Raw genomic sequence first — 227,931 nt, 5'->3', positions numbered from 1 at the left:
GGCAACACCGTGGCCGCCGGCATGATGCGCGAGCACCCCGACCTGAAGGCCCTGCTGGCCGGCAACGACAGCATGGCGCTGGGCGCCGTGGCCGCCGTCAAGGCCGCGGGCAAGACCGGCAAGGTGCTGGTCGTGGGCTACGACAACATCGGCGCCATCAAGCCGATGCTGAAAGATGGCCGCGTGCTCGCCACCGCCGACCAGTTCGCCGCCAGGCAGGCGGTGTTCGGCATCGAGACCGCGCTGAAGGCCATCGCCGACAAGAAGAAGCAATCGGAAATGCCGGCTGAAGTGAAGACCGACGTGATCCTCGTCACCAAGTCGTCCAAGTAAGCCCAAGCCCTCCGTTTCCCTCAACAAGAAGAAGACTCCGTTTTGACTGCCGCCACCGACGCCGCCCTGCACCCGCCCTTACCCACCGCGGTGCTCTCGTTGAGCACCGTGGGCAAGGACTACGCGGCGCCGGTGCTCGACGACGTCTCGCTCGAGCTGCGCGCCGGCGAAGTGCTCGCGCTCACGGGCGAGAACGGTGCGGGCAAGAGCACGCTGTCGAAGATCGTCTGCGGGCTGGTGCAGCCCACGCGCGGCGGCATGCTGCTGGACGGCCAGCCTTTCGCGCCGGCTTCGCGCCGCGATGCCGAGCGGCTGGGCGTGCGCATGGTCATGCAGGAACTCGGCCTCGTCACCACGCTGTCGGTGGCCGAGAACCTGCTGCTCGACCGCCTGCCGCACAAGAGCGGCTGGATCCGCCGCGCCACGCTGCACGAACTGGCCGAGCGCCAGCTCGCCAAGATCGGCCTGGACGGCATCGACCCCGCCACGCCGGTGGCGCGGCTGGGCATCGGCCAGCAGCAGATGGTGGAGATTGCGCGCAACCTGCAGGACGACACGCGCGTGCTGGTGCTCGACGAGCCCACCGCCATGCTCACGCCGCGCGAAACCGCGCACCTGTTCGAGCAGATCGAGCTGCTGAAGCTGCGCGGCGTGGCGATCGTCTACGTGTCGCACCGCCTCGAAGAACTGCAGCGCATCGCCGACCGCGTGGCGGTTCTGCGCGACGGCAAGCTGGTCGACCTGCGCGCCATGGCCGGCGTGCGCGAATCCGAACTGGTGCAGCGCATGGTCGGGCGGGCGGTGCACGAGCACGAAGGCCGCGCACGCCGCGTCGCGGGCCCAGTGCTGCTGAGCGCACACGGCATCGGCCGGGCGCAGGTGGTGCGCGATGTCGACCTCGAGCTGCGCGCCGGTGAAATCATGGGCCTGGCCGGCCTGGTCGGCTCGGGCCGCACCGAGCTCGTGCGACTGCTGTTCGGCGCCGACCGAGCCGACCGCGGCGAGCTCGTGCTGCACGACGGCACGCCGGCCGCACAACCCGTTCAGCACGCGCGCAAGGGCTGGCGCTCGCCGATGCAGGCGATCCGCGCGGGCATCGGCCTCGTGACCGAAGACCGCAAGTCGCAGGGCCTGCTGCTGTCGCAGCCGATCCGCGTCAACGCCACGCTGAGCGACCTGGGCGCGATCTCGCATGCCGGCTGGTTGCGCCGCGCCAAGGAGCGCCAGATTGCGCGCCGGCTGGTGGAGCTGCTGCGCATCCGCTCGCGCAGCATCGAGCAGCCGGTGTCGACACTCAGCGGCGGCAACCAGCAGAAGGTGGTGTTCGCGCGCTGGCTGCACCGCGAATGCAAGGTGCTGCTGCTGGACGAACCCACGCGCGGCGTGGACGTCGGCGCGCGCGCCGACCTGTACACCGAGCTCGACCGCATGACCGACGCCGGCAAGGCGCTGCTGATGGTCTCCAGCGACCTGCGCGAGCTGATGGCCATGTGCGACCGCATCGGCGTGATGAGCGCCGGCCGGCTGGTCGCGGTGTTCGAGCGCGGCGAGTGGACCGAGCAGTCGCTGCTCGCCGCCGCCTTCAGCGATGCCACGGGCCGCGTGCCCGGCTCTCCCGCGGATTCCGCCCTTTCGGCCGACTCCGCAGCTTCCGCCCCGACTTCCGCCGACGCCTGACGACCATGAACGCCGCTTCTCCCTCTTCTCTTGCGCCTTCCGCCGCCGGCAAGCAGCCATCCGCACTCAAGGGCCAGCTCGGCACCTACCTGGGCCTGACGGTCGTGCTGCTGGGCATGATTGCGCTGTTCGGCGCGATGAGCGAATACTTCCTCACGCGCGACACCTTCATCTCCATCGCCAACGAAATCCCGGCGCTGGCCGTGATGGCGGTGGGCATGACCTTCGTGCTGATCATCGCGGGCATCGACCTGTCGGTGGGCTCGGTGCTCGCACTGAGCGCGGCCGTCACGGCCGCCGCCATCCTCGAATGGAAACTCTCGGTGCCGCTGGCCGCCCTGCTGGGCCTGGCCACCGGCCTCATCTGCGGCACGGTGACGGGTGCGGTGTCGGTCGCGTGGCGATTGCCCAGCTTCATCGTCTCACTGGGCATGCTCGAAGCCGTGCGCGGCGGCGCCTACCTGGTCACCGACTCGCGCACGCAGTACGTGGGCGACGCCATCTCGGGCCTGGCCGCGCCGTGGATCGGCGGCATCTCGGCCGCCTTCGTGCTCGCCGTGGTGCTGGTGGCCGTGGGGCAGCTGGTGCTCACGCGCTCCGTGTTCGGCCGCCATGTCGTGGGCATCGGCACCAACGAGGAAGCCATGCGCCTGGCGGGCATCGACCCGCGCCCCATCCGCATCATCGTGTTCGCCGTGACCGGCCTGCTGGCCGGGCTGGCGGGCCTGATGCAGTCGGCCCGCCTCGAAGCGGCCGACCCGAACGCCGGCGTCGGCATCGAGCTGCAGGTGATCGCGGCCGTGGTCATCGGCGGCACCAGCCTCATGGGCGGGCGCGGCTCGGTGGTCAACACCTTCTTCGGCGTGCTGATCATCGCGGTGCTCGAGGCCGGCCTGGCGCAGGTGGGCGCGAGCGAACCGAGCAAGCGCATCATCACGGGCGCGGTGATCGTGGTGGCCGTCATCATCGACACCCTGCGCCAGCGCCGGGCCGATCGCCGGCTGGCCTGAGCTTCCACAGGAACAAGGACAACCATGGCCACCATCAAGGACGTCGCACTCCAGGCGGGCGTTTCCGTCACCACCGTGTCGCACGTCGTCAACGACACGCGCCACGTGAGCGCCAAGGTGCGCGAGCGCGTCGAGCTGGCGATCCGCGAGCTGGGCTACGTGCCCAACGCGATGGCGCGCAGCCTCAAGAGCAACACCACCTCGACGCTGGGCATGCTGATTCCCAACAGCTCCAACCCCTACTTCGCCGAGATCGTGCGCATCGTGGAAGACCGCTGCTTCGGGGCCGGCTACACGCTGGTGCTGTGCAACACCGACGACGAGCCCCGGCGCCAGAGCGTGTACCTGCAGGTGCTGGCCGAGCGCCGCATCGACGGGCTCATCGTGGTGTCGACCGGCGCCGATGAAGATGATTCACTCGCCACCCAGCTGCGCGGCCTGCGCATTCCCACCGTGCTGGTCGACCGCGAAATCGCCGATCCCGCCTGCGACCTGGTCGAAACTGCCCACATGCAGGGCGGCCTGCTCGCGGTGCGGCACCTGCTGTCGCTGGGCCACAAGCGCATCGCCTGCATCGGCGGACCGACCGGCGTGACGTCGAGCGAGCAGCGCATCGAAGGCTGGCGCATGGCGCTGGCGGAAACCGGCTCGGCACCGAACGCCGACGCGCTGCTGTGGCGCGGCGGCTTCACCAGCCAGGGCGGCTACGAGGCGATGCACGCCATCCTGCGCACCGAGCAGAAGCCCTCGGCCGTGTTCGTGTGCAACGACCTCATGGCCATCGGCGCGCTGCGTGCCGCGCACGAAAGCGGCGTGCGGGTGCCCGACGAACTGTCCATCGTGGGCTTCGACGACATCGAACTGTCGGCCTACACCAGCCCGCCGCTCACCACCGTGGCGCAGCCCAAGGAGCGCATCGGCGCACTGGCGGTCGACATGCTGCTGGAGCGCATGGGCGGCAAGCGCCGCGACGCACGCAAGGTCGTGCTGCAACCCGAGTTGCGCGTGCGCGCCTCGACCGCGCGCCACGCGGGCTTTCGCGAAGCGGGCGTGACGCCTGCCACTTCCACGGCCGCCACCACCGCAACCTCCGCCACATCTTCCAAGTCCCGCACCTCGTGAGCCTTCAGCCTCCTTCTTCCTCCACGCCCCTGCGCATCGTGGTGCTCGGCAGCCTGAACATGGACATCGTGCTGCGCGTGCCGCACGCGCCGGCCGCGGGCGAAACCCTGCTGGGCCGCTCGATCGACGCCATTCCCGGCGGCAAGGGCGCCAACCAGGCCGTGAGTTGCGCGCGCGAAGGTGCGCAGGTGCACATGATCGGCTGCGTGGGTGACGACGCGCACGGCCAGGCGCTGCGCAATGCGCTCGCACGCGACGGCATCGACACCGCCGCGCTGCGCACCGACACCACCGAGCCCACCGGCACGGCGCTGATCCTGGTGGAAGACAGCGGCCAGAACCGCATCGTGATGATCCCCGGCGCCAACGCGCGCGTCGCCCTCGACGACGCCGCCCTGCGCACGCAGTTGCAGGGCGCGGCCTTCTTCGTGGCGCAGTTCGAGACGCCGATGGCCCAGGTCGCGCGCGCCATCGACGCGGCACACGACGTGGGTTGCAAGGTGATGCTCAACCCCTCGCCGGTGCAGCCCATCGCCGAGGCACTCTGGCCCCGCATCGACACGCTCGTAGTCAACGAGATCGAAGCGCAGACGCTGTCGGGCCAGAACGCCGACAGCCCCGAAGAAGCCGCGCAGGCCGGCCAGGCGCTGCGCGCGCGCGGCATCGCCCGCGTGGTCGTGACGCTGGGCTCGCGGGGTGCGGTGGCGGTCGATGCCGACGGCGCGCGCCACCATCCCGCGCCGAGGGTGCAGGCGGTCGACACCACCGCCGCCGGCGACACCTTCCTGGGTGCGCTCGCCGTGGCACTGGGCGAAGGCCAGTCCTTCGACGAGGCCGTGCGCCTGGGCATCCGCGCCGCCGCGCTGTGCATCCAGCAGCCCGGCGCCCAACCCTCCATTCCGCAGCGCGACGCCGTGCTGCGCAGCCCCCTGCCCCCCGACTGGATCACGCTGTGAAACGCTCTCCCCTGCTGCACGCCGAACTCTCCCACGTGATCGCCTCGATGGGCCACGGCGACATGCTGGTGATCGGCGACGCCGGCCTGCCGATTCCCGACGGTCCGCGCCGCATCGACCTGGCCGTGGCGCGCGGCGTACCGGGAATCAGCGACGTGCTCAAGGCGGTGCTGTCGGAGATGCAGGTCGAAGGCATCGTGGTGGCCGACGAAGCACTGCAAGGCGATGCGAAGGCGCTGCCGGACTGGTACCCGCAGTCGCTGGGCATCGCGCCGCAAACCGTGTCGCATGAAGAGTTCAAGCGCCGCAGCGCGAAGGCCCGCGCCATCGTGCGCACGGGCGAATGCACGCCCTACGCCAACATCCTGCTGATCGCAGGCGTGGCGTTCTGATCGCCCGTTACTCGAAGCGGTAGTTCGCGCCCACCACCTGCCCCACCTTGAGCAGGTGCTCCACGCCCTGCACCACGATGCAGTTCATGCCGAAGGTGATGCCGCCGTCCACGCGCGCGTCGGCGCGGTAGGTGCGCAGCATGTCGCCGACCTCGGGGCTGCTGAGCGCGGTGGCCGGGTCGATGTCAGGAATCGGGCAGCGCGTGCAGGGCTTGACCGGGCGCAGCTCGGCCTCGCCTTCGCCGGTGGTGACGTGCAGCGCATCGACCCGGTCTTCGTCGTGCGACTCGATGCCGGCCAGCACGATGTTCGGGCGGAAGCGCTCGATGCCGACCGGGCCGTGGCCCGCCGCCGCCAGTCGCTCGTTGAGTTCGGCAATCGAGCCTTCGCTGGCCACCAGCAGCGGAAAGCCGTCGGCGAACTGGTTCAGCGCCTCGACGCCGTCGGTCCACTTCAGGCTCGACAGGCGCTGGTGCTCGGGGTCGAAACGCACCAGGCGCAGCGTCTGCGGCTTGCCTGGCTCGGAAAGAAAGTCGCTGAACCACTGGGCCGCGATGTCGCCCATGTCGTAGGCCGCCACCTCGTCCTTCCACACACGCACGCGCACCGGCTGCTCGACGCGGTCGAAGGCCAGGTGCAGCGCCAGCATGCCGGGCGCGCGCAGCACGACCTCGGTGTGCTTCATCTGCGGCTGGATGAGCGCCATGCGCGGCAGCTGCCGCTGGGTGACGAACTCGCCCTGCGCATCGACCACCATCCAGGCGCGGTCGAACTCCAGGCCGGTTTCGGTGAGCAGCATCTCGTCGAGCTCGACGCCGGCGCACGACTTGACGGGGTACACGAACAGGCGGGCAATGGTGGCCTGGAGATCGAAAGCGGGCGGCTGCGACACGGTGGGGGTTCCTTTGAAATCGCTGGCCATTCTCCCGCATGAACGGGTATCGGCGCCCGTGCGGGAGGCAACTCCTACAATCATCCGATGGCCCTTTCCCCCGAAGTTTGTATCCGCGGCGCCGGCATCGTCGGCCGCACGCTGGCGCTGCTGCTGGCGCGCGAACGCGTGCGCGTCGCGCTGGTGGTGCCGCCGGCCCCTGCGGGCAAGGAAGACATCCGGGCGTACGCGCTCAACGCGGCGTCCCGCACCCTGCTCGAATCGCTGCGCGCCTGGCCCGACACGGTCCATGCCACGCCGGTGCACGAGATGCAGGTGCATGGCGACGACGGTGGCCGCGTGCAGTTCAGCGCCGCGCGCCAGAAGGTCGAGGCGCTGGCCTGGATCGTCGACGTGCCCGCGCTCGAACAGCAACTGGCCGACGCGGTGCGCTTCCAACCCCTGATCGACGTGGTGGCCGAGCCCGTGGCCGCGCCCCTCACGGTGGTGTGCGAAGGCAAGGCCAGCGCCTCGCGCGCGGCGCTGGGCGTGAGCTACGAGGTCACGCGCTACCCGCAGCACGCCATGGCCGCGCGGCTCGAGGCCGCGCACACGCACGACGGCATCGCGCGCCAGTGGTTCAACGACCGCGGCGAGGTGTTCGCCCTGCTGCCGCTGGGCGGCGTGCACGGCAAGACGCTGGCGCTCGTGTGGTCGGTCGACCAGCTGCGCGTGCCCGACCTGGTCGCGCAAGGCGCCGAAGAATTCAGCGCGGCCGTGAGCGAGGCGAGCCACGGCGAGCTGGGCTCGCTGCGGCTCACGAGCGAGCGCGCCGTGTGGCCGCTGTCGCGCGCCATCGCCGACCGCTGGTCGGGCGCGATGCCGGGCCAGCCCACCCAGTCCTGGGTGCTCGCGGGCGACGCTGCCCACACGGTGCATCCGCTCGCGGGCCAGGGCCTGAACCTCGGCCTGGCCGACGCGGCCGCGCTGGCCGACGTGATCCGCACCCGCGACTACTGGCGCAGCGTGGGCGACGCCCGCCTGCTGCGCCGCTACGAACGCGCCCGCCGCGCCGACGTGCTGCAGATGAGCCTGGCGACTGACGGGCTGCAGCAACTTTTCTCGCACAACCTGGGACCCCTGCCTGCGTTGCGCAACTGGGGCATGCGCGGTTTCGACCGCACGCGCTTCGTGAAGCACTGGATCACCGCCCAGGCCATGGGCCTCAAAGCCTGACCGCCTGACGCCGCAGCCAGCCCTCCACCTTTTTCCGAAACCTTTCCCGATGACCTTCGTTCGCCACCTTCTCGTCGCCGCCTGCGCGCTGCTCACGCTCTCCACCGCCGGCGCGGGCGAGGCCGAGATCCGCAAGAACCTGCCGACGCACATCCCGCAACTGCCTGCCATCGAGGAAGTCACCAAGACGCCCGTGCCGGGCCTGTACGAAGTGCGCCTGGGCGGCAGCCAGTTGCTGTACACCGACGAGCAAGGCAACTACCTGCTGCAGGGCAGCCTCATCGACGCGAAGAGCAAGCGCAACCTCACCGAGGAGCGCGTCGAGAAGCTCACCGCCGTCGCCTTCGACAAGCTGCCCGTGAAAGACGCCATCAAGATCGTGCGCGGCAACGGCAAGCGCAAGGTCGCCGTCTTCGAAGACCCGAACTGCGGCTACTGCAAGCGCTTCGAGAAGGACATGAAGAAGGTCGACAACGTGACCGTCTACATGTTCCTGTACCCGGTGCTCGGTCCGGATTCGACCGCCAAGTCGCGTGACATCTGGTGCAGCAAGGACCCGGGCAAGGCCTGGGCCGACTGGATGGAAAGCAGCGTCAAGCCCGCCGCCGCCGCCAGCAGCTGCAACGTGACGGCGCTGGAGCGCAACGTGGAATTCGGCCGCAAGTACAACATCACCGGCACGCCCACGCTGATCTTCACCGACGGCAGCCGCGTCCCGGGCGCGATCCCCGTCGAGCAGGTCGAGAAGCAGCTCGCCGCCGCCAACTGACCCGATGGCGACGACCTCCGCTTCCCGGCGCGCGGCCGCAGCCACCGCCGCGCCCGCCGTGCATTGCCGCGTCGAGTGCGCCGACCTGCATGCGCGCCTGTTCGCCGTCACGCTGACCATCGCCGCGCCCGCCGCGCAGCAGCGCGTGGCGCTGCCGGTGTGGATCCCAGGCAGCTACCTCGTGCGCGAGTTCGCCAAGAACCTGCAGGGCCTGCGCGCCGCGCAGGGCCGCCGCAAGCCGGTGCTGACGCAGCTCGACAAATGCAGCTGGCAGATCGACTGCGTGCCGGGCCAGCCGCTGGTGCTGCACTACCAGGTGTGCGCTTACGACAACTCGGTGCGCACCGCATGGCTCGACGCCACGCGCGGCTTCTTCAACGGCACCAGCATTTGCCTGCGCGTCGAAGGTCAGACCGAGGTGCCGCATGCGCTCGAAATCGTGCCGCCCACGCTCCCGGCAAACGCCGCGCGCTGGTCGTGCGCCACCGCGCTCGTGCCGACGAAAGCCGACAAGCACGGCTTCGGCAGCTACCGCGCCGGCGGCTACGACGAACTGGCCGACAGCCCGGTCGAGATGGGCGCCTTCTGGAGCGCCGAATTCGACGCCTGCGGCGTGCCGCACCGCTTCGTGATCGCGGGCGCCGCGGCCTCGTTCGACGGCGAGCGCCTCATTGCGGATACGAAAGCCATCTGCGAAGCGGAAATGCGCTTCTGGCACGGCGACAAGGTCGGCAAGCGGGGCGGGCCGAAGCTGCCGATCGACCGCTACGTGTTCATGCTCAACGCCGTGGACGACGGCTACGGGGGGCTCGAGCACCGCCACTCCACCGCGCTCATCTGCAACCGCCGCGACCTGCCGCAACGCGGCGAAAAGAAGAAGCAGCCCGAGGGCTACACCACGCTGCTCGGCCTCATCAGCCACGAGTACTTCCACACCTGGAACGTCAAGCGCATGCGCCCGGCGGAGTTCGCGCGCTACGACTACAGCCAGGAAAACTACACGCAACTGCTGTGGTTCTTCGAAGGCTTCACGAGCTACTACGACGACCTGCTGCTGCGCCGCGCCGGCCGCATCGACGACGCCGCCTACCTGCGGCTGCTCAACAAGACCATCAACCAGGTGCTGCAGACGCCGGGCCGGCTGGTGCAGCCGGTGGCCGACGCGAGCTTCGACGCCTGGGTCAAGTACTACCGCCAGGATGAGCAGACGCCCAACAGCACCGTCAGCTACTACACCAAGGGCGCGCTGGTGGCGCTGTGCTTCGACCTCACGCTGCGCCGCGAAGGCAAAGGCACGCTCGACGACGTGATGCGCCACCTCTGGACGCACAGCAGCGGTGGCCCCATCAGCGAAGCCGACATTGCGGCCGCACTCGAAGCCGTGGGCGGACGCTCGTACGCGCCGGAACTGGCGCGTTGGGTGCATTCGACCGACGAACTCCCGCTGGCCGACCTGCTGCGCGCCCACGGCGTGGCCACGCTCGACGATCCGTCGCAACCCGCGCAGGCGCTGGGCCTGCGCGTGGCCGAAACTGGCGGCAGCGTGCAGATCAAGGTGGTGCTGCGCGGCGGTGCCGCCGAGAAGGCGGGCTTCTCTGCCAACGACGAATGGCTCGGCATCGAACTGCCAGCCGTCGGCGGACGCGGCAAGGCCACGGCGCAACCCGCGCAAGCCTGGCGCCTCGCGAAGCTCGACGACCTGGCGCTGTACCTCGGCAATGCCACGAAGTGCACCGCCCTCGTCGCACGCGACCGCCGGCTGCTGCGGCTGCCGCTCGCGCTGCCGACCGCATCGACCACGTGGCGGCTGTTCGCGCACGACGCGGCCAAGGTCACGGCCTGGCTCGCAGCCACCACGCCGTAGTTTCTTTTTCAGGCCGCGTGATCGACGGCCGCCACGAGTGGCGGCCGCACGAACAGCATCGGCTGCGGCTCGCCCACCAGCACACACGGTTTGCCGGTGCGGCGGCAGTGGTCCTGCACGCGCCAGTAGGCGCCGTGGCTCACACAGCCGGTCTGGCAGATCACGAGGTCGGCGGCGCGCAGCCCTGCTTCAAGCGCCGCGGGGTCGTCGGCCTCGTCGCCGCCGTCGTGGTGCAGGTAATGGCCGCCGGCAATCTCCACGAGTTGGCGCGCCAGCGAAGGCACCGCTTGTGCCGTCTCGGAACGCCCGACACACAGCACCGCCTTGGCACGCAGATCGGCCGGCACTTCCGGTCCCGGTGGCAGCGGATGGTGGCGCCGGCCGCCCGGCACCAGCAGTGCATGCAGCCGCCGGGGCAAGGCTGTGCCCACGGCCGCGCGCACCGCGAGTTCTTCGCGCACGATGGCAATCGCCGAGTCGCGCGCCATCAGGGCGCCGCGCAACCGCACGATCTGCGCTTCGAGCCGTTCGATGTGGGCGGCCTGCTCGATCAGCAGGCGCGAGCAACGCTCCTGCACCCGGGCGTACGCCCGCAGCAACACGGCATGTTCTTGCATCGGGAAGTCCATGGCGGCCATTCTAGATGAGAATAATTCTCAAATGAAACACCCGCGCGCCAGCGGGCCCGGGGCCATGCTCGGTATAGTGGGGCGCGTTTTTCCCCCACCTCCCCCGGAGACAGAGACACCATGAGCTACGAAAACATCGAAGTGCGAACCGAAGCAGGCAAGGTCGGCATCGTCACCCTCAACCGCCCCAAGGCCCTCAATGCGCTGAACGACGCGCTGATGACCGAGCTGGGCCAGGCGCTCAAGGCCTTCGACGCCGACGACGCCATCGGCTGCATCATCCTCACGGGCAGCGAACGCGCCTTCGCGGCCGGCGCCGACATCTCGGCGATGGCCAAGTACAGCTTCATCGACACCTACAAGGGCGACTACATCACCCGCAACTGGGAAACCATCCGCTCGATCCGCAAGCCGGTGATCGCGGCCGTGAGCGGCTTTGCGCTGGGCGGCGGCTGCGAGCTGGCGATGATGTGCGACTTCATCATCGCAGCCGACAACGCCAAGTTCGGCCAGCCCGAAATCAAGATCGGCGTGATCCCCGGTGCCGGCGGCACGCAGCGCCTGCCGCGCGCGGTGGGCAAGAGCAAGGCCATGGACATGGCGCTCACCGCCCGCATGATGGACGCCGCCGAAGCCGAGCGCGCAGGGCTCGTGAGCCGCGTCGTGCCGTTCGAGAAACTGGCCGATGAGGCGCTGGGCGCCGCGCTGATCATCGCGGGCTTCTCGCAGATCGCCGTGATGGCGGCCAAGGAATCGGTCAACCGCGCCTTCGAGAGCGGCCTGAGCGACGGCGTGATGTTCGAACGCCGCCTGTTCCACGCGCTGTTCGCCACCCAGGACCAGAAGGAAGGCATGGACGCCTTCCTGAACAAGCGGGCCCCGGACTTCAAGAACGCCTGATGCGCTGAATCGCGGACCCGGCGACTGCAGCAGTCGCCGTCAGCGGGTCCGCGAGACCGCCGTGCGCAACGCGTCGAGCGTCTGTGCCGGTGGTGTGCCGAGGGCGGCAGAGCCGCCCGGCTGCGGCGTCCACCGCACCTGATCGCCCGCGATCTCGAGCACGGCCAGCAACGCGCCGTCGCGCCGCAGTTCGATGCGTGCCTCGACCGGCGGCACCAGTTCCCCGCCCGACACGGTGGCCGCGCGCGCCACGCTGTTCACCAACGCTGCGAGGCCCTCGGTGTCGCCGCGCGCCTGGCGCGTGGTGGTGCCGGCGCGCGTGATGTCGAGGGTGGTCCAGCGGTCCAGTGCCGTGAAGCCGCCCCGCGCCATGGCTTCGGTGGCTGCGCGTGGTGCGGCCTTGGCAGCAGGTGCTGCTTGCACAGGCGCAGCGCGGCGCTGCATGCCTGCGACATTCGCGCTGGTGCCGCCTTGCGCGGCGAACGATGGCGCCGGGTCTGCAGACTCGCGCTGCATCGGCGGCGCTGCGGCTGCAGCGGCTGGTGCAGGTGCCGGGGGTGCGGCGGCATAAGGCGCGGGGCTCTGACCGACATCGGCCATGGGAGGAGACACCGGCATCGGCGCTGACGAGATGGCAGGTGCAGCGGGCGCAGGTGCCGGCACGGCCGCCGGGGCTGGCACCACCGGAGCCGCGGGCGCCGCCTTTTCCAGCATCCGCGCTTCGTCGTTCTGAACCGATGCCGCAACAGGGGTTTCGCGCCGGCGCGGCGCTTCACGCGCTTCACGCGTCTCCCGCGTGTCGCGCAGCTTCGAGGCCTCTTTCACTTCGCGCGGCGCTTCGCTGCGCTGCGCAGCGGGTGGCGGCACATCCGCCGTTATGGCCGATTCAGCGGAAGGTGTCACGGGCGATGCGGCTTGCCCCGGCGCGTCGGCCGATTGCGCAGGCGCAGGAGCAGGAGGCGCCGAAGCCGGCGCAGGCGCGCTGGCCACTTGCGCCTCGCCATCGAGCCCTGCCTCAGGCACCGGCTCGCGATGCCACAGCACGGTCACGAAGGTCGCCACGAGCACGGTCGCGAAGGCCGCGTTCCACGGCATGCGCCCGCGGGGACTGCCGCCGCCGAACAGGCGTCGCCACCACGGCGTGGTCTCAGCCACATGGCCGGCCGCCGGCGCGGAGGCCGCGGCGAGGTTGTGCGCCATCTTCAAGATCGCCTCGCGCGTGTGGGCCGCGGGCGTCGCGTCGCGATCGGGCGCGTGGTCCAGCGCGCGGCGCAGCCGCGGATCGTGCAGGTCGTCGTTCATGTCGGTGCTCAAGCCCGCTGCTCCAGCACCGAGAGGTAGCGCTCCATGCAACCGCGCAACTTCTGCAGCCCATAGCGCAAGCGGCTGCGCACCGTCTCGAAGCCAATCTCCAATCGGGCCGCGAGCGCATCGACAGTCAGACCGTCTTCATGGTGCAAGAGAAAGGCCGCGCGCTGCTCCGCCGGCAGTTCGTCGAGACAGGCCAGCAACCGGCGCCCGGCGGCGCGCCAGAACGCCAGCTCTTCGGCCGACGGATGCGCCGAGAAGTCGGTGGCACCGAGCACACCGCGATCGAGCGCAGGCACGGCATCGCCACCGTCATCGGTCGCGTGGGCATCGAGCGTCACCTCACGTCCGCTCACGCGCAAGCGGTCCATCGCGAGGTTGTGCGCGATGGTGAAGGCCCAGGTGCGCCACGTGGCGCCCTGCGGCGAGAAGCTGTCGCGCGCCGAGATGATCCGCACCCAGGTGTCCTGGAACACCTCGTCGGCCTGCGCCGCCAGCCGCGCGCCGAGCAGGCGCTTGACGAAGCGGAACAGACCGCCTTCGTGGCGCGCATAGAGCACGTCGAAGGCGGCGGCATCGCCGCGGGCGTAGGCCAGCATCAACTGATCGTCGGGCATGGCATCGCGCCCAGAGGCGGCTGGGGCGGCTTGGACAGAGGGGGCGCGTGGCAGCGCAGACATCGGAGGATTGTCACCCCAGCTTGTACGGCCCAAAGCGGCGATCGGGGTTAGGTCGGGGCGCGATCCGATGCGTTCGGACGCAGAAAAGTTGACCTGAAAACGCCGGGTGTTGAACTCGGCCCAAAGCCTGGGCTATAATTTTGGGCTTCGGTGCAGTTTTGTACTGAACGGCTCTTTAGCTCAGTCGGTTAGAGCGATGGAATCATAATCCACAGGTCCGCGGTTCGAATCCGTGAAGAGCCACCAACACAGCATTCCCGCCTCGCGCGGGGATGTAAAAAAGCCCTAAGTTTTCAACGACTTAGGGCTTTTTTCTTGCCCAGACCCTGCTCAAAGAATCGGCTCCCGATCGAACCGGAACGCCTCGGGCTCGCGATGCATGCAACTCGATCCAGCGGTTTCTTGATTGATGACTTCAGGAGGACGGTCCCTTCGATCTATCGGGCGAGTCCGAAAGCACCGACCCCCAAGACAGGCGCAGGGCGAAACTGAGCAAGGCCGCCGGGAGTACGTACAAAGCACAAGGCCCTTGCGAGTGGGGACTCGCAAGGGCCTTGAAGAGAAGACTACGCCGCAGCGCGCAGCTCAGCGTCCGAGGTCTTTGGCAGACACGCCGCCGATGCCCCAGTTTTCCTTGGGCATGTCGTGCAGCCACACGCGCACGTTTTCTCTCGGCGCGTCCACAGCTTCGACGATGGCGCGGGTTACCTTTTCGATCAGTGCGCGCTTCTGTTCTTCAGTGCGGCCTTCGATGAGGTAGATCTGTGCAAAGGGCATTCGTTTACTCCTGTGATGGGTTTCAGTGCTTGGTACGGATCAGACGAAGCGCAGGCCCACGCTGCCCATGCCCTGCACCTTCAGCGTGACGGCATCGCCGGCCTGCACGGCCACGGCCTCGGTGATGCCGCCCGAAAGAATCAGCGTGCCCGCCGGTATCTCCTCGCCGCGCGCGCCCAGGTGGTTGGCCAGCATCGCAATCGCCGCGGCCGGGTGGCCGAGCACCGCCGCGCCCGCACCGAAGGCCACGGGCTGGCCGTTCTTCTCCAGCACGATGCCGACGGTGCGCAGGTCGACCTCGCTCGCGGGCACGGCACGACCGCCCACCACGAAGCGCGAGGCCGAGGTGTTGTCGGCCACCACGCTCTTGAGGTCGAACTTGAAGTCGCGGTAGCGGCTGTCGATCACCTCGATGCCCGGCAGCACGAAGTCGGTGGCCGCGAGCACGGCGCCGATGTGGCAGCCCGGGCCGCTGAGCGCGCGTCGGGTGACGAACGCGATTTCGGGCTCGACCTTCGGGTGGATGAGCTCGCTCACCTTGCATTCGCCGCCTTCGGGCACGGCGTAGTTGTCGGCCATGAAGCCGAAGACCGGCGTGGTCACGCCCATCTGCTTCATCTTGGCGTGCGAGGTGAGCCCGGCCTTCAGCCCGATGATGCGGTGGCCGCGCGCGAGCTTGCGGCGGCGGATCTCGTTCTGGATGGCGTAGGCGTCGTCCCAGTCCATGTCGGGATGCTCGTCGGTGATCTTGGGCGTGTCGCGTGCTTCGAGCTCGCAGGTCTCCAGGTGTTCGGCGAGCGCGGCGATGGTGTTCTTGTCGAGCTTCATGCCGCCACCCCTTCCTGTTGCTGCACGGCCTGGCGTGCACGGGCCAGCGTGATGGCCGTGTCTTCGATCATGTCTTCCTGCCCGCCGACCATGCCGCGCCGGCCCAGCTCCACCAGGATCTCGCGCGCGGGCACGCCGTACTTTTTCTCGGCCCGCTTGGCGAACAGCAGGAAGCTCGAATACACGCCCGCGTAGCCCAGCGTGAGCGAGTCGCGGTCGACACGGATCATGTGGTCCATGATCGGCACGACGCGGTCCTCGGCCACGTCCTGGATGCGGAACACATCGACGCCGGTCTCGATGCCCATGCGGTCGCACACCGCCACGAACACCTCCATCGGCGTGTTGCCTGCACCCGCGCCCAGGCCTGCGGCGGCAGCGTCGATGCGGTTGGCGCCGGCCGCAACGGCCGCAACCGAATTGGCCACGCCCATCGCGAGGTTATGGTGGCCGTGAAAGCCCAGCTCGGTGTCGGCTCGGAGCGCCGCACGCACCGCACCGATGCGCGCCGTGACGTCGTCCGGCAGCATGTGGCCTGCCGAGTCGGTCACGTAGATGCAGTTGGCGCCGTAGCCTTCCATGAGCAGCGCCTGGCGCACCAGCGTCTCGGGCGAGGCCATGTGGGCCATCATGAGAAAGCCGACCGTGTCCATGCCGAGCCGGCGCGCCATGGTGATGTGCTGCTCGGACACGTCGGCCTCGGTGCAGTGCGTGGCCACGCGCACGGTGTGCACGCCCAGGCCGTGCGCCATGCGCAGGTGGTCGACGGTGCCGATGCCGGGAATCAGCAAGGCCGACACCTTGGCCTGCTTCATCAGCGGGATCACGGCGCCCAGATACGCTTCGTCGGAATGCGCGGGAAAGCCGTAGTTGACCGAGCTGCCGCCCAGGCCGTCGCCGTGCGTCACTTCGATCAGCGGCACGCCGGCTTCGTCGAGCCCGGTGGCGATGTGCTTCATCTGTTCGAGCGTCATCAGGTGGCGCTTGGGATGCATGCCGTCGCGCAGTGTCATGTCGTGCAGGGTGACGCGGCGGCCTTGGAGATGGGTGTTCGTCGTGGTGGTCATGGGTTGCTCCTAGGCCACGGCGGGCTCGGGTTGCGGAAGGCCGGCGAGCATCGCTTCGGCGAACATCTCCGCCGTGCGCGCCGCGGCGGCGGTCATGATGTCCAGGTTGCCGGCGTACTTGGGCAGGTAGTCGCCCAGGCCTTCCACCTCCAGGTAGATCGACACGCGGTGGCCGTCGAACACGGGGCCGTTCACGAGCTTGTAGCCCGGCACGTACTTGCGCACCTCGGCCATCATCTCGTGCACCGAGGCCGTGATGCGCGCCTCGTCGGGCGCGCCTTCGGTGAGGCAGTGCACCGTGTCGCGCATGATCAGCGGCGGCTCGGCCGGGTTGACGATGATGATCGCCTTGCCCTTGGCCGCGCCGCCCACGCGCTCGACCGCACCGGCCGTGGTGCGCGTGAACTCGTCGATGTTCTTGCGCGTGCCCGGGCCGACCGAGCGGCTCGACACGGTGGCCACGATCTCGCCATAGGCCACGGGCTGCACGCGCGACACCGCCGCCACCATCGGAATGGTGGCCTGCCCGCCGCAGGTGACCATGTTGACGTTGGCCGGCCGCGCACTGCCTGCCGTCAGCAGGCTCTTGAGGTTGACCGGCGGCACGCAGAACGGACCGATGGCCGCGGGCGTGAGGTCGATCATGAGCACACCGAGTGCGTTGAGCTTGGCGCTGTTCTCGGCGTGCACGTAGGCGCTGGTGGCGTCGAACGCGATCTGCACGCCATCGGCCTGCACATGCGGCAGCAGGCCGTCCACGCCCTCGGCCGTGGTCTTCAGGCCCATCTCGCGGGCGCGCTTGAGGCCGTCGGATTCGGGGTCGATGCCCACCATCCACACGGGTTCGAGCACGGGGCTGCGCTGCAGCTTGGCGAGCAGGTCGGTGCCGATGTTGCCGGGGCCGATCAGCGCGCACTTGATCTTGGGTGTTGTCGTCATGGGGTTGTCTCCTTCAATGGAAGCGCACCGAGCAGCCGCCGAGGCCGCCGATCGAGACGCGGAAGTTGTCGCCGGCCTTGGCGGGGAACATCGCGGCGAGCGCGCCCGACAAAATCACCTCGCCCGCCTTGAGTCCGATGCCCAGCGCGCCGAGCGTGTTGGCCAGCCACGCGACCGCGTTCACCGGCGAGCCGAGCGCTGCGGCCCCCGCGCCGGTGGCGATGATTTCGCCGTTCTTCTCCAGCACCATGCCGCAGGTCGCCAGGTCGATGCGGCGCGGATCGACCGCGTGGTCGCCCAGCACGAACACGCCGCACGAGGCGTTGTCGGCCACGGTGTCGGCGATCTGGATCTTCCAGTCGCGGATGCGCGAGTCGACGATCTCGAAGCAGGGCATCACGCATTCGGTGGCGGCCAGCACGTCGGCGTTGCCGATGCCCGGGCCCATGAGGTCGCGCTTGAGCAGGAAGGCGATCTCGCCCTCGGCCTTGGGCTGGATCAGCGTGCGGCTGTCGATGCTCTCGCCCTCGCCGACGATCATGCCGTCGAGCAGGTAGCCGAAGTCGGGCTGGTACACGCCCAGCATGTTCATCACGGCGCGCGAGGTGACGCCGATCTTCTTGCCGACGATGCGCTCGCCGGCGTCGAGGCGGCGCGCGATCATGCGCTGCTGGATGCCGTAGGCGTCGGCGATGGTGATGCCTTCGTGCCGGCTGGTGAGCGGGTCCACGACGCTGCGCTCGCGCAGCGCGTCGTAGAGCTCGTCGCCGAGCCGCTGGATGAGGGTGGGGTCCATGGGTCTTTTCCTTTGCTCTGTCTCGGGGGAATCAATCGATCGATCCGTCTGCTTCATTCAGGAAGTCGCCGACCAGGCGGGCGAAGCGCGCGCTGTGCTCGATCTGCGTCCAGTGGCCGCAGCGGCCGAACACATGCAGCTGGCTGTTCGGGATCCACTCGCTCAGCGTGAGCGAGGTGGCCAGCGGAATCACCTGGTCCTCGCGGCCATGGATCAGCAGCGTCTCGTGCGGCAGCGCGCGAATGGCGGCCTCGGGGCTGGCCATCGCGTCGACCCAGCGTTGGCGCGGCGCCGGGAACATCGCGCCAAACGTCTCCTGGAAGCCGGGCCGCATGCTGGCCTCGTAGCGCAGCTGTGCGAGCTCGTCGGTGACGAGGGCGCGGTCGAACGCGAACACGTCCATGATCCGGCGCATGTTCGCGAACGAGGGCGTGTAGCCCCAGACCGCGTCGAGCCCCGACGTGATCGCGAACGGCACGCCGACGCTGCCCATCAGCACCAGCCGGCGCACGCGATGCGGCGCGCGGATGGCCAGCGCCAGCGCGAGCGCGCCGCCGAAGGAGTTGCCCACCACGTCGGCGTGCTCGACGTCCAGCGCGTCGAGCAGGTCGATCGCCTGCTGCACCCAGGCGTCCATCGTGTAGGCCGCGCCGGGCACGCGCTCGGTGAAACCGAAGCCGGCCATGTCGGGCGCGATCACGCGGCGCGTCTGCGCGAGCACCGGCAGCACCAGCCGCCAGTTGGCCCAGGCACTCACGCCCGGCCCCGAGCCGTGGATGAAGAGCACCGGCGCGCCCTCGCCCAGGTCGTGGACGTTGGTGTGGAATGCACCCGTGCGGATGCTGTTCGCGATTTCGGGGTTGCTCACCGCCGGGCCCTCACAGCTTGATGCAGACGTTGCGCAGCTCGGTGTAGAACTCGAGCGAATGCACGCCGCCCTCGCGTCCGATGCCCGAGGACTTGGCGCCGCCGAAGGCCGTGCGCAAATCGCGCAGGAACCAGCTGTTGACCCAGCAGATGCCGACCTGCACCTGCCTGGCCACGCGGTGCGCGCGGCCCAGGTTCTCGGTCCATACGGTGGTCGCCAGGCCGTAGTCGGTGGCGTTGGCCAGCGCGACGGCTTCTTCCTCGGTGTCGAAGGGCGCGATGTGGCAGCAGGGGCCGAAGATTTCCTCGCGGATCACCGAGGCCGTCTCGGGCAGGCCGGTCCAGATGGTGGGCTGCACCCAGTGGCCTTCTGCCAGCGCGCCGGGCATCTTCGGGATGCCGCCGCCCGTGACGACGGTGGCGCCTTCCTTCGCGGCCTTGTCGTAGTACGACAGCACCTTCTGCTGGTGCTCGCGCGAGATGAGCGGGCCGATGCCGACGCCGGCCTCCTCCGACGGGCCTGGCTTCAGCGCCTCGGCCTTGACCTTGAGCGCGGCGACGAACTTCTCGAAGATCGGACGCTGCACATAGACGCGCTCGGTGCCCAGGCAGACCTGGCCGCAGTTCTCGAAGGCCGAGCGCGTGATGCCGGCCACGGCCTTGTCGAAGTCCGCGTCGGCGAACACGATGCCGGCGTTCTTGCCGCCCAGCTCGAAGGACACGGGCCGCACGCCCTTGGCCGCCGCGCCCATGATGGCCTCGCCGGTGCGGGTCTCGCCGGTGAAGGTGATGCCGTCCACGCCCGGGTGCTTCGTGAGGAACTCGCCGGCCGAGTCGGGGCCGAAGCCATGCACCACGTTGTAGACGCCGGGCGGCATGCCGACCGCGTTCATCACCTCGCCCAGCAGCGTGGCGGTGGCGGGCGTTTCCTCCGAGGGCTTGACCACCACGGTGTTGCCGCAGGCCAGCGCAGGGCCGACCTTCCAGGTCATGAGCAAGAGCGGCAGGTTCCACGGGCACACCACGCCGATCACGCCCAGCGGCGAGCGCACCGCGTAGTTGATGGCCTGCCCGCCGTCGGGTGTGGTCATCTCGAAGCTCTCGGTGGGCACGTTCTTCACGATGTCGGCGAACACCTTGAAGTTGGCCGCGCCGCGCGGGATGTCGACGTGCGAGGCCAGCGCGTGCGGCTTGCCGGTGTCGGCCATTTCGGCCGCGAGGAAGTCGTCGAAGCGCCGGTTGATCTCGTCGGCCACCGCGTGCAGCAGCTCGACGCGGCGCGTGACGCTCATGCGGCCCCATTCGCCGGTGAGCGCCGCGCGTGCGGCGCGCACGGCCGCATCGACCTCGTCCTTGCCGGCCTCGTGGACCAATCCGATCACCCGGTTGTCCACCGGCGCACGGTTCTCAAAGGTCTTGGTGGTGGCGACGAACTCGCCGCCGATGAAGTTCATGAACTGTTTCATCGCAGCGTCTCCTTCAGGTCACCACGCTCAGGAAGTTCTCGTTGAGCTTGCGGTCGTGATAGAAAATCGCGCGCCCGAGTTCGTCGTCGGTCCACACCAGCGGCGGCTTGTCCGGGTAGTAGATGTAGCCGCCCGAGAACACCTCGTTGCGGTTGCCGCTCGGGTCGAAGAAGTAGATGGTTTCGCCGCGCGTGATGCCGTGGCGCGTGGGGCCGATGTCCAGCGACACGCGCTTCTTGGTGATGATGTCGGCCGCCTTGAGCACCTCGCCCCAGTTGTCGAGCAGGAACGAGGCGTGGTGGAACTTGTTCTTCTCCGGGTGGCGGATGAAGGCGATGTCGTGCGGCTTGGTCGAGCAGGTGAGAAAGGCCGCGATGTGCATGCGCTCGGGGCCAGCCACCACGCTCTCGGCCAGCTGGAAGCCCAGCACCTCGGTGAACAGCTTCATGGTGCCGTCCAGGTCGTCGCCGTACAGCAGGCAGTGGTCGAAGCGCGAGGGCGCCATGCCCTTGAGGTCGTCGGGGTAGACCTCGGGGTTCTCGTAGGGCATGCCGTTGCCGACCTTCTCCTTCTCGGCGAAGAGTTCGATGGCGTGGCCGGTGGGCACGGTGAAGCGGAAACGCTTGCCGGTGCGCAGGTGCTCGCCGGCGGCGATCCACTGCATGTCGGTGGCCAGGCCGCTGGCCTTCAGGTCGCCCGCGAGTTTTTCGAGCGTGGCGGGCGAGTCGACGCGAAAGCCCATGAAGTCCATGCCGGCCTCGTCGGCCTCGCGCAGCACGACGCTGTGGTGGTCGTGCTCGTCCCAGGCCTTGAGGTAGATGCGGCCCTGCGCATCGCGGCCGGTTTCGATCAGGCCCAGCACGTCGCGGTAGTGCGTGAGGGCAGCCCCGAGGTCGAGCACGCGCAGTTGCACGTGGCCGGGGCGAATGACGCCAGTGAGTGCCATGAAAGTCTCCTTGTGGTTGAGTGGGGGAACGGGATCGGGGGATCAGGTGGGGGAACGGGAATCGGGTGGTGGCGATGACGGCGGTGGTGTCGATGCCGCGAGGCATCGCTCGATGCAGCGCGCCAGTTTCTCGACGGCGCGCAAGGCCAGGTCGCTCTGCGGATACGCACGGCAAGCCAGCACGTAGCCCTGCGCTTCTTCTTCGGCGCTGACGTGGCAGCGGCTCATGCGCTCGCGACGCACGGCGCCCGACTCGATGCGCACCTTGCACACGCCGCAGCCGCCGCCGCGGCAACCGACCGGGATGCCCTTGCGACCCAGCTGTTCCATGCCGCCGAGCAGGGTCTGGTCGGCGCGGCACAGGTAATGCTCGCGGGTGTTGTCGATGGCGACCGAGAAGCGCATGGTGGGTTCCACGTCACAGTGCCTTGAACAGCGGGCTGCGCGGCGCGGCCGAGGCGGCATCGGCCGCGGTGAAGAACTTCTCGGTGTAGATGTCGCGCTCGAAGAGGCGCCCCTGCATCAGCGTGGCGATGCACGCCTCGGTCATCGGCGGTGGACCACACAGGTAGGCTTTATGGCCGCGGAAGTCGTTCGCGAAGTGGGCCTTCAGTGCCTCGTGCGCAAAGCCGCGCGCGCCGGCCCAGTCGGAGCCTTCTTCCGATGCATCGGACAGCACCGGCAGGTAGGTGAAGTTCGGGTACACGTCGGCCAGCTGCTCGAACAGTTCGCGGAAGTACAGCTCGCCGGCATTGCGCGCGCCCTGGATCAGCGTGATCGGCAAGGTACAGCCTTCGGCGAGCAGGTCGAGCACCATCGACTTCGGGCTCGACAGGCCCGAGCCGCCGGCCACGAAGATCATCGGCAGCCCGGCCGACTTGCGCACGAAGAAGCGGCCGTTGGGCGCAGTGAAGCGCAGGCGCTGGCCTACCTGCAGTTCGTCGTGCAGCCAGCCGGTGGCGCGGCCGTTGGGCACGCGGCGGATGTGCAGCTCGAGCAGGTCTTCGCCCGGCGCGTTGGCGATCGAGAAGGCACGCGCGCCGTCCACGCCCGGCACGTGCAGCATCACGTACTGGCCGGCCTGGAACTCGGTGGACCGGTCGGTGCGCAGCCACAGGCCGCGGATGGTGGGCGTGAGCATGCGGGCCTCGACCAGCTCGGCGTCGAAGTCTTCCAGCGGCAGGAACTGCGCGTCGGGGTCTTCGTCGATCTCGGCCTCGATGACCAGGTCGGCCTGCGCCATCGCGCAGCACGCGAGGATCTTGCCGTCGTCGCGCTCGAAGTCCATGAGCGCGAAGTTGGAGGCGTCGCCGTGGTCGCATTCGCCTTCGAGCACCTGCACCTTGCAGGTGCCGCACACGCCGTGGCCGCAGGCGTGGGGCAGCCACACGCCGGCGCGCAGGCAGGCGTCGAGCACCGTCTGGCCCTCGGCCGCGGCGACGCTCTGGCCCAGCGGCTCGATCATGATCTGGAAGCTCATGGCAACGCCCTCCTGTGTTCAGCTGAACGAGCCGCGAATGCCCGTGAGTCCGGGTGTGCGAAAGCGCAGCGCCGACTTGTGGACCAGGCCGTTGTCGGCCAGCGACTTCGAAGCGTCGGGCGTGAAGGGCTTGCCGGAGTCGAACCATTCGGCCTTCGACCAGTCGACCTTCTCGAAATCGGGATGGCTGCCGTAGACGCCGGGCAGCACGTCGCTGATGAGCGCGCCGAAGGGCATGGCGCCGGGCAGCGGCAGGCACACGGGGGCGCAAAAGAGCAGGTGGTCTTCCCAGCCGATGTAGAGCAGGCGGTTGCCGTGGAAGCGGTCTTCGCTGTCCATGACGGTGCCGGTGTAGCCGGGGGCGAGTGCAACAACAGACATGTCGGTCTCCTTTTTCGGGGTGAGCGCCGCCCACGCCGTGCATGGAGCACGGCGAAAGCGCGAGGGGGTCGATGAGGGTGGTGGGGCCTTGGGGGCTCAGGCCACCTTGGGCTCGGCCGCCGACAGGTCCTGCCCGGTCCAGCGTTCCCAGTTGGCCTTGTCGGGCGAGGTGTTGAACTCGCCGTTGTCGGCGCCAACGTTGATGTGGTAATAGTCGAGCACGGCCGCCAGCGGGTTGAAGCCTTCCACCGTCGGGTCGGTGCCTTCGGGGAAGCAGTTGCCCTGGTAGATCTGGTGCACCGGCAGCCAGGCCTGCACGTACTTCTCGGGCTCGCCGTCGAACACGTCCTTGCAGCCGTCGGAGCAGAAGTGGTACTTCATGCCGTGGTAACTGCTCTCGCGGTAGCAGATCTTGGTGGGGTCGTCAGGCTCGGTGAAGGCCATCGGGATCTGGCAGGTCTGGCACAGCATGGGCAGCGTGTTGTTGAACCAGCGCTTGCCCTGCTTCTCCTGCTCGGCCAGCCACTCGAAGCGCGGGCGGTACAGGCTGTCGAAGGTCTCGGGGTACTTCTCGGCCAGCCAGCTCATCTCGTCGGGCTTGGGCACCCAGACGTTGAAGTTGGCGGCGTGGCCGTAGTTGTTGAAGATGGCCCAGGCCTCGTGCGAGATGCGGCTCTTTTCCTTCGAGGCCACCTCGTGGTACTTGGGCATGCGGATGCCGTAGCGCGCGAGGTCTTCGAACAGCGCGCCGCCGTTCTTCTCGAAGTACATCTCCCAGGCCTCGGACCAGCTCATGACGCGCTTGGGCAGCATGTAGTCCATCATCATCGCGACCAGCGTGAGCAGGCGGTAGCCGCGCCAAAACCACTTGTCGACCCACTTCTGCACGATGGGCACGTTGTCCGGGTCCTGCTCGAGGATGAACTTCACCACCTCCAGGCCCAGCGTCATGTGGCGCGACTCGTCGCTTTGCGCCGAGAAGCCGAAGGTGACGGTGGCCATGTCGCCGTTGTAGGCGGCGCCGCTCATGAAGGGCATGAACAGCAGGTTGGTCAGCACGTACTCGAACGAGAACGAGATGGCGGTGATGAACTCGAAGGGCCCCGCGCTCATCGCGTCCTCGAAGTAGCTCTTGGGCACCGACAGGTACCACACGCGGTCGTGCATGTGCTGCGGGTCGTGCAGGCCGTGGAAGTACTTGTTGAAGTGGCTGATGGTGTGGAACTGCGTCTGCGCATGGCGCAGCTCGTCGATCGACTGCATCTGGCAGGCCACGCGCGCGCCCACGCCGCGCAGCGAACGCCCCGCCATGGCATAGCCGCGGTGCGCCGCGTACTCCAGCGGCGAGACGCCGGTGAGGAACAGCTTGAGCGTGTTCAGGTAGCGCGGGTCGCTGATGTTGAACTGGCCATTGTTCTGCTGGAACGCATCGATGATGGCGTAGAGCTTCTTCTCCTTCTCGCCCTGGAATTTCCAGTAGGCGTCCATCGTGAGGCGGAACGGGTCTTCCCACTGATCCCAGTCGTGGATCTTGATGCCCTCGAACTTGTCGAACGGAAACACGTCATCCATCGACTGGTACGTGGTCTCCCAGCCAAGGCCGCGCGTCATCATGGCGTAGCGTTCCTTCAGGCCGAGGCGCGGGGTCGTGGGGGTCTTTGCTGCTGCTTGGGTGGTCATGGCGTTGTCCTTGGTCGTGGTCCGGTGAGGCCTGGGCTCAGGCGCCCCAGTGGAGGGTGAATTCGTCGTCGGTCTCTTCGATGCTTCCGGACAGCGAGATCAGGCTCAGGTGCAGCTCCTGCAGGTCCCAGCGGCGGCCGATCAGGGCTTCGACGCTCTCGCGGCGGATCACGAGGCGGCCGGGCGCATCGATCTTCACCATCGCGGGGTACTCGGTGACAGTGGCCTCAGGGTTGTCGGTCACGATGGCTTCGACGATGGCGCGTGCGGCGTCGCCGGTCTGCAACGCGATGAAGACGGGCGGTCGGGACACTTCGGCGGTGGCAGTGGTCATGGGATGTCTCCTTGGTCCTCTGGGTGCAATCTGTTCAGGCGGCAGCGCCCGTGCGCACCAGCCGGGCCACGCGCGCATCGAGCGCGGTGTGCAGCGTCTTCAGCACCTCGGCGCCCGGCGCACCCAGGGCCAGCGCGGCCAGCGGCGCCAGCGCCTGCACGGCCTGGTCGCGCCAGCTCGCGTACCACTGCGCGAGCAGCGCGGCATTGGCGGGCGATTCGTCGGCGGCGGTCTTCAGCGTGGCGTCGACCCAGCGCACGTTCTCGTCGAACCATTCGTTCATGAACTCGGTGAGCATCGGCAGCGCGTTGCCGGTGTCCGCCGCCTGCGCATTCACGTAGTGGCGGTAGACCAGCGGGTACAGCAGGCCGTCGAGCACGAGGTTCTGGGCCACGAACACCTCGAACCAGTCCTTGGTGACGAAGAGGTTCTCCATCAGGCGGCGCACGCCCTGCCAGGCCGGGTGCGCGAGCCAGGCTTCCTTGCCGGCGTCCAGCGCGCGGCCCGAGTTGGCGTCGATCTGCAGGCCGACGCGAGAGAGGTACTGCGCGATGCCCAGGCGGTCCATGGCCGCGTAGATGAAGGGCTGCGTGATGGCCGTGCCGTAGCCGTAGCCGCAGCAGTAGCTGTGGTTCATGTTCGCGCCCCACTCGTAGTGGCGCAGCGGCACCAGCACCTGCTGCAGCGACTCGCGCACGCCGGCGTCGGCCTGGGCCAGCAGCTGGCGCTTCTCGGCGAACTCGAACTGGCGGTCGGCGCCTTCCTGCTGGCGCGCGCGGGTCATGGTGTACACGCCGTAGTAGTAGTGGCGCGGGTCCTTGAAGCTGTACCAGTCGGCCATCACAAGGGCTGTGCGGCGCTTGTCGTACAGCGCGTGCTGCGGGTCCCACAGCGGCCGATAGTGGAAGTTGGCCGTGGGCTGCATGTCCAGCGTGGCTTCCTGGTAGCGCGAGGCCGGCTTGTCGCCGAGCCGCCGCGCCACGTGTGAGAAGGTCTGCCGGATCGGCCGGATGTCCGAGGTCTTGATGTCGACTTGCACGGGATGTCTCCTTGGTTATCGCGGAAAAGGAATGCGGGTCGGTCAGTGGTCGATGCCGGGCGCGCCGAAGCGCCACTTCATGCGCTCGTAGTCGAGCCGGGCGCCCTCTTCGGTCGTCAGGTGGCGCACCTCGTGGCGCGCGCAGAACTCGCGGAACTGGTCGAATCGCAACGTCAGCTCCACGGCCAGCTCCGGGTCGCCGATGGCGAACTCGAACTCCACGAAGCGGGCGTCGCGTGTGCCGGTGACGCGCACATAGCAGGGCTGGCCGGTCATCTGTCCGGCGCTGCCGCTGTGGGAGCCAGGCTGTATCGAGGGCATCACTTGTTCAATCCATCAACAGGTGGACGGCACCAGCGCCGCCCGGCCTGATAAGGGCAACGGGCGTGCCAACGTGGCTAAGTGATTGATTTACATGGGTCCGCTGCGCCTGCGGGCCCGCAGCACCGGGAAGTCCCGGATGCTGTTTTGATCATTTGCTGCGGTGCAGCTTGATCAAATGGTGAAAACCGGAAAACGCCGGCCGACGTCCGCTCAGGACGTGGGCAGGCCTTCTTTCTTCAAGCGGTAGGCCAGCTGCGGGCGCGTGATGCCCAACAGGCGCGCCGCCTGCGACAGGTTGCCCTTGGCGCGCTGCATCGCGGTCTGCATGAGGCGCTGCTCGAGCGAGGCGATGTCGATGTTCTGCTCGAGCACGCGCTGGCACAGCGCGTCGAGTTCGCTCGCCTCGCCGCCAGAAACCGAGGCGCCCGCGGCGACCTTGCCGCTGGCGTCGAGCTGGTTGTCGGGCAGCGCGCCCGGCGGCTGCATCCACAGGTGGCAGGCCTCGATGTCGCCGTGGTCGGGCGCCAGCAGCACGGCGCGCTCGATCACGTTCTCGAGCTCGCGGATATTGCCGGGCCAGGCGTGCTTGTGCACATCGAGCGCGGCCTTGTCGGTGAGGCCGCGCAGCTTCTTGCCATACAGCGCGCTGTATTTCTCGACGAAGCGCGCCACCAGCGCCGGGATGTCGGCGGTGCGCTCGCGCAGCGGCGGAATCTGGATCGGGAAGGTGTTGAGCCGGTAGAACAGGTCGGTGCGGAACTTGCCCGCCTGCATGGCCTGCTGCAGGTTGACGTTGGTGGCGGCCACGATGCGCACGTCGACCTTGGTCGGCTGCTCGGCGCCCAAGCGCTCGACCTCGCCGGTCTGCAGCACGCGCAGCAGCTTGACCTGGGCGGCCAGCGGCAGGTCGCCCACCTCGTCCAGGAACAGGGTGCCGCCGTGGGCGCGCTCGAAGCGCCCGGCGCGCGCATGGTGGGCGCCGGTGTAGGCACCTTTCTCCACACCGAACAGCTCGGCCTCGATCAGGTCGGCCGGAATCGCCGCGCAGTTGACGGCAATGAAGGACTGCTTGCCGCGTGGCCCGTTGTCATGCAGCCAGCGAGCGAACACTTCCTTGCCGACACCGGTCTCGCCGAGCAGCAGCACGGTGATCGCGCTGTCGACCGCGCTGCGCATGAGCTCGAAGGCGGCACGGAACCCCGGCGACACGCCGACCAGCTTCTGGTCGTACTCGCGGCGCGGCTGCAGGCGGCGCAGATGCTGCAGGCCGAGGTTGAAGTCGATGAGCTTCTCGGCCACGTGGTGCTGGCGGAAGTACTCCAGGTAGTGCTCGTCGTTCCACGCTTCGGCCGGGTGGCCGACGATGCGGCAGCGGCTGTCGCCCATGCTGGTGCACTCCACCTCCTTGAACACCACGAGCCGCCCCATGAAGGCGGTGGTGTAGCCCGAGGCGTAGCCGATCTGCGACCAGCACTGCGGGTCTTCCCCGTAGCCGAAGTCGGCCACGTGGGCTTCGCACTCCCAGGAGTTCTCCCAGAGGAATTCGCCGTAGAAATGCTTGGTGGCCACGTCGAGGTCGACCTGCACCTTCTGCACCGAAACGATGCCCTCGATGGAATGCAGGCGCGGCCCGAGCATGAAGGCGTCTTCGGCGCGCATGCCGGCACGGCGCTCGCGCACGGCCACCTCGCCGTCGCGCAGGCCGGAAGCAAAACCCATGCGCACCAGCAGGCCGCGCGCGCGCTCGATGCCCAGCGAGTCGAGCAGTTCGCGGCGCAGTTCGGCGAAGGCCCGGGCATGCATGAGCAGCATGCGCTGCTCGTCCAGCCAGATGTGGCCCGAGCCGGCGCTGAAGCGCAGGAGAGAAAGAAGTTCTCCCACCATGTCCCCTTTACTTGTCTGGAATCCGTTCCTCCTACATTCTCCTGCAAGGACGGACGACAAGGCTGCTCAATCAACAGGCAACGTGGTGCGAAGCCGCGCCAATGCTCGTTCTGCTGGTCCGCCTCCTCAGGCAACCCACAGAGTTATGCACAGAAAAGCCTAACAACTGTCATCAGGTTGACTTGGCCGCAACGTAGCCCTTGAACTGCTCGCGCAGCTTGGTCTTCAGCAGCTTGCCGGTGGCTGTATGCGGCAGGCTGTCGACGAACGCCACGTCGTCGGGCAGCCACCACTTGGCCACGCGCTGCGAAAGAAAAGTGAGCAGTTCCTCGCCCGTGACCTCTGCGCCCGCGCGCTTCACGACGATCAGCAGCGGCCGTTCCTGCCACTTCGGATGCGCGATGCCGATCACCGCCGCCTCGGCCACGGCCGGGTGCGCGCTGGCGGCGTTCTCCAGGTCGATCGACGAGATCCACTCGCCGCCCGACTTGATGACGTCCTTGGCGCGGTCGACCAGCTGCACGTAGCCGTCGGCGTCGATGTTGGCGACGTCGCCGGTCGGGAAGAAGCCCTCGGCGTCGAGCACGTCGCCGCCTTCGCTGCGGAAGTAACCGCTCGCAATCCACGGACCGCGCACATGCAGGTGGCCGAAGGCCACGCCGTCGTGCGGCAGGCGCTGGCCGTTCTCGTCGACGATCTTGAGCTCCACGCCCCACACGCCACGGCCCTGGCGCATCTTGACGGTGGTCTGCTCTTCTTTCGCAAGCGAGAGGTGCCTGGGCAGCAGGTTGCCGATCACGCCGATGGGGCTGGTCTCGGTCATGCCCCAGCCTTGCACGAAGTCGGCGTTGAAGTCGCGCTCGAAGCGTTCGATCATGGCGCGCGGCGTGGCGGCGCCGCCCACGCCGATGCGCTTCAGGCCGATGGCGCGGGTGTCGATCTCGGGGTGGGCATCGAAGTACTGGAACAGCATCAGCCACACGGTGGGCACCGCCTGCGAGAAGCTCACCTTCTCGTCGCGCATGAGTTCGTACAGGCTCTGGCCGTCCATGTGCGGGCCGGGCATCACGAGCTTGGCGCCCACCATCGCCGCCGAGTACGGCATGCCCCAGGCGTTGGCGTGGAACATGGGCACGGCGAGCAGCAGCGTCATCTGCGAGCACACGCCGAAGGTGTCGGGCGCGCATTCCATCAGCGAATGCAGCACGGTGGAGCGGTGCGAATACAGCACGCCCTTGGGGTTGCCGGTGGTGCCTGACGTGTAGCACAGGGACGAGGCGGTGCGCTCGTCGAACTCGGGCCAGGTGTACTCCTCGCTCTGCGCACCGATGAGCTCGTCGTAGCACAGCAGGTTCGGCACATCGATGGCCGGCATGTGGGCGCGGTCGGTCATGGCGACGAAGGCGCGCACGCTCTTGAGCTTGGGGGCTAGCTTCTCGACCAGCGGCGCGAAGCTGGTGTCGAAGAACAGCACCTTGTCTTCGGCGTGATTGACGATGTAGTCGATCTGCTCCGGAAAGAGCCGTGGGTTCACCGTGTGCAGCACCGCGCCTGATCCCGACACGCCGTAGTACAGCGCCAGGTGCCGCCAGGTGTTCCACGCCAGCGTGCCCACGCGGTCGCCGGGCGCCACGCCCAGCGCCTTCATCGCATTGGCCACCTGCTTGGAACGCAACTGCACCTCGCGGTAGTTGGTGCGGTGCACCGGGCCCTCGACGGTGCGACCGACGATCTCGGCATGGGGGTGGAAGGTGGCCGCGTGGTCGATCAGCGACGAGATCAGCAGCGGGCGGTCCTGCATCAGTCCGAACATGGTGTGTGTCTCCAGTGGATTTTTTTGCGTGCTTCGGAAGGCTACTTCACGGCAATCGAATCACCCATGGGCTCGAACTCCTTGCCGTTGAACTGCACCAGCTGCAGCGTGTTGAACGGGAAGTAGTCGGTGTTCGAGGTGTTCAGCGCAATCCCCGGCAGCAGCATGCCGGTGCGCATGTTCTTCAGCGTGGTGGCCTGCTTGAGGATGTTCTCGCGCGTGAGGTTGTCGCCCGACGCCTTGAGCACCGTCTCCATGGCCTGCGCCACGCCGTAGCCGTACACGCCGGCGGCGTTGTTCACGTCTTCGTTCGGTGCGTACTTCTTCATGAAGGCCAGGAACTCCTGCGTGGCCGGGTCGTTGGCCCAGCGCGGCTGCGCAGCGTCCTTGAAGAAGGCCATGGCCATGATGCCCTTCGATTTCTCCAGGCCCGCGGGCTCCAGCGTCATCTTCACGTAGGCCGACACGTAGGTGAGGTACTGCTGCTTCGGCTTCCAGCCGATGTCCCACGCCTTGCGGATGGCCTGCGCGGCGAAGCGCGCGGTGGCGAAGTTGACGAACACGTCGGCGCCCGACGACTGCAGCTTGATGATCTGCGAATCGACCGTCGGGTCGGCCACTTCGAACGAGGCCTCGGCCACCACCATCGAGGCCTTGTCGCCCAGGCCCTTCTTCAGGCCCTTGAGCAGGTCCTTGCCGAAGTCGTCGTTCTGGTAGAGCACGGCGATCTTCGCGTTCGGCATCGTCTTCAGGATGTTCTTCGCGTAGAGGCTGCCCTCGCCCTCGTAGCTGGGCATGTAGGGCGTGGTCCAGGGGTAGGTCTTGGGGTCGTTGAAGCGGTCGGCGCCCACGCCCAGGAACAGGTGCGGCACCTTCTTGGCATTCATGTAGCGCTGGATCGCGGCATTGGAGGCCGAGCCCAGGTTGCCGTACACGGCCAGCACTTCGTCCTGCTCGACCAGCTTGCGCACCACCTCGGTGGTGCGCGGCGGCGTGTACTGGTCGTCGTAGCTGATGAGCGTCACCTTGCGGCCGTTGATGCCGCCCTTGTCGTTCACCATCTTGAAGTAGGCCTCGTTGACCTTGCCGACGATGCCGTACGACGACACCGGGCCGCTGTAGGGCATGGCCATGCCCAGCTTGATCTCGGTGTCGGAGGCGCCGGTGTCGTACTTCTTCTGCGCGAGGGCCGCGCCGGCAGTGAACAGGAGGGCCGCGCCGCCCAGGGCGGCGGCCAGTCGAACGATGGAGGTCATGGAAGCTTCAGTGGAAAAAAAAGGGAAATGAATGGCGGGCCGACAGCGCGGCCCGTGGGGCATCGATCAATCGCCTAGCACCTTGCCGAACGGCTCGTAGCGCGTGCCGTTGAAGCGCACGAGCTGCATGCGCTCGATCGGGTAGAAGTCGGTCGGCGAGGTCTTCACCTCGATGCCCGGGTAGAGCATCGGCGGGCTGTACTGCAGGTTGGCCGCGATCTTCATGATGTTGGCGCGCGTGAGGTCGTCGCCCGCCTTGCGCAGCACCTGCTCCAGCGTCTGCGCCGACGAATAGCCCAGCACGTTGAGCGAATCGCTCAGGTCGCCCGAGGGGTAGTACTTGCTGAACCAGGTCTTGTAGTCCTCGTACTCCTTGGCGCCCTTCCACATGTCGTCGGCCGGGTCGCGCAGGTAGGTGGCCGAGATCACGCCCACTGCGTTCTCGGGGCCGGCCGGCTTGATCACCGCCGACACCGACACCGACACGCTCGACAGGTACTGCGTGGGCTTCCAGCCGATGTCGGCCGCCTTGCGGATCGCCTGCGCCGCGAACTTGGGCGTGGTGATGCTGAAGAAGGTGTCGGCGCCCGAGGCCTTCAGGTTGACCATCTGGCTGTCGATGGTCGGGTCGGTCACCTCGTAGGTCGACTGCGCCACGATCATCGTCTTGGCCTTGTCGCCGAGCGCTTCGAGAAAGCCCTTGAGGAAGTCCTTGCCGAAGTCGTCGTTCTGCATGAGCACGGCGATCTTCGCGTTGGGCTTGGTCGAGAGGATGTGTTGCGCGTAGATCTTGCCTTCGGTCTGGTACGTGGGCTGCCAGCCCATCGTCCAGGGGAAGGCCTTCGGATCGCCGAAGCGCGTGGCGCCCGTGGCCACGAACAGCTGCGGCACCTTCTTGGCGTTCATGTAGCGCTGGATCGCCAGGTTGTGCGCCGTGCCCAGCGGGCCGAAGAGCACCAGCACTTCATCTTGTTCGACCAGCTTGCGCGCCTGCTCCACCGTCTTCGAAGGGTTGTAGGCGTCGTCCAGCGAGATGAACGTGACCTTGCGGCCGTTGATGCCACCCTCGGCGTTGACCTTGGCGAAGTAGCCTGCCGCCGCCTTGCCGATGGTGCCGTAGGCCGACACCGGGCCCGAGTACGGGACGATGTGGCCGATCTTGATCTCGGTGTCGCTCGCGCCCGGGTCGTAGCGCTTCTGGGCCTGTGCCGTGAAGGCTGCAGTCAGGCCGAGCGTGGCGGCGAGGCCGGCGCCCAGCAAGCGGCGGCGCGTGCCGGGACGGGCGGAAATGAGGGAACGTGTCATGGTGTTGTCTCCGTCGTTCTCGTGAAAAAGAAGCTGCGGCCGCGGGCCTCTCACCGGCCTCGTATCGGTCTCTTGCGGACCTCGTGCGGCGTTCGGGCTGGATGGTAGGCAGCGCCTCCTGCGCATCACATCGTCGGAACGGACGATTGAGAGCGGCCGAGGGTTGCCCCTAGCATGAACCTCGACACGGAGACAACACGCACCGCCGCGCAACGCGGCGGGCACCGAAGGCAAGCACCGCATGGACCTCACGCTCAATCCCCGCTACGAAGCCTTTCGCGACGAGCTGCGCGCGTTCCTCGCCACGCACGGCCACCGCTCGGCCTTCGCGCGCACCGCCGAACGCCCCGATGCCGATGCCCTCGCGTGGCAGCGCCTGTTGCTGGACCATGGCTACGCGGGCCGCACCGTGCCGCGTGAGTACGGGGGCCACGGCGCGGTAGCCGACGTGATGGCGTCGCACCTCATCACCGAAGAGTTCGCGCGCGCCGGCGCCGCGCCGCCGCTGGGCAATCAGGGCATCTCGATGCTGGTGCCCACCCTGCTCGAGCTGGGCACCGAGGCGCAGCGGCGCGAGTGGATCGGCCCCACGCTGCGCGGCGAGGTGGTCTGGTGCCAGGGCTACTCCGAGCCCGGCGCGGGCTCCGACCTGGCCTCGCTGCAGACGCGCGCCACGGAAGACGGTGGCGACTTCGTCATCAACGGCCAGAAGATCTGGACCTCGACCGCGCACGTGGCCGACATGATCTTCTGCCTCGTGCGCACCGAGCCCGGTGCCGCGAAGCACGCGGGCATCAGCTACCTGCTGTTCTCCATGAAGACGCCCGGCATCGAAGTGCGCCCGCTCAAGACCATGACGGGCCATGCCGAGTTCAACGAGGTCTTCTTCACCGACGTACGCGTGCCTCAGCACCAGATCGTGGGCCAGCGCGGCGAAGGCTGGAAGGTGGCGAACGCCACGCTCAAGCACGAACGCGGCTCGCTCGGCAATCCCAACCTCACGACCCAGCGCTACCAGGAACTCGCCGCGCTGATGCAGGCCGAGACCGTCGACGGTTCGCGCCTGATCGACCAGCCCGTGCTGCGCGACCGCCTGATGCGGCTGCAGGGCCAGGTGCTGGCGCAGAAGTGCCACGGGCTGCGGCTGCTCACGGCCGCGGCCAAGGGCGAAGACCCGGGCCTGGCCGCGCTGGTCGTGAAGCTGCAGGGCTGCGAGCTGCGCCATCAGCTGGCCGCGCTCGCCATCGACGCGCTGGGCGAACTGGGCCTCTTGATGCCCGGCAGCGCGCACCTGCACGCACAGGCGCTCTGGCAGGAGCGCTACATGTTCGACCTGGGTTTGATCATCGGCGGCGGCACCGCGCAGATCCAGAAAAACATCATCGCGGAGCGCGGGCTCGACATGCCGCGCGAACCGCGCCTCGCCTGATTGGTTGAAAGAAAGCACGCTATGGAATTCGCCCTCTCCGCCGACCAGAAGCTGCTGCAGGACAGCCTGCGCCGCGCGCTCGAACGCGCCTGCCCGCTCGATCGCGTGCGCCGCGTCGCGGCCGACGACCTGCCGCTGGACCGCGAGGTCTGGCGCACGCTGTGCGAAGTCGGCGTGCCGGCCCTGCTCGTGCCCGAAGCCTTCGGCGGGCTCGGCCTGTCGCTGCTCGATGCAGCGCTGGCCGCGGAAGAACTGGGCCGCCGTGTCGCGCCCGCGCCGTTTCTCGGCACCGCCGTGCTGGCGCCGCTCGCGCTGCGCGAAGCCGGGAGCGCCGCGCAACAGGATGAATGGCTGCCGCGCCTGGCAGCGGGCGAATGCATCGCGGGTGTCGCCATCGCCGAGGCAGTGGCCGGCGCACGCGACGGCGCGGGCGTGACGGCCCACGCCAACGGCACGCTCGACGGCAACGCGCTCTTCGTGCTCGACGCGGGCGCGGCCGACGTGTTCATCGTCGCCGACCGCACGGGCAGCCTGCACCTGGTGCGCGCCGATGCGCAGGGCCTCACGCGCGGCGCGCTGCGCAGCATCGACACCACGCGCCCGCTCGGTGAGCTGCACTTTGCACAGGTGAAGGCCGAGCGCCTTCCCAACGCCGGCCCCGCCACGCTCGCGCGCCTGCGCAGCGCGGGCTGGGCGCTGCTGGCCGCCGACACGCTCGGCGCGGGCGAAGCCATGATCGGCCAGGCCGTGGCCTACGCCAAGGAGCGCCGCCAGTTCGGCCGCGTGATCGGTTCCTTCCAGGCCGTGAAGCACCTGTGCGCCGAAATGGCCGCCGCGCTGGAACCCGGCCGCGCGCTCGTCTGGTACGCGGCCCATGCCTTCGACGCACTGCCCGACGAAGCCGCGCTGCTTTCCGCCCACGCCAAGTCGCACCTGAGCGAAACCGGCACCTTCGTCGCCCGCACCGCCACCGAGGTGCACGGCGGCATGGGCATCACCGACCTGCTGGGCCTGCACTACTGGTTCAAGCGCATCGGTTTCAACCGCCAGCTGCTCGGCGGACCGGAGCGCGTGCGCCACCTTGCCGCCGAGATGCAGGGCCTTGTCGCCGCATGACCTCCACACCCATGACCACCCCATCACCCGCTCCCCGCATGCTCGAAGGCCTGCGCATCGTCGACCTCACCACGGTGATCTTCGGCCCCTACTGCACGCAGATCCTTGCGGACCTCGGCGCCGAGGTGGTCAAGGTCGAGCCGCCCGAGGGCGACAGCATCCGCATCATCGGCACGCCGCCCGTCACGCCGCTGATGAGCCCCGTGCATCTGCGGCTGAACCGCGGCAAGCGCTCGGTCGACTGGGACCTGAAAAGCGAGGACGGCCGCGCCGCGATGCGCCGCCTCATCGAGACCAGCGACATCTTCATCCACAACGTGCGCAGCGACGCCATCGCGCGCGCGGGCCTCTCGTACGACGACGTGCGGGCCATCCGCCCCGACATCGTCTACGTGCACTGCACCGGCTTCGACCAGCGCGGGCCGTACGCCGCGCTGCAGGCCTACGACGACATCATCCAGGCGGCTTCGGGCATCGCCTCGCTGCCGCCCAAGGTCGACGGCAACCCGCAGCCGCGCTACGTGCCGATGACCATGGCCGACAAGGTCTCGGGCCTGCATGCGGCCTACGCCGTGCTCGCCGCGGTGGTGCACCGGCTGCGCACCGGCGAGGGCCAGCAGGTGGAGGTGCCGATGTTCGAGGCGCTCGCCAGCTTCAACCTCGTGGAGCACCTGTGCGACAAGACTTTCGTGCCGCCCACCGGCCCCGCGCTGTACCCGCGCCAGATCGACCCGATGCGCCAGCCCATGCGCACGCGCGACGGCTACATCGCCATCGCGCCCTACCTGGACGACCGCTGGCTGCGCTTCTTCGAGGCGGCCGGTCACCCCGAGGTGCTGCAGGTGCCGGAGCTGGCCGACAAGGCGCTGCGCCGCAAGCACATGAGTCGCATGTACGAGGCCGCCGCCGCCATCCTGCCCGAACGCACCACGGCCGAATGGCTCGACGTTCTGAAAAAGGCCAACGTGCCCGCGATGCGCGTGAACGACATCGCCGAGCTGCCCGACGACCCGCAGCTGCAGGCCGCCGGCCTTTTCCGGCAGCGCACGCATCCGACCGAAGGCGCGTATCTTGAAGTGCGCCCGCCGGTGCGATTCTCGGGCTACGACTACGCCGACCTGTCGCACGCCGCGACACCCGGCCAGCACAGCGCCGAGGTGGCACGCGAGCTGGGCGTGACCCTCATGAACGAACGAAAGAACGCCGCATGACCATGACTGTCTACGACGCCGTCGCAAGCCGCCGCTCGGTGCGCGAATTTCTCGACCGCCCCGTGCCGGCCGACACGATCCGCCGCGTGCTGCAGGCCGCGCTGCGCGCGCCCTCGGGCGGCAACCTGCAACCGTGGCACCTGCATGTGGTGGGCGGCGAGCGGCTGGACGAACTCAAAGCCCTCATGCGCACCCGCGTGCAGGAAACGCCCGGCGGCGAAGGCAGCGAGTACGACATCTACCCGCGCGAGCTGGTGGCCCCCTACCGCGACCGCCGCTTCGCCGTGGGCGAGGCGATGTACGCGCGCCTGGGCATTCCGCGAGAAGACAAGGCCGCGCGTTTGAAATGGTTTGCGCGCAACTTCCAGTTCTTCGGCGCACCGCTCGCGCTCTTTTGCACCGTCGACCGCCGCATGGGCCCGCCGCAGTGGTCCGACCTGGGCATGATGTTGCAGAACGTGATGCTGCTGCTGCGCGCCGAGGGCCTGGACAGCTGCCCGCAGGAGTGCTGGGCGATCTACCCGCAGACCATCGGCCAGTTCATCGAACTGCCGCCCGAGCGCATGCTCTTCACCGGCATGGCCATCGGCTATGCCGACCGCGACAAGCCCCTCGACGCCCTGGAGACCGAGCGCGCGCCGCTGGACGACGTGGCCGAGTTCATCGGCATCTAGGAAGGCAATCACCGATGGACGATTGGGAAAGCGCCTGGGCGCCGATGGTGGCGCGCGTGGGCGAAGACTTTGCGAACGGCGTGATCCGCTGGGGCGCCGACGTGATCGAGGCCGGCGCCGTGCGCCGCTATGTCGAGGTGCTGGAGTTCGACTGCCCACTGCACCAGGGGCCGGATGCGGTGGCGCCATCGACCAGCCTCGCGAGCCTCACGCTGCCGCCGATGTGGGCCCCGGGCCAACCGCCCGTGTTCACCAGCGACGCGCGCAACGCCGAACCCGAGCGCAGCCCCCTCAAGGGCACGCGCCCCGAAGGCATGCCGCCCACCACCGCTTACATGGCGACCGACTACGAAGTCGACTACCTGCAACCCGCGCGCCTGGGCGACCGCCTCGGCCGGCGCGGCAACCGGCTCGTGCGCTGCGAACCCAAGGCCACGAAGGTGGGCCGCGGCGCGTTCACGACATGGGAGTACGACATCGTGAACCAGCGTGAGGAGGTGGTGGCCCGCTGCCGCTTCGGCATGTACCACTACCTGCCGCACTAGCGAACAAGCATCCGATTCAGTGCGGCCTCCCGCACCAGCACGCCACCTCCCGTGCACAGGGCACTGGGTGCTTCCCGCAGCGAAATCAAGGAGGAGGGGCGAAGCCCCGGGGACATTCGCGGAGGGAAGTACTCGGTGGCCTGTGCACACGCCCTGAACAACGAAAGCAGAGCAGCAAGATGAACTGGCAAGAACAACGCCACTGGAACGAAATCAACGAGGGCGACCCCTTGAACCCCGTGCCCTTCCCCCTCACCGTCTACCGCCTCGTGATGGCCGCCGGCGCCAACCGCGACTTCAACGCCATCCATCACAACACCGAGCACGCCCAATCCACGGGCGCCCCCGAGATGTACGCCAATGTGATGCTGCTGCAGGGCATGTGGGAGCGCGCGATTCGCGAGTACATCGGCACGGCCGGCGTGCTGCATGCCATCCGTGGCTTTCGCATGAAGTCGTTCAACACGGCGGGCGACACCGTCACCGTGCGCGGTCAGGTCGAGCGCAAGTGGATCGACGACAGCGCCGACGCCGCGCGCCGCCACCGCCTCGACCTGCGCCTGTGGAGCGAGAACCGCCACGGCGTGTCCGTCGGCCCCGGCCTGGCCGTCGTGAGCCTGCCGCCGTGAGATCGCACCCAGACAGAAAAACCATCGGAGACAAGACAGACATGCACAGCAGCAGATTCACCCGCCGCCACGCCCTCGCACTGGCCGCCGCCCTGGCCACGAGCAGCACCTTCGCGCAGCAGCCAACCTGGCCCGACAAACCCATCCGCATGATCGTCCCCTACGCCGCAGGCGGCGGCACCGACGTGTTCGCGCGCATCGTCGCCGAGGGCCTGGGCAAGCGGCTCGGCCAGAGCGTCATCGTCGACAACCGCCCCGGCGGCAACGGGCAGATCGGCATCACCGCCGTGCAGCGCGCACCGGCCGACGGTTACACCGTGCTGTTCTCGCTGACCTCGATCATCCAAAACCCGCTGCTGTACCCCAACGCCGGCTTCGATCCGTTCAAGGACTTCGTGCCTGTCTCCGAGGCCGGCCGCCTGCCCATCGTCTTCACCGTGAGCAACAAGCTCGGCGTCGACACGCTCGACGGCTTCGTCAAGCTCGCGCGTGCCGCGCCCGGCAAGTACTCGTACGGCTCCTACGGCAACGGATCGAGCGCCCACCTGTACGCCGAGGTGCTGCAGGACGCCGCGGGCATCCAGCTGCTGCACGTGCCCTACAAGGGCGAAGCGCCCGCCATCACCGACCTGCTCGGCGGCACCGTCGATGCCGTGTTCGTCTCGGCCAAGGGTGTGGGCCCGCACGTCGCGGCCGGCAAGGCGAAGTCGATCGCCGTGGTCGGCACCGCGCGCGCGCCGCTCGCGGCCGCCGTGCCCACCTTCAAGGAACAGGGCTTCGCCGGCATGGACTCGGTCGGCTGGTTCGGCATCTACCTGCCCGCCGGCACGCCGCAGCCCATCGCACAGCGCCTGTCGACCGAAGTGGCGCAGGTGGTGCAAAGCCCCGAACAGGCCGCGCGCATCGAGGGCCTGGGCGTGATCCCGGTCGGCAGCACGCCCGCGCAGCTCACCGCCACCATGCGTGCGGACCATGAACGCTGGAAGCAGGTGATCCAGGCCAAGAACATCCGCCTCGACTGAGGCACAAGAACGAAGCGGCGGGCCGACCGTCTTGCGGCCCGCCCCGCTTCATTCAAGCCGCAGGTTCATGTCCTTGATGAGCCGCGACCACAGCAGGTTCTCGCGCCGCACCGCTGCCATCAACTCCCCCGGCCCTTCCCCCGAAGGCTCCAGCCCCAGGCCGATCATGCGTTCCTGCAGATCAGGCTGCGCCACGGCCTGACGCACCGCGCCGGCCAGCTTGTCGATGGCCGGCTGCGGCGTGCCGGTGGGCGCGAAGAAGCCCCAGAAGCCGCCGTGCTCGTAGCCCTTGAAGCCCTGCTCGGTGAACGTGGGGATCTGCGGCGCGAGCGGCATGCGGCGGGTGCCGAACACGCCGAGCAATTTCGCGCGGCCCGACTTCGCATGCGGCAGCGCCTCGCCCATGGTGACGAAGCCGCCCTGCACCTGGCCGCCGAGGATGTCGATCATCAGCGGCGCGCCGCCCTTGTAAGGCACGTGCGTCATCTGCAGGCCCTCGTCGCGCATGAGCTTTTCGCCATAGAGGTGGCCCGACGAGCCCTGCCCCGCCGAGCCGAAGCTCAGCTTGCCGGGCTGCGCCTTGGCCATCGCGACGAACTCGCGCATCGACTTCGCGGGCACGCCCTCGCCCACCGCGAACACGAGCAGGCCGTAGTTCGACAGCGACACGGGCGCGAAGTCCTTGAACACGTCGTAGCCGGGCTTGGCCATCAGCAGCGGCGCAAGCACGAAGGAGTTGACCGCGAACAGCAGCGTGTGGCCGTCGGCCGGCGCCTTCGCCACGAAGGACGCGGCAATGGCGCCGTTGGCACCCGGCTTCGGGTCGATGAGCACCGGCTGGCCCAGCGGCTTGGCGATGCGTTCGCCGATGGTGCGCGCGATGCCGTCGACCAGCCCGCCGGCCGCCGACGACACGATGACCTTGATCGGCTGGCTCGGGTAGGCATCGGCCGCCTGCGCCTTCGGCAGGGCTCCGAGCGCGGGGGCCAGCAGCCCGCTCGCGCCCCATTGCGCGAATCGACGTCGTTGCAGCATGAAGATGTCTCCTGTTGATTCTTTTGAAGATGAAGTTCTGCTCAGCCGGCGGCGCCCCACACGGCCAGCGCATCGAGCGCCTCGACAGTGCCACCGTCCACCCGCAGCGGGTTGACTTCGAGCGAGACCAGTTCGTGGCCCAGCGCGAGCGCCGCGTTGCCGATGGCGGCCACGGCGTCGGCGATGGCGTCGCGGTCGGCCGCGGGCGCGCCGCGCCAGCCGTCGAGCAGGCGCGCACCGCGCAGCTCGGCCAGCATGTCCTTCACCTCGGCGGGCGTCACGGGCAGCAGGCGCAGGCTGGTGTCGCGCAGCGCCTCGACCCAGATGCCCCCGAGCCCCACGGCGAGCGCCGGACCCCACTGCGGATCGCGCACAGTGCCGACGAACAGCTCGAGACCGCCGGTGCGCATCGGCGCGACGAGGATGCCGTCGATCTCGGCTTCGGGCCGCGCAGCGCGCACGCGCGCGTCCATCGCCTGCCAGGCCACGCGCACCGCGTCAGCGCCCTGCAGGTTGAGCGCCACGCCGCCGACCTCGGTCTTGTGCGCGATCTGCGCCGAGGCGATCTTCAGCACGACCGGGCCGCCGATTTCTTCGGCGAAGCGCGCAGCCTCGTCGGCGCTGCGCGACAGCCGCACGGGCACCACAGGCACGCCGCGCTGCGAGAGCCACTCGAGCGTCTCGCGCTCCGAACGCAGGGGCTGTGTGGGTGGGGTCGCCGGCACCGCAGCAGCGACACCTTGCGCGTGTTGACGCCGACGCAGCGTTTCAGACCAGCGCCGCACCGCACCCGCCGCGCTCATCGCGTGGTGGATGCCGCAGGCGAGGTGGCGGATGCCGGTCTCGGCGATGAGCTCGCGGGAACGCTCGCTCACCTGCATCACGTAGTGGCTGCAGACGATCGCGGGCACTGGGCTGGCCGACAGCCCGCGCGCCACCTGCGCGAGCACCGCGCGGTTGAGCGGCGTGTCGTTGGCCGGCGCATTGGGCACGTCGGCCACGACGATGGCGGCGCCCAGTGCGGGGTCGCGCACCAACGCTTCGAGTGCGTTGCCGAACAGCTCGGGCTGCAGCATGGCGGCGCCGGTCACGTCCAGCGGGTTCTGCGGCGTGCCGTAGCCCGGCAGCACCTCGCGCAGCGCGGCCTCGGTGGTGGGCGCGAGCGGCGTGAGCACCAGGCCTTCTTCTTCGGCGCGCTCGGCAAAGATCTCGCACATGCCGCCCGACATCGACACGGCCGCGAGCCCGCCAGCCGCGAAGGCTCCGGTCATGCTAGCGAAGGCGGCGGTGAACACCAGGTCTTCGATGGAACGCACGCGCATCAGGCCCAGGCGCTGGCACATGGCGTCGAACACGCGGTCGTCGCCCACGAGCGAGCCGGTGTGGGCCTGCGCGGCCTGCGCGGTGATCTCGCTGCTGCCCATCTTCAGCACGACGATGGGCTTGGCCACGGCCAGTGCGCGCTCGGCCGCGGCGGCAAAGCGCTGCGGGTCGCGCACGGTCTCGGCAAACACGGCGATGGAACGCGTGTGCTCGTCGTCCACCAGGTAGTCGATGACCTCGGCGATGTCGATGTCCGACTCGTTGCCGGTCGAGACCATGCGGCTCAGGCCAATGCCGTGCACCTGCGCCATGAACGACAGCTGCCCCGCGAGCGCGCCGCTTTGCGACACGATGCCCAGCGTGCCCGCCGGCAGCGGCTCGCGCAGCGAGGCAGTCCACACGGCCGAGCGGTCGACGTAATTGACGAAGCCCAGGCAGTTCGGCCCGAGAATGCGCAGGCCGCGCGATCGCGCCTTGGCCGTGAGCTGGCGCTGGCGCTCGCGGCCTTCCTCGCCGGCTTCGGCGAAGCCCGAGCTCAGCAGCACCGCGTTGCCGATGCCCGCGCGTTGCAGGTCGGCCAGCGCGTCGTCGAGCGCGTCGGCCGGCACCATGAGCAATGCGGTGTCGACCGGCTCGCCGATGGCCTCGGCCGAGGTGGCCGCCGCCATGCCATGAAAGCTGCCGCCGCGCCGGTTGACCGGGTAGAGCTTGCCGTCGTAGCCCAGCGTGCGCAGGCTGGCGAACGCCGCGTTGGACCACACCGAGCGCTCGGTGGCGCCGACGAAGGCGATGGCCTTGGGATGGAGGAAGGTGTGAAGGGAGGAAGTGGAAGTCATGGCAAAAATAAAATCTCAGTCGTCGAGCTTGATGCGCAGGTCGCTCACGAAGCGCTTCTCGTCGGCGTACGTCTTGTGTGCCCAGGCCGTGTACGCGGGGCTGTCCATGTAGAACCTGACGTAGTCGTTCAGGTCGAGCGTGCGCACGAACTCGGGGTCGTCCACGGCCTTGCGGAAGGCCTCCTGCAGCGCCTGCACGATCTTCGGGTCCATGCCGCGCGGGCCGGCGATGCCCCACGAGCCGTTGGCCACCACGTCGAAGCCCAGCTCCTTCGCGGTCGGCACGTTCTGCCGGTTGGGCGAGCGCGCCTCGTTGAACGTGGCCAGCAGGCGCACACGCCCGCCCGCCACGGCCGCGCCGAAGCCGGCTTCGGACACGGCATCCACATGGCCGCCCATGAGCGCGTTGTACAGCTCGGCCGCGCCCTTGAAGGGAATGAAGTTGAACTTCACGCCCGCCAGCGCCGCCAGCCGTTCCATCGACACATGCGAGGTGCCACCGCGCCCCGTGGTGCCGTAGGAAATCTCGCCCGGCTTGGCCTTGGCCGCGGCCAGCAGCGCGTTCAGGTCTTTCCACGGTGCGTCCTGGCGCACCGTGATGCCCAGCGTGGCGGCCGTCACGTTGGCCACGTAGGTGAAGTCGACGGCCGGGTCGTAGCTCACCTTCTGCAGGTGCGGCAGCCGGTAGAGCGAACTCAGCATGAGCGACAGCGTGTAGCCGTCGGGCGCGGCCTTGCGCGCCATGGTGGTCGGCGCGAGCGTGGCAGCGACGCCGGGCTGGTTGAGGATGACGATCTGCTGCTTCAGCTCGCGCGAGGCCGCCAGGGCCAGCGCACGCGCCTGCACGTCGGTGGCGCCGCCCGCGGGGTACGGCACCAGCAGCGTGATCGGCTGCTTGCCGAACAGGCCCTGGGCGCGTGCCATGAAGGGCAGCGCGGTGCCTGCGGCGGCGAGCGCGGCGCCGCCGAGCAGGCGGCGGCGGGTGGGGTCGGTGAGAACGGTGAAGAAGGAAGTCATGGCGCGTCTCCGGTCGGTCGTTCGGTCGAACAGTCGTTGTGCGGAGATGGTCGCGCGCAGCCCGGCGACGGTCACCGTCGCTTCCGACGACTTTGGGCGCCGCGGCGTTTTCGATCCCGTCGCTTCCGACGATGCCGGCACGGCGCGGCCCTTCCATACTCGGCGCACAACAACGAATCGACCGACGGAGACCGCAGTCCATGGACCTGACCCAGCCCCTGCACAAGGCCCTGCAGGAACGCCCGAACGCCACCGCCCTCGTGTGCGGCGCGCGCCGCAGCACCTTCGCCCAGTTCGTCGACCGCGTGGCGCGGCTCGCGGCCGTGCTGCAGTCGCTGGGCCTGCAGCCCGGCGACCGCGTGGGCCTGCTGGCACTGAACTCCGACCGCTACGTGGAGTACCTCTACGCCACCTGGTGGGCGGGCGGTGTGATCAACCCCGTCAACATCCGCTGGAGCGCGCGCGAGGTTGCGTACTCGCTGGACGACTGCGACACGCGCATCCTGCTGTCCGACACGCACTTCGGCGCCGTGGCACAGCAGCAGCGCGAACTCTCGCGCTCGCTGAAGACGCTGGTGCATTTCGGCGACGGCCCCGCGCCCGAAGGCATGGCCGATGCCGAGGCGCTCATGGCGCAGGCGCAACCCGTGCCCGACGCGCGGCGCGGCGGCGCCGACCTGGCCGCCGTGATGTACACCGGCGGCACCACCGGCCTGCCCAAGGGCGTGATGCTCACGCACGGCAACCTCTACACCGGCCAGCTCTCGGCCAACATGGCGGCCACGCGCCCCGCCGAGGCCGTGGGCCTGAACATGGCGCCCATGTTTCATGTGGGCGGTGCCGGCCTCACGCTGCAGCTGATGATGCGCCTGTGCACGCAGGTCATCATTCCGGCCTTCGACGAAGTGAAGGTGCTGGAAGCCATACAGAACGAGCGCGCCAGCGAGACCTTCATGGTGCCCACCATGCTCAAGCGGCTCATCGAGCACCCGCGCTTTGCCGAGTTCGACACCACGCCGCTGCAGCTGGTGCTGTACGGCGCCGCCCCCATCGACGACGCGCTGCTGCTGCAGGCCATCGACAAGCTGCCGCGCGCGGGCTTCTGCCAGCTCTATGGCATGACCGAGCTGTCGCCCGTGGTCACCGTGCTGCCCACCTGGTGCCACCACCCCGACCAGCCGGGTACGCGCCGCCGTTCGGCCGGGCGGCCCGTGCCCATCGCCGAAGTGCGCATCGTCGATGCCGACGGCCAGCCTGTGCCGAACGGCACCGTCGGCGAGATCGCCGCGCGCGGGCCGATGGTGATGGCCGGCTACTGGAACAAGCCCGAGCAGACCGCCGAGGTGCTGCGCGATGGCTGGATGCACACCGGCGACGGCGGCGTGATGGACGCCGACGGTTTCGTCTACGTGGTCGACCGGCTCAAGGACATGATCGTGAGCGGCGGCGAGAACATCTACTCGGCCGAGGTCGAGAACGCCATCACGCAACTGCCGCAGGTGTCGATGTGCGCCGTGGTCGGCGTGCCCGATGACCAGTGGGGCGAGCGCGTGCATGCCGTGGTCGTTCTGCGCGCCGGCGAGGCCCTGAGCGCCGAGGCGCTGGTGGCGCACTGCAAGACGCTGATCGCCGGCTACAAGTGCCCGCGCAGCGTGGAGTTCCGCGAAGAGATTCCGCTGTCGCCGGCGGGGAAGATGCTCAAGTACAAGCTGCGCGAGCCGCACTGGGAAGGACGCGCGCGCAAGGTGGGATGACGCACCGGCGGGTGTGTCTGGTGTGTGCAGATGTGTTTCACCTGCTTGGAGTATGGTGGCGAGCCGCCACACGCCCCCAACAGTGACATGCGCTGCCGCCGTCGCCTCCTTGCCGCCCTCGCCCTGCCGTGCCTTCTCTTTCTGGGCCTGCCGTCGGCCTTTGCGAACGGCAGCCTGCAGTGCGATGGCCGGCCCTACGCGGTCGAGATCCAGTTCAGTCTCTCGACCGGCCAGCTGACCGAACTCATCGTCGCGCGCACCGGCCCCGGCACCGAGGACAGCGAGCGCTTCACGCTGCAGCAGCGCTTTGTCGACCATCGCCAGCAGCTCATGCGCGTGCGCGGCACCAGCCTCGAACGGCCGCAGGTGGCCGTGGCGCTGCGCGTGGCGGGCGCGACGGGCACGCTCAGTTACCGCGGCGCGCAGTACGAGTTGCGCTGCAGCTGGACTGCGCTGGGCTGAGTTGAATGATTGGAGACGACGCCCATGGACCGATTGCGTGCTTACGAGGTGTTCGTCACCGTGGTCGCGCGTGGCAGTTTCACCAAGGCCGCCGACACGCTGGACACGTCCCCGGCCAACGTGACGCGCTACGTCAACGAGCTGGAAGCGCACTTGCGCACGCGGCTGATCAACCGCACATCACGCCGCTTGTCACTCACCGGAGGTGGCGAAGCATTGTTCGACCGGGCCAAATCGATTCTTGAAGAGGTGGCGGAGACCGAGGCGCTGGCGACCACGGCGTCACTGCAGCCGCGTGGGCGCCTGCGCATCAACGCGCCGCTGAGTTTCGGCAGCCTCGTGCTGACCCCCTGTGGCCGACGTTCATGGCGAAGTATCCCGATGTCGAACTCGACATCGCGCTCATCGACCGCGTGGTCGATATCGTTGAGGAAGGCTACGACCTGGCCATTCGCATCTCGCGGACCACATCCGGAAACCACATTGCGCGCCGCTTGGGCTGTTCGGAAAACCTGGTCTGTGCCTCACCCGAATATCTTGCGACCCATGGCATACCCAAGGTCCCGGCGGATCTTTCGCGGCACCTGTGCCTAGGCTACACATACGGTGCGACATCCGATGAGTGGCAGTTCGCCGGCCCTGGCGGGACGCTGGAATCGGTACGGGTGCGCTGGGCAATGCGGGCCAACAACGGCAGCACCGCTCGCGCGGCGGCCATCGCCGGCGCCGGTGTGATCTGGCAGCCGAGTTTTGTGATTGGTGAGGATGTGCGCGCTGGTCGATTGGTCGAGGCCATGCCTGCCTATCGCATGCCTCCCATCGACATCTTGGCAATCTACGCAAGCCGTCGCCACCTCAGCGCGAAGGTGCGGGTGATGGTCAATTTTCTGGTGGATGCCTTGCGAGCCACGCCGCCGCAGGAGGGCGAACTGGCACCGCTTCGCCAGTGACCGGCCATGGTCGTCAGCAGGGCTGCTTCAGGCTCGTTCTAGGCCTTCGGTTCGAGTGACCGCTTTCGGGGAGGCTCAATGTCCGCAACGGGCCCTGAGCGGTCTCTCGCTTCTCTACAAACCAGTCGTTCGTTATGGTGAGATTTCCTCGATCCTGCGAGGTCAATTCCTGCACCCCATGCCTACCTCGCGCGTGAGCACCATCGCTTCCGGACCTTCGCGCCGAGTCAGCGACCAGATAGGGCCAGAAGCCGCAGATCTCTACTTCTGAATGCTCCCGATTCGGGCGCAGGGTCACTTACAGGTGGCAGGAAGAACCGCCTCCACGAGCCGCTTCAGGTGCGCGGCGGTGACCGGTTCCCGCAGATGGAGGATGCGCAGATAGATGGCGCCGACGAGGCTTTCGATGATGTCCTGCGGGTTCTTGCCCACGGGCCATTCCCCTCGCAGGCTGGCACGGTCGAACACCTCGCGCACCGAGGCGAAGCGTTTGGCCCACTGTTGCCGTACCTCTTGCGTCATCTCGCTCTCGCGCGGCAGCGCCATCGCGAATTGCGTGGCGGCCCAGCCGATCGGACTGCTGAGCTGACGCACGGCACCCGACAGCAGGTTGACCAGGTCCTCGCGCAGGCTGCCGCGATCCGGAATGGGAATGTCCTGTGCGAACAGCGCGAATGTGGCCTCGAGGATCAATCCATCGCGTGATTTCCAGCGGCGGTAGATCGAGGTCTCGTGCACGCCCGAACGCGCGGCGACCGCCGCGACGGAAAACCCGTCGTAACCATGCGCCTTGAGCTCGTCCATCGTGGCCCCGAGCACCGCGGCCTGCACGCGTGCGCTGCGGCCACCGGTGCGGCGCCGTGGCTCCGGCACGTCTTCTTCTGGCTGTTTCTTCATGGTTGCCGATGGTAGTGAAAAGAGCGGCATCCGTTAATGCATGTCGACCTGCTTTAGTAGGGCAAACCACTAATGCAAGTTTACTTGCGTTAAATATGATCCACGAACCATCACGCAAGGAGCAGTCATGCAAATCGATTGGGATGTCGAGATCCCCATGGACGACGGGTCGGTCGTCCGCGCGGATGTCTTTCGGCCGGCAGGCGAAGGGCGTCACCCCGTGCTCATGTCCTACGGGCCGTATGCCAAAGGGCTGCCGTTCCAGGACGGTTATCCGGTCCAGTGGCAGTCGCTGGTCGCGGCGTACCCGGAAATCCTGAAGGGAAGTTCAGGCCGCTATGCGAACTGGGAAACGGCGGACCCCGAGCGCTGGGTGCCGCTGGGCTACATCTGCATCCGCGTGGATTCACGCGGTGCCGGCCGTTCACCCGGCGTGATCGACCCCTTCTCTCCACGCGAGGCAAAGGACTTTCACGATTGCATCGAGTGGGCGGCTGGCCAGCCCTGGAGCAACGGAAAGATCGGCCTGGCCGGCGTGTCGTACTACGCCGCCACCCAGTGGATGGTGGCGGCCACGCGGCCCGCGCATCTTGCGGCGATCTGCCCCTTCGAAGGCTTCTCGGACTACTACCGGGATGCCTGCAGGCATGGCGGCATCCTCAACACCTTCATGAAGGTCTGGTATCCGCAACAGGTAGAAAACGTGCAGCACGGCCTGGGCGCGCGGGGCCACATCAACCCCAATACGGGCGTGCCGATCTCCGGCCCCGCGGAGCTTGGCGACGAAGAGATGCGCGCCAATCGCGTCGACATCTCGGCCCTGCACCTGCACTCGGAATGCATCACGGACAGCTACTACGAAGGGCGCCGCGCGAACCTGGCCGCGATCGAAGTGCCGGTGCTCTCCTGCGGCAACTGGGGCGGCCACGGCCTGCATCTGCGCGGCAATGTTGAGGGCTACCTGGGCGCGGGTTCGGCGCAGAAGTGGCTCGAGCTGCATGGCCTTGAGCACTGGACCGAGTTCTATACGGACTACGGCGTCGCGCTGCAGAAGCGATTCTTCGACCACTTCCTCAAGGGCGAAGACAACGGCTGGGACCGCGAGCCTCCGCTGAAGCTCCAGATTCGGCATGTCGACAGGTTCGTCGAGCGCGCCGAGCACGAATGGCCCCTGGCCCGCACCGAGTGGACGCGGCTGTATCTGGATGCCGGTCAGCGGGCCTTGCAGCCCGCGCCCGCATCCACAGCATCGCACGCCGCATTCGATGGGCTCAAGGGCACGGTGAGCTTCAGCACCGCGCCCTTCGAGCAGGACATGGAAGTGACCGGGCCGCTGGCCGCCACGCTCCATATCTCTACGACCGCGCGGGACGCGGACCTGTTCCTGACCGTGCGCGCATTCGCACCCGACGGCAAGGAACATCTCATCGTGGGCGCGGTGGACCCCCACGCACCCTTGGCGCAAGGCTGGCTGCGCGCGTCGCATCGCAAGCTCGATCCGCAGGCATCCAAGCCGTATCGGCCGGTGCACGCGCACGAAACCGTCGAAGTGTTGGAGCCGGGCAGCGTGTACGAACTGCAGGTGGAAATCTGGCCGCTGTGCTTTGTCTTCCGCAAGGGCTATCGGCTGGTGCTGACGGTGGGCAGCTCGGACTTCGAACACGACCTGCCCGGCCCACATCCGCAGATCTACGGCAAGGAAATGCGCGGCTGCTCCGTGCTGCTGCACGACCATCCCGACGATCGCACCGCCGAACGCTTCGCGGGGCAGACGACGCTGCACACGGGTGGCGAGGGGCACGCATCGTTCCTGCTGCTGCCGGTCATTCCTGCAACGCGCTAGGCGGCCAATACGGCCAGGTAGAGCGTCCGCTTGTCCGCCGCTTTGGAGGTCTGCTCATGGCCGACACTAGCCACTTATGGTGTCGCCGCCCGCCACAGATTGCGCACAAATCGAGTTCCAAACAACGGCATCAAGCGGCATCACTTTCGACCAGTCGATTGCACCGGTGAAGATGGGATGCGGAGCAAAACCGTAGAACTGACCTCTCCCGCGAAGCACCCCCTTGTCCTTGAGGAGAGCCACCCCCTCTTAAGAGGTTTTCCCGCTGCCATTCGGGCGAGTTCATGAGTTCAGAAAAGTGCTGAAAGTCGCCAGCGACGAAGTGCACATCGCCATCCAGCATGTCTAGTTTCACGACCTCACCAGAGCGTCGCTCAAAGAATAGGTCGCCAAACGCAGATGCTCCAATCGGTCGTATCTGCCCTGTGACCGTGTCCGGCCATTCCACGAGCAGTCTATTGAAATCAAGAAGCGCCGCGTCGACGAACAGGTCGTCCCAGGTCAATGAACTCATGTGTGGGTCATCTTGCCCGGTTGTGGTTGAGGGGGCGGTCTTGGCCGACTGAAGTCGGACACGCCACTGTTGCGAACGGAGATCGCCCGCCTCCATCGAAGTTTGACGCCCCGCCGGCACTACTCTCGGAACCAAATCTTGAGCGTCACATAGACCGCATAGCTCAGGCCAAGCACCAGCCAAGCGAGGGTAAACATGTTGGCCCAGTAATCGCCAGCGTTTGCCGCCAGGGTGTAGATCTGACTCCTGCAAGCCTTGCCGACGCATGGCACCTCACCCCGAACCAGCGCGCGCAGAAACGCAAACAAGAGGTAGCAGGCCATACCAATCGTCACGAGCATTCCGACCGGCCCTACAAGTCCTTCGGTGCGCTCGCCGTTCTCATTCCAACGCGGCTTCCGAAGCAAGTTTTGCCCGAATTTGTAGCAGGCAAATCCGAGCAGGAGCATCAGCGAGTAGTAAATAGCGCCACGCATGTCATCGAATCGTTTGCGGTGAGGGGAAGTGCGTCGACGGGATGATATCTGAGCAACGGGCGTGCATTGGCGGGCGGGAATCGGGGCGCACCACAGGTGCCCTACCGTTCGTCAGGGAACGATCCGCCCCTTAACACGACGGGCGAGACCATCATCGAGCGCCAAGCATCGCGCAGACGGCCAGGTGCGCTTTGCGTGCCGCCTGCGTCGGCGCTCTATGCGACACACTTCCGCTCAAAGCCGCTGATAACTGGCGGCGAGTGGCCCCTTGGATACAAGCTATCCACGTGCAGGCTTGGTGCCGACTAAGACAGGCTGATAGAACGCCGCGTCGAGTCGCTTCACGTTCTCGAAACCAGCCGTTCGCATCAGCTCGCTAAGACGGTCGACCGAGACTGCGTAGTACCTGGAGCGCATGACATGGGTCTTCACGAGGCCTGTGGCCATTTCTTCTTCGACGACGAAGAAAGAAAAGTCGTAGTGGTCGCCATCGAAATCCCAGACTTGGAACAGCACGTACCGCTTGCCATCCTCAATCCGCGCCCCATAGTGCTTGACCAAGTTCGTCCCACGCTCCTCTTTGTCATAGTCTCTGACCGTGATGATGCATCCGCCGCCGGGACGCAAGCACGCGAGGAACTGGCGCAACGCAAGCAACAGGTCTTCGTCGGCTAGCAGGTGAGGGATCGAGTTGTCGCACGAAATGACGAGGTCATATCCAGTACCGTGGTCCTCGTGGGCCGTGCGCATGTCGCCGACTTTGAAATCGATGGCCAACCCGCGAAGGTCCGCTTCGCGCCGTGCACGTTCGATTTCCTTGGGCGACAGGTCTGACCCGACGACGGAGTAGCCTCGTCCGGCAAGCGCAAGAGTCTGGGTACCGATGCCGCAGGAGACGTCAAGCACCGTCTTATGCTCAGGCCACTCTGACTGGATGATGCTGTCGAGCTGCTCGCCCTGCCGCCGGATGCTATTGCTCCAATCGGGGAACATTAGGTGATACAGCGGGGCGAGGTCGTTGTAGAAGTCCATCGTTTGGGGTCCGGCTGCGAAGAGGCATCGCGAGTTTACAAATGGTCGGCCCAGCGAAGGTCTGGTTTTGGCCGACTGTAGCCGGTCCCATTCGCGTAGTGAATGGGCCCACTGCGGTGCTCCGACATTGTCCAAAGCTGCCGGTCGTCACGCCATAGCGAGGAGACATCTCCTTGCACGCATTGTCCAGCCAGACACGCTGAATAAAATCCAGCCGTGTCCGCCGCTTTAGTCCCACGCTCCCAGTGCACCGCTTGCCTGCGCCCGCTCAGCGCCTGCATTTGCCGCTGGGTCGCGCCCACCGAGCACGCGGTGGAGGTACTGGTGCTGCAGCACCCGCTGGAGGTACGCCAGGCCAAGGGCAGTGCCCGCCTGCTGCACCTCAGCTTGGCGCACTGCCGCTTGGTGGTGGGTGAGGCATTTGCCATGCCAGTCTGGCCGGCGGACGGCAAGCACACCCTGTTGCTGTACCCGGACAGTCTGCAAGATCCCGCCCCGGGCCTGCGGGTCCCACCCCCGCTACCGCCCGAGTGGCCGCAAGCCCAGTCGCGCCTGCGCCTGGTCGTGCTGGACGGCACCTGGCGCAAAAGCCGAAAGATGCTCCACCAGAGCCCGCCACTGCAACAGTTGCCCCGCTTGGCCCTGCGCGACCTGCAGCCTTCGCACTACCGTATCCGCAAAGCCCATGGGCCCGACCAGCTGTCCACGCTGGAGGCGACCTGCTACGCCTTGTGCCAACTGGAAGGCGGTGCGGCGCGGTTCCAGCCCTTGTTGGATGCCTTCGACGGGTTTGTAGAGTATTTGGAGCAGGCTGGCGGGCAGCGAAACGCGCAAACGGAAAAGTCCTGCCCTCGACCAAGGGTTGCGGGGTTCATTTAAGTGACCAGCCAAATGGCTGGTTCTAGCCGGATGCGGCTAGCTATGCCCAGCCACGGGCAGTAAGTTGCGACAGCAGCCAGCGATTTCCGAAGCGCCCGAACGTGAGCATCATGAGCGGGCAAAGCAGCAGCCCGAACGATACCCAAGAATGGGAAGCCGTAGATTCTGGCTGCATCGAGTGCAATGCGCGAGGCGAGCACTGTCAGTAAAGAGAATGCGCATTGGCGCCAGAGCCCTTCGGACAGTGCCCCAAACGTCGGCACCAGGAATGCGGGCCAAGAAAAGCCGGTTCGCACGCTGCGCCTGCGACCTTGCGATGTGAGCGTGACGACTGTCTGGGCCATGATCCTTGAACTCTAGCTGGCGACCAGCGAAGGCCGCGAAATAGTGCAACGAGCTGCGAGGCTGTGCAGGCATGCGTCCAGCGCACTGGACTGCGATCGGACGACTTCCTGCTCCCGAGCCAAATGCACGACTCGCAGCACCTCGGCACCCGGCAGCACGGGCGGCTACGCAGGGTTGCAAACTCGCATCTGGCAAACCAGCTTCGCACGCAAGAGGTGGCGAGGGCGCAACGCATCGCGGACGAACTTAGTTCCAAATCATTCTTTTGCCATTCTCTAAAAGTAAGAGCTGTCGCACCAATTGCCGATGGGCATGTGTCCTACGAAGTCACTGCCTGTGCGTGGTTAGAAAGAGGTGCCCACCGAATGCCGTGGCGGCGCATTTTTCGTGTCGCTGTCGGTTCCAAGACCTCTCCAAGAAAGGCTCCGTCCGATGCGTTGCTCGACCCGCCCCTTCCTTCGTGCCCTGGCCTTCGCCGCATGCCCTGCCGCTGTCCTGCTCGCCGCCGCGCCCTCCGCGCAGGCGGCCACAGCCACCACCACCTTCCAGGTGACCGCGACCGTGCTCAAGGCCTGCCTCATGTCGACGCCCGGCACGCTGGCCTTCGGCAGCTACGACCCCGCGTCCACGACGCCGCTGGCCGGTACCACGAGCCTGAACGTCACCTGCACCTTCGGCACTCCGTATTCCATCGGCCTGAATGCCGGCACCGGCACAGGCGCCACCATCACCACGCGCGCCATGACCAGCCCGACGGCTGGCGCCGGCAACAACACACTGGCATACGGCCTCTTCAAGGAAAGCACGTACGCGACCAATTGGGACAACAGCGTCGCCGGCACCGGTTACGTAGGTAGCGGACTGCCACAGGCGCGCACCATCTACGGCCGCATTCCTGTCGGGCAGTACGCGGCGGCGCCTGCCACCGACTACGCGGACACCATCACCGTCACGCTCACCTATTGACCGGAAGCAGGCACCGACACGGCATGCGCCGCGCCTTGCTGCCGGGGGTGGCCCTGTGGTCCTGCCTGCTCGTGCCAATTGGCGCGGCAGCGCAGACGAGCCTGAGCGTGGCGCCGCTGCGCATCGCGCTCACACCTGCGCGGCCGGTGGCCTCGCTCACCATGGGCAATGCCGAAGCCGCCGAAGTGGCGGTGCAGGCCGAGGTGGTGCACTGGTCGCAGGACCGCGACGGCAACGACATCTACGAGCCCACGCGGGACGTGCTCGTCAACCCCGCGATCTTCCGCTTGCCTGCGGGTGGTCGGCAGATCGTGCGGCTCGGGCTGCAGGTGCCGGCCGAGGCGCGCGAGCGCAGCTACCGCATCTTCCTGCGCCAGTTGCCGCGCGATCAGGCGCTGCCGCAGGACGGTGCCGACGGTGCGAAGGTGCAGACGCTGCTGCGCATCGGCGTGCCGGTCTTCGTGCCGCCCGCGCAGCCGCCCCAGCGCGTGCTGAATTGGTCGCTGCAGGCCGACCGCGCGGGACCTGCCCGGCTCGTGCTCGACAACCAGGGCAACGAACACATCCAGATCACGCAGCTGGCGGTGCGTCGAGACAACGGCGCGCAGCTGCTGCGCAAGAACCTGTCGCTCTACGTCTTGGCCGGGCAGTCGGTGGGCATCCCCCTGGAGCTGCTGGCGCCGTTGCCGCCCGACACCCGCCTGCAGATCGAGGCCGCCACCGATGCGCCCGAGGCGAAGTCCAGCGCCACCGTGCGCGTACCCCGTGCGCCTGGCGAGCCGCGCTAGCGCCTGGGCGTGCTGGTGGCTGGGCCTGGGTGCCGCGGGCATCACCTGCGCACAGACGATGCCTGACGCGCCGACGCCGGAGATCCTGGAGGTGCGCATCAATGGCCAGAGTCAGTCTTCCCCTCGTCCGTTGCTGCGCCGTGGCGCGCAGTGGCTGGCTGCTGCGTCCGACCTCGAGGCCTGGCGCCTCGTAAAGCCCGCGACACCGGCCCTGCACCGCGAGGGCAGCGACTACTACGACCTGCGCGCGCTGCCCGGTGCGCAGGTGCGGCTCGACGAAGGCACCCAGAGCCTGGAACTCACCGTGCCCGCCGAAGCCTTCGCGTCCGGCACGGTGCAGGCGAACGCTTCCGACCGGCCGCCGCTGTCGCCCTCGGCTTTCGGCGCCTTCCTCAACTACGACCTGGCCCTGCAGCACGACCGCGAAGGCACGCGCGCGTCAGGCTACTTCGATGCAGCGGCCTCCGGCGAATGGGGCCTGGCAGGCACGAGCTTCGTTGTTGGCCAGTCGGCCTTCGGCGGGCGCGGCGCGACGCGGCTGGACAGCTATTTCCGTCGCGACGACCCCGCAAGGCTCACGCGCCTGACGGTGGGCGACTCGGTCACGCAGGCAGCGGCGTGGTCCACGCCCTTTCGCTTCGGCGGCGTGCAGTTCGGCACGCGCTTCGGCTTGCAGCCCGGCTACATCAGCTATCCGATGCCGACCCTGCGCGGCGGCGCGGCCGTGCCATCGGCGGTGGAGGTCTACGTGAACGACACGCTGCGCTACCAGCGTCGTGTCGATGCGGGGCCGTTCGCGATCAGCGACGTGCCCGTGCTCACGGGCGCCGGCGAGATGCGCTTCGCCGTCACCGATGCGCTGGGCGTGCAGCGCACCGTGACCACGCCGTACTACGTGAGCTCGAACCTGCTGCGCACGGGGTTGTCCGACTATTCGCTCGAAGCCGGCTGGACGCGGCTGCGCTACGGTGAGCGCAGCTTCGACTACGGCCCGCCGTTCGTCGCGGGCACCTGGCGCTACGGCGTGAACGACGGCGTGACCGTCGAGGCGCGCGGTGAAGCCAGCGCGCGCAGCCAGACCGCGGGCGCGGGCGTGACCTGGGTCTGGGGCACGGTGGGCGAGTTCTCGCTGCACGGCGCGGCCAGCCGCAGCCGCGACGGCGGCACCGGCCGGCTCTGGCGCGCCGCCTACACGCGCACCAGCGACGAATGGAACTTCTCGGTGAGTCGGCAGGTGGCCAGCCGCGGCTTCACACAGATCGCCTGGCACGACAGCCCGGTGCACACCAATGCGCAAACGCAGGTGTTCGCCGGCCGCTCGCTCGGCCGCTACGGCACGCTGGGCGCCAGCCACACGCAGCTGCGCTACAACACCGGCGAGCACATCGGCGTGACCACCGCAAGCTGGTCGATCGGCGTCGGCGGCAACGCCTGGCTGGGCACCTACGTGGCCCGTACCCGGCAGGACGGCCAGCGCCCCACGACCTCGGTAGGTGTGAGCCTGACCTTCGCGCTCGGTGAGCGCCGCCATGCATCGCTGTCCCTGCAGCGGGAGACCGGGGGGCGGCAATCTGCCGTGGCCGAGGTGATGCAGCAGCCGCCCGGCGACATGGGCTGGGGCTACCGGCTGCGCGCCGCCGGCGGCGAGAACGCACGCAGCGAAGCCGCGGTCGACTGGCGCGGCCGCTACGGCATGTTCTCGGCCGAGGCTGCGCGCGCGCAGGGCCAGACCGCGGTGCGGCTGCGCGCCAGCGGCGCCGTCGGCTTCGCGGGCGGACTGGGCTTTGCCACGCGGCAATCGGACGACGCCTTTGCGCTCGTGACCGTCCCCGGCGCCGCGAACGTGAAGGTGTACCGTGAGAACCAGCCCTGGACCACCACCGACAGCGAGGGGCGCGCGGTTGTCTCCGGCCTGCGCGCCTACGAGCCGAACCACATCAGCATCGACAACGCCGACCTGCCGATCGAGGCGCAGGTGCGCAGCGATGCGCTGCGCGTGGTGCCGCGCTACAAGGGCGTGGCGCAGGCAAGCTTCGACATCGCGCGAGATACGGTGGCGAACGTCACCGTGCTGCTGCCCGACGGCAGCCCGCTGCCGCCAGGCATCGATGTGGCGCGGCCGGCGCGCGGTACTTCGCTGCTGTCGGGCTTCAACGGCCTCGTATCGGTCGACGACCCGCAGCCGCGCGAAAACTTCGAGGCCCGCTGGAAAGGCGGGCATTGCCGCTTCACGCTGGGCGCACCCGATCGCGCCGCCGGCGCTTTGCCCTCAATGGGCCCCTACCGATGCGAACCCGTGTCGTCGCCTGCGCGCTGACGGCCGCCTTGGCGTCCACGGGGTTGCTGGCCCCGCGCGCGTCGCTGGCTGCATGCACGGGCGTGGGCGTGTTCGGCTGCAGCGCCACCGTCAGCGCGACAGCGCTGGCCTTTGGCAACTACGACCCCGCCGCGCTCACGCCCAAGGACAGCACCTCGACCGTCACCGTCACCGGCACCGTCACGGGCATCGGCATCCTGGTGACGCTGTCTTACACGGTCGGCCTGAGCGCTGGCTCGGCGGGCACCATCGCCAGCCGGCAGATGGTGGGCCCGAACTCCGGCACGCCGCTGGGCTACAACCTCTACACGACCAACGCNGGCACCGTCGTGCCGCGCAACTACACCGTGTATGGCCGCATACCGGCCGGCCAGTACGTGGCGCCGGGCAGCTATGGCAGCACGATCACGGTGACAGTGACCTATTGAAACGCCAGTCGCGGGACTTTGAGTTGCCCCACTGAAGCGGCGAAAAACTCGATCACGACGATGGGCGATCTGCGGGATGCATGCAGAAGTTGACCGCGCGGCAGGCATCCATCGGGACCGCAAACTCAGAATTCAACGAAGAGCTCATCAAGGCTTGAGCACCCGTTGCCCGCAAACGACGGCATCCGCCTACAACGCACACCCTCCATTTGTGTTCCCAAATTGAGCACAATCCCCCCATGCCAAACATCGCCTCCATCCTCAAAGCCGAAATCTCCCGTGTCGCCCGCAAGGAAGTGCGAGCGGAAATCGAAATCCTCAAGAAGACCTCCGTCGCGCACCGGGCATCGATTGCCGACTTGCGCCGCCAGGTGAGCGCGCTCGAAAAGGAATTGCGCAAGGTCGCCAAGGGCGCCGCGCGCCAGGCGCCGGCAGCAGCGGGTGCTTCGGGCGACGACGCCGACGCAGGCGGCCCCAAGCGCCGCTTCAGTGCCAACCGGCTGGCCGCGCACCGCGCCAAGCTCGGGCTGTCCGCGGCGATCTATGGGCAGTTGGTCGGTGTATCGGGCCAGACGATCTATCACTGGGAACAAGGCAAGGCACGTCCGCGTGCGGTGCAACTGGAGCGGCTGGCCACGGTGCGGGAACTCGGGGCGCGCGAGATTGCAGAGCGGCTGCAAGCGCAGTAACGAACAGCAAACAAGTCACGCATTCGACCGGCAACGCCATCATTCGCCCATGAAACTCGGCTACACCATCGTCTACGTTCCGGACGTTGCCCAATCGCTGAAGTTCTTCAAACAAGCTTTTGGCCTGCCCACGCGCTTCCTGCACGAATCGGGCACTTACGGCGAGGTCGAAACCGGCGAGACCACGTTGGCCTTCGCTGCGCATGCGCTCGGCGATTCCAACTTTCCAGGCGGGCATGTCGCCGCCTCGGAGTCCGCGCAACCGCTGGGCATGGAGCTGGGCCTCGTGACGCCCGACGTGCCGGCCGCGCACGGCCGCGCGCTCGCGGCCGGCGCCACGCAGCTTGCGGCGCCGGTGACCAAGCCCTGGGGGCAAGTCGTCTCGTACGTGCGCTGCCCCGACGGCACGCTGGTGGAGCTGTGCTCGCCCATCGGCGGCTGACGGGCGCCCTGCCCTGCACCAGTCGGTTCGCTACCGGCTAGTCGATCAACGCCACCGCCCGCCGCGCAAACCCTGCGGCCTGGGCGCCCACCTGCAGCGCATCCTTCGCCGCAGCGCTGCCGCTCTTCGCGCGCGCCGCGATGCCTTCGAGGATGACGGCGAAGCGGAACAGCGAGAACGCCAGGTGGAAGTTCGTCACCGGTTCGTCGCAGCCGCCGGCCTGCTGGTAGTGGGCGATGTACTCGGCTTGCGTGGGAATGCCTTCGGCCGCGAGGTCGATGCCCTGCATGCCTTCGAATTCCTCTGCGCCGGTGTGCCAGGCCATGCAGTTGTAGGCCACGTCGGCCAGTGGGTGGCCCAGGGTGGACAGCTCCCAGTCGAGCACGGCGATCACGCGCGGCTCGGTGGGGTGGAACATGAGGTTGCCGAAGCGGAAGTCGCCGTGGGCAATGGTGGTCTGGTCGCCCGGCGGCAAGTTGGCGGGCAGCCAGGCGATGAGGCGGTCGATGTTGGCGTCTTCGCGGGTGCGCGAGGCTTCCCATTGCCGCGTCCAGCGCGCGATCTGGCGCTGGAAGAAGTTGCCGGGGCGGCCGTAGTCGGTGAGGCCAACGGCGGCAAGGTCGACCGCGTGCAGGCGCGCCAGGGTTTCGGCCATGGCGAAGTAGTACGCGCGGCGCTCGGCGGGCGCGATGCCGGGCAGCGCGTAGTTCGACAGCACGCGGCCTTCGAGCTTTTCCATGACGTAAAAGGGCGTGCCCACCACGGCGCGGTCGTCGCAGTACAGCACGGTGCGCGGCACGGGCACGTCAGTGGCGGCCAGTGCACGCAGCACGCGGTATTCGCGATCGACCGCATGCGCCGAAGGCAGCAGTTCGCCGGGCGGCTGCTTGCGCAGCACCAAGGCGCAGTTATCAAAGTCGACGAAGAAGGTGGAGTTCGACTGTCCGCCGCCGATGCGCGCCAGGCGCATCGGGCCTTCGAGATCGGGCAACGCGCTGCGCAAGTGGCGCTGCAGGCGGTCGACGTCGAACTCGATACCGGCCGCAGCCGTGGAACCTGCAGCCGCGCTCATGGCCGACGGAACACGGGCTCGCGTTTCTCCATGAAAGCCTTCACGCCTTCGGCGAAGTCGGGGCGGTCGATCAGCTCGCGCTGGCGCTCGGCCTCGTGGCGCATCTGGCCAACGAGCGACTGGCTCGCGGCCGATTCGTACACGGCGCGGATTTCGTGCGCCGCATGCGCCGGAAGGCGCGCGAGCCGCTGTGCGACGGCGACGGCCTGGGCGCGCAGTTCGGCGTCGTCCACGCAGGCCCACACGAGGCCCCATTGCGCGGCCTGCTCGCCCGACAAGCGCTCGCCGAGCAGCGACATGCCAATGGCGCGCGCGCGGCCCACGAGCCGTTCGAGGAACCACGTGGTGCCCAGGTCAGGCACGATGCCCAGGCGCGGCATGAAGGGCAGATAGAAATACGCGGAGCGCGCCACCAGCACGACGTCGGCGGCCAGCGCCACGCCCACGCCCGCGCCCGCAGCGGGGCCATTGATGGCGCTCACCACGGGGAAGGGCATGCTGCGCAGGTCTTCGATGAGGCGGTTCGACATTGCCTCCATCGCGTCGGCCGTGCGCTGGCCCAGGCTGCCGGGCGCGCTGGCGTCCATGCTGCCGAGGTCGGCGCCCACGCAGAACGACTTGCCGACGCCGGTGAGCACCACGGCGCGCACCTCGCCTTCGTCGCGCAGCTGTGCGAGCTTCTGGCGCAAGGCCTGCTGCAGCGGTTGGGTGAGCGGGTTGAGGCGCCTGGGGATGTTGAAGCTGAGGATGGCGACATCGCCGTCGCGCTCGTACAGAAGGGGGTCCTGGTCGTCAGGTTGGCTCATGGGTGGGCTCCGAAGGGCGTGGGTAGGCAAAGGGGGTTCACTTCATGTTCAGCGCGGGCCCGACCGGGTCGAGGTCCACGCCGTTGAAGCGCACGGGTTGCATCGACGCGTAGGCGTGCAGGTCGGCGGCCGAATTGGCCATGGCCACGCCGGGCAGCAGCATCGAGATGCGCGGGCTCTTGAGGGTGCTGGCGGCCACGCGCACGCTGTCGCGCGTGGGGTTGGCGCCGGCTTCGCGCAGCACATGGGCCATGAGCTGCGCCACGATGTAGCCCGACACGCCGCTGCCGTTGCTCGGGTCGACGCCGCTGGCGTGGGTCTTGAGCAGCTCGAGGTACTCGAGCACCTCGGGGTCGCGGCTCCAGCGCGGGCTCATGGGCTCCTTGTAGACGGCGAGCGCGACCACGCCCCTGGCCTTGTCGGCGCCCGCGGGCTCGAAGGCCATCTTGATGGAGGCGGCGGCAAAGTTGAGATAGCGGTCGGGCGTCCAGCCCACGTCGGCGACCTTGCGGATGGCCTGTGCGGCGGTGCGCGCGGTGGCGGCCATCACGAGCACGTCGGCGCCCGACGACTTGAGCTGCACCACCTGCGAGTCGACGGTGGGATCGGTCACCTCGAAGGTGGCCTGCGCGACGATCTTCGCCTTGCCCTGCTTCGACAGGCCTTCCTGCAGGCCCTTGAGCACTTCGCGGCCGAGGTCGTCGTTCTGCATGAGCACGGCGATCTTCGCGTCAGGCCGGTTCTCGATGATGTGGCGCGCGAACACACGGCCCTCGCCCTGGTAGCTGCCGAGGAAGGGCACGGTCCACGGGTACTTGCCGGCATCGTCGAACTGCGAGGCGCCCGACTGCACGAACAGCTGCGGCACTTTCTTGGCGTTCATGTAGCGCTGGATCGCCATGTTGGGCGCGGTGCCCAGGTTGCCGAAGATGGCGAGCACCTGGTCTTCCTCGACGAGGCGGCGCGCCACCTCGACGGTCTTGGGCGGCGAGTACTGGTCGTCGTAGATCAGCAGGCGCACCTTGCGCCCGTGGATGCCGCCCTGCTCGTTGAGCTTCTTGAAGTAGGCCTCGGCCACCTTGCCGACCACCGAGTAGCCCGACACGGGCCCCGACAACGGCATGGGCATGCCCAGCACGATCTCGGCGTCGCTCACGCCGGCTTCGGCCTTCTTCTGCGCCAGCGCGGGCAGGGCCGCGCACAGCGCGGCGGCGGCGCCGGCAGCCAGGGCGGCGCGACGGGGAATCATCGAATGAACCATCTCGTGTCTCCTTCTTTCTTGCTGGGAAAACGATGCGCTCAAGCGGCTGTGGAAGCGGCCGTGCGGTTCGGCCCCATGTAGCCGAAGAGGTGCCCCGCCACCTTGCGCATCTGGATCTCTTCGGAGCCCTCGGTGATGCGGTAGCGGCGGTGGTGGCGGTAGATGTGTTCGAAGGGCTTGTGGCGCGAATAGCCGATGCCGCCGTGCACCTGCATCGCGCGGTCGGCGGCCTCGCACACCAGGCGGTTGGCCCAGTAGTTGCACATCGAGACCTTGTCGGACAGCTGCTTCTCGACCTGCGGCTTGGGCATCTGGTCCATCTGCCACGCGGTCTTGCGGATCAACAGGCGCAGCATCTCGACCTGCGTGGCCAGCTCGACCAGCGGAAACTGGATGCCCTGGTTGCGCGCCAGCTCCTCGCCAAAGGGCTTGCGCTCGCGCGCGTACCTGACGCTCTCGCGCACGCAGTAGTCGGCCGCGCCCAGGCTCGACGCGGCCTGGCGGATGCGGTTCTCGTGCACGAAGTGCTGGGCAATGGCCAGGCCGCCATCGAGCGGGCCGAGCACGGCGTCTTCGGGCACCCACACGTTCGTGAAGCTCACGCGCGGGTGATCGGTGGGCATGTTGAAGGTCCAGAGGTACTCCTCGATCTTCACGCCCTCGGCCTTCGCGGGCACGAGCAAGGCGCTGATGCCGCGCGCGTCGCCGTCGCGCCCATTTGTGCGCGCGAACAGCACGCAGTGCGTGGCGGTGTGCATGCCGGTGGTCCACATCTTTTCGCCGTCAATGCGAAAACCGGCGCGACCATGGCGCGCCTCGGACACGGCGCGGGTTGCCATGTGGGTGGCGTCGGAGCCGTGCTGCGGTTCGGTGAGGCCGAAGGTCAGGCGCACGCGCTCGTCGAGCATGCCCTGGATGAGTTCGTCGCATTGCGCGGGCGAGCCGAAGTCGCGAATGGCGAGCACGAAGGGGTTGTTGGCGACGATCGAATGCTCGTTCTGCAGGTCGTTGTGCAGGCCCAGGCCGCGCGCGGCAAAGTGCTCGCGGATCACGGCCATCCAGAGGTTGCTGCCGTCGCGCCCGCCGAACGCGGCGGGCAGCCCGAAGCGCAGGTGGCCCGCGCGGTCGGCGCGGTGGCGCGCCTCGGCCAGCAGCGCTTCCCACTCGGGCCGCGGCAGGCCGCCGTTCTCGAAGTCGGTGCGGGCCCATTCGCGGCGGTGGTCGAAGAAGCGCTCGTTGTCGTCCTGCGCCTGCAGCGGTGCGATCTCGCGGTCGATGAAGGCGTCGAGTTCGGCGAGGTAGTCGACGAGGTCGCGGGGCAGGTCGAAGTCCATGGCTCAGTCTTCTTTCTTCTTCGTGCCGGCGGCATAACCGGGCTGGTCGATGGCGAGCTTGTCGCGCGTGGTCTGGCGCAGGTGGTCGAACAGGCCGGGGGTGGCGGCGTCGAGTTCGCCCGAGGCGATGCGGGTGCAGAGCAGGCGGTTGGCGTCGGGCAGGTCGGTCGGTGCACCAGGGCCCAGCAGTGCGTGCAGGCGCGCCCGTTCACCGGCCTGCGCGACAGGGCCGAGCTGCACTTCGCGTCGCACGATGTCGAGCGTGTTCGCGGCCACGCGCGCGTGGAACGCGACCTGCCCTTCGGTGCCCGGCACCACCTGCTCGCGCAGGAAGGCGGCGACGGCCTCCAGCAGCTCGGCGATGTCGGGGTGGTCCTGCATCAAGCGACCTCTTCTTCGGGGGCGAGCAGCGCCAGCAGATCGGATTCGGCCTCCGACGCGCGCCGACCGATGGCCGCCTTCTCCACATCGCGCTCGCGGCCGCTGAGCCAGGCATGCACCATGGCTTCGCAGACGATGCCCCACTTGAGCGTGCCCAGCACCTGCCACCAGCGCACGCGCACGGCATCGACCTGCCCGCCTTCGGCCGTGTAGCCCTCGAACAGCTGCTCGCGCGTGCCGAAGCCGCCCACGGGCAGCGCGCCGTGGCCGAAGCGCCAGGAGCGCACGCACATCCAGCCGAGGTCTTCCATCGGATCGCCGAAGTGTGCGAGCTCCCAGTCGAGCACGGCGCGCAGGCCCTGCTCGCCGACCATCAGGTTGCCGTTGCGAAAGTCGCCGTGCACGAGCACCGGCGCGGGCACGTCGGCCGGCGCGTTTGCGCGCAGCCAGCGGAACGCGAGTTCGAACACGGGGCGCGCGGTGCCGTGGCTGCGGTGCAGGCCGATCTGGAAATCGAGCTCCGCGCGTGCGGCGGCCGTGCGCAGCGGCGGCAGGCCGTGTGCGGGCAGGCGGTGGATGCGCGCCATGGCGGCGCCGCACTGGCGCGCCAGCACGCGGCGCGCGGCGGCCAGGCGTTCGTCGCGCACGATGCGGCGGCCCAGGGTTTCGCCCTCGATGCGGTCCATGACGAAGCCTTCGCCGAGCCCGTCGACCGGCTGCAGCACATGGCGCACGCCGGGCACGGGCACGCCACCGGCGCGTGCGGCTTCGATGAGCTGCGCTTCCGCAGCGAGGCCCGCGGTGCCCAGGGCGCGTGCGCCGCTGGCATCGGCCGCGCGGCGCAGCACCAGCGGCCGAGCCTGGCCCGCGTCGCCCGTCGTCACATCGAAAGCCCAGGTCTGCTGGCTGGCGCCGCCCGAGAGCCTGCGCACGGCCTGCACTGTGCGGCCGTCGGGCACGAGTTGCCCGGCCAGCCGCTGCAGTGCGTTCGCGATCAGTACCGCGTCATCGTGCACGGGCGAAGCGTGCCTGGAGCTTGCGCAGCAGCCCGACCACGCCGCCGGGCATCGCGAACATGAAGGCGATCAGCACCACGCCGTACACCGCCCAGGGCGCGGCCTTGGAGACCTTCTCGGCCAGCGAGGGCACGAACATGATGAAGATGGCGCCGAAGATCGCGCCGTACAGCGTGCCCACGCCGCCCACCACGATGCCCACGAGCAGCGAGATCGACAGGAAGAGCGTGAACGAATCGGGCGCGACGAACTGCACCGCGATGGCCGACAGCGCGCCGCCCACGCCGGTGTACGCGGCCGAGACGCCGAAGGTCATGGCCTTGTAGTGGCTGTTGTCCACGCCCATCGCCTCCGAGGCCATGGCGTGGTCGCGGATGGCGCGCATCGCCCGGCCGCTGCCGCTTTGCAGCAAGTTGTGCGCGATGAAGAACATCACGACCGCCACGAACAGCGAGAACAGGTACAGCCACTGGTCTTCGTTCAGCGGCAGGCCGAAGGGCGCGGCGGGCTTCATGAGCACGATGCCCTGCACGCCGCCGGTCCAGGCTTCGAGGTGCTTGTACTTGAGCAGCTGCGGCATCGCCACGCCGAGCGCGAAGGTGGCGAGCGCGAGGTACAGCCCTTCGAGCTTGAGCGCGGGCCGCCCAAAGAGGTAGCCGACGATCAGGCACACCACGGCCGCCGCCGGCACCGTGAGCCAGTACGGCACGCCCGCGTGCTCCATGAGGATGCCGGTGGTGTAGGCGCCAATCGCATAGAAGGCGCCGTGGCCCAGCGAGATCTGGCCGTTGTAGCCCGTGAGGATGTTCAGGCCCAGCAGCGCAATGGCGTACGAGATCACCATGGTCGCCTGGAACAGCTGGTAGCCGCGCGCGACGAAGGTGATGCCGATGCACAGCAGGATCAGCAGGCCGACCCACATCAGCGGAGAGCGCGAGGACTTGGCGGCGCGTGCGTTGGCTGCGCCGGCGAGCGGTGCCATGGCGGTCGGCAGGGAAGAGGCTTGGGGGGAGTTCATGCGATCAGACCCGGGTGACGAGTTTTCGGCCCATGAGGCCGGAGGGCTTGACGATGAGCACGCCGACGATCAGCACCAGCGCGACCGACAGCTTGAGTTCGGTGCCCACCACGTAGGTGCCGATGAGGTTCTCGAGCACGCCGACGATGAAGCCGCCGAGCACCGCGCCCACGGGGCTGTCGATGCCGCCGATGAGCGCACCGGCAAAGGCGTAGAGCAGCACGCCGGTCATCATGTGCGGGTCGAGGAAGACCACGGGCGCGACCATCATCCCGGCCACCGCACCGATGGCGCCGGCCAGGCCCCAGCCGAGCATCAGCATGCGCCCGACGTTGATGCCCACCAGCCGCGACGAGGCCGCGTTCTGCGCCGCGGCGCGCATCGCCAGACCCAGCGGCGTGAAGCGAAAGAACGCGAACAGCAGCAGCACCACCAGCAGCGTGACGCCGATGGCGCCCATCTCGTGCGCCGACATCATGGCGCTGCCGAACCACGCGTCCGACGGGAACGGGCTCGGAAACTGCTTGATGGTGTAGCCGAAGAGCCAGCCCGCGAGGCTGTGGAAGATCACCAGGAGGCCGATGAACACCACCACCACCGACAGCGCCGGCTTGTCGTGCATGGGCCTGATGACGGTGAACTCCACCACGGCCGCGAGCACGAAGGACAAGGCCACGGTCGCGACGAAGGCGGCCCAGTACGGCAGGCCGGCCTGCATGAGGCTCCAGGCGATGAAGGTCGAGAACATCGCCATCTCGCCCTGCGCGAAGTTGATGTGGTGCGTGGCCTGGTAGATCATCACCAGCGCCAGCGCAACGCTGGCGTAGATGCCGCCGGTGGCCAGGCCCGCCAGCAGTTGGTGCAGGAATGCATTCATGGGTGGGGCACCTTCAATTGCCTAGATAAGCCTTGCGCACGGCATCGTTGCTGCGGATCTCGGCCGACGGGCCTGAGAGCACGATGCGGCCGGTTTCCAGCAGGTAGGCCGAATCGGCGAGGTCGAGCGCGAGCCTGGCGTTCTGCTCCACGAGCAGGATCGACACGCGCTCTTCCTTGTTGATGCGCCGCATGATCGAAAAGATGTCGCGCACGATGAGCGGCGCGAGTCCGAAGGACGGCTCGTCGAGCAGCAGCAGGCGCGGCTTGCCCATGAGCGCGCGGCCGATGGCGAGCATCTGCTGCTCGCCGCCCGACAGCGTGCCGGCTTGCTGGCCGCGCCGTTCGCGCAGGCGCGGGAAGTAGTCGAACACGCGCGCCATGTCGGCCTCGATGCCTTCGCGACTGGCGCGCGCGTAGGCACCCAGCCGCAGGTTCTCCTCGGTCGTGAGGCCCAGGAAGGTGCCGCGCCCGTCGGGCACGTGCCCCACGCCGGCCTTGGCGATCTGCTCGGTGGAGCGGCCGTCGATGCGCTGGCCGGCCAGCATGATGCGGCCCTCGGTGCTCACCATCATCTGGCACAGCGCGCGCAGCGTGGTGGTCTTGCCCGCACCGTTGGCGCCCAGCAGCGCGACGACCTGGCCCGTGGGGATGTCGAGGTCGATGCCTTGCAGCACGCGCGTGGGGCCATACGCGGCATGCAAGCCCCGCACTTCAAGAATGTTGGTCGTCATGCCATGGCCTCCGCGTCCTCTTCCTCGCCCAGGTAGGCGCGGATCACCTCGGGGTGCGCGCGCACCTCGGCCGGCGTGCCCTCGGCGATCTTCTTGCCGAAGTTCAGCGCCACCACCTTGTCCGACACGCCCATCACCAGGCTCATGTGGTGCTCCACCAGCAGCACCGTCACGTTCAGGCGATCGCGGATGTCGCGGATCAGCGTGCCCAGGCTTTCGAGTTCCTCGTGGTTCAAGCCGCAGGCCGGCTCGTCGAGCAGCAACAGCTGCGGCTCGGCCGCGAGCGCGCGCGCCAGCTCCACGCGCTTCTGCGTACCGAACGGCAGATCGGCCACTTCGCGGTCGGCCACGGCATCGAGGTCGAGGAAGTGGATCAGCTGGTCGGCCCGCGCACGCGCCTGCGATTCGATGGCCGCCACGCCGGGCAGCCGGAAGGCGTTGCGCAGGAAGCCCGCGTGGTGCTTGCTGTGGCAGCCCACCAGCACGTTGTCGCGCACGGTCATCGTGCGAAACAGCGCCAGGTTCTGGAAGGTGCGCCCGATGCCCAGGCCCGCCATGCGGTGGCGCGGCAGGCGCGTGAGCGGATGGCCGTCGAACTCGATGCGGCCGGCGCTGCATTCGTACAGGCGCGAGAGACAGTTGAACAGCGTGCTCTTGCCCGCCCCGTTCGGTCCGATGAGGCCGCAGATCTGGCCGCGCCGCACATCGAACGAGACGCCGTCGAGCGCCACGATGCCGCCGAAGCGCACCGACACCGCGTCGATGCGCAACAGGGGGGTGTTCTTGTCTCCGCGATCGGTGTCATGAATCATGCGTCGATCTCTTTTTGTGAGGGAACGGAAAAGGTCAGCGCCGCCCCCGCGGGCGCTGCCAGGTGGGCGGCGCAAAAAGGCCGCCCGGGCTTCGTCAGAGCCGCTCGATGATGGTCACGTTGGCCATGCCGCCGCCTTCGCACATGGTCTGCAGGCCGTAGCGCTTGCCGCGCTGGCCCAGGGCGTTCACCAGCGTGGTCATCAGCTTGGTGCCCGAGGCGCCCAGCGGGTGGCCCAGCGCGATGGCGCCGCCGTTCACGTTGATGCGGGCCGGGTCGGCGCCCAGCGCCTTCAGCCACGCGATCGGCACGGGCGCGAAGGCTTCGTTGACTTCGTACAGGTCGATGTCCTCGATCTTCATGCCGGCCTTCTGCAGCGCGCGCTGCGTGGCGGGCAGCGGGGCCTCGAGCATGATGACCGGGTCGTGGCCCAGCACGCTCATGTGGTGGATGCGCGCCAGCGGCTTCACGCCCAGTGTCTTCAGGCCGCGCTCGTTCACGACCATGAGGCCGCTGGCGCCGTCGCAGATCTGGCTGGCGGTGGCCGCCGTGCAGCGGCCGCCCTCGGCGATCAGCTTGACGCCGGCGATGCTCTCCAGCGTGGCGTCGTAGCGGATGCCTTCGTCGGTGGTGTGCAGCTCGCCGGTCTCGGTGCCGTCGGCCATGCGCACGGCCACGGGCACGATCTCGCGCTCGAAGTGGCCGGCCTGGGTGGCGGCAATCGCGCGGTGATGGCTTTCAAGTGCGTAGCGGTCGAGCGCGTCTTTCTCGATGCCGTAGTTGCGCGCGATCATCTCGGCGCCGGTGAACTGGCTGAACTGGATGCCGGGGTAGCGCTTTTCCATGCCGGGGCTCACGTAGAAGCCCAGGTTGTTCTTCAGCGGCAGCGTGGTGGGCAGGCCCATGGGCACGCGGCTCATGCTCTCGACGCCGGCGGCGATGACGATGTCCATCGTGCCCGACATCACGGCCTGCGCCGCGAAGTGCAGCGCCTGCTGCGACGAGCCGCACTGGCGGTCGACCGAGGTGGCGGGCACCGACTCGGGCAGGCGCGAGGCCAGCACCGCGTTGCGCGCCACGTTGGAGGCCTGCTCGCCGGCTTGGCCGACGCAGCCCATGATGACGTCCTCGATCAGGGCGGGGTCGGCGTCGGTGCGCTCCACGAGGGCGTTGAGCACCTGGGCGGCCAGGTCGGCCGGGTGCCATCCGGCGAGGCGGCCGTTGCGGCGGCCTCCGGCGGTGCGCGCGGCGGCGACGATATAGGCTTCGGGCATGTGAAATCTCCGGTGATGGGTTCGGTTCGACAGTCCAGCGCATTGTTGGCGCCGCGCCGCCGCACAGCGTCGTCGGAACCGACGATTTTGGGCGCCATGCCGTGCGCCCTCGCCGCCTCAGCGGTGCCCGAATACCGGCGGGCGCCGCGCCAGGAAGGCCTGCAGGCCTTCGCGCGCATCCTCGGTGGCAAAGCGCGCATGCAACTGGCGCCGCTCGAACAGGATGCCCTCGGACAGCGACGATTCCCACGCCCGGTTGACGGACTCCTTGATCGCCATCAGCGCCGGCAGCGAGTAGCCGGCGATGCGCGTGGCCAATGCCAGGGCCTCGGGCATGAGCGCCTCGGACGCGACCACGCGCGACACCAGCCCGTAGCGGTCGGCCTCGGCCGCGTCGAGCACGCGCGCGGCCAGGCACATTTCCATCGCCTTGGCCTTGCCGATGGCGCGCGGCAGGCGCTGGGTGCCGCCGGCGCCCGGCAGCATGGCGAGCTTGATCTCGGGCAGCGCGAAGCGCGCCGACTCGGCCGCCAGCACGATGTCGCAGGCCAGCGCCAGCTCGCAGCCGCCGCCGTAGGCAAAGCCCGCCACTGCGGCGATCACCGGCTTGCGCACGCGGCGGATGGTCTCCCAGTTGCGGGTGATGAAATCGTCGCGCACCACGTCGACGTAGCCCCAGTCGACCATCGCCGCGATGTCGGCGCCTGCGGCGAAGGCGGTGTCGCCGCCGGTGACGACGATGGCGCCGATGTCCGCGTCGGCATCGAAGGCCAGCAGCGCGGCGCCCAGGGCGTCCATGAGCGCGTCGTCGAGTGCATTGAGCTGGCGCGGGCGGTTCAGGGTGACCACGCCGACGCGGCCGTCGACCTGGGTGAGCACGGGGGCGTCGGGCGTGGTCATGAACTCAATCCACCACGATCTTCTGGCGCGAGATGAGTGCCGACAGCGTGGCGCCCTCGTCGGCCAGCAGCTTGCGGAACTCCGGCGTGCTCATGGCGACGGGCTCGGCACCGAGGTCGCCGTAGCGCGACTTCACGCTCGGCAGCGCCAGCGCCTTGGCCAGCTCGGCGTTCATGCGCGCCAGTACCTCGGGCGGCGTGCCGTTGGGCGCCCACATGCCGAACCAGATGTCGAGGTTGGCGCCGGGGAAGCCCTGCTCGCCCACGGTGGGCACCTCGGGGAAGAACGGCGAGCGCTTGGCGCTCACGATGCCCAGCAGCTTCGCCTTGCCCGCGCGGATGTGCTGGAAGGCGATGCCGGGGTCGCAGACGAAGTCGGCCTGGCCGGAGAGAACATCTTGCAGGGCCGGCGCGGCGCCGCGGTAGGGCACGTGCGTGATCTGCGTGCCGGTGGCCTGCTTGAACAGCTCGCAGGCCAGGTGCGGCGGCGTGCCAGCGCCGGCCGAGGCGTACGAGAGCGTGCCGGGCTTGGCCCGTGCCAGCGTGACCAGCTCGCGCACATCCTTCGCAGGCAGCTGCGGCTTGGCGACGAGGTACATCTGCGTGCGCCCCACGGTGGCCACCGGCGTGAGGTCGCGCGAGGGCAGCAGGCTCGCCTTGAAGAGCGAGGGGTTCGCCGTCTCGACCGAGGTCGGCGCGATGAGGAAGGTATGGCCGTCGGGCACGGCGCGCACCACCTCGGCGGCCGAGATGTTGCCACTGGCGCCGGGCTTGTTGTCGATCAGCACGGTCTGGCCGAGCGACTCCGACAGCGACTGCGCGAGGATGCGCGCCATCACGTCGGTGCTGCCGCCGGGCGCGAAGCCGACGACCACGCGGATGGGCTTGGACGGCCACGCGCCAGCGGGTGTGGTTGCAGGCGCCTGGGCCCAGGCTGCGTGGCAGGCGATGGCCAGGCCACCGAACGCGGCCACGGCGCGGCCCAGCCGCCGGCCCACGCCGGCGGCGAATTGCTTCTTTTCCATGAGTTGTCTCCGTTGCTTCTAGGGGGTGTCGGCAGGGCACTCAGGCGGCCGGGGCGCCCGATTCATCCGCGCGCATCAGTTCGTCGCGCAGCTTGAATTTCTGGATCTTTCCGGAGGGCGTGGACGGCATCGTCTCGCGCACGATCAGCCGCTCCGGGATGTACTGCAGCGCCACCTTCTCGGCCTTGAGGAACGCGACGATCGACGGCAGGTCGACCTGCCGCCCGGGCCTGGGCACCACCACCGCGCAGGCGCGCTCGCCCAGGCGCTCGTCGGGGTAGGCAACAACCGCGGCCATCGCGATGTCGGGATGCCGGTACAGCAGCGACTCGACCTCGACCACCGGGATGTTCTCGCCACCGCGAATGATCACGTCCTTCGTGCGCCCGGCGATGCGCACGTAGCCGCGCTCGTCGATGCGCGCGAGGTCGCCGGTGTCGAACCAATCGGCCGCGTCGGTGCCGTTGAGCTGCGGGCGCTTCAGGTAGCCGCCGAAGTTGGAGCAGGCGCGCAGCAGCAGCTTGCCGACCTCGCCCGCCGGCAGCGCCAGGCCATCGACGTCGACCACCTTGAGCTCCACGCCGGGCAGCGGGCAGCCGTCGGTGTGGATGGAACGCTCGTCGTCGTCGTCCAGCCGCGTGAGCGTGACGGCGCCGTTCTCGGTCATGCCCCAGGCCGACACGATCTTGGCGCCCAGCGCCTGGCGCGCCTGCTCGACCAGCGCGCCCGGAATGGGCGCACCGGCGCAGAGAAAGGCGCGCAGCGTGGGCACCGCCGTGCCCGACTCGGCCACGGTCTTCGACAGGTCGGAGAGAAAGGGCGTGGACGCCATGGTGAAGCTCACGCCCTCTGCGTTGATCAACGCGATGGCCTGCTTCGGCTCCCAGATGTCCTGCAGCACGACCGAGGCCTGCAGCAGGATCGGCATCATGAGCCCGTACATGAAGCCGGTCTGGTGTGCCATGGGCGAGGCCATGAGCACCACGTCGTCAGCGCCCAGGCCCAGGCGCTGCGCGTAAGGCACGATGTTGGCCATGGTGGTGTTGGCCGAGTGCATCACGCCCTTGGGCTCGCCGGTGGTGCCCGAGGTGTAGATGAGCTGGGTCACGTCGTCGGGGCCGGGCCGGTGCTGCTGCAAGATGTGCGCGGCATCGGGTGCCTGCTCCCAGGCGGGGCCGGCCAGCAGCGCTTCGAAGCTGTTCGCGCCGCTGCCGCCGACCACCACCACCTGTGCCAGGTCGGGCAGGCCGGCCTGCAGGTCCGTGGCCATCTGCGCGAAGTCGAAGCCCCGGAAGCGCGCCGGCACGATCAGCACCTTGGCCGCGCCGTGCCGCAGCATGAACGACAGCTCGCGCTCGCGAAAGATGTGCATCAGCGGGTTCATCACCGCGCCGATGCGCGAGCAGGCCAGGTAGGTCAGCGTGAACTCCCACCAGTTGGGCAGCTGGCAGGCCACCACGTCGTTGCGCCCCACGCCCAGCCGCGCCAGCCCGACGGCGATGCGGTCGGCCATGCGGCCCAGCTCGCGGTAGGTGAAGCGCACGGTGGCGGCCTCGCCTTCCCCGTCCTTCACGCGCACCGCGGTGAGCGCCACCTTGTCGGGGCTGGCGGCCATGCAGGCGTCGAGCGCATCGTTGATGGTGCGGTCGTGCCACAGGCCCTGGGCCACCATGCGCGCGCGGCGCGGGGGCAGCAGTACGGCGTCGAATTCCATGATGTCGTGTCTCCTCTTGTTGTGCGAACCGGAAAGCCAGGGATGCGACTACGCGGGCACCGCCGAGCGCCCCGCACGCGTGCGGGCGACGATGGTCTTCATGATCTGGGCCGTGCCGTCGCCGATCTGGAAGCCCAGCACGTCGCGCAGGCGCTGCTCCATCGGCCCACGGTCGTAGCCGCCGTGGCCGAACATCAGAAGGCACTGGTGGATGGCGTCGTAGGCCAGCTTGGGGCCCCACCACTTGCACATGGCGGCCTCGGCGGTGTGCGGCGCGCCCTTGTCCTTGAGCCACAGGGTCTGCAGGCACAGCAGGCGCGCGGCTTCGATCTGCGTGTCGAAGTCGGCCAGCGGATGCGACACGCCCTGGAACGCCGACAGCGGCTTGCCGAAGGCCTCGCGCTGCGCGACGTACTCCCAGGTTTCTTCCAGCGCCACGCGCGCCACCGCCAGCACCTGCAGGCCGATGAGCGCACGCGAGAAGTCGAAGCCCTGCATCACCTGCACGAAGCCTTTGTTTTCCTCGCCGAGGCGGTGGTCGACCGGCACGCGCACGTTCTCGAAGAACAGCGAGCCGCGCCCGATGGCGCGCTGGCCATGGCAGTCGAAGCGGTTGCGCGTAACGCCGGGCAGGTCCATCGGCACCAGCAGCGCGGTCACGCCGTGGGCCGCCGATTCGATGCTGCCCGTGCGGCCGAACACCACGGCGGCGTCGGCCTGGTCGGCGGCGGAGATCGAGGTCTTCTCGCCGTTGAGCACGTAGTGGTCGCCCACGCGCTCCACGCGCAGGCGCAGGTTGGCGGCATCGGAGCCGCCGCGCGGCTCGGTGAGCGCAATGGCGAACAGCGCCTCGCCCTGCGTGAGCCTGGCCAGCCACGGCGCCACCACCTCGGGCCGGCCGTGCTCGCACAGGATCTGCCCGTTGAGCGAGGCCAGCAGGTTGATGTAGCTCAGGCTCAGGTCGGCGCGGGCGATCTCTTCGTGGATCACGCCGGCCGCCAGGCAGCCCAGGCCCTGGCCGCCGTGGGCCTCGGGCAGCTCGGGCGCGATGAAGCCCATCTCGCCCATCTCGCGCATGAGCGCGCGGTCGAGCACGCGGGTGGCGTCGCGCTCCAGGAAGCCGGGGGCCACGCGCCCGGCGGCGAAGCGGCGCGCATGCTCGGCCAGCGTGGCGAGGTCGTCGTCGATGTACGGGTTCATCGCTGTCTCCTCGGCTGCGCTTACTTCGCGTACTTTCGGAAGTCGGGCTTGCGCCGTTCCGTCAGGGCCGCGACGCCCTCGCGCGACTCTTCGGTGTCGTAGTACAGCTTGAGCGCGTACATGCCCAGGCCCGCGATGCCGGCCTGGTGCGCGGTGTCGGCGTTGAAACTGCGCTTGGCAATGGCCAGCGCGGTGGGGCTGCGCTCGCAGATTTCCTCGGCCCACTTCTGCACCTCGGCGTCGAGCTGGTCGTGCGGCACTACCGCGTTGGCCAGGCCCATGGCGACGGCTTCGGCGCCGCTGTAGCGGCGGTTCAGGTACCAGATCTCGCGCGCTTTCTTCTCGCCGACCACGCGGGCCAGGAAGGCAGTGCCATAGCCCGGATCCACCGAGCCCATCTTCGGGCCGACCTGGCCGAACACGGCCTTCTCGGAAGCGATGGTCAGGTCGCAGATGGTGCACAGCACGTTGCCGCCGCCGATGGCGAAACCCTGCACGCGCGCGATCACCGGCTTGGGCACGTTGCGGATGGCGTCGTGCAGCTCTTCCATCGGCAGGCCGATGGTGCCGCGCCCGTCGTAGTTGCCGTTGTGGGCCGACTGGTCACCGCCCGTGCAGAAGGCCTTCTCGCCGGCACCGGCCAGCACGATGGCGCCCACCTCGCGGTCGTAGCCTGCGCGGTTGAGCGCGCGGATGATCTCGTCGCAGGTCTGGCCGCGGAAGGCGTTCATCTTCTCGGGGCGGTTGATGGTGATCCACGCAACGCGGTTGCGCACGTCGTAGAGGATGTCTTCGAAGTCGGTGGCGGTGGTCATGGTGTGTGTGCTCTGGTGAATGCGAATGAGGGGTCAGCCGTTCATCGTCAGGCCGCCCGAGACGCTGAGCACCTGGCCCGTCACGAAGGCCGCGTCGTCGCTGGCGAAGAAAAGAATGGCGCCGGGCAGGTCGTTCGGCTGGCCGATGCGGCCCAGCGGAATGGAGCGCGTGAAGGCCTCCATCAGCTTCTCGGGATTGCCCGCGCCTTCCTTGTATTCGGCGAACAGCGCCGTGTCGGTCGGGCCGGGGCACACCACGTTCACGGTGATGCCGTGGCGTGCGTGCTCTCGCGCGATGGTCTTGGAGAAGGCCACGAGCCCGCCCTTGCAGGCCGCGTACACCGCCTCGCCCGAGGAGCCCACGCGCGCTGCGTCGGACGCGATGTTGACGATGCGCCCCGCCTTGCGCGCGGCCATGCCGGGCAGCACGGCGTGGTGCATGTGCAGCGCGCCGGTGAGGTTGATGGCGATGAGCTTGTCCCACTGCGCGGGCTCGGTCTTGGTGAAGGGCTTGAACACGTCCCAGCCGGCGTTGTTGACCAGCACGTCGACCGGGCCGAAGCGCTCCACCACGGCGGCCACGGCCGCGTCGACGCCGGGGCGGTCGGTGATGTCGCAGCGGAAGGCTTGCGCCTGGCCGCCGTCGGCGCGGATCTGCGCGGCCACCGCTTCGGCGGCCTCGAGGTTCATGTCGAACACCGCCACGCGGGCGCCGTCCTGGGCGAAACGGCGGCTGGTGGCGCCGCCGATGCCGCCACCGCCGCCGGTGACGATCACTGTCTTGTCCTGAAATCGCTGCATCTGGTTCTCCTGGGGTGCGAGGGCTTGCTATATCGTTGGGCCGTTGGGCGCCGCTTTTGAGACATTTACGTAAATACGTTGACGTATTATTGAATGCCTCCGTGGTGTCGTGCAAGCCTTTCCGAAAGAAAAAACATGTCAAACACTAGTGAAAACACCGACACAGCACGCATGGCGCTGGCCAACCGGGTGTTCTTCCGCCTCTATCAATGCGCAAACATGTTGCATAAAACCGGCAGCCGCGCGGTCGAGGCCGAGGGCCTGACGACGCAGCAGTGGGCCGTGCTCGGCGCGCTGTCGCGCGACGAGGCCGAGGGGGGCATGAGCGTGGGGGACCTGGCGCGCTACCTGAAGGTCAGCCGCCAGAACCTGTCGGGCCTGGTCAGCCGCATGGAGCGCGACGGGCATGTGACGACCGCGCCCGACAGCCGCGACCGGCGGTCACGGCTGGTCACGATGACCGGGTCGGGGCAACACGTCTGGAAGGTGGAGGCGCAGCCGAAGATCTACGCCTACTACGAGCAGGTGCTCGACGGGTTCTCGGTGAACGACGTCACGCACACCCTGCACTACCTGCTGAAGCTGCTCGACAACATGCAGCGGGTGGACGATGTGCAGGGGGGAGCGGAAGAGCCGGCGGAATGACGCCGGCCCCCGCGGCCTGAATCAGGCCTTGGCCAACCGCTTGGCCATGCTCCAACGATGGACCTCAGAGGGGCCGTCGTAGATCCGGAAGGCCCGCATGTCGCGGAAGATGCGCGCAGCCACGGTCTCGTCCGACACGCCGCTGGCGCCGAGGATCTGCACCGAGCGGTCGACCACGCGCCACTCGGCCTCCGAGCACAGCACCTTGGCCACGCTCGACTCGTGCCGGCCCTTGCCGCCCTGGTCGAGCACCCACGCGCAATGCCAGATGGTCAGGCGCGAGACGTGCAGGTCCATGTCGTTGTCGGCCAGCATGAAGCCCACGCCCTCGTGCTCCACCAGCGCATGGCCGAAGGCCTGTCGGCGGCGGGCGTAGTCGGTGGCGAGTTCGTGCACGCGGCGCGCGGCGCCGAGCCAGCGCATGCAGTGCGTGAGGCGCGCGGGCGCCAGCCGCACCTGCGCGTAGCGAAAGCCCTCGCCGATGGCGCCCAGCACGTCGGCGGCCGGCACGCGCAGGCCGTCGAAGCGCACCACGCCGTGGCCGCCGGTGAAGCAGCTGTCGAGTGCGTCGATCTGCCGCTCGATCACGATCTCGGGCTGGTCCATGTCGGCCAGGAACATGGTCGACGAACCGTCTTCCATGCGCGCCATGATGATCGCGAAGCCCGCGCCGGTGGCGCCCGTGATGAACCACTTGCGCCCGGTGATCACGTAATGGTCGCCGTCGCGCACCGCCACGGTCTGCATCATCGACGGGTCGGAGCCGGCACCGGGCGGCGGCTCGGTCATGCAGAAGCACGAGCGCACGTGGCCGTCGATGAGCGGCTGCAGCCAGCGCGCCTTCTGCGCCGGCGTGGCCACCACCTCCATCAGGTGCACGTTGCCTTCGTCGGGCGCGTGGATGTTGAGCGCCACCGGGCCGAGCGGCGAGTAGCCCGCCTCCTCGAACACGATCGCCTTGTCGATGTGCGACAGGCCGAGCCCGCCGTGTGCCTTCGACGCATGCGGCGTGAGCAAACCCGCGCGGCGGGCGCGCGCCACCAGCTCGTCGCGCAGCGCTTCGGCAGGGCCGTGGGAGTCCTGCCGGGGGTCGGACTCGAGCGGAATCACCTCCTCGGCGATGAAGCGGCGCGTTCGCTCCTGGAGGTCGATCTGGGCCGGGGTGAGGCTGAAGTCCATGGGGAGCACTCCTTCTTTCTCTCAGTGGATTCAATGAAGACAATGCGGCGCATGGTGCCGAGGCGGGCGCGGGTTTCCAGTCGTGCGCGGGACAAGGCCGCCGGATTCGTCCGTTCGGACGATGCTGCGCCGCGGCCTGCGCCCAACACCGACCGCCGCCCCCGTGCCCTGGCGTCAGCGCGGCGCCATCCGGATCGCGCCGTCCAGCCGCACGCTCTCGCCGTTGAAGTAGCCGTTGGTGATCATCAGTTCGGCCAGCGTCGCGTACTCGGCCGGGTTGCCCAGGCGCTTGGGGAAGGGCACCGACGCAGCCAATGCGGCCTTCACGTTGTCGGGCGCGCCCTGCAGCAGCGGCGTGTTGAAGATGCCCGGCAGGATGGTGTTCACGCGGATGCCCTCGCCCATGAGATCGCGCGCAATGGGCAGCGTCATGCCGACGATCCCGGCCTTCGAGGCGGTGTAGGCGGCCTGGCCCATCTGGCCGTCCTGCGCCGCGACCGAGGCGGTGTTGACGATGGCGCCGCGCTCGCCGTCTTCCAGCGCGTCGAGCGTGAGCATGCCGGCCGCCGACTTGGCGATGCAGCGGAAGGTGCCCACGAGGTTGATCTGGATGATGCGGTCGAAGTTGGCGAGCGGAAAGTGCTTGATCTCGCCCGAGGCCTTGTCGCGGCTCGCGGTCTTCACCGCATTGCCGGTGCCGGCGCAGTTGACCAGCACGCGCTCCTGGCCGTGCGCGGCGCGCGCCTTGGCGAAGGCCGCGTCGACCTGCTCTTCCGACGTGACGTCGACCTTGCAGAACACGCCACCCAGTTCCTTGGCCAGGGCCTCGCCCTGGGCCTCGTTGAGGTCGAACAGCGCGACCTTCACGCCGTGGCTGGCCAGGCGGCGCGCGGTGGCGGCCCCGAGGCCCGAGGCACCGCCCGTGACGACGGCGGCAATGCTGGAATCGAGTTGCATCTCTTGTTGTCCTTGAGTAGAGAGAGAAGAAGAAAAGGAAAACGCTGCCGTTCAGACCGGGTAGTAGCGCAGCTTGCGCGCCGCCATCTCGCGCATGCGCGCCGTGGGTGCATACGGCGCGCCGAGCGCGGCATGTTTGTCGCACAGCGCCACCAAGCGGTCCAGCCCCAGCCAGTCGGCGTACTTGAGCGCGCCGCCCGCATAGGCCGGAAAGCCCACGCCCAGCAGCAGCGCCATGTCGAGCTCGGCCGGCGTGGCGACCACGCCGTCTTCGAGCGCGTGCGCGGCCTCGACGACCATCGGCAGCATCATGCGTTCGACGATCTCCGCGTCCGCGAAGTCGCGCCGCCCTTGGGGCTGCAGCGTGGCGACCAGCGCATGCGCCTCGGGCGCGGCCGACTTGCGCGGGCGGCCCGTGGGGTCGTTCTCGTAGCGGTAGAAACCGGCGCCGTTCTTCTGGCCATAGCGTTTGGCGGCCACCATGGCCTTCACGGCGTTGCGATCGATCGTCGGCATGCGCTGCGGGTAGCCCGCGGCGATCACGTCGCCCACGTGCGAGCCGACGTCCATGCCCACCACGTCCTGCAGGTAGGCCGGGCCCATGGGCCAGCCGAAGGCTTCCATCGCGCGGTCGACGGCTTCGAAGTCGGCACCATCGGCCACCAGCTGCACGAAGGCGTTGATATACGGCGTGAGGATGCGGTTGACCAGGAAGCCCGGGCAGTCCTTCACCACGATGGGCGTCTTGCCCATGGCCACGGCGTAGCCCACGGCGGTGGACACGGCGGCGTTGCTGGTCTTCGCGCCCTGGATCACTTCCACCAGTTGCATCACCGGCACGGGGTTGAAGAAGTGCATGCCGACGAAATCTTCAGGTCGCGCGAGCGGCTGGGCGATGTCGTCGATGCGCAGGCTCGACGTGTTCGAAGCGATCACGGTGCCGGGCTTCACGCTGCGCTCCAGCGCGGCCAGCACCTTGCGCTTGACCTCGAGGTTCTCGACCACGGCCTCGACCACGCAGTCCACCGCGTCGAAGCCGGTCTCGTCGAGCTGCGGCACGATCGACGCTTGAATGGCATCAGCCTTGGCCTGCGCGAGCCGGCCGTTCTTCACCTGCTTGGCGAGCTGCTTGCCGGCCTCGGCCATGCCCAGGTCGAGCTGCGGCTGCGCGATGTCCTTCATGCGCACCGGCGTGCCGCGCAGCGCGCTGGTGTAGGCGATGCCGCCGCCCATGATGCCGGCGCCGAGCACGGCCGCCTGCTTCACCGGACGGCCTTCGCGCGCGTGGCGCTTGTAGAGCTTCTTGAGCGCCTGGTCGTTGAGGAAGGCCTGCACCAGAGAGGCCGCAGCCTGCGTCTTCGCGACGCGGCCGAAGGCGGCCGATTCGAGATCGAGCGCGCCGGCGCGGTCGCGCCCCGCCGCCTCCGCCATCATTTCGAGCGCGATGACGGCCGCGGGCTGGTGCCTGCCGCTGCGCGCCGCCACCTGCGTGCGCGCGGCCTCGACCAGCGCGCCAGCCTCCTGCGCCGACAGCGCGACGGGCGCGCGCTTGCGCTGCTGCGCCGATTGCCAATCGATCTCGCCGCGCACCGCGCGCTGCAGCAGCGCGAGCGCGCGTTCGCGCAAGGCGTCGGCGCCGGTGACCTCGTCGACCACGCCCGCCGCCAATGCAGCCGGCGCCTTGGCAGGCTTGCCGTTCGCCACCCAGTCGATGGCCGTGGCCAGACCCGCCAGGCGCGACAGCCGCACCGTGCCGCCGAAGCCCGGGAACAGGCCCAGCTTCACCTCGGGCACACCGACCTGGGCCGCGTCGGCCATCACGCGCAGCGGCGCGAGCATCGCCAGTTCCAGAACGCCGCCGAGCGCGAAGCCGTTGATGGCGACCACGCTGGGCACCTTCAGGTCTTCGAAGGCATTGAACAGCTCGTTGCTGGCACGCACGCCGCTTGCGATCTGTGCCTCTTCCTGCTGGAAGGTCGCACCGAACTCGGTGATGTCGGCACCGACGATGAACACGTCCTTCGCGCTCGTCACCAGCACGCCGCGCACCTCGGGCGAGGTCGCGATGCGTTCGGTGGCCTGACGGAACTCGTCGACGGTGCGCGCGTCGAGCTTGTTGATGGCCTCGCCGCCCCGGTCGAAGCGCAGTTCCACCAGCCCGTCCTGCAACGGCAGGACTTCGATACTTTCGCCTTGGAACAAAGGGGGTCTCCTCGCGGCCGGCGACGCGCCAGCCTGTGGGAAAAAGTTTAGGGATGCGCCCTGCGCGCAGGCATCGTCCGAAGCGACGATTACAGGCGGCCGCGCGCCTGCAGGTAGTCGCGCACCGCCTCGGCGGCGGGGTCGCCGACCACGGCGAACTCGTCGGTGAAGAAGATCGGCGAAGCGGCCAGGTCGATGAAGCGGCGCTCGTCCGCGAGCAGCTCGGCGCTCGCGCGGCGGGCCTCCTCGCGCCGTGCGCCGGTGCGCGCTTCGAGGCTGTCCCACCACAGCTCGGCCACGCCGTCGAAGGGCGCGGGGCTGCCGCGCGGCACGGCCAGCGGCTGCACGAGCGCATCGTCGAGCGTGTGCGACTGCACGTAGCGGCGCAGGCCCAGCACCTCGGCACGCTCGGCGACGAGCGGCGCATGCACATGCCGCCAGTGGTGCTGGAAAGCCTCGCGGCTCAGGTGCGGCAGCCGCCGCAGACAGAAGACGAGCTTGATCATCGGCGCACCCGAATCAGCCCTTCCTGCGCGACCGAGGCGACGAGCCGGCCGGCGCGGTCGAACAGCGCGCCACGGCAGAAACCGCGCGCATGCTCGGCCGAGGGCGAGTCGGCGTCGTACAGCAGCCAGTCGTCGCAGCGGAAATCGCGGTGGAACCACATCGCGTGGTCCAGGCTCACGCCCTGCACGCCGGGCTGGTGAAAGGCCAGGCCGTGCGGCTGCATCGCGACACCCATGAAGCTGTAGTCGGAGGCATAGGCCAGCATCGCCTGGTGCAGCAGCGGATCGTCGGGCAGCACGTCGGCCGTGCGCAGCCAGAGCTGGCTCTGCGGCGGACGTGGCCCGGCCGTGACCGGATCGCGCGGATCGACGTAGCGGAACTCGATGGGCCCTTCGACGCGCACGCGAGGTCCGGCACGCGGCGTGAGTTCTTCGGGCGGCGGCGCCTCGGGCATCGCGCACTGGTGCGACACCCCCTCCTCGCGCCGGTGGAACGAGGCCGACATGTGGAAGATCGGCTCGCCATGCTGGATGGCGACCACGCGCCGCGTGGTGAAGCTCGCACCGTCGCGGATGCGGTCGACGTCGTAGACGATGGGCGCGGCCTTGTCGCCCGCGCGCAGGAAGTAGCCGTGCAGCGAATGCGCCGCATGCCCATCGACCGTGCGCGCCGCCGCCATCAGCGCCTGCCCGAGCACCTGGCCGCCGAACACGGCGGGCGCGCCGATGTCGGTGCTGATGCCGCGGAACAGGTTCTTCTCGAGCTGCTCGAGCTGCAGCTGGGCGACCAGCGACTGCAGCGCCTGCGCGCGGCCTGGGCTCACGCGGCCTGCTCCGTGAGATAGAACGAGGTGTTCGATTGCGCGCGCTGGCGCAACGCGACCGTGGGCTTGAAGCGCTCGCCGTGGTGCGCCGCGAGTGCATCGCAGCGCGCGACGAAAGCTGGGAGACCGACGGTCTCGATGTACGAGAGCGTGCCGCCAGTCCAGTCGGGGTAGCCCAACGCGAGCACCGCGCCAAGATCGGCTTCGACTGGCTGCGTCACCACGCCCTCTTCAAGGCAGCGCGCCGCTTCGAGCGCGAGCAGTGACAGCAGGCGTTCGCCCACGGCGCGTGCGTCGGGTTGCGGTGCGGTGGCTTGCTCCGCCGTGGCATCGGCGGTCAGCGGGCTTTCGGCCAGCCCGGCCTGCCGCGCGGCATTGGCGATCAGCGCGGGCGATACGCCTTCATTCAGCAAAACCTGCCCTTCGCTGCGGTACAGCTGCCGCAGCCGGTCGACATACGCAGCATTGACCGCGCTCAAGTCGCCCCTGCGCCGAAGCGCCGCCCCCCGGTTCACGAACAGCGTGCGCATCAGGTTGCGCGCCACCGGGCCGGCCAGCAAGGGACCGAAGCACTGCGCCTCGACCGCCAGGCCCGCGTCCATCGGCAGCTGCGTGCCTTCGTACACCGCCGACAGGATGGCCAGCGGTGCCGGCAGGTTGTCGTGCGTGTCGCGCCGCACCTGGGCCAGCGTGGCACCGAAGCTCGCACCCGCATGCGGCGCCAGTGCGCCTGCGCCGCCCGGCACCCGGAAGCCCTTCACGTCCCACGGCTGCTGGCCGGCGTCGGGATGGTCGAGCACCCAGCGACGGGCCACGGCCACGAGCCGGTCGGCCGGCGCGAGCGCATCGACCATGCCGAGCGACAACGCCTCGGCCGGCGCCACATGCCGGCCCGACAGCAGCAGCGGCAGCGCGCGCGCAATGCCGACGAGGCGCGGCAGCCGCTGCGTGCCGCCGCCCACGGGCAGCAGGCCGACCGTGACTTCGGGCAGCCCGACCACGGCGCGCGGATCGTCGAGCAGCACGCGGTGATGGCAGGCCAGCGCGAGCTCGAAGCCGCCGCCCAGCGCCACGCCGTTGATCGCCACGGCCACCGGCTTGCCGCAGCGCTCCAGTTCGCGCAGCGCGCGCCCGCCGGGCGCGATGGCCTCGGCGGCATCGACCGCGCTGCCGCCGGTCGCATGGAAATCCACGAGGTCCTTGAGGTCGGCCCCGGCCATGAAGCCACTGGCCTTGCCCGAGGTGACGACCGCACCACGCACGTCGGCGCGCTGCGCGATCTGCGCCACGGCCGCGCGCAGGTCGTCCGTGAAGCCGGGCGTGAACACGTTCATCGGCCGGCCGGGCACGTCGAGGATGAGGAGCGCGACGCCGTCGGCATCGACCTCGAATCGGATGTTGGAATGCATGAGAAAGAACTTGAGGAGAAGACGCGCTCAGACGCGCTCGATCACCAGCGCGGTCGACTGTCCCGCGGCAGCGCACAGCGTGACCAGACCCAGGCCCGCGTCGCGCCGCTCCAGCTCGTCGAGCAGCGTGCCCGTGAGGATCGCGCCGGTCGCGCCCAGCGGATGGCCCAGCGCGATGGCCCCGCCGTTCACGTTGATGCGCGCGGGGTCGATGTCGAAGTGCCGCGCATAGCGCATCGGCACCACCGAGAAGGCCTCGTTCACTTCGAACAGGTCGATGTCGCCGATGGCCAGGCCGCAGCGCGCCAGCAGGCGCTCGGTGGCGGGCATCGGGCCGCCCAGGCTCAGCAGCGGCTCGTCGGCGCGCGAGGCGCTGCCGACGATGCGCGCGCGCGGCACGAGGCCGTTGCGCGTGCCGTAGTCGCGGTTGCCCAGCAGCACCGCGCAGGCGCCGTCGACGATGCCGCTCGAATTGCCGCCCGTGTGGATCGGCGCGATGTGCGACAGCTGCGGGTAGCGCTGCAGCAATATCGCTTCGTAGCCCTGCCCGGCCACGCCGGCGAACGCGGGCTTGAGCTTGGCCAGGTCGGCCATCGTGGTGCCGGGGCGGTTGGCCTCGTCCTTCGCGAGCACGGTGCGGCCGAGCCGGTCGCGCACCGGCACGAGCGAGCGGTCGAAGCGGCCCTCGGCCTGCGCCACGGCGGCGCGGCGCTGGCTTTCCACGGCGTAGGCATCGACCGCCTCGCGGTCCACGCCGTCGAGCATGGCCATGAGGTCGGCCGCCACGCCGTTGGGAATGTAGGGGTAGCGCTGGCCCACGGCCGGGTCGGTGTAGACCGCGCCGCCGTCGCTGCCGATGGTCACGCGCGACATCGACTCCACGCCGCCGCCGATCACCGCGTCGGCCTGGCCCGAGGCCACGAGGCCGAAGCCCATCTTGAGCGTGTCGAGCGCCGAGGTGCAGAAGCGGTTGAGCTGGAAGCCGACCACGCTGTCGCCGTAGCCCGCCGACAGCAGCGCGACGCGCGCGATGTCGGCGCCCTGCTCGCCCACGGGCATCACCACGCCCAGGCCCACGTCCTCGATCTGCGTGGGGTCGAGCGCATGGCGTTCGCGCAGCGCCTGCAGCACCTGCGTGGCCAGTTGCACCGGCGTGATGGGATGCAGCGCACCGTCGGCGCGCCCCTTGCCGCGCGGCGTGCGCACGTGGTCGTAGATGAAGACGTCGTGGGTCATGGGCAGGGCGTTGCCCGGGTGCGCAAGGCCACCGGATGCAGGGGAATTCAGTTTGTCTGCGGCCAGTTTAGGAAGCAGAATCGGTGGCCGGAATCGTCGGAAGCGACGGAATTTCCAGGCAATCACTCCCCCTTCGCGATGCCTGCTCCAGCCCCCGTTCCTTCTCCCTCGCTCCGGATTCTCGAGACCAAGCTCAACCCGCCGGCCTTCGTGGCCACGCAGGTGCCGCGCACCGCCATCAGCGAAGAAATCGCGGCCGCCACCGTCAAGCTCGTGCTGGTGCGCGCACCCGCCGGCTTCGGCAAGACCACCGCCATGGCGCAGATCCGCGAGCGCATGGACGCGCAGGGCATCGCCACCGCCTGGCTTACGCTCGACCGCGCCGACAACGACGTCTCGCGCTTTCTCAACTGCCTGGCCGAGGCCGTGCAGCGGCTCGGCGTGGACGAACCCGTGAGCCACGCGCCCTTCGACGCCGTGGCCGCGCTGGCCGCGCACGACTCGCCCTTCACGCTCTTCCTGGACGACTTCGAGGTGGTGCAGGAACCCGCCGTGCTCGGCCTCGTGCGCGAACTCGTCGAGCACCTGCCGCGGCGCGGGCAGATCGTGATCGGCTCGCGCAGCCTGCCCGACCTCGGCCTGGGGCGGCTGCGCGCGCGCGGCCAGCTCATCGAGATCGACACCGACCGCCTGCGCTTCACGCTGGAAGAAACCAGCGCCTTCATCGGCCTGCGCCAGGCGCATGCACCGCACGCCGCCGCGCAGCCGCCGCAGGCGCTGCCGGCCGACCTGCTCTCGCAGCTGCATCGCAAGACCGAAGGCTGGGTCGCGGCCATCTGGCTGGCGTCGATGGCGCTGGAGCGGCACGGCATCGAGACCGGCTTCATCGAACGCTTCTCGGGCTCCGACCGCGCCGTGGCCGACTACCTGGCCGAAGACGTGCTCGCGCACCAGCCGCCCGAGATCCGCGACTTCCTGCTGCGCACCAGCATCCTGCGCCAGCTCGATGCGTCGGTGTGCCAGGCGCTCAGCCCGCGCGGCGACAGCGCCGTCATCCTCGAACAGCTCGCCGCCGCGAACCTGTTCCTCACGCCCGTGAGCGGCGATGCTGGCGGCGAGGTGCGCGCGTGGCGCTACCACAGCCTGTTCGCCGACTTTCTGCGTGCACAGCTCGCGCGCGAGCGGCCCGACGAACTCGCGCGGCTGCACCTTGCGGCCTCGGGCTGGTACGAGTCGCACGGCCGGCCCGTGCCCGCGATCGACCATGCCATCGAAGGCGGCGACCATCCGCACGCGCTCACGCTGCTCGACAGCTACGCCGAACAGTTCCTCGAACAGGGCCGCATGCGCATGCTGGCGCGCTGGTTCTCGGCCATTCCCGAGCACCAGCTGCGCGCGCATCCGTTCCTGCAACTCATCGCGCTGTGGGCCACCTGCTTCACGCACGGCCCGTGGGACGCCATGCGGCTGCTCGAACAGTCGGGCTGCCTCGACAGTCCCATTCCCGAGGTGCGCGCCAACGCCCACACGCTCATTCCACTGCTGCTGGCGATGGAAGACCAGCACGACGCCGCCTACGAAGCCGGCCGCGAAAGCCTCGCGCGCCTGCCCACCGGGCTGGCCTTTGCCGAGGGCGTGCTGCTCAACGCGATGGCCCACATCCTCGCGGTGCGCGGCGACCAGCGCGAGGCGCAGCGCCTGCTCGAAGCCGCGCGGCGCGAACAGGGCAACAGCACCTTCAACCGCATGTACACCGAGTCGCTGGCGGGCCTGTTCGACCTCACCGAAGGCCGGCTGCGCCAGGCCACCGCGCGGCTGCGCATGGCGGTCGATTCCACGCATGCCGTGTCGTACAACCACAGCCACGGCAACGCCTGGGCCGGCGTGCTGTACGCGGGCGCCGTGTACGAGACCAACCAGCTGGTGCAGGCCGAGCACCTGCTGAACGTGTACCTGCCGCTGGCGCGCGACGTGGGCCTGCCCGACCACATGATCCTGAGCCACGTCATGCGCTCGCGCATCGCCTTCCACGCGGGCGACATCGACGCCGCGTTCCAGGCACTCACCGAACTCGAATACCTCGGCCACCACCGCCAGCTGCCACGCGTGGTTGCGGGCGCCAAGCTGGAACGCGCGCACATGCTGCTGCTGCAGGGCAACGGCCCCGCCTCGCGCGACGAGCTGCAGCGCGCCGACGATCCCGAGCTGTGGGAGCGCGAGCGCCGCCAGCGCCTGCCCGCCCACGACCTCGACTACCTCGCGCTCGCCAGGGCGCGCTGGGACATCGCCTTCGGCGACGCACGCGCAGCGCTCACCGTGCTCGACGCCGAGCTGCACGCCGCCGTCGCCGCCAACCGCAACCGCCGCGCACTCAAGCTGCGCGTGCTGCGCGCGCTGGCACTGCAGCGCGCAGGCGACCTCGCCACCGCCATCGAAGAAATCGGCGCCGTGCTGCAGACCGCGAGCCAGGAAGGTTTCGTGCGACTGATCCTCGACGAGGGTCCGGCCGTGGGCACGCTGGTGCACCGCTATGCCGCTGCCATGCAGCAAGAGGCCAGTGCCGTGGCGCCCGTGCTGCGCAGCGACCCGATCCTGGCCGACTACCTGCAGCGCCTGCTGCAAGTGCTCGGCCCGCCGCCCTCACCCATCGACGCCGAGGCACCCTCGGGCGACGCCACCAAGGAGCCGCTCACGCGCAAGGAAATCCGCGTGCTGCAGCTGCTGGCCGAGGGCTACTCGAACAACGCGATGGGCGAGAAGCTGTTCGTGTCGGAGAGCACGGTGCGCACGCACCTGCGCAACATCCACATGAAGCTGGGCGCCAAGCGGCGCACCGAGGCGGTGGCGATTGCGCGCAAGCTCGGCGTGATTCGCTAGATTCCCGATCAGGCAGCCAGCCGCTGCCGCTTGTCCTGCGCATCGCGCCCCGCGATGCTCTCGCGTGCACGCTTCCAGTCCTCATCCTGCCACGCCGACATGCGCGAGAAATTTCCGCCCGTGGCCTGGAACTGCGCGCCGTCGATGGCGATGGTCTGGCCGTTGACGTACTCCGAACCGGGGCCCATCAGGTAGGCCGCGAGGTTGGCCAGCTCTGGCATGCGGCCGTTGCGTTCCATCGGGTTGCGCTCGGCCTTGTGTTCGCCGCCGCCGGGGTTCAGGCGCGCGCTCATGCCTTCGGTCGGGAACAGGCCCGGTGCGATGGCGTTGAAGCGGATGCCGCGACCCGCCCACTCGACCGCGAGCGACTGCGTCATGGCGTGCAGGCCGGCCTTCGACATGGCCGAGGGCACGGTGAAGGGCGAGCCGTTCCACACCCAGGTGGTGAGGATCGACAGTACCGACGCGGCCTTTCCCTCTGCGAGCCAGCGTTTTCCGCATTCGAGCGTCATGCAGAAGCTGCCGCGAAAGACGATGTTCGAGATGGCGTCGAAGGCGCGCGGCGACAGGTCTTCGGTGCGGCTCACAAAGTTGCCTGCGGCGTTGTTGACGAGGCCGTCGAGCGCGCCGCCGTCGGCCCAGATCTCGTCGAGCATCTCGGTGATCTGCGCATCGTGGCGAATGTCGCAGGTCTTGGGCGTCACGCGCCCGCCGTGCAGGTGCATCAGCTCGGCGGCGGTTTCTTCGAGCACGGGCGCGCGGCGTCCGCAGATGTACACGTCGGCGCCGAGCAGCAGCAGCNNCGGCCGGCCAGCAGGCCGGGCTTGAACATCAGGTCGTCGAGGGTCATGGGAATCCTTGCATGCATGCACGCGAAGGCGTGCGGGATGAAGACGAAGCTCAGTGGCCCGTATAGATGGGCGCGCGCTTCTCGAGGAAGGCGGTCATGCCTTCGCGGAAATCGCGGGTCTGGGTGCACAGCACCTGGTTGCGGTCCTCCATGGCGATCACCGCTTCCATGCTGCCGGCGTCAACCGCCAGGCCCAGCGCCTCCTTGGTAAGGCGCAGCGCCACGGGCGTGGCGTTGAGCATGTCGTCGGCCAGTGCCTGCGCCTCGGCCTGCAGCGCGGGCAGCGTGTCGACGCGACTCACGAGGCCCAGCGCGTAGGCGCGTTGCGCGTCCATGAAACGGCCGGTGAGCATGTACTCGGCGGCGACCGAGCTGCCGACCATGCGCGGCAGGAAGTAGCTCACGCCGACGTCGCAGGCCGACAGGCCGATGCGGATGAAGGCGGCGTTCATGCGCGCGTCGGGCGTGGCCAGGCGCACGTCGGAGGCCAGCGCGAGCGCAAAGCCACCGCCGCTGGCCGCGCCCTGCACCACGCACACGATGGGCTGCGGGCAGCGCCGCATGGCCAGCATGATGTCGCGGATGCCCTTCTGCTGTTCGAGCATGTCGGCCACCCCGAGGTCTTCGCCGCCCACCTGCTCCTTCAGGTCGAGGCCGGCGCAGAAGGCGCGGCCCGCGCCCTGCAGCACGATCACGCGCTCGGGGCTGCGCGCGTTCAGGCCCTCGAAATACTCGCGCAGCGCGCGCACCAACGCCGGGTCGAGCGCGTTGAGGCGCTCGGGGCGGTTCAGCGTGAGCCATGCAACGCCGCTGCGCCGCTCGATCTGCAGCACATCGCTCATGACGGCCCCGGCGGTCACAGCGCGCGCGAGATCACTTCTTTCATGATCTCGTTGGTGCCACCGTAGATGCGCTGCACGCGCCCGTCGGCGTACATGCGCGCGACCATGTATTCGGTCATGAAGCCGTAGCCGCCGAACAGCTGCAGGCACTCGTCGACCACGCGGCCCTGCGTCTCGGAGGCCCAGAGCTTGGCCATGGAAGCGGTGGCGGTGTCGAGCCGGCCGGCCACGAGGTCTTCCACGCAGCGGTCGATGAAGGCGCGGCCGACCTTGATCTGCGTGGCGATCTCGGCCAGCTTGAACTTGGTGTTCTGGAACTCGGCGATCGGCTTGCCGAAGGCCTTGCGGTCGCGCACGTAGTCGAGCGTGGCCTGGTAGGCGCCTTCCATGGTGGCGAGCGCGTTCACGCCGATGATGGTGCGCTCGTACGGCAGGTCGCTCATGAGCTGGAAGAAGCCCTGCCCTTCCTGGCCGCCGAGCAGCGCGTCGGCCGGCACGTGCACGTCGTCGAAGAAGAGCTCCGAGGTGTCCTGCGCCTTCATGCCGATCTTGTCGAGCACGCGGCCCACGCGGTAGCCCTCGCAGCCCTCGGTCTCGACGATGAGGATCGAGGTGCCCTTGGCGCCCTGCGTCGGATCGGTCTTGGCCACGACGAGCACCACGCCGGCCAGGAAGCCATTGGTGATGAAGGTCTTGGAGCCGCGGATGCGGTAGCTGCCGTCGGGTTGCTTCTCGGCGCGCGTGCGCACGCCCTGCAGGTCGGAGCCGGCGCCGGGCTCGGTCATGGCGATGGCGCCGACCAGTTCGCCGCGCGCCATGCGCGGCAGGTAGCGCTGCTTCTGTGCCTCGGTGCCGTGATTCAGGAAGTAGTGCGCCACGATGGTGTGCACCGAGCTGGCCATGCCGCTCAATGCGCGGCGCGCTTTCTCCTCGTAGAACACGGCCTCGTGGCGGAAGTCGCCACCGGCGCCGCCGTAGGCCTCGGGGATGTCGGAGCACAGCAGGCCGAGCGCGCCGGCCTTGCGCCAGACCTCGTGGCCGACATGGCCGCGCTTGCGCGCCTCTTCGTCGTGCGGCACGACTTCGGTCTCGACGAAACGCACCACGTTGTCGCGGTACAGCTCCAGTTCTTCGTCGCTCCATGAGCGGCGGAAATCGATGGGCATGGGGTGTCCTTCAGTGTCTTGAATTGGGGGGATGGGGTTCAACCAACGCGGCGTTCCTTGCCCGCCCAGAAGGGCTCGCGCAATTGGAATTTCTGCAGCTTGCCGGCCGCCGACAGCGGCAGCGCATCGCGGAACTCCACGCTGCGCGGGCACTTGTAGTTGGCGATCTGGTCGCGGCAATGGGCGATGACGTCGTCGGCCGCGAGCGGCATGCCTTCGCGGAGAACGATCACGGCATGCACACGCTCGCCCCACTTGTCGTCGGGCACGCCGATGACGGCGGACATCAGCACCTGCGGCATCTGGGCGATGGCGTTCTCGACCTCGGCCGAGTACACGTTCTCGCCGCCGCTCACGATCATGTCCTTCATGCGGTCGACCACGAACAGCAGGCCGTGCTCGTCCATGTAGCCGCCGTCGCCGGTGTGCATCCAGCCGCCGCGCAGCGCAGCCTCGGTTTCCACGGGCTTGTTCCAGTAGCCCTTCATGACCATGGGGCCGCGCGCGACGATCTCGCCGACCTGGCCGGGGGGCACTTCGTTGTCCTCGCCGTCGACGATGCGGATCTCGGCCACGGGCACCGGCGTGCCGGCCGCGCGCAGCAGGCGGTTGCGATCGGGCCCGGGCAGGTGGAAGTGCGGCATCAGCACCGCCACGGTGGGCGACAGCTCGGTCATGCCGTAGGCCTGCGAGAAGCTGGTCTTGGGCAGCGCGGCCATGGCCTGTTCGAGCAGCGCCACGTCGATGGGCGCGGCGCCGTACAGCAGCATCTGCAGGCTCGACAGGTCGAACTCGGCAAAGCGCGGGTGCTCGATCACGCGCTTGATCATGGTGGGCACCAGGAACATCTCGGTGGCGCGCGCCGACTGGATGGCCTGCAGGATCGCGACCTCGTCGAACATCGGCACCACGTGCTGCGGCACCAGCCGCAGGATGCTCTGCAGCGACAGCCCGCAGCCGGCCACGTGGAACATGGGCACGGCGATGACCACGGCGGCGTTGCGCGTCTCGCGCGGCACCGCGGCCACCGAACTCAGCGCGTTGATGTAGAGGCTTCCGTGCGTGAGCATCACGCCCTTGGGACGGCCGGTGGTGCCGCCGGTGTACATGATGGCGGCCAGCTCGTCGGGGCTGTGCGGGGCGTCGTCGATGGGCTGTGCATCGGCCAGCAGCGCCTCGTAGCCGACCATGCCTTCGGGCACGGCGCCATCGCCGCAGTACACCACGGTGCGCAGCGAGGTCGAGAGCTTGCGCAGCTCGCCGGCCATGGGCGCGAACAGGTCATCCACCAGCAGGATGCGGGTGTCGCAGTCGTCCAGCGAGTACGCAACCTCCTTCGGATTCCAGCGGATGTTCACCGGGTTGATGACGCCGCCGCCCCACCACGTGCCGAAGAAGAACTCGACGAAGCGGTGCGAGTTGAGGGCCATCATGCCGACGCGGTCGCCGCGCGCCATGCCGAGCTGCTGCAGCACGGCGCCGAGGCGCGCCACGCGGTCGGTGAGGGTCGCGAAGTCCAGGCGATGATTGCCGCAGACCACGGCGGTGTCGCGGGCCTTCTCGCGGCGGCCCTTGTGCAGGGGCTGGGTGAGGAACATGGGTGTCGTCTCCTTGGTGGTTTTTTCAGGCAACCTTGCGCGCGCGGCCGGCCCAGTGCGGCTCGCGCAGGCGGTACTTCATGACCTTGCCGGCGCCCGAGATCGGCAGCGCGTCGACGAACGCAACGCTGCGCGGGCACTTGTAGCCGGCGATCAATTCACGGCAGTGGGCGATGAGCGCCTCGGCATCCGCTTCGGTGCCGGGCTTGCGCACGACCACCGCATGCACGGCCTCGCCCCAGCGCTCGTCGGGCACGCCGATGACGGCGGCGGCGGCCACGGCGGGATGGCGCGCGAGTGCGCCCTCGACCTCGGCGCAGTAGATGTTCTCGCCGCCGCTCACGATCATGTCCTTGTAGCGGTCGACGATGAAGACGAAGCCGTCGTCGTCCATGCGGGCGGCGTCACCGGTGTGCATCCAGCCATCGCGCAATGCGGCCGCGGTTTGTTCGGGCAGGTTCCAGTAGCCCTGCATCACGCACGGGCTGCGCACCGTGAGTTCGCCCACGGTGCCGCGCGGCACCTCGCGGCCGTCGCCGTCGCACACGCGCAGGTCGATGCCCGCGAGCGCCTGTCCGGCCGAGGCCAGCTTGCCGAGCTTGCGGCCTTCGGGCGAGTGGTAGTGGCGCGTGAGGTAGCTCACGCCGGCCGACAGCTCGGTCATGCCGTAGCCCTGAGCGAACTCGGCCTGCGGGAAGGTGGCGAAGGCGCGCTCCAGCAGCGCCTCGGTGATCGGCGAGGCACCGTAGCCGACGAAGCGCACGCTCGACAGGTCGGCCTGCGCGGTGCGCGGGTCGTCCACCAGCATCTGCAGCATCGCGGGCACGGCCATGAGGTTGGTGGCGCGGTCGCGCTCGATGGCGGCGAGCATGCCGTCCACCGAGAAGCCCGGCAGGATGATCTGCGCGCAGCCCATGAGCACGCCGCGCAGAAAAAACGACAGCCCCGCCAGGTGAAAGAGCGGCGCCACCTGCAAGAGCCGCGCGCTGTCGTCGAAGAAGGCGCCGAGCATCGACACCTGCGCATTGATCACCAGCGCCGCGTGACTCAGCATCACACCCTTGGGCCGTCCGGTGGTGCCGCCGGTGTAAAACACGCCGGCCAGGTCGTCGCCGCCGCGCAGTGCGTCGGGCACGGGCTCGCTCTCGCGGACCAGCGCTTCGACATCGGTCATGCCCGTGGGCGCCTGGCGCTCGCCCATGTAGACCCAGGTGGTGACGGCGCGCGCGGCGGCGCGCAGCGCGTCCGCCGTCGCCAGGAACTGGTCGTCCACGAACAGGATGTGCGTCGCGCAGTCGTCGAGCGAGTGCGCCATCTCGGCCACGCTCCAGCGCGTGTTGACCGGGTTGACCACGCCGCCGGCCCACCACACGGCCAGGTAGTACTCCAACGTGCGGTCGGCGTTCAGTGCGAGCACGCCCACGCGATCTCCGGGCTGCACGCCCAGGCGGCGCAGCCCGCCCGCCAGGCGCGCGACGCGCTCGCCGAGTTCGCCGTACGTGCGCGTGCGGCCCTGGAACACGGTGGCGACGGCGCGCGGGCTGCACTGCATGGCGCGGTGCAGGGCCTGCGTGAGGTACAGCGGCGATGGCGTGGTGGGCATGGACAAGGCTCCTGTCGGTGCGGTGCGGAAATGCCATGCATGCGCGAACGCGCATGCCCGGAAAACAAGGACGTCAGCGCGCTTCGGCCACGGGCGCTGCCGCGCCCCAGCGCTTCAGCAGCGCGGGCCCGTCGTCGGGCGACACGGCCGGCGGCACGACCGGCGCGGTGCGGCTGAAGTGCGGCGCGGGCGCGGGCTGCACCACGCCGCCCACGGTGGCGAAGGTGCCGCGCGCCACGTTGTGCGGGTGCTGCGGCGCCTCGTCCCAATCGAGCACGGGGGCGAAACAGGCGTCGCTGCCTTCGAGCAGCACGCACCATTCGTCGCGCGTGCGGGTGCGGAACACGTCGGCCAGCCGCAGCTTGAGCAGTGGCCAGCGGTCGGCATCCATCTGGGCGTCGAAGGCCGGGTCGTCGACCAGGCCACAGCGCTCGCGCAGCAGCGCGTAGAACTGCGGCTCGATGGCGCCGATGGCCACGTACTTGCCGTCGGCGCAGGCGTAGGTGTCGTAGAAGTGGGCGCCGCCGTCGAGCATGTTCTCGCCGCGCTGGTTGCTCCACTGCCCCGCCGACTTGAAGCCGTACATCATGGCCGACAGCAGCGCCGCGCCGTCGGTCATGGCGGCGTCGATCACCTGCCCCTGGCCAGAGGCCTTGACCTCGTGCAGCGCGGCCAGCAGGCCGAAGGCCAGCAGCATGGCGCCGCCGCCGAAGTCGCCCACGTAGTTCAGCGGCGGCACGGGCGCCTCGCCCGAGCGGCCAATGGCGTGCAGCGCGCCGCTGATGGCGATGTAGTTGATGTCGTGGCCGGCCGCGTGCGCCAGCGGGCCGTGCTGGCCCCAGCCGGTCATGCGGCCGTAGACCAGTCGCGGGTTGCGCGCATGGCACTCGGCCGGGCCCAGGCCCAGGCGCTCCATCACACCGGGGCGGAAGCCCTCGATGAGGATGTCGGCGCGCGCGATCGCGTCGAGCACCGGGGCGGCGGCACCGGGGGCGCGCAGGTCGACCTCCCAGGTGCTGCGCCCGCGCGCCAGGATGTCGTGGGGGTCGCGCCGCGTGCCGGGGCGCGTGATGCGCAGCACCTCCGCGCCCATGTCGGCGAACAGCATCGCGCAAAAGGGGCCGGGGCCGATGCCGGCCATCTCGACGACCCGAAGTCCTTTCAGGGGTCCTGCCATGTGTGTCTCCTCTGGCGCGCACCGGGCGGCCTGTTGTATGAGGGCATCTTGGCGCGCGGGGCCCGCCGTCGCATCGTCTGAAGCGACGAAAGCGATGAAACCGGGGCAGGTCCGTTCAACGGCCCGTGAAGACGGGCGCGCGCTTGGCCGCGAAGGCGGCGGCAGCCTCGCGGAAATCCTCGGTCTTCAGCGCCAGCACCTGGGCGCGGTTCTCCACCTCGAGCGCGGCGTCCAGGCTGGGCGCCTCGAGGTTGGTCCACATGACCTGCTTGGTGTGGCGCGTGGCGTAGGGGCTGTTGCGCAGCACGTCGGCGGCCATGGCGAGCGCGCGCGGCAGCATTTCGGCATCGTCCACCAGCGCGGCGATGAGGCCGATGCGCTCGGCCTCGTCGGCCTGCACGGGTCGGCCCGTGAGCATGAGTTCGAAGGCGCGCGAGGCGCCGACCAGCCGCGGCAGGTGGTAGCTGATGCCGCATTCGCCAGCCGTGAGCCCGATGCGCACCGCACCCACATGGAACGACGCCGAGCGCGCGGCCACGCGGATGTCGGCGCCCAGCGTGAGCGCAAAACCCGCGCCCACGGCCACGCCATTGACGGCGGCGATCACCACCTTGTCGAGCGCGCGCAGCCGCCGCACCATGCCGGCGAACAGCTCCTGCCCCGCCATCAGGTCGGCCACCGAGGGCTCGCCGGCCAGCGGCTGGTCGTCGCGGCGCGTGAGCGGCGTGGTGAGGTCCCAGCCGGCGCAAAAGCCCCGCCCCGCGCCGGTGAGGATCAGCACGCGCACGCTGTCGTCCTGCGCCAGCGCATCGAGCGCAGCGCACAGGCGGCGCACGGTCGGCTGGCTCAGCGCGTTGAGGCGGGCCGGGCGGTTCAGCGTGAGCAGCGCGATGCCGTCGCGGCTGCGGTCGATGAGAACGTCTTCTTCGCTGTTGGACATGGCGGGCTCTTTCGCGGGGGTCAGTGGCCGGTCCAGCGCGGCGGGCGCTTCTCGATGAAGGCGCGCGGGCCTTCCTTGAAGTCTTCGCTGGCGGCCACGTGCTCGAAGGCATCGCGCGTCAAGGCGCGCAGCGCGGTCTCGTCGAGCCCGCTGTTCGCCTCGCGTGCCACGCGCAGGCTCTGACGCACGGCCACCGGGGCGTTGCGCCCGATCTCGCCAGCCAGCGCCAGCGCGGCTTCGCGCAACCCATCGACGTCGGGCACGAGGCGGTTGACCAGGCCGAACCCGTGCGCGCGCTCGGCATCGAGCTGGCCCGCCGTGAGGATCATTTCGAGCGCGATGTTCGGCGGAATGGCGCGCGGCAACCGGTACAGCCCGCCCGCCGCGGCGATCAGCCCGCGAAGCACCTCGGGCAATCCGAAGGCCGCCTGACGCACGGCCACCACAAGGTCGCAGGCCAGCACCAGCTCGGTGCCGCCGGCCAGCGCCTTGCCGTTGACGGCGGCGATCCACGGCTTGCTGCGCTCGCGGTACACGAAGCCCGCAAAGCCGCCGCGCTCGGTGCGCAGCGCGCTGCCGCGCCCGGCCGACACTTCCTTCAGGTCGGCGCCCGCGCAGAAGGCCTCGCGGCCGGCGCCGGTGAGCACCACGGCGCGGATGTCGTCGTCGGCCTCGGTGGCGTCGACAGCGGCTTCGAGGCCCGTGGCCACCTCGCCGTTGACGGCGTTGCGTGCCTCGGGGCGGTCGATGGTGACGAGGGCAAGGTGGCCCGGCAGACGCTCGAGGGTGACGGCGGTCATGCAACGCTCCAGTTCAAGAGTTCATCAGTGCCCGTGGTCACGGTGCCGCTGCAGCCGACCGGGCTGCGGTCGAGATCGGTCAGCACTTTCAGCGAGGCGGTGTCGGCGGCGTCGACGCGCGCCATGAGCCGTTCACCGGCCGGCGTGCGCGCGATCACGATGCCCTGCGAGGGCTGGCCGTCGCGGCCGTAGACCACGGCGAAGGTCTCCAGCGTGGCGGCGCCCGCGTACTGCAGCACCAGCGGCGGCACCGGTCCGCGCCGCGCATCGGCGGCGGCCTGCACGCTGTAGTCGGCTTTCGGCAGCCCCTGCGGCGGCGGGCTGGAGCCGAGCACCAGCGCGTGGTGCTTGGTGACGTACTCGCCCTGCCCGTAGAGCAGCGCGGCCTTGCCCTTGGGCGCGTCGCGCAGCGCGCGCACCAGGCCGGCGGCGGCGTGCGTCATGTAGTCGTTCAGCGGCGCGCCGAAGAAACTCAGGCCGCCGGTGGAGGTCATGCGCGCCTCGGGCGCCAGGCCCAGCGTGCGGCGCGCCATCTTGGGCACGATGGGGAAGCAGCTGTACAGCTCCAGCATCTCGAAGGCCGAAGCGTCGCCGCCGACCTGCGAGAGCACGGTTTCCATCACCAGGTCTTGCGCGTGCGAGTGGTGGTACTGGTCGCGCTGCAGGTAGTCGCGCGGCTCGCGCGCGGCGGCGCCGTCCCACACGTAGACCCAGCGGTCTTCGGGAATGCCGAGTTCGCGCGCATGGCCCACGCTGGTGAGCAGCACGGCCGCGCCCATGTTGACCACCGGGTTGGCCACCATGTGCTTGGTGTAGGGCCAGGCGATGAGGCGGTTGGCCGCGTCGATGCGTGCGATGTCTTCGGGCGTGAAAGGCTTGCGCAGCCAGGCGTAGGGGTTGGCGGCAGCCACCTCGGAGTAGCGCGCCCACAGGCGCGACGATTCGTCCTGCGCCTGGCGCGGCGTCTGGCCCCAGTGCGCGAGCGCGGCGTTCTCGTAGAAGGGGTAGATGGTGATCGGCATGGCCGCGCCGAGGCGGATCGCCACCGGGTGGCAGATGTCGGTGCCGCGCACCAGCTTCACGCTGTCGTCGCGCGGCGTCCAGTCGAGCGCGATGCCTTGCTTGGCGGCTGCGTCGACGGTGTAGCGCGCCTCGGCGCCGGTGATGGCGGCCACCTGGCTCTCGCCGCGCGCGATGCGCAGCGCGGCCTCGTGGATGTAGCGCACCGGCGATTCGCCGCCGGTGACGCCGTAGACGCTGCGCGCCGGGCTGCAGCCCAGTCGCGCGTTGAGCAGCGCGGGCGCGTCGGTGTAGGGCCACGAGTACTCGCAGACGACGTCGAGCGAATCGAGGCCGGCCAGCAGCGCAGCGGCGCCGCTGTCCTGTGCGGCGGCCCGCATGGCGCGTGCCATCAGCTCGATGGGTTCGAGGCCTTCGGCGGCCTCCTTGGTGCGGTGCGTGATCTCGCCGACGCCGACGATGACCGGCGTGCGGTCGTCCAGTGCTGTCATGAGGTTAGTGCTGCTGTGAGAGTTGTTGTTGAAGCTGTGCCACGCGACGCAGGTGCCACGCGGGCGGGCCAAACTGACCTTCGATGAGGGTGGCGCGGCGCACGTAGTGGCCGACGGCGAGTTCCTCCGTCATGCCCATGCCGCCGTGCAGTTGCACCGCGCCCTGCCCCACGGCGCGGCAGGCCTTGGCGACCGCGACCTTGGCGGACGACACGGCGCGGGCGCGCGACGCGGCATCGGTGTTCGCGGCCAGTGCTTCGCCCACGCTGGCGGTGAGCGCGTCGGCCTGTTCGAGCGCCATGTGCATGTCGGCCAGCCGGTGCTGCAGCACCTGGAAGCTGGCGATCGGCACGCCGAACTGCTTGCGCTGGCGCACGTGGTCGAGCGTGTCGCGCATCAGCCGGCGCAGGATGCCGATGGATTCTGCGCAGACCGCGAGCGTGGCCTCGTCGAGCGCCTGTTCGATCTGCGGCAGCGCACCGCCTTCGGCGCCGAGCAGTGCGCTGGCATCGAGGCGCACCGCTTCGAAGCTGATGTCGGCCGCGCGGCCGCCGTCGCGCGTGGGGAAGGCGCGCAACTGCACGCCGGGCGCGTCCTTGGGCACGACCAGCAGCGACAGGCCGCTGTCGCTGCGCGCCGTGACGATGACATGGCTGGCCCAGGGCGCGGCCTGCACCACGGCCTTGCGACCGTCGAGCCGCAGCCGGCCATCGGGCTCGCGCACGAGCCGCGTGCGCACGTCGTCGCGCGCATGGCGGCTGTGCGGCTCGTCGTGCGCGAAGGCCAGCACGGCCTGCCCCGCGACGACGCGTTCGAGCAGCGCATCGGCCATCGCGCCCGGGTGTCGCTGCAGCAGGCCGGCGCCGATCACCAGCGTGGAAAGATACGGCTCGGCCGCGAGGGCACCGCCCAGCGTGGGCATCAGCGCGAGGTGCGCGGCCAGGCCGAGGCCCAGCCCGCCTTGCGATTCGGGCAGGGCCGCGCCCAGCAAGCCGAGGTCACTTGCCAGGCCTTGCCAGAACGGCGGCGGTGCGTTGTCGGCAGCGGCCAGCGCCTGCAGCCGCTGCTCGAAGCCGTGCTGGTCGTCGAGGTAGCGCGCGAGGCTGTCGCGCAGCATCGCGAGGGTGTCGTCTTGGTCGGTGAGGGTACGCATGCGATCTTCATCCTCTTTCATGTCGCAGCAAGACCCGCGACGCAGGAAACCGGCACGGCCGAAGCCAGGAACACCGCGGAACCGGCTTTGCCGGGCCGCTGGTGTTGCCCCCCGGTGAGGGGGTTGGAGAAGCGACACGAAGTGCGCGAAGCCTGGGGGAGAGCCGATGTCATCGGGATTGCAGCAACTGCGCCGCGATGATGTTGCGCTGCACTTCGTTGGAGCCGGCGTAGATCGACGCGGCGCGGTCGTTGAGGTAGGCGGACATCGAGAACACCGACTCCTCGGGCACGGCCAGCGCGCCCTGCAGGCTGTCGTCCAGCGGCAAATCGGCCGCCGCGTAGTGGGCCGCGATTTCGACGCCGAGCTCGGTCAGGCGCTGGCGCAGCTCGGAGCCCATCACCTTGCCCATCGAAGGCCGGATGCCGTGCGGCTCGCCGCGGGCCTGGGCGCGCAGCGACTGCAGCTCGGTGGCCTCGACCGCGTCGATGGCGCAGTCCATCTCGGCCAGGCGCAGCGCCATCTCGCGCGCCTCGTCGGCGGCGGTGTCGCCCGCGGCCGAAAAGGCGCTGTCGGCCGCGGCGCGCAGCCGGCGCAGGCGCGCGCGCAGCATCGGCGCCCAGGCCCCGCCGCGCTCGTGCTGCAGCAGGTACTTGGCCACCGTCCAGCCCTGGTTCTCCTCACCGATGAGGCCGCTGGCGGGCACGCGCACGTCGTCGAAGAACACCTGGTTGAGCTCGTGGTCGCCCGAGATGCTGATGATCGGGCGGATCGTCAGGCCGGCCCGGGGGATGTCGAAGCACAGGAAGCTGATGCCCTGCTGCGCCTTGCCGCCCGAGGCGGTGCGCACGAGGCAGAACATGCGGTTGGCGTACTGCGCGTGCGTGGTCCAGATCTTGGTGCCGTTGATGACGTAGTCGTCGCCGTCGCGCACTGCCTTGCACTGCAGCGAGGCGAGGTCGGAGCCCGACTGCGGCTCGGAATAACCCTGGCACCAGTAGTCCTCGCCCGAGCGGATGCCGGGCAGCCAGGCCTGCTTCTGCGCCTCGGTACCGAAGGCGATGATCACCGGCGCGACCATGCCGGGCCCCATCGGCGCGCGCGGCGGCGCGTCGGCTGCGGCCAGCTCGCTCGCGAAGAGGTAGTGCTGCATCGGCGTCCAGCCGGTGCCGCCGTGTTCCACGGGCCAGTGCGGCACGCTCCAGCCGCGTTGGGCCAGCACGCGGTGCCAGCGGTTGCCGTCGGCGTAGTCGGTGAAGATGCCGGAGCAGCGACGCCCTGCGGCGCGCAGCTCAGGCGTCAGCTCGCGCGCGAGAAAATCGCGAACCTCGTCGCGAAACGCGGTCTCCGCCGCGCTGAGGGTCCAGGCCATGGTGTTGTCTCACAGGGTTCACACCCGGCAAGTGTGCGGCGCATGCGCTTGCGCGGCATCGTCGGATCGGACGAACGTGGGTGCCCACCGCGGCGGTGAGCGCTTTTTTCTTCAGTTCTCCCGTCGGGGCCCGTGCAGGGCCGAACGTTCAGGCCGCGACGGCTTCGCGCGCCGACACCGCCTGCGTGCCGACGGGCATGTGCTGCGCCCAGTCGAGGATCTCCAGCGTGCCGTCGGCATGCTCGGCCAGCGCCGTGAGGCTTTCCACCCAGTCGCCGTCGTTGCAATACAGGATGCCGTCGATGTCGCGCATCTCGGCGTGGTGGATGTGGCCGCACACCACGCCCTGCGCGCCGCGGTTGCGAGCCTCGCGCGCCACGGCGTTCTCGAAGTCGCCCACGTAGCTCACGGCGCGCTTGACCTTGCCCTTGAGGTACTTCGAGAGCGACCAGTACGGCAGCCCCATGCGCGCGCGCAGCGAGTTGAGATGGCGATTGAGCTTCAGCGTGAATTCGTAGAGCGAGTCGCCCACGTAGGCCAGCCACTTGGCGCACTGGATCACGCCGTCGAACAGGTCGCCGTGGATGATCCACAGCTTGCGGCCGTCGGCGGTCTCGTGGATCCATTCGTCGGCCACGTCGATGCCGCCGAAGTTGTGGTTGAGGTACTTGCGGGCGAACTCGTCGTGGTTGCCCGGAATGAAGATCACGCGCGTGCCCTTGCGCGCCTTGCGCAGCAGCTTCTGGATCACGTCGTTGTGCGCCTGCGGCCAGTACCAGTGGCGCTTGAGCTGCCAGCCGTCGATGATGTCGCCGACCAGGAACAACGTCTCGCACTCGGTGTGCTTGAGGAAGTCGAGCAGTGCCCGGGCCTGGCAGCCGGGCGTGCCCAGGTGCAGGTCGGAGATCCAGAGGGTGCGATAGCGCAGCGCCGGACGCGCCGCATCGTCGTCCTCCGGCTCGGGAGGCTGGATCGCGGTGTCGCGCCAGGCGCGAAGGAAGGCGTCGTCGCGTTGCATGGTCCGGCAGGTTCGCATCCGCGCATGACCGCGCGATGGCGACTCCGTGACATCCCGGTGACGCAGGGCCGCGCGCCCACCCACAATCGCACGATGCGCCCTGGCCAGATCATCGTTCTCGCGTCCCCCGTGTTCTTTTTGCTGATCGCGATCGAGTTCGCGGTCGGCCGCGCGCGCGCGCGCCGCGGCACCGGCCAGGACACCTACCGCCTGGCCGACGCCGTGAACAGCATCGGGCTGGGCATGCTGAGCCAGATCAGCGCGGTGCTCACGGGCCTTCTGCGCATCGGCATCTACACCGCCGTGTATTCGGCGGTGGCGCTCTTTCCGCAGGACGCGGCGCGCGAGTTCTGGACCGCCTGGTACGGCTGGCTGCTGGCGCTGGTGTTCTACGACTTCTGCTACTACTGGCTGCACCGCATGGGCCACGAGTCGGCCGTGCTGTGGGCCGCGCACGTGGTGCACCACCAGAGCCAGCACTACAACCTGTCGACCGCGCTGCGCCAAACGTCCAGCGGTGCGCTGCTGGGCTGGGTCTTCTACCTGCCGATGGCCGTGGCCGGCGTGCCGCCGCTGGTGTTCGGCGTGGTGGCGCTCATCGACCTGCTCTACCAGTTCTGGGTGCACACCGAACAGGTCGGCAAGCTGGGCTGGTTCGACCGCTGGTTCTGCTCGCCCTCGAACCACCGCGTGCACCACGCGGTGAACGACACGTACCTCGACCGCAACTACGGCGGCGTTCTGATCGTGTGGGACCGCCTCTTCGGCACCTTCCGCGAAGAAGACGAACGCTGCGTCTACGGCACGCGCGGCGAGCTGAAAAGCTGGGACCCGCTGTGGGCCAACGCCGAGGTGTACTGCGCACTCGCCAGGGATTCATGGCACGCGCGCCGCTGGTCCGACAAGCTGCGCGTGTGGCTCAAGCCGCCCGGCTGGCGCCCGGCCGACGTGGCGGCGCGCTACCCGAAGCCCACTTTCGACATCGCGAAGGTCACGCGCTACGAGCCCATGGTGAGCCGCGGCGTGCAGTGGTTCGCGGGCCTGCAGTTCCTCGGGCTGCTGGCCGCCGTGACGGTGTTCCTCTGGTACGCCGACGCCCTGCCGCTGCCACAGGCCGCCGTCTGGCTGGCCGCACTCACGGCGGGGCTGTGGGCGGTCGGCGCGGTGCTGCAGGGACGGCTGTCGGTCACCGAGGTGCTGCTGGTCGAGGCGGCCGCGCTGGCCACAGCGAGCGCGGCGCTGGGCATCGGCTGGCTGCATCTCGTCTGCAAGCCGCTGGCCCTCGTGATCGCCATCGCCTTCGCGGCCGGGCGTGCGCAACAGCAGCCCGACGGCATGTCGCGCTTCGACGCGTTGCTGCTCGCCGGCCTGGTCGCCTCGCTCGCGGGCGACGTGCTGCTGATGGGGCCGGCGAACCTCTTCGTACCCGGGCTCGTGTGCTTCCTGCTCGCGCACCTGGCGTATATCGCGCTGTTCCGCATCGGTGTCGGCCTGTTCCCTCGCCCGCGCGCGCTGGCGGCCACGCTGCTGATCGGCGCGGGCATGTATGCCTTCCTGTGGCAGGGCGGCCTGCCGGTCGCGCTGCGCATTCCGGTCGGGTTCTATGTGGTGGTGATCGCCTGCATGGCGGCCCAGGCCATCGGCCGCGCGGCGGTGCTGCGTTCAGGCGACCCGGCCGCGCTGTGGGTGGCGGTGGGCGCCTGCTTCTTCATGCTGAGCGATGCGCTGCTGGCAATCAACCGCTTCGTGTCGCCGCTGCCGCTGGCGTCGCTGTGGGTGCTGTCGACGTACTACATGGCGCAGATGCTGATCGTGCGGCACATCCGGCGGCCGACGGCCTGAGCTTCTGTCTTTCTGCCTCCCCTTCCGGGGGAAGGCGCAAGACCTCGACTCAGTCAGCGCAGCGCTGGATTTCTACCGTCGAATGCCGGATTTCCTCGTGCATCGAGAAGCACGCCCGCACCTGGTCGGCGGTGAGCGTGGCCGAATGCGTCACCACCGTGAGCGCGCAGGCGTACGCATCGCGGCCGACGCGCCAGACGTGCAGGTCGGCCACGCGGGTTTCGGAATCGGCCAGCATCGTCTCGACGCCTTCGCGGATTTCTTCGGTGACGGGGTGGTCCATCTCGCGGTCGAGCAGGACCTTGCCGGTTTCCTTCAGCAGGCCCTTGGCCCAGACGGCGACGAGCACGGCGCCGACGATGCCCATGACGGGGTCGAGCCAGGACCAGCCATAGAACCATCCGCCCAGCAGCGCCGCGATGGCGAGCACCGAGGTGGCGGCGTCGGCCACCACATGCAGGTACGCGGAGCGCAGGTTGAGGTCGTGGCCATGTGCGTGATCGTGGCCGTGGTGATGGTCATGGCCGTGATCGTGCCCATGGCCGGGATGGTCGTGCGAATGCCCCAGCAGCCGCGCGCAGACCAGGTTCACCACCAGGCCCAGCACCGCGATCGAAATCGCTTCGGGGTAGTGGATGGCCACGGGCGACCACAGCCGCTCCAGCGAGCCGACCACCATGAGCGCAGCGACGCCGAGCAGCAGCAGCGCGCTCGCGAAGCCGCCGAGCACCTCGATCTTCCAGGTGCCGAAGGCAAAGCGCGGATCGCGCGCGTAGCGGCGCGCGGCGGCATAGGCGAAGGCGCTCAGGCCGATGGCCAGCGTGTGCGAACTCATGTGCCAGCCGTCGGCCAGCAGCGCCATGGAGTTGAACCACCAGCCGGCGCCGATCTCGACCACCATCATGGCGGCGGTGATCCACATCACGAGGCGGGTGCTGCGTTCGGCGGCGGCGTTGCCGGCACCGAAATGGTGGTCGTGCTGCCAGGCGCTCAGGTCGTGGGTGTGCATGGGGTCTTCAGGCTCCGAAAAGGTCCGGGCCGTCGGCGCGGCCCGAGGGCGGCGCCACGCCCAGGTGGCGGTAGGCCGCGAGCGTGGCGATGCGCCCGCGCGGCGTGCGTTGCAGGTAGCCCTGCTGGATGAGGTAGGGCTCGATCACGTCCTCGATGGTGTCGCGCTCTTCGCCGATGCTGGCGGCCACGTTGTCCAGGCCGACCGGGCCGCCGTCGAAGCGGTGAATGACGGCCTCGAGCAGCTTGCGGTCCATGAGGTCGAAGCCTTGCGGGTCGACGTCGAGCATGGCGAGCGCGCGGTGCGCGATGTCCTCGGTGATGCGGCCGTCGCCCTTCACCTCGGCATAGTCGCGCACGCGGCGCAGCAGGCGGTTGGCGATGCGGGGCGTGCCGCGCGAACGGCGCGCGATCTCGAAGCCGCCAGCGGCGTCGGTCTCGACCTTGAGCAGGCCGGCGCTGCGGCGCACGATGAGCGCCAGTTCTTCCGGCGTGTAGAACTCCAGCCGCGCCACGATGCCGAAGCGGTCGCGCAGCGGATTGGTCAGCATGCCGGCGCGGGTGGTGGCGCCCACGAGCGTGAAGGGCTGCAGGTCGAGCTTGATGCTGCGCGCCGCGGGGCCCTCGCCGATCATGATGTCGATCTGGTAGTCCTCCAGCGCGGGGTACAGGATTTCCTCGACGACCGGGCTCAGGCGATGGATCTCGTCGATGAAGAGCACGTCGTTCGGCTCGAGGTTGGTCAGCAGCGCCGCCAGGTCCTTGGGCTTCTCGAGCACGGGGCCGGAGGTCTGGCGCAGGTTGACGCCCAGCTCGGCCGCAATGATGTGCGACAGCGTGGTCTTGCCCAGGCCCGGCGGGCCGAACAGCAGCACATGGTCGAGCGCCTCTTTGCGCTTGCGCGCCGCGCCGATGAAGATCTCGAGCTGCTCGCGCACCTTGGCCTGGCCGACGTACTCGTCGAGCAGCTTGGGCCGCAAAGCCCGCTCGATCGCCTCCTCGTTGGGCGAGGCCGGGGCGGCGGATACCACGCGTTGCGGGGCGGGGGCGAAATCGTCGGTCTGGATGGTCATTGGGGGTGGGGCTTCGGGAGCAAGTTTAGTCCGGGTGCCGCGCCGGGCCGCCCCCGTCGGGCGAGTGCCCCCTCAGGGCGCAGCGACGGCACGAAAGGCCATGCGTGGAGGCCGCTTTTTACGCTGGCAGAATGTTCGGCCAGCACAACAAGACGAGGGGAAGGTCAGGCGTGTCCATCTACGAACTGAAACCGCGTTTCCAGGCACTGCTGCGGCCGCTCGTGGTCCGGCTGCATGCGATGGGTGTGACGGCCAACCAGGTGACGCTGGCGGCCTGTGCGGTGTCGGTCGTGCTCGGGCTCTGGCTGTTCTTCGCCGCGCCCTCGCTGGCGGCCTTCGGCCTGATTCCCGCCTGGATGTTCCTGCGCATGGCCTTCAACGCCATCGACGGCATGCTGGCGCGCGAGCACCACCAGCAAAGCAGGCTGGGCGCCTTCCTCAACGAACTCACCGACGTGGTCTCCGACGCCGCGCTGTACCTGCCCTTCGCGCTGGTGGTGCCGTTCGCGCCGTTCTGGGTCGGCACGGTCATCGTGCTGGCCGGGCTGAGCGAATTCGCTGGCGCGCTGGGCCCGACGGTGGGCGCCTCGCGCCGCTACGACGGCCCGATGGGCAAGAGCGACCGGGCCTTCGTGTTCGGCGCACTCGGGTTGTATGTCGCCCTGGGCGGGCCGCTGCCGGGCTGGACCGCCCTGCTGATGCCATTGCTGGCCGCGCTGGTGGCCTGGACGGTCGTCAACCGCATCCGCCGCGCCCTGGCGGAAGCCGAGGCACCCGCCGCCTGAAACACCCCTACACGAATAAATAGAAAAGAACCCGCTTCATGACCCTTTCCGCACCCCGCGTTGCCGCCGAGCACCACTTCCGCACGCACGACGGCGAATCGCTTTTCTACCGCCACTGGCCCGCCACGGGCGGCGCACGGCGCGGTGCCGTGCTGCTGTTCCACCGCGGCCACGAGCACGGCGCGCGCATGGCGCACCTGGTCGACGAACTGAACCTGCCCGACTTCGACTTCTTCGCCTGGGACGCGCGCGGCCACGGCCGCTCGCCGGGCCAGCGCGGCTACAGCCCGAGCTTCGGCACCTCGGTGCGCGACGTGCAGACCTTCGTGCAGCACATCGCCAGCACGCACGGCGTGCCCGAGCACGACATCCACGTGGTCGCGCAGAGCGTGGGCGCGGTGCTGATCGCCACCTGGGCGCACGACTACGCGCCCAAGGTGCGCGGTCTCACGCTGGCTTCGCCGGCCTTCAAGGTCAAGCTCTACGTGCCGTTCGCGCGGCCGGGGCTGGCGCTCATGCACAAGCTGCGCGGGCTGTTCTTCGTCAACAGCTATGTGAAGCCGAAGTTCCTCACGCACGACCCCGAGCGCATCGAGAGCTACACCAACGACCCGCTGATCTCGCGCCCGATCGCCGTCAACATCCTGCTGGGCCTGTACGAGGCGGCCGACCGCGTGGTGGCCGACGCCAACGCGATCACGCTGCCGGTGCAGCTGCTCATTTCCGGCGCCGACTGGGTGGTGCACCACAAGCCGCAGCACCAGTTCTTCGACCGGCTGGGCAGCGCGGTCAAGACGAAGACGGTGCTGCCGGGCTTCTTCCACGACACGCTGGGCGAGAAGGACCGGGCGCCCGCCGTGGCGTCGATCCGCGAGTTCATCCTGCAGCGCTTCGACGAACCGGCCGTGCCGGTCGACCTGCGCGAGGCGCACCTGAGCGGCCACACGGCCGACGAATCGCGCGCGCTGGCCGAACCGCTCTCGCCGCTGTCGCCGCGCGGCGCCTACTGGGCGATCACGCGCGGCGGGCTGCGCGTGGGCGGCGCGCTGTCCAGCGGCATCGCGCTGGGCCATGCCACCGGCTTCGACTCGGGCAGCACGCTCGACTACGTCTACCGCAACCAGCCACAGGGCAAGGGCGCAATGGGCCGGTCGGTCGACCGCACTTACCTCGACTCCATCGGCTGGCGCGGCATCCGCCAGCGCAAGATCCACGTCGAGGAGCTGCTGCGCATCGCGATGGAGCGGCTGGTCGAGATGCACCGCGAAGTGCGGGTCATGGACATCGCGGCCGGCCACGGCCGCTACGTGCTCGACGCGGTGCTGGCCAGCCCGGTGAAGGCCAGCTCGATCCTGTTGCGCGACTACAGCGACATCAACGTGCGCGACGGCACGGCGCTCATCGCCGAAAAAGGCCTGGAAGACGTCGCCCAGTTCGTGCAGGCCGACGCGTTCGACCGCGTGAGCCTTGCGAGCGTGACGCCGCGGCCCACGCTGGCGGTGGTCTCGGGCCTGTACGAGCTGTTCCCGGACAACGAGATGGTGCGCCGCTCGCTCGCGGGCGTGGGCGATGCGGTGGAAGACCGGGGCTACCTGGTCTACACCGGCCAGCCGTGGCACCCGCAGCTCGAAATGATCGCCCGCGCGCTCACCAGCCACCGCCAGGGCGAAGCCTGGGTGATGCGCCGGCGCACGCAGGCCGAGATGGACCAGCTGGTCGAAGAGGCGGGCTTCCGCAAGATCGACCAGCGGGTCGACGAGTGGGGCATCTTCACGGTGTCGCTGGCGGTGCGCGTCGCGCAATGACCGGCTGGCTGGCACAACGGCCCTGGAAGCGCGCCGCCGCGTGGCTGGTGTTCCTGGGACCGCTGTTCTACGCGACCTACGGCTTCGCCAACTGGTGGGCCACCACGCGCGCCAGCGTGCCCTCGATGGCCTTCGACTGGGAGCGGCAGGTGCCCTTCTGGGCGTGGACGATCTTCCCGTACTGGACGATCAACGTCTTCTACGCGCTGTCGCTGTTCCTGGCACGCGATCGCCACACGCTCGACCGGCATGCACTGCGGCTCGTGAGCGCCACGCTCATCGCCTGCACCTGTTTCGTCCTCTGGCCGCTGCACTTCAGCTTCGGCCAGCCGGCGGTCGAGGGCGCGCCGGCCTTCCTGTTCGATGCGCTGCGCGGCTTCGACCAGCCGTACAACCAGGCGCCCTCGCTGCACATCGCGCTGGCCGTGATCCTGTGGGACTGGTACCGGCGGTTCATCCGGCCGCTGTGGGCGCGGCTCGTGCTGCATGTGTGGGCCTTCGCGATCTGCGCCTCGGTGCTCACGACCTGGCAGCACCACTTCATCGACATCCCGACCGGCGCATTGCTCGGCATCTTCTGCGTGTGGCTGTGGCCGATAGCGCGCCGGGTGTCGATGCTGCGCGCGTGGCGCCTGGCGCGTGATCCGCAGCGGCTGAAGCTCGCGGGCTTCTATGCCGTGGGCGCGGCGCTGTGCCTGAGCGCAGGGCTGGCCACCAGCGGTGTGGCGCTGTGGCTGGCGTGGCCGGCGGCGGCACTTGCGCTGGTGTCGCTCAACTACCTCGGCTTCGGCGCGCGCGGCTTCCAGATGGACGGCCACGGCCGCATGGGCTGGGCGGCACGCTGGCTGTTCGCGCCCTACCGCCTGGGCGCCGCTTTCAATGTGTGGCTCTGGACGCGCAAGCTGCCGGCCTCGGTCGAGGTGGTGCCGGGCCTGCGCCTGGGCCGGCGCCCCACGCCCGCCGAATGGCTCGCCGCTGGCCAGCCCCGGCTTGTGAGCCTGTGCGCCGAGCTGCAACTGCCGGCCGGCGTGCCGCCCACGCACGCGCGCTGCGTCCCGCTGCTGGACCTCGTGGTGCCGCCGCCCGGGCGCCTGCGCCGCGCCGCGGCCGTCATTGAAGGCCAGCGCCGTGCCGCGGCGGCCGATGGTTCGACCGTCTGGGTCTGCTGCGCGCTGGGCTTCTCGCGCAGCGCCGCCGCCGTGATCGCCTGGCTGGGCCGCGACCACGGCCTGGCTCACGCCGAAGACGCCGTGCGCCGCGCACGCCCGCAGATCGTGCTGCATGCCGCCTGGCGTGCCGCACTCGAACCCCTTGGAACACCTTCGCGCCATGACTGACAACGAACGCGCCACCTGCACCACCCTGGCCGGCCTGCTGCGCGCGGCGGCCGTGCTCGCCTTCCTGGGCCTCGCGCTCACCTGCATCGCCGCGCTGGTGCTGGCGCTCACGCTGCGCGGGCTCTCGAACACCGCCATCCTGGCTTTTGCGGGGGTGATGGTGCTGGGCGTGCTCGAACGCTACTTCGCCTTCCGGCTGCGTCTGGACCAGGCGCTGTTCGAAGGTCTGGCCAACGGCCAGATCGCCACGCTGGGCGCGCTGGACAACGCACTCTCGGTGCTCGGGCTGCGCGACCCGCCGCCGCACCCCAGCGCCCGCGCGCTCGCCGAGCGCGTCCAGGGAACCCGCCAGCTGATGCAGCGCCACGCCATCGTGATCGCCGGCCAGAACGCGCTGTTCCTGCTCGCCCTCATGACACAGGAAATCGCGTGAACCACAACGACAACGGCAACAACAAGAACGACAGCAGCAGCGACGAAGGCGCCCGGCCAGGTGCCATCGTGCGCCGCGGCCTCGCCGTGGTGGCGGGCCAGCTCATCATCGGCGTGGCCGGCCTGTTGACCGGCGTGCGCGCCCTCTGGTCGGGCACCACGCCCAAGGCCGAGCAGACGCTGTACTTCGCCAACCACACCAGCCACGGCGACTTCGTGCTGCTGTGGGCCACGCTGCCCTCCGACCTGCGCGCGCTCACGCGGCCCGTGGCGGGCCAGGACTACTGGGAGGCCTCGAAGCTGCGCAACTTCATCGGCAAGGACGTGTTCAACGCGCTCATGATCCGCCGTGACGGCTCGGGCCAGGGCGGCAACCCGGTCGACCAGATGAAGGAGGCGCTGGAAGGCGGCGACTCGCTCATCATGTTCCCCGAGGGCACGCGCAACACGGGCGACGACATCCTGCTGCCGCTCAAGAGCGGCCTGTTCCACCTGGCGCGCGCCTGCCCCACCGTGCGGCTGGTGCCGGTATGGATCGAGAACCTCAAGCGCGTGCTGCCCAAGGGCACGCTGGTGCCGATCCCGCTGGCCTGCACGGTGCGCTTCGGCGCGCCGATCCAGCTCGAGGAAGGCGAAGACAAGGTTGCCTTCCTTGCCCGCGCACGCACGGCCATGCTCGACCTGCGCCCCGAATACGACCGCATCGAGCCCAACGGAGGGACCGCCTCGTGATCGAAATGTCCCCCTTCGCCTGGACCACCTTCAAGCTCTTCGGCGGCGTCTTCGGCGTGCTGGTGCTGGCTTCTTCGATCGGCGCGCTGCTCAAGTGGCGCGTGGCGCACGGCCAGCCGCACTCGGTGATCGACAACCTCAACTCGCGCGTCAACGCGTGGTGGGTGATGGTGGCGGTGATCGGCCTGGCCTTCGCCTTCGGCAAGGGCGGCGTGATCGTGCTTTTCTACCTGATCTCGTTCTATGCGCTGCGCGAGTTCATCAGCCTGGCCTACACGCGGCGCGGCGACCACGGCGCCATTGCGCTGGCCTTCTTCGTCGCGCTGCCGGGCCAGTACTTCCTGATCTGGATCGACTGGTACGGCCTGTATTCGATCTACATCCCGGTCTACGCCTTCCTGCTGCTGCCCATCCTGGCGGCCGTGGGCGGCGACACGCAGCGCTTCCTGGAGCGCACCTCGAAGATCCAGTGGGGCCTGATGGTGTGCGTGTTCTGCATCAGCCACGTGCCGGCGCTGCTCACGCTGCAGATCCCGGGATTCGAAGGCCGCAACCTGCTGCTGATCGCGTTCCTCGTCATCGTCGTGCAGGGCAGCGACGTGCTGCAGTACGTGTGGGGCAAGCTCCTCGGCAAGCGCAGGGTGGCGCCCGAACTCTCGCCCTCGAAAACCTGGGAAGGCCTGATCGGCGGCGTGGCCAGCGCCACCGCGCTGGGCGCGGCGCTGTACTGGGCCACGCCCTTCAACCCATGGCAGGCCGCGCTCATGGCCTTCATGATCTGCCTCTTGGGCTTCTTCGGCGGGCTCGTGATGTCGGCCATCAAGCGCGACCGCGGCGTGAAGGACTGGGGCTCCATGATCGAAGGCCACGGCGGCATGCTCGACCGGCTCGACTCGGTGATCTTCGCGGCGCCGATCTACTTCCACGCGCTGCGCTACTGGTGGGTGCCGTGAGTCCGGCGGCGAAGAAGACCGCGGCCAAGGCGGACCGCATCGTCGACGACACGCCGCTGGAATGTGCCGACGCCGCCGCACTGCTGCGCTGGTACAAGAAACATCACGCCACGCACGCCGGCGTCTGGCTGCGCATCGCGAAGAAGGCCAGCGGCATCGCCTCCGTCGACCACCCCGAGGCACTGGAGATCGCGCTGTGCTTTGGATGGATCGACGGCCAGCGCAAGAGCCAGGACGCGCAGTTTTTTTTGCAGCGCTTCACGCCGCGCACCGCGCGCAGCACCTGGTCGAAGATCAACCGGGACAAGGCACTGCAGCTCATCGACGACGGCCGCATGCAGCCCGGCGGCCTGGCCGAGGTGGCGCGCGCCCGCGCCGACGGCCGATGGGACGCGGCCTACGACGCCGCCAGCGTGGCGACCGTGCCGCCCGACCTGCAGGCCGCGCTCGACGCCAACCGCAAGGCCAAGGCCTTCTTCGCCACGCTCGATGCGCGCAACCGCTATGCGGTGCTTTTCCGCACGCAGGGCGCGAAGAAGCCCGAGACACGCGCTCGGCGCATCGCGCAGTTTGTCGATATGCTGGCCAAGGGCGAGAAGATCCATCCCTGAGACGATGTGACGCCTGGAATCACTGCGGCCCGGTGCCGGTCGCGATGATCGCCAGCTGGTCCGGGTCCACGATCCGGATGCGCTTGTAGCTCATGTCGATCACGCCTTCGGCGACCAGGCGGCCCAGTTCCTTGTTGATGGTCTGGCGCGACAGCCCGAGCATGGCCGCCAGGTCGTTCTGCGACAGGCGCACGGGCAGGCTCGCGGCGGCCTTCACCTGCATGCCGTAGAAATGGATCACGCTCATCAGCGTGGCCGCCACGCGCCCGCGCACCGAGTTGAGCATCTGGTTCTGCAGCAGCACCACGCTCAGCCGCTGGCGCCTCAGCGCCAGCTTGGCCACGTCGCGCCACAGCACGGGCTCGGCGTCGAGCAGCGAGATCACCGCGTCGCACGGCAGGTGAACGATCACCGAGTCTTCGTGCGCGTGGTAGTCGTAGGGCAGCGGCACGTCGGCGAGCAGACGCACCAGCGGCGCCACCTGGCCGGGGCCGAGCAGCGCGTTGACGTACTTGCGCCCCAGTGAACTCATGCTGCTGATTTCGAGGCAGCCCGACACCACCGCGAGCAGCTCGCGCTTGTGGCGGTCGCTCGCCAGCACCTGCGTGCGGCGACGGTAACGCACGAGGCGCGCCGACTTCATGAGCTCGGCGCGGCGCGCGTCGGGCCAGTGCGAGAAGAGCTCGTTCCAGCGCAGCGCGCGGTCGAGCAGGTCGGCGCTCTCTTCGGCGTTCAGCGCACTCTTGGGAATGGAAACAGTCTGTCGGGCCAGCGGGTTCTCCCTGCCTTGATGTTCACGAATCTGTCAAGGCGTTGACAGATTCGGCGGGTCTTCATTTCTATCGTAAGCCCCGGGCATCGACAAGCACACAAGCGGCACCGCCCTGCACCCGCAAGCGGCACGCCACACCCGGAGACAACACCAGATGATGAAGACCACCACCGCGGGCCTCGCGCTCGCGGCCTCCACCCTTGCGTTCGCGCAAAGCACCGTCACCGTCTACGGCACGGTCGACCTCTACGTGGCGCACGCCAAGTCGGGCGCCGCGTCGTCGACGCGGCTCGAGGACGGCGGCCAGACCGCCTCGCGCATCGGCTTTCGCGGCACCGAAGACCTCGGCGGTGGCCTGGGCGCGCACTTCACGCTGGAAAGCGGCTTTGCGCCCGACACCGGCAACGGCACGCTGCCCGGCCCTGCGATGTCGTTCAGCCGCCAGTCCTTCGTCGGGTTCTCGGCACCGTGGGGACAGATCGACGCGGGCCGCATGTACACGCCGATGTTCTATGCGCTGTTCAAGGCCGACCCCTACGGCCTGAACTCGGTGTTCTCGCCCATCAACCTCGTGGCCGCCACCGACGCGCAACCCGGCCTCACGCCCTTCGCGGCCCGCGCCAGCAACATGGTGCGCTACCGCACGCCCGCCAGCATGGCGTTCTTCGCCGACGTTGCCTACGCACCGGGAGAATCGAGTGCGCCAAGCCACCAGAGCGGCAACGTCTATGGCGGCAACTTCGGCTGGTCGCGCAAGCCCTACTACATCGCCTATGCCTTCCAGCGCGCGCGCTCCGGCTCGGCGGCGGCGCCCGTGGCCTCGCCCGCCACCACGACCTACCAGGCGTTGACGGGCTCGTACGAGCTGCCGTCGATCGGCCTGCAGCTGTACGCCAGCTATGTGCGCAACGCCTCCAGCCTGCCCCACGTGCCGACCGCCAAGCTCGTGAACCTGGGTGCCACCTACAACGTGACGCCCACCTCGAACCTCATCTTCGGCGCCACGCAGCGCAAGGTGGCCGAGAGCGACCGCTCGCAGCTGGCGTGGACGCTGGGCTACGACCACTACCTGAGCAAGCGCACCGTGGTCTATGCGCGCTGGCTGCGCCTGCTGAACCGGCACGGCGCCTCGGCCTCGCTCGGGACCATTCCGGTGGTCGCCAACAGCGGCAACGACGTGCGCGTGCTCGCCACCGGCATCCGCCACAACTTCTGACTTCCGACACCTCCGACATGCCCATGGACTTCTTCTCTTCGCAAGCCGAATCCCTGTCGGCGCTGTTCGCGCCACGCGCCATCGCGGTGGTCGGCGCCTCGTCCAACGCGCAGAAGATCGGTGGCATTCCCGTCGACTACCAGCGCCGCTTCGGCTTCGAGGGCGCGCTGTACCCGGTCAACCCGAATGCCGACCGCATCCAGGACCTGCCGGCTTTTCCGAGCCTGCGCGCCATCGACCAGCCGGTGGACCTGGCCATCCTCGCGGTGCCGTCGGCGCTGGTCGACGGCGCGCTCGACGACGCCATCGCGGCCGGCGTGAAGGGCGTGGTGCTGTTCTCCTCGGGCTTCGCCGAAGTGGGCGCCGAGGGCGCGGCGGCGCAGGCGCGGCTCGGCGACAAGGCGCGTGCCGCCGGCGTGCGGCTGGTCGGCCCCAACTGCCTGGGCTTCATGAACGTGGCGCGTCATGTGTACGCGACCTTCTCGCCGGCCCCCGGCGGGGGACTCGTGAAACCGGGGCGCATCGGGCTGGTGAGCCAGTCGGGCGCGTTCGGTGCCTACGCCTACGCGATGGCGCGGGCGCGCGGCGTCGGCCTGTCGCTGTGGGCCACCACCGGCAATGAGGCCGACGTGCAGGTCGCCGACTGCCTGGCCTGGCTCGCGCAGGACCCCGACACCGACGTGATCATGGCCTACATGGAAGGTTGCCGCGACGGCCCCCGGCTGCGCGCGGCGCTGGCCCTGGCGCAGGCCCACGGCAAGCCGGTGGTGATGGTCAAGGTCGGGCGCACCGCGCTGGGCGCCGAGGCTGCCGCCTCGCACACCGCCTCGCTGGCGGGCGACGACGCGGTGTACGACGCCGTGTTCCGCCAGTACGGCGTGCTGCGCGCACGCAACCTCACGGAGTTCTTCGACCTGGCCCACAGCGCGGCCGTGGCGGGCCGCCCACGCGACCGCTCGATCGGCCTGTTCACGGTCTCGGGCGGCGTCGGCGCCCTGATGGCCGACGACGCCTCGGCGCAGGGCCTCGATGTCCAGCCGCTGAGCGAGGCCGCCCGGGACACGCTGCGCCGCTGGGTGCCCTTCGCGGCGCCGCGCAACCCGGTCGACATCACGGGACAGGTGACCAACGACATGACGCTCATCGAGCGCACGGCCCGCGTGATGCTCGACGACCGCGGCTTCGCATCGTGGATGGGCTTCCTTGCGGCGGCCGGCGCGTCGGACGCGTTCTGGCCGGTGCTGCGCGCGCTCGTGACGTCGCTGCGCGAGGCCTACCCCGACACGCTGCTGGCCGTGAGCACGCTGCTGTCGTCGGAACGCCGCGCCGAGCTCGAGGCGATGCGCTGCCTGGTGTTCGCCGATCCGTCGGACGGCATCCGGACGATCGCTGCGCTCGCGGGACTGAAGCCGGCGGCGGCCGCGCCTGCAGCGCCTGCGCCGATCAAGGCGTCGTTGACGCTCGCGCCCGGCACGATGTCCGAGCCCGATGCGCTCGCACTGCTGGCCGAAGCCGGCGTGCCGGTGGTCGCACACCGCGTGGTGCGCAGCGCCGACGAGGCCGCAGCGGCCGCCGATGCGCTCGGCGATGCCGTCGTTGTGAAGATCGTCAGCGCCGACATCCCGCACAAATCGGACGTCGGCGGCGTGGCGCTCGGACTGCGCGGCGCGGCGTCGGCGCGTGCGGCCTTCGAGCGCACGCGCGACCACGCGCTCACGGCGCGGCCCGAGGCGCGGCTCGACGGCGCACTGGTCGCGCGCATGCTGACCGGCGGCGTCGAATGCATCGCCGGCGTGCACCGCGACCCGGTCTTCGGCCCGGTCCTGATGTTCGGCCTGGGCGGCATCCACGTCGAGACGCTGCGCGACGTGTCGCTGCGCGCGCTGCCCATCACGCGCGACGACGCGCTGGCGATGGTGCGCGAGCTGCGCGCCTTCGCGATCCTGAACGGCGCGCGCGGCCGGCCGCCGGTCGACCTCGATTCGATCGCCGATGCGCTGTGCGCGCTCGCCGACTTTGCGCAGCGCGCGGGCGACTCGCTCGACAGCGCCGAGATCAACCCGCTGATCGCACGCCCGCAGTCCGAGGGCGGCTGCGTGGCGGTCGACGCGCTGGTCGTCGGCCGCGCGCCCTGAAGCACAACAACAACCACCGGAGACATCGCATGACGACATCGAAGAACGGACTCGGGCACGCACTCGGCGCGGGCGCGGCACTGGTGCTCGCAGCCGGCACGGCAGCGGCAGCCACGGAGGCCTCCTTCCCCTCCAAGCCCGTGCGCATCATCGTGCAGTACCAGGCGGGCGGTTCGACCGACATCCTCGCACGGCTCGTGGCCGAGGGGCTGTCGAAGCGGCTGGGCCAGCCCGTGGTGGTCGAGAACCGCAGCGGCGCGGGCGGGATCATCGGCACCGACTACGTCGCCAAGAGCCCGCCCGACGGCCACACGCTGCTGCTGACGGTGCCCGGCCCCGTCACCGCGAACCTGGTGCTCTACAGCAAGCTGCCCTACGACCCGCGCACCGACCTGCGCATGGTGTCGGACATCGCCACCACGCGCACCGTGCTGGCGGTGCACCCGTCCATCCCCGCCACCGACTTCAAGAGCCTCGTCGCCGCCGTGAAGGCCGCGCCCGGCAAGTACTCGATGGGCTCGTGGGGCCCGGGCACGCAGCCGCACCAGGTGCAGGTCTACATGGACAAGGCCTACGGCCTGCAGACGATGCACGTGCCCTACAAGGGCGAGAGCCCGATGGCGATCGACCTGATCGGCGGCGTGATCCAGATGACCGTGGGCTCCGTCACCACGCTGCAGCCGTACATCAAGGCCGGCAAGCTGCGCCCGCTGGCCGTGGCCGGCACCCGGCGCGCCCGCGCGCTGCCCGACGTGCCGACTTTCGCCGAGCAGGGCTACGCCGACGAGGTCTACGCCATGACCGGGCCGACCTCGCTGATGGCGCCGGCGAAGACGCCCGATGCCATCGTCGAGCGCCTGGGCCGCGAGGTCAGCGCGGTGGTGCGCCAGCCCGAGGTGAGCCGGCGCATCGAGGAACTCGGCGCCGAGCCCGTGGGCAACCTGCCGCCCGAAGCCACCGCGGCCTACAAGGCCTTCCTGCCCGTGACGCTGAAGCTCACGCAGGCCACGGGCGTGAAGCTCGATTGAACCGTCTTCCCACCTCTCCCTCTTTTCGAACCCCAGCTCCGAGGTCTTTTCCATGAACGCTCCCGTCTCCACGCCCGACATCGCCGTCGCCCGCAAGGCGCTCGCCCGCTCCATCGGCCTGGCCGCCTTCGTCTACGGCTATCCGCTCACCGAGACCTACCGCACCTGCGCCATGCAGACCGCACCGCGCGCCGAACGCCGCCCCGGCGCCTCGGCCGGCTCGGATGTGCGTGCGCCGATGAACACGCTGCACCACGCGCCGCGCCCCTCGACCGACCAGGACCGCGACGTGGTCACGCCCGCCAACGACCTGCTCTACACCATGGCCTGGCTGCACCTGGCTGATGGGCCGATGCTGCTCACGGTGCCCGCGTCGTCGCGCCATCCGGGGCGCTACTTCGTGCTGCCGCTGTACGACGCCTACACCGAGAACTTCGAGAACCTCGGCCCGCGCAACTGCAACCCCGACGGCGAGACCGTGGTGCTCGTCGGCCCCGGCGGCACCGTGCCTGAATCGCTCGCGGCCCACCGCGTGGTGCGCTGCCCGACGAACCTCGTCTGGCTCATCGGCCGCATCCTCGTGGGCGACGAAAGCGACTGGCCGGCCGCGCGCGCGCTGCAGTCGGAGATCCTGCTCGCGCCCGCACCCGGCACCGTGCTGCAGGGCCGCCCCGCCGCGATCGAGCAATGGGCCGGCCCGCTCGAGGACGCCATGGCTGCCGCCTTCGAGCACGGTGAACCGGCCGCGCAGGTGGCGCCGCGCTTCTTCACCAACGTGTGCCACGCACTGGCCGAGGCGCCGGGCCGCGTGGAAGACCGCGCGCTGGTCGCCTGGTTCGGCCAGGGCGGCTTGCTGGCGAACGCGGCGTTCTCGTGGGACGCGCTGGAAGCACCGCTGCGCGAAGGCCTGATCGAAGGCTTCGCCGACGGGGTGCAGCTGGTCGGCGCGGTGGGCCGCAACCGCCGGCCCAAGCCCTGGTCGATGACGCCCGCCACCGGCCGCTACGGCAACGAGTTCCTCGGCCGCGCGCGCACCGCCTACCTGGGCCTGGGTGCACTGGCCACCAGCGAAGCCGTGTACGCCGCCGCGCACCACGACGCCAACCAGGAACCGCTGGACGGCCAGCGCCGTTATGCGATGCGCTTCGAGGCCGGCGAGCTGCCGCCTGCGGACGCGTTCTGGTCGGTCACGCTGTACGACAGCGACCGCTTCCTCTACCCCAACGAGATCCGCCGCCACGCGATCGGCGACCGAACGCCCGGCCTGCATCGCGCCGCCGACGGCAGCCTCGAACTGGTGGTGAGCCACGCGCGCCCCGCCGATGCCGCCAACTGGCTGCCCGCGCCGGCCGGGCGCTTCTACCTGATCCTGCGCATGTACTACCCGCGCGAAGGCGTGCAGAGCTGGCGCATTCCGGCACTGCAAGCACAGCAGGACTGAGCACGATGCAGCCGCACACCGACACCCTGCACGCCGTGGCCGAAGAGGCCGTGGTCTACGCCTACCCGCTCTACGAGATGTGCCGCATGCGCGCGGCCACCTCGCCGCAGCGCACCGACACCGCCGGCGAGGCGCCGAAGCCGCAGCGCTGGTGCAACGTGTTCACGCACGCCCGCCAGCTGCTGCGCGCGGGCAAGAGCCGCGTCGTCACGCCGAACAATGACACGCTCTACACCAACGCCTGGCTCGACCTGGGCGAGGGCCCGCTCGTGATCGACGTGCCCGATACCGCCGGCCGCTACTACGTGCTGGGCCTGCTCGATTTCTTCACCAACCCCTTTGCCCACCTGGGGCAGCGCCTCACCGGCACGGCGGCGCGGTCCTTTGTGATCACGCCGCCGGGATGGCGCGGTACGCTGCCCGCCGCCTTCCACGCGCCGGGCGCGCGCATCGAGGCGCCCACGCGCTGGCTGTGGATCATCGGGCGCCTGCTGGTCGACGGCCCGCACGACGTGCCCGTGGTCAACGCGCTGCAGGACGGTTTTCTCGTGCGCACGCTGGCCGACTGGCAGGCCGGCCGCGCCTCGGCGCCGCGCGCCTTCGATCCGGCCTGCGACCCGAAGGCGCCGCTCACGGCCGACCACTTCGCCGCGCAGGTGAACGCGGCGCTGCGCGACAACGCACCGCCAGCCGGCGATGCGGCGCGGGTCGCACGCTACGCGGCACTCGGCATCGGACCCGACGCGAGGCCGCTCGATGACAGCCAGCGCGCCGCGCTGCAGGCCGCGCTCGACACCGTGCTGCCGCGGCTGCGCGAAGCGAACTCGGGCCGCACCACGGCCACGGGCTGGGTGCAGATGCCGCTGGTGGAAGGCTCCTTCGGCGACGACCACCTGGCACGCGCGCTGGTCGCGCTCAAGTACATCGGCATGCTCGAAAGCCGCGAGGCCACCTACCCCATGGCCTGGCACGACGCCGCAGGCGAGCCGCTCACTGGCCAGCGCCGTTACACGCTGCGCTTCACCCCCGATGCGCTGCCGCCGGTCGACGCGTTCTGGTCGCTCACGATGTACGACACGCACGACTACATGCTGGTCGACAACCCGATCGACCGCTACGCCGTCGGCGATCGCACGCCGGGCCTGCGGCGCGATGCCGACGGCGGGCTCACGCTGCACATCCAGCACGCGCGTCCCGAGCGTGAAGCCGCGCTCGCCAACTGGCTGCCGGCACCCGAAGGCCGCTTCTACCTCTGCCTGCGCGCCTACATGCCGCGCGCCGAGCTGCTCGACGGCCGCTACCTGCTGCCGCCCCTCACCGTCACCAAGGACTCCGCATGACCGCCACCGTTGAAAAGCCGCAAGCAGCAGAAGAAAAAGAGAAGCCGTTCCTCATCGTCGGCACCGGCACCGAGACCGTCGCGCCGGGTCTGCACATCCTGCGCGGGCAGGGGCAATCGTTCGTGGCCGAGACCGACGCAGGCCTGGTCGTGATCGATGCCGGCCCGGGCGGCTCGGTGACGCAGGGCATGATCGATGCGCTGCGCCAGCTCAGCGACGCGCCGGTGCATGCGCTGTGCTTCAGCCACGGCCACATCGGCTACAACGCCGGCGTGCCGATGTGGCTGGCCCATGCCGCCGCGCGCGGCGATGCGCCGCCGCGGATCATTGCGCACCGCAACGTGCCGCGCCGCCTGGCACGCTACGGCGAGACGATGGCCCTGCAGCACCGCATGGCCGAGATCCAGTTCAACCGCCCGCCGGGCTTCTTCGACCACCGGCTGGTGACGCACCCGCCCACCGAGACCTTCGACGATGTGCTGCAGATCGGCAGCGGCGAGCGCCGCATCGAACTGCGCTGGGCGCCCTCGGAAACCGACGACGCGATCGCGCTGTGGAGCCCGGCGCAGCGCGTGCTGTACGGCGGCGCGGCGCTGATCGATTCCATTCCCAACATCGGCACGCCCTTTCGCACGATGCGCGACACAGTGCGCTGGGCCGACACGCTGGAGGCGCTGGCGGCATTGAAACCGCGCAAGGCGGTGCGCGAATTCGGCGCCACGCTCGAGGGCGAAGACCAGGTGCAGCACGTGCTCGTGCACACGGCCCGCGCGCTGCGCTGGCTGCGCGCCGAGGTGGTGCGGCTCATGAACGAGGGGCTCAACGAGCGCGACATCCTGGCGCGCATCCGCTTTCCCGACGAGCTCTTCGCAGTCGACTGGATGAAGCCGACCTACGGCGACCCCGGCTACATCGTGCGCGACATCTACCGCTCGGAGAACGGCTGGTGGGACCGCAACCCGACCTCGCTGCACCCGGCCGCGCCCGAGGCCATCGGCCGCGCGGTGGCCGACGCCATCACCGACAAGCGCGGCGTGATCGCCCAGGCGCGCGCACTGGCGGCAAGCAAGCAGTGGCAACTCGCGCTGCATGTGATCGACCTGCTGGCCACCGCCGAGGGCGACGCGCTGGAGATCGCCGAGGCGCGCTCGCTCAAGGCCGAATGGCTGCGCGAACGCGCACGCGAGGTGCCCAGCTACGTTTCGCGCAACCTGTACCGCGTGGGCGCGGACATGATCGAACAGGGCACGCAGGCGCGCTTCGGCATCCGCTGAGACTTTTCCCGGAGACACGGACCATGACAAACACACAAAGCTTCCGCTTCGGCCTGCGCACGCTGGTCGCCTGCACCCTGGCCGCGCTGGCCGTCGCCGGCCACGCGCAACCGAACGCCGCCGACACCTACCCCGACAAGCCCGTGACGCTGGTCGTGCCCACCGCGCCGGCCGGCGGCACCGACACCATCGCACGGCTCATTGGCGACGGCCTCGGCAAGATCCTGAAGCAACCCTTCGTGGTCGACAACCGCCCGGGCGCCAACGGCATCCTCGGCAGCGAAGTGGTGGCGCGCGCCACGCCCGACGGCTACCGCCTGCTGTTCACCTACGCCGCGACGATGGTGGTGAACCCCAGCCTCTACAAGAAGCTGCCCTACGACCCGCTGAAGGACTTCGTGCCGATCGCCCAGGTCGGGCGCGGCGGCAACCTGCTGCTGGTGCGCAAGGACCTGCCGGTGAAGACCATCCAGGAGTTCGTCGCCTACGCCAAGGCGCGGCCCGACAAGCTCAGCTACTGCTCGTGGGGCGCCGGCTCGGGCGGCCACCTGGCGATGGAAAGCCTGAAAAAGCAGGCCGGCCTCGTGATGACGCATGTCCCCTACAAGGGCAGCGGCCCCTGCGTGCAGGACCTCGTGGGCGGCCAGGTCGATGCGGCGTTCGCCGACATCTCCTCCACCGTGGAGATCGTGCGCGCCGGCCGCATCCGCGCGCTGGCCAACAGCGGCCCCTCGCGCATCCCGATGCTGCCCGACGTGCCGACCATGACCGAGAGCGGCTACCCCTTCACCACCTACGCCTGGTACGGCGTGCTGGCGCCGGCCAGGACGCCGCCCGTCGTCGTGAAGAAGCTCAACGAGGCCGTGAACCAGGTGCTGCGCGATCCCGCGGTGGTGCGCCGCATGCACGAGTTGAACTTCACCGACCTGCCGCAGAACACGCCCGAGCAGTTCGCCACCACCATCCGCAACGACCTGCGCGACTGGGGCGCGCTGGTGAAGGACATCGGCCTGACGCTCGAATGAGCAGGCGAGTCGCTCAATCCTCGTCCATGACCCGCGAGCGGCCGAACCAGAAGCCGAGCACGAGGCCGACGGTGCCGGCACCGATGCCGCCCCACAGGCTCAGGAAGGTGTAGACGTTGTAGCGCCCCGGATGCTGCGCGAGCGCACTCGCCAGCGCGGGTTCGTTCAGGCCGCCGAGCCCGCGCGCGGCGGCGTAGTCGAAGCCGGCGGCGCCCAGGAAGTTCGGCGCCACGAGGATCGGCAGCGCCGCGAAGAAGGGAAACCATGCGCCGCGCACCCGGCGCCAGCGCATCAGGATCGCTGCGACGAACAGCACGGCACCGATCACGATGGTGCCGAGCATGAAGGGCTGGCGCGCGAGCGGCAGCAGCCAGGGCCAGATCCACGGCAGCGGGTACAGCGGCCACTCGGCGCGCGGCGCGAGGCCCCCCGGCCGTGCGACGACCGACCAGCCCAGCGTGTCGAGGCCGCTGAACACCAGTGCCGACAGGCAGGCGATCGCCGCGACGCTCAGGCACACGCTGCGAAACGGGGATGCGCTGCCCTGCAGGAAACCGGGGGACGGCTCCGGCGGCAATGCCGGCGACCGGGGCCAGCCCGACTGCCAGTGCCGCACGACGATCGACTGCGGCACCGGCGGCGGTGCCACGTCGCCGCGCACCAGCCAGTCGATGAACAAGAGGCCGACCGCAAACGCCATGACCGCCGTGAGCCATGCGCACACGCCCGGCATGTCGATGAACCCGGCCGGCGTCAGCATCGGCAACTGGCCGTAGGCCACGCCCGCGAAGCCGTAGAGCCAGATGATCGGCACCGAAAGAACCATGGCCGCGTGCATCAGCACCGCGTCGGTCTCGGTCGACTCGTGGCGCAGCGCCTGCGCGCGCGACCACGCCTCGCGCCAGCTCACTTCGCCAGCGCTTTCAGTGCCATCTTGATGCCGTCGCTCACGCTCGCGTCCTTCGGCAGCGCCTTCAGCGCGAGCGCGGCTTCCTTGTCGCTGTAGCCCAGCGCCACCAGCGCCTGCAGGATGTCGGCCTGCGCGTCGGACGCGGCATGCGCCGGCAGGCCGATGTCGGCACCCAGCTTGCCCTTGAGCTCCAGCAGCAGCCGCTCGGCGGTCTTCTTGCCGATGCCGGGAATCTTCACGAGCCGGCCCAGCTCCTGCGTGGTGATGGCCTGCGCCAGCTCGCCCACGCTCATGCCCGAGAGCAGGCCCAGCGCGGTGCGCGGGCCCACGCCGGTGATCTTGATGAGCTGGCGGAAGGCCGCCCGCTCCTCGGCGGTGCCGAAGCCGTAGAGAATCTGCGCGTCCTCGCGCACGACGAAGTGCGTGAGCAGCGACACCTTCGCGCCGACGTTGGGCAGGTTGTAGAACGTGCTCATCGGCACGTCGACCTCGTAGCCGACGCCGTTGCAGTCCACCACCACCTGCGGGGGGTTGCGCTCTGCGAGCGTGCCGGTCAGTTTGCCTATCATGGGTGCCCTTTTTCCTTGAAATGTCCGGCGTGATTCTGCGACACACCTTTACCCCCCTGAACAATTCGCGCCTCGGCCACCTGTGCGGCCCGCTGGATGCGCACCTGCGCCGCATCGAGGACGCCCTGGGCGTGAAGATCGCGCACCGCCACGAGCAGTTCAAGGTCGATGGCCCCAAGGCCACCGCGCAGCGCGCCATGGACGTTCTGCAGGCGCTGTACGAGATCGCCCAGCGCCCGATCGACCCCGCCGTGGTGCAGCTCACGCTGGCCGGCGACGGCTCGATGGTCGATGGCGACGACGATGCCGCGATGCTCGTCACGCGCCGCGCCGACCTGCGCGCGCGCACGCCTACGCAGGCGCTGTACCTGGACAACATCGCCAGGCACGACATCACCTTCGGCATCGGCCCGGCCGGCACCGGCAAGACCTACCTGGCGGTGGCCTGCGCGGTCGATGCGCTGGAGCGCGCGGCGGTGCAGCGCATCGTGCTCACGCGCCCGGCCGTCGAAGCGGGCGAGCGCCTGGGCTTTCTGCCGGGCGACCTGACGCAGAAGGTCGACCCCTACCTGCGCCCGCTGTACGACGCGCTGTACGACCTCATGGGCTACGAGAAGGTGCAGAAGGCCTTCGAGCGCAACGTGCTGGAGATCGCGCCGCTGGCCTTCATGCGCGGGCGCACGCTGAACAACGCCTTCGTGATCCTCGACGAGGCGCAGAACACCACGGTGGAGCAGATGAAGATGTTCCTCACGCGCATCGGCTTCGGCGCCAAGGCGGTGGTGACGGGCGACGTGAGCCAGATCGACCTGCCCAAGCAGCAGCTCAGCGGGCTGATCGACGCCGAGCGTGTGCTCAAGCGGGTGCCCGGCATCGCGACCACGCATTTCACGAGCGCGGACGTGGTGCGCCATCCGCTGGTGGCGAAGATCGTCGATGCCTACGACGGGCAGCGCAAGCGCGCGGGAGTCCACTGACATGGCGGCCGCGTTGCTTCCGGCCCTGTCGCTGTCGCTGCAGTTCGGGCGCTTCAAGGGCGTGGAGCGCCACCGCGCCGCGCTGCCGCGCCACAGCGTGAACCGCTGGATCCGCCACGCCCTGGACATCGACGGCGAGATCACCGTGCGCATCGTCGATGCCGAGGAGGGCCAGCGCCTGAACCGCGAATTCCGCGGCAAGGACTACGCCACCAACGTGCTCACCTTCGACTATGCGCAGGGCCCGGTCGTGATGGCCGACCTGGTGCTGTGCGCGCCCGTGGTGGCGCGCGAGGCAAAAGAAAACCGCAAGACCCTCGCCGCGCATTACGCGCACCTGCTGGTGCACGGCACGCTGCACGCGCAGGGCTGGGACCACGAGACGAGCGACGCCGACGCGGACGAGATGGAAGCGTACGAAGTCGAGATCCTCGCGGGCCTGGGCATTCGCAGCCCGTACGGGCGCTGAGCGGAGGTCGCGATGGCGTCGGGCACCGATCCCTGGCTGCCGCGCTGGCTGCCGCTGCTGCGCGCATGTGCCGGAGACGGGCCGGTGCTCGAACTGGGCTGTGCAACCGGCCGCGACACCGCCACGCTGGTCAAGGCCGGGTTGCGGGTGGTGGCGATCGAGCTGTCCTCCGATGCCTTGGCGCAGGCGCGGGAGCGCGTGCCGACAGGCGCCGCGTTCCACTGCGGTGATTTCCGCGAGGCCTGGCCACTCGAAAGCGAAGCCACGGTCGGCGCCGTGCTGGCGAGCCTGTCGCTGCACTACTTCGCGTGGGACGCAACGCTGGCGCTGGTGCGGCGCATCCACCGCGTGCTGCGGCCGGGCGGCGTGCTGCTGTGCCGCCTCAATTCGGTCAACGACCTGCACCACGGCGCGCGCGGCCCGTCGGCCAGCGGGCGAGACGAAGACTTCTTCTACGTGGTGGACGGCATCCCCAAGCGCTTCTTCGACCGCGCCGCGGTCGAGCTGCTGTTCGCCGACGGCTGGCAGCTGCAGCACCTCGAAGAGGTGCGCGTGCTGCGCTACGACGAACCGAAGGTGGCGTGGGAGGCCGTGCTGCGGCCTACGCCGTCATCTGCAGCGGGATCGTGACCGGCCCGTCGTTCAGCAGGTGCACCTGCATGTCGGCACCGAACTCACCCGTCGCCACCACGGGATGTGCGGCGCGCGCCTGCGCCACGAAGTACCCGTAGAGCCGGCGTCCCTCGTCGGGCGGCGCGGCGAGCGTGAAGCTGGGGCGGTTGCCGCCGCTGACGTCAGCAGCGAGCGTGAACTGGCTCACGACCAGCAGGCCCCCGCCGATGTCCTGCACGCTGCGGTTCATCTTGCCGGCGTCGTCCGAGAAGATGCGCAGCTTGAGGATCTTGGCAAGCAGGCGGTCGGCCACGCTGTCGGCGTCGCCGCGTTCGGCGCACAGCAGCACCAGCAGGCCGGCCTCGATGGCGCCGACGGTCTGGCCTGCGATGTCGACGCGCGCGTGCGCCACGCGCTGGAGCACGGCTTTCATGGGTGAGGGTCCTCGAGTCGGGTGGCGCGCGCTTCCATGGTGAGCGGCAGCAACTGAATGGTCACGCGCAGGCCGGGCACGGCGTCCATGAGCGCTTGTTCCAGTTCGTCGCGCAGGTTGGCGGCACGCTGCAGGGTCCAGTCGCCGGGCACGTGCATGTGCAGGTCGGCAAAGCGACGCTGGCCGGCGCCGCGCGTCACCATGTCGTCGAAGCGCAGCCGGTCGCCTTCGGCATGGCGCGCGGCAAAGTCGTCGAGCGTGGCGCGCACGGTGGCGATCGTCCCGGCGTCGAGCGCCTCGTCCATGAGGCCCTGCGAGGAGCGCCACACGAGCTTGAAGCCCTCGCGCACGATGTTGAGCGCCACGGCGATGGCAATCAGTGGGTCGAGCCAGAGCCAGCCGCTGAAATACACGGCCACGATGCCAACCAGCACGCCGACCGAGGTCCAGACATCGGTCATCAGGTGGCGCCCGTCGGCCTCCAGCGCGATGGAGCGGTGCGCGCGCGCCGCCCGGAACAGCGCGAATGCCAGCGCGGCGTTGAAGCCCGAGCTGAGCACCGACAGCGCCAGGCCCCAGCCCAGCTGCTCCAGCGGCTGCGGCGACAGCAGCCGCAGCACCGACACCCACAGGATGGCGATGGCGGCGGCCACGATCAGCAGGCCCTCGAAGCCGGACGAGAAGTACTCGGCCTTGTGGTGGCCGTAGGGATGGTCCTCGTCGGCCGGGCGCTCGGCGATGGTGACCATCGCCAGCGCGAACATGGCGCTCGCGAGGTTGACGCACGACTCCATGGCGTCGGAGATCAGGCCCATCGAGTTCGTCAGGTAGCCGGCCCAACCCTTCAGAAGGATGGTGAGCAGGGCCACCGCGACAGAGACGCGAAGCAGCGTTTTAGGGGTCAACGTCATGCAGAAAGAACGAGATCAGGTAAAAAGGGCCTGTGCGGGCGGGCATTACGTCGCAGGAATCGGCTGAATTATCAGCCGCGTGACCATATGTAACGCCTTCGCCCTAATATTTGCGCTCATTGCGAAAGCAATCAGTCACAGAGAAGCAAATGATGAAGAACTTTTTGACCGCCGCCCTCGGGCTCGCCATCGTCGGCGCAGCCACCCTGGCTCAGGCCCAGGCACCCGCTGCTGCTGCGCCTGCAGCCGCAGCAGCGCCCCAGCAGGCCGGGTTCGTGAAGTCGGTGCGCGGCACCGTGCAACTGCTCGACGGCGCGGGCGCCACGCGCACCGCAGCGCCCGGCGACGCGCTCGGAGCGGTCGATCGCATCGTGACCGGCCCGGATTCGTCGGCGGCCGTCGTGCTGCGCGACAACACCACGCTGATGGTCGGCCCGTCCTCGCGCATGGACCTCAAGGAATTCCATTTCGACGGCACCACCCGCGAAGGCGGCATGCTGGTGTCGCTGCTGCGCGGTTCGATGCGCATGATCACCGGCCTCATCGGCAAGACCAACCCCGACGCCGTTCGCGTCGAAACCCAGACCGCCACCATCGGCATTCGGGGCACGGACTTCATCGTGCAGACCGACGGCCAACCCTGACCAGATGCAGACACTGTTGCGCCGCTCCTCCCTTCTTCTTGCGACCACGGTCGCCCTGCTTCTGGCCGCCTGCTCTGCGCCGGGCACGCGCGTGGTGCTGTTGCCCCAGGCCGATGGCACGCCCTCCGCCGTGGTGGTGCGCGCCAAGGATGGAGAAGAAGTGCTCTCCAAGCCCTACCAGCGCGCCACGGCCGCGGTGGGCGCCAGCGGTGCGCCGGTGGTCGATCAGGCCGATCCCGCCAAGGTCCAGGCCGAGAACAAGCCGCTGTTCGACATGCGCCCGCCGCCGCCGCAGCGCTACACGGTGTTCTTCGAGGTGGGCACCACCACGCTCACGGCGGCGTCCCAGCAGATCATGACGGAGGCATTGGCCGCCGCGCTGGCCCGCAGCGGCGGTGACATCGTGGTGATCGGCCACACCGACACCAAAGGTGCCGGCGAGCAGAACGACCAGCTGTCGCGCCGTCGCGCGCAGGAAGTCGCGCAGCTGTTCGTGGAGCGCCAGTTCCCTGCGGCGCGCATCGAGGCCGTGGGCCGCGGCGAACGCGACCTGGCCGTGCCGACGCCCGACGAGGTGGACGAGCCCCGCAACCGGCGTGTGACCATCGAGGTCCGCTGAGCCGGCGCAGACCCCATTGAAAAAGGCCCCGAGGGGCCTTTTTTTTGTCGATCAGCTCAGGGTCACCCGCGCAAACTTGCGCTTGCCGACCTGCACCACATAGCTGCCCGCGGGCAGTTTCAGGCCCTTGTCCGACACCACGACCGAATCGACCCGCACGCCGCCGCCGTCGATCAGGCGGTTGCCCTCGCCCGACGACGACGCCAGGTTGGCCTGCTTGAGCAGCTGACCGATGCCCAGCGGGGCGCCGCTCAGCGCCACCTCGGGAATCTCGTCCGGCACGCCGCCCTTGCTGCGGTTGATGAAGTCCTGCTCCGCCGCATCGGCCGCCGCCGCGCTGTGGAAGCGCGCGGTGATTTCCTTGGCCAGCGCCACCTTGGCGTCCTTCGGGTTGCGCCCGGCCGCGATCTCGGCCTTCAGCGCCTCGATCTGCGCCACCGACTGGAAGCTCAGCAGCGTGTACCAGCGCCACATCAGCGTGTCGGAGATCGACAGCACCTTGGCGAACATGCTGTTCGCGTCTTCGCTGATGCCGATGTAGTTGCCCTTGCTCTTGGACATCTTCTCGACGCCGTCGAGCCCTTCAAGCAGCGGCATAGTGAGTATGCACTGCGGCTCTTGCCCGTATTCCTGCTGGAGATGTCGGCCGACGAGCAGGTTGAATTTTTGGTCGGTGCCGCCCAGCTCGAGGTCGCTCTCGAGCGCCACCGAATCGTAGCCCTGCATCAGCGGGTACAGGAACTCGTGCACCGAGATCGACTGGCCCGCCTTGAATCGCTTGGTGAAATCGTCGCGCTCCATCATGCGCGCCACCGTGTACTTGGCCGCCAGCTGGATCATGCCGCGCGCGCCCAGCGGATCGCTCCATTCCGAGTTGTAGCGGATCTCGGTCTTCGACTCGTCCAGCACCAGCTTGGCCTGGGCGAAATAGGTTTCAGCGTTGGCGCGGATCTGCTCGGCCGTGAGCGGCGGGCGCGTGCTGTTGCGGCCCGACGGGTCGCCGATCAGGGAGGTGAAGTCGCCAATCAGGAAGATCACGCGGTGCCCCAGGTCCTGGAGCTGGCGCATCTTGTTGAGCACCACCGTGTGTCCGATATGAATATCCGGTGCGGTCGGGTCCAGGCCCAGCTTGATGCGCAGCGGCTTGCCGGTGGCTTCCGCCTTCTGGAGCTTCCTCACCCATTCGTCCTGCGGCAGCAGCTCGTCAGCGCCTCGGAGGGATATTTCGAGGGCTTGTCTTACACCATCGGAGAGGCTGGTGGATGTAACAGATTCGGCGTTCATGGGCTTTTTTGGCAGTTTTTCCGGTGGCCGAAGCTATACTCAGCCCGACTTTTCAAGCGCCGGATTCTAAGCGGCGCTTTTTTCCGCACCGTCTCCTGCCGCCCTGAACGCACTGGGCCTTGCAGCACGGACCTGCAGAACCTGAGTTGGAATCCACAGTTTGATCAACGGCATTCTTGCCGCCGAGGAGCTTCTCGCTTCCCGCGTGGCTTATACATTCCGGACATATCCCAAGCAGATCACCGCGGCGATCGCTGCGATGCTGCTCAGCGCCGGCACCCTCGCGGTCGCCTCGCTCGGTCCCGACGCATCCGACCTCCCCGTGCAGCAAGTGCTCGAAGCCACCGCGCCGGTGTCCTTCGCCGACCAGTCGGCGTCGCTCGAGAACTTCAGCTTCACGCTGTTCCGCACCGACGTCTCGCGCGCCAGCGACACGGCCGAGGCGCTCATGAAGCGCCTGGGCATTTCCGACCCCGCCGCCACCGCCTTCGTGCGCGGCAACGCCGAGGCTCGCCAGGCGATCTTCGCGCGCGTCGGGCGCACCGTGACGGCCGAAGCCACGCAGGAAAACCAGCTGCAGAGGCTCAGCGCGCGCTGGATTCCCGACGCCGACGGCGGCTTCAAGCGTTTCGTCATCGAACGCACGCCCACCGGCTTCGTCGCCCGCACCGAGCGCGACATGCTGACGCCGGGCACGCGCCTGGCCAGCGGCACCATCCGCAGCTCGCTGTTCGCCGCCACCGACGACTCGCGCATTCCCGATGCGGTGGCAAGCCAGCTGGCCGACATCTTCGCGGGCGACGTCGACGTGCGCTCGCTGCGCAAGGGCGACCGCTTCGCCGTGGTCTACGAGACCTTCGAAGCCGATGGCCAGGCGTTGCGCAGCGGCCGCGTGCTCTCGGCCGAGTTCGAGAACAACGGCAAGATCCACCAGGCGGTGTGGTTCCAGCCCCCCGGCGCGGGCCAGAAGGGCAGCTACTACCGCCCGAACGGCGACAGCCTGCGCAAGGCCTACCTGGCCACGCCGGTCGAGTTCTCGCGCGTGTCCAGCGGCTTCGCGATGCGCATGCATCCGATCCTGAACAGCTGGCGCCAGCACAACGGCGTCGACTTTGCGGCGCCCACGGGCACCGCAGTGCGCACGGTCGGTGACGGCACGGTCGACTTCGCCGGCACGCAAAGCGGCTACGGCAACATCGTCATCATCAACCACCGCAACAACCAGCAAACGGCCTACGCGCACCTGAGCCGCATCAACGTAAAAGCCGGCGAAAGCGTGAGCCAGGGCCAGACCATCGGCGCCGTCGGCTCGACCGGCTGGGCCACGGGTCCGCACCTGCATTTCGAATACCGCGTCGGCGGGGCCTACCAGGACCCGACCACGATCGCGCAAGAAGGCGGCGCACCGATCACCGCCGCGATGCGTCCGGCCTTCGAACGCATCGCCGTGGGCGCCCGCACCGAGCTGGCCGCCGCCTTCTCGGTGATCCAGGCCAGCGCCGACTGAGCCTCGACGCTCTTCCCGGCATGGCCGCCGCGCTGCAGTCGCAACGCTTCATCGGCCTGATGTCGGGCACCTCGCTCGACGGGGTCGACGGCGTCATTGCCGATTTTTCCGACGACGGCCACCTCGCGGTGATCGGCCACGCCAGCGCCGACTTCCCCGCCCCGTTGCGCGCCGAGCTGCTGGCACTCAACACCCCCGGCGACAACGAACTGCACCGCGCGGCGCTGGCCGGCAACGGCCTGGCGCGGGTGTATGCCGACGTGGTCGCGCAGTTGCTGGCCCGCACTGGCACCGCCCCGCAAGCCGTCACCGCCATCGGCGCCCACGGCCAGACCGTGCGCCACCGGCCGCTCGAGTTCGACGGCACGGGCTACACACTGCAGATCAACAACCCCTCGCTGCTGGCCGAACTGAGCGGCATCGACGTGGTCGCCGACTTCCGCAGCCGCGACCTCGCGGCCGGCGGCCAGGGCGCCCCGCTGGTGCCGGCCTTTCACCAGGCGCTGTTCGCACGCGCTGACGCGCCCGTCGCGGTGCTCAACCTCGGCGGCATCTCCAACCTGAGCCTGCTGCCCGCCATGAACGCGCCGGCGGGAACGGCCACGCTGCTGGGCTTCGATTGCGGCCCCGCCAACGCGCTGATGGACCACTGGTGCCAGCGCCACCTCGGCCAGCCCTTCGACCGGGGCGGCCAGTGGGCGGCCAGCGGGCGCGTGCTGCCCGAGCTGCTCACCCGCCTGCAGGCCGAGCCGTATTTCGCCAAGACGCCGCCGAAGAGCACGGGGCGCGATTTATTCCACCCGGACTGGCTGGCCGGCCGCCTGGGCACGGCCGCCTGGGCGCCTGTCGACGTGCAGGCCACGCTGGCCGAGCTGACCGCCAGCACCTGTGCGGCAGCGCTGAGAAGCTATCAAAAAGAGAGCGCCTTGCTGATCGTCTGCGGCGGCGGCGCACTCAACGACCACCTCATGAGCCGCCTGCGCGCCCTGCTGCCCGGCGTGCAGGTGCAGGCGTCGTCCGAACACGGCCTGCCGCCCCAGCAGGTCGAGGCCGCTGCCTTTGCGTGGCTGGCCCGCCGCACCGTGCGCCGCGAACCCGGCAACCTCGCGAGCGTGACCGGCGCGCGCGGGGCGCGGGTGCTCGGCGCGATCTACCCCGCCTGACCTGCTTCAGCCCTGGCCGGAGACTTCCGGCTGGGCAGGCTGGACCGCCCGCGCTTCTGCCGGCAAATGCCAGAAGATCAGGGCGGAAGCCACCGTAATGAGCCCCATGGTCGCGAACGTGGCCTGGAACGCGTCGAGCGTCTGCACCGGCGTTGCCGCACCGAACACGCCGTTGTAGCTCGCCAGCACTGCACCGGCGGCGGCCACGCCCAGGCTCATCGCCAGCATCTGCACCATCGACAGCAGGCTGTTGCCGCTGCTGGCCATGCCGCCGTCGAGATCCTTCAGGGTGATGGTGTTCATGGCCGTGAACTGCAGCGAATTGACCGCGCCGAACACCAGCAGCTGCAGCAGGTGCAGCGCCACCGGCTGCCCCGGTGCCGTGAGGCCGAAGCTGGCCATGGTGCAGCCCACCAGCACCGTGTTGGCGACCAGCACGCGGCGGTAGCCGTGGCGCGTGATCAGCGGCGCGGCGAAGCGCTTCATGGCCATGCCGGCCAGCGCGACCGGCAGCATCATCAGCCCGGCGCGCACCGGCGAATAGCCCATCGACACCTGCAGCAGCAGCGGCACCAGGAACGGCATGCAGCTGCTGCCCAGGCGCGAGAACAGGTTGCCCAGCAGGCCGATGCTCAGCGTCGGAATGCCGAACAGCGCGGGCGAGAACAGCGGCTCCGGCGTGCGCGCCGCGCGCAGCCAGTAGGCGACGACGCTGGCGAAGCCGAAGATCAGCACGGCCATCACGCCGCCCTGGCGCAATCCGAGCCCCGACACGCCGTCGACCGCCAGCGAGATCGCCACCATGCCGAAGGCCAGCAACGCGTAGCCCACGCTGTCGAAGCGCTTCTGGACGGCACCGCGCAGGTCCGGCATGTAGCGCAGCGTGGCAATGCAGCCTGCCAGGCCCACCGGCACGTTGATCAGGAAGATCCAGTGCCAGGAGGCGTACTGCACCAGCCAGCCGCCCAGCGTAGGGCCCAGCAGCGGCCCGATGAGGCCCGGGATGGCCACGAAACTCATCGCCTGCAGGAACTCGCCGCGCGGCACCGTGCGCAGCAGCGCCAGACGCCCCACAGGCAGCAGCAGCGCCCCGCCCAGGCCCTGCACCACCCGCGCCGCCACCAGCTGGCTCAGTCCCTGTGAGAGCGCGCACAGCACCGACCCGGCCGCGAACAGCACGATGGCGCAGAAGAAGATGCGCCGCGTACCGAAGCGGTCGGCGATCCAGCCCGAAGCGGGGATCAGCATCGCCATCGTGAGCGCATAAGCCACCACCACCGATTGCATCCGCAGCGGGCTTTCGCCCAGGCTGGCGGCCATCGCCGGCAGCGCCGTGTTGATGATCGTGGCGTCGAGCGTCTGCATGAAGAAGCCGACGGCCACGAGCCACAGCAGGCTCTTGCGGGACGGATCGACGGGGACGGCGGTTTCGAGGTTCATCGGGAAGGCGCGAACTCGGAGGGAAAAACGACAGGCAGCAAAAAGCCGCCCGGAGGCGGCTTTTTCGAGGGGCTGGTCAGCAGCATCCAGGCATCAGGCCGAGAAGCTGGAACCACACCCGCAGGTGCTGGTGGCGTTCGGGTTCTTGATGACGAACTGGGCGCCCTGCAGGTCTTCCTTGTAGTCGATCTCGGCGCCGAGCAGGTACTGGTAGCTCATGGCGTCGATCAGCAGCGACACACCGTTCTTGGTCATGGTGGTGTCGTCCTCGTTGGTGATCTCATCGAAGGTGAAACCGTACTGGAAGCCCGAGCAACCGCCACCTTGCACGAACACGCGCAGCTTCAGGTCGGGATTGCCCTCTTCGGCGATCAGGTCGGCGACCTTGGCGGCCGCACTGTCCGTGAAGACGATCGGCTCGGGCATCTGGGTCTGGATGTTTTCGGCAACAGCGCTCATGGGGTGAAACTCCTTGGGGGACCGCTGTGGCGGCCAATGGGACGAATGCTACTGCAATGCCGCATTTTCGGCAGGCCGCTTGCGGCGAGCACCCATCGCAAGTGGGGTCGAACGCCGCATCCGCCAAGGGCACCCTGGGGAACGCGGCCACGAAAAAGCCGCCCGAAGGCGGCTTCTTGTCTCGCAACGAGCAGGGATCAGCGCTTGCTGAACTGCTTGCGGCGACGGGCGGAGTGCAGACCGACCTTCTTACGTTCGACTTCACGCGCGTCACGCGTCACGAAGCCGGCTTGGCTCAGGACGGGCTTGAGCGTTGCGTCGTAGTCGATCAGGGCACGGGTGATGCCGTGGCGCGTGGCGCCGGCTTGACCCGATTCGCCGCCGCCGTTCACGTTGACCATCACGTCGAAAGCTTCGAGGTTGTTGGTCAGCGCCAGGGGCTGCTTGGCGATCATGATCGAGGTTTCACGGCCGAAGAACGCTTGGATGTCCTTGCCGTTGACCGTGATCTTGCCGGTGCCTTTTTTCAGAAACACACGGGCGACGCTGGATTTGCGACGGCCGGTGCCATTGTTCCATTCACCAATCATTCTCAAGGCTCCTTACAGTTCCAGCACTTTGGGCTGTTGGGCGGTATGCGGGTGCTCAGCACCACCGTACACCTTGAGTTTCTTGATCATCGCGTAACCAAGCGGGCCCTTGGGCAGCATGCCCTTGACGGCCTTTTCCAGGGCACGGCCCGGGAACTTGTTCTGCATGTCGCGGAAGTTCGTCGCCGTGATACCGCCCGGGTAGCCCGAGTGACGGTAGTACACCTTGTCGATCGACTTGGCGCCGGTGACGCGCAGTTGCGCGGCGTTGATGATGACGATGTAGTCACCGGTATCGACGTGAGGCGTGTAAATGGCCTTGTGTTTGCCGCGCAAACGGAGAGCAACTTCGCTGGCTACTCGTCCGAGGACCTTGTCGGTCGCGTCAATCACAAACCACTCGTGCGTCACGTCAGCGGGCTTGGCGCTGAACGTTTTGGTCATGAGTTTTTCTCTTGATAAGAGGGTTTGGCGAGCCCTTTTCCACGGTCGGCGTTCCTCTGCTGGGAATCTCTTAGGTGGGTTTTCATGCCTGCCCGCCCCATGAATGGGTGGCCGGCATGCCTTCGCCGCGGGGCTACAAAAACGCTGCGAAGCCCGCGATTATATGAAGAAATGGCCAAACGGCCAATTCCTGGCCTTCCGGCGGCCTCAGCGCTGGATGCGGACCAGCTCCAGGATCTCGTTCGTCACGCTGGCATAGGCGCGTCGGTGCGTGGCCTCGAACTGGACGATTCGTCTCAGGTCGGGGCTGTACAGGACGGCCACCTTGAACGGCGTGCCGGTCAGCGCGGCGCCCGTGCCGGCGGAGGCATAGATCCAGCCGTCGTAGCTGATGCGCATCACCGTGAGCTCCACGCCGTCCACCGTGGCCGTGTGTTCAGCGCCCACCGAGGCGTTGAGTTCATGCCGCAGCCGGTCGTCGGTGGTCGTCACATAGTCGAGGTGCCAGCGCATGCCCGGCTGGATGTCGTCCTTCGGCGCCCAACCGCCCGGCGGCGACGCGCTGTCGAACAGGCCGCCTATCGGCGACGTGATGGACACCACCTGCCCGCTGGCCTTCTCGATTCGGCTGCCCGCGTTGAACGACACCTCGTCGCCGTTGATCCGGTCCACCCGGTAGATCACCGGCGTGCGGTTGCCGGTGAGCCGGTCGGTGCGCACGTACTCGAGCGCGTCGCCGGCGCGCAGCGGCTCCGCCAGCGACAGGCCAACGCTGCGCCGGGCGCCGCCTTCGGGCTCGCGCGCCCGTGCCGCCAGCTGCGCCTGGGCGCGGGCCGGCAACTCCGCCAGGAACTCGGCCGGCATCGCGAAATTCAGGTTGCCGCCGTCGCGCGCGGCGAAGGTGGTGATGCCCAGCAGGCGGCCGTCGCTGTCGAACAGCCCGCCGCCGCTTGACCCCGGGGCGATGGCGGCCGTGGTCTGCAGCAGCCGCGCCTCGCCGTCACCGCCGCGCAGGCCCGACAGCAGGCCTTCGCTCAGCGTGTTTTCCAGTCCGCGCGGATTGCCGATGGCGTACACGCGCTGGCCGACGCGCGCCCCGCCGGCGGGCGCCATCGCCACGGGCGGAGCCGTGAAATTGGCGACCTTGATCTGGCACAGGTCACGCCCCGGGTCCGGGTACTCGAGCGTGGCGCCATAGGTGACGTTGTCGCGCTTGACCACGAAATTGCTGGCCTTGGCAAGCACGTGGCAGTTGGTGACGAGGCGGCCGGGCGCGATCACCACCGCGCTGCCGGCGCGCAGCGGGCGTTCCTGCGCGTCGAAGGTCCGCACAGCCCAGACGCTGCCCGTCAGCTTGGCAAACAGGGCATCTGGCTCCAGTGCGGCGGCGTGGCCGGCGGCCAGCAAGGCACCTGCGGCACACAGCCACCGTGCGGGGTTCATCGAGGCCGGGTTCACGGCTTGGCAGGCAGCAAGCCCCTCAGGTCGTCCATCGAGACCCGGGCGTCGGGCGCCGCGGACGGCGACGGGGCGGCAGGCGCCGGGCGAACTGGCGCGACGGCCACGGGCGGCGGCGGCGGAAGCACCACCGCCGGCACGGGCGCAGGCACAGATGCAGCGGCCGCCTTCGGCGCCGCCACCTCGGTCGTGCCGATCTTCATGCCGACCGTCGCTTCGTCGCCGGTCTGCGCGGTGCGGTCGAAACTGCGCACCTCGCCGAAGATCAGCCGGATCCAGCTCGGGTAGTTGAAGCCCGCGCCGGTGCCGGTGTCGATCGCCACGCCGACCAGGCCGCCGATCATCACGTTGCCGACCAGGCCCACGTTGACGCGCGAAATCGCCTGGCCGCGGGCCGGCGCCAGGCCGGCCTGGGTGCATTCGATGCTCAGGTTCTCCCCCGAGCGCCGCACCGGCAGGGTCTGGCCGGAGCGCACCACGGCATCATTGCGGTCGTTGGAGACCCGGCAGCGGGCGCCGTCGACGACCTTGCCTTCGGCCGACAGGGTCTCGATCTTCACGTTCTGGGTCGTCCCGTGGGTGACCGACGCGCAGCCCGTCAAAATAGACAAAACACCCGCGCCGACGCACAGGCCCCAAAATCGCCATCCGGCTCCTCGCATTGCTGCCCCTCGTTGTGTTTTGTAAATCAATGTAGCGCCGCGCGAGTCTAGCGCTCCCCTTTCCACTTTTTCAGGCCTCATTCCATGTTCAGTTACCGCCACGCGTTCCATGCCGGCAACCACGCCGACGTGCTCAAGCACACGGTCCTGATTGCCACGCTCGACCACCTGCTTGAAAAAGACGCTGCGCTGACCGTCGTCGACACGCACGCCGGCGCCGGCCTGTACCGGCTCGACGGTGACTACGCCGGCACCAGCGGCGAAGCGGCCGACGGCGTGCTGCGCTTCTTCGCCGCGCCGGAAAAAGCCCCCGACACGCCTGCCCCGGCCGCCAAGTCGACGGGCAAGAAGCCCGCAGCCCCCGCCGAGGACAAGCCGGTCGCCGAAGCCATCGCCCGCTACCTGAGCGTGATCCACGACTTCAACCCCAAGGGCGGTGCGCGCGTCTACCCCGGCTCGCCGTTCATCGTGCAGCACCTGCTGCGCGACCACGACAAGCTCAAGCTGTTCGAGCTGCACCCGACCGATTCGCGCACGCTCGGCGCCAACATCGCGCAGCTCGAGGCCGGCCGGCAGATCGCCGTGTTGACCGAAGACGGCTTCGGCAGCGCCACCAAGTTCCTGCCGCCGCCCTCGCGCCGCGCGCTGGTGCTGATGGACCCAAGCTACGAAATGAAGACCGACTACGGCCGCGTGCTCGATTTCGCGGCCGAGGCGCTCAAGCGCTTCGCCACGGGCACGTATGCGGTCTGGTATCCGATCATTCCGCGCCCCGAAGCGCACGACCTGCCGCGCCGCCTGAAGACGATGGCGACCAAGGCCGGCAAGTCGTGGCTGCACGCCACGCTGACCGTCAAGTCGAGCAAGATCACGAAGGACGCCGCCTCGGGCGAAACGCAGCGCCCGGGCCTGCCGGCGAGCGGAATGTTCCTGATCAACCCGCCCTACACGCTGAAGCCGTTGCTGGCCGAGGCGCTGCCCCAGCTGGCCGAGCGCCTGGCGCAAGACCGCAACGCCGCGTACTCGCTCGAGAGCGGCGGCTGAGGCCGGCCGCTCAGCGGCGCTTGCGCGGCGGCACGGCCGCCCGTTTGCGCGCAGGTGCCGGCGCACGAACGCGCGACGTCGGCGCCTCGGGCAACAGCGCGGGCTGCAGATCGTCCGCCGCCACGGCTTGGCCGCCGCAGCGCATGCCCTCGCGGTCGATGACCGACAGCGCCACCTGCTTGATGCCCATGCTCGTGAGGCCGATGCGGTCGGCCGCGGCGCGGCTCAGGTCGATGATGCGGCCCGGCGTGAAGGGCCCGCGGTCGTTGACGCGCACCAGCACCTCGCTGCCGTTGACCAGGCTGCGCACGCACACGCGCGTGTTGAAGGGCAGCGTCTTGTGGGCCGCCGTCATGGCGCCCATGTCGAAGCGCTCGCCGTTGGCGGTCTTGCGCTGATGGAACTGGATGCCGTACCACGAGGCCCCGCCGCGCTCGAAAATTTCGCGCGAACCGTCATCGCCGGGCACGCCGTCGTCGAGCGCCTCGCCGGTGCCGGACACCGCGAGGTCGTAGCGCACCGACGGCACGTCCGAGCGCGGGGCGGCGCCGGGCGGCACGGACAGGCCGCGTCCCAACGGCAGCAACCGCTTCGCCGGCGCGGCGGCGGTGTCCGCGTCTTTGTCCTGCGTGGCAGGCGGCATGGTGCATCCTGCGAGCACGCAGGAGACCGCGACGGCGACCGCGCGCAGCCCTCTCAATCCAGGCGCTCCAGAATGGCCAGCGTGGCCGCCGACTGGTTCATCGTGTAGAAGTGGATCGCGGGTGCGCCACCCTCTTGCAGGCGCGCGCACAGGTCGGTCACCACGTCCAGGCCAAAGGACTTGATCGAGGCCGTGTCGTCGCCGAAGCCCTGCAGGCGCAGCCGAATCCAGCGCGGGATCTCGGCGCCGCAGGCGTCCGAGAAACGCATGAGCTGCGTCGAGCTCGTGATGGGCATGATGCCCGGCACGATCGGCGTGTCGAGCCCCAGTTTGCGCGCGTCGTCGACGAAGCGGAAGTAGGCCTCGGCACTGAAAAAGTACTGCGTGATGGCCGAGTCGGCCCCGGCCTTCACCTTGGCCGCGAAGGCCTGCAGGTCGGCCTCGGGCGAGCGCGCCTGCGGATGCACTTCGGGGTAGCAGGCCACCTCGATGTGGAAGTCGCGGCCGGTCTCCTCGCGGATGAAGGCGACGAGATCGCTCGCGTACTGGAACTCGCCGCCGATGCCGTAGCCGCTGGGCAGGTCGCCGCGCAGTGCGACGAGGCGCTTCACGCCCATCGCCTTCAGCTCGGCCAGCTGCTCGCGCACCGTGGCGCGCGTGGCGCCGATGCACGAGAAGTGGCTGGCAGCATCCACGCCCTCGGCCAGGATCTCCTGCACCGCACCGAAGGTGCCCTGGTGCGTGGAACCGCCCGCGCCGTAGGTGACCGAGCAGAACTGCGGCTTGCGCGCATACAGCTGCTGGCGCACGGCGCGCAGCTTGACCGCGCCTTCGGGCGTCTTGGTCGGGAAGAATTCGAAACTCAGCGGAAGGCGCACCTGCGTCTCCTTAGGAACCGTCGCCCGCCTTGGCAGCGCGAACGGCGTGAATGAAAAACTCGCGGTTGCCATCGCCCCCGGCGATCGGGCTGTCGAACCAGCGCAGCACCTTCAGATGGAGCGCCGCGCAGGCGTCGTGCAGGCGCTTCTCGACCACCGCATACATCGCCTCGTCGCGCACGATGCCGCCCTTGCCGACCTGGCCGGGCTGCAGTTCGAACTGCGGCTTGACCAGCATCAGCAGCTGGCCGTCGTCGGCCAGGAACTGCACCACGGCCGGCAGCACCAGCGTGAGTGAAATGAATGACAGGTCGCCGACGATGAGGTCGAAGCGCGGCTCGGCGGCGGCCTCGATCGCTTCCAGCGCTTTGTCGGCCTCGCTGACTTCCGCGTCCTCGTCATCGTCCACCTGCAGGTCGGCCGGCGACAACGCTCGCGCGTTGACGCCTTCGATGGCGACCACGCGGTCGTCCTCGCGCATGCGCGGATGCAGCTGCCCGTGGCCCACGTCGATGCCCACCACCTTGGCGGCGCCGTGCTGCAGCAGGCAGTCGGTGAAGCCGCCGGTCGACTGGCCGACGTCCAGGCAGAGCCTGCCCGTCGGGTCCACGCCGCTGACCTTCAGCGCACCTTCGAGCTTCAGGCCGCCGCGCGACACGTAGCGCGCCTCGGCGGCGTCGGCGAGCTCGAGCTCGGCCGACTCGGGCACTTCGTCCTTGTTCTGGACGACGGAGCGCCACGCGTCGCTCGTGCCCGCGTCACGCCAGCGCATGCCGCCGGCGATGAGCCGGACAGCTTGCGAACGCGACGCGGCCATGCCGCGCTCTACCAACAGTTGATCAGCTCGCATGAGCGAAGCGCCGGGCCGCCCCAAGCAAGCTCGCACCGCAGTGCGAAGCACGAAGGTTATTCACGTTCATCAATAGCGGTACGTGTCGGGCTTGTACGGGCCGTTCTTGTCCACGCCGATGTAGGCGGCCTGGGAGTCGGTCAGCTCGGTGAGCATGGCGCCGACCTTCTTCAGGTGCAGGCGCGCAACCTTCTCGTCCAGGTGCTTGGGCAGCACGTAGACCTTGCCGGCCTGGTAGGCGTCGGGCTTGGTGAACAGCTCGATCTGGGCGATGGTCTGGTTGGCGAACGACGACGACATCACGAAGCTCGGGTGGCCCGTGCCGCAGCCCAGGTTCACCAGGCGGCCCTTGGCCAGCAGGATGATCTTCTTGCCGTCCGGGAAGGTGATGTGGTCGACCTGCGGCTTGATCTCTTCCCACTCGTACTTCTCGATCGACGCGACATCGATCTCGTTGTCGAAGTGGCCGATGTTGCAGACGATGGCCTGGTCCTTCATGGCGACCATGTGCTCGTGGCGGATCACGTCGCGGTTGCCGGTGGTGGTCACGAAGATGTCGGCCTTGTCGGCGGCGTACTCCATGGTCACGACCTTGTAGCCTTCCATCGCGGCCTGCAGGGCGTTGATCGGGTCGATTTCGGTGACCCACACCTGCGCCGACAGTGCACGCAGCGCCTGGGCCGAGCCCTTGCCCACGTCGCCGTAGCCGGCCACGCAGGCCACCTTGCCGGCGATCATCACGTCGGTCGCGCGCTTGATGCCGTCCACCAGCGATTCGCGGCAGCCGTACAGGTTGTCGAACTTGCTCTTGGTGACCGAGTCGTTCACGTTGATGGCGCGGAACAGCAGCGTGCCCTTGGCGCTCATCTCGTTCAGGCGGTGCACGCCGGTGGTGGTCTCTTCGGTCACGCCGATGATCTCGGCCGACTTGCGGGTGTACCAGGTGTCGTCCACGGCCAGCTTGGCCTTGATGGCGGCGTAAAGAATGCGTTCTTCTTCACTGGTCGGGTTGGCGAGCACGCCCAGGTCTTTTTCGGCGCGTTGGCCCAGGTGCATGAGCAGCGTGGCGTCGCCGCCGTCGTCCAGGATCATGTTCGGGCCTTCGCCCTTCGAGCCCTTGGGGCCGAAGTCGAAGATGGCGTGGGTGTAGTCCCAGTAGTCCTTCAGCGACTCGCCCTTGATGGCGAACACCGGCGTGCCGGCGGCGGCGATGGCGGCGGCGGCATGGTCTTGCGTCGAGAAGATGTTGCACGAGGCCCAGCGCACTTGCGCGCCCAGGGCTTGCAGCGTTTCGATCAGCACGGCCGTCTGGATGGTCATGTGCAGCGAGCCCGTGATGCGCGCGCCCTTGAGCGCCTGGCCCTTCGAGAACTCTTCACGGATGGCCATGAGGCCGGGCATCTCGGTTTCGGCGATCTTGATTTCCTTGCGGCCCCAGGCGGCAAGGGACAGGTCGGCAATCGCCTGGTCGGCGGTCGAGACGGGGGTGGGCTTGAGTACAGCGCTCATGAGAACTCCAAAACTGGTTTGAAAGATGCCACTGCGTACGGGGAAGAAAAACTCACCGCGAGAACAGCGGGTGAGCGTGGTTGCGATGTGGTCCGAGCCTCACGCTTGACGGCGCTGCAACGCTCCTCGGAGCGCCGGATTGTAGTCGCGGCCGCCGCACCCACCAATCGGCCGGGACATCCCACATCACGGAAAGCGCCTGTGATGGCGTCGCGCGGACCACCCCGGGAAACTCCGCAGGCAAATCGGCGCGCCGAAGGCCCTGAGCCGTACCGGCCCGGCGTATCGTGGCGGCGGGCCCCGGCCACGCGGCCGCTGCCTGCATCCACCCGTTCGATTGTTTTCATCACCGACACAGGAGATTCCGCACCATGGCCACTGCCAAGAAAGCCGCCGCGAAAAAAACCACCGCCAGCAGCGCCGGCGCGAAGCAGGCGGCGCCGTCCGCCGCGGACATGCTCGATCCGATGAAGAACCTCAAGGGCATGGCCGAGCGCCTGCAGAACCTGGACCTCACCGGCAACGCCGGGAAGCTGCTCGACAGCGGCCGCAAGGACCTGCAGGCGCTGATGCAGGCCAACGAGAAGTCCTACCAGGGCCTGCAGTCCGTGGTCCAGCGGCAGACCGAGATGATCAAGAGCGCCATCGCCGAATGGCAGACCGCCGCCAAGGCGATGCCAGGCAAGGACCCGAAGGAAAACCTCGCCAAGCTCGACGAACTCGGCCGCCAGTCGTTCCAGCGCGCGGTCGACGACATCAAGGAGCTGGCCACCCTGGCCGCCAGGTCGCAGGCCGATGCCTTCGACGTGGTGCGCCAGCGCATCCAGGCGAACGTGGACGAAGTCACGAAGCTGCTGCAGCGCAAGTAAGGGCGTGCGCCGGCGCCGGACACCGGGGAAATCCGGGGCCCGGCGGGCGCGGGCGGGGCGGCCTCCTAAAATCGGGGGATTCCCCTGCAGATTGCCCACCTTGTCTTTTCTCGCCGAAACCCGCCGCCGTCGCACCTTCGCGATCATTTCCCACCCTGACGCCGGCAAGACCACGCTGACCGAAAAACTGCTGCTGTTCTCGGGCGCGATCCAGATCGCCGGCTCGGTGAAGGCGCGCAAGGCCTCGCGCCACGCCACCTCCGACTGGATGGAAATCGAGAAGCAGCGCGGCATCTCGGTGGCGTCGTCGGTGATGCAGATGGTGTACCGCGAGCACGTCATCAACCTGCTCGACACGCCCGGCCACAAGGACTTCTCGGAAGACACCTACCGCGTGCTCACGGCCGTCGACTCGGCCCTGATGGTGATCGACGCGGCCAACGGCGTGGAAGCGCAGACGCGCCGGCTGATCGAGGTCTGCCGCCAGCGTGACACGCCCATCATCACCTTCGTCAACAAGATGGACCGTGAGGTGCGCGAGCCGCTGGACATCCTGGACGAGGTGGAGCGCGAACTCGGCATGCCCTGCGTGCCCATGACCTGGCCCGTGGGCCAGGGCAAGAGCTTTCGCGGCATCATGAACCTGCGCACGCAGGCGATGACGGTGTTCGAGTCGGGCAGCGAGCGGCTGCCGCACGACTTCGAGACCATCCCGCTGAGCGAGCGCGACACGCTGGTCAAGCGCTTCGGCGCCGACTTCGAGCACGCCATGGAAAGCATGGAACTGGCCACCGGCGCCTCCCCCACCTGGGACCGCGAGGCCTTCCTGGCCGGCAAGCAGACGCCGGTGTTCTTCGGCTCGGGCGTGAACAACTTCGGCGTGATGGAAGTGCTCGACGCGCTGGTCGACCTGGCGCCCTCGCCGCAGTCGCGCACCAGCACCACGCTGGTCAACCGCCAGCCGGTGGTGAAGGAGATCCAGCCCGAGGACAAGGACTTCGCGGGCGTGGTCTTCAAGGTGCAGGCCAACATGGACGCCAACCACCGCGACCGCATCGCCTTCGTGCGCATGGCCTCGGGCAAGTACACGCCGGGCATGAAGCTCAAGGTGCAGCGCACCGCCAAGGAGCTGCGCCCCACCAGCGTCGTGACCTTCATGAGCCAGCGCCGCGAGGCGGTGGAAGAGGCCTACGCCGGCGACATCGTGGGCTTCACCACGCACGGCGGCGTGCAGCTGGGCGACACCATCACCGACGGCGCGAACCTGCAGTTCACCGGGCTGCCCTTCTTCGCGCCCGAGCTGTTCATGACCGTCATCCTGAAGAACCCGCTGCGCACCAAGCAGCTGCAGCAGGGCCTGGCCCAGCTCGGCGAGGAAGGCGCGATCCAGGTCTTCCGCCCCGAGGTCGGCGGCCCGATGCTGCTGGGCGCGGTCGGCCAACTGCAGTTCGAAGTGGTGCAGCACCGCCTGAAGGCCGAGTACGACGCCGACGTGCGGCTCGAGGGCTGCCAGTACACGGGCGCGCGCTGGATCACGGCCGACACCCCGGCCGAGCTGCGCGAGTTCGTCAACGCCTACCCGGTACGCATGGCCAAGGACGCGGCCGACACGCTGGCCTTCCTGTGCACCTCGCCCTACGACGTGCGGCTGGCGCAGGAGCGTTTTCCGAAGATCCACTTCCATCCGCTGCGCGAGCACGCGGGCTTGGCGCTGCAGAGCGCGGGCTGATCAGCTGCCCGACGAGGTGTAGTGGCGCAGCCCGATGCGCCACGCACCGAACGCCGCCGCGAGGAACACGAAGCCCGCGAGCGGCGACACCCACCCCACCCAGGCCGGCCCGCCCAGCGGGTCGGGCTTGCCCAGAATCGCCAGCACCGGGTAGTACGCCACGCAGGCCAGCGGCACGATGAAAGTCAGCACGCGGCGGAACCACTGCGCATAGAGCGCCAGCGGGTACTGCGCCGCCTGCACGCCACCGTAGGTGAGCACGTTGGCGATCTCCAGGCTCTCGACGGTCCAGAACGACAGCGTGCCTTGCAGCACGAGGATGCCGAGGAACAGCGCGATGCCGCCGGCCATGGCGAACAGCGCGATGCTGACTGTGCTTGGCGTCCACGCGATGTCGGCCTGCACGGTCGCGAAGGCCAGCACGAGCACGCCTTGCAGCAGGCGGCCGAGACGGCTGATGCGCACATCGTGGCCCATGAGCTGCAACGCGAGCGGGCGCGGACGCAGCAGCAACCGGTCGAAAGTGCCGGTGCGCAGGAACTCGGTGCCCAGCACGTCGAAGCCGCGCCCCAGCGCGTCGGCCAGGGCGAACATGCAATTCACCAGGCCGTAGAACAGCGCAACCTCGCCGATGCCCCAGCCCTGCACCTCGCCGAAGCGATGGAACAGCGCCCAGACCGCGACGATCTCGATGCCTGTGCCGAGGAACTGGCCCAGGGTCAGCAGCAAGGCCGATGCGGGGTATCGCGCCTGGCCACTGATCGAGGCGGCCATGAGGCGGAAGAAGAGGGACAGCGTGCCCACCCTAGCCGCCCTGCACCTGGAGGCTGCGCATCGTGCGCTCCATCGTCACCCGCCCGAACGCGACCAGCGCGACGATCCAGACGCACTGCAGGCCCAACCCTGCGAACGCATGCCAGCCGCCGAGCTGCCCGAAGTACAGCCGCGCCGGAATGTCGATCAGCCCCGCCAGCGGCTGCACCAGCAGCGCCGTTTGCCACGCGTCGGGCAGCAGCGCCAGCGGCAACAGGTTGCCGGAGAACACGATGACCACCGGTGTCGCCACCGCCTGGATGCCGCGCTCGTTGAGCGCCGCCGTGGTCGCCACGTTGAGCAGCATCACCATCGCGGTCGAGAGCAGCAGGCCGAGCACCGCCGACAGCAGGAACGCCGCGCCGGCCACGGCGCTCGCGGGCAGTTGCCAGGCCCAGCCGCCCAGCCCCGCCAGCGGCAGCGCGACCGCAGAGAAGGCCGCCATCAGCGCTACGCGCGGCAGCAGACGCGCCGCAATCCATCCCGCCGTGCGCGCGAACCACAGCGCGTAGGCATCCACCGGGCGCAGCCGGTCGTAGGCGACCGCGCCGGTGCGCGCAGCCTGCGCCACTTCGGGGTCGCCGAGCCAGGGCATCAGCACCAGCAGGCCTTGCGCGAGCCACGTGTACGTGATGGCCTGGGCCAGCGACATCGACGAGGCCGCGCCCGCAATGGCGGTGCCGCTGTAGAACGCGGCGAACACCATCACCTTGATGCCGCCCCACCAGCACTGCGTGGCAAAGCCCGCGAGCGCCGCCGTGCGGTACTGCAGCATCTGCAGGAAGCGCGAGACGAACGCCGCGACGTACGGCCGGGCAAGATCGCGCAGGCCCGCGGCTGCCGAGGTGCTCACGCCTCGGCCGCTCCGTGCATGGCGTAGAAGCGCGCGATGACGGCCTCGATCGCGAGGCCTTCGAGGCGGATGTCTTCCACCGCGTGCGCGCCGGCGATGCGGGCGATGAGCGCGGGCGCGGGGGTCTGCTTCGGATCGAAGTCGAGCACCAGCGTCTGGCCGTCGCGCGAATGCACGGTGGCGCCGTCGACCTGCGCGGGCAGCGTGGCGTCCTGCGCGAAGTCGACCACCAGCCGGCGCTCGGCCATCACCTGCGCGCGCAGTGCCTCGACCGGACTGTCGGCCAGCACGCGGCCGTGGCCGATCACGATCACGCGCTGGGCCAGGGCCTCGATGTCGTGCATGTCGTGCGTGGTCAGCAGCACGGTGGTGCCGCGCTCGCGGTTGGCGCGCCGCACGAAGTCGCGCACGGCGAGCTTCGAGGGCGCGTCGAGGCCGATGGTCGGCTCGTCGAGGAACAGGATGTCGGGCTCGTGCAGCAGCGCCGCGGCGATCTCCGCGCGCATGCGCTGGCCCAGCGAGAGCTGGCGCACCGGCTGGTCGAGCACGCGCTCCAGGTGCAGCAGCGCGACCAGCTCGTCGCGCGTCTGGCGGTAGCGCTGCGGGTCGACGCGGTAGATGTCGCGCAGCAGGTCGAAGCCATCGCCCACGGGCAGGTCCCACCACAGCTGCGTGCGCTGGCCGAAGACCACGCCGATGCGCGCGACGTGGCGTTCTCGGTCGGCAAAGGGGTCGCGGCCGTCGACTTCCACGCGCCCGCCGTCGGGCCGCAGGATGCCCGAGAGGATCTTGATGGTGGTCGACTTGCCCGCGCCGTTCGGCCCAATGAAACCCAGCAGCTCGCCGCGCTCCAGCGCGAACGACACGTCCGACAGCGCCTCCACCGTGCGATGGCGCCGCTGCAGCAGGCCGCGCAACGCGCCGCGCAGGCCGGGGTCGCGCTCGGACACGCGATAGGTCTTGCGCAGGTGGTCGACGAGGATGTGAGGCATGGTGGAGCGCCGCGCCGGCCCTCTGCGGGTTCGGCGGGGGCGGGATGCTACACGAAAGCGCCGGTACGATCACGGGCCTTCCCGAGAATCCTGCCCATGTCTTCGCCTCCCCTGCCCGCCTCGCCCCACCACCTGTTGCCGCTCACGCGCTGGCCCGCCGACGCGCGCGCCGCACTGGCCGGCGTGTTCACCGACATCGATGACACGCTCACCACCGACGGCGCGATCACGACCGACGCGCTGAAGGCGCTGGCCGACCTGAAGGCCGCCGGCCTCGCGGTGGTCGCGATCACCGGCCGGCCCGTGGGCTGGAGCCTGCCTTTCGTGAACAGCTGGCCGGTCGATGCGATCGTGGCCGAGAACGGCGCCGTGGCGCTGCGGCCCGCAACGGACGGCCATGGCGGCGGTGTCGAGAAGCGCTACCAGCAGGACGCCGGCACGCGCGCCGCCAACTTCGCGCGCATGCAGGCCGTGCTGGCACGCATCGAGCGCGAGATTCCGGGCGCGGGTCGCGCCACCGACTCGCCCGGGCGCGAGACCGACATCGCGATCGACCACAGCGAGTTCGTGACGCTGGACGACGACACCATCGCGCGCGTCGTCGCGCTGATGCGCGGCGAGGGCATGCACGCCACCGTGAGCAGCATCCACATCAACGGCTGGTACGGCGACAACGACAAGCTCGAAGGCGCGCGCTGGATCGTGCGCGAACTCTGGGGCCGCACGCTCGACGACGAGATGGACCGCTGGGCCTACGTGGGCGACTCCACCAACGACCAGCTGATGTTCCGCAGCTTCGCGCACAGCATCGGCGTGGCGAACGTCGCGCGCTTCGTGCCGCAGCTGGAGCACCTGCCGCGCTACGTGACGCAGGGCGAGCGCGGCGCGGGGTTTGCCGAAGCGGCGCGCGCGGTGCTGTCGGCGCGCTGAGCCATGCCGTCTTCCGGGGGCCGCAGACGAAAAAAAGGCCCGCACGAGGCGGGCCGAATGGACCGGTTGAACGACCCTTGGAGAAACTTGCAGGGGGCGGTCCGCGCAATGCGCGAACCGTCAGAACATCAGAACGTGTGGCGGATGCCGAACTCGTAGCCCATCGAGCTCTTGGCCTGCAGCGCCGTGCGGTTGAACGTGGTGGCGTACGACGGGCCTGCACCCACCGTGAGGCCTGCGCCGTTCTTGTTGCTGACGCGCGCGACCGTGCCGTACAGCGCGGTGCGCTTGGACAGGTTGTGCACGTAGCCCAGCGCCAGCTTGCTGGCCTTCGGGTCGGCATTGTTCACGCCGAACACGGGCACGCGGTTGAAGTCGTACTTGACCTGCGAATACGACGCGCGGATCACGCCCGGGCCGACCGGCACGGTCACGCCCAGCAGGTAGCCGGTGAGGTCCACGTCCTGGCCGGTCGTGAAGATGTTCAGCGCGTTGCGCTCATCCTTCGAACGCGAGACTTCGCCGAACAGCTTGGCCACGCCGAAGTCGTAGGTCGCGCCGAGGTTGAAGGTCTTGATCTTGCCCGGGCGTGCCACGGCGGCGGCACCGCTGCCGGTCGTGAAGCTGGTGTCGTTCTGCGCGTAGCTGGCGGCGATGTCGAACGGACCCGTCGTGTAGCCCAGGCGCCCGCCGATGTGGCGGCCGGTGTTGGTGCTGGCGGCGGTGTCGGGCGACAGGCGCGTCTGCTCGGCCAGGCCATAGGCCACATTGCCGTAGAAGCCACCCAGGCGCGGCAGGAAGTACTGCACCATGTTGCTGGCGCGCTTGTAGGTGCTGTTGCTGCCGTAGCCGCTACCCGACACGCTGGCTTCGTTGGCGTCGATGATCAGCGAGCCGCCGATGCCGGTGTCGCCGAACGGGTCGAACTGTTCTTCGTTCATCACCGTCGCGGTCTTGTCGCGGCCCAGGCGCAGTTCACCGAAGCTGCCTGCCAGGCTCACCGTCGAACGGCGGGTGAAGCTCGACACGCCGGTGGCGCCGTCGTCGTTGGTGATCGGGGCTTCGAGCCAGAAGCTGGCCGACAGGCCGCCGCCCAGGTCTTCCACGCCGCGGAAGCCGAGACGGCTCGAGCTCAGGCCCGAATTCGCCAGCTCGGTGCGGCTGGCCTTCACGCTGTAGCCGGGGCCGAAGGGGTTGGTCGAAACGCTCTTGTTCGCTACGTTGCGGTAGGCGGCATCGACCACGCCGAACAGGGTCACGGTCGATTGCGCCGACGCGGCGCCACAGGCGGCCATGGCAGCCAGAACAAGCAGGGATTTTTTCATTCGTGTCACTCCAGGGATGGGAAAGTCGCTGCACCGACATCGGGCGCGACAGTGGGACGTCCGGGCGATGCCGCCGCGAGACTGGGTCCGAGTTTTCCTTCGCTGGAAGACAAAGGGATTACATAGGGTTAACGCCTAAATTGCAGAGGGACATAGGGGGTGAGTTCGGGACACGCATCGCAAATCGGGGTAGGCGGTGCATGACGATGCGGCGAAGGCCGCAGCGCCGCGCTACTCAGCCCACCATGTCGGTCGCCAGCGCCTCAGCCTGCCGCAACACGAGCTCGACTGCCGCATCCTGCTGATCCGGCGGGTACTTGTACTTGCGCAGGATGCGCTTGACCAGCAAGCGCAGCTTCGCACGCACGCTCTCCCGCTTTTCCCAGTCGACTGTGAGGTTCTGCCGAAGGCTTTCCGTCAGTTCGTGCGCGATTTTCTTCAGCGTCTCATCGGTCAGGTCACGCACCGCTGATTCGTTGTCGATCAACGCAGAGTAGAAGCGCACCTCGCCCTCGGTCAGCCCCAATTTCTCGCCTTGCGACGCGGCTTCGCGAAACTTCCTGGCCATGTCGACCAGCTCCTCCATCACCTGCGCGGTTTCGATGGAGCGGTTCTGGTAGCGCTTGATGACGTTGCCGAGCAGCTCGGAAAATTTTCGGTCCAGCACCACGTTGCCGGCGAAGCGGCTCTTGATTTCGCCTTCCAGCAGGCGCTCCAGCAACTCGACCGCCAGATTGCGCTCCGGCAGGCTGCGGACCTGCGCCAGGAAGGCTTCGTCCAGCAACCCGATGTTCGGTTTCTCGAGCCCCACCGCGTCGAAGATGTCGACCACGCTTTCGGACACCACCGCCGAACCGATGATCTGGCGAATGGCCAATTCGCGCTGCTCGTCGGTGCGCTTCTTCGCCGTGAGCTCCTTCTTCGTCAGGATCACCTTCACGCCTTGCAGGAAGGCCACCTCCTCGCGCACCGCCTTGGCCTCGTCGAGCGTGCAGCACAGCGTGAACGCCTTGCTCATCTCGAGTGCCACGTCGGCAAAACGCTTCTTGCCGTCCTTGATGCCCAGCACATGGTTCGCCGCACCCGCCAGTACCTTGTGCCCCCCGGTTAGAAAACCGCTGTAGTCAAAGCCATGCAGCATCACGCGCAGCACATCGATCTTCTCGGCCAGCACGCTGTAGGCCTCGTGCGCATCCACCGTGGGCCGGCCGCGGCCATTGCTCGCGGTGTAATCCTTCATCGCCGCCTTCAGCTCGTTGCCGATGCCGATGTAGTCGACCACCAGCCCGCCCTGCTTGTTGCTGAACACGCGGTTCACGCGGGCAATCGCCTGCATCAGGTTGTGGCCCTTCATCGGCTTGTCGACGTAGAGCGTGTGCACGCAGGGCGCATCGAAGCCGGTCAGCCACATGTCACGCACGATCACCATCCGCAGCGGATCGGCCGGGTCCTTGAAGCGCTTCTCCAGTCGTTTCTTCACTTGCGGGCTGTAGATGTGCGGGCGCAGCAGCGCTTTGTCGCTGGCTGAGCCGGTCATCACGATCTTGATAGCGCCTTTCTCGGGGTCGGCGTCATGCCAGTCGGGGCGCAGTTTCTTGATCTCGTCGTACAGGTGAACGCAGATGTCGCGGCTCATTGCCACCACCATGGCTTTGCCGTTCTGCGCCTTGTCTCGCTCTTCGAAGTGCGCCACCAAATCTGCAGCGACGCTCGCCACGCGAGGCTCGGCGCCCACCACTTTCTCAAGCGCGGTCCATTTGCTCTTGAGGCGCGACTGATCGCTCTCTTCTTCGTCTTCCGCCAGCTCGTCGACCTCGTCGTCAAGCAGCGCCAGCTCAGATTCTTTCAACCGCAGCCTAGCGAGACGCGACTCGTAGTAGATCGCCACGGTTGCGCCGTCTTCGCGGGCCTGCTGCATGTCGTAGACATGGATGTAGTCGCCGAACACGGCGCGCGTGTCCCGGTCTTCGCCACTCACCGGGGTACCGGTGAAAGCCACGAAGGTGGCGTTGGGCAATGCGTCGCGCAGGTGCTGTGCATAGCCGACCTGATAGCGCTCCACCGTGGCCGCGTTCGTGCCATAGGCAGGCGACGGCGCAAGGGCCACATGGTGCGATGTTGTCAAGCCGTCGCCCGTGGCGATGGCCTTGGTCTCCGCTTGTGCAGCGGGCACCTTGCGCACCTTGAGCTTGGCCTCGAATCCGTACTGCGTGCGATGCGCCTCGTCGGCGATCACCACGATGTTGTGACGGTCCGACAGCACCGGAAAGCTGTCCTCGTCCTCGCCCGGCATGAACTTCTGGATGGTCGCGAACACGATGCCGCCCGAGGGGCGATTCGCCAGCAAGGCACGCAATTGCTGCCGCGTCGTGGCCTGTACCGGCTGTTCGCGCAAAAGATCCTGGGCAAGGCTGAACACGCCGAAGAGCTGCCCATCGAGGTCATTGCGATCGGTGATGACGACGATGGTCGGGTTGGCCATGGCGGGCTCCTGCATCACCCGCGCCGCGAAACACGTCATGGTGATGCTCTTGCCGCTGCCTTGCGTGTGCCACACCACGCCGCCCTTGCCCTGGATGCCCCTTGCGGCGTCGGGTCGTGAAGCCGCGACCACCTGTCCGATGGCCGCGCGCACCGCGTGAAACTGGTGATAGCCCGCAATCTTCTTGACCAGCTCGCCATCGTCTTCGAACAGCACGAAGTAGCGCAAGTAGTCCAGCAGGTACACCGGTGCCAACACGCCGCGCACCAAAGTCTGCAGTTCGTTGAACTCACCGAGCGGGTCGAGCATGAGACCGTCAATGGTGCGCCATGCCATGAAGCGCTCGCCATTGCTCGAGAGGGAGCCTAACAAGGCCTCGGTGCCATCGGAGACGACCAGCAACTCGTTGTACTGGAAGACGTCGGGAATCTGCTCTTTGTACGTCTGGATCTGGTCGTAGGCCTTCCAGACATCGGCGTTCTGGTCGGCGGGGTTCTTGATTTCAAGCAGCACCAGCGGCAGGCCATTGACGAACAGCACGATATCGGGACGGCGCGTGTGGTGCGGTCCTTTGATGCTGAACTGGTTGACCGCTAGCCATTCGTTGCGCTCGATGCGGGCCCAGTCGATCAGCTGCACGAAGTCGCCGCGCGTCTCTCCGTCCTTTTGGTACTGCACCGGCACTCCAGCCACCAGGAGCTTGTGGAACTGGCGATTGGCCGGCAGCAGCACCGGTGTGCCCAGTTCGAGCACCTGCTTGAGCGCGTCGTCCCGCGCCGCTGCGGGCACGCCGGGGTTGAGTCGGTCAATCGCATCGCGCAACCGGCCCGCAAGCACCACCTGCCGGTAGTTGGCCCGCTCTGGGGCAGCGCCGTCGGGTGCCATGTCAGGGCCGTAGCAGTGCGTGTAGCCCACGTCGACCAGCCAGGCGAGGGCTTCTTGTTCCAACTGATCTTCGGTCATGTATTCAACCCGTCAGAAGCGCGATGTACGGCTGGTAGCTGAAGCTGCGATTCGTCTTCTGGCCCGTCAGCTCCGTCACGATGCCCAGGTCTTCCAGCGTCTTCACGGCGGCACTGGCTGTGGGAAAGCTCGTGCCGAGCTTCTGGCGCACCCGCTCGACGGTGAAGCGCGGCATCAGGGGTAGAAGCTCGAACAGGCGATAGCTCGCCGGCCCCGCCTTCGGGGCTTCGAGCAAGCGGCGGCGGTCCGTCGCCACCAGGCTCGCGATGGCAACGATGCCGCGTTCGGCATCCGTGGCCGCCGTGGCCACGCCTTCGAGAAAGAAACTCACCCAGCCCTCCCAGTCGCCGTCCGTGCGTACGGTCGACAGCCGGCGGTAGTACTCCGCCTGGTGCTGCTTCAAGTAGCCGCTGAGATACATCAGCGGCTCGGACAGCAGCGCCCAATGCTCGAGCAGCGCGGCAATCAGCAGCCGACCGATGCGGCCATTGCCGTCCAGGAAGGGGTGGATGGTTTCGAACTGCGCATGCACCAGGGCGATCTTCACCAGCGGCGGCAGAGTGGACGAAGCGTCTCCGTGAATGAACCGCTCCATGTCGGCCAGCAGCCCGGCCACATGCTCCGCCGGCGGCGGCACGAACACGGCGTTGCCCGGTCGCGTGCCACCGATCCAGTTCTGCGAGCGGCGCAGAGCGCCCGGCTGCTTGCCAGTGCCACGCGCACCGTCGAGCAGCAGCCCGTGCGCCTCGGACAAGAGCCGAACGCTGATGGGCAGGCCGGCGGGGTTCCGCAGGTTCTCTTGCACCAACCGGAAGGCGCGCAGGTAGTTGGTGACCTCCTCCACGTCGTCCGTGTTGCGAACGGGAAAGCCGGCTTCCTCGTCGAACAGGTCCGCCAGCGTGGCCTGCGTGCCCTCGATCTGGGACGTGAGGAGCGCCTCCTTGCGAACCGCGCTGTAGAGGAGCCAGTCCACCGAGGGCACCAAGCCCGAAACGCCCGACAGCCGGGCCAATGCCAGTTCGGCGGCGTGATTGAGCGCTACAAACGACTCCGGCGCCAAGGCCGGGTCACGAGGCGGCAGCGGATGCGGCATGAAGGCCTGAACGGCTTCGCCCGAAGTGCTGGAAGTGACGTAGGTGCCCGTGCTGCGCATTGGATGAAAGCATTCTTGAATGGCTGGCCCGGGTATTAAAGCAGTCTTTAATGAATTGGTCAGCTATGAAAGAAGCGTTCAGTCCACGGGACTGCCGAATGTCAGGGGCTCTAACCCAACGCCCCCGAAGCCACGGCCTTCTGGCGTTTCAATTCGTCGAGCGTCTTTCCAGCGGGATCTTTCCATTCGGACCAGCCATTGGAGTTACGGCCCAACACCACGTTCGAAGCGCGACTAGGGGCTTGAAACAACACGTCGCGCTGAAACACATAGGCATCCCCTTCGCGCTTCAACTCCCCTGAGGCGATCAGTCGCTGCCGATCCCTTTCCGTGGATGCAGGAGTACTCGCGACAACATCCATGCGCGCATGTGACCCTTTGAGGACAACCATGCCCTCTTCGGTGTATTGGCCTGTCGCCTCGGCACCCGGACCTTTGCAACGAAAGAGAAGCTGTGGCTCCGGATTCGTCTGCGTCACAGTCGGCGCGCCAACGTTCTGCGGCGCCTCCCGACGAACAGCAAGCGGTTCGAAGATCGGCTGGCCCAAGGTCGAGACCAGCGTGCGGATGGTGTCGAAGATTTCCTGGCAGTCCGCTTCCAGCGAAGGTGGCGTGTGCGGCTTGGACCCAGCATTTCCGTTCTCCACCGAATAGCGCTGGGCCACGTTGGCTTGCTGAATGCTGCACCACTCGAGGTACATCGCATGCGTCTGCGTGAGGCTGTGCGTCAGCGATATCGCGACGAGCGCGCGGTTCCAGAATTCGCGCTTCGGGTCCAGGTCGTGTTCGTTGAGACGCTTGCCCACTGTGCCGGTCTGTCCTGCGTATACGGACAGTTGGTCTTTCTCTTCGTCGTCGCCAATCAGGTAATAGACGCCGACCTGCCGCGATTCGGGCATGAGTAGGAATTCGGAGAGAAGTGGTCGCGGCACTTCGATCATCTGCACGATGCTCGTGGTCAGGGCTGCAACACGGATGCCTCGCGGGTCACCCGCCGGCAGAAAGATCTGAATGGTGCGAGGGCGTTGGCTCATGAGCAAGAACAGTGTTGCGGGTAGATAGCAAGTCAGGCTCGATCAATCAGGCGATCGCGGGCTCAGACAAATCGCGCTCAAAGTCGGGCAAACGCAATTGCCCAGATATCAGACGAGGAAGAAGGCCGTCACGAAGGGATGCAAGAGTTTGAGCTTGCTTCTCGTTTTCTACCAGTCGCTCAAAGATGGCTTCGGCAACTGCCATGAACGCCTCCACAACAGGTTGCGGGGGCACCAGCACGGGAATAGGACGAAATGCCTTTTTGCTGATCTCCATGAACGTCGAACCGTTGGCCCGCGCCTTGATAACTTCCATGTTTTGTCGACACCAGAACAACAGATACAACGGTGGCAACCGTCCTCCAGGCGTCATGGCGATGTAGCCCTGATTGATGGCCAGTGGAACTTCGGTCAATGCGAGATAGCCAATCGGCGCTCGCGACGACAGCAAGAGCGTTCGTCTTGGCAAGAGACCCGAACCGATCTTCGACAAGCCAGCCGGACTGAGCTTCCTCTCGGTGTCGAGTAAGACCGGGGTTGCAAGCCCCGATAGATCTTTCGGAGTCGTCCATGGATGAACACCCTCACGCCAGAAGGTCGAATTCTTGGTATCCGGCGTCGCACCACCCGCAATCGACACGACATCGCCGATGGGCGAAACTGTCCATCCTCTCGGCACCCGACCCAACTCCGATGCATCGAACTCATTCGGAAAAAGTGCCGCGATGGCCTCGTCCATACCGTCAGGTTCGCGACCTTCCATCTTGGCGCGCACGGGATCGAAATCGACAACCCAAGACTTGAACAGTGCTTGGGCGATGGCCTCAAGTGTGGCATTGGTTTCTCGCAGAAGAGCAATCCGATTGTCCAGTGCGGCTAGGACGTTTCCAATTTCAACCTGCTCACTGCGCGGCGGCCACATCACTCGAATCGGATGAACATGATTCCGGTTCAGCGTTGGATTGGCCGAGCCCACATCTAATGCGCTGAGATCTTTCGCATGCGCCAGAAAAAAATAATAGACGAACAACTCCGCATTGCCGTGAAAGTCCTTTACCCAAAGCGTAGTGTCGTGAGGCCAGTAGTCTTCAGAAATGAAATGAACACTCCCAACAACCCCTTTCCGTCCTAGCACCACTCCTGGAGCCTTAGCCATCGCGGTGTCATGTCGACTACCTACCCCTGCAGAGGAAACAACTGGAACTGACCCACTTTTTTGAGTTGCCTTGGTAATGTCGAACCCACGTTGAAGGGTTGCCTGCTCACCGATAGTCGTACTAGACCACTCAGAACTCATACCCCAGTCTCCCCAATTTCTTTCGTATCAACAGATCCAGCTCTCCGCCCTTCGCCATCTGCTCGCCCAGTTTCTCCGCGAGCTTTTGCATCCTTTCAGCAAAGGCTTCATCGTCGTCCTCAATCTCCTCTGCGCCGACGTAGCGCCCCGGCGTGAGCACATGTCCGTGCTGGGAAATTTCTTCGAGCTTCACACTTCGGCAGAAGCCGGCAACGTCTTCATATGCAGGCAACGGCGCATCACCGCGCCATGCGGCAACAGTGTTCGCGACGCGGTCGATCGCCTCATCAGTCAGTTCGCACTGCACGCGGCTGATCATGGTTGCGAGCTTGCGCGCGTCGATGAACAGCACCTCGCCCTTGCGTGCCTTCGCCTTCTTCTTCGTCAGAAACCACAGACACGCCGGAATCTGCGTATTGAAGAAAAGCTGCCCAGGCAACGCAACCATCACTTCAATCACATCCGCCTCGACCATCGCAGCGCGAATCTGCCCTTCATTGTTCTGGCTGCTGCTCATGCTCCCGTTGGCCAGCACAATGCCGGCGCGGCCGGTGTCTGGCTTCATGTGATGCAGCATGTGCTGCAGCCAAGCGTAGTTGGCATTGCCTTGCGGCGGATCGCCATACGCCCAGCGCGCGTCCCCTTCCAGGCTGCCGTGCCACCAGTCACTGATATTGAACGGCGGATTGGCCAGCACGAAATCGGCACGCAAGTCCTTGTGCTGGTCGCGCACGAAGCTGTCGGCAGGCTCCTTGCCCAGATCGAAATCGAGCCCGCGAATGGCCAGGTTCATCGCAGCCAGGCGCCAGGTGGTCGGATTGGCCTCCTGCCCATAGATGGACACGTCGCCACGCTTGCCGCCGTGCGCCTCGATGAACTCTTCGCTCTGCACGAACATGCCGCCCGAACCGCAGCACGGGTCATACACCTTGCCGTGATGCGGCGCGAGCACAGCCACCAAGGTCTTGACGATGCTGCGCGGCGTATAGAACTGCCCGCCTCGCTTGCCTTCGGCATTGGCAAACATGCCGAGAAAATACTCGTACACCTGCCCCAGCACATCGCGGGCCACTGCGGCGTCTTCCCCGAAGCCGATGGTCGACACCAGGTCGATCAGTTCGCCCAGCTTGCCGTCCGGCAGTTGAGCGCGGGCATAGCGCTTGTCGAGGATGTTCTTGAGGCTGGGGTTCTCCGCCTCGATGAGCGTCAGCGCGTCGTCGATGCGCTTGCCGATGTTCGCCTGCTTGGCGGCGGCACGAATGCTCTCCCAGCGGGCGGCTTCGGGCACCCAGAAGACGTTGGCGGCGCGGTAGTAGTCGCGGTCTTCCAGCTCGGCCGCCACATCGGCGGGCGTGGCGTCGGGCAGGTGGTATTCGTCGGCCGGGTCGGCAAAACGCTTGACCAGCTCCGCATTGCGGGCCGCAAACGTGTCGGAGATGTATTTGACGAAGATGAGGCCGAGTACAAGGTGCTTGTACTCGGCGGCATCCATGTTGGCACGCAGCTTGTCCGCTGTGGCCCAAAGGGTTTTCTTGAAGGATTCGATCATCTGGCTGGGCTGTCAGGCTCGCCGGGGGCGCCACGCGCCCTTCCGGGAGGTGGGAGCGTAGCGCAAGAAGACCGACGGCCTTCCCGCGGGCTTACTTCTCCTTCGCCAACCCCAGCTTGTCGATGATCACCTTCTCGCGCACCACCGTGTCCTGCGCGAACTTGGTGTACGTGGCCGAGCTCATGTAGTTGGGGAGCATGTCGTAGCGGCCAAGCGAGGCGACGTAGCTAGGCTCTTCCATCGCCTGCTTGAAGGCGTCGTGCAGCTTCTTCACGACCTCGGGCGGCGTGCCCTTGGGTGCGCCGATGCCGAAGGGTGAGTTCTGCACCACGTCGTAGCCCAGCTCCTTGAGCGTGGGCGCGTCGGGGAACTTGGCCAGGCGCTTGTCGCCCCAGGTGTTGAGCACGCGCAGCTTGCCGGCCTCGACCTGCGGCGCGAAGCCGGTGCTGTCGGCCGCCGCCATGAGCTGGCCACTGACCACGGCCAGCATCAGGTCGGCGCTGCCCTTGTAGGGCACGTGCTGCAGCGTGATGCCGGCCTTCTGCGCGACGATTTCGGTCGTGAGGTGCGGGCTGGTCAGCGTGCCGGTCGAGCCGTAGGTGAGCTTGCCGGGATTGGCCTTGGCGTAGGCGACGAAGTCGGCCCAGGTCTTGAAGGGACTGTCGGCCGGCACGACGATGCCGAAGGCATAGCCGGTGACGTTCAGCACGTAGGTGATGTCCTTGAGCGGGTCCCAGTTGATCTTGGTGGTGTAGCCCAGGCGGAACACGCCCAGCGGAATCTGCGCGACCGTGTAGCCGTCGGGCTGCGCGGTCTGCAGCGCCTGCGCGGGCAGCGTGCCGCCGGCGCCGGGCTTGTTGTCGATGATCACGGGCTGGCCCAGGATCTTGCCGGCGTTGTCGGCCAGCTGCCGCATGGTGATGTCGGTCGGGCCGCCGGCGGGAAAGGCGATCACGAGCTTGATGGGCTTGGCGGGAAAGGCCTGTGCGAACACCGCCAGCGGCGCGGCGAGGCCGCAGGCGGCCAGCGTGGCGGCACGGAGAAGGGAACGGCGAAACAACATGGCGGAAAGGCTCCTGAAGCGTGGATCGAGCCGCGCATTGGGCCCTGCCCCGCCCCATGCAGCAATCGGGGCTCACCCGACTGCTGTCGCCTGCGGAACGCCGCTTTCAGCCCGCGGCCTGCGCGAAGCCTTCGAGAACGTTGACCGCGTTCACGCCCACCTCGGCGACCGCATAGCCGCCCTCGAACACGAACACGGTGGGCAGGCCCGCGCGCGCGAGGTCTTCGCCCATGCGCAGGTAGTCGTCGCTTTGCAGCTTGAAGCCCGAGATCGGGTCGCCCTCGAAGGTGTCGACGCCCAGCGAGACCACGAGCGCACCGGCCTTGACCTTCGCGATGCCGTCAAGCGCGGTCTTGAGCGCCGCACGCCAGGCCGCGAAGCCCGTACCGCGCGGCAGCGGCAGGTTGTGGTTGAAGCCCTCACCCGCGCCCGCGCCGCGCTCGTCGGCGTGGCCCAGGTAATAGGGGTAGTCGGTGAACGGGTCGCCGTGCAGGCTGGCGAAATGCACGTCCCTGCGTTCGTAGAAGATGGCCTGCGTGCCGTTGCCGTGGTGGTAGTCGACATCGAGCACGGCCACGCGTTCGACACCTGCATCGCGCAGCGCCTGCGCGGCCACCGCAGCGTTGTTGACGAAGCAATAGCCGCCGAAGAAGTCGGCGCCCGCATGGTGGCCCGGCGGGCGCGTGAGCGCGAAGGCGCTGCGCTGGCCGCCAATGACGCGCTGCGCCGCCGTCCACGCGCAGGCGGCGCCGTGGCGCGCGGCGGCCCAGCTGCCGGCCGTGAGCGGCGTGCCGGCGTCGAACGCAAAGAGACCCAGGCGCGCGGGAAAGCTCTTCGGCAGCACGTCGGTGCGCATGCCGCGCGTGGGCCAGTACGAAGGCAAGGCATCGCGCGATGCGTTGGTCGGATCGAGCGCCACCCACTCGTCCCACGCGCCGGCGATGAAGTCGAGGTAACGCGGCGCGTGCACCTTTGCCAGCAACGCGTCGTCGAGCGCGTCGGGTGCCTGCAGTGGGCCGAGGCCGCGCCGTTCCAGTTCATGCCTCACATGGTCGACGCGCGCGGGCACCTCGAAGCAGGGCACCAGCTCGCCCCGGAACATTTCGACTTGGCCTTGGTGCAGCGCGTGCTGGTCGTTGTAGATGGTGAGCATGAAACAGCAAAAAGCGTGACGACAGGGCCTGCCATCATGCCGCACGCCGCAGCACCGCCCGGCGCCGCCCCGAGGCCGTGAGGCCGAACAGATCCTTCGGGTCGTCGAGCTCGGGCACCAGCGCGATCTGCCGGCCCACGCCGCGCTCCAGCGCCAGCTGCCGGATACAGCGCAGCGCCGTGTAGTCCTCCAGCGCGAAGCCGACCGAGTCGAACACCGTCACCTGCTCCGGCCGCTCGCGGCCGGGCACTTCGCCCAGCAGCACGCGCCACAGCTCGTGCACCGGGAAGTCGGGCGCCAGCTGCTGGATCTCGCCTTCGATGCGGGTCTGCGGCTCGTACTCGACGAACACGCGCGCGCCGCGCAGCACGTCGGGGTGCAGTTCGGTCTTGCCGGGCGAATCGCCGCCCACGGCGTTGATGTGCATGCCGGGCTCGATCATCTCGGGCGTGAGCACGGTCGCATGGCCTTGGTAGGCGGTGATGGTGGTCACGATGTCGGCGCCGCGCACCGCCTCGGCGGTGGAGCCGGCGCGCACGATCTCCATCGGCGTGCAGGCTGCGAGGTGGCGCACCAGCTTGTCGGTGGCGTGCGGGTCGGTGTCGAACACGCGCACCTGCTGGATGCCCAGCAACGCATGGAAGGCCAGCGCCTGGAACTCGCTCTGCGAGCCGTTGCCGATGATCGCCAGGCTGCGCGCGTCGGGCCGCGCCAGCGCCTTGGCGGCCATGGCCGAGGTGGCGGCCGTGCGCAGCGCGGTGGTGAGCGTGAGTTCGGACAGCAGCACGGGGTAGCCCGTGTCGACCTCGGCCAGCACGCCGAAGGCCATGACCGTGGGCAGGCCGACCTGCGTGTTGTGCGGGTGGCCGTTGACGTACTTGAAGGCGTAGGCGCCGTCGTCGGCCACCGGCATCAGCTCGATCACGCCCAGGTGCGAATGGCTGGCCACGCGCGCCTTCTTGTCGAACTCGCGCCAGCGCAGGAAGTCGTCGCGCAACGCGTCGGCCAGCGTGACGAGGAATTCCGGGACGCCGGTCTCATCCACCAGGCGAACCAGGCTGTGAACATCGATGAAGCGGGTCATGGCATGGCTCCTTGCGTAGCCCGGCACGGCGCTTCATCCCCCCGCATGTTCACTCCACCATGGCTGAGTCAGGATGCGCCTGCGCCAAGGGTTCGAGCCATTGTGCGCCTGCGCGCGTCAACGTGCCAACACGGCCTTCAGCGCGACGCCAGTGTGGGTACCCAATCGCACCACCTCCTCCGGCGGCGCCGCCGCCACGATGCGCCCGCCGGCGTTGCCGCCCTCGGGCCCGAGGTCGAGGATCCAGTCGGCCTCGGCGATCAGGTCGAGGTCGTGCTCGATCACCACCACGCTGTGGCCGCCGTTCACCAGCCGGTGCAGCACGTGGATCAGCTTCTCGACGTCGGCCATGTGCAGGCCCACGGTCGGCTCGTCGAGCACGTACAGCGTGTGCGGCGCCTTCTGGCCGCGGCGCGTGATGTCGTCGCGCACCTTGCTCAGTTCGGTCACCAGCTTGATGCGCTGCGCCTCGCCGCCCGACAGCGTGGGCGACGGCTGCCCCAGCGTGAGGTAGCCCAGGCCCACGTCCTTCAGCAGCTGCAGCGGATGCGCGATGTTGGGCATGCTGGCGAAGAACTCGACGGCCTCGTCGATCTCCATCTTCAGCACGTCGCCGATGCTCTTGCCGCGCCAGCTCACGGCCAGCGTCTCGGGGTTGAAGCGCGCCCCATGGCAGACCTCGCAGGGCACCTTCACGTCGGGCAGGAAGCTCATCTCGATGGTGCGCACGCCCGCGCCGTCGCAGCCCGGGCAGCGGCCTTCGCCGGTGTTGAAGCTGAAGCGCGCCGGACCGTAGCCGCGCGCCTTGGCTTCGAGCGTGTCGGCAAAGAGCTTGCGGATGGTGTCCCAGAAGCCGATGTAGGTCGCCGGGCAGCTGCGCGGCGTCTTGCCGATGGGCGTCTGGTCGACCTCGAGCACGCGGTCGATGACCTCGTAGCCGTCGACGCCGCGGCAGCCGATCCAGGCCGGGCGCTTGCCCGCGGCATCGGCGTCGCGGCCGGCCTTGGTCATGCGCTGCACGACGATGCCCTGCACGCTGGCCAGCAGCACGTCGCGCGCGAGCGTGGACTTGCCCGAGCCGCTGACGCCGGTGACCACCACGAGACGGTGCAGCGGCAGCGTGGCCGTCACGTCCTGCAGGTTGTGCAGGTCGGCGCCGTGCACGGTGAGCCAGTTGCCGCTGTCTTCCGCCTTCGGATCGGGCGAGGGAATCAGGCGGCGCGCCTGCAGCGGGTGCTTGATGGCGTCGCGCAGGTAGCGGCCGGTCTGCGAGTCGCTCGCCTTCTCGATGTCGGCCACCGTGCCCTCGGCCACGAGGCGGCCGCCGCGCTTGCCGGCGCTGGGGCCGATGTCGATGATGTGGTCGGCGCGGCGGATGGTGTCTTCGTCGTGCTCCACCACCACCAGCGTGTTGCCCTTCTCGCCGAGCTTGTGCAGCGCGTTCAGCAGGATCTGGTTGTCGCGCGCATGCAGGCCGATGGTCGGCTCGTCGAGCACGTAGCACACGCCCTGCAGGTTGCTGCCCAGCTGCGCCGCCAGGCGGATGCGCTGCGCCTCGCCGCCCGAGAGCGTGGGCGCGCCACGGTCGAGCGTGAGGTAGCCCAGGCCCACCTCCTCCAGGAATTCGAGGCGGCTCTTGATCTCGGGCACGAGGTCGCGTGCGATCTCGGCTTCGCGGCCGTTGAGCACCAGCCCTTCGAACCACTGGCGCACCTCGGTCACGCTCATGCGCGCGAGCTGCGTGATGCCAATGCCGCCCGAGCCGTCGGCGGCGGTGCCGAAGCCCACGGCGCGCGCGGTGGCGTTCAGGCGCGTGCCTTCGCAGGTCGGGCAGGCCACGTCGGCGAGGTCTTCCACCTCGGGCTCGGCGAAGGTCTGCTCGCGGCCCTTGTTGTCGTCGTCGCGGATCGAATCGTCGAAGACCTTGCGCTGGTCCTTGCTGAGCTTCACGCCCGTGCCCACGCAGTCGGGGCACCAGCCGTGCTTGCTGTTGTAGCTGAACAGGCGCGGGTCGAGCTCGGCATAGCTGGTGCTGCACACCGGGCAGGCGCGCAGCGTGGAGAACACGTGCACACGGCCGATGCCGGCGGCCGACACGCCCGCCGCCATCGCGGCGCGCAGGCCATCGAGTTCGCTCAGCACATGCACCACGCCCTTGCCATGCTCCAGCGCCCTGGTGAGTGCCGCGCGCAGTTCGTTCTCCTGCGAGGGCAGCACGTCGAGGCTGGCCACGGGCAGTTCGATGCTGTGTTCCTTGAACCGGTCGATGCGCGGGAAGCCCGTGGTCGGCAGGAAGTCGCCGTCCACGCGCAGGTGCGTGAAGCCGCGCGGGCGCGCCCAGTCGGCCAGTTCGGTGTACACGCCCTTGCGGTTGCTCACCAGCGGCGCAAGCAGGCCAATGTGCTGGCCCTTGAAGTTGCGCATCAGCTGCGCGGCGATGCTGTCGGGCGTCTGCGGCTGCACGGCCGCACCGTCGTGCACGCAGTGCTGGATGCCCAGCTTCACATACAGCAGGCGCAGGAAGTGCCAGACCTCGGTGGTGGTGCCCACCGTGCTCTTGCGGCCGCCGCGCGAGAGGCGCTGCTCGATGGCCACGGTCGGCGGGATGCCGTACACCGCATCGACCTCGGGACGGCCCGCGGGCTGCACGATGCTGCGCGCATAGGCGTTGAGCGATTCGAGGTAGCGGCGCTGGCCCTCGTTGAAAAGAATGTCGAACGCGAGCGTCGACTTGCCCGAGCCGCTCACGCCTGTCACCACGCTGAACTTGCCGCGTGGAATGTCCACGCTGAGGTTCTTCAGGTTGTGTTCGCGCGCGTTGACGATCTCGATGGCGTGGCTGCCGGGCGCCGTCTTCGCGTTGGCGATGTAGCGCCGCGCGGCGCGCTCGGCCACCTTGTAGGCACCGGGGCCGATGGCGAGTTCGTAGTCGGCCAGCGCCGCGCCGGTGAGCGAGGCGCGGTTCTCGCGCAGCTGCTCGGGCGTGCCCTCGGCCACCACCTGGCCGCCCCCTTCGCCGCCTTCGGGGCCGAGGTCGATGAGCCAGTCGCTGGCGCGGATCACGTCCAGGTTGTGCTCGATGACGATGAGCGAATGGCCCGCGTCGAGCAGCTTGCGCAGCGCGCGCATGAGGCGCGCGATGTCGTCGAAGTGCAGGCCGGTGGTCGGCTCGTCGAACAGGAACAGCGTGCCCTTGCGCGCCACCATCTGGCGGCTCGCGGTCGCGCCCTTGGCGGCCTCGGCCAGGAAGCCCGCGAGCTTCAGGCGCTGCGCCTCGCCGCCCGAGAGCGTGGGCACGGGCTGGCCGAGCTTCACGTAGTCCAGGCCCACGTCGACGATGGGCTGCAGCACGCGCAGCACGTCGCGGTCGGTGTCGAACAGCGCCGCGGCCTCCGCCACGGTGAGCTCCAGGATGTCGGCCACGTTGTAGCCACGGCCCTTGCGCTCGATCTTCACTTCGAGAATCTCGGGGCGGTAGCGCTTGCCGTCGCAGTCGGGGCAGCGCAGGTACACGTCCGACAGGAACTGCATCTCGACGTGCTCGAAGCCCGAGCCGCCGCAGGTCGGGCAGCGCCCGTCGCCGGAGTTGAAGCTGAACTTGCTCGCGGTGTAGCCGCGCTGGCGCGACAGCGCCGCGGTGGCGAAGATTTCGCGGATGGCGTCCCACGCGCCCACGTAGCTGGCGGGGTTGGAGCGCGCGGTCTTGCCGATGGGCGACTGGTCGACGAACACCACATCGCCCAGGTGATCGGCGCCGAGCATGCGGTCGTGCGCGCCCGGCGTTTCGGTGGCCTTGCCGAAGTGGCGCATGAGTGCGGGTGCCAGCACGTCCTGGATCAGCGTCGACTTGCCCGAGCCACTCACGCCGGTCACGCACACGAGGCGCGCGAGCGGAAAGTCGACCGTGATGTTCTTCAGGTTGTGCTCGCGCACGCCTTCGAGGATGAGCCGGTGCGTGTTCTCGCTCACGAGCCGCTTGAAGCCCATGCCGATCTTCTTGCGCCCGCCCAGGTACTGGCCGGTGAGCGTGTCGGCGTCGCGCAGCTGGTCGGTGCCGCCGTCGAACACGATCTGTCCGCCGCGCACGCCGGGGCCCGGGCCCATGTCGATCACGCGGTCGGCGGCGAGCATGACGGCCGGGTCGTGCTCGACCACCACCAGCGTGTTGCCGGCATCGCGCAGGCGCAGCATGGCCTCGGTGATGCGGTTCATGTCGCGCGGGTGCAGGCCGATGCTGGGCTCGTCGAGCACGAACAGCGTGTTGACCAGCGAGGTGCCCAGCGCCGTCGTGAGGTTGATGCGCTGCACCTCGCCACCCGAGAGCGTGCGGCTCTGGCGGTCGAGCGTGAGGTAGCCGATACCCACGTCGTGCAGGTAGCGCAGGCGCGTGGTGATTTCCTCGAACAGCAGCTTCAGCGCCTGCGCCTCGCCTTCGCTCGCGGGGCTGCCGTTGCCGTGGTGCTCCACGCGGTCGAAGAACCTGCGCAGCCGCTCGATGGGCAACAGCATCAGGTCGTGCAGGCACAGGCCGGGCAATGCTTCGAGCTGCGCGCGCGTCCACTTCACGCCGGTCGGCAGGAAGCGCTTGGCGGGTTCGAGCACGGCATCGGCGTCGTCCTTGCTGCCCATGCGCCACAGCAGCGGATCGAGCTTCAGGCGCGCGCCGCTGCAGACGGGGCACGGCGTGTAGCTGCGGTACTTCGACAAGAGCACGCGGATGTGCATCTTGTAGGCCTTGCTCTCCAGGTAGCCGAAAAAGCGGCGCACGCCGTACCACTGCTTGTTCCAGTTGCCTTCCTTGTAGTTGGGCGTGCCCTCGATCACCCAGTGCTTCTGCTCGTCGGTGAGCTTGTTCCAGGGCGTGTCGCGCGGAATGCCGGCCGCTTCGGCGTGGCGCATGAGGTCGTCCTGCGCCTCTTTCCACGCGGGTGTCTGGATGGTCTTGATCGCGCCAGCGCGCAGCGTGAGCTTGTCGTTCGGAATCACGAGCCCCAGGTCGACGCCGATCACGCGGCCGAAGCCGCGGCAGGTGTCGCAGGCGCCCACGGCCGAGTTGAACGAGAACATCGACGGGATGGGGTCGGCGTAGCGGATGTCGCTTTCGGGGCAATGCAGGCCGGTGGAGAACTTCCAGACGTCGGTCGGGGCAGACGTTGCCCCCACGCTCCCCACTTCGTGTGGTTCGCTGCCCCCCGAGGGGGCTGGCCCGCCTTGGGGCGGCCCGGCGGCGGGCCCCTCGGCACCGGTCGCATGCACGGTGACGCGCCCGCTACCGCGCTTGAGCGCCACCTCGATGGCCTCCACCACGCGCGCTCGCTCGGCGCTCGAAATGCGGAAGCGATCGGCCACCACATCGAGCACCTTGCGCGGACCGGTGGGCGTGGCCACCTCGCGCTCGGCCTGCACGCGCGTGAAGCCGCTGGCCGACAGCCACTGCGTCACTTCGTCCGCCGACGTGCCCGCGGGCAGTTCGACCGGGAAGGTGATGACGATGCGCGGGTCGCCCGCCGCCGCCGCGCGCTCGGCGATCTGCGCGTAGATGCTGTCGGGCGAGTCGTGGCGCACCGGCAGCGCGGTCTCGCGGTCGAACAGCTGGGCCGCGCGCGCATAGAGCAGCTTCAGGTGGTCGTTCAGCTCGGTCATCGTGCCGACCGTGGAGCGCGAGGAGCGCACCGGGTTGGTCTGGTCGATGGCGATGGCGGGCGGCACGCCCTCCACCTTGTCGACGGCGGGCTTGTCCATGCGGTCCAGGAACTGGCGCGCGTAAGCGGAGAAGGTCTCCACGTAGCGGCGCTGGCCTTCGGCGTAGAGGGTGTCGAACACCAGGCTCGACTTGCCCGAGCCGCTCGGCCCGGTGACCACGGTCATCTCGCCGGTGCGGATGTCGAGGTCGAGGTTCTGGAGGTTGTGCTGGCGCGCGCCGCGAATCCGGATGGAGCCCTGTGTCATGAGTGCCTTGAGGGGTGGGGCAAACATTCTAGGGAGAGCATCGTGACGCTCCGGCCCACCCCGGCGCATGGGCGGCGCCCGCGCAGGGGTTTGTCCGGATTCGCCTCAAGACACTTTATGAAACAAATGCGACATTTGTTTTCACAATTGTTTGACGAGCCTCCCGAAGGCTCCGAAAGGCTTTCATGACGAAGAAGAAAGTGGCAGGTTCACGGCACGCGCTCGGCGTGGCCGCCCTGCTGGCGCTGTGCGCCATGGGCGCCTCGGCCCAGATCGTGATCGGCCAGACCGCCGGCATGACCGGCTCGGTGGCCGCGAGCGTGAACGAGACCATCGGCGGCGCGCAACTGGTGATCGATGCGGCCAACGCCCAGGGCGGCATCCACGGCGAGAAGATCGAGGTGATCCGCATGGACGACGCCTTCGACGTCAAGCGCGCGAGCGAGAACGCACGCGCGCTCATCGAAGACAAGAAGGTGCTCGCGCTCTTCATGAGCCGCGGCACGCCGCACTCGCAGGCCATCATTCCGTACCTGGACAAGAACGAGGTGGCGCTCATCGGCCCGTCGACCGGCGCGATGGTGCTGCACAAGCCGCTGCAGAGGCACGTGTTCAACGTGCGCGCCACGTACCAGCGCGAGGCCGAGAAGGCGGTGCAGCACCTGCTGACCATCGGCCTGACGCGCATCGCCGTGGTCCACGTGACCGATTCGTTCGGCGCCGACGCGCTGCAGGGCGCGATGAACGGCTTCAGCAAGGGCAAGGCCCAGCCGATCGCGACCATTCCGGCCGACCGCGAGAAGCCCGACTACAAGACCATCGTGCCGGCCATCAAGAATGCCGACGCGCAGGCGGTGGTGTGGATCGGATCGGGCACCGCGGTGGTCGACGGCATCAAGGCGCTGCGCGCCGCGGGCTCGGCGGCGCAGGTGGTCACGCTGTCGAACAACGCGTCGTCGGGCTTCATCAAGCAGCTGGGCGACGCCAGCCGCGGCGTGATCGTGACGCAGGTGTTCCCCAGCGAGCGCTCGATGGGCCAGCCCATGGTGAAGGAAGCACTGACGCTGGCCCGCGCCAAGGGCCAGGCCGAGCTCTCGCCGGCCGCGCTCGAAGGCTTCGCCTCGGCCAAGGTGCTGGTGGAGGCATTGCGCCGCGCGGGTCCCAAGCCCACGCGCGCCAAGGTGCTGGCGGCGCTCGAAAACCTCAAGGGCTACGACCTGGGCGGCGGGCTCGAGGTGAGCTACTCGCCGCAGGACCACAGCGGCATCGACTTTGCGGACCTCGCGATCATCAGCGAGGGGCGCTTCAAGCGCTGACGCGCCCCCGGTGGCGTTACTTCGCGGCGGAAGCCGCGGCCGCCGGTGCCGACGCGCCGGGCGCCGGCGTGGCCGCCGGTGCGGGGGCGTGCGTCGTGTCGCCGCCGTGCTTTTCGCCGGACATGTCGATCTTGTCGCCGCCCATCGAAATCACATACAGGGCAATGGCGGCGAAGATGACGAAGCCGACAACGATTTTCCACATGGGGACTGTCTCCTGAGAAGGTGAAAAGGGGGATGAAGCACGTTCAAGAAAAAGGCCTCATGCCGCGGGCATGAAGCCTCTTTGTTGAACGGAGGGCGGCCGCTGCGCGCCCTCCAGTTGCATTGCAGATCAGTCGTTGGCGTAGATGTCCACGTCCTTGGTCTCGCGGATGAACAGCGTGCCGATCACCAGCGTGATGCCCGCGATGATGATCGGGTACCACAGGCCGTTGTACATGTTGCCGGTCGAGGCCACGATGGCGAAGGCAGTGGTCGGCAGCAGGCCGCCGAACCAGCCGTTGCCGATGTGGTACGGCAGGCTCATCGAGGTATAGCGGATGCGCGTGGGGAACATCTCGACCAGCATCGCGGCGATCGGGCCGTAGACCATGGTCACCAGCAGCACCAGCCAGAACAGCAGCAGGATGGTCAGCACCTTGTTGATCTTGGTGGGGTCGGCCTTGGCCGGGTAACCGGCGATCTTCAGGTCTTCGGCCACGCCCTTCTTGAACGCGGCAATGGCCTTGACGCTGTTCTCGTCGAACTTGGAGTTCGCGACCACGCCGGTGGGCGCCTCGACGGTCTTGTCGCCGATCTTCACGACGGCGGCAGAGCCGGGCGCGCCGGCCACGTTCTCGTAGCTCACCGAGTTCTGCACGAGGTAGCGCTTGGCGATGTCGCACGAGCTCCTGAAGTCGATCTCGCGGGCCACCGGGTTGCCCTGGAAAGAGCAGGTCTTCGGATCGGCCGTCACGGTGACGCCGGCCGTGGCCTGGGCACGGGCCAGGTCGGGGTTGGCGGCTTCGGTCAGCATCTTGAAGACCGGGAAGTACGTGACCACGGCCAGCAGGCAGCCGGCCATGATGATCGGCTTGCGGCCGATCTTGTCGGACAGCGTTCCGAAGATCACGAAGAAGGGCGTACCGAGCAGCAGCGCGGCGGCGATCATCAGGTTGGCCGTGGTTGCATCGACCTTCAGCTGGGCCGTCAGGAAGAACAGCGCATAGAACTGGCCCGAGTACCAGACCACGGCCTGGCCGGCCGTCAGGCCGATCAGCGCCAGGATCACGATCTTCAGGTTCTTCCACTGGCCGAAGGATTCGGCCAGCGGTGCCTTCGAGGTCTTGCCCTCGGCCTTCATCTTCTGGAAAGCCGGCGACTCCGACAGCGTCAGGCGGATCCACACCGAGATGGCCAGCAGCAGGATGGAGACCAGGAACGGAACGCGCCAGCCCCAGTCGTTGAACACCGCTTCGCCCAGGCCTTCACGCACGCCCAGGATGACGATCAGGCTCAGGAACAGGCCGAGCGTGGCCGTGGTCTGGATCCACGAGGTGTAGGCACCGCGCTTGCCGTGCGGCGAGTGCTCGGCCACGTAGGTGGCAGCACCGCCGTACTCGCCACCGAGCGCCAGGCCCTGCAGCATGCGCAGCGCGATCAGGATCACCGGCGCCGCGACGCCGATGGTCGCGTAGCTGGGCAAGAGGCCGACGATGAACGTCGACAGGCCCATGATCAGGATCGTCACCAGGAAGGTGTACTTGCGGCCGATCATGTCGCCCAGGCGGCCGAACACGATGGCGCCGAACGGACGCACCAGGAAGCCGGCGGCAAACGCCAGCAGCGCGAAGATGAAGGCCGCGCCCGCATCCAGGCCGCTGAAGAACTGCTTCGCGATGATCGCGGCGAGCGAACCGTACAGATAGAAGTCGTACCACTCGAACACGGTGCCGAGCGAGGAGGCGAAGATCACCTTCTTCTCCTCCGCGGACATGGGCCGGGGGGCCGGATGCGGCATTCCCCTTGAATCTAGCGTGGCTGCCATCGTCGTCTCCTGGTGTGTATGTATGCGTTCATCGGTTCCCGGCATTCGGGACCGTGAGGCATTCTTGGAGGCGCGACTGACCCGAGGCTTTCGCGAAACTGAACGGGCGCTTACGGTTTAAGGTGAAACCCGCACCACTCGTTTCAGCCTGTAAGAAACGAAGACCCTGCGCGGGTTTGTCCTCATCCGGGGTTTCAGCCCTTGCTGCTGCGCAGCAAAGAGGGGCGCTGGTCGGCGCCGGTCCATTGCGAACCGTCGAACCAGGCATCGCCCTGCAGGTAGGCGCGCAGCATCGCCAGGCCGTCGAAGCCCCAGAACAGGCGACCGTCGACCACGTAGCACGGCACGCCGAACACGCCCTGCGCCACGGCCTCGTCGGTGTTGCGCTTGAGCAGGGCCTTGTTCTCGTCGCCGTTCACGTCGCGCCGGGGCTGCAGCTGCGCCGTGAGCGCGGCCAGCCGCGTGGCGTCGCCCGCCTCTTCGCCGCCGCGCCACACATGGCGAAAGAGGGTTTCGGCTGCGAGGCGGCTGATGCGGCCGTCGTCGCCCGTGGCCACGGCCAGGCGCAGATGCGGCAGCGGGTTGTAAGGATGCGAGGCCGGCATCTCGATCGGAATGCCGTGCGCGTGGCCCAGCCAGAGCACATGGCGGTAGGTCCAGCTGCGTTTGGACGGAATCTCGGCCGGCCCGAGCTGGCCGTGGTGCTTGAGCAGTGCACCCAGCAACACCGGCTTGTAGGCCACGCTCACGCTCAGGCCTTCGAGCGCCTCGGGCAGGTGCTCGAACGCGAGGTGCGCGTAGGGCGAAATGAAGTCGAGATAAAAGTCGATGTGCTTCATGCGTCGTGGTCTCCGGGGGTGGTTTCGGGCACGCGCCAGATGCCCGCCTGGGCGCGCAGTTCGATCGCGCGCCACACCTGGCGGCGCGTGTCGTCTTCCATCTTGCTCCAGCCCGCAATCTCGGGAATGGTGCGCAGGCACCCTTCGCAGAAGCCGCTCAGGCGGTCCATGCGGCACACCGACGAGCATGGCGACGGCACCTCGCCTTCCATGCGCTGCACGGCGGTGGCGCGGTCGGCGAGCGCCTGCGCTTCGTCGAAGTTCACACCACGTCGGCCACCGGCGCGCCGGTGAGCTTCTCGAGATCGTTCGGGTGCAGCTGGAACACGGCATGCGGATGGCCCGCGGCGGCCCAGATCTCCTCGAAGCGGAACAGCTCGCGGTCGATCAGCACCACGGGCTTCGTCACATGGCCCACCGGCGACACGCCGCCGATGGTGAAGCCGGTGCGCGCCTTCACGAAGTCGGCGTCGGCGCGGCCGGTCTTGCCGACGATGGCATCGACCTTCTTCTCGTCGACGCGCTTGTCGCCCGAGGTGATGACCAGCACCGCCGCCTCGTCGCTCTTGCGGCGGAAGATGATGCTCTTGGCGATCTGCCCCACGGAAATGCCGAGCGCGTCGGCGGCCTGCTGGGCGGTGCGGCAGGCGTCGTCGAGCATGCGGGGCGCATGGGGATGTCCGGCGTCCTGCAGCACGCGGGAGACGCGCTGGACACCTTCAGGGAGGGAATGGAGTTCGGAGCCGCACATGGCAAGTTCTTCGGGGTTCGTGGAGGGCGTTCGCCCTGCGTTGCAAGGCCCCGAGCATACGGAAAAGCCCCGCGCACCGGCGCCAACGCCCGCATCCGCCCTTCCACCCGACGCACCAATGCGGCGAGCACTGGCGCACGACGTCCGTGCGCGGCGCGCCGGCGCGGGTCCGATTTCGGTGCGTCACCGGCGGATGAGGCCCGCCACACGGATTTCAGTGCGCGGCACGCTTATTGCTGATCAGGGTTGCGACCCACCAGCCTCTGCGGCGGGTTCGCAGTGCCTCCGCTAACGACGGCGGGGTTCAAGCGCACCGATGGCCGCCCGCCGCCGGTTCGTCTGCTCCAACCCATTTCGCATCCGTTCCGTCGCGGGGGGCCCAACGACGCTGTCTGTTCGACAGCGGCCGCGGGGCGCCTTCCAGGGCCGGTTGCGTGCAGGACCCCCAATGAAGATCGCAGTCATCGGCCACGGCATGGTCGGCCACAAGTTCCTCGAGCAACTCCACACGCTCGGCCTTCCCGGCGCACAGGTCACCGTGCTGTGCGAAGAGCCGCGCCCGGCCTACGACCGGGTGCACCTGTCCGAATATTTCTCCGGCAAGACGGCCGACGACCTGTCGCTGGTCGAGCCGGGCTTCTTCGAGCGCAGCGGCTTCACGCTGCGCCTGGCTGCGCGGGCCGTGGCCATCGAGCGGCGCAACAACACCGTCACCACGGCCGATGGCGAGGTGATCGCCTACGACAAGCTGGTGCTGGCCACCGGCTCCAACCCTTTCGTGCCGGCCGTGCCGGGCCGCGACCGGCCGAACTGCTTTGTCTACCGCACCATCGAGGACCTGGACGCCATGAAGGCCTGCGGCGCCAGGTCGCGCAGCGGCGTGGTGGTGGGCGGCGGCCTGCTGGGCCTGGAATGCGCCAAGGCGCTGCGCGACATGGGCCTGGAAACGCACGTGGTCGAGTTCGCGCCGCGCCTCATGGCCGTGCAGGTGGACGAAGGCGGCGGCCGCGCGCTGCGCGGCAGCATCGAGGCGCTGGGCCTGCACGTGCACACCGGCCGCAACACGGTGGAGATCACCGACGGCGCGAGCGCGCGGCACCGCATGGTATTCGCCGACGGCACGCACCTGGAAACCGACATGATCGTGTTCTCCGCCGGCATCCGCCCGCGCGACGAACTCGCACGCCAGAGCCTGCTGGCCGTGGGCCCGCGCGGCGGCGTGGCGATCGACAGCCACTGCCGCACCAGCGACCGCAACGTCTATGCCATCGGCGAATGCGCGGCGTGGAACGAGCAGACCTTCGGCCTCGTCGCGCCCGGCTACGACATGGCGCGCGTGGCCGCCCGCCACATCGCCGGCCAGGCCGACGCGGCCTTCACCGGCGCCGACCTGAGCACCAAGCTCAAGCTGATGGGCGTCGATGTGGCCAGCATCGGCGACGCGCACGGCAAGACGCCGAAGTCGCGCGCCTACCAGTACATCGACGAGCGCAAGCAGGTCTACAAGAAGATCGTGGTGAGCGAAGACGGCAAGCAGCTGCTGGGCGCGGTGCTGGTCGGCGACGCCACCGAGTACGGCACGCTGCTGCAGCTGGCGCTCAACGGCATCGCGCTGCCCGACGAGCCCGAGTTTTTGATCCTGCCGTCCAGCGACGGCAAGGCCAAGCCGGGCCTGGGCGTCGATGCGCTGCCCGACAGCGCGCAGATCTGCTCGTGCAACAGCGTCACCAAGGGCCAGATCTGCGAGGCCGTGGGCCAGGGCGTGTGCACGCCCGCCGAGATGAAGGCCTGCACCCAGGCCGGCGCCACCTGCGGCGGCTGCGTGCCGCTGGTCACGCAGGTCATGAAGATGGAGATGGCCAAGCGCGGCATGGCCGTGAACAACCACCTGTGCGAGCACTTCCCCTACTCGCGCCAGGAGCTGTACCACCTCATCCGCGTGGGCGAGATCCGCAGCTTCGCCGACCTGCTCACGAAGCACGGCAAGGGCCTGGGCTGCGACATCTGCAAGCCCACGGCCGCGAGCATCTTCGCCTCGTGCTGGAACGAGTTCGTGCTCAAGAAAGACCTGGCCGGCCTGCAGGACAGCAACGACTACTTCCTGGGCAACATCCAGAAGGACGGCACCTACTCCGTGGTGCCGCGCATGCCCGGCGGCGAGGTCACGCCCGAGGGGCTGATCGCCGTGGGCCAGGTGGCGAAGAAGTACGGCCTGTACACCAAGATCACCGGCGGCGCGCGCGTGGACATGTTCGGTGCGCGCGTGGAACAGCTGCCGTCCATCTGGGAAGAACTCATCGCCGCCGGCTTCGAGTCGGGCCACGCCTACGGCAAGTCGCTGCGCACGGTGAAGAGCTGCGTAGGCTCCACCTGGTGCCGCTACGGCGTGGACGACAGCGTCGGCCTGGCCGTGGAACTGGAGAACCGCTACAAGGGCCTGCGCGCGCCGCACAAGATCAAGTTCGGCGTGTCGGGCTGCACCCGCGAATGCGCCGAGGCGCAGGGCAAGGATGTCGGCATCATCGCCACCGACAAGGGCTGGAACCTCTATGTGTGCGGCAACGGCGGCATGAAGCCGCGCCACGCCGAGCTGCTGGCGAGCGACCTGAGCAAGGCCGATCTCATCCGCTTGATCGACCGCTTCCTGATGTTCTACGTGCGCACGGCCGACCGCCTGCAGCGCACCAGCACCTGGCGCGAGAACCTCGAAGGCGGCCTCGATTACCTCAAGGGCGTGCTGCTGCAGGACACGCTGGGCCTGGGCGCCGAACTCGAGACCCAGATGCAACACGTGGTCGACACCTACCAGTGCGAATGGAAGACCGCCGTGACCGACCCGGCCACCCGCCAGCGCTTCCGCTCCTTCGTGAACAGCGAGAAGCCCGACGAGCACATCGTCTTCGTGCAGGAGCGCGGCCAGAACCGCCCCGCCCGCCCCGAAGAGCGCCGCGAAACCACCGCAGCCTGAGCGACCCACAACGAAGGAAACCCCATGACCACTGACACTCAAACCTGGACCGCCGTGTGCGCCGCGGGCGACATCCTCCCGGACACCGGCGTGTGCGCGCTGGTCGACGGCGTGCATGTCGCGATCTTCCGCGTCGGCCAGGAGTCGTCGCTGTTCGCCATCGACAACGTCGACCCCAAGGCCAAGGCCAGCGTGCTGTCGCGCGGGCTGGTCGGCAGCCTGGGCGAGCGCATCGTCGTGGCGTCGCCGCTCTACAAGAACCACTTCGACCTGCGCAGCGGCGAATGCATCGAGGCGCCCGAGCACTCGGTGCGCGCGCACACGGTGCGCGTCGAGGACGGCCGCGTGCTCGTCGCGCTGGCCTGACGCCACCCTCTTCTTCTCTTTTTTCAGCCTCTCTCCAAGGACCCCGAATGGCCTACCTCGCCCCTGCCGAATTCGTGACCAAGATGGTCGACGCCGGTGAATCCAAGCTGCTGATGTCCACGCGCGACACGCTGATCCGCTCGTACATGGCCGGCGCCATCCTCGCGCTGGCCGCGGCCTTCGCCGTGAGCATCACCGTGAACACCGGCAATGCACTGGTGGGCGCGATGCTGTTCCCGGTCGGCTTCATCATGCTGTACCTGCTGGGCTTCGACCTGCTCACCGGCGTGTTCACGCTGGCGCCGCTGGCCGTGTTCGACAAGCGCCCCGGCGCCACCTGGGGCGGCGTGATGCGCAACTGGAGCCTGGTGTTCGTCGGCAACTTCGCGGGCGCGCTCACGGTCGCGGTGTTCATGGCGATCATCTTCACCTTCGGCTTCAGCGAGGCGCCCAACGCCATCGGCGAGAAGCTCGGCCACATCGGCGAAGGCCGCACCGTCGGCTATGCGGCGCACGGCGCGGCCGGCATGCTCACGCTGTTCATCCGCGGCGTGATGTGCAACTGGATGGTCTCGACCGGCGTGGTCGCGGCCATGATGTCGACCACTGTGTCGGGCAAGGCCATCGGCATGTGGATGCCCGTGATGGTCTTCTTCTACATGGGCTTCGAGCACTCCATCGTCAACATGTTCCTGTTCCCCGCCGGCCTGATGCTGGGCGGCAAGTTCACCTTCATGGACTACCTGATCTGGAACGAACTGCCCACCGTGATCGGCAACCTCGTCGGCGGCCTGACCTTCGTGGGCCTCACGCTGTACGCCACGCACTACAAGACGGCCGCCAAGCGCGTGCTGAGCTGAACCACCGCAACGGCAGCATCACGGTTCGCATGCCCGCGCCGCCGCGCAAGCAACTGCGCGTGACGCTCGGCCAGCATTCGCTGGCGGGGCTTCACGCGCCGGTCAACCAGGACTTCCACGGCGCCATGCTGCCCGAGGGCGCGCTGCGTGCGTCCAAGGGCATCGCCGTGGCGCTGGCCGACGGCATCGGCTCCAGCCGCGTGAGCCAGGTGGCGAGCGCAGCGGCCGTGCGCGGCTTTCTCGACGACTACTACGCCACCTCCGACACCTGGTCGGTGCAACGCGCCGCGCAGCGCGTGCTCGGCGCCACCAACGCCTGGCTGCATGCGCAGACCCAGCGCAGCGACGCGCGTTTCGACAAGGACAGCGGCTACGTCTGCACCTTCAGTGCGCTGATCCTCAAGGGCCGCGACGCGCACCTGCTGCACGTGGGCGACGCGCGCATCCACCGGCTGCATGCCGGCGCGCTCGAACAGCTCACCGAAGACCACCGCGTGCGCGTGTCGTCGGTCGAGTCGTACCTCGGGCGCGCATTGGGCGCGGGCGCCCATGTGGAGATCGACCATCGCTGCTGGGAGGCCGAGGTCGGCGAGGTCTACCTGCTGGCCACCGATGGCGCCTACACGCACCTGGACGCCGCCGCCGTGCACGAGGCGCTGGCGCTGCACGCGGACGACTTCGACGGCGCAGCGCGCTGGCTCGCGGAGGCTGCGCGCACGCGAGGCAGCACCGACGACATCACGATGCAGCTGCTGCGCATCGACGAGCTGCCCGACGCCGCCGCGCCGCCCGCGCAACTGCAGCGCGAAGGCCTGGCGATGCCGCCGGCCCTGGCGCCACGCGCCCGCTTCGAGGGCTTCAGCCTCGTGCGCGAGATCCACGTGAGTTCGCGCAGCCACGTCTACCTGGCCACCGACGACGCCACCGGCCAGCCCGCCGTGCTGAAGCTGCCGTCGGTCGACCTGCGCGACGACCCCGGCTACCTCGACCGGTTCGTGCTCGAGGAGTGGGTGGCGCGGCGCATCGACAGCCCGCACGTGCTCAAGGCCAGCGCCGTCGAGCGCCCGCGTGCGCACCTGTATGTGGCCATGGAGTACGTCGATGGCCACACGCTCGCGCAATGGATGGTCGACCACCCCCGGCCCGACCTGGACAGCGTGCGCGGCATCGTCGCGCAGCTCGCGCGCGGACTGCAGGCGCTGCACGGCAAGGAGATGCTGCATCAGGATCTGCGGCCCGAGAACGTGATGATCGACCGCGCTGGCACGGTGAAGATCATCGACCTGGCCTCGACCCACGTGGCGGGCCTGGCTGACGGCAGCGGCGACGCCCGCGCGCTCGCCATCGAAGGCACGCTGCAGTACACCGCGCCCGAATACTTCACCGGCGACGGCGGCAGCGCGCGCTCCGACCTGTTCTCGCTGGCCGCGATCGTCTACCAGATGCTGTGCGGCCAGTTGCCTTACGGCCTGCAGGTGTCGCGCATCCGCACGCCGGCCGATGCGGGGCGCTTGCGCTATGTGCCGGTGCGCCACCTGCGGCCCGAGCTGCCCGCGTGGGTCGATGCCGTGCTGCAGAAGGCACTGCACCCGCAGCCTGCGAAGCGGCAGCAGGCCGTGTCGGAGTTCGTGCACGACCTGCGCACGCCCGGCCCGGAATTCCTGAGCGCGCGGATGCCGCCGCTGATCGAACGCCGCCCCGTGCTCTTCTGGCAGTGCATTACCGTGCTGCTGGCCGCGGCGGTGGTCGTGCTGCTGGGGTTGCGCGCCTTCGGGCGCTGAGAAGCAGGAGGGCTCAGCCGGCGCGCTTGGTGCGGATCGCCTTCGAGGCGCGCGAGTTCGGTTCGCGGCCCAGCGCTTCGCTGATGTACACGCCCGCGTCGATCAACTGGTCCAGGTCGATGCCGGTCGCGATGCCCATGCCGTGCAGCATGTAGACCACGTCTTCGGTCGCGACGTTGCCCGTCGCGCCCTTGGCATAGGGACAACCGCCCAGGCCCGCCGAGGACGACTGGAAGTTCCACACACCCAGTTCGAGCGCCGCCAGCGTGTTGACCAGCGCCTGCCCGTAGGTGTCGTGGAAGTGGCCGGAAATGGCGTCGACATCGAAGTGCGCCAGCGTGGCCTCCATCGCCTTTTGCACCTTGCGCGGCGTGCCCACGCCGATGGTGTCGGCCACGTCCACGCGCTGCACGCCGATGCCCTTCATCAGTTGTGCGAGGTACCCGACCTTGGACGGATCGATCTCGCCTTCGTAGGGGCAGCCCACCGTGCACGACATGGCACCGCGCACGGCGATGCCCTTGGCGCGTGCCGCCTCGACCACGGGCGCGAAGCGCTCGATGCTCTCGGCGATCGAGCAGTTGATGTTCTTCTGGCTGAAGGCCTCGCTGGCGGCACCGAACACCACGATCTCGTCGGGCCACTCGTCGCGCGGCGCCGCAATGGCGGCCTCGAAGCCCTTCATGTTGGGCGTGAGCACCGAGTAGCGCACGCCCGGCTTGCGCTTTATGCCGTGCATCACCTCGGCGTTGTCGCCCATCTGCGGCACCCACTTGGGCGAGACGAAGCTGGTGACCTCGATCTCGCTCAGGCCAGCATCCTGCAGGCGGTGCACGAGGCCGATCTTGACCTCGGCGGACACGGGCTGTTTTTCGTTCTGGAGGCCGTCGCGTGGACCGACGTCGATGAGCTGGACCTTGGCGGGGAGTTTCATGGGATGTCTCGGGTGTCGCTGTCGCGGGAGGATGCTGAAAAACCGGCTTCGATTGTCCGACACATGGGCTTGCGCTGCTGGGTACACAAGTCGCAGAAGGTAGCAATGCGCGCCTGTGGGGTTGCAAATGGTGCCAACCGGGCGGTTGCACGAAGAAACGTCGGATCTAGACGGTTTCGCGCTGCGCGAAGCCGTCGGGCAGATCGTCCGCGGCGCCGGCCTCGTTCACATCGACCGCATCCACGCGCGCACCGGCCGGCCCCTGGCGGGCCCAGTGCACCAGCGCCTCGACTGCATCGGCCTCGCCGGCCACGAGCGCCTCCACGTTGCCATCGCGCCGGTTGCGCACCCAGCCGCGCACGCCGAGCCGCTGCGCGGCCTGCACCATCGACCAGCGGTAGCCTACGCCCTGCACGAGGCCGTGGACGACGAGATGGCGGGTGACGATGGCGTGGTGATGGTTCATGGGCAACGGTCAGTACGACTTCGGCAGCCCCAGTGCCTTCTCGGCGATGAAGTTCAGGATCATCTGCGGGCTGGCCGGCGCGATGCGCGGGATGTAGCTCTCGCGCAGCAGGCGTTCGACATGGTATTCCTTCGCATAACCCATGCCGCCGAGTGTGAGAACGGCGTTCTGGCAGGCGTCGTGCGCCGCCTCGGCGGCAAGGTACTTCGCGGCATTGGCCTCGATGCCGCAGGGCGCGTGCGCGTCGTACAGCGTGGCGGCCTTGAGCATCATCAGGTCGGCCGCTTCCAGGTTGGCCCAGGCGCGCGCGAGCGGATGCGCCACGCCCTGGTTCTGGCCGATGGGCCGGCCGAACACGACACGCTCCTGCGCGTACTGCGCGGCGATGCACAGCGCGGCGCGGCCGATGCCGATGGCTTCTGCGGCGATCAATATGCGCTCGGGGTTCAGGCCGTGCAGGATGTATTCGAAGCCCCGGCCTTCCTCGCCGATGCGGTCTTCCTCGGGCACCTCGAGGCCGTCGATGAAGAGAAAGTTGGAGTCACCGCCGCGCGCACGCCGAGCGCAACATCGCGGCGATCTCCTCGATGCGCGGCGCCATGCGATAGCGCGGGCCGGCGAGCGCAGGGGCGTCAGTAGCCCCGGCCGGGATCGACGATGCCGGCGATCGGCAGGCCCTGCTCCATCGCGCGGATCTTCCCGGCGATCTGGGCGATGGACTCCTCGCGCAGCGTGCGCGCCGAACCGTGCGGCGTGACGGTGATCTTCGGGTGGCGCCAGAAGGCGTGGTCGGCCGGGAGCGGCTCGACTTGGAACACATCGAGCGTCGCGCCCGCGAGCTGGCCGGCGTCGAGCATCGGGATCAGGTCGTCTTCGACCAGGTGGCCGCCGCGCGCGATGCTGATGAGGTAGCCCTCGGGCTTGAGCTTGCCCAGCGTCGTGCGGTTCAGGATGCCGCGCGTGGATTCGGTCAGCGGCAGCAGGTTGACCAGCACGCGCGTGGAGGCCAGGAACTCGTCGAACTGCGCCTGCCCGCTGAACACCTGCACGCCGTCGATGGCCTTGGGCGAACGGCTCCAGCCGAGCACCGGAAATTCGAACTGCGCCACGGCCTTGGCCACGCGCTCGCCGAGCACGCCCAGGCCCATGATGCCGACCGGGAAGTCGCGCCGCAGCTTCGGCTTGCGGTAGCTCCACTTGCCCTCGCGCGCATCGGCCTCGTACACGTCGAACTCGCGGAAGTGGCGAATGAGCGTGTGGCACACGTACTCGGCCATCTGCACCGACATGCCCGCGTCGTCGAGCCGCACGATGCGCGTGTGCGCCGGCACCTTGAGCTTGAGCAGCGCATCGACACCCGCGCCGATGTTGAACAGGCCGCGCAGGTTCGGCTGCTCGTCGAGAAACTGCTGGGGCGGCGCCCACACCACGCCGTGGTCGGCCTGCGGCGCGCCGGGCGTCCAGGCTTCGATGGTGGCTTCGGGGAGTTCGGCCTTCAGGCCATTGATCCAGGGATCGGGACGGTTGTCGGTGAGGTAGACGGAGATTCGCATGGGCGCCATCTTAGAAGGCACCGGCTTGTTGCGCTGCGCGCCCTCCCCTATGCTCGACCGCATTCAGCCACCCAGGAGACACCCCATGATCAAAGTCAGCGTGATGTACCCCCACACCCCCGGCGCGCGGTTCGACCACGACTACTACCGGGACCAGCACATGCCGATGCTCAAGGCCCGCATGGGCGACGCCTGCCTCTCGTACACCATCGACAAGGGCCTGGGCGGCGGCGCACTGGGCTCGCCGCCCACCTACGTCGGCATGTGCCACGTGTTCGCCGACTCGGTCGAGTCCTTCCAGAAGGCCTTCGGCCCGCACATGAAGGAGATCATGGGCGACGTGAAGAACTACACCGACATCGCGCCCGTGATGCAGATCAGCGAAGTGGTGGTGGGCTGACGCACCACTTCGCTTCCGACGGGCCCCGCGCTCAGGCCTTGCCCGTCCGGCGGCGACGCCACAGCACCCGTGCCAGCCATCCCAGGGGCAGCACCACCAGCAGCAGCCACGGCAGCGCCGCGGCCACGAAGGTGATGAGCGCGCCCACGCTTTCGGCCAGCACGTCGCCGGCGTTGCGCAGCGCGTGCGCCATCGGGCTGTAGCCGTCGCTGCCGCTCACCAGCGCGCGCCTGGGCGTGAACTGGATCTGGATGTGCTGCTTGCTGGTTTGCTGCGCCAGCACCTTGCGCTGGGTGGCGATGGCGTCGAGTTCGGCCTGCGTGTCCGACAGCGTGCGCTGGATCGCCAGCAGGTCGGCCATGGTGCGCTTGGTGACGGTGTCGCGCAGCATCACGCGCAGGCTGTCGCGGAACTCGGTGCGGTTCTTGATGCGGGCCTCGACGTCGATCACCTCGGAGGTCTTGTCCTCGCTGGTGGTGGTGTGCGAGACCACGTTCGCCACGCCGGCCAGGCCGCCGAGCAGTTGGTCGACATCGGCGGGTTCGACGCGCATCTCGAGCAGCGCGTTGCCGGGCTGCTGCGGCGTCTCGCGCAGCAGCGAGGACGACAACAGCTCGCACTTCAGCGTGCCGCAGAGGTCGCGCACCTTGCCCCATGCGTCGGCGAGCTGTTCGGCCGGCACTTCGACGTTCAGGTCCTGCCGCACGGCCAGGAAGCGCCGCAGCGCGGTCTCGCCGCTGCCGCCCCGCGCCTCGTCGGACAGCGACGCGGCGATCTCGGCCTGCGGTGCGCTCGCCCGCTGCGCTTTCATGGCACCGCCATAGCCCATCGGCGCTGCCGGCATGGGCGCGGAGGCCGGCGCGACCGATTCGGCGCTGCGCTCGCGGTCGCAGCCGGCCAGCGACAGGGCGGCCGCCAGGGCCAGCAGGACAGCGCCTGCGCGGTGGCGCACGGCGGCGCGAGGTGTCGACACGGAAAGGGTGCGGCGGATCATCAGGACTCCTTGAAAAGAATGACTACCACCGCTGATACGGGCCAGCCGCCCGAACGGGGTTAAGCGGCAGCCGCCATTCGCAACAATTCGTCGCCCTCCGCCACCTGCTCGCCCGGCGAGAACATCAGTTCCTCCACCGTGCCGTCGGCCGGCGCGGCGATGGTGTGCTCCATCTTCATGGCTTCCATCACGGCCAGCGGCTGGCCGCGGCTGACCTTGTCGCCGGCCTTGACTGCGAAGGACACGACCTTGCCGGGCATCGGCGCCGTGAGGCGGCCGCCCTCGGCCTGGGTATCGCCCGCATGCGCGAGGCGGTCGATGGCCGTGAGGCGCGTGGCGCCCTTCGCCGCGAACACGTGGGCGGTGGCGCCGTCCAGGTGCACGTCGAGGGTCTGGCGCGTGCCCGCGAACTCGAGTTCGAACTCGCCCGTGGGAAAGCGGCCGATGGTGAGCGGGCCTTCGACGCCACCCACGGCGAGGTTCAGGCCGCCGTCGCGGCGGTAGGTCAAAAGCGCGGCGTGTTCCGCGCCGCGGAACTCGAAATCGAAGCGGCGCTTGTATTCGCCATGCGCGCGCCAGCCGTCGCGGCGCTCGAAGGGGTCCGGCATCTGTGTCGGCCACTCGGTGACCAGCGTGCGCGTGATGGCGGCAGCCACGGCCAGCGGCAGGCCCAGCGGTTCGCGATCGAACAGCACGGCGCGCTCGCGCTCGATGAGTGCGGTGTCCAGGTTGGCTTTGGAGAACGACTCGGTCGCCAGGATGCCGCGCAGAAACTGCACGTTGGTCGACACGCCCACGATCTGCACCTGGGCCAGTGCGGCGTCGAGCCGGGCCAGCGCCTCGGCGCGCGTGCTGCCGTGCACGATGAGCTTGGCGATCATCGAGTCGTAGAAGGGCGAGATCTCGCCGCCCTCGCGCACGCCGTCGTCGATGCGCACGCGGCTGCGCTGGAAGGCCGTGGCCTGCGGCTTGCGGTACACGCGCAAGGTGCCGGTGGCGGGCAGGAAGTTGTTGTCAGGGTTCTCGGCACAGATGCGCGCCTCGATGGCGTGGCCGTGGATCTGCAGTTCCGATTGCTTGGCGGGCAGCGGCTCGCCCGAGGCCACGCGCAGCTGCCATTCGACGAGGTCGAGACCGGTGATGGCTTCCGTCACCGGGTGCTCCACCTGCAGGCGCGTGTTCATCTCCATGAAGAAGAAGTTCATTTCGCCGCCTTCGCGCTGCTCGACGATGAACTCGACCGTGCCCGCACCGACGTAGTTCACGGCGCGCGCCGCGGCCACGGCCGCATCGCCCATTTCCTTGCGCATCGCCTCGGTCATGCCGGGCGCGGGCGCCTCTTCGAGCACCTTCTGGTGGCGGCGCTGCACCGAGCAGTCGCGCTCGAACAGGTAGACGTAGTTGCCCTGCGTGTCGCCGAACACCTGGATCTCGATGTGGCGCGGGCGCTGCACGTACTTCTCGATCAGCACCGCGTCGTCGCCGAAGCTGTTGATGGCTTCGCGCTTGCACGAGGCCAGCGCGGCTTCGAAGTCCGCGGCCTTGTCGACCGCGCGCATGCCCTTGCCGCCGCCCCCCGCGCTGGCCTTGATGAGCACCGGGTAGCCGATGCGGTCGGCCTCGCGCTGCAGCAGCGCCGGGTCCTGGTCGGCGCCGTGGTAGCCGGGCACCAGCGGCACGCCGGCTTTTTCCATCAGCTGCTTCGACTCGGCTTTCAGGCCCATGGCCTTGATCGCCGAGGGCGGCGGGCCGATGAAGGCCAGGCCGGCATCGGCACAGGCCTGTGCGAACTCTTCGTTCTCGCTGAGGAAGCCGTAACCGGGGTGCACGGCTTCGGCGCCCGTGGCCTTGGCGGCTTCGAGGATCTTTTCCCAGCGCAGGTAGCTGTCCTTCGGGGCGCTGCCGCCGAGGTACACCGACTCGTCGCAGGCGCGCACATGGTTGGCGTGCGCGTCGGCATCGGAGTACACGGCCACGGTGCGAACGGCCATGCGGCGTGCGGTCGCGGCGACGCGGCAGGCGATTTCACCGCGATTCGCAATCAGGATCTTCTTAAACATTCGGAGTGTCTCCCGGAGGATTCTTTTTCAGTTGAAAGGCGGACGTGACGCCCGGATCGGGCCGGCCACTGAAGATGCGTGCCACGCGGCTGAACAGCGCCTTGAGAAAGCGCCAGCTTTTTCGGATGAGCCACACGCTGAGCACGAGCACGAAGACGAACAGCACCAGAAAGACCAACGGATGCGCCACCGCGAGCCACAGCCCGGCCGGCACCATCGAGTCTTCGACCAGCGACGCACCGACGTTCGAGAACGGCTCGGGCGAGGTATTGATGGCCGCGCGCGTGGTGGCCTTGGCCGCATGCGCCGTGGCCGCGAAGCCGCCGCCCAGCAGCGCCGCAACGACGGCCATGGCGCCATGGTCGGCACCGAACACGCTGGCCGCGAGCGCCGCGCCGGCGGGGATGCGGATGGCGGTGTGCACCACGTCCCACAGCGAGTCGAGGCCCGGGATCTTGTCGGCGAAGAACTCGACGAACACCATGAAGCCGCTGACCGCGAGCACGATCGGATGCGCGAGCATCTGCAGCCCCGCAGGCAGCGGCACCCAGCCGAAGTAGCCGACCAGGCCGGTCAGCAGCACGACGAGGTATAGGCGCACGCCGCTGGCCCAGCCGATGGCGGCGGCCAGTGCGAGCAGTTGCGGCATGTCGAGTGCGTTCATGGCGGTCCCTGGTTGGCTGTCAGCCGGCGAGCCAGGACGGCTTTCGCTTCTGCAGGAAAGCCTGCACGCCCTCGCGGCCTTCGTCGCTCGCGCGGATGTCGGCGATGCCTTCGACGGTCTTCGCGATGAGCGCGCCGTCGATCTCGCGGCCGGCCACGTCGGCGATCAGCTGCTTGCAGGCGCGCACGGCGGCGGGGCTGGCGCCGGTGAGCGCCTTGATGAGTTCATCGACCTTGGCGTCGAGCGCGTCGGCTGCCACCACTTCATGCACGAAGCCGATGCGGTGCGCCTCGGCGGCGGTGAAGCGCTCGGCCGTGAGGAAGTAGCGCTGCGACGCGCGCGGGCCCATGGCGCGCAGCACGTACGGGCTGATGGTCGCGGGCACGAGGCCGATCTTCACTTCGCTCAGGCAGTACCACGCGGTGTCCACGCTCACGGCCATGTCGCACGCGGCCACGAGCCCCATGCCGCCGGCGTACACATCGCCCTGCACGCGCGCGATGGTGGGCTTGGGGCACTCGGCGATGGTGCGCAGCATGTCGGCCAGCTTGCCTGCGTCGGCGAGGTTCTCCTCGCGTGTGTAGTCCGCCATGCGGCGCATCCAGTTGAGGTTGGCGCCTGCGCAGAAGGCCGGGCCGTTCGCGCCGAGCACGATGGCCTTGACCTGCGGCGCGCCGCCGGCTTCCAGGAAGGCCTGCGTCAGCTCGGCGATCACGACATCGTCGAAGGCGTTGCGCGCGTCGGGCTGGTCGAGCCAGATGCGGGCCACCGCGCCATCGATGGCGAGGTTCAGCTTGGTGTAGGTCATGTCAGATCCACTTTGCACGAGGTGCTCTGTTGTCTTTTTCCAGGAACACCGCGGAACCGGCTTTGCCGGGCCGCTGGTGTTGCCCCCGGCAGGGGGTTGGCGAAGCGACACGAAGTGCGCGAAGACTGGGGGCGAGCCATATCACATGCGGAAGATGCCGAACTTCGGCTCTGGGATGGGCGCGTTGCGCGACGCGGCCAGGCCCAGTGCGAGCACGCGGCGCGTGTCGGCCGGGTCGATGATGCCGTCGTCCCACAGGCGCGCGGTGGCGTAGTACGGGTGGCCCTGGTCTTCGTACTGCTGGCGGATCGGGGCCTTGAAGGCTTCTTCCTCGTCCTTGCTCCAGGCGCCGCCCTTCAGTTCGATGCCGTCGCGCTTCACGGTGGCCAGCACGCTCGCGGCCTGCTCGCCGCCCATCACGCTGATGCGCGCGTTGGGCCACATCCAGAGGAAGCGCGGGTTGTACGCGCGGCCGCACATGCCGTAGTTGCCGGCGCCGAAGCTGCCGCCGATGATGATGGTGAACTTGGGCACGTTGGCGGTGGCCACGGCCGTCACCATCTTGGCGCCGTGGCGCGCGATGCCTTCGTTCTCGTACTTGCGGCCCACCATGAAGCCGGTGATGTTCTGCAGGAACACCAGCGGAATCTTGCGCTGGCAGCACAGCTCGATGAAGTGCGCGCCCTTCTGCGCCGACTCGCTGAACAGGATGCCGTTGTTCGCGATGATGCCCACGGGCATGCCCTCGATCTCGGCGAAGCCGCAGACCAGCGTGGCGCCGAAGCGGGCCTTGAACTCGTGGAACTCGCTGCCGTCGACGATGCGCGCAATGATCTCGCGCACGTCGAAGGGCTTGCGCGTGTCGGTGGGGATCACGCCGTAGAGCTCTTCGCGCGGGAACTCGGGCGCACGCACCGCGGCCCCGTCCGGCTTCTCTGCCGCCTTGGCATTCAGGTTGGCGACCGCCGAGCGCGCCAGCGCCAGTGCGTGCAGGTCGTTCTGCGCGAGGTGATCGACCACGCCCGACAGGCGCGTGTGCACGTCGCCGCCGCCCAGGTCTTCGGCCGACACCACCTCGCCGGTGGCCGCCTTCACGAGCGGCGGGCCGCCCAGGAAGATGGTGCCCTGGTTCTTCACGATGATCGATTCGTCGCTCATCGCCGGCACGTACGCGCCGCCGGCCGTGCACGAGCCCATGACCACCGCAATCTGCGGAATGCCCTGGGCGCTCATGTTGGCCTGGTTGTAGAAGATGCGGCCGAAGTGCTCGCGGTCCGGAAACACCTCGTCCTGGTTCGGCAGGTTGGCACCGCCCGAGTCCACCAGGTAGATGCAGGGCAGGCGGTTCTGCTCGGCGATCTCCTGCGCGCGCAGGTGCTTCTTCACCGTCATCGGGTAGTAGGTGCCGCCCTTCACGGTGGCATCGTTGCACACGATCATGCAGTCGACACCGTTCACGCGGCCGATGCCCGCGATGATGCCGGCGCCCGGCGCCGACTCGGCGCCCTTGGCATCGAGGTACATCGCATGCGCGGCCAGCGGCGCGATCTCGAGGAAGGGCGTGCCCGGGTCGAGCAGCTCGGCCACGCGGTCGCGCGGCAGCAGCTTGCCGCGCGCCGTGTGCTTGGCGCGCGCGGCCTCGCCGCCGCCCTGCTCCACCTTGGCGAACTGCTTTTGCAGGTCGTCGACCAGCGCGCGCATCGCGGCAGCGTTCGCCTGGAAGTCTGCGGACCGTGCGTTGAGTTTGGTTTCGAGTTTGCTCATGCTGTCTTTTCTTGCTTGAGGCCGAGTTGTTCGGTCATGGCATCGCGGATCTTGAATTTCTGGATCTTGCCGGTCACCGTCATCGGGAACTCGGAGACGAACTGGATGTACTTCGGCACCTTGTAGTGCGCGATCTGGCCCTTGCAGAAGTCGCGGATCTCGGTGTCGGTGGCGCTTAGGCCCGGCTTGACGATGATCCAGGCGCACAGCTCTTCGCCGTACTTCTTGTCGGGCAGGCCAACCACCTGCACGTCCTGCACCTTCGGGTGGCGGTACAGGAATTCTTCGATCTCGCGCGGGTAGATGTTCTCGCCGCCGCGGATCACGAGGTCCTTGATGCGGCCGACGATGTTCACGTAGCCCTCGGCGTCAATCGTGGCGAGGTCGCCGGTGTGCATCCAGCGCTCGGCGTCGATGGCCTCGCGCGTCTTCGGCTCGTCTTCCCAGTAGCCGTGCATCACCGAGTAGCCGCGCGTGCACAGCTCGCCCGACTGGCCTGGCGGCATGATCGCGCCGGTCTCGGGGTCGATGATCTTCACCTCGAGGTGCGGCTGCACGGTGCCCACGGTCGACACGCGGCGGTCCAGCGGCGTGTCGGTGCTGCTCTGGCAGCTCACGGGGCTGGTCTCGGTCATGCCGTAGGCGATGGTGATCTCGCTCAGGTGCATCTGGTCGACCACACGCTTCATCACTTCGGTGGGGCACGGCGAGCCGGCCATGATGCCGGTGCGCAGCGTGGACAGATCGAACTCCTTGAAGCGCGGATGGTCCAGCTCGGCGATGAACATCGTGGGCACGCCATGCAGGCCCGTGCACTTCTCGGCCTGCACGGTTTCGAGCACGGTGAGCGGGTCGAATCCGTCGTTGGGGTACACGATGGTCGAGCCGTGCGTGAGGCAGGCCAGGTTGCCCAGCACCATGCCGAAGCAGTGGTACAGCGGCACGGGAATGCACAGGCGGTCGGCCGGCGTGAGCTTCATGCACTCGCCGATGAAGAAGCCGTTGTTCAGGATGTTGCGGTGCGTGAGCGTCGCGCCCTTGGGGAAGCCCGTGGTGCCGCTGGTGAACTGGATGTTGATGGGGTCGGTGGCCTTCAGCGTCTTCTGCGTGGCGGCCACGCGCGCGTCGGCCGCATCGCCGCTGGCCAGCAGTTCGCTGAAGCGGCGCATGCCGGGCTGCTCGTCGCCCTGGCCGGGCTTGTCGATCCAGAAGGTGTGCTGCAGCAGCGGCAGCTTGGCCGGGCCCAGCTCGCGCAGCATGCCCAGGTAGTCGCTGGTCTTGAACTGCGCCATCGTCACCAGCGCCTTGCAGCCGACCTTGTTGAGCGCGTACTCGAGCTCCGAGGTGCGGTAGGCGGGGTTGATGTTGACGAGGATCAGGCCGACCTTGGCGGTCGCGATCTGCATCAGCACCCACGGCACGTTGTTGTGCGACCAGATGCCCACGCGGTCGCCTGGCACGAGCCCCAGGTTCAGCAGCGCGCTGGCCAGCTTGTTCGACGCGGTCTGCAGTTCGCGGTAGGTGAAGCGCTGGCCTTCGTGGCGGCTGACGAGGGCTTCGCGGTTGGGCTGCTTTTCGACCATGTCGTCGAAGAAGTCGCCGATGGGGTGTTCGATGAGGGGGACGTCCGTGGCGCCTTGGGCCAGGCTCTGCGTCAGTGGCATCGTCTTGTCTCCTTGTCTGGCGCCCTCTCCCTGCGGGGAAAGGGTGGGGTGAGGGTGTGCGGCGACTTATGCTGTTTCAGAGAACAGCTCGCGACCGATCAGCATGCGGCGCACTTCGCTCGTGCCCGCGCCGATCTCGTACAGCTTGGCATCGCGCCACAGCCGCTCGACCGGGAAGTCCTTGGTGTAGCCCACGCCGCCCAGCGTCTGGATCGCCTCGCCGGCCATCCAGGTCGCCTTCTCGGCCGAGTACAGGATGGCGCCGGCCGCGTCCTTGCGGAAGGTGCGCGCATGGTCGTTGCGGTCGCAGGCCTTGCCCACGGCGTACACGTAGGCGCGGGTGGCCTGCCAGGTCGAGTACATGTCGGCGATCTTGCCCTGCATCAGCTGGAACTCGCCGATGCTCTGGCCGAACTGCTGGCGCTCGTGGATGTACGGAATCACGGCGTCCATGCAGGCGGCCATGATGCCCAGCGGGCCGCCCGAGAGCACGGCGCGCTCGTAGTCCAGGCCGCTCATCAGCACCTTGGCGCCCATGCCTTCGCCGCCGAGCACGTTCTCTTCGGGCACTTCGCAGTTGTCGAAGAACAGCGGGAAGGTGTTGGAGCCGCGCATGCCGAGCTTGTCGAGCTTGGTGCCTGCCGAAAAACCTTTGAAGTTCTTCTCGACGATGAAGGCCGTCATGCCGCGCGCGCCCATCTCGGGTTCGGTCTTGGCGTAGATGACCAGCGTGTCGGCGTCGCCGCCGTTGGTGATCCACATCTTGCCGCCGTTGAGCACGTAGTAGCCGTCCTTCTTGTCGGCCTTGAGCTTCATGCTCACCACGTCGGAGCCGGCGTTGGGCTCGCTCATGGCCAGCGCGCCCACGTGCTCGCCGCTCACCAGCTTGGGCAGGTATTTCTTCTTCTGCGCGTCGCTGCCGTTGCGGTGGATCTGGTTCACGCACAGGTTGGAGTGCGCGCCATACGACAGGCCCACCGAGGCGGAGGCGCGCGAGACTTCTTCCATGGCCACGATGTGGGCCAGGTAGCCCAGCTCGGTGCCGCCGAATTCTTCCTTCACCGTCATGCCGTGCAGGCCCAGCTCGCCGAGCTTTTGCCACAGGTCGTGCGGGAACAGGTTGTCGCGGTCGATCTCGGCGGCGCGGGGCGCGATTTCGTTGGCGGCGAAGTCCTGGATCGCGCTGCGCAGCGCGTCGATGTCGTCGCCCAGGTCGAAGTTGAGGCCGAAATCGTGCATGAGTCTTGTCTCCTCTGAAGGGGTCGGCGCGCAGGGCTGCCCGCGCGGATGGCGCTTGAAAAAACGCAGCTTACGCCTCGTGGCGCCGCAATTGGCGCCACAATGGTTGCAAATTGCGCCACGACCGATGCCCTCCACCACGTCGTCCCCCGCCTTCCTGCGACCCGCCCGCGCCGTCACGCCGATGGCCTTCGTGCGAGCCATCGTGCAAGGGTATGCCCGCTACGGCAAGGACCCGGCGCAGGCCCTGCAGGCGGCACAGATCGCGCCGCGCGAACTGGCCCGCCCGGGCGCCCGGGTGACGGCCGCGCAGTTCGAGGCGCTGTCGGGCCACGCCATGCAGGAGCTGGACGACGAGGCGCTGGGCTGGTTCTCGCGCCGCCTGCCCTGGGGCAGCTACGGCATGCTGTGCCGCGCCTCGCTCACTTCGCCCGACCTGGGCGTGGCCATCAAGCGCTGGTGCCGCCACCACCGCCTGCTGACCGAGGACATCACGCTCGCGCTGGACGTAGCGGGCGGCGTGGCCACGCTGCGCATCACCGAGAACCGCCCGCTCGATCCGGCATTCCGCGAGTTCTGCCTCGTGACCAGCCTGCGCTTCATGCACGGCTACGTGTGCTGGGCCATCGACTCGCGCATCTCGCTGCGCCAGGCCACCTTTCCGTTCGCGGCGCCCCCGCACCGCGACGCCTACCCGCTGATGTTCACGCCCGACGTGCACTTCGACGCGCCGCAGGCCAGCATCAGCTTCGACGAGCGCTACCTCGCGCTGCCGCTGCTGCGCGACGAGCGCGCGCTGCGCACCATGCTCAAGCGCGCCCTGCCGCTCACGGTGTTGCAGTACCGCCGCGACCGCCTGCTGGGCCAGCGCGTGCGCGAACTGCTGCGCGCGCGCGCCGGCGAAGCGACCACGGCCGAGGCGCTGGCCGGGCTGCTGAACGTGTCGGGGCGCACGCTGCACCGGCAGCTGCATGAGGAAGGCACCTCATTGCAGGTGCTGAAGAACGAGGTGCGGCACGAGCTGGCGGTGGAGCAGCTGCGCCGGACCACGCGGCCGATCAAGCAGGTGGCGCTGGCGGTGGGCTTCCGCAACGAGAAGAGCTTTTCGCGCGCGTTCCTGCAGTGGACGGGGCACGCGCCTCGGGACTTTCGGCAGCTGGGGTTGTAGCGACCCCGTTCAGGGCGGGTGCCCTGAGCGCCGGAACTCAGGCTGGCTTGTCGATCAACGCCAGTGCATCGGCGATCGATTGGCTGTCTTCCGGCCGCACGATCTTCGCAACCTGCTGCCCATCGCGCATGAACACCAGCGTGGGCCACAGCCGCACATTGAACGAACGCCCCAGCGGACGGCCGCTGCCGTCTTCCACCTTGATGCGGCGCACATTCGGAAACTTGGCGAAGGCCTCGGCGATGTTCGGTTGCGCGGCCTTGCAGATGCCGCACCAGTTGGTGCCGAACTCCACCACGGCCGGGCCCTGGAGCGCGTCGATCTCGCTGCGGTCGGGTTGCTCGGTCTGGTATTCGGAGGTCATGGGCGAAGTCCTTGCGAAACGTGAGAAAGCGTGAAGAGGAACGCGTGTGCGCGGCAGGCGCACGACACGCGGACGACAAACGTCATTGCATCAGAAACTCAGGCCGCCTGCAGGCCGTAGCCGGCCAGCAACGCGGGCAGCTCGTTCATGTCGCTGAACACGGCCACGGCACCCGCGCCGCGCAAGGCGCCCGGGCCGCTGTGGCCCGACTCGCCCGTGCTGTAGCCGAACACCGTGGCGCCCGCTGCAACGCCGGCCGTGGCGCCGGTGACCGTGTCTTCGACCACCGCGCAGCGCCTGGGGTCGACACCCAGCGCTTCCGCCGCGGCCAGGTACACGTCGGGATACGGCTTGGAGCGCGGCATCTCGTGGCCGCTGAAGATGCGGCCCTCGAAGCAGTCGAGCAGGCCGACCTTGGCCAGTTGCAGCTCGACCTTGTGGCGATCGGCACCCGACGCGCAGGCGATGCGGCCCTTGAGCCGCGCATGGATCTCGCGGATGGCGGCGGGCGCATGGGGAATGGCGACGAGGTCGCGGTCGAGCGCCTCGTTGCGGCGGGCGCGGAAGCCGCGCAGCCAGTCGTCGGTGATCCTGAAGCCGGTCTTCGCCTCGATGAGCGCCGTCTCGTCCTTCACGGCCTTGCCGGTGAAGATGTCCATCGACTCCGTCGGCGTCAGGTGCCAGCCGAGCTCGCCGAGCATTTCGGCCAGCACGCGGTTGGTGATGGGCTCGGAATCGACGAGCACGCCGTCGCAATCGAAGAGCACGGCGGAAAAGGGGAAAGGGGTCATTGCGAGGTAGGAGTTCAGGGGGCTGGCCCCATGGTAGCAACGGCCCCTTTCCGCACGGGGAGACTCAAGCTATCGGGCCATTTCAGACCACGGGGCGGATCGGGATGTAGATCTCGCCGCCGCCAGCCATGAATTCCTTCGACTTCTCTTCCATGCCCTCGACCATGGCCTCGCGCTCCGCCACGCCCTTCTTGGCCGCGTACTCGCGCACTTCCTGCGTGATCTTCATCGAGCAGAACTTGGGGCCGCACATCGAGCAGAAGTGCGCCACCTTGCTCGAGTCTTTGGGCAGCGTTTCGTCGTGGAATTCGCGCGCCGTGTCGGGGTCCAGGCCCAGGTTGAACTGGTCTTGCCAGCGGAATTCGAAGCGCGCCTTGCTCAGCGCGTCGTCGCGCGAGCGCGCCCCCGGATGCCCCTTGGCCACGTCGGCCGCGTGCGCCGCGATCTTGTAGGCAATGATCCCCTGCTTCACGTCGTCGCGATCAGGCAGTCCCAGGTGTTCCTTGGGCGTCACGTAGCAGAGCATCGCCGTGCCGGCCCAGCCGATCATCGCCGCGCCGATGGCGCTGGAGATGTGGTCGTAGCCCGGCGCGATGTCGATGGTCAGCGGGCCGAGCGTGTAGAACGGCGCCTCGTGGCAGTGCTTGATCTGCTCGTCCATGTTGGCCTGGATCATGTGCATCGGCACGTGGCCCGGCCCTTCGATCATGGTCTGCACGTCGTGCTTCCAGGCGATCTGCGTGAGCTCACCCAGCGTGCGCAGCTCGGCGAACTGCGCCTCGTCGTTCGCGTCGGCACCCGAGCCGGGGCGCAGGCCGTCGCCGAGCGAGAAGCTCACGTCGTAGGCCTTCATGATGTCGCAGATGTCCTCGAAGTGCGTGTAGAGGAAGCTCTCCTTGTGGTGCGCGATGCACCACTTGGCCATGATCGAGCCGCCGCGCGACACGATGCCCGTCATGCGGTCGGCCGTGAGGTGGATGAACGGCAGGCGCAGGCCTGCGTGGATGGTGAAGTAGTCGACGCCCTGCTCCGCCTGCTCGATGAGCGTGTCGCGGTAGATCTCCCAGGTGAGGTCTTCGGCCACGCCGCCCACCTTTTCGAGCGCCTGGTAGATCGGCACCGTGCCGATGGGCACCGGCGAGTTGCGCACGATCCAGTCGCGCGTCGTGTGGATGTTCTTGCCGGTCGACAGGTCCATCACGTTGTCGGCGCCCCAGCGAATGGCCCACACCAGCTTTTCGACTTCTTCCTCGATGCTCGAAGTGACCGCCGAGTTGCCGATGTTGGCGTTGATCTTCACCTTGAAGTTGCGCCCGATGGCCATCGGCTCCACTTCGGGATGGTTGATGTTCGCGGGAATGATCGCGCGGCCGCGGGCCACTTCGTCGCGCACGAACTCGGGCGTGATGATGCGCGGAATGCTCGCGCCCATCGGGTTGCCCATCACGCGTTTCGCGCGCTCCTCGTTGGCGAGGTATTCGGCCATCCACTCGCGCTTGCCGTTCTCGCGCAGGGCCACGTACTCCATTTCGGGCGTGACGATGCCGCGGCGTGCGTAGTGCATCTGCGTGACGTTGGCGCCCGACTTCGCGCGGCGCGGCGTGCGCTGCAGCGCCGAGGCACCGGCGCGCAGCTCGGCCAGGCGCTGCGCGTCGCGGTCTTCGTTCTTCGCGCCGTCGTCCAGCGCATGGTGCGTGCGGCCTTCGTAGCTTTCGGTGTCGCCGCGCTCGATGACCCAGGCGCTGCGCACGTCGGGCAGGCCGCGGCGCACGTCGATCTCGACCTTCGGGTCGGTGTAGGGGCCCGAGGTGTCATAGAGCGAGACCGTCTCGCCGTTGGTCAGCGCCACGTCGCGCACGGGCACGAACAGGTCGGGCCGGCTGCCCGGAATGACGCACTTGTGCGACGCGGGAAAGGGCTCGCGCGTCAGCGACAGCAGCGAGGTGAACTTGTCGGGGGCATTCATCGGAGGCACTCCTTGTAGGGGACAGGGTGCTCCGCAATCGCTCGATGGACTTCGGGATGCCCGCCACGAAAAGGAATGACGGACCGAAGTCAGGGAGTGCAGCTCTTCTTACGCCGGTATGACCCGGATCAAGTTCGCGGGTCGGCAGCTTTGCCATCTCAGCACGCCACATGCGTGCACCCCGGAGCGGGGCCGATTGTGCGGGCCGAAGCCCGCCGCCGTCAACCCGGGGGCTGGTGCAGATCGCCGTCGACGTAGAACCAGCGCTCGTTCTCGCGCACGAAGCGGCTGCGCTCGTGCAGGCGGAACGCCACGCCCGTCGCGCCGCGCTGGCGGGCGACGAACTCGACCTCGGCGTGGTCGGCGTCGAGCACCGAACGCGAGCGGATGTCCAGCCCCAGCCATTTGACGCCCGGCTCGAACTCGACCGAGGCCGGCCGCTTCGACGCATGCCAGGTGGCGAGCAGATAGTCGGCGCGGGCCAGCACGAAGGCCGAGTAGCGCGAACGCATCAGCGACTCGGCGTCGGGCGCAGGCGTGTTCTCGAAATCGTCGAGGTAGCGGCCGCAGCACAAGGCGTAGGCGACGGGCTTGTCGCGGCGGTCGGTGCGGCCGCAGGGGCAGGGGCCGGGAGTGGGGTCGGTGGCGCTCATGAAGGGCTCTATTGGAACATCTGGCGCGGCGGGGGGTGAAGGTGGCGTGCGAGAGGGCCATGGACTCGTGTGAATCGGCAGGCAGGGGATGCACATCCATGCGATGAACGCCATGTCCACGCGTCACATACATCCGCTTGTTGTCCTTGTGCGCGATCCAGCCGCAGGCCCATCCGCGTGGCGGCGCTGGTCATGCGCCACAGCGAGCGTGTGCGGAGGTGCCAGTCGCTGGCGAGGGCGACCTTCAGGCCGGCCGGGGGCTGCACGGCGCCGAGCCCCAGGGGCAGTCCCGGCGTCAGCTCACGTGATCAGGCGAGCGCGCGCTGAATCAACAGCTTCTGGATGTCCGACGTGCCTTCATAAATCTGGCACACGCGCACGTCGCGGTAGATGCGCTCCAGCGGGAAGTCGTTCACGTAGCCGTAGCCGCCCAGGGTCTGGATGGCGGCGCTGCACACGCGCTCGGCCATCTCGCTGGCGAAGAGCTTGGCCATGGCGGCTTCTTTCAGGCAGGGCCGGCCGGCGTCGCGCAGGCTGGCGGCATGCCAGATGAGCTGGCGTGCGGCTTCGATCTGCGTGGCGCACTCGGCGAGGCGAAAGCCGACGGCCTGCTGGTCGAAGATGGCGCCGCCGAAGGCCTGGCGTTCCTTGGCGTAGGCCACGGCCACGTCGAAGGCGCTGCGGGCCATGCCCACGCTCTGCGCGGCGATGCCGATGCGCCCGCCTTCGAGTGCGCCGAGCGCGATCTTGTAGCCCTCGCCTTCGGCGCCGATGAGATTCTCGGCCGGGATGCGGCAGCTGTCGAAGTTGATCTGCGCGGTGTCGCTGCTGTGCTGGCCGAGCTTGTCTTCCAAGCGCGCGACGTTGTAGCCGGGCGCGTCGGTCGGCACGATGAACGCGCTCATGCCGCGCTTGCCGGCGCCCTTGTCGGTCACCGCGATGACGATGGCGACGTGGCCGTTCTTGCCGCTGGTGATGAACTGCTTCACGCCGTCGATCACGTAGCCGTCGCCGTCCTTGCGCGCGGTGGTGCGCAGGCTCGATGCGTCGCTGCCGGCCTGCGGCTCGGTGAGGCAGAAGGCGCCGAGCATCTGGCCCTGGGCCAGCGGCTCGAGCCACTTCTTCTTCTGCTGCGCGTTGCCGTAGCGCATGAGGATGGCGTTGACGGGGCAGTTGGTCACGCTGATGGCGGTGCTGGTGCCGCCGTCGCCGGCCGCGATTTCCTCGAGCACAAGCGCAAGCGTGAGGTAGTCGAGGCCCGCGCCGCCATGCTCCTCGGGCACGCAGATGCCGTAGGCACCCAGCGCAGCGAGGCCCTGGTGCACGTCCTTCGGAAAGCTGTGGTCGCGGTCCCACTTGGGGGCGCGGGGCCAGAGTTCGGCTTGCGCAAAATCGCGCACGGCGTCGCGGATGGCTTCCTGGTCGGGGGTCAACAACATGGCAAGTCCTTATTCAAATGTCGGCGGTCGCCGCCGGGCCGCCCCAAGGCGGACCGCGCCTCCCCCTCGGGGGGTGGAGTTACACGAGCAAAGCGAGTGAAAAGCCGGGGGGCCACATTCACTTGCCGGCGCCCAGGTCCATGATCAAGCGAGCAGCCATGTACAAGCGGCGCGGAATGGCGCTGATGTCGACGTACTCGGCCTTGTCGCTGTGGTAGCCGAAGCCGGGCAGGCCCAGGCTTTCGATCACAGGCTTGCCTGAGAGCGCCGCGTAGGCCGCGTCGGTGCCGCCACCGGTGCGCTCTTCGACACCCACGCTGCCGCCGGCTTCCTTGTAGAAGCCCACGGCCTTGTCGACCAGCTTCTTGCCGCCCTCGCCCGCGTTGAAGGCCGGACGGCCGCGCGTGACGAGCACCTTGACGTCGGCCTCGGGCAGCTTCTTCTGCTGTGCCTTTTCTTCGAGCGTCTTCATGGCGGCGTCGAAGTCTTCGTTGCGTGCGTAGCGCACGTCGGCGTTCAGCGTGGCGCTGGCCGGGATGATGTTCGAGACGTTGCCGGCCTTGGCGATGGTCCAGTTGAAGCGCAGGTTCTTCGACTTGTCGTCGATGCTCAGGGTGCGCAGCACGAGGTCCGATGCTTCGACCAATGCGTTCACGCCCAGCTCGGGCGCGGCGCCCGCGTGCGAGGCCTTGCCGGTGATGTTGACCTGCACATAGGCGATGCCCGAGGTGCCCAGCGACATCTTTTCGTCGCCTGCGCTGGTGGGCTCGAACGAGAGCACGTAGTCGGCCAGCTTGGCCTCTTCCTGAATCAGGTCGCGCGAACCGAAGGAGCCTTTTTCCTCGTCGGTGTTGAACAGCACGGTGATGGTGCCGTAGTCGCGCACGCCGTAGTCCTTCAGCAGCTTGAGCGTGTGCAGGATGACGGCGTTGCCGCCCTTGTCGTCGGCAATGCCGGGGCCGTAGGCCTTGTCGCCTTCGACACGGAACGGCGCCTTGGCGAGCGTGCCCTTGGTGTAGACGGTGTCCATGTGCGACATCAGCAGCAGGTTCTTGCCACCGCGGCCCTTGAGCTTGCCGACGATGTTGTCGCCGACCACGAGGCCGGCCGACTTGCTGCGCGTGACGGTAAAGCCGAGGTTCTTCAGCTCGCCTTCGAGGTACGCGCCAGCAGCGGCCATGCCTTCGGCGTCACCGGTGCCGGTCTCGATGTTGACGAGCTTTTCGAGCGTCTTGATCACCGCCGGCTGCTCGTCGGTGGCGGCCTGGAACAGCACGTTGTCGCGCTTTTGGGCCCAGGCGGCGCCCGCCACGAAGGCGGTGGCCAGCACGGCGGCAACGGCGGTACGGTGAAGGGATGGGCGCATGAAATCTCCTGCTCTACGCATGGTTTTGTTTGAACTGTCCGGGGTGGAAAACCGGCCGGCGCCCTCTCCCGGGCGCCGGCGGCTCCTGGCGTTATAGCAATTCGAGCGCGACGGCGGTGCCTTCGCCGCCGCCGATGCACAGCGTGGCGACGCCGCGCTTCTTGCCGCGCGCCTTCAGCGCGTGCAGCAGCGTGACCATGATGCGCGCGCCGCTGGCGCCGATGGGGTGGCCCAGCGCGCAGGCGCCGCCGTTCACGTTGACGATGTCGTGCGACACGTCGAGCTCGTGCATGAGCGCCATGGGCACGACGGCGAAAGCTTCGTTCACTTCCCACAGGTCGACGTCCTTCACGCTCCAGCCGATCTTCTTGAACAGCTTCTCGACGGCGCCGACCGGCGCGGTGGAGAACCACTCGGGCTGCTGCGCGTGCGTGGCGTGGCCGACGATGCGCGCCAGCGGCTTGGCGCCGATCTTCTTCGCATGCGACTCGGTCATCATGACCAGCGCCGCGGCGCCGTCGTTGATCGACGAGCTCGATGCGGCGGTGATGGTGCCGTTTTCTTTCTTGAACGCGGACTTGAGCGTGGGGATCTTGTCGAGCTTGACCTTGCCCGGGCCTTCGTCGATGGAGATGACGGTGTCGCCGCCGCGGCCCTTGACGGTGACGGGCGTGATCTCGTCCTTGAAGGCGCCCGATTCGGTGGCGGCCTTGGCGCGCTGCACGCTGGCGATGGCGAAGGCGTCCTGCTGCTCGCGCGTGAAGTTGTACTTGGCGGCGCAGTCTTCGCCGAACGTGCCCATCGAGCGGCCCGGCTGGTAGGCGTCTTCGAGGCCGTCGAGCATCATGTGGTCATAGATCTTGTCGTGACCCATGCGGTAGCCGCCGCGGCCCTTGAGCATGAGGTAGGGCGCGTTGGTCATGCTTTCCATGCCACCCGCGACGATCACGTCGTGCGTGCCGGCCAGCAGCAGGTCGTGCGCGAGCATCGCGGCCTTCATGGCCGAGCCGCACATCTTGCTGAGCGTGACGGCGCCCGCGCTGTCGGGCAGGCCGCCCTTGTAGGCCGCCTGGCGCGCCGGGGCCTGGCCCTGGCCGGCCATGAGGCAGTTGCCGAACAGCACTTCACCCACGCTCTCGGGCGCGATGCCGGCGCGCTCGACGGCCGCCTTGATCGCGGTACCGCCGAGGTCGTGCGCGGAGAGGGACGAGAAATCGCTCTGGAAGCTGCCCATGGGGGTGCGGGCGGCGCCGACGATGACGATGGATTCGGACATGGAGGTCTCCTTCAGGAATGTGAAAGTGAAGTCAAAAAAGAAGCAGAAACGAAATCGAAATCGAAAAACGGGCGGTCAGAAATGCGTCGCGTGGCCTTCGTGCTGGAAGCGTTGCGACTCTTCGTACGGGAACACATCGAGCATCTGGCCGGCCTGGATGCGTTCCTTGTGGTGCTGCCAGAAGGCGGCGTCGAGCAGGTCGGCGTGGTGCGCCATGAAGGCGGCGCGCACGTCGCTGTTGCCGAGCAGGAACGGCTCGAAGGTCTCGGGGAACACGTCTTTCGGGCCGACCGAATACCAGACCTCGCCGCTCATCTCGTCTTCCTCGTTGCGCGGCGTGGGCACCTTGCGGAACTTGCAGTCGGTGACGTATTCGATTTCGTCGTAGTCGTAGAACACGACCTTGCCGCCACGCGTGACGCCGAAGTTCTTCCACAGCATGTCGCCGGGGAAGATGTTGGCGGCCACCATGTCCTTGATCGCGTTGCCGTACTCGACGACCGCATGCTCCAGCTGCTCCTTCGCGCGCCGGGCCTGCGCCGGGCTCTCGGGATGGGCCAGCGTGTCGAAGGCTTCCTGCAGGTAGATGTTCAGCGGGATCATGCGGCGCTCGATGTAGACGTGCTTGAGCACGACCTCCATCTCCCCGTTGCCGTCGCGGTCGCCGATCTCGAGCTGGCTGGGCGCGAACTTGCGGATCTCTTCGATGAGCTCGGGCTCGAAGCGGTCGAGCGGAAAACCCACCTTGCTGTACTCGAGCGTGTCGGCCATGCGGCCCACGCGGTCGTGCTGCTTCACGAGCATGTACTTGCCCTTGATCTGCTCACGCGTGGTGTCCTTCTGCGGCGGATAGAAGTCCTTGATGACCTTGAACACGAACGGAAACGAGGGCAGGTCGAACACCAGCATGACCATGCCCTTGATGCCGGGCGCGATGCGAAAGCGGTCGCTCGAATAGTTCAGGTGCGAAAGAAAGTCGCGATAGAAGAGTGTCTTGCCCTGCTTGGCCAGGCCCAGCGCGTTGTAGATTTCGGCGCGGGGCTTGCGCGGCATGAGCGAGCGCAGGAACTGCACCCAGGCGGAGGGCACTTCCATGTCGACCATGAAGTAGGCGCGCGCAAAGCTGAACAGCATCTGCAGGTCGTCTTCGCCGAACAGCGCCGCATCGATGTAGAACTTGCCGTGGACGTCGTGCAGGATGGGCAGCGAGAACGGGATCTCGGTGAAGCCGTTCATGATCTTGCCGACCACGTAGGCGCCCTTGTTCCGGTAGAACAAGCCCGACAGCACCTGCAGCTGAAAGTTGGCGCGCAGCTTGACCTGGTGAAAGCGGTTCAGGATGACGTGCGCCACGCGCTCGGCGTCGCGCCGCTTGTTGGCGTAGCTGCCCTGCAGCGCGAAATCGTCGAGCATCTGCTCGATGACCTCGGGCAGCGTGGCCTGCGAGGGGTAGTACGGCCGGTAAGTGGGTGCGCCGCGCGGCTCGATGTACTCGGTGCTGATGGCCGGGCGCACGAAGATGAAGTCGTTCTGGAAGTAGGCCCGGTGCAGGATCTTCGTGGTGACCGAGTTGAAGAAGCTCTCGGCCAGTTCGGGCTGGTGGTGGTTCACCAGCAGGCCGATGAAATGCAGCTTGACCTGGTGCCAGACCTCCATCGGCTGGTCGCCGGCCTTGAACTCCTTTTCGAGCCGGGCCACCGCCTCGTTCACGCGCAGGTCGTAGAACTCGATGCGCTCGCGCTGGGCGCGCTGCTGGCCGTGCCAGTCGGCGGTCTCGAAGCGGTGCTTGGCACGCGCCGACTCGGCGCGGAACAACCGGTAGTGCCGGTTGAACCCGTCGATCATCGCCTTCGCGATGTCGTAGGCCAGCGGCGAATCGAGGCGCTGCGGGAACATGACAACGGTACCGGCGATGGCAGCGGCGGATTCGCTCAGGCCGCTGACGGCGTCTCGGTGCCTTCGGTACCGTCGGCACCTGCCTGCGCCGACGGCGAGGCGCCGGCCGGCTTGCTCCACTTGTAGCGGATGCGCTGCACGGCGGCCTTGTAGATGGCGTCGAGCGGCTTGTCGCCCTCGACACTCAGGCCGAGATCCTGCAGCAGGCCGTCGTGCACGCCGAAGGTCCAGCCGTGGATGCGCACCTTCTGGCCGCGCGCCCAGGCGTCGACCATGACGGTGCTGACGGCCACGTTGACCACCTGTTCGGCCACGTTGAGCTCGCACAGCGCATCGACGCGCACGTCTTCGGGCAGGCTGTCGAGCATCACGCTGTGGCGGTCGCGCACGTCCTGGATGTGGCGGATCCAGTTGTCGGCCAGGCCGATGCGCTTGCCGCTGAGCGCAGCCTTCACGCCGGCGCAGCCGTAGTGGCCGACCACCATGATGTGCTCGACCTTCAGGTGCTCGACCGCGAACTGGATCGCAGAGAGCGCGTTGAGGTCGGAGTGCACCACGATGTTGGCCACGTTGCGGTGCACGAACACCTCACCCGGCTCCAGGCCGGTGATCTGGTTGGCCGGCACGCGGCTGTCGGAACAGCCGATCCACATGTAGCGCGGCGTCTGCTGCTTGACGAGGCCGGTGAAGAAGCCGGGCCGGTCACGTTCCATCTGGGCGGACCAGGCGCGGTTGTGGGCAAAGAGGTCGTCGAGGTTGTCGGAGGGCATGGTGGTCTATTGTCAGTGAGTCGTTGTGTCGGACGTGCATTCGCCGCCTCGGGCGTCCTGGACGGCCTGGGCGGCCTTCTGCGCCTTGGCCAGCGTGGCGCGGCCCTTTTTTTCGTGCTCGCGCACTTCGGCGAGGTTGGCCTGCAATTCGGCCAGTTGCGCCTCGAGCTGCGCGCGGTGGGCGCCGAGCACGCCCAGGAATTTTTCCAGCTGCGGCACGGTGTCACGCGGGCTGTCGTACATGTCCAGAATGTCTTTCGCCTCGACCAGCGTCAGGCCCAGGCGCTTGGCGCGCAGCGTGAGCGTGAGCCGTGCCCGGTCGCGCGCGCTGTACACGCGCTGCAAGCCGGCCCGCTCCGGCGACAGCAGGCCCATGTCTTCATAGAAGCGGATGGCGCGCGTCGTGAGGTCGAACTCCTTGGCGAGCTGGCTGATGGTGAAGGTCTGCGCGGGCATGGGCGGCAAGGGTTGCGGGGGCGACAGCAGGTTGGCGGCGCATTCTCTACAATGAAGCCTCAACCCATGACGTTTACGTAAACGTCAATCATACATGAACCTCCTCGAACGCGAACTCCACTACCCCCTGGGCGACACCCTGCCCGCCGCCGGCGAAGCACTGGAAGTCGCGCCCGGCGTGCGCTGGATCCGCATGCGGCTGCCCTTTGCGCTGGACCACATCAATCTCTGGCTGCTGCGCGACACGATCGACGGCGTCGAGGGCTGGACGGTGGTCGACTGCTGCATCGCGCACGACGAGGCCCGCGCGCAGTGGGAGCAGATCTTCGAGACGCAGCTGCAGGGCCTGCCGATCCTGCGCGTGATCGTGACCCACATGCACCCCGACCACATCGGCCTGGCCGACTGGCTGTGCCAGCGCTGGAACGTGCCGCTGTGGATCAGCGCCACCGACTACCACGTGGCGCGCGTGCTGTGCAGCGCCGGCGACACGCTCGCGGGCGGCGATGCGGCGGCCGACTTCTTCGTCTCGCACGGGCTGAGCAATCCCGAGTCGATCGCCAAGATCCGCGCGCGCACCAGCTACTACACGAACATGGTGCCTGCCGTGCCCGACCGCTACGTGCGCATGATGGACGGTGACATCGTCACCATCGGCGGGTGCGAGTGGCGCTGCATCAGCGGCTACGGCCACGCGCCCGAGCACATCGCGCTGTACTGCGCCGAGCCCAGGCTGCTGCTGGGCGGCGACATGATGCTGCCGCGCATCTCGACCAACGTGAGCGTGCACGCGGGCGAGCCCGAGGCCAATTCGCTGCGCCTGTTCCTGGACAGCATCGACAAGTTCAAGGCCCTGCCGGCCGACACGCTGGGCCTGCCCTCGCACGGCAAGCCCTTCACCGGCATCCACCGCCGCGTCGACCAGCTGCAGGAGCACCACCGCGACCGCCTGGCCGAGCTGCTCGAAGCCTGCCTGGCGCGGCCGATCACGGCGTCGGAGGGCCTGCCGATCCTGTTCAAGCGCGAGCTCGACCTGCACCAGATCACCTTCGCCATGGGCGAAACCGTGGCCCACCTGCACCTGCTGTGGTTCTCGGGGCAGGTGAAGCGCACGCTCGACGCCGACGGCATCTACCGCTTCGGCGCCGGGGCAGGCCCGGCTGGGTAGACTTCCCCCATGGACACGCTGGCTGAGCTGCGCGCCGGCCGGCTGGCTGGCGCACGACGACTGGACCTCTCGTGCGGACTCACCGAGTTCCCGCGCGAGATCTTTGCGCTCGCCGACACCCTCGAAACGCTGAACCTCACGGGCAATGCGCTCAGTGCGCTGCCCGACGACCTCGGCCAGCTGCACCGGCTGCGCGTGCTGTTCTGCTCCGACAACCGTTTCACCGAACTGCCGGCGTCCATCGGCCAGTGCCGCCAGCTCGACATCGTGGGCTTCAAGGCCAACCGCATCGCCCACGTGCCCGCCGAGGCACTACCGCCCTCGCTGCGCTGGTTGATCCTCACCGACAACGCCATCGAGGCATTGCCCGACACGCTCGGCGACTGCACGCGCATGCAGAAGCTGATGCTGGCCGGCAACCGCCTGCGCGCGCTGCCGCCATCGGTCGTCCGCTGCCAGCAGATCGAGCTGCTGCGCCTGTCGGCCAACCGCTTCGAGGTGCTACCCGAGTGGCTGCCCACCCTGTCGCGCCTGGCCTGGCTGGCCTGCGCGGGCAATCCGTTCGATGCGCCGATCGAAGACGCCGCCATCGACGCGCCCACCGTGCCGCACGTCGCGTGGCGCGACCTGACGCTCGGTCCGAAGCTCGGTGAAGGCGCCTCGGGCGTGATCCACCGCGCCACGCTGGCCACGCACGATGGCGCCGCGCAGCCCGTGGCCGTCAAGCTGTTCAAGGGCGCCGTCACCAGCGACGGCTGGCCGCACAGCGAGATGGCCGCCTGTATCGCGGCCGGCGCACACCCGACGCTGATCGCCGCGCAAGGCCGCATCGACGGCCATCCCGACGGCACCGAAGGCCTGGTGATGGCGCTGGTGCCGCCGTCGTTCACCACCCTGGCCGGCCCGCCGAGCCTGGCCTCGTGCACCCGCGATGTCTATGCCGACGAGGCACGCTGGTCGGCCGGCACCGCCCTGCGCATCGCGCGCGACATCGCGGCGGCCATGGCGCACCTGCATGGGCGCGGCTTGCTGCACGGTGACCTGTACGCCCACAACATCCTGTGGCACGCGCAGGACGGCGGGCGGCTCGGCGACTTCGGCGCGGCCTGGATGACCGCCGCGCTCGACCCCGCGCACGCGAAGGCGCTGCAAGGCGTGGAGATGCGCGCCTTCGGCTGCCTGCTCGAAGAGCTGGCCGAGCGCTGCGTCGATGCGGCGTCTTCACCTCTGACCACGCTCGCGGCGCGCTGCCTGCAGCCTGAAGTGGCGGCACGACCATTGTTCGCCGAGGTGCTGTCGGTGCTGGACGCCGCCGCGCCATGACGCGCCCCCGCTTCGTCGTCCCCATGCCCACGCGCGACGGCGTGAGCCCGAGCTGCGTTGCGCTGTCGCAGGGTCCCTGGTCCACCATCGCCGAGTTTCTCGTCGAGCGTTTTCCCGCCATCTCGCGCGAGGCCTGGCTTTCGCGCATTGAAGCGAACGACGTGTGTGATGAGCACGGCGTGCCCGTCACCGCCACGCGCCGTTATGAATCGCCGCTGCGCGTGTACTACTACCGCGCGCTCGACGCCGAGACCCCCATCCCCTTCGAAGAACGGGTGCTGCACCAGGACGATGACCTCGTCGTGGTCGACAAGCCGCCCTTCGTGCCCGTCACGCCCACTGGAAAGTATGTGCAGCAGAGTCTGCTGGTGCGGCTGAAGCGCAAGCTCGGCCTGGACGACCTCGTGCCGCTGCACCGCATCGACCGCAACACCTCGGGCCTGGTGCTGTTCTCGGTGCGCCGCGAGACGCGCGGCCTCTACCAGGCGATGTTCCCCGAGCGGCGCATCGACAAGCACTACGAGGCTGTGGTGCCGTGGCACGAGGGCGTGTCGTCGGTGCCCGCCGTGTACCGCAGCCGGCTGGTGGACGACGATCACTTCATGCGCATGCGCGAAGCGCCCGGCGAGCCGAACTCCGAGACCCGCATCGTGCTGCGCGAGGCGCGCGACGGCCATGCGCTGCTGGAGCTTTCGCCCGTCACCGGCCGCAAGCACCAGTTGCGCGTGCATTGCCAGGCGCTGGGTTTGCCGATCGTGAACGACCCGTTCTATCCCACGCTGCAGCCGGCGGGGATCGACGACTTCAACAAGCCATTGCAACTGCTGGCCCGGTCGCTGGCCTTCATCGACCCGCTGAGCGGCGCCCCGCGCACCTTCGAGAGCCCCCGCCGGCTGGCGCTGCCTGCTGCCGCCTAGGTGACGCCGCGCGGGCAGATCGCGCACTAAGCTTTCTCCTGACGGGAATCGACTTTCCCTTTTTCACCATCCAGGAGACAAACGCACATGGACACCACCCAACTCTTCTCGCTGAAGGGCCGCAGCGCCCTGATCACCGGCGGCTCGCGCGGCATCGGCCGCATGATTGCCGAGGGCTTCCTGGCGCAGGGCGCGCGCGTGTACATCTCGGCGCGCAAGGCTGCGGCGTGCGATCAGACGGCGAAGGAGCTGTCGGCTTTGGGGCATTGCGTGTCGCTGCCGGCTGATGTGTCGACTGTGGAAGGGGCGCAGGCGCTGGTCGATGCTTATGCGAAGCATGAAGGGTCGCTCGATATCCTGGTCAACAACGCGGGGGCTGCCTGGGGGGCGCCTTATGACGAGTTTCCGGAGAGTGGATGGGACAAGGTGGTTGATCTGAACCTCAAGACGCCCTTCTTTTTGACCAAGGCGCTGACGCCGATGCTCAAGAAGGCGGCGACGGATCATCTGTCGAAGGTGATCAACATCGCTTCCATCGACGGGATTTCCGTGAATCCGCAGGAGACGTACTCCTATGCGGCCAGCAAGGCGGGGTTGATTCAGTTGACGCGGCGGATGGCGCTGCGGTTGGCGCAGGATCGGATCGTGGTCAGTGCGATTGCTCCGGGGGCGTTTGCTTCGGATATGAACAAGGATGCGCGGGATCACGGGGATGAGGTCAAGGGACGGATTCCTGCTGGGCGCATTGGTACTCCCGAAGATATGGCTGGTGCCGCTATCTACCTGGCCTCTCGGGCTGGGGACTATGTGATGGGGTCTACGCTTGTGGTGGACGGGGGCGTTACGCACGCTCGCTGATCTTCTTGAGTTCCGAGGCCGGGTCTCGGTCCGGCCCCGGGAAGCAAACAAACAAACAAACTCAGCCCCACCGAGGCACAGCCTCATCCTTCAACTGCTGCCTCAGCACCCCATAGTCAGGCACAACGCTTTCAACGGTCTCCCAGAACCGATGCGAATGGTCCATCACCCGCAGATGCGCCAACTCATGCGCCACCACATAGTCGATCACCGGCAGGCGAAAGTGAATCAACCGCCAGTTCAGTCGAATCGACCCATCCGCGCTCGCACTCCCCCACCGCGTGGCAGCGTTGGAGAGCGACAGCTTCTGCCATGACACCCCAAGCAGCGGCGCAAAGTGATCCAGTCGCTCGATGAACAGCTTGCGCGCCTGCCGCATCAGCCAGGCCTGCGCCGCATCCCGAATCTGCGAAGGCGCCGCGTTCTGCGCCACCGCCAGCCGCAGCGTCCGCGGGCCACCGCCTTCGACAGCGGGGTCGAGCGTGCCGCCAACGCTCGCGAAACCGTGCTTCGGATCGAGCCGGATCACCACCGGCTCCCCCAGAAAAGGAAACTCCGCCCCGTCTTTCCAGGCAATCCGCGTGGCCTCGACGCGTGCATTGCGTTGCTGCGTCTCGGCCAGCTTGCGCAGGATCCAGTCGGCCTTCTCGCGCACCGCCGCATCGACGTCGCGCAGCGTGACCCACCGCGGCGCACGCACCGACAGGCCTTCGGCACCGACAAGAAAGCCGATCGTCTTGCGCTGCCCGCGCTTGAACTCGTAGGCCACACGCGCCGACCCCAGCACCGCTTCGCGCGTGGCCTGCGGATGCGTGAAATTCGCCAGCGTCAGCGTGTCGGCCAGCGGCACGGCAGGTCGCGGATCCACAGGTCCGACAGGTGAAGGCGTGACAGCCACCGCCGGCGTGGGCGCAGGCGGCACGGGCGCCTTCTTCCTCGGGCGCCGCGGCGGAGCCGCAACAGCTGGCGCCGGCGGCGCGAACTCGCTCCCCAGCCCCTCGAAGAGGTCCATCGTGAACTGCAGCATTCCCCGCATGTCGGGCCCGGTCTGAGGCTGGTGCGTCAGCCCGCTTCGCGCGGCAACGTCTGCTGCGGCTGCGCCGGGCTGTCGCTGTAGGCCTCGGGGTCGAGGCGGCGCATCTCGGCCTCGATCCAGGCTTCGACTTCACGCATCAGCTCATCGGGCTTGCGGCCCACGCTCGAAATCGCCGGGCCGATCGACACGTCGACCACGCCGGGTCGCTTGATGAACGCCTTGCGCGGCCAGACCTTGGCCGAGGTGACGGCGATCGGAATCACAGGCACGCCGGTTTCGCAGGCCAGGCGCGTGCCACCGCTCTTGTAGGTGCCCTTCTGGCCGCGCGGAATGCGCGTGCCTTCGGGGAACATGATGATCCAGATGCCCTGCGCGAGCAGCTTGCGGCCCTGGCTCACGACCTTGTTGAAGGCCTGCGCGCGCTGGCTGCGGTCGATGTGGATCATGTCCAGCCGCGCCATCGCCCAGCCGAAGAAGGGCACGTAGATCAGTTCCTTCTTGAACACGTAGGCCAGCGGATGCGGCATCAGCGTGGGCATGAGGAAGGTTTCGAACGTGGACTGGTGCTTGACCAGCAGCACGGCGCCCGCGAGCTTGTCGGTGGGCAGGTTCTCCATGCCGGTCACGCGCGTGCGGATGCCCATGATGACGCGCGCACCGTCGACCGCCCAGCCGAGCCAGCGCGCGGCCATCCAGTACAGCGGAATGCCGCGCTTCCAGAGCGAGCTGACGCACATGATGATGCCCCAGGGCACCACGGTGACAAGCATCCACAGGGCGTGGAGAACGGAACGGATCAACGCCATCAGACAGCCACCTGCAGTGCAGCCCGCGCTTCGCGCGCGAGCAGAAAGTCGACAAAGGCGGCGAGGTCGTCATGCACCCTCGTGTCCGCCGGATATTCGGGAGGCAGCGGGTCGATCCCGCGGCAGGCCGCGCCCATGCCGGTGAGCAGCAGGTGCGGTTCGCAGCCGGCGGACGCGCCGGCCTGCAGGTCGCGCAGGCTGTCGCCTGCGGTCGGCACGCCCTTCAGGTCGATGCCGAAGCGGTCGCCGATCTGGAGGAACAGTCCGTCCTTGGGCTTGCGGCAGTCGCAGCCTTCGTCGGGGCTGTGCGGGCAATAGAACACCGCATCCACCTTGCCGCCCACGGCCGCGAGCATCTTGTGCATCTTGGCGTGCATGGCATTGAGCGAGGCCATGTCGAACAGCCCGCGGCCCAGGCCCGACTGGTTCGACGCGATCACCACATGCCAGCCCGCATGGTTGAGCCGCGCCACGGCCTCGAGCGCCCCCGGCAGCGGCGTCCACTCGATGTCGCTCTTGACGAAATCTTCGCGGTGCACATTGATCGTGCCGTTGCGGTCGAGGATGACGAGTTTCATGGAAGAACCGCTCCTGGTGGAGGGATGGGGCATGGGGTCAGGCAGCCAACCGCTCGAGCTGCGCCACGCGGTTCATCGCGGCATGCAGCGACATCAGCAGGCCCAGGCGGTTCAGCCGCAGGTCGGCCTGTTCGGCGTTCACCATCACGTCCGTGAAGAACGCATCGACCGGCTCGCGCAGCGCGGCCAGCGTCTGCAGTGAGCCGGTGTAGTCGCCGGCATCGAACTGGGCGTTGGCGGCGGGCACGACCTGCGCCATGGCGGCGTGCAGCGCCTTCTCGGCGGGCTCCTTCAGCAGCAGCGCGCTGACGTGGGCATCGGCCTCGGGCGCCTTCTTCAGGATGTTGCCGATGCGCTTGTTGGCAGCAGCCAGTGCGGCGGCGGCGGGCAATGCGGCGAAGGCGCGCACGGCGGCCAGCAGCTTGGGCACTTCGCCCAGGCGCTGCGGCAACGGCGCCAGCACGGCGTCGACTTCCTGCGCGCTGGCGCCCTGCTCGCGCAGGCTGCCGGCGAGGCGATCGAGGATGAAATCGCGCAGCTCGACCGTGGCCTTGCTGCTGTCGAAACCGTCGATGGCGCTGAACTGCGCGGCGGCGTCCTGCAGCAGGGCGTCGAGTCCCAGCGCGAGGTCTTTCTCGATCAGCATGCGGATCACGCCCAGTGCATGGCGGCGCAGCGCGAACGGGTCGCGGTCGCCGGTGGGCAGGTTGCCGATGCCGAACATGCCGACCAGCGTTTCGAGCTTGTCGGCCAGTGCGACCACGAGGCCGACGCTGTTGCGCGGCAGCTCGTCGCCGGCGAAGCGCGGTTTGTAGTGGTCTTCGATGGCGTCGGCCACGGCGGCATCGAGCCCGTCGTGCAGCGCGTAGTAGCGGCCCATCGTGCCCTGCAGCTCGGGGAACTCGCCGACCATGTCGGTCACGAGGTCGGCTTTGGCCAGTTGGGCAGCCTGGGTCGCCTGCGCGGCCAGCGTCGCATCGCCGAGTTTCTCGGCGATGCCGCGCGCGATGTGCATCACGCGCTGCACGCGTTCGCCCTGCGTGCCGAGCTTGTTGTGATAGACCACCTTGCCCAGCGACTCGACGCGCGAGGCCAGCGACTTCTTGCGGTCCTGGTCGAAGAAGAACTTGGCGTCGGCCAGGCGCGGGCGCACGACGCGCTCGTTGCCTTCGATGACCGCGCTCGCGTCGTCGGGGCTGATGTTGCTGACGACGAGGAACTTGTTGGTCAGTTTGCTCGACGCGTCGAGCAGCGGAAAGTACTTCTGGTTGGCCTTCATCGTGAGGATGAGGCACTCCTGCGGCACTTCGAGGAACTCCGGCTCGAAGCTGCAGACCAGCACGTTGGGACGTTCGACCAGCGCCGTGACTTCATCGAGCAGCGCGTCGTCGTGGATCGGCACCGAGCCGCCGCCGACCTTGACCGCGGCCGCCGCGAGCTGGCGTGCGATTTCGGCGCGGCGCGCCTCGAAGCTGGCGATGACGGCGCCATCGTCCTGCAGCTGCAGCGCGTAGCTGTTGGCGTCGCGCAGCACCACGGGATCGACGGCCGCCTCGAAGCGGTGGCCGTGCGTCTCGCGGCCGGCCTTCAGGCCCAGCGCCTCGATGGGCACCACGGCATCGGCATGCAGCGCCACGAGCCCGTGCGCGGGACGCACGAAGCTCACGCTGCTCCAGCCGGGCAACTCGCAGCCGGTCTCGAGCTGGTAGCTCATCACCTTCGGGATCGGCAGCTTGGCGATGGCTTCGGCCAGTGCCTTCTGCAGGCCTTCGGCCAGCGTCGCGCCCTTGGCGGTGCTTTCGTAGAACAGGGCTTCGGCCTTGCCGTCCATGGCGCGCTTGAGGCCCGGCACGGCCGAGGCGTCGGCGCCGAGCGCGGCCAGGCGCTTGAGCAGCGCGGGCGTGGGCTGACCAGAGGCATCGAGCCCCACGGCCACGGGCATGAGCTTTTGCGACACGGCCTTATCGGCGGCGCGCTCGGCCACGTGGGTGAGGTGCGCGGCCAGGCGGCGCGGCGACGCGTAGGGCGTGAGCACCGAGCCGGCCTCGGCCAGGCCTTGCGCCACGAGCTGGTCGCGCAGCACGCCGGCAAAGGCCTCGCCGAGCTTCTTCAGCGCCTTGGGCGGCAGCTCTTCGACAAACAGTTCGACCAGGAGGGAGTTCTTGTTCATGGGGGTCGTCATCGCTCAGGCGGCTTTCTTCGGGGGCATCTGCGCCACCCATTCACGCGGGGCCATCGGGAAGCCCAGGCGTTCGCGGCTGTCGTAGTAGCTCTGCGCCACGCTGCGCGCGAGGTTGCGGATGCGGCCGATGTAGGCCGCGCGCTCGGTCACGCTGATGGCACCGCGCGCGTCGAGCAGGTTGAAACTGTGGGCGGCCTTGAGCACCTGCTCGTAGGCCGGCAGCGCGAGCTGCTCGGTCATGAGGTGCTTGGCCTGCTTCTCGTGTGCGTTGAAGGCGGTGAACAGGAACTCGGCGTCGCTGTGCTCGAAGTTGTAGGTCGACTGCTCGACCTCGTTCTGCTTGTAGACGTCGCCGTAGCTCAGGCCGTCGGTCCACGTGAGGTTGTAGACGTTGTCCACGCCTTGCAGGTACATGGCCAGGCGTTCCAGGCCGTAGGTGATTTCGCCGGTGATGGGCTTGCAGTCGATGCCGCCGACCTGCTGGAAGTAGGTGAACTGCGTCACTTCCATGCCGTTGAGCCAGACCTCCCAGCCCAGGCCCCAGGCGCCGAGCGTGGGGTTCTCCCAGTCGTCTTCCACGAAGCGGATGTCGTTCTTCTTCAGGTCGAAGCCCAGGGCTTCCAGGCTGCCAAGGTAGAGCTCCAGGATGTTGCTGGGCGCGGGCTTGAGCACGACCTGGTACTGGTAGTAGTGCTGCAGGCGGTTGGGGTTCTCGCCGTAGCGGCCGTCCTTGGGGCGGCGGCTGGGCTGCACGTAGGCGGCCTTCCAGGGCTCGGGGCCGAGCGCGCGCAGGAAGGTGGCGGTGTGCGAGGTGCCTGCGCCCACTTCCATGTCGTACGGTTGCAGCAGCGCGCAGCCTTTGTCGGCCCAGTACGACTGCAGTTTGAGAATGATTTGCTGGAAGGTCAACATGAAGCTGGCCGGCGTCGGGGGCCGGACATTGGACGGGACGGTGGCGCGGCACAGGCCGCGAAAGGCGACGATTTTACGGTCGCGGGAGGGCAACTCTCCCACAGCCGCTCGGGATGCCGACTACCCCGGCGGCCCGTGCGGCCGTGGGACAAAGCCGAGCCCCGCGCTCTTTTGCGTTTCCCGCCGCTTTCGGCACTTTCCTGCGCTTTCCCCCTCTCTCACTGCATGGCACCGCCCCACATCGGCCCCGACGCTCCTTTTTTCATCGTGCTCAATGCCGGCTCCGGTAGCGAAGACGCCGCCCAGGCCCGGCAGGTCATCGACGAAGCCTTCGAGGCGGACGGCCGTCGGCACCGCGTGTTCCTCGTGGACGGCCCCGGCCGCGTGCAGGCGCTGGCCCGCGAAGCGGTCGAACGCGCCCGGGCCGTGGGCGGCGTGGTGGTGGCCGCGGGCGGCGACGGCACCATCAACGCCGTGGCCCAGGCCACACTCGGCAGCGGCTGCCCTTTCGGCGTGCTACCGCAGGGCACCTTCAACTATTTCAGCCGCACCCATGGCATTCCGCGCGACACGACGCAGGCACTGCAGGTGCTGCTCACGCAGCAACCCCGGCCCGTGCAGGTGGGGCTGGTGAACGACCGCGTGTTCCTGGTCAACGCCAGCATGGGCCTGTACGCCGACCTGCTGGAAGAACGCGAAAGCCATAAGGCGCGCTTCGGCCGCCACCGCTGGATCGCCTTCTACTCGGGGCTGCTGACGGTGTTGCGCGGGCGCCATCGCCACTGGCAGCTGCGCATCGCCTCGCACGGCCACGAGCGCGACATCCGCACGCCCACGCTCTTCGTGGGCAACAACCCGCTGCAGCTGATGCAGGCGGGCGTCGACCACGCCGAGGCGCCCGAGCAGGGCCGGCTGACCGCCGTGGCGCTCAAGCCGGTCGGCCTGCTGGCGATGCCGGGGCTGCTGGTGCGCGGCGCGCTCGGGCGGCTGGGCGATGCCGACGAGGTGCTGAGCTTTCCGTTCGAGTCGATGACCGTGAAGACCGGCCGGCTGCGCACGCCGCGCCGCGTGAAGATCGCGACCGACGGCGAGATCGACTGGGTCGACATGCCGCTGCTGTTCCGCGTGGCGCCCGACCCGCTGTGGCTGGTGCGGCCCGACAGCGCGCCCGAGCTGGAGGCGGCGCGGCCATGAGCTGCCTGCTGCAAGTGTCCGACCCGCACTTCGGCACCGAGCAGCCCGACGTGTTGCAGGCGCTCGAACGCCTGGCACATGCGCTGGCACCGCAGGCGGTGCTGCTGTCGGGCGACATCACGCAGCGCGCCACGCGCCGCCAGTTCGCGGCGGCGCGCGCCTTCGCCGACCGGCTCGCGGCGCCGGTGGTCGCGATTCCGGGCAACCACGACATCCCGCTGTTCCAGCTGGCGGCGCGCGCCTTCTCCCCCTATGGCCGCTACACGGCAGCCTTCGGGCCGGACCTGGAGCCGGTGTTCGCCTGCGACGACTGGCTGGTGGTCACGGTCAACACCACGCGCTGGTACCGGCACGAAGATGGCGAGGTGTCGCCGGCGCAGGTCGAACGCGTCGCGGCGCGGCTGGCACAGGCTTCGCCCCGGCAGGTGCGCGTGGTCGTGACGCACCAGCCGGTGCTGGTAACGCGGCCCGAAGACCGGCAGAACCGCCTGCACGGGCGCGAGGCGGCGGTGGCGCGCTGGACGGCGGCGGGCGCCGACCTGATCGTCGGCGGCCACATCCACCTGCCTTTCGTGCGCCCACTGGACGAGCGCTTTCCGGGCTGCCCGCCCACGGCCTGGGCGGTACAGGCCGGCACCGCCGTGTCGACGCGCGTGCGTTGGGACGCGCCCAATTCGGTGAACGTGCTGCGCACGGAAGCGTCCGTCGACGGCGCGCAGCGCGTCTGCGTGGTCGAACGCTGGGACCATTCCGCAGCCGACAAGGCCTTCATGCCCGTCGACTTATTGCGGCTTCCGCTTGCCAGCCGCACGGCAGGCCCTTAGGGTTGCGCCGCATGCCTCCTGCGGACACCCTCCTTCCTTCTTCCTCCCCTTTGGTTCTTCTTGCACAACAGCTGGGCGAGCACGCCCTGGCCTGGTTCGCGCTCGTGCTGGCCGTGTCGATGCTCGGCGCCGGCCTCGCCTGCCGGATGCTGCAACGGCGCCATTCGTTGCCCGACACCGGCGAGCCCGATGAATCGCGCCTGGCGCTCGGCCTGGGCCTGGGTTTCGTGCTGATCCTTGCGGCCGCGGCGCTGGTCGCGTGGATCGCCTCGCACCTGGGCGACGGCCGCACCATGGGCCGCGCCGACCAGGCGCTGGCCGACGCCATCGCTGCCCATGTGCCGTGGGGCGCGCTCGTGAGCTTCAGCTGGCTCACGCACCTGGGCGATGCGCAACTGCTCGCGCCCGTGTGCGTGGTGGTTGCGCTGCTGCTGTGGCGCAACGCACACCGCGGGCTGGCGCTGGGCTGGGTGATCGCGCTCGGCGGCATCGTGGTGCTGAATCCCGCGCTCAAGCACATCTTTGCGCGCGCCCGGCCGGTGCACGACCACAGGCTGGCGCTGGAGACGAGCTTCAGCTTTCCGAGCGGCCACAGCGCCGGCGCCATCGTGAGCTACGGGATGCTGCTGTACCTGGCGCTGCGGCTGCTGCCGGCGCGCTGGCATGTGCCGGCCGCCCTGGCCACGGCGGCGGCTATCGTCACCATCGCCTGCAGCCGGATCTTCCTGCAGGTGCACTTCGCGAGCGATGTCGCGGCCGGCTTGCTGACCGGCCTGGGCTGGCTGCTGGTGTGCGTGAGCAGCCTCGAATACGCAAGGCATCGCAAGGAACGCGCGCTGCGCTAAAAAACAAAAAACCCGCCGAGCGCAGCCCAGGCGGGTCTTCCAGAAACACCGTGGAACCGGCTCTGCCGGGCCACAGGTGTTGCCCCCGGAAGGGGGAAGGCGCGCGCGACACGAAGTGCGCGAAGCCTGGGGAGAGTCAATACTCCCAGAAGATGCGCTGCAGTTCCTTGGTGTTGTTCGTCTTCGTGAGAGCGACCATCGCCAGGATGCGCGCCTTCTGCGGGCGCAGGTCGTGCGCCACCACCCAGTCGTACTTGTCGTCGGGCTGCTCGGCATTGCGGATCACGAAGCCGTCGGGCACGCGCGAGCTGCGGATGACGATCACGCCGTCGCTGCGCGCCTTCTGCAGGTTCGGCACGATGCGATCGGCCACCGAGCCGTTGCCCGTGCCGCCGTGGATCAGCGCCTTGGCGCCGCTCTTGGCGATGGCGTCGATGGCGATCGACGACACGCCTTCGTAACCCATCGCGATCTCGACCGGCGGCAGCGCGGTGATGCTGTCGATGTCGAACTCCGAGTTCATGGTGTGGCGCTTGACCGGCGCGCGGAACCAGTAGTTCTTGCCCTCGACGATCATGCCCAGCGGGCCCCACTGGCTGGAGAACGCGCTGGTCTTGATGTTGACGTTCTTGCTCACGTCGCGGCCGGTGTCGATGTTGTCGCCCATCGTCACGAGCACGCCCTTGCCCATGGCGTCCTTGCTGCCTGCCACGTTCACGGCGTCATACAGGTTGAGCGCGCCGTCGGCCGACAGCGCCGTGCCCGGGCGCATCGAGCCGACCACCACGATCGGCTTGTTGGTGTGCACGGTCAGCGTCAGGAAGTAGGCGGTTTCTTCCAGCGTGTCGGTGCCGTGGGTGATGACGATGCCGTCCACGTCCGACTGCTTGGACAGCGCCGAGACGCGCTTGGCCAGCGTCAGCAGGTTGTCGTTGGTGAGGCTTTCCGATGCGACCTGGAACACCTGCTCGCCACGCACGTTGGCGGCCTTGGACAGCTCGGGCAGGCCGGCGATCAGCTTCTCGACGCCGACCTTGGCGGCCGCATAGGTGGCGCTGTTGACGGCCGAGGCGCCGGCGCCGGCGATGGTGCCGCCAGTGGCCAGGATCACCACGTTGGGCAGCGCCTGCTGGGCCTGCGCGAGCGCGCTGGCCGCGAGCAATGCGGCACCGGCCGCGAAGGCACGGAAATGGATAGGAAAGTACATACGGACTCCTTGGTTTGAAGATGATTTCTCGAGGCGGCGAGGAAGATACATGAACCATGCCCGCGTGCAGGGCCGCTGCATGCCGGCATGGCATGCGGTCATGCGCCGACCTTAGAGGGCCAGCAGCCAGCCAGCGACGGCCGCGAGCCCGACGACCCACACCGGCGACATCCGCGCGTAGACCAGCAGCCCGAACGCCGCCAGCGCGAGTCCGAAGTCGGCCTTCGAGTGGATGGCACTCGTCCACACCGGGTCGTAGAGCGCGGCGAGCAGCACGCCGACGACCGCCGCATTCACGCCCGCCATCGCGCGCTGGACGCCGTCGCGCTGGCGCAGCGTTTCCCAGAACGGCAGCGCGCCGGCCACCAGCAGGAAGGCCGGCAGGAAGATGGCCAGCAGCAACGCGACGCCGCCGGCCCAGCCACCGAACGGCCCCGGCATGGCGGCGCCGAGGAAAGCGGCGAACGTGAACAACGGCCCCGGCACGGCCTGGGCCGCGCCGTAGCCGGCCAGGAACACGTCGTTCGTGACGAGGCCCGGGGGCACCACACTGGCCTGCAACAGCGGCAGCACGACGTGGCCGCCGCCGAACACCAACGCACCCGATTGATAGAAGGAGGCGATGACGGACAGCGGCTGCCACGGTGTTGCCGCAGCCAGCATCGGCAGCGCGACGAGCAGCACGGCGAACAGGCCCAGCAGCGCAGCACCGGTCGACTTGCGCACGCCGTGGTCGCGGTGCTGCGCGGCGGGAAGAGCGCCGAGCTGCAGCGCCCACCGGCCGACGACGCCACCGGCGACGATGGCGGCGATCTGTCCGACAGCCGAGGGCACCGCGAGCACCAGCAGCGCCGAGGCGATGGCCACGCCCGCGCGCAACCGGTCGGGGCACAGCGACTTCGCCATGCCCCACACCGCCTGCGCGACGACCGCCACCGCGACGACCTTCAGCCCGTGCACCGCGCCCGATTGGGCGAGACCCGCCCACTGCGTGACACCGGCCGCAAAGAGGATGAGCGCCACGGCGGACGGCAGCGTGAACCCGAGCCACGCCGCCAGTGCGCCGCCCCAACCCGCGCGGCCGATCCCCAGGGCAATGCCGACCTGGCTGCTCGCAGGTCCAGGCAAGAACTGGCACAGCGCCACGAGGTCGGAATAACTCTTGTCGTCGAGCCACTTGCGGCGCTCGACGAACTCCGCGCGGAAGTAGCCCAGGTGCGCCACCGGTCCACCGAAAGATGTCAGGCCCAGCGCGAGAAAAGCGAGGAAGACTTCGAGCACCGGCCCTCTGGCGCGGAGGGTGCCCGCATCGTCAGCGACAGGGGACGCGGCGGGCTTGGCGCGGTGGTGCTTCATGGACGGCTCCGAATGCGCATCCGCTGCGCGGTTCAGCCCCGGTCCCGCTGGGGGCGGAAGAAGACTGCGCCGAGCGCGACGATCGCGAGCGCCGCGACCCACAGCGGCCACAGGCCGAACGGCGCCACCCAGCGCGCGAAGGGCGTGAGCCCGCGACGGCCTTCGACCGGCGCTTCGAGCACGCCGCGCGTGAGGCGCGGCAACTCGTGCGTGACGCGGCCCGCGGCGTCGATCACCACGGTGGCGCCGGTGTTGGTGGCGCGCACCATCGGCCGCGCAAACTCGAGCGCGCGCATGCGCGAGATGGCCAGGTGCTGGTCGATGGCGACCGAATCGCCGAACCAGGCGATGTTGCTGACATTGAGCAGGATGGTCGGCGCCGTGGCCTCGTCGCGGAAGTTCGCGCCGATCTCGTCGCCGAACAGGTCTTCGTAGCAGATGTTGGGCGCGATGCGCTGGCCCTGCCAGACGAAGGGCGCCTGCGCGAGCCCGCCGCGCTCGAAGTCGCCCAGCGGAATGCTCATCATGCGGATGAACCAGCGAAAGCCCGGCGGGATGAATTCGCCGAAGGGCACGAGGTGGTGCTTGCTGTAGGCGTAAGGCTGGGTCGCGCCGGGCTGGAAGCCCAGCACGGCGTTGCGGTACGTGCCGGGCCCGTCGCCGAGCGGCAGGCCCACGATCGCGGCTTGCTGCGCGCCCGGCTGGGCGTAGCGTTCCTGGATGGCGTCGAGATAACCGACGGGCAGCTGGCGCGGCAGCAGCGGCAGCGCGGTTTCGGGCGTGACCACGAGCTGGGCCTTGGCATCGCGCAGCTGCTCGGCATACCAGCGCAAGGCGGTTTCGATGCCGCCGCCCGGAATGAATTTCTCGTCCTGCGGGATGTTGCCCTGCAGCAGCGCGACCTGCAGCGTGCCGGCAGTACCCTGCGCGCCGCGCGCGTCGGCGGGCAGCGGCGAGACCAGATTGGGCAGCACGAAGACCGCGGCGAGCAGCACCGCGGCCAGCGCCGTCGGCACAGCACCGCGCAGCGGCAGGCGCCGCGCGACCAGCGCCACGACCAGTGCCGCCGCGGCGCCGATGCCGTACACGCCGACCCACGGCGCCAGCGCAGCCAGCGGGCCGTCGACATGGGCATAACCGCCTGCGCCCCAGGGAAAGCCGGTGAACCAGCTGCCGCGCACAAGCTCGGCCAGCGTCCACAGTGCCGCGAACAGGCAGGCGCCGGCGATGCGCCCCGCCGGCCCGCGCACCACGAACCAAGCGCAGGCCACGGCGTAGTAGAGCCCGAGCGCCGCGGCCAGCGCGAGCACGGCAATCACCGCCAGCGGCGCCGGCAGCCCGCCGTAGGTGTGCATCGAGATGAAGAGCCACCAGAAGCTGCCGGTGAGCCAGGCGGTCGCGAACACCCAGCCGTGCAGGCCGGCGCGGCGCCAGCCCGCGCCCTGCGCGCGCAGGCCATCGAGCAGCCAGACCAGCCCGGCCAGCGACAGCAGTTGCAGCCACCACAACGGGCGGCCGTCACCGGGCCATGCGATCGACAACGCCTGTGCCACACCCGCCAGGCCGGAGCCGAGCAGGCGCAGGAAACCGCTGGTGGCGGAGGAAGGGGAGGAAGAAGGCGAGACGCGGGCTGGGGCCGCTGCTGCGGGCGCCGGCATCAGTCGGCCGCGTCGCCGCCGCGCGCCGGCGACACCCGGAACCAGCGCACCGCGCCGCCCTTGGTGTGCAGCACGACGAAGTCGAAGCCGCCGATGGCGTGGTGCTCGCCGCGCTTGGGCACGTGGCCCATCTCGTGCGCGATGAGCCCGCCGATGGTGTCGAAGTCTTCGCTCAGCTGTTCTTCGTTGAAGACGATGCCGAAGGCCTCGGCCACGCGCTCGATGGGCGTGTCGCCCGAGACGCGGTAGGTGTGGTCGGCCAGGCCGAAGATGTCGCCCTCGTCTTCGGCGATGTCGAACTCGTCCTCGATCTCGCCGACGATCTGCTCGAGCACGTCTTCGATGGTGATGAGGCCGGCCACGCGGCCAAACTCGTCGATGACGATGGCCAGGTGGTTGCGGTTGCCGCGGAACTCGCGCAGCAGGTCGTTCAGGCCCTTGCTCTCGGGCACGAAGGTGGCCGGCCGCAGCAAGGCGCGGATGTTCAGCCCCGGCGCTCGCTGCAGCTTGAGCAGATCTTTCGCGAGCAGGATGCCGATGATGTTTTCTTTTTCGCCCTCGTAGACCGGAAAGCGCGAGTGCGCGGTCTGGATCACCGAGTGCAGCAGCGCGTCGAAAGGCGCGTCGATGTTCACGAGGTCCATGCGCGGGGCGGCGACCATCACGTCGCCGGCCGTCATGTCGGCCATGCGCAGCACGCCTTCGAGCATCACGCGCGATTCGGCGCCGATCACCTCGTTGTCCTCGGCGTCGGCCAAGGTTTCGATCAGCTCGTCGCGCGAATCGGGACCGGGGTGGATGAATTCGGCGAGCTTCTGGAGAAAGCCACGCTTGTCTTCCCGTTCAACGGGAACGCGTTCAGGGTGAGGGTCGGCCACTGCGGGAGGGCGAAGTTGAAGAAAGGCAAGGATAACGGATTGCGCATGACAGGCTCTACCGTGCGGCCGGCATCGGCCGGCCCTGCCCGCTCAAGGTGCAGATTTGCTGCGCGCGTCGCGCATGCCGCTGCGCACTTCCTGCAGGCTGCCGAGGAAGGCCCAGAACTGCTTGGCCCGGCTCTTGAGCGCGAAATCGACGGCGGCGTAGTGCTCCAGCGCGATCTCGCTCATGCGGCTGTCGAAGGTGGCGGTGGGCAGTTGCAGGTGCGCCTCCGACTCCGAGCCGCTGCGCACCACGGTGGCGCCGGCGTTGCGGGCGATCTTGAGCATGGCGGCGTTTTCGCTCAGCGCATGGATGAAGAGCATGCCCACGCCTTCGTTGCGCGCGGCGACCACGGCGCGCTCGAACAGGCGCGCACCGTAGCCGCGGCCGCGGGCGTGCGATGAGACGGACACGCCGAACTCGGCGCAGTCGCTGTGCTGGTCGTCGGGCGCGTAGGCCACGTGCGCCATCGCGATCAGGTCGAGGCGGCGGTTGTAGATGCCGAACAGTTCATCACGGTCGAAGTCCAAGCCTTCGACATAGCGCAGGACCTGTTCGTCGGCCGCGGCATAGCCGAAGCGCAGGTAGCGGTCGTGCGGCGTCAGGTCCAGCAGGTGGCGCGCGATGCGTTCGCGTTCGCGCGGGCCGATCGAGCGGATCGGCACCATGACGGGTGGTGGCGCGCTGACGGCGCGCGGTTGCGCCTCAACCATCGGCGCCTTCAGGAAAGAGCCGAGGCCGAGAGACGCTTTGAGGAGGGTCTTGGCGGTAAGCATGGCTCCAATGTAAGGGTTTTCCCTTAATCACCAAGCCCGCAAGGACACTTTCTGGACGCATTCGTGACTCGATACCAGAGTCCGTGGTGTATACGCAACCAATTTGTGGTTAAACGGGCACAGATGTTGTGGCTTTGACACGATCGAGCACAAAGCTGGTCTTGCAGTCTTCGACGCTGGGGTGCTTCAGCAGGGTGTCCATGATGAAGCGGCTGTAGTGCGCCATGTCGGCCACCACCACGCGCAGCAGGTAGTCCATGTCGCCAGTGAGGGCCGCGCACTCGACCACCTCGGGCCAGGTCTGCACGCTGGCGCGGAACAGGTCCATGGGGTTGCGCTTGTGGGTTTCGGTGTGCTTTTCGAGCCGCACGTTCAGGTAGGCCGTAAGGCCCAGGCCGACCGCCTCGGGCTGGACCAGGGCCACGTAGCGGTCGATGACCTTGTGCTCCTCGAGCCGCTTGACCCGACGCAGCACGGCGCTGGGCGACAGGCTGACCTGCTCCGCGATCTGGTCGTAGGTGGCGCGGCCATCTGCTTGCAGCGTGCGCAGAATGAGCCGATCAATCTTGTCGAGTGCTTCCATTTCATCATTTTTGCAGTTTTATTGCGTCATGGCCACCAACAGCGCCCAGAAACGCAGAAAACCTGAACGCCTTCCGACCTACAGTGCTGCACGGCCCGGACACGGGCCTTTGTTTTACTTCCTGCACAACCTTCCCCACTTCCGGAGACCAGACCCATGAGCCTCGCCGACGCCCCCGCCTTCACGCCCTGGGAGAACCCGATGGGCACCGACGGCTTCGAATTCATCGAATACGCGGCACCCGATCCGGTCGCCATGGGCAAGGTGTTCGAGCGCATGGGCTTCGTGGCCATCGCCAAGCATCGCCACAAGAACGTGCTGCTGTATCGCCAGGGCACGATCAACTTCATCCTGAACGCCGAACCCGATTCGTTCGCGCAGCGCTTTGCGCGCGAGCACGGCCCGAGCGTGTGCGCCATCGCCTTTCGCGTGCAGGACGCCAAGCAGGCCTACGAGCGCGCCACTGCGCTGGGCGCCTGGGGCTTCGCCGACAAGGCCGGCCCGGGCGAGCTGAACATCCCCGCCATCAAGGGCATCGGCGACAGCCTGATCTACCTGGTGGACCGCTGGCCGGGCAAGAACGGCGCGCAGCCGGGCGACATCGGCAACATCGGCTTCTACGACGTGGACTTCGAGGCGCTGCCGGGCGTGTCGTCGCAGGAGGCGCTGGCGCGCAGGGGCAATGGCCTGACCTACATCGACCACCTGACGCACAACGTGTACCGCGGCCGCATGGACGTGTGGGCCAACTTCTACGAGAAGCTCTTCAACTTCCGCGAGGTGAAGTACTTCGACATCGAAGGCCAGGTGACCGGCGTGAAGAGCAAGGCCATGACCAGCCCCTGCGGCAAGATCCGCATCCCGATCAACGAAGAAGGCAAGGAACAGGCCGGCCAGATCCAGGAGTACCTGGACATGTACAAGGGCGAGGGCATCCAGCACATCGCCATGGGCTCGGACGACCTGTACGCCAGCGTCGACGCGCTGCGCGCCAATGGCGTGACGCTGCTGGACACCATCGACACCTACTACGAGCTGATCGACAAGCGCATTCCCGGGCACGGCGAAAGCGTGGCTGAGCTGAAGAAGCGCAAGATCCTGATCGACGGCAAGAAGGACGCGCTGCTGCTGCAGATCTTCAGCGAGAACCAGTTGGGCCCGATCTTCTTCGAGTTCATCCAGCGCAAGGGCGACGACGGCTTCGGCAACGGCAACTTCAAGGCGCTGTTCGAAAGCATCGAGCTCGACCAGATGCGCCGCGGCGTGCTGAGCGCCGCAAAATAAGGCGCTTCATCACTGCCCTGGAGCCCGGCATGCGCCACGCGTCTTCTTCGACTGTCGTCACTTCCTTCGTCGCGGCAGCCGCCGCTGCGGTCGTGCTCTCGGGCTGCGCCTCGGCGCCGCCCACGGCCGGCCCCGGCGCCTCGCATCTGGACACGGTGCAGAAGGCGGCCGTTCTGCGCATCTGCACGCCGGGCGACTACCGGCCCTTCAGCTTCCAGAAGGCCGACGCCTCGTTCGAAGGCATCGACGTCGACCTGATGGCCAGCTTCAGCGCCAGCCTCGGCGCGAAGCCGGAGTGGATCAAGACGACCTGGGCCAACCTGCTGCCCGACCTGGTCGGCGGCAAGTGCGACATCGCCGTGGGCGGCGTGTCGGTGACCACCGAGCGCCAGAAGCGTGCCTTCTTCAGCGCGCCCTACATGGTCAACGGCAAGACGCCCATTGCGCGCTGCGCCGACGTGGCCAAGTACCAGAGCGTGGCGGCCATCGACCAGCCGTCGACCCGCGTGATCTTCAACCCGGGCGGCAGCAACGAACGCTTCGCCCGCACCCACTTCAAGCAGGCCAGGCTCACGCTGCACGGCGAGAACGTCACGATCTTCGACGAGATCCTGGCCAACCGCGCTGACGTGTTCGTCACCGAATCGGCCGAGGCCATCACGCAGCAGAAGCTCAAGCCCGGGCTGTGCGCGGTGAACCCCGACAAGCCGCTGCAGTACGGCGAGATGGCCTGGATGCTGCCGCGCGACGACGTGGCCTTCAAATCGTATGTCGACCAATGGCTGCACCTGCAGCAAGCCGGCGGCGACTTCCAGCGCGTGATGGACCGCTGGCTCAAGTAACCCGAGAAACCGAACGCCCCATGGATTCCCCCGCCGCCGTTGTCACTCCCGCCGTCTACGGCGCATCCGATCGCCCGCCGCGCGGCGACTATTCGCGCGGCGGTTCGGTGCAGGCCGACTACACCTGCCCGCAGGACTGGGCCAGCTACACGGCGGCCGACCACGACACCTACAAGCGGCTGTACGAACGCCAGGCCGCGCAGTTGTCAGGCCTGGCCTGCGACGCCTTCATCCGCGCGTTGCCGCTGCTCGGCGTGAAGGACCGCATCCCGCGCTTCGAGGAACTCAATGAGCGCCTGCACCGCGCCACCGGCTGGGAGATCGTGGCGGTGCCGGGGCTGATTCCCGAGCTGCCCTTCTTCACGCTGCTGGCGAACCGCAAGTTCCCCGTCACCGACTGGATCCGCAAGCCCGAAGAGTTCGACTACATCGTCGAGCCCGACGTGTTCCACGACCTGTTCGGCCATGTGCCGATGCTGTTCGACCCAACCTTCGCCGACTACGTGCAGCGCTACGGCCAGGGCGGCATGAAGGCGCACGAACTCGGTGCCGGCGAGAAGCTGGCGCGCCTGTATTGGTACACGGTCGAATTCGGCCTGATCCGCCAGCCCGAGGGCCTGCGCGCGTACGGCGCCGGCATCCTGAGTTCGGTCGGCGAGCTACAGCACGCCGTGCGCAGCCCCGAGCCGCATCGCCTGCCGCTCGACCTGCCGCTCGACCTGCTGCGCACCATGCGCACGCAGTACAAGATCGACACCTACCAGGCCAACTACTTCGTGATCGAGAACTTCGCGCAGCTCTTCGATCTCACGGCGCCCGACTTCACGCCGCTGTACCGCGCACTTGAAGTGGAGCCCGACATCCCGGCCGGCGTGCTGCTGCCGGGCGAATCAGGCAACGCCTGACCGCACCTGTGTGACTCGGGCGTGCACGGCGGCTATCGCCTGCGCGACATCCGGCATGCGCCCCTAGGACAAGCCCGCTGGCGGGTGGGAGGCATTGGCTCCCACAATCCGCGCCAAAGGAGCTTGCATGCAGACATCCGCGCAACAGAGCTATCCGGCCGGCGTGCCGCACGAGATTCACCCGGAGCAGTACCGCTCCCTGCCTCACATGTTCGACGAGGCCTTCGGCCGCTACAAGGACCGGCCGTTCTCGGTCTGCATGGAGCGGTGGATGTCGTACGGCGAGCTCGACACGCTCTCGAAGGCGCTGGGTGCCTGGCTGCAGTCGCAGGGCCTCGAGCCCGGCGCGCGCGTCGCGATCATGCTGCCCAACGTGCCGCAGTTCGCGGTCACGATGTGCGCCGTGCTGCGCGCCGGCTACACCTGCGTCAACGTCAATCCGCTCTACACGGCGCGCGAACTGGAGCACCAGCTCAAGGACTCCGGCGCCACGGCCATCGTCATCCTCGAGAACTTTGCCGCCACGCTCGAGCAGGTGATCGAACGCACGCCGGTCAAGCATGTGGTGATGACCGCGATGGGAGACCTGCTCGGCGGGCTGTACGGCACGTGGATCACGCTGGCCGTGCGCCATCTGGCCAAGATGGTGCCGGCCTACAAGCTGCCCTTGAGCGACGGTCGCACGGTCACGCCGTTCAAGCAGGCGATTGCCGGAGGCGGGGGGCGCACGCTCGGGCCCGACCAGAGCACGCTCGATTCCATCGCCTTCCTGCAGTACACGGGCGGCACCACCGGTTTGTCGAAGGGCGCGGTGCTGACCCACCGCAACATCGTGGCCGCAACGCTGCAGGCCGAAGCGTGGTTCACGCCGGCGCTGGCGCGGGCTGGCGACCTGGCGAAGGTCAACAGCATCGCGGCGCTGCCGCTGTATCACATCTTCGCGCTGACGCTGTGCCTGCTGGTGATCCGCCAAGGCTCGCACATGACGCTGATTCCGAATCCGCGCGACTTCAACAAGTTCGTCGCGGTGCTGAAGAAACGGCCCTTTCACATGCTGCCGGCCGTGAACACTTTGTTCAACGCGCTGCTGATGCACCCGGAGTTCAAGGCAGTCGACTTCTCCACGCTGTTTGTCTCGCAGGCCGGTGGCATGGCCGCTTCCGAAGGCACGGCGCGCAAGTGGTTCGAGGCGACCGGCTGTCCGATGATCGAAGGCTGGGGCATGAGCGAAACCTGCGCGATCGGCACGAACAACCCGGTGACGAACACGAAGTTCACGGGCACCATCGGATTGCCGTTGCCGAGCATTGAGATCGCGATCATGGACGATGAAGGCCAATCGCTGCCGATCGGCCAGGCGGGCGAGCTGTGCATCAAGGGCCCGAACGTGATGACCGGCTACTACAACCAACCCGCCGAGACGGCGGCGGCCTTCACGGCCGACGGTTTCATGCGCACCGGCGACATCGCCGTGATGCAGGAAGACGGCTACAGCCGGATCGTCGACCGCAAGAAGGACATGATCCTCGTGAGCGGCTTCAACGTGTTCCCCAACGAACTGGAGAACGTGATCTCGCTGTGCCCGGGGGTGGTCGAATGCGCGGCCGTGGGCGTGCCGGACGAGAAGCAGGGCGAAGCCATCAAGGTCTTCGTGGTCCGCAAGGACCCGACGTTGACGGAAGACGCCGTGCTCCAGTACTGCAACGGACAGCTCACCGGCTACAAGCGCCCGAAGCACATCGAGTTCCGCGAGTCGCTGCCCAAGACCAACGTGGGGAAAATCCTGCGGCGCGAGCTGCGCACCCGCGCCGGTGCCTGAGCGCGTGGGGCGCCGCCGCGGGGAAGCCAGCGCCGGGCTGCCGGCGAATGTCGTCGTGTTCGAGCGGGGCTGGCTGTCGTCGAACAACGTCCTCTTCGTCGGAGCCGAGGAAGCGGCGCTGGTCGACACCGGGTACGCCACGCATGCCGACCAGACGCTGGCGCTGGTGGCGTCCGTGCTGGGAGAGCGCCCACTCGATCGGGTGCTGAACACGCATCTGCACAGCGATCACTGTGGGGGTAACGCGGCTTTGCAGCGGCGTTACCCATCACTGCGGACGGACATTCCGCCTGGTGAGGCGCCGCTGATCGAGCGGTGGGATGCGCAAGGTCTGAGTTTTCTTGCGACAGGGCAGACTTGCCCGCGCTTTGCCTTCACCGGACTGCTTGAGCCGGGCACAGAATGCCTGTTGGGAGACGTCGCGTGGCAGGTGCATGGCGCCCCGGGTCACGATCCGCACTCAGTGATCCTGTTCGACCCGGTGTCACGAACCCTGATTTCCGCGGATGCGCTGTGGGAAAACGGGTTCGGCATCGCCTTTCCTGAATTGATGGGCGAGCCGTCGTTCGGAGACATCGCGGCGACGCTTGATCTGATCGAGAAGTTGGCGCCGTTGCATGTGATTCCAGGTCACGGCGGGGTCTTCGCTGGGGTTGATCAGTCTTTGCTGAGGGCGCGCAAGCGTTTAGCTGGCATGGAGCGAGACCCGGTGAAGCACGCGCGGCATGCGATGAAGGTGTTGATGAAGTTCAAGCTGCTGGAGT

204 protein-coding genes, 1 tRNA gene, 4 pseudogenes and 2 riboswitches (1 of these 211 only partly in view) are annotated in these 227,931 nt (G+C 68.4%); of the genes and pseudogenes, 76 read left to right on the top strand and 133 right to left on the bottom strand.

Annotation, left to right across the window (positions count from 1 at the left end):
- The 6 genes in view from ASD34_RS12395 to rbsD are tightly spaced (at most 42 nt apart) and all read left to right on the top strand, a layout consistent with a single transcriptional unit that may run on beyond the window.
- Positions 1–333, top strand: the end of a protein-coding gene (locus ASD34_RS12395; protein WP_056577747.1) for a sugar ABC transporter substrate-binding protein. It extends 621 nt beyond the left edge of the window; 333 of the gene's 954 nt are visible here — the last part of the coding sequence; the start codon falls outside the window, past its left edge; the stop codon is at positions 331–333.
- Positions 334–375: 42 nt separating this feature from the next.
- The gene (locus tag ASD34_RS12390) at positions 376–2,010 is read left to right on the top strand and encodes a sugar ABC transporter ATP-binding protein (RefSeq protein ID WP_056577742.1); all 1,635 of its coding nucleotides are present in this window, start codon (positions 376–378) and stop codon (positions 2,008–2,010) included.
- 5 nt (positions 2,011–2,015) lie between these two features.
- Positions 2,016–3,020: an ABC transporter permease gene (locus ASD34_RS12385; RefSeq protein WP_056577740.1), complete on the top strand. Its 1,005-nt coding sequence runs from the start codon at positions 2,016–2,018 to the stop codon at positions 3,018–3,020.
- Positions 3,021–3,044: 24 nt separating this feature from the next.
- A complete protein-coding gene (locus ASD34_RS12380) occupies positions 3,045–4,142 on the top strand; it encodes a LacI family DNA-binding transcriptional regulator (RefSeq protein ID WP_056577738.1) in 1,098 nt (365 codons plus the stop codon).
- Entirely contained in the window at positions 4,139–5,098 is a 960-nt protein-coding gene (rbsK, locus tag ASD34_RS12375; RefSeq protein WP_056577736.1) for a ribokinase, read from the top strand. The genes ASD34_RS12380 and rbsK overlap by 4 nt, the downstream gene beginning before the upstream one ends.
- Positions 5,095–5,490: a D-ribose pyranase gene (rbsD, locus tag ASD34_RS12370; protein ID WP_056577734.1), complete on the top strand. Its 396-nt coding sequence runs from the start codon at positions 5,095–5,097 to the stop codon at positions 5,488–5,490. The genes rbsK and rbsD overlap by 4 nt, the downstream gene beginning before the upstream one ends.
- Positions 5,491–5,497: 7 nt before the next feature.
- On the opposite strand, the gene ASD34_RS12365 is transcribed toward rbsD, so the two are convergent.
- Positions 5,498–6,412: an MOSC domain-containing protein gene (locus ASD34_RS12365; RefSeq protein WP_414929873.1), complete on the bottom strand. Its 915-nt coding sequence runs from the start codon at positions 6,410–6,412 to the stop codon at positions 5,498–5,500.
- A gap of 57 nt (positions 6,413–6,469) precedes the next feature.
- On the opposite strand from ASD34_RS12365, the gene ASD34_RS12360 reads away from it, so the two are divergent.
- Genes ASD34_RS12360 through ASD34_RS12350 form a run of 3 tightly spaced genes read left to right on the top strand, consistent with a single transcriptional unit; the run spans position 6,470 to position 10,230 of the window.
- Positions 6,470–7,597 carry an FAD-dependent monooxygenase gene (locus ASD34_RS12360; protein WP_056577732.1) on the top strand — a complete coding sequence of 376 codons (1,128 nt, stop codon included), beginning with the start codon at positions 6,470–6,472 and terminating at the stop codon, positions 7,595–7,597.
- Positions 7,598–7,646: 49 nt separating this feature from the next.
- Positions 7,647–8,366: a DsbC family protein gene (locus ASD34_RS12355; protein ID WP_056577731.1), complete on the top strand. Its 720-nt coding sequence runs from the start codon at positions 7,647–7,649 to the stop codon at positions 8,364–8,366.
- A 4-nt stretch (positions 8,367–8,370) separates the two neighbouring features.
- On the top strand, positions 8,371–10,230 hold the full coding sequence (locus ASD34_RS12350) for a M61 family metallopeptidase (RefSeq protein WP_056577730.1): 1,860 nt from the start codon (positions 8,371–8,373) through the stop codon (positions 10,228–10,230).
- An 8-nt stretch (positions 10,231–10,238) separates the two neighbouring features.
- Here the strand turns inward: ASD34_RS12350 and ASD34_RS12345 are convergent, their stop codons facing one another.
- Positions 10,239–10,847: a DUF2325 domain-containing protein gene (locus ASD34_RS12345; protein WP_082548654.1), complete on the bottom strand. Its 609-nt coding sequence runs from the start codon at positions 10,845–10,847 to the stop codon at positions 10,239–10,241.
- A 132-nt stretch (positions 10,848–10,979) separates the two neighbouring features.
- On the opposite strand from ASD34_RS12345, the gene ASD34_RS12340 reads away from it, so the two are divergent.
- The gene (locus ASD34_RS12340; protein ID WP_056577726.1) at positions 10,980–11,759 is read left to right on the top strand and encodes an enoyl-CoA hydratase; all 780 of its coding nucleotides are present in this window, start codon (positions 10,980–10,982) and stop codon (positions 11,757–11,759) included.
- Positions 11,760–11,798: 39 nt separating this feature from the next.
- Here the strand turns inward: ASD34_RS12340 and ASD34_RS28160 are convergent, their stop codons facing one another.
- Positions 11,799–13,073, bottom strand: coding sequence for a hypothetical protein (locus ASD34_RS28160; RefSeq protein ID WP_235510043.1), 1,275 nt, complete (start codon positions 13,071–13,073; stop codon positions 11,799–11,801).
- Entirely contained in the window at positions 13,070–13,747 is a 678-nt protein-coding gene (locus ASD34_RS12330) for a sigma-70 family RNA polymerase sigma factor (protein WP_056577724.1), read from the bottom strand. The genes ASD34_RS28160 and ASD34_RS12330 overlap by 4 nt, the downstream gene beginning before the upstream one ends.
- Positions 13,748–13,916: 169 nt before the next feature.
- Here ASD34_RS12330 and ASD34_RS12325 point away from each other — a divergent pair.
- Positions 13,917–13,993 (top strand) — tRNA-Met (locus ASD34_RS12325).
- Between the two features lie 339 nt (positions 13,994–14,332).
- Here ASD34_RS12325 and ASD34_RS12320 read toward each other — a convergent pair.
- From ASD34_RS12320 to ASD34_RS12230, 19 genes and pseudogenes are all read right to left on the bottom strand, one after another.
- Positions 14,333–14,530 (bottom strand): annotated as a pseudogene (locus ASD34_RS12320) (2-hydroxymuconate tautomerase); the annotation flags it as partial.
- A 33-nt stretch (positions 14,531–14,563) separates the two neighbouring features.
- Positions 14,564–15,352, bottom strand: a complete 789-nt coding sequence (gene dmpH, locus ASD34_RS12315; RefSeq protein ID WP_056577720.1) for a 2-oxo-3-hexenedioate decarboxylase — start codon at positions 15,350–15,352, stop codon at positions 14,564–14,566.
- A complete protein-coding gene (gene dmpG / locus ASD34_RS12310) occupies positions 15,349–16,419 on the bottom strand; it encodes a 4-hydroxy-2-oxovalerate aldolase (protein ID WP_056577718.1) in 1,071 nt (356 codons plus the stop codon). The genes dmpH and dmpG overlap by 4 nt, the downstream gene beginning before the upstream one ends.
- A 9-nt stretch (positions 16,420–16,428) precedes the next feature.
- The gene (locus ASD34_RS12305) at positions 16,429–17,358 is read right to left on the bottom strand and encodes an acetaldehyde dehydrogenase (acetylating) (RefSeq protein ID WP_056577716.1); all 930 of its coding nucleotides are present in this window, start codon (positions 17,356–17,358) and stop codon (positions 16,429–16,431) included.
- 13 nt (positions 17,359–17,371) lie between these two features.
- The gene (dmpE, locus tag ASD34_RS12300; RefSeq protein WP_056577714.1) at positions 17,372–18,154 is read right to left on the bottom strand and encodes a 2-oxopent-4-enoate hydratase; all 783 of its coding nucleotides are present in this window, start codon (positions 18,152–18,154) and stop codon (positions 17,372–17,374) included.
- Between the two features lie 31 nt (positions 18,155–18,185).
- Positions 18,186–19,022, bottom strand: coding sequence for an alpha/beta fold hydrolase (locus ASD34_RS12295; protein ID WP_056577712.1), 837 nt, complete (start codon positions 19,020–19,022; stop codon positions 18,186–18,188).
- Positions 19,023–19,032: 10 nt separating this feature from the next.
- Positions 19,033–20,487: a 2-hydroxymuconic semialdehyde dehydrogenase gene (locus ASD34_RS12290; protein ID WP_056577710.1), complete on the bottom strand. Its 1,455-nt coding sequence runs from the start codon at positions 20,485–20,487 to the stop codon at positions 19,033–19,035.
- A 13-nt stretch (positions 20,488–20,500) separates the two neighbouring features.
- Positions 20,501–21,433, bottom strand: coding sequence for a catechol 2,3-dioxygenase (locus ASD34_RS12285; protein ID WP_056577708.1), 933 nt, complete (start codon positions 21,431–21,433; stop codon positions 20,501–20,503).
- A gap of 42 nt (positions 21,434–21,475) precedes the next feature.
- A complete protein-coding gene (locus ASD34_RS12280; protein ID WP_321164608.1) occupies positions 21,476–21,850 on the bottom strand; it encodes a 2Fe-2S iron-sulfur cluster binding domain-containing protein in 375 nt (124 codons plus the stop codon).
- A gap of 1 nt (position 21,851) precedes the next feature.
- The gene (locus ASD34_RS12275) at positions 21,852–22,913 is read right to left on the bottom strand and encodes an NADH:ubiquinone reductase (Na(+)-transporting) subunit F (RefSeq protein ID WP_056577706.1); all 1,062 of its coding nucleotides are present in this window, start codon (positions 22,911–22,913) and stop codon (positions 21,852–21,854) included.
- Between the two features lie 18 nt (positions 22,914–22,931).
- Positions 22,932–23,294 carry a phenol hydroxylase subunit P4 gene (locus tag ASD34_RS12270; protein ID WP_056577704.1) on the bottom strand — a complete coding sequence of 121 codons (363 nt, stop codon included), beginning with the start codon at positions 23,292–23,294 and terminating at the stop codon, positions 22,932–22,934.
- Positions 23,295–23,390: 96 nt separating this feature from the next.
- The gene (locus tag ASD34_RS12265) at positions 23,391–24,974 is read right to left on the bottom strand and encodes an aromatic/alkene/methane monooxygenase hydroxylase/oxygenase subunit alpha (RefSeq protein WP_056577702.1); all 1,584 of its coding nucleotides are present in this window, start codon (positions 24,972–24,974) and stop codon (positions 23,391–23,393) included.
- A 37-nt stretch (positions 24,975–25,011) separates the two neighbouring features.
- Positions 25,012–25,308, bottom strand: a complete 297-nt coding sequence (locus ASD34_RS12260) for an MmoB/DmpM family protein (protein ID WP_200937577.1) — start codon at positions 25,306–25,308, stop codon at positions 25,012–25,014.
- A gap of 34 nt (positions 25,309–25,342) precedes the next feature.
- Entirely contained in the window at positions 25,343–26,347 is a 1,005-nt protein-coding gene (locus tag ASD34_RS12255; RefSeq protein ID WP_056577698.1) for an aromatic/alkene monooxygenase hydroxylase subunit beta, read from the bottom strand.
- A gap of 42 nt (positions 26,348–26,389) precedes the next feature.
- Positions 26,390–26,668: a phenol hydroxylase subunit gene (locus tag ASD34_RS12250; RefSeq protein WP_200937576.1), complete on the bottom strand. Its 279-nt coding sequence runs from the start codon at positions 26,666–26,668 to the stop codon at positions 26,390–26,392.
- Between the two features lie 213 nt (positions 26,669–26,881).
- A complete protein-coding gene (locus ASD34_RS12245; protein ID WP_056577694.1) occupies positions 26,882–28,555 on the bottom strand; it encodes a sigma-54-dependent Fis family transcriptional regulator in 1,674 nt (557 codons plus the stop codon).
- A 172-nt stretch (positions 28,556–28,727) separates the two neighbouring features.
- On the bottom strand, positions 28,728–30,368 hold the full coding sequence (locus tag ASD34_RS12240; protein ID WP_056577692.1) for a 3-(methylthio)propionyl-CoA ligase: 1,641 nt from the start codon (positions 30,366–30,368) through the stop codon (positions 28,728–28,730).
- 41 nt (positions 30,369–30,409) lie between these two features.
- The gene (locus ASD34_RS12235; RefSeq protein ID WP_056577690.1) at positions 30,410–31,624 is read right to left on the bottom strand and encodes an ABC transporter substrate-binding protein; all 1,215 of its coding nucleotides are present in this window, start codon (positions 31,622–31,624) and stop codon (positions 30,410–30,412) included.
- 66 nt (positions 31,625–31,690) lie between these two features.
- Complete coding sequence (locus ASD34_RS12230; RefSeq protein WP_082548617.1) at positions 31,691–32,929, bottom strand: ABC transporter substrate-binding protein; 1,239 nt, start codon at positions 32,927–32,929, stop codon at positions 31,691–31,693.
- A 241-nt stretch (positions 32,930–33,170) separates the two neighbouring features.
- Between ASD34_RS12230 and ASD34_RS12225 the strand changes: the two genes are divergently transcribed.
- The 7 genes from ASD34_RS12225 (at position 33,171) to ASD34_RS12195 (ending at position 39,555) form a co-directional block, all read left to right on the top strand.
- On the top strand, positions 33,171–34,358 hold the full coding sequence (locus ASD34_RS12225) for an acyl-CoA dehydrogenase family protein (protein ID WP_056577686.1): 1,188 nt from the start codon (positions 33,171–33,173) through the stop codon (positions 34,356–34,358).
- A 21-nt stretch (positions 34,359–34,379) separates the two neighbouring features.
- A complete protein-coding gene (locus ASD34_RS12220; protein WP_056577684.1) occupies positions 34,380–35,474 on the top strand; it encodes an acyl-CoA dehydrogenase family protein in 1,095 nt (364 codons plus the stop codon).
- A gap of 11 nt (positions 35,475–35,485) precedes the next feature.
- Complete coding sequence (locus ASD34_RS12215) at positions 35,486–36,685, top strand: CaiB/BaiF CoA transferase family protein (RefSeq protein WP_056577681.1); 1,200 nt, start codon at positions 35,486–35,488, stop codon at positions 36,683–36,685.
- A 2-nt stretch (positions 36,686–36,687) separates the two neighbouring features.
- The gene (locus ASD34_RS12210) at positions 36,688–37,359 is read left to right on the top strand and encodes a nitroreductase (RefSeq protein ID WP_056578054.1); all 672 of its coding nucleotides are present in this window, start codon (positions 36,688–36,690) and stop codon (positions 37,357–37,359) included.
- Positions 37,360–37,373: 14 nt separating this feature from the next.
- Positions 37,374–37,904 (top strand): MaoC family dehydratase N-terminal domain-containing protein, encoded by a 531-nt coding sequence (locus ASD34_RS12205; protein WP_056577679.1) that lies wholly within the window; start codon positions 37,374–37,376, stop codon positions 37,902–37,904.
- A 179-nt stretch (positions 37,905–38,083) separates the two neighbouring features.
- Positions 38,084–38,533, top strand: a complete 450-nt coding sequence (locus ASD34_RS12200) for a hypothetical protein (RefSeq protein ID WP_056577677.1) — start codon at positions 38,084–38,086, stop codon at positions 38,531–38,533.
- 41 nt (positions 38,534–38,574) lie between these two features.
- Positions 38,575–39,555: a Bug family tripartite tricarboxylate transporter substrate binding protein gene (locus tag ASD34_RS12195; RefSeq protein ID WP_082548601.1), complete on the top strand. Its 981-nt coding sequence runs from the start codon at positions 38,575–38,577 to the stop codon at positions 39,553–39,555.
- A gap of 48 nt (positions 39,556–39,603) precedes the next feature.
- Here ASD34_RS12195 and ASD34_RS12190 read toward each other — a convergent pair whose 3' ends face one another.
- From ASD34_RS12190 to ASD34_RS12180, 3 genes are read right to left on the bottom strand one after another with little or no spacing between them, the layout of a single operon-like run.
- On the bottom strand, positions 39,604–40,590 hold the full coding sequence (locus ASD34_RS12190) for a Bug family tripartite tricarboxylate transporter substrate binding protein (protein ID WP_056577675.1): 987 nt from the start codon (positions 40,588–40,590) through the stop codon (positions 39,604–39,606).
- Between the two features lie 41 nt (positions 40,591–40,631).
- Positions 40,632–42,749, bottom strand: coding sequence for an acetate--CoA ligase family protein (locus ASD34_RS12185; protein WP_056577673.1), 2,118 nt, complete (start codon positions 42,747–42,749; stop codon positions 40,632–40,634).
- Between the two features lie 15 nt (positions 42,750–42,764).
- The gene (locus tag ASD34_RS12180) at positions 42,765–43,766 is read right to left on the bottom strand and encodes a tripartite tricarboxylate transporter substrate binding protein (RefSeq protein ID WP_056577671.1); all 1,002 of its coding nucleotides are present in this window, start codon (positions 43,764–43,766) and stop codon (positions 42,765–42,767) included.
- 200 nt (positions 43,767–43,966) lie between these two features.
- Here ASD34_RS12180 and ASD34_RS12175 point away from each other — a divergent pair, with 200 nt between their 5' ends.
- The 3 genes and pseudogenes from ASD34_RS12175 (at position 43,967) to ASD34_RS12165 (ending at position 46,932) form a co-directional block, all read left to right on the top strand.
- Positions 43,967–45,520: a long-chain-fatty-acid--CoA ligase gene (locus ASD34_RS12175; RefSeq protein WP_056577669.1), complete on the top strand. Its 1,554-nt coding sequence runs from the start codon at positions 43,967–43,969 to the stop codon at positions 45,518–45,520.
- Between the two features lie 87 nt (positions 45,521–45,607).
- On the top strand, positions 45,608–45,982 hold the full coding sequence (locus tag ASD34_RS12170; protein ID WP_056577667.1) for a hypothetical protein: 375 nt from the start codon (positions 45,608–45,610) through the stop codon (positions 45,980–45,982).
- Between the two features lie 24 nt (positions 45,983–46,006).
- Positions 46,007–46,932 (top strand): annotated as a pseudogene (locus ASD34_RS12165) (LysR family transcriptional regulator).
- 294 nt (positions 46,933–47,226) lie between these two features.
- Here the strand turns inward: ASD34_RS12165 and ASD34_RS12160 are convergent.
- A complete protein-coding gene (locus ASD34_RS12160) occupies positions 47,227–47,829 on the bottom strand; it encodes a TetR/AcrR family transcriptional regulator (protein ID WP_056577665.1) in 603 nt (200 codons plus the stop codon).
- 127 nt (positions 47,830–47,956) lie between these two features.
- On the opposite strand from ASD34_RS12160, the gene ASD34_RS12155 reads away from it, so the two are divergent.
- Positions 47,957–49,672, top strand: a complete 1,716-nt coding sequence (locus ASD34_RS12155; RefSeq protein ID WP_056577660.1) for a CocE/NonD family hydrolase — start codon at positions 47,957–47,959, stop codon at positions 49,670–49,672.
- Between the two features lie 633 nt (positions 49,673–50,305).
- On the opposite strand, the gene ASD34_RS12150 is transcribed toward ASD34_RS12155, so the two are convergent.
- Together ASD34_RS12150 and ASD34_RS12145 are read right to left on the bottom strand one after the other, a co-directional pair.
- A complete protein-coding gene (locus tag ASD34_RS12150; RefSeq protein WP_056577658.1) occupies positions 50,306–50,662 on the bottom strand; it encodes a hypothetical protein in 357 nt (118 codons plus the stop codon).
- A gap of 279 nt (positions 50,663–50,941) precedes the next feature.
- On the bottom strand, positions 50,942–51,694 hold the full coding sequence (locus ASD34_RS12145; protein ID WP_056577657.1) for a class I SAM-dependent methyltransferase: 753 nt from the start codon (positions 51,692–51,694) through the stop codon (positions 50,942–50,944).
- Positions 51,695–51,910: 216 nt separating this feature from the next.
- Here ASD34_RS12145 and ASD34_RS12140 point away from each other — a divergent pair, with 216 nt between their 5' ends.
- From ASD34_RS12140 to ASD34_RS12110, 7 genes and pseudogenes are all read left to right on the top strand, one after another.
- Positions 51,911–52,573 (top strand): tRNA-uridine aminocarboxypropyltransferase, encoded by a 663-nt coding sequence (locus tag ASD34_RS12140; RefSeq protein ID WP_056577655.1) that lies wholly within the window; start codon positions 51,911–51,913, stop codon positions 52,571–52,573.
- A 777-nt stretch (positions 52,574–53,350) separates the two neighbouring features.
- The gene (locus ASD34_RS12135; protein ID WP_056577653.1) at positions 53,351–53,884 is read left to right on the top strand and encodes a spore coat U domain-containing protein; all 534 of its coding nucleotides are present in this window, start codon (positions 53,351–53,353) and stop codon (positions 53,882–53,884) included.
- Positions 53,885–53,907: 23 nt separating this feature from the next.
- The gene (locus ASD34_RS12130; protein ID WP_056577649.1) at positions 53,908–54,672 is read left to right on the top strand and encodes a molecular chaperone; all 765 of its coding nucleotides are present in this window, start codon (positions 53,908–53,910) and stop codon (positions 54,670–54,672) included.
- A gap of 58 nt (positions 54,673–54,730) precedes the next feature.
- On the top strand, positions 54,731–56,989 hold the full coding sequence (locus ASD34_RS12125; RefSeq protein ID WP_162248697.1) for a fimbria/pilus outer membrane usher protein: 2,259 nt from the start codon (positions 54,731–54,733) through the stop codon (positions 56,987–56,989).
- Positions 56,959–57,308, top strand: a pseudogene (locus tag ASD34_RS28585) (spore coat protein U domain-containing protein); the annotation flags it as partial. The gene ASD34_RS12125 and the pseudogene ASD34_RS28585, both read left to right, overlap by 31 nt.
- A gap of 348 nt (positions 57,309–57,656) precedes the next feature.
- On the top strand, positions 57,657–58,106 hold the full coding sequence (locus ASD34_RS12115; protein ID WP_056577644.1) for a helix-turn-helix domain-containing protein: 450 nt from the start codon (positions 57,657–57,659) through the stop codon (positions 58,104–58,106).
- Between the two features lie 49 nt (positions 58,107–58,155).
- On the top strand, positions 58,156–58,548 hold the full coding sequence (locus ASD34_RS12110; RefSeq protein ID WP_056577642.1) for a VOC family protein: 393 nt from the start codon (positions 58,156–58,158) through the stop codon (positions 58,546–58,548).
- A 37-nt stretch (positions 58,549–58,585) separates the two neighbouring features.
- On the opposite strand, the gene ASD34_RS12105 is transcribed toward ASD34_RS12110, so the two are convergent.
- The 17 genes from ASD34_RS12105 to badH form a co-directional block, all read right to left on the bottom strand.
- Positions 58,586–59,620 (bottom strand): phosphotransferase family protein, encoded by a 1,035-nt coding sequence (locus ASD34_RS12105; RefSeq protein ID WP_056577640.1) that lies wholly within the window; start codon positions 59,618–59,620, stop codon positions 58,586–58,588.
- On the bottom strand, positions 59,617–60,426 hold the full coding sequence (locus ASD34_RS12100; RefSeq protein ID WP_056577638.1) for an enoyl-CoA hydratase-related protein: 810 nt from the start codon (positions 60,424–60,426) through the stop codon (positions 59,617–59,619). Before ASD34_RS12100 ends, ASD34_RS12105 begins: the two co-directional genes overlap by 4 nt.
- Before the next feature lie 37 nt (positions 60,427–60,463).
- Positions 60,464–61,687, bottom strand: a complete 1,224-nt coding sequence (locus ASD34_RS12095; RefSeq protein WP_056577637.1) for an ABC transporter substrate-binding protein — start codon at positions 61,685–61,687, stop codon at positions 60,464–60,466.
- 38 nt (positions 61,688–61,725) lie between these two features.
- Positions 61,726–63,021 carry an acyl-CoA dehydrogenase family protein gene (locus tag ASD34_RS12090; RefSeq protein ID WP_056577635.1) on the bottom strand — a complete coding sequence of 432 codons (1,296 nt, stop codon included), beginning with the start codon at positions 63,019–63,021 and terminating at the stop codon, positions 61,726–61,728.
- Between the two features lie 3 nt (positions 63,022–63,024).
- Positions 63,025–63,402, bottom strand: a complete 378-nt coding sequence (locus ASD34_RS12085; RefSeq protein ID WP_056577633.1) for a DUF6285 domain-containing protein — start codon at positions 63,400–63,402, stop codon at positions 63,025–63,027.
- Positions 63,402–64,418, bottom strand: a complete 1,017-nt coding sequence (locus ASD34_RS12080) for a phosphotransferase family protein (RefSeq protein WP_235510041.1) — start codon at positions 64,416–64,418, stop codon at positions 63,402–63,404. Before ASD34_RS12080 ends, ASD34_RS12085 begins: the two co-directional genes overlap by 1 nt.
- On the bottom strand, positions 64,408–65,400 hold the full coding sequence (locus ASD34_RS12075) for a branched-chain amino acid ABC transporter permease (RefSeq protein WP_056577631.1): 993 nt from the start codon (positions 65,398–65,400) through the stop codon (positions 64,408–64,410). The genes ASD34_RS12080 and ASD34_RS12075 overlap by 11 nt, the downstream gene beginning before the upstream one ends.
- 40 nt (positions 65,401–65,440) lie before the next feature.
- Positions 65,441–66,313 carry a branched-chain amino acid ABC transporter permease gene (locus tag ASD34_RS12070; RefSeq protein ID WP_056577629.1) on the bottom strand — a complete coding sequence of 291 codons (873 nt, stop codon included), beginning with the start codon at positions 66,311–66,313 and terminating at the stop codon, positions 65,441–65,443.
- A 13-nt stretch (positions 66,314–66,326) separates the two neighbouring features.
- A complete protein-coding gene (locus ASD34_RS12065; protein ID WP_056577628.1) occupies positions 66,327–67,046 on the bottom strand; it encodes an ABC transporter ATP-binding protein in 720 nt (239 codons plus the stop codon).
- Positions 67,043–67,858 (bottom strand): ABC transporter ATP-binding protein, encoded by an 816-nt coding sequence (locus ASD34_RS12060; RefSeq protein WP_056577626.1) that lies wholly within the window; start codon positions 67,856–67,858, stop codon positions 67,043–67,045. Before ASD34_RS12060 ends, ASD34_RS12065 begins: the two co-directional genes overlap by 4 nt.
- Before the next feature lie 94 nt (positions 67,859–67,952).
- Positions 67,953–69,131 (bottom strand): acetyl-CoA C-acetyltransferase, encoded by a 1,179-nt coding sequence (locus ASD34_RS12055; RefSeq protein ID WP_056577624.1) that lies wholly within the window; start codon positions 69,129–69,131, stop codon positions 67,953–67,955.
- A gap of 117 nt (positions 69,132–69,248) precedes the next feature.
- Positions 69,249–70,031 (bottom strand): enoyl-CoA hydratase-related protein, encoded by a 783-nt coding sequence (locus ASD34_RS12050; RefSeq protein WP_056577621.1) that lies wholly within the window; start codon positions 70,029–70,031, stop codon positions 69,249–69,251.
- Between the two features lie 4 nt (positions 70,032–70,035).
- A complete protein-coding gene (locus tag ASD34_RS12045) occupies positions 70,036–71,055 on the bottom strand; it encodes a Bug family tripartite tricarboxylate transporter substrate binding protein (protein ID WP_082548590.1) in 1,020 nt (339 codons plus the stop codon).
- Positions 71,056–71,095: 40 nt separating this feature from the next.
- A complete protein-coding gene (gene aliA / locus ASD34_RS12040; protein WP_056577618.1) occupies positions 71,096–72,769 on the bottom strand; it encodes a cyclohexanecarboxylate-CoA ligase in 1,674 nt (557 codons plus the stop codon).
- A gap of 48 nt (positions 72,770–72,817) precedes the next feature.
- Positions 72,818–73,969 (bottom strand): cyclohexanecarboxyl-CoA dehydrogenase, encoded by a 1,152-nt coding sequence (gene aliB, locus ASD34_RS12035; protein ID WP_056577614.1) that lies wholly within the window; start codon positions 73,967–73,969, stop codon positions 72,818–72,820.
- Positions 73,970–73,989: 20 nt separating this feature from the next.
- Positions 73,990–74,784: a 2-ketocyclohexanecarboxyl-CoA hydrolase gene (gene badI, locus ASD34_RS12030; protein ID WP_056577611.1), complete on the bottom strand. Its 795-nt coding sequence runs from the start codon at positions 74,782–74,784 to the stop codon at positions 73,990–73,992.
- A 33-nt stretch (positions 74,785–74,817) separates the two neighbouring features.
- Positions 74,818–75,585 carry a 2-hydroxycyclohexanecarboxyl-CoA dehydrogenase gene (gene badH / locus ASD34_RS12025; RefSeq protein ID WP_056577609.1) on the bottom strand — a complete coding sequence of 256 codons (768 nt, stop codon included), beginning with the start codon at positions 75,583–75,585 and terminating at the stop codon, positions 74,818–74,820.
- A 171-nt stretch (positions 75,586–75,756) separates the two neighbouring features.
- Here badH and ASD34_RS12020 point away from each other — a divergent pair, with 171 nt between their 5' ends.
- Positions 75,757–76,230: a MarR family winged helix-turn-helix transcriptional regulator gene (locus ASD34_RS12020; protein WP_200937575.1), complete on the top strand. Its 474-nt coding sequence runs from the start codon at positions 75,757–75,759 to the stop codon at positions 76,228–76,230.
- Positions 76,231–76,251: 21 nt separating this feature from the next.
- On the opposite strand, the gene ASD34_RS12015 is transcribed toward ASD34_RS12020, so the two are convergent.
- The 7 genes from ASD34_RS12015 to ASD34_RS11985 all read right to left on the bottom strand — a co-directional run bounded on the left by ASD34_RS12015 (position 76,252) and on the right by ASD34_RS11985 (position 84,543).
- The gene (locus ASD34_RS12015) at positions 76,252–77,409 is read right to left on the bottom strand and encodes an acyl-CoA dehydrogenase family protein (protein WP_056577605.1); all 1,158 of its coding nucleotides are present in this window, start codon (positions 77,407–77,409) and stop codon (positions 76,252–76,254) included.
- 174 nt (positions 77,410–77,583) lie between these two features.
- Entirely contained in the window at positions 77,584–78,366 is a 783-nt protein-coding gene (locus ASD34_RS12010) for an SDR family NAD(P)-dependent oxidoreductase (RefSeq protein WP_056577603.1), read from the bottom strand.
- 51 nt (positions 78,367–78,417) lie between these two features.
- Entirely contained in the window at positions 78,418–80,568 is a 2,151-nt protein-coding gene (gene fadB / locus ASD34_RS12005; protein WP_056577601.1) for a fatty acid oxidation complex subunit alpha FadB, read from the bottom strand.
- 89 nt (positions 80,569–80,657) lie between these two features.
- Positions 80,658–81,074, bottom strand: coding sequence for an EthD domain-containing protein (locus ASD34_RS12000; protein ID WP_056577597.1), 417 nt, complete (start codon positions 81,072–81,074; stop codon positions 80,658–80,660).
- The gene (locus ASD34_RS11995; RefSeq protein WP_056577594.1) at positions 81,071–81,898 is read right to left on the bottom strand and encodes an acyl-CoA thioesterase; all 828 of its coding nucleotides are present in this window, start codon (positions 81,896–81,898) and stop codon (positions 81,071–81,073) included. Before ASD34_RS11995 ends, ASD34_RS12000 begins: the two co-directional genes overlap by 4 nt.
- Positions 81,895–83,307: an enoyl-CoA hydratase-related protein gene (locus ASD34_RS11990; RefSeq protein WP_056577592.1), complete on the bottom strand. Its 1,413-nt coding sequence runs from the start codon at positions 83,305–83,307 to the stop codon at positions 81,895–81,897. Before ASD34_RS11990 ends, ASD34_RS11995 begins: the two co-directional genes overlap by 4 nt.
- A 27-nt stretch (positions 83,308–83,334) precedes the next feature.
- Positions 83,335–84,543 carry an acetyl-CoA C-acetyltransferase gene (locus ASD34_RS11985; protein ID WP_056577587.1) on the bottom strand — a complete coding sequence of 403 codons (1,209 nt, stop codon included), beginning with the start codon at positions 84,541–84,543 and terminating at the stop codon, positions 83,335–83,337.
- Positions 84,544–84,681: 138 nt separating this feature from the next.
- Between ASD34_RS11985 and ASD34_RS11980 the strand changes: the two genes are divergently transcribed.
- Positions 84,682–87,420 (top strand): LuxR C-terminal-related transcriptional regulator, encoded by a 2,739-nt coding sequence (locus tag ASD34_RS11980; RefSeq protein ID WP_056577584.1) that lies wholly within the window; start codon positions 84,682–84,684, stop codon positions 87,418–87,420.
- A gap of 8 nt (positions 87,421–87,428) precedes the next feature.
- Here ASD34_RS11980 and ASD34_RS11975 read toward each other — a convergent pair whose 3' ends face one another.
- The 12 genes from ASD34_RS11975 to ASD34_RS11920 all read right to left on the bottom strand — a co-directional run bounded on the left by ASD34_RS11975 (position 87,429) and on the right by ASD34_RS11920 (position 101,450).
- A complete protein-coding gene (locus tag ASD34_RS11975) occupies positions 87,429–88,172 on the bottom strand; it encodes an SDR family oxidoreductase (RefSeq protein ID WP_235510055.1) in 744 nt (247 codons plus the stop codon).
- A gap of 148 nt (positions 88,173–88,320) precedes the next feature.
- Positions 88,321–89,112: an enoyl-CoA hydratase/isomerase family protein gene (locus ASD34_RS11970; RefSeq protein ID WP_056578044.1), complete on the bottom strand. Its 792-nt coding sequence runs from the start codon at positions 89,110–89,112 to the stop codon at positions 88,321–88,323.
- A 14-nt stretch (positions 89,113–89,126) separates the two neighbouring features.
- Positions 89,127–90,278 carry an acyl-CoA dehydrogenase family protein gene (locus ASD34_RS11965; RefSeq protein ID WP_056577581.1) on the bottom strand — a complete coding sequence of 384 codons (1,152 nt, stop codon included), beginning with the start codon at positions 90,276–90,278 and terminating at the stop codon, positions 89,127–89,129.
- Positions 90,279–90,316: 38 nt separating this feature from the next.
- On the bottom strand, positions 90,317–91,909 hold the full coding sequence (locus ASD34_RS11960; RefSeq protein ID WP_268810574.1) for a long-chain-fatty-acid--CoA ligase: 1,593 nt from the start codon (positions 91,907–91,909) through the stop codon (positions 90,317–90,319).
- Positions 91,902–93,479 (bottom strand): acyl-CoA synthetase, encoded by a 1,578-nt coding sequence (locus ASD34_RS11955; RefSeq protein ID WP_235510040.1) that lies wholly within the window; start codon positions 93,477–93,479, stop codon positions 91,902–91,904. The genes ASD34_RS11960 and ASD34_RS11955 overlap by 8 nt, the downstream gene beginning before the upstream one ends.
- Before the next feature lie 73 nt (positions 93,480–93,552).
- Positions 93,553–94,656 (bottom strand): CaiB/BaiF CoA transferase family protein, encoded by a 1,104-nt coding sequence (locus tag ASD34_RS11950; RefSeq protein WP_056577575.1) that lies wholly within the window; start codon positions 94,654–94,656, stop codon positions 93,553–93,555.
- A gap of 115 nt (positions 94,657–94,771) precedes the next feature.
- A complete protein-coding gene (locus tag ASD34_RS11945; RefSeq protein ID WP_056577573.1) occupies positions 94,772–95,596 on the bottom strand; it encodes an enoyl-CoA hydratase/isomerase family protein in 825 nt (274 codons plus the stop codon).
- A 20-nt stretch (positions 95,597–95,616) separates the two neighbouring features.
- The gene (locus ASD34_RS11940) at positions 95,617–96,396 is read right to left on the bottom strand and encodes an enoyl-CoA hydratase-related protein (RefSeq protein WP_056577571.1); all 780 of its coding nucleotides are present in this window, start codon (positions 96,394–96,396) and stop codon (positions 95,617–95,619) included.
- Positions 96,393–97,907, bottom strand: a complete 1,515-nt coding sequence (locus ASD34_RS11935; RefSeq protein ID WP_056577570.1) for an acetyl-CoA acetyltransferase — start codon at positions 97,905–97,907, stop codon at positions 96,393–96,395. The genes ASD34_RS11940 and ASD34_RS11935 overlap by 4 nt, the downstream gene beginning before the upstream one ends.
- Positions 97,908–97,911: 4 nt before the next feature.
- Entirely contained in the window at positions 97,912–99,060 is a 1,149-nt protein-coding gene (locus ASD34_RS11930; protein ID WP_056577567.1) for an acyl-CoA dehydrogenase family protein, read from the bottom strand.
- A gap of 169 nt (positions 99,061–99,229) precedes the next feature.
- A complete protein-coding gene (locus tag ASD34_RS11925; RefSeq protein ID WP_056577564.1) occupies positions 99,230–100,432 on the bottom strand; it encodes an acyl-CoA dehydrogenase family protein in 1,203 nt (400 codons plus the stop codon).
- Positions 100,433–100,580: 148 nt separating this feature from the next.
- Positions 100,581–101,450 carry a UDP-2,3-diacylglucosamine diphosphatase gene (locus ASD34_RS11920; protein WP_056577561.1) on the bottom strand — a complete coding sequence of 290 codons (870 nt, stop codon included), beginning with the start codon at positions 101,448–101,450 and terminating at the stop codon, positions 100,581–100,583.
- A 93-nt stretch (positions 101,451–101,543) separates the two neighbouring features.
- Here ASD34_RS11920 and ASD34_RS11915 point away from each other — a divergent pair, with 93 nt between their 5' ends.
- The gene (locus tag ASD34_RS11915) at positions 101,544–103,292 is read left to right on the top strand and encodes a lysoplasmalogenase family protein (protein ID WP_056578040.1); all 1,749 of its coding nucleotides are present in this window, start codon (positions 101,544–101,546) and stop codon (positions 103,290–103,292) included.
- Positions 103,293–103,341: 49 nt separating this feature from the next.
- On the opposite strand, the gene dmeF is transcribed toward ASD34_RS11915, so the two are convergent.
- Together dmeF and ruvB are read right to left on the bottom strand one after the other, a co-directional pair.
- The gene (dmeF, locus tag ASD34_RS11910) at positions 103,342–104,301 is read right to left on the bottom strand and encodes a CDF family Co(II)/Ni(II) efflux transporter DmeF (RefSeq protein ID WP_056577559.1); all 960 of its coding nucleotides are present in this window, start codon (positions 104,299–104,301) and stop codon (positions 103,342–103,344) included.
- 7 nt (positions 104,302–104,308) lie between these two features.
- Entirely contained in the window at positions 104,309–105,373 is a 1,065-nt protein-coding gene (gene ruvB, locus ASD34_RS11905) for a Holliday junction branch migration DNA helicase RuvB (protein WP_056577558.1), read from the bottom strand.
- A 170-nt stretch (positions 105,374–105,543) separates the two neighbouring features.
- On the opposite strand from ruvB, the gene ASD34_RS11900 reads away from it, so the two are divergent.
- The 7 genes from ASD34_RS11900 (at position 105,544) to ASD34_RS11870 (ending at position 112,028) form a co-directional block, all read left to right on the top strand.
- The gene (locus ASD34_RS11900; RefSeq protein WP_056577556.1) at positions 105,544–106,158 is read left to right on the top strand and encodes a CDP-alcohol phosphatidyltransferase family protein; all 615 of its coding nucleotides are present in this window, start codon (positions 105,544–105,546) and stop codon (positions 106,156–106,158) included.
- Between the two features lie 38 nt (positions 106,159–106,196).
- Positions 106,197–107,963, top strand: a complete 1,767-nt coding sequence (locus ASD34_RS11895; protein WP_056577554.1) for a bifunctional alpha/beta hydrolase/class I SAM-dependent methyltransferase — start codon at positions 106,197–106,199, stop codon at positions 107,961–107,963.
- Complete coding sequence (locus ASD34_RS11890; RefSeq protein ID WP_056577551.1) at positions 107,960–109,300, top strand: phosphatase PAP2/dual specificity phosphatase family protein; 1,341 nt, start codon at positions 107,960–107,962, stop codon at positions 109,298–109,300. Before ASD34_RS11895 ends, ASD34_RS11890 begins: the two co-directional genes overlap by 4 nt.
- A complete protein-coding gene (locus ASD34_RS11885; protein ID WP_056577548.1) occupies positions 109,293–109,733 on the top strand; it encodes a hypothetical protein in 441 nt (146 codons plus the stop codon). Before ASD34_RS11890 ends, ASD34_RS11885 begins: the two co-directional genes overlap by 8 nt.
- A gap of 65 nt (positions 109,734–109,798) precedes the next feature.
- Positions 109,799–110,464, top strand: a complete 666-nt coding sequence (locus ASD34_RS11880) for a lysophospholipid acyltransferase family protein (RefSeq protein ID WP_056578038.1) — start codon at positions 109,799–109,801, stop codon at positions 110,462–110,464.
- 5 nt (positions 110,465–110,469) lie between these two features.
- Positions 110,470–111,417: a phosphatidate cytidylyltransferase gene (locus ASD34_RS11875; RefSeq protein WP_200937585.1), complete on the top strand. Its 948-nt coding sequence runs from the start codon at positions 110,470–110,472 to the stop codon at positions 111,415–111,417.
- Positions 111,405–112,028: a YdeI/OmpD-associated family protein gene (locus ASD34_RS11870; protein ID WP_082548588.1), complete on the top strand. Its 624-nt coding sequence runs from the start codon at positions 111,405–111,407 to the stop codon at positions 112,026–112,028. The genes ASD34_RS11875 and ASD34_RS11870 overlap by 13 nt, the downstream gene beginning before the upstream one ends.
- Positions 112,029–112,047: 19 nt before the next feature.
- Here the strand turns inward: ASD34_RS11870 and ASD34_RS11865 are convergent, their stop codons facing one another.
- A complete protein-coding gene (locus tag ASD34_RS11865; RefSeq protein ID WP_235510039.1) occupies positions 112,048–112,671 on the bottom strand; it encodes a Crp/Fnr family transcriptional regulator in 624 nt (207 codons plus the stop codon).
- A 283-nt stretch (positions 112,672–112,954) separates the two neighbouring features.
- Here ASD34_RS11865 and ASD34_RS11860 point away from each other — a divergent pair, with 283 nt between their 5' ends.
- The 7 genes from ASD34_RS11860 to ASD34_RS11830 are packed head-to-tail and all read left to right on the top strand — an operon-like array spanning position 112,955 to position 122,259.
- Positions 112,955–114,016: a porin gene (locus tag ASD34_RS11860; RefSeq protein ID WP_056577538.1), complete on the top strand. Its 1,062-nt coding sequence runs from the start codon at positions 112,955–112,957 to the stop codon at positions 114,014–114,016.
- A gap of 23 nt (positions 114,017–114,039) precedes the next feature.
- Complete coding sequence (locus ASD34_RS11855) at positions 114,040–116,151, top strand: acetate--CoA ligase family protein (protein ID WP_056578034.1); 2,112 nt, start codon at positions 114,040–114,042, stop codon at positions 116,149–116,151.
- 29 nt (positions 116,152–116,180) lie between these two features.
- A complete protein-coding gene (locus ASD34_RS11850) occupies positions 116,181–117,179 on the top strand; it encodes a Bug family tripartite tricarboxylate transporter substrate binding protein (protein ID WP_056577535.1) in 999 nt (332 codons plus the stop codon).
- Positions 117,180–117,231: 52 nt separating this feature from the next.
- A complete protein-coding gene (locus tag ASD34_RS11845; protein ID WP_056577532.1) occupies positions 117,232–118,620 on the top strand; it encodes a DUF1254 domain-containing protein in 1,389 nt (462 codons plus the stop codon).
- Between the two features lie 5 nt (positions 118,621–118,625).
- Positions 118,626–119,960, top strand: a complete 1,335-nt coding sequence (locus ASD34_RS11840; protein WP_056577528.1) for a DUF1254 domain-containing protein — start codon at positions 118,626–118,628, stop codon at positions 119,958–119,960.
- Positions 119,957–121,234, top strand: a complete 1,278-nt coding sequence (locus tag ASD34_RS11835) for an alkyl sulfatase dimerization domain-containing protein (RefSeq protein ID WP_056577525.1) — start codon at positions 119,957–119,959, stop codon at positions 121,232–121,234. The genes ASD34_RS11840 and ASD34_RS11835 overlap by 4 nt, the downstream gene beginning before the upstream one ends.
- 23 nt (positions 121,235–121,257) lie before the next feature.
- Complete coding sequence (locus tag ASD34_RS11830) at positions 121,258–122,259, top strand: Bug family tripartite tricarboxylate transporter substrate binding protein (RefSeq protein ID WP_056577521.1); 1,002 nt, start codon at positions 121,258–121,260, stop codon at positions 122,257–122,259.
- 13 nt (positions 122,260–122,272) lie between these two features.
- On the opposite strand, the gene ASD34_RS11825 is transcribed toward ASD34_RS11830, so the two are convergent.
- Entirely contained in the window at positions 122,273–123,169 is an 897-nt protein-coding gene (locus ASD34_RS11825; RefSeq protein WP_056577517.1) for a hypothetical protein, read from the bottom strand.
- Positions 123,166–123,738 carry a Holliday junction branch migration protein RuvA gene (ruvA, locus tag ASD34_RS11820; protein ID WP_056577514.1) on the bottom strand — a complete coding sequence of 191 codons (573 nt, stop codon included), beginning with the start codon at positions 123,736–123,738 and terminating at the stop codon, positions 123,166–123,168. Before ruvA ends, ASD34_RS11825 begins: the two co-directional genes overlap by 4 nt.
- 20 nt (positions 123,739–123,758) lie before the next feature.
- Here ruvA and ASD34_RS11815 point away from each other — a divergent pair, with 20 nt between their 5' ends.
- From ASD34_RS11815 to ASD34_RS11805, 3 genes are read left to right on the top strand one after another with little or no spacing between them, the layout of a single operon-like run.
- On the top strand, positions 123,759–124,715 hold the full coding sequence (locus ASD34_RS11815; protein WP_200937573.1) for a PhoH family protein: 957 nt from the start codon (positions 123,759–123,761) through the stop codon (positions 124,713–124,715).
- 1 nt (position 124,716) lies between these two features.
- Positions 124,717–125,184, top strand: a complete 468-nt coding sequence (gene ybeY, locus ASD34_RS11810) for an rRNA maturation RNase YbeY (RefSeq protein ID WP_056577511.1) — start codon at positions 124,717–124,719, stop codon at positions 125,182–125,184.
- Between the two features lie 12 nt (positions 125,185–125,196).
- Positions 125,197–125,814, top strand: a complete 618-nt coding sequence (locus ASD34_RS11805) for a class I SAM-dependent methyltransferase (RefSeq protein ID WP_056577508.1) — start codon at positions 125,197–125,199, stop codon at positions 125,812–125,814.
- Here the strand turns inward: ASD34_RS11805 and dtd are convergent.
- Complete coding sequence (gene dtd / locus ASD34_RS11800) at positions 125,786–126,229, bottom strand: D-aminoacyl-tRNA deacylase (protein ID WP_056577504.1); 444 nt, start codon at positions 126,227–126,229, stop codon at positions 125,786–125,788. The two genes, ASD34_RS11805 and dtd, sit on opposite strands and share 29 nt — an antisense overlap.
- Entirely contained in the window at positions 126,226–127,140 is a 915-nt protein-coding gene (locus ASD34_RS11795) for a cation diffusion facilitator family transporter (protein ID WP_056577501.1), read from the bottom strand. The genes dtd and ASD34_RS11795 overlap by 4 nt, the downstream gene beginning before the upstream one ends.
- 149 nt (positions 127,141–127,289) lie before the next feature.
- Between ASD34_RS11795 and ASD34_RS11790 the strand changes: the two genes are divergently transcribed.
- Both ASD34_RS11790 and ASD34_RS11785 read left to right on the top strand, forming a co-directional pair.
- Entirely contained in the window at positions 127,290–127,784 is a 495-nt protein-coding gene (locus ASD34_RS11790; protein WP_056577498.1) for a FecR domain-containing protein, read from the top strand.
- Between the two features lie 4 nt (positions 127,785–127,788).
- The gene (locus tag ASD34_RS11785) at positions 127,789–128,403 is read left to right on the top strand and encodes an OmpA family protein (RefSeq protein ID WP_056577495.1); all 615 of its coding nucleotides are present in this window, start codon (positions 127,789–127,791) and stop codon (positions 128,401–128,403) included.
- 51 nt (positions 128,404–128,454) lie between these two features.
- Here ASD34_RS11785 and tyrS read toward each other — a convergent pair whose 3' ends face one another.
- Positions 128,455–129,687 (bottom strand): tyrosine--tRNA ligase, encoded by a 1,233-nt coding sequence (gene tyrS / locus ASD34_RS11780; RefSeq protein ID WP_056577491.1) that lies wholly within the window; start codon positions 129,685–129,687, stop codon positions 128,455–128,457.
- A gap of 160 nt (positions 129,688–129,847) precedes the next feature.
- On the opposite strand from tyrS, the gene ASD34_RS11775 reads away from it, so the two are divergent.
- On the top strand, positions 129,848–131,194 hold the full coding sequence (locus tag ASD34_RS11775; protein WP_056577488.1) for a M23 family metallopeptidase: 1,347 nt from the start codon (positions 129,848–129,850) through the stop codon (positions 131,192–131,194).
- A 20-nt stretch (positions 131,195–131,214) separates the two neighbouring features.
- Positions 131,215–132,357, top strand: coding sequence for an anhydro-N-acetylmuramic acid kinase (locus tag ASD34_RS11770; protein ID WP_056577485.1), 1,143 nt, complete (start codon positions 131,215–131,217; stop codon positions 132,355–132,357).
- A gap of 6 nt (positions 132,358–132,363) precedes the next feature.
- Here ASD34_RS11770 and mdtD read toward each other — a convergent pair whose 3' ends face one another.
- The 6 genes from mdtD to ASD34_RS27525 all read right to left on the bottom strand — a co-directional run bounded on the left by mdtD (position 132,364) and on the right by ASD34_RS27525 (position 137,308).
- Entirely contained in the window at positions 132,364–133,797 is a 1,434-nt protein-coding gene (gene mdtD / locus ASD34_RS11765) for a multidrug transporter subunit MdtD (protein ID WP_056577481.1), read from the bottom strand.
- 93 nt (positions 133,798–133,890) lie between these two features.
- Positions 133,891–134,256, bottom strand: a complete 366-nt coding sequence (gene erpA, locus ASD34_RS11760; protein WP_056577477.1) for an iron-sulfur cluster insertion protein ErpA — start codon at positions 134,254–134,256, stop codon at positions 133,891–133,893.
- 197 nt (positions 134,257–134,453) lie between these two features.
- Complete coding sequence (rpsI, locus tag ASD34_RS11755; RefSeq protein WP_056577474.1) at positions 134,454–134,846, bottom strand: 30S ribosomal protein S9; 393 nt, start codon at positions 134,844–134,846, stop codon at positions 134,454–134,456.
- A 12-nt stretch (positions 134,847–134,858) separates the two neighbouring features.
- Complete coding sequence (gene rplM / locus ASD34_RS11750; protein WP_056577471.1) at positions 134,859–135,290, bottom strand: 50S ribosomal protein L13; 432 nt, start codon at positions 135,288–135,290, stop codon at positions 134,859–134,861.
- A 207-nt stretch (positions 135,291–135,497) separates the two neighbouring features.
- On the bottom strand, positions 135,498–136,733 hold the full coding sequence (locus ASD34_RS11745) for a S1C family serine protease (protein WP_235510037.1): 1,236 nt from the start codon (positions 136,731–136,733) through the stop codon (positions 135,498–135,500).
- A gap of 11 nt (positions 136,734–136,744) precedes the next feature.
- Entirely contained in the window at positions 136,745–137,308 is a 564-nt protein-coding gene (locus ASD34_RS27525; protein WP_056577466.1) for a hypothetical protein, read from the bottom strand.
- 186 nt (positions 137,309–137,494) lie between these two features.
- Between ASD34_RS27525 and ASD34_RS11735 the strand changes: the two genes are divergently transcribed.
- On the top strand, positions 137,495–138,454 hold the full coding sequence (locus ASD34_RS11735; protein ID WP_056577463.1) for a 23S rRNA (adenine(2030)-N(6))-methyltransferase RlmJ: 960 nt from the start codon (positions 137,495–137,497) through the stop codon (positions 138,452–138,454).
- 10 nt (positions 138,455–138,464) lie between these two features.
- On the opposite strand, the gene ASD34_RS11730 is transcribed toward ASD34_RS11735, so the two are convergent.
- From ASD34_RS11730 to ahcY, 4 genes are all read right to left on the bottom strand, one after another.
- Complete coding sequence (locus tag ASD34_RS11730) at positions 138,465–139,097, bottom strand: septal ring lytic transglycosylase RlpA family protein (protein ID WP_056577460.1); 633 nt, start codon at positions 139,095–139,097, stop codon at positions 138,465–138,467.
- Positions 139,098–139,150: 53 nt separating this feature from the next.
- Positions 139,151–139,975 (bottom strand): methylenetetrahydrofolate reductase [NAD(P)H], encoded by an 825-nt coding sequence (gene metF / locus ASD34_RS11725; RefSeq protein WP_056577457.1) that lies wholly within the window; start codon positions 139,973–139,975, stop codon positions 139,151–139,153.
- A gap of 10 nt (positions 139,976–139,985) precedes the next feature.
- On the bottom strand, positions 139,986–140,825 hold the full coding sequence (locus ASD34_RS11720; RefSeq protein WP_056577454.1) for a TlyA family RNA methyltransferase: 840 nt from the start codon (positions 140,823–140,825) through the stop codon (positions 139,986–139,988).
- A gap of 69 nt (positions 140,826–140,894) precedes the next feature.
- Positions 140,895–142,334, bottom strand: coding sequence for an adenosylhomocysteinase (gene ahcY / locus ASD34_RS11715; protein ID WP_056577451.1), 1,440 nt, complete (start codon positions 142,332–142,334; stop codon positions 140,895–140,897).
- Between the two features lie 65 nt (positions 142,335–142,399).
- Positions 142,400–142,468, bottom strand: a riboswitch (S-adenosyl-L-homocysteine riboswitch).
- Positions 142,469–142,705: 237 nt separating this feature from the next.
- On the opposite strand from ahcY, the gene phaP reads away from it, so the two are divergent.
- Together phaP and ASD34_RS11705 are read left to right on the top strand one after the other, a co-directional pair.
- Positions 142,706–143,203 (top strand): TIGR01841 family phasin, encoded by a 498-nt coding sequence (gene phaP / locus ASD34_RS11710; protein ID WP_056577448.1) that lies wholly within the window; start codon positions 142,706–142,708, stop codon positions 143,201–143,203.
- Between the two features lie 100 nt (positions 143,204–143,303).
- Entirely contained in the window at positions 143,304–144,932 is a 1,629-nt protein-coding gene (locus tag ASD34_RS11705) for a peptide chain release factor 3 (protein ID WP_056577446.1), read from the top strand.
- Here ASD34_RS11705 and ASD34_RS11700 read toward each other — a convergent pair whose 3' ends face one another.
- The 3 genes from ASD34_RS11700 to ASD34_RS11690 all read right to left on the bottom strand — a co-directional run bounded on the left by ASD34_RS11700 (position 144,933) and on the right by ASD34_RS11690 (position 147,590).
- The gene (locus tag ASD34_RS11700; protein WP_056577443.1) at positions 144,933–145,736 is read right to left on the bottom strand and encodes an ABC transporter permease; all 804 of its coding nucleotides are present in this window, start codon (positions 145,734–145,736) and stop codon (positions 144,933–144,935) included. It abuts the gene before it with no gap.
- 1 nt (position 145,737) lies between these two features.
- Positions 145,738–146,520: an ABC transporter permease gene (locus ASD34_RS11695; protein WP_056578030.1), complete on the bottom strand. Its 783-nt coding sequence runs from the start codon at positions 146,518–146,520 to the stop codon at positions 145,738–145,740.
- 74 nt (positions 146,521–146,594) lie between these two features.
- Positions 146,595–147,590 (bottom strand): ATP-binding cassette domain-containing protein, encoded by a 996-nt coding sequence (locus tag ASD34_RS11690; protein ID WP_056577440.1) that lies wholly within the window; start codon positions 147,588–147,590, stop codon positions 146,595–146,597.
- Positions 147,591–147,686: 96 nt separating this feature from the next.
- Between ASD34_RS11690 and ASD34_RS11685 the strand changes: the two genes are divergently transcribed.
- Positions 147,687–148,520, top strand: coding sequence for an HAD-IIB family hydrolase (locus ASD34_RS11685; RefSeq protein ID WP_056577437.1), 834 nt, complete (start codon positions 147,687–147,689; stop codon positions 148,518–148,520).
- A 128-nt stretch (positions 148,521–148,648) separates the two neighbouring features.
- Here the strand turns inward: ASD34_RS11685 and ASD34_RS11680 are convergent, their stop codons facing one another.
- The 10 genes from ASD34_RS11680 to uvrA form a co-directional block, all read right to left on the bottom strand.
- Complete coding sequence (locus ASD34_RS11680) at positions 148,649–149,845, bottom strand: porin (RefSeq protein WP_056577434.1); 1,197 nt, start codon at positions 149,843–149,845, stop codon at positions 148,649–148,651.
- A 235-nt stretch (positions 149,846–150,080) separates the two neighbouring features.
- Positions 150,081–153,290 carry a type I restriction endonuclease subunit R gene (locus ASD34_RS11675; RefSeq protein ID WP_056577432.1) on the bottom strand — a complete coding sequence of 1,070 codons (3,210 nt, stop codon included), beginning with the start codon at positions 153,288–153,290 and terminating at the stop codon, positions 150,081–150,083.
- A gap of 4 nt (positions 153,291–153,294) precedes the next feature.
- Positions 153,295–154,443 (bottom strand): Fic family protein, encoded by a 1,149-nt coding sequence (locus tag ASD34_RS11670; protein WP_056577430.1) that lies wholly within the window; start codon positions 154,441–154,443, stop codon positions 153,295–153,297.
- Between the two features lie 110 nt (positions 154,444–154,553).
- On the bottom strand, positions 154,554–155,477 hold the full coding sequence (locus ASD34_RS11665) for a DUF4357 domain-containing protein (RefSeq protein ID WP_056578028.1): 924 nt from the start codon (positions 155,475–155,477) through the stop codon (positions 154,554–154,556).
- A gap of 46 nt (positions 155,478–155,523) precedes the next feature.
- Positions 155,524–156,774, bottom strand: a complete 1,251-nt coding sequence (locus ASD34_RS27090) for a restriction endonuclease subunit S (RefSeq protein ID WP_082548586.1) — start codon at positions 156,772–156,774, stop codon at positions 155,524–155,526.
- Positions 156,764–158,323, bottom strand: a complete 1,560-nt coding sequence (locus ASD34_RS11660; RefSeq protein WP_056577427.1) for a type I restriction-modification system subunit M — start codon at positions 158,321–158,323, stop codon at positions 156,764–156,766. Before ASD34_RS11660 ends, ASD34_RS27090 begins: the two co-directional genes overlap by 11 nt.
- 91 nt (positions 158,324–158,414) lie before the next feature.
- A complete protein-coding gene (locus tag ASD34_RS11655; protein WP_056578026.1) occupies positions 158,415–159,383 on the bottom strand; it encodes a Bug family tripartite tricarboxylate transporter substrate binding protein in 969 nt (322 codons plus the stop codon).
- 109 nt (positions 159,384–159,492) lie between these two features.
- The gene (locus ASD34_RS11650; RefSeq protein WP_056577424.1) at positions 159,493–160,539 is read right to left on the bottom strand and encodes a histone deacetylase family protein; all 1,047 of its coding nucleotides are present in this window, start codon (positions 160,537–160,539) and stop codon (positions 159,493–159,495) included.
- Positions 160,540–160,573: 34 nt separating this feature from the next.
- Positions 160,574–161,623: an ornithine cyclodeaminase gene (locus tag ASD34_RS11645; RefSeq protein ID WP_056577421.1), complete on the bottom strand. Its 1,050-nt coding sequence runs from the start codon at positions 161,621–161,623 to the stop codon at positions 160,574–160,576.
- 117 nt (positions 161,624–161,740) lie between these two features.
- The gene (uvrA, locus tag ASD34_RS11640) at positions 161,741–167,572 is read right to left on the bottom strand and encodes an excinuclease ABC subunit UvrA (RefSeq protein ID WP_056577419.1); all 5,832 of its coding nucleotides are present in this window, start codon (positions 167,570–167,572) and stop codon (positions 161,741–161,743) included.
- 185 nt (positions 167,573–167,757) lie between these two features.
- Between uvrA and ASD34_RS11635 the strand changes: the two genes are divergently transcribed.
- Entirely contained in the window at positions 167,758–168,888 is a 1,131-nt protein-coding gene (locus ASD34_RS11635) for an ABC transporter substrate-binding protein (protein ID WP_056577416.1), read from the top strand.
- 16 nt (positions 168,889–168,904) lie between these two features.
- Here ASD34_RS11635 and ASD34_RS11630 read toward each other — a convergent pair whose 3' ends face one another.
- The 5 genes from ASD34_RS11630 to ASD34_RS11610 all read right to left on the bottom strand — a co-directional run bounded on the left by ASD34_RS11630 (position 168,905) and on the right by ASD34_RS11610 (position 172,507).
- Positions 168,905–169,093: a hypothetical protein gene (locus ASD34_RS11630; protein WP_056577413.1), complete on the bottom strand. Its 189-nt coding sequence runs from the start codon at positions 169,091–169,093 to the stop codon at positions 168,905–168,907.
- 129 nt (positions 169,094–169,222) lie between these two features.
- On the bottom strand, positions 169,223–170,917 hold the full coding sequence (locus ASD34_RS11625) for an MFS transporter (RefSeq protein WP_056577410.1): 1,695 nt from the start codon (positions 170,915–170,917) through the stop codon (positions 169,223–169,225).
- A 194-nt stretch (positions 170,918–171,111) separates the two neighbouring features.
- Positions 171,112–171,756: a 2-hydroxychromene-2-carboxylate isomerase gene (locus ASD34_RS11620; protein ID WP_056577407.1), complete on the bottom strand. Its 645-nt coding sequence runs from the start codon at positions 171,754–171,756 to the stop codon at positions 171,112–171,114.
- The gene (locus ASD34_RS11615) at positions 171,753–172,022 is read right to left on the bottom strand and encodes a DUF1289 domain-containing protein (protein WP_082548585.1); all 270 of its coding nucleotides are present in this window, start codon (positions 172,020–172,022) and stop codon (positions 171,753–171,755) included. The genes ASD34_RS11620 and ASD34_RS11615 overlap by 4 nt, the downstream gene beginning before the upstream one ends.
- Complete coding sequence (locus ASD34_RS11610; RefSeq protein ID WP_056577405.1) at positions 172,019–172,507, bottom strand: YbaK/EbsC family protein; 489 nt, start codon at positions 172,505–172,507, stop codon at positions 172,019–172,021. The genes ASD34_RS11615 and ASD34_RS11610 overlap by 4 nt, the downstream gene beginning before the upstream one ends.
- Before the next feature lie 448 nt (positions 172,508–172,955).
- On the opposite strand from ASD34_RS11610, the gene nirB reads away from it, so the two are divergent.
- From nirB to ASD34_RS11590, 4 genes are read left to right on the top strand one after another with little or no spacing between them, the layout of a single operon-like run.
- On the top strand, positions 172,956–175,475 hold the full coding sequence (gene nirB / locus ASD34_RS11605) for a nitrite reductase large subunit NirB (RefSeq protein ID WP_056577402.1): 2,520 nt from the start codon (positions 172,956–172,958) through the stop codon (positions 175,473–175,475).
- Between the two features lie 24 nt (positions 175,476–175,499).
- Positions 175,500–175,841, top strand: coding sequence for a nitrite reductase small subunit NirD (gene nirD / locus ASD34_RS11600; protein WP_056577399.1), 342 nt, complete (start codon positions 175,500–175,502; stop codon positions 175,839–175,841).
- Between the two features lie 47 nt (positions 175,842–175,888).
- Positions 175,889–176,701, top strand: coding sequence for a formate/nitrite transporter family protein (locus tag ASD34_RS11595; RefSeq protein ID WP_056577394.1), 813 nt, complete (start codon positions 175,889–175,891; stop codon positions 176,699–176,701).
- 29 nt (positions 176,702–176,730) lie between these two features.
- Complete coding sequence (locus ASD34_RS11590; RefSeq protein ID WP_056577391.1) at positions 176,731–178,482, top strand: bifunctional protein-serine/threonine kinase/phosphatase; 1,752 nt, start codon at positions 176,731–176,733, stop codon at positions 178,480–178,482.
- Between the two features lie 13 nt (positions 178,483–178,495).
- Here the strand turns inward: ASD34_RS11590 and ASD34_RS11585 are convergent, their stop codons facing one another.
- The 4 genes and pseudogenes from ASD34_RS11585 to ASD34_RS11570 form a co-directional block, all read right to left on the bottom strand.
- On the bottom strand, positions 178,496–179,416 hold the full coding sequence (locus ASD34_RS11585) for a hydroxymethylglutaryl-CoA lyase (RefSeq protein WP_056577388.1): 921 nt from the start codon (positions 179,414–179,416) through the stop codon (positions 178,496–178,498).
- Positions 179,417–179,582: 166 nt separating this feature from the next.
- Positions 179,583–179,882 carry an acylphosphatase gene (locus tag ASD34_RS11580; protein WP_056577385.1) on the bottom strand — a complete coding sequence of 100 codons (300 nt, stop codon included), beginning with the start codon at positions 179,880–179,882 and terminating at the stop codon, positions 179,583–179,585.
- Between the two features lie 9 nt (positions 179,883–179,891).
- Positions 179,892–180,425: pseudogene (locus ASD34_RS11575) on the bottom strand (acyl-CoA dehydrogenase family protein); the annotation flags it as partial.
- An 89-nt stretch (positions 180,426–180,514) separates the two neighbouring features.
- Positions 180,515–181,435 (bottom strand): 2-hydroxyacid dehydrogenase, encoded by a 921-nt coding sequence (locus ASD34_RS11570; RefSeq protein WP_056578022.1) that lies wholly within the window; start codon positions 181,433–181,435, stop codon positions 180,515–180,517.
- 85 nt (positions 181,436–181,520) lie between these two features.
- On the opposite strand from ASD34_RS11570, the gene ASD34_RS11565 reads away from it, so the two are divergent.
- Positions 181,521–181,835: an EthD family reductase gene (locus ASD34_RS11565; RefSeq protein WP_056577382.1), complete on the top strand. Its 315-nt coding sequence runs from the start codon at positions 181,521–181,523 to the stop codon at positions 181,833–181,835.
- A 31-nt stretch (positions 181,836–181,866) separates the two neighbouring features.
- Here the strand turns inward: ASD34_RS11565 and ASD34_RS11560 are convergent, their stop codons facing one another.
- The 7 genes from ASD34_RS11560 to ASD34_RS11530 all read right to left on the bottom strand — a co-directional run bounded on the left by ASD34_RS11560 (position 181,867) and on the right by ASD34_RS11530 (position 191,028).
- On the bottom strand, positions 181,867–182,829 hold the full coding sequence (locus ASD34_RS11560) for a DUF4349 domain-containing protein (RefSeq protein WP_082548584.1): 963 nt from the start codon (positions 182,827–182,829) through the stop codon (positions 181,867–181,869).
- 59 nt (positions 182,830–182,888) lie between these two features.
- Positions 182,889–184,889 (bottom strand): acetyl/propionyl/methylcrotonyl-CoA carboxylase subunit alpha, encoded by a 2,001-nt coding sequence (locus ASD34_RS11555; RefSeq protein ID WP_056577379.1) that lies wholly within the window; start codon positions 184,887–184,889, stop codon positions 182,889–182,891.
- Positions 184,882–185,553, bottom strand: a complete 672-nt coding sequence (locus ASD34_RS11550) for a DUF4126 domain-containing protein (protein ID WP_056577375.1) — start codon at positions 185,551–185,553, stop codon at positions 184,882–184,884. Before ASD34_RS11550 ends, ASD34_RS11555 begins: the two co-directional genes overlap by 8 nt.
- Before the next feature lie 19 nt (positions 185,554–185,572).
- A complete protein-coding gene (locus tag ASD34_RS11545; protein ID WP_056577373.1) occupies positions 185,573–186,361 on the bottom strand; it encodes an enoyl-CoA hydratase/isomerase family protein in 789 nt (262 codons plus the stop codon).
- A gap of 141 nt (positions 186,362–186,502) precedes the next feature.
- The gene (locus ASD34_RS11540) at positions 186,503–188,125 is read right to left on the bottom strand and encodes a carboxyl transferase domain-containing protein (RefSeq protein ID WP_056577369.1); all 1,623 of its coding nucleotides are present in this window, start codon (positions 188,123–188,125) and stop codon (positions 186,503–186,505) included.
- Positions 188,122–189,789 carry an AMP-binding protein gene (locus ASD34_RS11535; RefSeq protein ID WP_056577366.1) on the bottom strand — a complete coding sequence of 556 codons (1,668 nt, stop codon included), beginning with the start codon at positions 189,787–189,789 and terminating at the stop codon, positions 188,122–188,124. The genes ASD34_RS11540 and ASD34_RS11535 overlap by 4 nt, the downstream gene beginning before the upstream one ends.
- Positions 189,790–189,855: 66 nt before the next feature.
- Positions 189,856–191,028, bottom strand: coding sequence for an isovaleryl-CoA dehydrogenase (locus ASD34_RS11530; RefSeq protein ID WP_056577364.1), 1,173 nt, complete (start codon positions 191,026–191,028; stop codon positions 189,856–189,858).
- A 127-nt stretch (positions 191,029–191,155) separates the two neighbouring features.
- Here ASD34_RS11530 and ASD34_RS11525 point away from each other — a divergent pair, with 127 nt between their 5' ends.
- Positions 191,156–192,196, top strand: coding sequence for an AraC family transcriptional regulator (locus ASD34_RS11525; RefSeq protein ID WP_056577362.1), 1,041 nt, complete (start codon positions 191,156–191,158; stop codon positions 192,194–192,196).
- Positions 192,197–192,233: 37 nt separating this feature from the next.
- On the opposite strand, the gene ASD34_RS11520 is transcribed toward ASD34_RS11525, so the two are convergent.
- From ASD34_RS11520 to ASD34_RS11475, 10 genes are all read right to left on the bottom strand, one after another.
- On the bottom strand, positions 192,234–192,560 hold the full coding sequence (locus ASD34_RS11520) for a thioredoxin family protein (protein WP_056577360.1): 327 nt from the start codon (positions 192,558–192,560) through the stop codon (positions 192,234–192,236).
- 98 nt (positions 192,561–192,658) lie between these two features.
- Positions 192,659–193,351, bottom strand: coding sequence for an HAD family hydrolase (locus ASD34_RS11515; RefSeq protein WP_056577357.1), 693 nt, complete (start codon positions 193,349–193,351; stop codon positions 192,659–192,661).
- Positions 193,352–193,433: 82 nt separating this feature from the next.
- The gene (thiC, locus tag ASD34_RS11510) at positions 193,434–195,317 is read right to left on the bottom strand and encodes a phosphomethylpyrimidine synthase ThiC (RefSeq protein ID WP_056577354.1); all 1,884 of its coding nucleotides are present in this window, start codon (positions 195,315–195,317) and stop codon (positions 193,434–193,436) included.
- An 88-nt stretch (positions 195,318–195,405) separates the two neighbouring features.
- A riboswitch (TPP riboswitch) is annotated at positions 195,406–195,511 on the bottom strand.
- A gap of 27 nt (positions 195,512–195,538) precedes the next feature.
- Positions 195,539–195,970 carry a YchJ family protein gene (locus ASD34_RS11505; RefSeq protein ID WP_056577351.1) on the bottom strand — a complete coding sequence of 144 codons (432 nt, stop codon included), beginning with the start codon at positions 195,968–195,970 and terminating at the stop codon, positions 195,539–195,541.
- Between the two features lie 308 nt (positions 195,971–196,278).
- Positions 196,279–197,409, bottom strand: a complete 1,131-nt coding sequence (locus tag ASD34_RS11500; protein ID WP_056577348.1) for an acyl-CoA dehydrogenase family protein — start codon at positions 197,407–197,409, stop codon at positions 196,279–196,281.
- Between the two features lie 118 nt (positions 197,410–197,527).
- Positions 197,528–198,775: a glutamate carboxypeptidase gene (locus ASD34_RS11495; protein WP_056577344.1), complete on the bottom strand. Its 1,248-nt coding sequence runs from the start codon at positions 198,773–198,775 to the stop codon at positions 197,528–197,530.
- Positions 198,776–198,866: 91 nt separating this feature from the next.
- A complete protein-coding gene (locus ASD34_RS11490) occupies positions 198,867–200,051 on the bottom strand; it encodes an acetyl-CoA C-acyltransferase (protein ID WP_056577340.1) in 1,185 nt (394 codons plus the stop codon).
- Positions 200,052–200,126: 75 nt separating this feature from the next.
- Entirely contained in the window at positions 200,127–201,947 is a 1,821-nt protein-coding gene (aceK, locus tag ASD34_RS11485) for a bifunctional isocitrate dehydrogenase kinase/phosphatase (RefSeq protein ID WP_056577336.1), read from the bottom strand.
- 35 nt (positions 201,948–201,982) lie between these two features.
- Positions 201,983–202,717 carry a carbonate dehydratase gene (gene can / locus ASD34_RS11480; protein ID WP_056577333.1) on the bottom strand — a complete coding sequence of 245 codons (735 nt, stop codon included), beginning with the start codon at positions 202,715–202,717 and terminating at the stop codon, positions 201,983–201,985.
- Between the two features lie 12 nt (positions 202,718–202,729).
- Entirely contained in the window at positions 202,730–203,173 is a 444-nt protein-coding gene (locus ASD34_RS11475) for a MerR family transcriptional regulator (protein WP_056578018.1), read from the bottom strand.
- A 94-nt stretch (positions 203,174–203,267) separates the two neighbouring features.
- Here ASD34_RS11475 and ASD34_RS11470 point away from each other — a divergent pair, with 94 nt between their 5' ends.
- The 4 genes from ASD34_RS11470 to ASD34_RS11455 all read left to right on the top strand — a co-directional run bounded on the left by ASD34_RS11470 (position 203,268) and on the right by ASD34_RS11455 (position 207,439).
- Positions 203,268–204,341: an MBL fold metallo-hydrolase gene (locus ASD34_RS11470; RefSeq protein WP_056577330.1), complete on the top strand. Its 1,074-nt coding sequence runs from the start codon at positions 203,268–203,270 to the stop codon at positions 204,339–204,341.
- A 9-nt stretch (positions 204,342–204,350) separates the two neighbouring features.
- A complete protein-coding gene (locus ASD34_RS11465; RefSeq protein ID WP_056577327.1) occupies positions 204,351–205,664 on the top strand; it encodes a leucine-rich repeat-containing protein kinase family protein in 1,314 nt (437 codons plus the stop codon).
- Positions 205,661–206,581 (top strand): pseudouridine synthase, encoded by a 921-nt coding sequence (locus ASD34_RS11460; protein ID WP_056577324.1) that lies wholly within the window; start codon positions 205,661–205,663, stop codon positions 206,579–206,581. Before ASD34_RS11465 ends, ASD34_RS11460 begins: the two co-directional genes overlap by 4 nt.
- 87 nt (positions 206,582–206,668) lie before the next feature.
- Positions 206,669–207,439, top strand: coding sequence for an SDR family oxidoreductase (locus tag ASD34_RS11455; RefSeq protein WP_056577321.1), 771 nt, complete (start codon positions 206,669–206,671; stop codon positions 207,437–207,439).
- Positions 207,440–207,500: 61 nt separating this feature from the next.
- On the opposite strand, the gene ASD34_RS11450 is transcribed toward ASD34_RS11455, so the two are convergent.
- Genes ASD34_RS11450 through glyQ form a run of 5 tightly spaced genes read right to left on the bottom strand, consistent with a single transcriptional unit; the run spans position 207,501 to position 212,953 of the window.
- Positions 207,501–208,475 (bottom strand): M48 family metallopeptidase, encoded by a 975-nt coding sequence (locus ASD34_RS11450; protein WP_414929872.1) that lies wholly within the window; start codon positions 208,473–208,475, stop codon positions 207,501–207,503.
- A gap of 26 nt (positions 208,476–208,501) precedes the next feature.
- A complete protein-coding gene (locus ASD34_RS11445) occupies positions 208,502–209,281 on the bottom strand; it encodes a lysophospholipid acyltransferase family protein (protein ID WP_056577318.1) in 780 nt (259 codons plus the stop codon).
- Positions 209,281–209,859: a D-glycero-beta-D-manno-heptose 1,7-bisphosphate 7-phosphatase gene (gene gmhB, locus ASD34_RS11440; protein ID WP_200937571.1), complete on the bottom strand. Its 579-nt coding sequence runs from the start codon at positions 209,857–209,859 to the stop codon at positions 209,281–209,283. Before gmhB ends, ASD34_RS11445 begins: the two co-directional genes overlap by 1 nt.
- A gap of 37 nt (positions 209,860–209,896) precedes the next feature.
- Positions 209,897–212,029 (bottom strand): glycine--tRNA ligase subunit beta, encoded by a 2,133-nt coding sequence (gene glyS, locus ASD34_RS11435; RefSeq protein ID WP_056577310.1) that lies wholly within the window; start codon positions 212,027–212,029, stop codon positions 209,897–209,899.
- A gap of 15 nt (positions 212,030–212,044) precedes the next feature.
- Positions 212,045–212,953, bottom strand: coding sequence for a glycine--tRNA ligase subunit alpha (glyQ, locus tag ASD34_RS11430; RefSeq protein ID WP_056577308.1), 909 nt, complete (start codon positions 212,951–212,953; stop codon positions 212,045–212,047).
- A 225-nt stretch (positions 212,954–213,178) separates the two neighbouring features.
- Here glyQ and ASD34_RS11425 point away from each other — a divergent pair, with 225 nt between their 5' ends.
- Genes ASD34_RS11425 through ASD34_RS11415 form a run of 3 tightly spaced genes read left to right on the top strand, consistent with a single transcriptional unit; the run spans position 213,179 to position 215,816 of the window.
- Positions 213,179–214,147, top strand: a complete 969-nt coding sequence (locus tag ASD34_RS11425) for a diacylglycerol/lipid kinase family protein (RefSeq protein WP_056577305.1) — start codon at positions 213,179–213,181, stop codon at positions 214,145–214,147.
- The gene (locus ASD34_RS11420; RefSeq protein ID WP_056577302.1) at positions 214,144–214,971 is read left to right on the top strand and encodes a metallophosphoesterase family protein; all 828 of its coding nucleotides are present in this window, start codon (positions 214,144–214,146) and stop codon (positions 214,969–214,971) included. Before ASD34_RS11425 ends, ASD34_RS11420 begins: the two co-directional genes overlap by 4 nt.
- 50 nt (positions 214,972–215,021) lie before the next feature.
- Positions 215,022–215,816, top strand: a complete 795-nt coding sequence (locus tag ASD34_RS11415; protein WP_235510036.1) for a phosphatase PAP2 family protein — start codon at positions 215,022–215,024, stop codon at positions 215,814–215,816.
- Between the two features lie 136 nt (positions 215,817–215,952).
- Here the strand turns inward: ASD34_RS11415 and ASD34_RS11410 are convergent, their stop codons facing one another.
- From ASD34_RS11410 to ASD34_RS11385, 6 genes are all read right to left on the bottom strand, one after another.
- Entirely contained in the window at positions 215,953–217,023 is a 1,071-nt protein-coding gene (locus ASD34_RS11410) for an asparaginase (RefSeq protein WP_056577299.1), read from the bottom strand.
- 111 nt (positions 217,024–217,134) lie between these two features.
- Positions 217,135–218,379 (bottom strand): chromate efflux transporter, encoded by a 1,245-nt coding sequence (chrA, locus tag ASD34_RS11405; protein ID WP_082548583.1) that lies wholly within the window; start codon positions 218,377–218,379, stop codon positions 217,135–217,137.
- 32 nt (positions 218,380–218,411) lie between these two features.
- Complete coding sequence (gene lnt / locus ASD34_RS11400; RefSeq protein ID WP_056577292.1) at positions 218,412–220,037, bottom strand: apolipoprotein N-acyltransferase; 1,626 nt, start codon at positions 220,035–220,037, stop codon at positions 218,412–218,414.
- Positions 220,037–220,915, bottom strand: coding sequence for an HlyC/CorC family transporter (locus tag ASD34_RS11395; protein WP_056577289.1), 879 nt, complete (start codon positions 220,913–220,915; stop codon positions 220,037–220,039). Before ASD34_RS11395 ends, lnt begins: the two co-directional genes overlap by 1 nt.
- A gap of 90 nt (positions 220,916–221,005) precedes the next feature.
- Positions 221,006–221,734, bottom strand: a complete 729-nt coding sequence (locus tag ASD34_RS11390) for a GNAT family N-acetyltransferase (RefSeq protein ID WP_056577287.1) — start codon at positions 221,732–221,734, stop codon at positions 221,006–221,008.
- A gap of 109 nt (positions 221,735–221,843) precedes the next feature.
- Complete coding sequence (locus ASD34_RS11385) at positions 221,844–222,317, bottom strand: Lrp/AsnC family transcriptional regulator (protein WP_056577284.1); 474 nt, start codon at positions 222,315–222,317, stop codon at positions 221,844–221,846.
- Positions 222,318–222,473: 156 nt separating this feature from the next.
- Here ASD34_RS11385 and hppD point away from each other — a divergent pair, with 156 nt between their 5' ends.
- From hppD to ASD34_RS11360, 5 genes are all read left to right on the top strand, one after another.
- Positions 222,474–223,601 carry a 4-hydroxyphenylpyruvate dioxygenase gene (gene hppD / locus ASD34_RS11380; protein WP_056577281.1) on the top strand — a complete coding sequence of 376 codons (1,128 nt, stop codon included), beginning with the start codon at positions 222,474–222,476 and terminating at the stop codon, positions 223,599–223,601.
- Between the two features lie 29 nt (positions 223,602–223,630).
- Positions 223,631–224,443: a transporter substrate-binding domain-containing protein gene (locus ASD34_RS11375; RefSeq protein WP_056577278.1), complete on the top strand. Its 813-nt coding sequence runs from the start codon at positions 223,631–223,633 to the stop codon at positions 224,441–224,443.
- Between the two features lie 20 nt (positions 224,444–224,463).
- Positions 224,464–225,348 carry a phenylalanine 4-monooxygenase gene (gene phhA, locus ASD34_RS11370; RefSeq protein ID WP_056577273.1) on the top strand — a complete coding sequence of 295 codons (885 nt, stop codon included), beginning with the start codon at positions 224,464–224,466 and terminating at the stop codon, positions 225,346–225,348.
- Between the two features lie 127 nt (positions 225,349–225,475).
- The gene (locus tag ASD34_RS11365; protein ID WP_056577270.1) at positions 225,476–227,167 is read left to right on the top strand and encodes an AMP-binding protein; all 1,692 of its coding nucleotides are present in this window, start codon (positions 225,476–225,478) and stop codon (positions 227,165–227,167) included.
- The coding region (locus tag ASD34_RS11360; protein WP_235510035.1) for an MBL fold metallo-hydrolase at positions 227,160–227,931 on the top strand (772 nt) is incomplete at its 3' end. The genes ASD34_RS11365 and ASD34_RS11360, both read left to right, overlap by 8 nt.

Origin of the sequence: Variovorax sp. Root473, from assembly GCF_001426505.1 — a bacterium.
Lineage (GTDB): Bacteria > Pseudomonadota > Gammaproteobacteria > Burkholderiales > Burkholderiaceae_C > Variovorax.
Note: the sequence above shows the minus strand (reverse complement) of the source record. Positions and strands in the feature narration are given on the sequence as shown.

Coding starts and splice junctions, on each gene's coding strand:
- ASD34_RS12000 (WP_056577597.1), bottom strand. CDS start 81,074: ATGATCAAGCTCGTCTTCTGTCTGCGGCGGCTGCCGCACCTGAGCCGC.
- ASD34_RS12380 (WP_056577738.1), top strand. CDS start 3,045: ATGGCCACCATCAAGGACGTCGCACTCCAGGCGGGCGTTTCCGTCACC.
- aceK (WP_056577336.1), bottom strand. CDS start 201,947: ATGTTCCCGCAGCGCCTCGATTCGCCGCTGGCCTACGACATCGCGAAG.
- ASD34_RS11610 (WP_056577405.1), bottom strand. CDS start 172,507: ATGTGCGGCTCCGAACTCCATTCCCTCCCTGAAGGTGTCCAGCGCGTC.
- ASD34_RS11505 (WP_056577351.1), bottom strand. CDS start 195,970: ATGAGCGCCACCGACCCCACTCCCGGCCCCTGCCCCTGCGGCCGCACC.
- ASD34_RS11790 (WP_056577498.1), top strand. CDS start 127,290: ATGATGAAGAACTTTTTGACCGCCGCCCTCGGGCTCGCCATCGTCGGC.
- ASD34_RS11565 (WP_056577382.1), top strand. CDS start 181,521: ATGATCAAAGTCAGCGTGATGTACCCCCACACCCCCGGCGCGCGGTTC.
- ahcY (WP_056577451.1), bottom strand. CDS start 142,334: ATGAGCGCTGTACTCAAGCCCACCCCCGTCTCGACCGCCGACCAGGCG.
- ASD34_RS11895 (WP_056577554.1), top strand. CDS start 106,197: ATGACCCTTTCCGCACCCCGCGTTGCCGCCGAGCACCACTTCCGCACG.
- ASD34_RS12230 (WP_082548617.1), bottom strand. CDS start 32,929: ATGACACGTTCCCTCATTTCCGCCCGTCCCGGCACGCGCCGCCGCTTG.
- phhA (WP_056577273.1), top strand. CDS start 224,464: ATGGATTCCCCCGCCGCCGTTGTCACTCCCGCCGTCTACGGCGCATCC.
- ASD34_RS11885 (WP_056577548.1), top strand. CDS start 109,293: ATGACTGACAACGAACGCGCCACCTGCACCACCCTGGCCGGCCTGCTG.
- ASD34_RS12210 (WP_056578054.1), top strand. CDS start 36,688: ATGACTGTCTACGACGCCGTCGCAAGCCGCCGCTCGGTGCGCGAATTT.
- ASD34_RS12020 (WP_200937575.1), top strand. CDS start 75,757: ATGGCGCTGGCCAACCGGGTGTTCTTCCGCCTCTATCAATGCGCAAAC.
- mdtD (WP_056577481.1), bottom strand. CDS start 133,797: ATGAACCTCGAAACCGCCGTCCCCGTCGATCCGTCCCGCAAGAGCCTG.
- ASD34_RS12340 (WP_056577726.1), top strand. CDS start 10,980: ATGAGCTACGAAAACATCGAAGTGCGAACCGAAGCAGGCAAGGTCGGC.
- ASD34_RS11590 (WP_056577391.1), top strand. CDS start 176,731: ATGCCCGCGCCGCCGCGCAAGCAACTGCGCGTGACGCTCGGCCAGCAT.
- ASD34_RS11495 (WP_056577344.1), bottom strand. CDS start 198,775: ATGCGCCCATCCCTTCACCGTACCGCCGTTGCCGCCGTGCTGGCCACC.
- ASD34_RS12010 (WP_056577603.1), bottom strand. CDS start 78,366: ATGCAACTCGATTCCAGCATTGCCGCCGTCGTCACGGGCGGTGCCTCG.
- ASD34_RS11500 (WP_056577348.1), bottom strand. CDS start 197,409: ATGTTGTTGACCCCCGACCAGGAAGCCATCCGCGACGCCGTGCGCGAT.
- aliA (WP_056577618.1), bottom strand. CDS start 72,769: ATGGAATTCGACGCCGTACTGCTGCCCCCGCGCCGCGCGCGCATGGTG.
- ASD34_RS12085 (WP_056577633.1), bottom strand. CDS start 63,402: ATGCAGGACCACCCCGACATCGCCGAGCTGCTGGAGGCCGTCGCCGCC.
- ASD34_RS11375 (WP_056577278.1), top strand. CDS start 223,631: ATGCGCCACGCGTCTTCTTCGACTGTCGTCACTTCCTTCGTCGCGGCA.
- ASD34_RS11875 (WP_200937585.1), top strand. CDS start 110,470: ATGTCCCCCTTCGCCTGGACCACCTTCAAGCTCTTCGGCGGCGTCTTC.
- can (WP_056577333.1), bottom strand. CDS start 202,717: ATGCCCTCCGACAACCTCGACGACCTCTTTGCCCACAACCGCGCCTGG.
- ASD34_RS12245 (WP_056577694.1), bottom strand. CDS start 28,555: ATGGTGGGAGAACTTCTTTCTCTCCTGCGCTTCAGCGCCGGCTCGGGC.
- ASD34_RS12215 (WP_056577681.1), top strand. CDS start 35,486: ATGACCACCCCATCACCCGCTCCCCGCATGCTCGAAGGCCTGCGCATC.
- ASD34_RS12240 (WP_056577692.1), bottom strand. CDS start 30,368: ATGTTCGGACTGATGCAGGACCGCCCGCTGCTGATCTCGTCGCTGATC.
- glyS (WP_056577310.1), bottom strand. CDS start 212,029: ATGAACAAGAACTCCCTCCTGGTCGAACTGTTTGTCGAAGAGCTGCCG.
- ASD34_RS11695 (WP_056578030.1), bottom strand. CDS start 146,520: ATGCTGCAGTACCGCACGGCGGCGCTCGCGGGCTTTGCCACGCAGTGC.
- ASD34_RS11945 (WP_056577573.1), bottom strand. CDS start 95,596: ATGTCCAACAGCGAAGAAGACGTTCTCATCGACCGCAGCCGCGACGGC.
- ASD34_RS12265 (WP_056577702.1), bottom strand. CDS start 24,974: ATGACCACCCAAGCAGCAGCAAAGACCCCCACGACCCCGCGCCTCGGC.
- ASD34_RS11445 (WP_056577318.1), bottom strand. CDS start 209,281: ATGGCGTTGATCCGTTCCGTTCTCCACGCCCTGTGGATGCTTGTCACC.
- ASD34_RS12055 (WP_056577624.1), bottom strand. CDS start 69,131: ATGCCCGAAGCCTATATCGTCGCCGCCGCGCGCACCGCCGGAGGCCGC.
- rpsI (WP_056577474.1), bottom strand. CDS start 134,846: ATGATTGGTGAATGGAACAATGGCACCGGCCGTCGCAAATCCAGCGTC.
- ASD34_RS11570 (WP_056578022.1), bottom strand. CDS start 181,435: ATGCGAATCTCCGTCTACCTCACCGACAACCGTCCCGATCCCTGGATC.
- ASD34_RS11450 (WP_414929872.1), bottom strand. CDS start 208,475: ATGCGGGGAATGCTGCAGTTCACGATGGACCTCTTCGAGGGGCTGGGG.
- glyQ (WP_056577308.1), bottom strand. CDS start 212,953: ATGTTGACCTTCCAGCAAATCATTCTCAAACTGCAGTCGTACTGGGCC.
- ASD34_RS11990 (WP_056577592.1), bottom strand. CDS start 83,307: ATGCATTCCAACATCCGATTCGAGGTCGATGCCGACGGCGTCGCGCTC.
- ASD34_RS12095 (WP_056577637.1), bottom strand. CDS start 61,687: ATGGTTCATTCGATGATTCCCCGTCGCGCCGCCCTGGCTGCCGGCGCC.
- ASD34_RS11730 (WP_056577460.1), bottom strand. CDS start 139,097: ATGCCGCCTGCCACGCAGGACAAAGACGCGGACACCGCCGCCGCGCCG.
- ASD34_RS12235 (WP_056577690.1), bottom strand. CDS start 31,624: ATGACCTCCATCGTTCGACTGGCCGCCGCCCTGGGCGGCGCGGCCCTC.
- ASD34_RS12100 (WP_056577638.1), bottom strand. CDS start 60,426: ATGAGCCAACCTGACGACCAGGACCCCCTTCTGTACGAGCGCGACGGC.
- ASD34_RS11965 (WP_056577581.1), bottom strand. CDS start 90,278: ATGCCCATCGATTTCCGCCGCTCATGGAGCGACGAAGAACTGGAGCTG.
- ASD34_RS12160 (WP_056577665.1), bottom strand. CDS start 47,829: ATGAAGAAACAGCCAGAAGAAGACGTGCCGGAGCCACGGCGCCGCACC.
- ASD34_RS11815 (WP_200937573.1), top strand. CDS start 123,759: ATGTCCGGCGTGATTCTGCGACACACCTTTACCCCCCTGAACAATTCG.
- ASD34_RS12360 (WP_056577732.1), top strand. CDS start 6,470: ATGGCCCTTTCCCCCGAAGTTTGTATCCGCGGCGCCGGCATCGTCGGC.
- ASD34_RS11595 (WP_056577394.1), top strand. CDS start 175,889: ATGGCCTACCTCGCCCCTGCCGAATTCGTGACCAAGATGGTCGACGCC.
- ASD34_RS11620 (WP_056577407.1), bottom strand. CDS start 171,756: ATGAAGCACATCGACTTTTATCTCGACTTCATTTCGCCCTACGCGCAC.
- ASD34_RS11985 (WP_056577587.1), bottom strand. CDS start 84,543: ATGACCCACGACGTCTTCATCTACGACCACGTGCGCACGCCGCGCGGC.
- ASD34_RS11520 (WP_056577360.1), bottom strand. CDS start 192,560: ATGACCTCCGAATACCAGACCGAGCAACCCGACCGCAGCGAGATCGAC.
- ASD34_RS11580 (WP_056577385.1), bottom strand. CDS start 179,882: ATGAACCATCACCACGCCATCGTCACCCGCCATCTCGTCGTCCACGGC.
- uvrA (WP_056577419.1), bottom strand. CDS start 167,572: ATGACACAGGGCTCCATCCGGATTCGCGGCGCGCGCCAGCACAACCTC.
- ASD34_RS12185 (WP_056577673.1), bottom strand. CDS start 42,749: ATGACTTCCACTTCCTCCCTTCACACCTTCCTCCATCCCAAGGCCATC.
- ASD34_RS11855 (WP_056578034.1), top strand. CDS start 114,040: ATGGACTTCTTCTCTTCGCAAGCCGAATCCCTGTCGGCGCTGTTCGCG.
- ASD34_RS11560 (WP_082548584.1), bottom strand. CDS start 182,829: ATGATCCGCCGCACCCTTTCCGTGTCGACACCTCGCGCCGCCGTGCGC.
- ASD34_RS11835 (WP_056577525.1), top strand. CDS start 119,957: ATGACCGCCACCGTTGAAAAGCCGCAAGCAGCAGAAGAAAAAGAGAAG.
- ASD34_RS11795 (WP_056577501.1), bottom strand. CDS start 127,140: ATGACGTTGACCCCTAAAACGCTGCTTCGCGTCTCTGTCGCGGTGGCC.
- ASD34_RS11365 (WP_056577270.1), top strand. CDS start 225,476: ATGCAGACATCCGCGCAACAGAGCTATCCGGCCGGCGTGCCGCACGAG.
- ASD34_RS12075 (WP_056577631.1), bottom strand. CDS start 65,400: ATGGCACCGCTCGCCGGCGCAGCCAACGCACGCGCCGCCAAGTCCTCG.
- ASD34_RS11935 (WP_056577570.1), bottom strand. CDS start 97,907: ATGACAGCACTGGACGACCGCACGCCGGTCATCGTCGGCGTCGGCGAG.
- ASD34_RS12350 (WP_056577730.1), top strand. CDS start 8,371: ATGGCGACGACCTCCGCTTCCCGGCGCGCGGCCGCAGCCACCGCCGCG.
- ASD34_RS11785 (WP_056577495.1), top strand. CDS start 127,789: ATGCAGACACTGTTGCGCCGCTCCTCCCTTCTTCTTGCGACCACGGTC.
- ASD34_RS12195 (WP_082548601.1), top strand. CDS start 38,575: ATGCACAGCAGCAGATTCACCCGCCGCCACGCCCTCGCACTGGCCGCC.
- ASD34_RS11745 (WP_235510037.1), bottom strand. CDS start 136,733: ATGAACCCCGCACGGTGGCTGTGTGCCGCAGGTGCCTTGCTGGCCGCC.
- ASD34_RS12260 (WP_200937577.1), bottom strand. CDS start 25,308: ATGACCACTGCCACCGCCGAAGTGTCCCGACCGCCCGTCTTCATCGCG.
- ASD34_RS11665 (WP_056578028.1), bottom strand. CDS start 155,477: ATGAGCCAACGCCCTCGCACCATTCAGATCTTTCTGCCGGCGGGTGAC.
- hppD (WP_056577281.1), top strand. CDS start 222,474: ATGAGCCTCGCCGACGCCCCCGCCTTCACGCCCTGGGAGAACCCGATG.
- ASD34_RS11865 (WP_235510039.1), bottom strand. CDS start 112,671: ATGAAGTCGGCGCGCCTCGTGCGTTACCGTCGCCGCACGCAGGTGCTG.
- ASD34_RS11535 (WP_056577366.1), bottom strand. CDS start 189,789: ATGCCACTGACGCAGAGCCTGGCCCAAGGCGCCACGGACGTCCCCCTC.
- ASD34_RS12110 (WP_056577642.1), top strand. CDS start 58,156: ATGAAACTCGGCTACACCATCGTCTACGTTCCGGACGTTGCCCAATCG.
- ASD34_RS11550 (WP_056577375.1), bottom strand. CDS start 185,553: ATGAACGCACTCGACATGCCGCAACTGCTCGCACTGGCCGCCGCCATC.
- ASD34_RS11650 (WP_056577424.1), bottom strand. CDS start 160,539: ATGCTCACCATCTACAACGACCAGCACGCGCTGCACCAAGGCCAAGTC.
- nirB (WP_056577402.1), top strand. CDS start 172,956: ATGAAGATCGCAGTCATCGGCCACGGCATGGTCGGCCACAAGTTCCTC.
- ASD34_RS11685 (WP_056577437.1), top strand. CDS start 147,687: ATGTCTTCGCCTCCCCTGCCCGCCTCGCCCCACCACCTGTTGCCGCTC.
- ASD34_RS11690 (WP_056577440.1), bottom strand. CDS start 147,590: ATGCCTCACATCCTCGTCGACCACCTGCGCAAGACCTATCGCGTGTCC.
- ASD34_RS11545 (WP_056577373.1), bottom strand. CDS start 186,361: ATGACCTACACCAAGCTGAACCTCGCCATCGATGGCGCGGTGGCCCGC.
- ASD34_RS11680 (WP_056577434.1), bottom strand. CDS start 149,845: ATGAAAAAATCCCTGCTTGTTCTGGCTGCCATGGCCGCCTGTGGCGCC.
- gmhB (WP_200937571.1), bottom strand. CDS start 209,859: ATGAAACTCGTCATCCTCGACCGCAACGGCACGATCAATGTGCACCGC.
- ASD34_RS12250 (WP_200937576.1), bottom strand. CDS start 26,668: ATGCCCTCGATACAGCCTGGCTCCCACAGCGGCAGCGCCGGACAGATG.
- ASD34_RS12015 (WP_056577605.1), bottom strand. CDS start 77,409: ATGGACTTCAGCCTCACCCCGGCCCAGATCGACCTCCAGGAGCGAACG.
- ruvB (WP_056577558.1), bottom strand. CDS start 105,373: ATGACCATCCAGACCGACGATTTCGCCCCCGCCCCGCAACGCGTGGTA.
- ASD34_RS11860 (WP_056577538.1), top strand. CDS start 112,955: ATGATGAAGACCACCACCGCGGGCCTCGCGCTCGCGGCCTCCACCCTT.
- ASD34_RS11940 (WP_056577571.1), bottom strand. CDS start 96,396: ATGACCGCCGTCACCCTCGAGCGTCTGCCGGGCCACCTTGCCCTCGTC.
- ruvA (WP_056577514.1), bottom strand. CDS start 123,738: ATGATAGGCAAACTGACCGGCACGCTCGCAGAGCGCAACCCCCCGCAG.
- ASD34_RS11425 (WP_056577305.1), top strand. CDS start 213,179: ATGGCACCGCCCCACATCGGCCCCGACGCTCCTTTTTTCATCGTGCTC.
- ASD34_RS12365 (WP_414929873.1), bottom strand. CDS start 6,412: ATGGCCAGCGATTTCAAAGGAACCCCCACCGTGTCGCAGCCGCCCGCT.
- phaP (WP_056577448.1), top strand. CDS start 142,706: ATGGCCACTGCCAAGAAAGCCGCCGCGAAAAAAACCACCGCCAGCAGC.
- ASD34_RS12090 (WP_056577635.1), bottom strand. CDS start 63,021: ATGGACTTCGACCTGCCCCGCGACCTCGTCGACTACCTCGCCGAACTC.
- rplM (WP_056577471.1), bottom strand. CDS start 135,290: ATGACCAAAACGTTCAGCGCCAAGCCCGCTGACGTGACGCACGAGTGG.
- ASD34_RS12060 (WP_056577626.1), bottom strand. CDS start 67,858: ATGATTCATGACACCGATCGCGGAGACAAGAACACCCCCCTGTTGCGC.
- ASD34_RS12130 (WP_056577649.1), top strand. CDS start 53,908: ATGCGCCGCGCCTTGCTGCCGGGGGTGGCCCTGTGGTCCTGCCTGCTC.
- ASD34_RS11530 (WP_056577364.1), bottom strand. CDS start 191,028: ATGCACGATTTCGGCCTCAACTTCGACCTGGGCGACGACATCGACGCG.
- ASD34_RS11465 (WP_056577327.1), top strand. CDS start 204,351: ATGGACACGCTGGCTGAGCTGCGCGCCGGCCGGCTGGCTGGCGCACGA.
- ASD34_RS11980 (WP_056577584.1), top strand. CDS start 84,682: ATGCCTGCTCCAGCCCCCGTTCCTTCTCCCTCGCTCCGGATTCTCGAG.
- ASD34_RS11955 (WP_235510040.1), bottom strand. CDS start 93,479: ATGCCCACCACGCCATCGCCGCTGTACCTCACGCAGGCCCTGCACCGC.
- ASD34_RS12330 (WP_056577724.1), bottom strand. CDS start 13,747: ATGTCTGCGCTGCCACGCGCCCCCTCTGTCCAAGCCGCCCCAGCCGCC.
- ASD34_RS11490 (WP_056577340.1), bottom strand. CDS start 200,051: ATGTCCGAATCCATCGTCATCGTCGGCGCCGCCCGCACCCCCATGGGC.
- ASD34_RS11925 (WP_056577564.1), bottom strand. CDS start 100,432: ATGGCCTGGACCCTCAGCGCGGCGGAGACCGCGTTTCGCGACGAGGTT.
- ASD34_RS11555 (WP_056577379.1), bottom strand. CDS start 184,889: ATGTTTAAGAAGATCCTGATTGCGAATCGCGGTGAAATCGCCTGCCGC.
- ASD34_RS11385 (WP_056577284.1), bottom strand. CDS start 222,317: ATGGAAGCACTCGACAAGATTGATCGGCTCATTCTGCGCACGCTGCAA.
- ASD34_RS11630 (WP_056577413.1), bottom strand. CDS start 169,093: ATGTGGAAAATCGTTGTCGGCTTCGTCATCTTCGCCGCCATTGCCCTG.
- ASD34_RS12220 (WP_056577684.1), top strand. CDS start 34,380: ATGGAATTCGCCCTCTCCGCCGACCAGAAGCTGCTGCAGGACAGCCTG.
- ASD34_RS12065 (WP_056577628.1), bottom strand. CDS start 67,046: ATGACGACCAACATTCTTGAAGTGCGGGGCTTGCATGCCGCGTATGGC.
- ASD34_RS11460 (WP_056577324.1), top strand. CDS start 205,661: ATGACGCGCCCCCGCTTCGTCGTCCCCATGCCCACGCGCGACGGCGTG.
- ASD34_RS11625 (WP_056577410.1), bottom strand. CDS start 170,917: ATGGCAGCCACGCTAGATTCAAGGGGAATGCCGCATCCGGCCCCCCGG.
- ASD34_RS11840 (WP_056577528.1), top strand. CDS start 118,626: ATGCAGCCGCACACCGACACCCTGCACGCCGTGGCCGAAGAGGCCGTG.
- ASD34_RS12355 (WP_056577731.1), top strand. CDS start 7,647: ATGACCTTCGTTCGCCACCTTCTCGTCGCCGCCTGCGCGCTGCTCACG.
- ASD34_RS12175 (WP_056577669.1), top strand. CDS start 43,967: ATGGACCTGACCCAGCCCCTGCACAAGGCCCTGCAGGAACGCCCGAAC.
- tyrS (WP_056577491.1), bottom strand. CDS start 129,687: ATGAACGCCGAATCTGTTACATCCACCAGCCTCTCCGATGGTGTAAGA.
- ASD34_RS11735 (WP_056577463.1), top strand. CDS start 137,495: ATGTTCAGTTACCGCCACGCGTTCCATGCCGGCAACCACGCCGACGTG.
- ASD34_RS11845 (WP_056577532.1), top strand. CDS start 117,232: ATGAACGCTCCCGTCTCCACGCCCGACATCGCCGTCGCCCGCAAGGCG.
- ASD34_RS11390 (WP_056577287.1), bottom strand. CDS start 221,734: ATGCTTACCGCCAAGACCCTCCTCAAAGCGTCTCTCGGCCTCGGCTCT.
- ASD34_RS11950 (WP_056577575.1), bottom strand. CDS start 94,656: ATGGCAGGACCCCTGAAAGGACTTCGGGTCGTCGAGATGGCCGGCATC.
- ASD34_RS11410 (WP_056577299.1), bottom strand. CDS start 217,023: ATGTACTTTCCTATCCATTTCCGTGCCTTCGCGGCCGGTGCCGCATTG.
- dmpH (WP_056577720.1), bottom strand. CDS start 15,352: ATGAAGCTCGACAAGAACACCATCGCCGCGCTCGCCGAACACCTGGAG.
- ASD34_RS12135 (WP_056577653.1), top strand. CDS start 53,351: ATGCGTTGCTCGACCCGCCCCTTCCTTCGTGCCCTGGCCTTCGCCGCA.
- ASD34_RS12200 (WP_056577677.1), top strand. CDS start 38,084: ATGAACTGGCAAGAACAACGCCACTGGAACGAAATCAACGAGGGCGAC.
- ASD34_RS12125 (WP_162248697.1), top strand. CDS start 54,731: ATGCCTGACGCGCCGACGCCGGAGATCCTGGAGGTGCGCATCAATGGC.
- ASD34_RS11805 (WP_056577508.1), top strand. CDS start 125,197: ATGGCGTCGGGCACCGATCCCTGGCTGCCGCGCTGGCTGCCGCTGCTG.
- ASD34_RS11720 (WP_056577454.1), bottom strand. CDS start 140,825: ATGCGAGCTGATCAACTGTTGGTAGAGCGCGGCATGGCCGCGTCGCGT.
- ASD34_RS12045 (WP_082548590.1), bottom strand. CDS start 71,055: ATGGAAAAGAAGCAATTCGCCGCCGGCGTGGGCCGGCGGCTGGGCCGC.
- ASD34_RS11890 (WP_056577551.1), top strand. CDS start 107,960: ATGACCGGCTGGCTGGCACAACGGCCCTGGAAGCGCGCCGCCGCGTGG.
- ASD34_RS12205 (WP_056577679.1), top strand. CDS start 37,374: ATGGACGATTGGGAAAGCGCCTGGGCGCCGATGGTGGCGCGCGTGGGC.
- ASD34_RS11470 (WP_056577330.1), top strand. CDS start 203,268: ATGAACCTCCTCGAACGCGAACTCCACTACCCCCTGGGCGACACCCTG.
- dtd (WP_056577504.1), bottom strand. CDS start 126,229: ATGAAAGCCGTGCTCCAGCGCGTGGCGCACGCGCGCGTCGACATCGCA.
- ASD34_RS11515 (WP_056577357.1), bottom strand. CDS start 193,351: ATGACCCCTTTCCCCTTTTCCGCCGTGCTCTTCGATTGCGACGGCGTG.
- ASD34_RS12275 (WP_056577706.1), bottom strand. CDS start 22,913: ATGAGCTTCCAGATCATGATCGAGCCGCTGGGCCAGAGCGTCGCCGCG.
- aliB (WP_056577614.1), bottom strand. CDS start 73,969: ATGAACCCGTACATCGACGACGACCTCGCCACGCTGGCCGAGCATGCG.
- ASD34_RS12105 (WP_056577640.1), bottom strand. CDS start 59,620: ATGAGCGCGGCTGCAGGTTCCACGGCTGCGGCCGGTATCGAGTTCGAC.
- ASD34_RS11585 (WP_056577388.1), bottom strand. CDS start 179,416: ATGAAACTCCCCGCCAAGGTCCAGCTCATCGACGTCGGTCCACGCGAC.
- ASD34_RS11850 (WP_056577535.1), top strand. CDS start 116,181: ATGACGACATCGAAGAACGGACTCGGGCACGCACTCGGCGCGGGCGCG.
- ASD34_RS11970 (WP_056578044.1), bottom strand. CDS start 89,112: ATGAGCGATGTGCTGCAGATCGAGCGGCGCAGCGGCGTTGCATGGCTC.
- ASD34_RS12270 (WP_056577704.1), bottom strand. CDS start 23,294: ATGTCTGTTGTTGCACTCGCCCCCGGCTACACCGGCACCGTCATGGAC.
- ASD34_RS11645 (WP_056577421.1), bottom strand. CDS start 161,623: ATGACCCGCTTCATCGATGTTCACAGCCTGGTTCGCCTGGTGGATGAG.
- ASD34_RS12150 (WP_056577658.1), bottom strand. CDS start 50,662: ATGCGTGGCGCTATTTACTACTCGCTGATGCTCCTGCTCGGATTTGCC.
- ASD34_RS11675 (WP_056577432.1), bottom strand. CDS start 153,290: ATGACCGAAGATCAGTTGGAACAAGAAGCCCTCGCCTGGCTGGTCGAC.
- ASD34_RS11930 (WP_056577567.1), bottom strand. CDS start 99,060: ATGCGTACCCTCACCGACCAAGACGACACCCTCGCGATGCTGCGCGAC.
- ASD34_RS12180 (WP_056577671.1), bottom strand. CDS start 43,766: ATGACTTCCTTCTTCACCGTTCTCACCGACCCCACCCGCCGCCGCCTG.
- ASD34_RS27090 (WP_082548586.1), bottom strand. CDS start 156,774: ATGAGTTCTGAGTGGTCTAGTACGACTATCGGTGAGCAGGCAACCCTT.
- ASD34_RS11420 (WP_056577302.1), top strand. CDS start 214,144: ATGAGCTGCCTGCTGCAAGTGTCCGACCCGCACTTCGGCACCGAGCAG.
- ASD34_RS11635 (WP_056577416.1), top strand. CDS start 167,758: ATGACGAAGAAGAAAGTGGCAGGTTCACGGCACGCGCTCGGCGTGGCC.
- dmpE (WP_056577714.1), bottom strand. CDS start 18,154: ATGGACCCCACCCTCATCCAGCGGCTCGGCGACGAGCTCTACGACGCG.
- dmeF (WP_056577559.1), bottom strand. CDS start 104,301: ATGCACACCCACGACCTGAGCGCCTGGCAGCACGACCACCATTTCGGT.
- ybeY (WP_056577511.1), top strand. CDS start 124,717: ATGGCGGCCGCGTTGCTTCCGGCCCTGTCGCTGTCGCTGCAGTTCGGG.
- ASD34_RS11915 (WP_056578040.1), top strand. CDS start 101,544: ATGCGCCCTGGCCAGATCATCGTTCTCGCGTCCCCCGTGTTCTTTTTG.
- nirD (WP_056577399.1), top strand. CDS start 175,500: ATGACCACTGACACTCAAACCTGGACCGCCGTGTGCGCCGCGGGCGAC.
- ASD34_RS11670 (WP_056577430.1), bottom strand. CDS start 154,443: ATGCGCAGCACGGGCACCTACGTCACTTCCAGCACTTCGGGCGAAGCC.
- dmpG (WP_056577718.1), bottom strand. CDS start 16,419: ATGACCACCACGACGAACACCCATCTCCAAGGCCGCCGCGTCACCCTG.
- ASD34_RS12115 (WP_056577644.1), top strand. CDS start 57,657: ATGCCAAACATCGCCTCCATCCTCAAAGCCGAAATCTCCCGTGTCGCC.
- ASD34_RS12385 (WP_056577740.1), top strand. CDS start 2,016: ATGAACGCCGCTTCTCCCTCTTCTCTTGCGCCTTCCGCCGCCGGCAAG.
- ASD34_RS12305 (WP_056577716.1), bottom strand. CDS start 17,358: ATGACGACAACACCCAAGATCAAGTGCGCGCTGATCGGCCCCGGCAAC.
- ASD34_RS11830 (WP_056577521.1), top strand. CDS start 121,258: ATGACAAACACACAAAGCTTCCGCTTCGGCCTGCGCACGCTGGTCGCC.
- chrA (WP_082548583.1), bottom strand. CDS start 218,379: ATGAAGCACCACCGCGCCAAGCCCGCCGCGTCCCCTGTCGCTGACGAT.
- ASD34_RS12345 (WP_082548654.1), bottom strand. CDS start 10,847: ATGCAAGAACATGCCGTGTTGCTGCGGGCGTACGCCCGGGTGCAGGAG.
- badH (WP_056577609.1), bottom strand. CDS start 75,585: ATGCAGCGATTTCAGGACAAGACAGTGATCGTCACCGGCGGCGGTGGC.
- ASD34_RS11525 (WP_056577362.1), top strand. CDS start 191,156: ATGCCCTCCACCACGTCGTCCCCCGCCTTCCTGCGACCCGCCCGCGCC.
- lnt (WP_056577292.1), bottom strand. CDS start 220,037: ATGCCGGCGCCCGCAGCAGCGGCCCCAGCCCGCGTCTCGCCTTCTTCC.
- ASD34_RS12170 (WP_056577667.1), top strand. CDS start 45,608: ATGCGCTGCCGCCGTCGCCTCCTTGCCGCCCTCGCCCTGCCGTGCCTT.
- badI (WP_056577611.1), bottom strand. CDS start 74,784: ATGACCACCGCCACCGACTTCGAAGACATCCTCTACGACGTGCGCAAC.
- ASD34_RS12155 (WP_056577660.1), top strand. CDS start 47,957: ATGCAAATCGATTGGGATGTCGAGATCCCCATGGACGACGGGTCGGTC.
- ASD34_RS12070 (WP_056577629.1), bottom strand. CDS start 66,313: ATGAATGCATTCCTGCACCAACTGCTGGCGGGCCTGGCCACCGGCGGC.
- ASD34_RS12190 (WP_056577675.1), bottom strand. CDS start 40,590: ATGCTGCAACGACGTCGATTCGCGCAATGGGGCGCGAGCGGGCTGCTG.
- ASD34_RS12225 (WP_056577686.1), top strand. CDS start 33,171: ATGGACCTCACGCTCAATCCCCGCTACGAAGCCTTTCGCGACGAGCTG.
- ASD34_RS12290 (WP_056577710.1), bottom strand. CDS start 20,487: ATGAAACAGTTCATGAACTTCATCGGCGGCGAGTTCGTCGCCACCACC.
- ASD34_RS11540 (WP_056577369.1), bottom strand. CDS start 188,125: ATGAGCAAACTCGAAACCAAACTCAACGCACGGTCCGCAGACTTCCAG.
- thiC (WP_056577354.1), bottom strand. CDS start 195,317: ATGAATGCCCCCGACAAGTTCACCTCGCTGCTGTCGCTGACGCGCGAG.
- ASD34_RS11455 (WP_056577321.1), top strand. CDS start 206,669: ATGGACACCACCCAACTCTTCTCGCTGAAGGGCCGCAGCGCCCTGATC.
- erpA (WP_056577477.1), bottom strand. CDS start 134,256: ATGAGCGCTGTTGCCGAAAACATCCAGACCCAGATGCCCGAGCCGATC.
- ASD34_RS12050 (WP_056577621.1), bottom strand. CDS start 70,031: ATGACCACGCCCGACGCCCCCGTGCTCACCCAGGTCGACGGCCGCGTC.
- ASD34_RS11660 (WP_056577427.1), bottom strand. CDS start 158,323: ATGATCGAATCCTTCAAGAAAACCCTTTGGGCCACAGCGGACAAGCTG.
- ASD34_RS12145 (WP_056577657.1), bottom strand. CDS start 51,694: ATGGACTTCTACAACGACCTCGCCCCGCTGTATCACCTAATGTTCCCC.
- ASD34_RS11920 (WP_056577561.1), bottom strand. CDS start 101,450: ATGCAACGCGACGACGCCTTCCTTCGCGCCTGGCGCGACACCGCGATC.
- ASD34_RS12285 (WP_056577708.1), bottom strand. CDS start 21,433: ATGGCACTCACTGGCGTCATTCGCCCCGGCCACGTGCAACTGCGCGTG.
- ASD34_RS11770 (WP_056577485.1), top strand. CDS start 131,215: ATGGCCGCCGCGCTGCAGTCGCAACGCTTCATCGGCCTGATGTCGGGC.
- ASD34_RS11475 (WP_056578018.1), bottom strand. CDS start 203,173: ATGCCCGCGCAGACCTTCACCATCAGCCAGCTCGCCAAGGAGTTCGAC.